Origin of the sequence: Pacificimonas pallii (assembly GCF_019204005.1) — a bacterium.
GTDB lineage: Bacteria > Pseudomonadota > Alphaproteobacteria > Sphingomonadales > Sphingomonadaceae > Pacificimonas > Pacificimonas pallii.
In genome coordinates this window covers 114,494-345,179 of the sequence record NZ_JAGSPA010000003.1, presented here as the reverse complement: position 1 = coordinate 345,179, position 230,686 = coordinate 114,494, and the positions used below count along the sequence as shown (strand labels likewise).

Annotated in this window: 213 protein-coding genes, 4 tRNA genes and 2 pseudogenes (2 of these 219 cut by a window edge); 129 read left to right on the top strand and 90 right to left on the bottom strand. The window is 61.1% G+C overall.

Features of this window, described 5'->3' with window-relative positions; all coding sequences use genetic code 11:
• Positions 1–558, top strand: partial view of an efflux RND transporter permease subunit gene (locus KCG44_RS10290; RefSeq protein ID WP_218445999.1) — the final stretch only. The gene continues 2,574 nt to the left of window position 1, outside the view; 558 of the gene's 3,132 nt are visible here — the last part of the coding sequence; the start codon falls outside the window, past its left edge; its stop codon occupies positions 556–558.
• Between the two features lie 303 nt (positions 559–861).
• Entirely contained in the window at positions 862–1,227 is a 366-nt protein-coding gene (locus KCG44_RS10285; RefSeq protein ID WP_218445998.1) for a UrcA family protein, read from the top strand.
• 173 nt (positions 1,228–1,400) lie between these two features.
• Here KCG44_RS10285 and KCG44_RS10280 read toward each other — a convergent pair whose 3' ends face one another.
• Together KCG44_RS10280 and KCG44_RS10275 are read right to left on the bottom strand one after the other, a co-directional pair.
• A complete protein-coding gene (locus KCG44_RS10280) occupies positions 1,401–2,150 on the bottom strand; it encodes a LytR/AlgR family response regulator transcription factor (RefSeq protein WP_218445997.1) in 750 nt (249 codons plus the stop codon).
• Positions 2,147–3,250, bottom strand: coding sequence for a sensor histidine kinase (locus KCG44_RS10275; protein WP_218445996.1), 1,104 nt, complete (start codon positions 3,248–3,250; stop codon positions 2,147–2,149). The genes KCG44_RS10280 and KCG44_RS10275 overlap by 4 nt, the downstream gene beginning before the upstream one ends.
• Before the next feature lie 154 nt (positions 3,251–3,404).
• Here KCG44_RS10275 and KCG44_RS10270 point away from each other — a divergent pair, with 154 nt between their 5' ends.
• Complete coding sequence (locus KCG44_RS10270) at positions 3,405–4,439, top strand: hypothetical protein (protein ID WP_218445995.1); 1,035 nt, start codon at positions 3,405–3,407, stop codon at positions 4,437–4,439.
• Between the two features lie 2 nt (positions 4,440–4,441).
• Positions 4,442–4,771: a hypothetical protein gene (locus KCG44_RS10265; protein ID WP_218445994.1), complete on the top strand. Its 330-nt coding sequence runs from the start codon at positions 4,442–4,444 to the stop codon at positions 4,769–4,771.
• On the opposite strand, the gene KCG44_RS10260 is transcribed toward KCG44_RS10265, so the two are convergent.
• Positions 4,772–5,368: a DUF4126 domain-containing protein gene (locus KCG44_RS10260; RefSeq protein ID WP_218445993.1), complete on the bottom strand. Its 597-nt coding sequence runs from the start codon at positions 5,366–5,368 to the stop codon at positions 4,772–4,774. It lies immediately after the preceding gene.
• 60 nt (positions 5,369–5,428) lie between these two features.
• On the bottom strand, positions 5,429–6,229 hold the full coding sequence (locus tag KCG44_RS10255; protein ID WP_218445992.1) for a hypothetical protein: 801 nt from the start codon (positions 6,227–6,229) through the stop codon (positions 5,429–5,431).
• Between the two features lie 125 nt (positions 6,230–6,354).
• Here KCG44_RS10255 and KCG44_RS10250 point away from each other — a divergent pair, with 125 nt between their 5' ends.
• Entirely contained in the window at positions 6,355–6,510 is a 156-nt protein-coding gene (locus KCG44_RS10250; protein ID WP_218445991.1) for a hypothetical protein, read from the top strand.
• Here the strand turns inward: KCG44_RS10250 and KCG44_RS10245 are convergent, their stop codons facing one another.
• On the bottom strand, positions 6,511–7,212 hold the full coding sequence (locus KCG44_RS10245; RefSeq protein ID WP_218445990.1) for an extensin-like domain-containing protein: 702 nt from the start codon (positions 7,210–7,212) through the stop codon (positions 6,511–6,513).
• A gap of 240 nt (positions 7,213–7,452) precedes the next feature.
• On the opposite strand from KCG44_RS10245, the gene KCG44_RS10240 reads away from it, so the two are divergent.
• The 12 genes from KCG44_RS10240 to KCG44_RS10185 all read left to right on the top strand — a co-directional run bounded on the left by KCG44_RS10240 (position 7,453) and on the right by KCG44_RS10185 (position 19,287).
• On the top strand, positions 7,453–8,295 hold the full coding sequence (locus tag KCG44_RS10240) for a class I mannose-6-phosphate isomerase (protein ID WP_218445989.1): 843 nt from the start codon (positions 7,453–7,455) through the stop codon (positions 8,293–8,295).
• Positions 8,296–8,977: 682 nt separating this feature from the next.
• On the top strand, positions 8,978–10,462 hold the full coding sequence (locus KCG44_RS10235; protein WP_218445988.1) for a methyl-accepting chemotaxis protein: 1,485 nt from the start codon (positions 8,978–8,980) through the stop codon (positions 10,460–10,462).
• Positions 10,463–10,508: 46 nt separating this feature from the next.
• Positions 10,509–10,772, top strand: coding sequence for an STAS domain-containing protein (locus KCG44_RS10230; RefSeq protein WP_218445987.1), 264 nt, complete (start codon positions 10,509–10,511; stop codon positions 10,770–10,772).
• Positions 10,773–10,788: 16 nt separating this feature from the next.
• Positions 10,789–13,125, top strand: coding sequence for a chemotaxis protein CheA (locus tag KCG44_RS10225; protein ID WP_218445986.1), 2,337 nt, complete (start codon positions 10,789–10,791; stop codon positions 13,123–13,125).
• Entirely contained in the window at positions 13,122–13,985 is an 864-nt protein-coding gene (locus tag KCG44_RS10220; RefSeq protein WP_218445985.1) for a CheR family methyltransferase, read from the top strand. Before KCG44_RS10225 ends, KCG44_RS10220 begins: the two co-directional genes overlap by 4 nt.
• A complete protein-coding gene (locus KCG44_RS10215) occupies positions 13,982–15,022 on the top strand; it encodes a protein-glutamate methylesterase/protein-glutamine glutaminase (RefSeq protein WP_218445984.1) in 1,041 nt (346 codons plus the stop codon). The genes KCG44_RS10220 and KCG44_RS10215 overlap by 4 nt, the downstream gene beginning before the upstream one ends.
• Positions 15,019–15,570 (top strand): chemotaxis protein CheD, encoded by a 552-nt coding sequence (locus tag KCG44_RS10210; RefSeq protein ID WP_218445983.1) that lies wholly within the window; start codon positions 15,019–15,021, stop codon positions 15,568–15,570. The genes KCG44_RS10215 and KCG44_RS10210 overlap by 4 nt, the downstream gene beginning before the upstream one ends.
• Positions 15,571–15,602: 32 nt before the next feature.
• Positions 15,603–15,965, top strand: a complete 363-nt coding sequence (locus tag KCG44_RS10205; protein ID WP_218445982.1) for a response regulator — start codon at positions 15,603–15,605, stop codon at positions 15,963–15,965.
• 25 nt (positions 15,966–15,990) lie between these two features.
• Positions 15,991–16,431: a chemotaxis protein CheW gene (locus KCG44_RS10200; protein WP_218445981.1), complete on the top strand. Its 441-nt coding sequence runs from the start codon at positions 15,991–15,993 to the stop codon at positions 16,429–16,431.
• Positions 16,432–16,456: 25 nt separating this feature from the next.
• Positions 16,457–17,455: a chemotaxis protein CheB gene (locus tag KCG44_RS10195; protein WP_218445980.1), complete on the top strand. Its 999-nt coding sequence runs from the start codon at positions 16,457–16,459 to the stop codon at positions 17,453–17,455.
• Positions 17,452–17,739 (top strand): hypothetical protein, encoded by a 288-nt coding sequence (locus KCG44_RS10190; protein WP_218445979.1) that lies wholly within the window; start codon positions 17,452–17,454, stop codon positions 17,737–17,739. The genes KCG44_RS10195 and KCG44_RS10190 overlap by 4 nt, the downstream gene beginning before the upstream one ends.
• 147 nt (positions 17,740–17,886) lie before the next feature.
• Complete coding sequence (locus KCG44_RS10185) at positions 17,887–19,287, top strand: methyl-accepting chemotaxis protein (RefSeq protein ID WP_218445978.1); 1,401 nt, start codon at positions 17,887–17,889, stop codon at positions 19,285–19,287.
• Here KCG44_RS10185 and KCG44_RS10180 read toward each other — a convergent pair.
• Both KCG44_RS10180 and KCG44_RS10175 read right to left on the bottom strand, forming a co-directional pair.
• Entirely contained in the window at positions 19,284–19,802 is a 519-nt protein-coding gene (locus KCG44_RS10180) for a GNAT family N-acetyltransferase (RefSeq protein WP_218445977.1), read from the bottom strand. The genes KCG44_RS10185 and KCG44_RS10180 overlap by 4 nt on opposite strands.
• Positions 19,802–20,977 carry a vWA domain-containing protein gene (locus tag KCG44_RS10175; protein WP_218445976.1) on the bottom strand — a complete coding sequence of 392 codons (1,176 nt, stop codon included), beginning with the start codon at positions 20,975–20,977 and terminating at the stop codon, positions 19,802–19,804. The genes KCG44_RS10180 and KCG44_RS10175 overlap by 1 nt, the downstream gene beginning before the upstream one ends.
• 211 nt (positions 20,978–21,188) lie before the next feature.
• Here KCG44_RS10175 and KCG44_RS10170 point away from each other — a divergent pair, with 211 nt between their 5' ends.
• Together KCG44_RS10170 and KCG44_RS10165 are read left to right on the top strand one after the other, a co-directional pair.
• Positions 21,189–21,908 carry a PEP-CTERM sorting domain-containing protein gene (locus KCG44_RS10170; protein WP_218445975.1) on the top strand — a complete coding sequence of 240 codons (720 nt, stop codon included), beginning with the start codon at positions 21,189–21,191 and terminating at the stop codon, positions 21,906–21,908.
• Between the two features lie 230 nt (positions 21,909–22,138).
• On the top strand, positions 22,139–22,855 hold the full coding sequence (locus tag KCG44_RS10165) for an SDR family NAD(P)-dependent oxidoreductase (RefSeq protein WP_218445974.1): 717 nt from the start codon (positions 22,139–22,141) through the stop codon (positions 22,853–22,855).
• A 7-nt stretch (positions 22,856–22,862) separates the two neighbouring features.
• On the opposite strand, the gene KCG44_RS10160 is transcribed toward KCG44_RS10165, so the two are convergent.
• The 4 genes from KCG44_RS10160 to KCG44_RS10145 all read right to left on the bottom strand — a co-directional run bounded on the left by KCG44_RS10160 (position 22,863) and on the right by KCG44_RS10145 (position 26,708).
• On the bottom strand, positions 22,863–23,708 hold the full coding sequence (locus tag KCG44_RS10160; RefSeq protein ID WP_218445973.1) for an AAA family ATPase: 846 nt from the start codon (positions 23,706–23,708) through the stop codon (positions 22,863–22,865).
• An 89-nt stretch (positions 23,709–23,797) separates the two neighbouring features.
• A complete protein-coding gene (locus tag KCG44_RS10155) occupies positions 23,798–24,490 on the bottom strand; it encodes a DUF6975 family protein (RefSeq protein WP_218445972.1) in 693 nt (230 codons plus the stop codon).
• Between the two features lie 119 nt (positions 24,491–24,609).
• Entirely contained in the window at positions 24,610–25,548 is a 939-nt protein-coding gene (locus KCG44_RS10150; protein ID WP_218445971.1) for an NAD(P)H-dependent flavin oxidoreductase, read from the bottom strand.
• 155 nt (positions 25,549–25,703) lie between these two features.
• Positions 25,704–26,708 carry an isoaspartyl peptidase/L-asparaginase family protein gene (locus tag KCG44_RS10145; RefSeq protein ID WP_218445970.1) on the bottom strand — a complete coding sequence of 335 codons (1,005 nt, stop codon included), beginning with the start codon at positions 26,706–26,708 and terminating at the stop codon, positions 25,704–25,706.
• Between the two features lie 156 nt (positions 26,709–26,864).
• On the opposite strand from KCG44_RS10145, the gene KCG44_RS10140 reads away from it, so the two are divergent.
• Positions 26,865–26,941, top strand: a tRNA-Met gene (locus KCG44_RS10140).
• A 321-nt stretch (positions 26,942–27,262) separates the two neighbouring features.
• On the opposite strand, the gene KCG44_RS10135 is transcribed toward KCG44_RS10140, so the two are convergent.
• The 6 genes from KCG44_RS10135 to KCG44_RS10110 form a co-directional block, all read right to left on the bottom strand.
• Positions 27,263–28,186: a metallophosphoesterase family protein gene (locus KCG44_RS10135; RefSeq protein WP_218445969.1), complete on the bottom strand. Its 924-nt coding sequence runs from the start codon at positions 28,184–28,186 to the stop codon at positions 27,263–27,265.
• 28 nt (positions 28,187–28,214) lie between these two features.
• On the bottom strand, positions 28,215–30,740 hold the full coding sequence (locus tag KCG44_RS10130; protein ID WP_218445968.1) for a TonB-dependent receptor: 2,526 nt from the start codon (positions 30,738–30,740) through the stop codon (positions 28,215–28,217).
• A 610-nt stretch (positions 30,741–31,350) separates the two neighbouring features.
• Entirely contained in the window at positions 31,351–32,922 is a 1,572-nt protein-coding gene (locus tag KCG44_RS10125; protein WP_218445967.1) for a serine hydrolase, read from the bottom strand.
• A gap of 35 nt (positions 32,923–32,957) precedes the next feature.
• Positions 32,958–35,258, bottom strand: coding sequence for a TonB-dependent receptor (locus KCG44_RS10120; protein WP_218445966.1), 2,301 nt, complete (start codon positions 35,256–35,258; stop codon positions 32,958–32,960).
• 158 nt (positions 35,259–35,416) lie between these two features.
• A complete protein-coding gene (locus KCG44_RS10115; RefSeq protein WP_369411963.1) occupies positions 35,417–36,490 on the bottom strand; it encodes a YkvI family membrane protein in 1,074 nt (357 codons plus the stop codon).
• Positions 36,491–36,561: 71 nt separating this feature from the next.
• Positions 36,562–37,605, bottom strand: a complete 1,044-nt coding sequence (locus KCG44_RS10110) for an N-acetyltransferase DgcN family protein (protein WP_218445964.1) — start codon at positions 37,603–37,605, stop codon at positions 36,562–36,564.
• 645 nt (positions 37,606–38,250) lie between these two features.
• Between KCG44_RS10110 and KCG44_RS10105 the strand changes: the two genes are divergently transcribed.
• The 7 genes from KCG44_RS10105 (at position 38,251) to KCG44_RS10075 (ending at position 50,168) form a co-directional block, all read left to right on the top strand.
• Positions 38,251–40,533, top strand: a complete 2,283-nt coding sequence (locus tag KCG44_RS10105) for a TonB-dependent receptor (protein WP_218445963.1) — start codon at positions 38,251–38,253, stop codon at positions 40,531–40,533.
• 139 nt (positions 40,534–40,672) lie between these two features.
• The gene (locus KCG44_RS10100; protein ID WP_218445962.1) at positions 40,673–42,397 is read left to right on the top strand and encodes an N-acyl-D-amino-acid deacylase family protein; all 1,725 of its coding nucleotides are present in this window, start codon (positions 40,673–40,675) and stop codon (positions 42,395–42,397) included.
• A 131-nt stretch (positions 42,398–42,528) separates the two neighbouring features.
• A complete protein-coding gene (locus KCG44_RS10095; RefSeq protein WP_218445961.1) occupies positions 42,529–45,225 on the top strand; it encodes a M14 family zinc carboxypeptidase in 2,697 nt (898 codons plus the stop codon).
• 111 nt (positions 45,226–45,336) lie between these two features.
• Positions 45,337–45,903 (top strand): GNAT family N-acetyltransferase, encoded by a 567-nt coding sequence (locus KCG44_RS10090; protein WP_218445960.1) that lies wholly within the window; start codon positions 45,337–45,339, stop codon positions 45,901–45,903.
• A gap of 103 nt (positions 45,904–46,006) precedes the next feature.
• The gene (locus KCG44_RS10085) at positions 46,007–47,422 is read left to right on the top strand and encodes a S41 family peptidase (protein WP_218445959.1); all 1,416 of its coding nucleotides are present in this window, start codon (positions 46,007–46,009) and stop codon (positions 47,420–47,422) included.
• 71 nt (positions 47,423–47,493) lie between these two features.
• Positions 47,494–49,407, top strand: coding sequence for a serine hydrolase domain-containing protein (locus KCG44_RS10080; RefSeq protein ID WP_218445958.1), 1,914 nt, complete (start codon positions 47,494–47,496; stop codon positions 49,405–49,407).
• A gap of 257 nt (positions 49,408–49,664) precedes the next feature.
• A complete protein-coding gene (locus tag KCG44_RS10075) occupies positions 49,665–50,168 on the top strand; it encodes an Lrp/AsnC family transcriptional regulator (RefSeq protein ID WP_218445957.1) in 504 nt (167 codons plus the stop codon).
• Between the two features lie 57 nt (positions 50,169–50,225).
• Here the strand turns inward: KCG44_RS10075 and KCG44_RS10070 are convergent, their stop codons facing one another.
• The 3 genes from KCG44_RS10070 to KCG44_RS14580 all read right to left on the bottom strand — a co-directional run bounded on the left by KCG44_RS10070 (position 50,226) and on the right by KCG44_RS14580 (position 53,030).
• A complete protein-coding gene (locus KCG44_RS10070) occupies positions 50,226–51,359 on the bottom strand; it encodes a DUF819 family protein (protein WP_218445956.1) in 1,134 nt (377 codons plus the stop codon).
• A gap of 65 nt (positions 51,360–51,424) precedes the next feature.
• Positions 51,425–52,399: a dipeptide epimerase gene (locus KCG44_RS10065; protein ID WP_218445955.1), complete on the bottom strand. Its 975-nt coding sequence runs from the start codon at positions 52,397–52,399 to the stop codon at positions 51,425–51,427.
• A gap of 373 nt (positions 52,400–52,772) precedes the next feature.
• Positions 52,773–53,030, bottom strand: coding sequence for an Lrp/AsnC ligand binding domain-containing protein (locus KCG44_RS14580; protein ID WP_369411979.1), 258 nt, complete (start codon positions 53,028–53,030; stop codon positions 52,773–52,775).
• Between the two features lie 351 nt (positions 53,031–53,381).
• On the opposite strand from KCG44_RS14580, the gene KCG44_RS10055 reads away from it, so the two are divergent.
• The 4 genes from KCG44_RS10055 to KCG44_RS10040 all read left to right on the top strand — a co-directional run bounded on the left by KCG44_RS10055 (position 53,382) and on the right by KCG44_RS10040 (position 56,842).
• Positions 53,382–53,741: a VOC family protein gene (locus KCG44_RS10055; RefSeq protein ID WP_218445953.1), complete on the top strand. Its 360-nt coding sequence runs from the start codon at positions 53,382–53,384 to the stop codon at positions 53,739–53,741.
• A gap of 5 nt (positions 53,742–53,746) precedes the next feature.
• A complete protein-coding gene (locus KCG44_RS10050; protein ID WP_218445952.1) occupies positions 53,747–54,469 on the top strand; it encodes a GNAT family N-acetyltransferase in 723 nt (240 codons plus the stop codon).
• A gap of 142 nt (positions 54,470–54,611) precedes the next feature.
• Positions 54,612–56,033, top strand: a complete 1,422-nt coding sequence (locus tag KCG44_RS10045) for a serine hydrolase domain-containing protein (protein WP_218445951.1) — start codon at positions 54,612–54,614, stop codon at positions 56,031–56,033.
• A 170-nt stretch (positions 56,034–56,203) separates the two neighbouring features.
• Complete coding sequence (locus tag KCG44_RS10040; protein ID WP_218445950.1) at positions 56,204–56,842, top strand: CPBP family intramembrane glutamic endopeptidase; 639 nt, start codon at positions 56,204–56,206, stop codon at positions 56,840–56,842.
• Between the two features lie 102 nt (positions 56,843–56,944).
• Here KCG44_RS10040 and KCG44_RS10035 read toward each other — a convergent pair whose 3' ends face one another.
• The 4 genes from KCG44_RS10035 to KCG44_RS10020 form a co-directional block, all read right to left on the bottom strand.
• Positions 56,945–58,141, bottom strand: coding sequence for an aminotransferase class I/II-fold pyridoxal phosphate-dependent enzyme (locus KCG44_RS10035; RefSeq protein WP_218445949.1), 1,197 nt, complete (start codon positions 58,139–58,141; stop codon positions 56,945–56,947).
• 194 nt (positions 58,142–58,335) lie between these two features.
• Complete coding sequence (locus KCG44_RS10030) at positions 58,336–59,091, bottom strand: hydrolase 1, exosortase A system-associated (protein ID WP_218445948.1); 756 nt, start codon at positions 59,089–59,091, stop codon at positions 58,336–58,338.
• A complete protein-coding gene (locus tag KCG44_RS10025) occupies positions 59,088–59,792 on the bottom strand; it encodes an alpha/beta hydrolase family protein (protein ID WP_218445947.1) in 705 nt (234 codons plus the stop codon). Before KCG44_RS10025 ends, KCG44_RS10030 begins: the two co-directional genes overlap by 4 nt.
• A gap of 8 nt (positions 59,793–59,800) precedes the next feature.
• A complete protein-coding gene (locus KCG44_RS10020) occupies positions 59,801–60,088 on the bottom strand; it encodes a phosphopantetheine-binding protein (protein WP_218445946.1) in 288 nt (95 codons plus the stop codon).
• Positions 60,089–60,210: 122 nt separating this feature from the next.
• Here KCG44_RS10020 and KCG44_RS10015 point away from each other — a divergent pair, with 122 nt between their 5' ends.
• From KCG44_RS10015 to KCG44_RS09950, 14 genes are all read left to right on the top strand, one after another.
• Positions 60,211–60,804 carry a hypothetical protein gene (locus KCG44_RS10015; protein WP_218445945.1) on the top strand — a complete coding sequence of 198 codons (594 nt, stop codon included), beginning with the start codon at positions 60,211–60,213 and terminating at the stop codon, positions 60,802–60,804.
• A complete protein-coding gene (locus KCG44_RS10010) occupies positions 60,804–62,294 on the top strand; it encodes an acyl-CoA ligase (AMP-forming), exosortase A system-associated (protein WP_218445944.1) in 1,491 nt (496 codons plus the stop codon). The genes KCG44_RS10015 and KCG44_RS10010 overlap by 1 nt, the downstream gene beginning before the upstream one ends.
• A complete protein-coding gene (locus tag KCG44_RS10005) occupies positions 62,287–63,513 on the top strand; it encodes a pyridoxal-dependent decarboxylase, exosortase A system-associated (RefSeq protein ID WP_218445943.1) in 1,227 nt (408 codons plus the stop codon). The genes KCG44_RS10010 and KCG44_RS10005 overlap by 8 nt, the downstream gene beginning before the upstream one ends.
• Before the next feature lie 165 nt (positions 63,514–63,678).
• Positions 63,679–64,323: an XrtA/PEP-CTERM system exopolysaccharide export protein gene (locus tag KCG44_RS10000; protein ID WP_218445942.1), complete on the top strand. Its 645-nt coding sequence runs from the start codon at positions 63,679–63,681 to the stop codon at positions 64,321–64,323.
• Positions 64,324–64,418: 95 nt separating this feature from the next.
• Positions 64,419–65,939, top strand: coding sequence for an XrtA system polysaccharide chain length determinant (locus KCG44_RS09995; protein ID WP_218445941.1), 1,521 nt, complete (start codon positions 64,419–64,421; stop codon positions 65,937–65,939).
• 10 nt (positions 65,940–65,949) lie between these two features.
• On the top strand, positions 65,950–66,846 hold the full coding sequence (locus tag KCG44_RS09990; RefSeq protein WP_218445940.1) for a P-loop NTPase family protein: 897 nt from the start codon (positions 65,950–65,952) through the stop codon (positions 66,844–66,846).
• Entirely contained in the window at positions 66,824–66,970 is a 147-nt protein-coding gene (locus KCG44_RS09985; protein WP_218445939.1) for a hypothetical protein, read from the top strand. The genes KCG44_RS09990 and KCG44_RS09985 overlap by 23 nt, the downstream gene beginning before the upstream one ends.
• Positions 66,954–68,624, top strand: a complete 1,671-nt coding sequence (locus KCG44_RS09980; protein ID WP_218445938.1) for a porin family protein — start codon at positions 66,954–66,956, stop codon at positions 68,622–68,624. Before KCG44_RS09985 ends, KCG44_RS09980 begins: the two co-directional genes overlap by 17 nt.
• A gap of 12 nt (positions 68,625–68,636) precedes the next feature.
• Positions 68,637–69,704, top strand: a complete 1,068-nt coding sequence (locus KCG44_RS09975; RefSeq protein WP_218445937.1) for an XrtA/PEP-CTERM system-associated ATPase — start codon at positions 68,637–68,639, stop codon at positions 69,702–69,704.
• The gene (locus KCG44_RS09970) at positions 69,701–70,555 is read left to right on the top strand and encodes an XrtA system polysaccharide deacetylase (RefSeq protein ID WP_218445936.1); all 855 of its coding nucleotides are present in this window, start codon (positions 69,701–69,703) and stop codon (positions 70,553–70,555) included. The genes KCG44_RS09975 and KCG44_RS09970 overlap by 4 nt, the downstream gene beginning before the upstream one ends.
• Positions 70,552–71,625 carry a FemAB family XrtA/PEP-CTERM system-associated protein gene (locus KCG44_RS09965; protein WP_255536471.1) on the top strand — a complete coding sequence of 358 codons (1,074 nt, stop codon included), beginning with the start codon at positions 70,552–70,554 and terminating at the stop codon, positions 71,623–71,625. The genes KCG44_RS09970 and KCG44_RS09965 overlap by 4 nt, the downstream gene beginning before the upstream one ends.
• Positions 71,625–72,863 (top strand): TIGR03087 family PEP-CTERM/XrtA system glycosyltransferase, encoded by a 1,239-nt coding sequence (locus KCG44_RS09960; protein ID WP_218445935.1) that lies wholly within the window; start codon positions 71,625–71,627, stop codon positions 72,861–72,863. The genes KCG44_RS09965 and KCG44_RS09960 overlap by 1 nt, the downstream gene beginning before the upstream one ends.
• Positions 72,860–74,428 (top strand): exosortase A, encoded by a 1,569-nt coding sequence (gene xrtA, locus KCG44_RS09955; RefSeq protein WP_218445934.1) that lies wholly within the window; start codon positions 72,860–72,862, stop codon positions 74,426–74,428. The genes KCG44_RS09960 and xrtA overlap by 4 nt, the downstream gene beginning before the upstream one ends.
• Positions 74,428–76,317, top strand: coding sequence for an XrtA/PEP-CTERM system amidotransferase (locus tag KCG44_RS09950; RefSeq protein WP_218445933.1), 1,890 nt, complete (start codon positions 74,428–74,430; stop codon positions 76,315–76,317). The genes xrtA and KCG44_RS09950 overlap by 1 nt, the downstream gene beginning before the upstream one ends.
• Here KCG44_RS09950 and KCG44_RS09945 read toward each other — a convergent pair.
• The gene (locus KCG44_RS09945; protein ID WP_218445932.1) at positions 76,314–77,162 is read right to left on the bottom strand and encodes a hypothetical protein; all 849 of its coding nucleotides are present in this window, start codon (positions 77,160–77,162) and stop codon (positions 76,314–76,316) included. The genes KCG44_RS09950 and KCG44_RS09945 overlap by 4 nt on opposite strands.
• A gap of 305 nt (positions 77,163–77,467) precedes the next feature.
• On the opposite strand from KCG44_RS09945, the gene KCG44_RS09940 reads away from it, so the two are divergent.
• From KCG44_RS09940 to KCG44_RS09925, 4 genes are all read left to right on the top strand, one after another.
• Positions 77,468–78,115, top strand: a complete 648-nt coding sequence (locus KCG44_RS09940) for an energy transducer TonB (RefSeq protein WP_218445931.1) — start codon at positions 77,468–77,470, stop codon at positions 78,113–78,115.
• Between the two features lie 66 nt (positions 78,116–78,181).
• Positions 78,182–78,979, top strand: coding sequence for a MotA/TolQ/ExbB proton channel family protein (locus tag KCG44_RS09935; protein WP_439651445.1), 798 nt, complete (start codon positions 78,182–78,184; stop codon positions 78,977–78,979).
• 117 nt (positions 78,980–79,096) lie between these two features.
• Positions 79,097–79,549, top strand: coding sequence for an ExbD/TolR family protein (locus KCG44_RS09930; protein WP_369411962.1), 453 nt, complete (start codon positions 79,097–79,099; stop codon positions 79,547–79,549).
• Between the two features lie 18 nt (positions 79,550–79,567).
• Positions 79,568–79,996 carry an ExbD/TolR family protein gene (locus tag KCG44_RS09925; RefSeq protein WP_218445929.1) on the top strand — a complete coding sequence of 143 codons (429 nt, stop codon included), beginning with the start codon at positions 79,568–79,570 and terminating at the stop codon, positions 79,994–79,996.
• A 768-nt stretch (positions 79,997–80,764) separates the two neighbouring features.
• Here the strand turns inward: KCG44_RS09925 and KCG44_RS09920 are convergent.
• Positions 80,765–82,000: a polyhydroxyalkanoate depolymerase gene (locus tag KCG44_RS09920; RefSeq protein WP_218445928.1), complete on the bottom strand. Its 1,236-nt coding sequence runs from the start codon at positions 81,998–82,000 to the stop codon at positions 80,765–80,767.
• A gap of 65 nt (positions 82,001–82,065) precedes the next feature.
• Between KCG44_RS09920 and KCG44_RS09915 the strand changes: the two genes are divergently transcribed.
• Together KCG44_RS09915 and KCG44_RS09910 are read left to right on the top strand one after the other, a co-directional pair.
• A complete protein-coding gene (locus KCG44_RS09915; protein WP_218445927.1) occupies positions 82,066–82,860 on the top strand; it encodes a 3-hydroxybutyrate dehydrogenase in 795 nt (264 codons plus the stop codon).
• Between the two features lie 25 nt (positions 82,861–82,885).
• Positions 82,886–83,224: a VOC family protein gene (locus KCG44_RS09910; RefSeq protein WP_218445926.1), complete on the top strand. Its 339-nt coding sequence runs from the start codon at positions 82,886–82,888 to the stop codon at positions 83,222–83,224.
• 2 nt (positions 83,225–83,226) lie between these two features.
• Here KCG44_RS09910 and KCG44_RS09905 read toward each other — a convergent pair whose 3' ends face one another.
• The 4 genes from KCG44_RS09905 to KCG44_RS09890 all read right to left on the bottom strand — a co-directional run bounded on the left by KCG44_RS09905 (position 83,227) and on the right by KCG44_RS09890 (position 86,794).
• Complete coding sequence (locus tag KCG44_RS09905; protein WP_218445925.1) at positions 83,227–84,462, bottom strand: gliding motility protein GldB-related protein; 1,236 nt, start codon at positions 84,460–84,462, stop codon at positions 83,227–83,229.
• 210 nt (positions 84,463–84,672) lie between these two features.
• Positions 84,673–85,773, bottom strand: coding sequence for a CocE/NonD family hydrolase (locus KCG44_RS09900; protein ID WP_218445924.1), 1,101 nt, complete (start codon positions 85,771–85,773; stop codon positions 84,673–84,675).
• 96 nt (positions 85,774–85,869) lie between these two features.
• On the bottom strand, positions 85,870–86,505 hold the full coding sequence (locus KCG44_RS09895; RefSeq protein WP_218445923.1) for a LytTR family transcriptional regulator DNA-binding domain-containing protein: 636 nt from the start codon (positions 86,503–86,505) through the stop codon (positions 85,870–85,872).
• A gap of 58 nt (positions 86,506–86,563) precedes the next feature.
• A complete protein-coding gene (locus tag KCG44_RS09890) occupies positions 86,564–86,794 on the bottom strand; it encodes a hypothetical protein (RefSeq protein WP_255536469.1) in 231 nt (76 codons plus the stop codon).
• 226 nt (positions 86,795–87,020) lie between these two features.
• Here KCG44_RS09890 and KCG44_RS09885 point away from each other — a divergent pair, with 226 nt between their 5' ends.
• Genes KCG44_RS09885 through KCG44_RS09865 form a run of 5 tightly spaced genes read left to right on the top strand, consistent with a single transcriptional unit; the run spans position 87,021 to position 89,537 of the window.
• A complete protein-coding gene (locus tag KCG44_RS09885; RefSeq protein WP_218445922.1) occupies positions 87,021–87,380 on the top strand; it encodes an AtpZ/AtpI family protein in 360 nt (119 codons plus the stop codon).
• Positions 87,346–88,128 carry a F0F1 ATP synthase subunit A gene (locus KCG44_RS09880; protein ID WP_369411961.1) on the top strand — a complete coding sequence of 261 codons (783 nt, stop codon included), beginning with the start codon at positions 87,346–87,348 and terminating at the stop codon, positions 88,126–88,128. The genes KCG44_RS09885 and KCG44_RS09880 overlap by 35 nt, the downstream gene beginning before the upstream one ends.
• 23 nt (positions 88,129–88,151) lie before the next feature.
• On the top strand, positions 88,152–88,379 hold the full coding sequence (locus tag KCG44_RS09875) for a F0F1 ATP synthase subunit C (RefSeq protein ID WP_218445921.1): 228 nt from the start codon (positions 88,152–88,154) through the stop codon (positions 88,377–88,379).
• Positions 88,380–88,405: 26 nt separating this feature from the next.
• The gene (locus tag KCG44_RS09870; RefSeq protein WP_218445920.1) at positions 88,406–88,888 is read left to right on the top strand and encodes a F0F1 ATP synthase subunit B; all 483 of its coding nucleotides are present in this window, start codon (positions 88,406–88,408) and stop codon (positions 88,886–88,888) included.
• Positions 88,889–88,892: 4 nt separating this feature from the next.
• A complete protein-coding gene (locus KCG44_RS09865; protein ID WP_218445919.1) occupies positions 88,893–89,537 on the top strand; it encodes a F0F1 ATP synthase subunit B family protein in 645 nt (214 codons plus the stop codon).
• A 243-nt stretch (positions 89,538–89,780) separates the two neighbouring features.
• On the opposite strand, the gene KCG44_RS09860 is transcribed toward KCG44_RS09865, so the two are convergent.
• The 6 genes from KCG44_RS09860 to KCG44_RS09835 form a co-directional block, all read right to left on the bottom strand.
• Entirely contained in the window at positions 89,781–90,632 is an 852-nt protein-coding gene (locus KCG44_RS09860) for an SDR family NAD(P)-dependent oxidoreductase (RefSeq protein WP_218445918.1), read from the bottom strand.
• A gap of 8 nt (positions 90,633–90,640) precedes the next feature.
• The gene (locus KCG44_RS09855; RefSeq protein WP_218445917.1) at positions 90,641–91,273 is read right to left on the bottom strand and encodes a glutathione S-transferase family protein; all 633 of its coding nucleotides are present in this window, start codon (positions 91,271–91,273) and stop codon (positions 90,641–90,643) included.
• 133 nt (positions 91,274–91,406) lie between these two features.
• Positions 91,407–93,407, bottom strand: a complete 2,001-nt coding sequence (locus KCG44_RS09850; protein WP_218445916.1) for a hypothetical protein — start codon at positions 93,405–93,407, stop codon at positions 91,407–91,409.
• Positions 93,404–95,962, bottom strand: a complete 2,559-nt coding sequence (locus tag KCG44_RS09845) for a DUF4159 domain-containing protein (protein WP_218445915.1) — start codon at positions 95,960–95,962, stop codon at positions 93,404–93,406. The genes KCG44_RS09850 and KCG44_RS09845 overlap by 4 nt, the downstream gene beginning before the upstream one ends.
• The gene (locus tag KCG44_RS09840) at positions 95,962–96,801 is read right to left on the bottom strand and encodes a DUF58 domain-containing protein (RefSeq protein ID WP_218445914.1); all 840 of its coding nucleotides are present in this window, start codon (positions 96,799–96,801) and stop codon (positions 95,962–95,964) included. The genes KCG44_RS09845 and KCG44_RS09840 overlap by 1 nt, the downstream gene beginning before the upstream one ends.
• 25 nt (positions 96,802–96,826) lie before the next feature.
• A complete protein-coding gene (locus tag KCG44_RS09835) occupies positions 96,827–97,816 on the bottom strand; it encodes an AAA family ATPase (RefSeq protein ID WP_218445913.1) in 990 nt (329 codons plus the stop codon).
• A gap of 65 nt (positions 97,817–97,881) precedes the next feature.
• Here KCG44_RS09835 and KCG44_RS09830 point away from each other — a divergent pair, with 65 nt between their 5' ends.
• The 4 genes from KCG44_RS09830 to alaS all read left to right on the top strand — a co-directional run bounded on the left by KCG44_RS09830 (position 97,882) and on the right by alaS (position 102,938).
• Positions 97,882–98,433, top strand: coding sequence for a DUF1285 domain-containing protein (locus tag KCG44_RS09830; RefSeq protein ID WP_218445912.1), 552 nt, complete (start codon positions 97,882–97,884; stop codon positions 98,431–98,433).
• Positions 98,430–99,026 carry a CoA pyrophosphatase gene (locus KCG44_RS09825; protein ID WP_218445911.1) on the top strand — a complete coding sequence of 199 codons (597 nt, stop codon included), beginning with the start codon at positions 98,430–98,432 and terminating at the stop codon, positions 99,024–99,026. Before KCG44_RS09830 ends, KCG44_RS09825 begins: the two co-directional genes overlap by 4 nt.
• Positions 99,023–100,219: a CCA tRNA nucleotidyltransferase gene (locus KCG44_RS09820; RefSeq protein ID WP_218445910.1), complete on the top strand. Its 1,197-nt coding sequence runs from the start codon at positions 99,023–99,025 to the stop codon at positions 100,217–100,219. Before KCG44_RS09825 ends, KCG44_RS09820 begins: the two co-directional genes overlap by 4 nt.
• Positions 100,220–100,280: 61 nt before the next feature.
• Positions 100,281–102,938 carry an alanine--tRNA ligase gene (gene alaS, locus KCG44_RS09815; RefSeq protein ID WP_218445909.1) on the top strand — a complete coding sequence of 886 codons (2,658 nt, stop codon included), beginning with the start codon at positions 100,281–100,283 and terminating at the stop codon, positions 102,936–102,938.
• A 1-nt stretch (position 102,939) separates the two neighbouring features.
• Here alaS and KCG44_RS09810 read toward each other — a convergent pair whose 3' ends face one another.
• Both KCG44_RS09810 and KCG44_RS09805 read right to left on the bottom strand, forming a co-directional pair.
• A complete protein-coding gene (locus KCG44_RS09810) occupies positions 102,940–103,926 on the bottom strand; it encodes a bifunctional helix-turn-helix transcriptional regulator/GNAT family N-acetyltransferase (protein ID WP_218445908.1) in 987 nt (328 codons plus the stop codon).
• A gap of 70 nt (positions 103,927–103,996) precedes the next feature.
• Positions 103,997–105,808, bottom strand: coding sequence for a cation:proton antiporter domain-containing protein (locus tag KCG44_RS09805; RefSeq protein WP_218445907.1), 1,812 nt, complete (start codon positions 105,806–105,808; stop codon positions 103,997–103,999).
• A gap of 306 nt (positions 105,809–106,114) precedes the next feature.
• On the opposite strand from KCG44_RS09805, the gene KCG44_RS09800 reads away from it, so the two are divergent.
• Positions 106,115–107,299: a serine hydrolase domain-containing protein gene (locus KCG44_RS09800; RefSeq protein WP_218445906.1), complete on the top strand. Its 1,185-nt coding sequence runs from the start codon at positions 106,115–106,117 to the stop codon at positions 107,297–107,299.
• Positions 107,300–107,497: 198 nt separating this feature from the next.
• Here the strand turns inward: KCG44_RS09800 and KCG44_RS09795 are convergent, their stop codons facing one another.
• Entirely contained in the window at positions 107,498–108,709 is a 1,212-nt protein-coding gene (locus tag KCG44_RS09795) for an NADP-dependent isocitrate dehydrogenase (protein WP_218445905.1), read from the bottom strand.
• A 156-nt stretch (positions 108,710–108,865) separates the two neighbouring features.
• Here KCG44_RS09795 and KCG44_RS09790 point away from each other — a divergent pair, with 156 nt between their 5' ends.
• From KCG44_RS09790 to KCG44_RS09770, 5 genes are all read left to right on the top strand, one after another.
• The gene (locus KCG44_RS09790) at positions 108,866–109,762 is read left to right on the top strand and encodes a phosphatidylserine decarboxylase (protein ID WP_218445904.1); all 897 of its coding nucleotides are present in this window, start codon (positions 108,866–108,868) and stop codon (positions 109,760–109,762) included.
• Positions 109,759–110,703 carry a CDP-alcohol phosphatidyltransferase family protein gene (locus KCG44_RS09785; RefSeq protein ID WP_255536468.1) on the top strand — a complete coding sequence of 315 codons (945 nt, stop codon included), beginning with the start codon at positions 109,759–109,761 and terminating at the stop codon, positions 110,701–110,703. The genes KCG44_RS09790 and KCG44_RS09785 overlap by 4 nt, the downstream gene beginning before the upstream one ends.
• Before the next feature lie 255 nt (positions 110,704–110,958).
• Complete coding sequence (locus tag KCG44_RS09780) at positions 110,959–112,587, top strand: long-chain-fatty-acid--CoA ligase (protein WP_218445903.1); 1,629 nt, start codon at positions 110,959–110,961, stop codon at positions 112,585–112,587.
• 462 nt (positions 112,588–113,049) lie between these two features.
• A protein-coding gene (locus KCG44_RS09775) for an IS5 family transposase (RefSeq protein WP_218445902.1) occupies positions 113,050–113,810 on the top strand; the annotation gives its coding sequence in 2 pieces (ribosomal slippage) (positions 113,050–113,383 and positions 113,383–113,810; 762 coding nt in all).
• Positions 113,811–114,311 carry a hypothetical protein gene (locus KCG44_RS09770; RefSeq protein ID WP_218446300.1) on the top strand — a complete coding sequence of 167 codons (501 nt, stop codon included), beginning with the start codon at positions 113,811–113,813 and terminating at the stop codon, positions 114,309–114,311.
• Positions 114,312–114,394: 83 nt separating this feature from the next.
• Here KCG44_RS09770 and KCG44_RS14635 read toward each other — a convergent pair whose 3' ends face one another.
• The 3 genes from KCG44_RS14635 to KCG44_RS09755 form a co-directional block, all read right to left on the bottom strand.
• On the bottom strand, positions 114,395–114,868 hold the full coding sequence (locus KCG44_RS14635) for an esterase-like activity of phytase family protein (protein ID WP_218445901.1): 474 nt from the start codon (positions 114,866–114,868) through the stop codon (positions 114,395–114,397).
• Positions 114,852–115,370 (bottom strand): esterase-like activity of phytase family protein, encoded by a 519-nt coding sequence (locus KCG44_RS09760; protein ID WP_218445900.1) that lies wholly within the window; start codon positions 115,368–115,370, stop codon positions 114,852–114,854. The genes KCG44_RS14635 and KCG44_RS09760 overlap by 17 nt, the downstream gene beginning before the upstream one ends.
• Before the next feature lie 278 nt (positions 115,371–115,648).
• Positions 115,649–116,536, bottom strand: coding sequence for a mechanosensitive ion channel family protein (locus KCG44_RS09755; protein ID WP_218445899.1), 888 nt, complete (start codon positions 116,534–116,536; stop codon positions 115,649–115,651).
• 242 nt (positions 116,537–116,778) lie between these two features.
• Between KCG44_RS09755 and KCG44_RS09750 the strand changes: the two genes are divergently transcribed.
• The 4 genes from KCG44_RS09750 (at position 116,779) to KCG44_RS09735 (ending at position 121,295) form a co-directional block, all read left to right on the top strand.
• The gene (locus tag KCG44_RS09750) at positions 116,779–118,143 is read left to right on the top strand and encodes a tetratricopeptide repeat protein (protein WP_218445898.1); all 1,365 of its coding nucleotides are present in this window, start codon (positions 116,779–116,781) and stop codon (positions 118,141–118,143) included.
• A gap of 226 nt (positions 118,144–118,369) precedes the next feature.
• Positions 118,370–120,763, top strand: a complete 2,394-nt coding sequence (gene lon / locus KCG44_RS09745) for an endopeptidase La (RefSeq protein ID WP_218445897.1) — start codon at positions 118,370–118,372, stop codon at positions 120,761–120,763.
• Between the two features lie 93 nt (positions 120,764–120,856).
• On the top strand, positions 120,857–121,129 hold the full coding sequence (locus KCG44_RS09740) for an HU family DNA-binding protein (protein WP_218445896.1): 273 nt from the start codon (positions 120,857–120,859) through the stop codon (positions 121,127–121,129).
• Positions 121,130–121,220: 91 nt separating this feature from the next.
• Positions 121,221–121,295 (top strand) — tRNA-Val (locus KCG44_RS09735).
• Positions 121,296–121,511: 216 nt separating this feature from the next.
• Here KCG44_RS09735 and KCG44_RS09730 read toward each other — a convergent pair.
• Positions 121,512–122,729, bottom strand: a complete 1,218-nt coding sequence (locus KCG44_RS09730) for a methionine gamma-lyase (protein ID WP_255536467.1) — start codon at positions 122,727–122,729, stop codon at positions 121,512–121,514.
• Positions 122,730–122,782: 53 nt separating this feature from the next.
• Between KCG44_RS09730 and KCG44_RS09725 the strand changes: the two genes are divergently transcribed.
• On the top strand, positions 122,783–123,295 hold the full coding sequence (locus KCG44_RS09725; RefSeq protein WP_255536466.1) for an Lrp/AsnC family transcriptional regulator: 513 nt from the start codon (positions 122,783–122,785) through the stop codon (positions 123,293–123,295).
• Between the two features lie 102 nt (positions 123,296–123,397).
• Here the strand turns inward: KCG44_RS09725 and KCG44_RS09720 are convergent, their stop codons facing one another.
• On the bottom strand, positions 123,398–123,859 hold the full coding sequence (locus tag KCG44_RS09720; protein WP_218445895.1) for a peptidylprolyl isomerase: 462 nt from the start codon (positions 123,857–123,859) through the stop codon (positions 123,398–123,400).
• Positions 123,860–123,942: 83 nt separating this feature from the next.
• Between KCG44_RS09720 and KCG44_RS09715 the strand changes: the two genes are divergently transcribed.
• The 3 genes from KCG44_RS09715 to KCG44_RS09705 all read left to right on the top strand — a co-directional run bounded on the left by KCG44_RS09715 (position 123,943) and on the right by KCG44_RS09705 (position 125,800).
• Positions 123,943–124,018, top strand: a tRNA-Val gene (locus tag KCG44_RS09715).
• A gap of 74 nt (positions 124,019–124,092) precedes the next feature.
• A complete protein-coding gene (locus tag KCG44_RS09710; protein ID WP_218445894.1) occupies positions 124,093–124,542 on the top strand; it encodes a hemerythrin domain-containing protein in 450 nt (149 codons plus the stop codon).
• A gap of 25 nt (positions 124,543–124,567) precedes the next feature.
• Positions 124,568–125,800, top strand: a complete 1,233-nt coding sequence (locus KCG44_RS09705; RefSeq protein WP_218445893.1) for a multidrug effflux MFS transporter — start codon at positions 124,568–124,570, stop codon at positions 125,798–125,800.
• Here KCG44_RS09705 and KCG44_RS09700 read toward each other — a convergent pair.
• Positions 125,760–126,236, bottom strand: coding sequence for an Lrp/AsnC family transcriptional regulator (locus tag KCG44_RS09700; protein ID WP_218445892.1), 477 nt, complete (start codon positions 126,234–126,236; stop codon positions 125,760–125,762). The two genes, KCG44_RS09705 and KCG44_RS09700, sit on opposite strands and share 41 nt — an antisense overlap.
• A 153-nt stretch (positions 126,237–126,389) precedes the next feature.
• Here KCG44_RS09700 and KCG44_RS14565 point away from each other — a divergent pair, with 153 nt between their 5' ends.
• The 3 genes from KCG44_RS14565 (at position 126,390) to KCG44_RS09685 (ending at position 129,852) form a co-directional block, all read left to right on the top strand.
• Complete coding sequence (locus tag KCG44_RS14565; RefSeq protein ID WP_218445891.1) at positions 126,390–127,823, top strand: sensor histidine kinase; 1,434 nt, start codon at positions 126,390–126,392, stop codon at positions 127,821–127,823.
• A gap of 97 nt (positions 127,824–127,920) precedes the next feature.
• On the top strand, positions 127,921–128,892 hold the full coding sequence (trxB, locus tag KCG44_RS09690) for a thioredoxin-disulfide reductase (RefSeq protein WP_218445890.1): 972 nt from the start codon (positions 127,921–127,923) through the stop codon (positions 128,890–128,892).
• A gap of 24 nt (positions 128,893–128,916) precedes the next feature.
• Entirely contained in the window at positions 128,917–129,852 is a 936-nt protein-coding gene (locus KCG44_RS09685) for a LysR family transcriptional regulator (RefSeq protein ID WP_218445889.1), read from the top strand.
• A 209-nt stretch (positions 129,853–130,061) separates the two neighbouring features.
• On the opposite strand, the gene KCG44_RS09680 is transcribed toward KCG44_RS09685, so the two are convergent.
• Complete coding sequence (locus tag KCG44_RS09680; protein WP_218445888.1) at positions 130,062–130,970, bottom strand: 50S ribosomal protein L11 methyltransferase; 909 nt, start codon at positions 130,968–130,970, stop codon at positions 130,062–130,064.
• Positions 130,971–131,264: 294 nt separating this feature from the next.
• Here KCG44_RS09680 and pip point away from each other — a divergent pair, with 294 nt between their 5' ends.
• From pip to KCG44_RS09665, 3 genes are all read left to right on the top strand, one after another.
• Positions 131,265–132,215: a prolyl aminopeptidase gene (gene pip, locus KCG44_RS09675; protein WP_218445887.1), complete on the top strand. Its 951-nt coding sequence runs from the start codon at positions 131,265–131,267 to the stop codon at positions 132,213–132,215.
• Positions 132,216–132,916: 701 nt separating this feature from the next.
• Positions 132,917–134,128: an acyl-CoA dehydrogenase gene (locus KCG44_RS09670; RefSeq protein WP_218445886.1), complete on the top strand. Its 1,212-nt coding sequence runs from the start codon at positions 132,917–132,919 to the stop codon at positions 134,126–134,128.
• A gap of 78 nt (positions 134,129–134,206) precedes the next feature.
• Entirely contained in the window at positions 134,207–135,133 is a 927-nt protein-coding gene (locus KCG44_RS09665; protein WP_218445885.1) for a DUF5996 family protein, read from the top strand.
• A gap of 145 nt (positions 135,134–135,278) precedes the next feature.
• Here the strand turns inward: KCG44_RS09665 and rsmA are convergent, their stop codons facing one another.
• From rsmA to KCG44_RS09645, 4 genes are all read right to left on the bottom strand, one after another.
• Positions 135,279–136,103: a 16S rRNA (adenine(1518)-N(6)/adenine(1519)-N(6))-dimethyltransferase RsmA gene (rsmA, locus tag KCG44_RS09660; RefSeq protein ID WP_218445884.1), complete on the bottom strand. Its 825-nt coding sequence runs from the start codon at positions 136,101–136,103 to the stop codon at positions 135,279–135,281.
• Positions 136,100–137,092, bottom strand: a complete 993-nt coding sequence (gene pdxA / locus KCG44_RS09655; protein WP_218446297.1) for a 4-hydroxythreonine-4-phosphate dehydrogenase PdxA — start codon at positions 137,090–137,092, stop codon at positions 136,100–136,102. Before pdxA ends, rsmA begins: the two co-directional genes overlap by 4 nt.
• Before the next feature lie 24 nt (positions 137,093–137,116).
• Entirely contained in the window at positions 137,117–138,478 is a 1,362-nt protein-coding gene (locus KCG44_RS09650; protein WP_218445883.1) for a peptidylprolyl isomerase, read from the bottom strand.
• A gap of 130 nt (positions 138,479–138,608) precedes the next feature.
• A complete protein-coding gene (locus KCG44_RS09645; RefSeq protein WP_218445882.1) occupies positions 138,609–140,768 on the bottom strand; it encodes an LPS-assembly protein LptD in 2,160 nt (719 codons plus the stop codon).
• Between the two features lie 224 nt (positions 140,769–140,992).
• Here KCG44_RS09645 and KCG44_RS09640 point away from each other — a divergent pair, with 224 nt between their 5' ends.
• The 3 genes from KCG44_RS09640 (at position 140,993) to ndk (ending at position 143,453) form a co-directional block, all read left to right on the top strand.
• A complete protein-coding gene (locus tag KCG44_RS09640) occupies positions 140,993–142,486 on the top strand; it encodes a leucyl aminopeptidase (RefSeq protein ID WP_218445881.1) in 1,494 nt (497 codons plus the stop codon).
• Between the two features lie 7 nt (positions 142,487–142,493).
• Positions 142,494–142,940, top strand: coding sequence for a DNA polymerase III subunit chi (locus KCG44_RS09635; RefSeq protein WP_218445880.1), 447 nt, complete (start codon positions 142,494–142,496; stop codon positions 142,938–142,940).
• A 90-nt stretch (positions 142,941–143,030) separates the two neighbouring features.
• Positions 143,031–143,453, top strand: coding sequence for a nucleoside-diphosphate kinase (gene ndk, locus KCG44_RS09630; RefSeq protein ID WP_218445879.1), 423 nt, complete (start codon positions 143,031–143,033; stop codon positions 143,451–143,453).
• A gap of 277 nt (positions 143,454–143,730) precedes the next feature.
• On the opposite strand, the gene purN is transcribed toward ndk, so the two are convergent.
• Positions 143,731–144,687, bottom strand: coding sequence for a phosphoribosylglycinamide formyltransferase (purN, locus tag KCG44_RS09625; RefSeq protein WP_218445878.1), 957 nt, complete (start codon positions 144,685–144,687; stop codon positions 143,731–143,733).
• Positions 144,688–144,698: 11 nt separating this feature from the next.
• Positions 144,699–145,802, bottom strand: coding sequence for a phosphoribosylformylglycinamidine cyclo-ligase (gene purM / locus KCG44_RS09620; protein ID WP_218445877.1), 1,104 nt, complete (start codon positions 145,800–145,802; stop codon positions 144,699–144,701).
• A 77-nt stretch (positions 145,803–145,879) separates the two neighbouring features.
• Here purM and KCG44_RS09615 point away from each other — a divergent pair, with 77 nt between their 5' ends.
• Genes KCG44_RS09615 through KCG44_RS09595 form a run of 5 tightly spaced genes read left to right on the top strand, consistent with a single transcriptional unit; the run spans position 145,880 to position 152,675 of the window.
• Positions 145,880–147,289, top strand: a complete 1,410-nt coding sequence (locus tag KCG44_RS09615) for a hypothetical protein (protein WP_218445876.1) — start codon at positions 145,880–145,882, stop codon at positions 147,287–147,289.
• A gap of 26 nt (positions 147,290–147,315) precedes the next feature.
• Positions 147,316–148,407, top strand: coding sequence for an AI-2E family transporter (locus KCG44_RS09610; RefSeq protein ID WP_218445875.1), 1,092 nt, complete (start codon positions 147,316–147,318; stop codon positions 148,405–148,407).
• Between the two features lie 8 nt (positions 148,408–148,415).
• Positions 148,416–149,021: an HdaA/DnaA family protein gene (locus KCG44_RS09605; protein WP_218445874.1), complete on the top strand. Its 606-nt coding sequence runs from the start codon at positions 148,416–148,418 to the stop codon at positions 149,019–149,021.
• A gap of 7 nt (positions 149,022–149,028) precedes the next feature.
• Positions 149,029–151,176, top strand: coding sequence for an RNA degradosome polyphosphate kinase (locus KCG44_RS09600; RefSeq protein WP_218445873.1), 2,148 nt, complete (start codon positions 149,029–149,031; stop codon positions 151,174–151,176).
• Complete coding sequence (locus KCG44_RS09595; RefSeq protein ID WP_255536463.1) at positions 151,173–152,675, top strand: Ppx/GppA phosphatase family protein; 1,503 nt, start codon at positions 151,173–151,175, stop codon at positions 152,673–152,675. Before KCG44_RS09600 ends, KCG44_RS09595 begins: the two co-directional genes overlap by 4 nt.
• A gap of 93 nt (positions 152,676–152,768) precedes the next feature.
• On the opposite strand, the gene rnd is transcribed toward KCG44_RS09595, so the two are convergent.
• Positions 152,769–153,926 (bottom strand): ribonuclease D, encoded by a 1,158-nt coding sequence (gene rnd, locus KCG44_RS09590; protein ID WP_218445872.1) that lies wholly within the window; start codon positions 153,924–153,926, stop codon positions 152,769–152,771.
• Positions 153,927–153,998: 72 nt separating this feature from the next.
• On the opposite strand from rnd, the gene aspS reads away from it, so the two are divergent.
• The 3 genes from aspS to KCG44_RS09575 all read left to right on the top strand — a co-directional run bounded on the left by aspS (position 153,999) and on the right by KCG44_RS09575 (position 157,529).
• Positions 153,999–155,795, top strand: a complete 1,797-nt coding sequence (gene aspS, locus KCG44_RS09585) for an aspartate--tRNA ligase (RefSeq protein ID WP_218445871.1) — start codon at positions 153,999–154,001, stop codon at positions 155,793–155,795.
• The gene (locus KCG44_RS09580) at positions 155,792–156,514 is read left to right on the top strand and encodes a polyphosphate kinase 2 family protein (protein ID WP_218445870.1); all 723 of its coding nucleotides are present in this window, start codon (positions 155,792–155,794) and stop codon (positions 156,512–156,514) included. Before aspS ends, KCG44_RS09580 begins: the two co-directional genes overlap by 4 nt.
• A gap of 97 nt (positions 156,515–156,611) precedes the next feature.
• On the top strand, positions 156,612–157,529 hold the full coding sequence (locus tag KCG44_RS09575) for a hypothetical protein (protein WP_218445869.1): 918 nt from the start codon (positions 156,612–156,614) through the stop codon (positions 157,527–157,529).
• An 86-nt stretch (positions 157,530–157,615) separates the two neighbouring features.
• Here KCG44_RS09575 and KCG44_RS09570 read toward each other — a convergent pair whose 3' ends face one another.
• Both KCG44_RS09570 and KCG44_RS09565 read right to left on the bottom strand, forming a co-directional pair.
• Positions 157,616–158,137 carry a hypothetical protein gene (locus tag KCG44_RS09570; RefSeq protein WP_218445868.1) on the bottom strand — a complete coding sequence of 174 codons (522 nt, stop codon included), beginning with the start codon at positions 158,135–158,137 and terminating at the stop codon, positions 157,616–157,618.
• Positions 158,138–158,284: 147 nt separating this feature from the next.
• The gene (locus KCG44_RS09565; RefSeq protein ID WP_218445867.1) at positions 158,285–160,282 is read right to left on the bottom strand and encodes a lytic transglycosylase domain-containing protein; all 1,998 of its coding nucleotides are present in this window, start codon (positions 160,280–160,282) and stop codon (positions 158,285–158,287) included.
• 131 nt (positions 160,283–160,413) lie between these two features.
• Between KCG44_RS09565 and dapA the strand changes: the two genes are divergently transcribed.
• From dapA to KCG44_RS09540, 5 genes are all read left to right on the top strand, one after another.
• The gene (gene dapA, locus KCG44_RS09560; RefSeq protein WP_255536510.1) at positions 160,414–161,274 is read left to right on the top strand and encodes a 4-hydroxy-tetrahydrodipicolinate synthase; all 861 of its coding nucleotides are present in this window, start codon (positions 160,414–160,416) and stop codon (positions 161,272–161,274) included.
• The gene (gene smpB, locus KCG44_RS09555; protein ID WP_218445865.1) at positions 161,274–161,744 is read left to right on the top strand and encodes an SsrA-binding protein SmpB; all 471 of its coding nucleotides are present in this window, start codon (positions 161,274–161,276) and stop codon (positions 161,742–161,744) included. Before dapA ends, smpB begins: the two co-directional genes overlap by 1 nt.
• Positions 161,745–161,897: 153 nt before the next feature.
• Complete coding sequence (locus KCG44_RS09550; protein WP_218445864.1) at positions 161,898–162,428, top strand: DUF2062 domain-containing protein; 531 nt, start codon at positions 161,898–161,900, stop codon at positions 162,426–162,428.
• 9 nt (positions 162,429–162,437) lie between these two features.
• Entirely contained in the window at positions 162,438–163,085 is a 648-nt protein-coding gene (locus tag KCG44_RS09545) for a sulfite oxidase-like oxidoreductase (RefSeq protein ID WP_218445863.1), read from the top strand.
• Positions 163,086–163,153: 68 nt separating this feature from the next.
• Positions 163,154–163,230: transfer RNA gene (locus KCG44_RS09540), tRNA-Pro, on the top strand.
• 41 nt (positions 163,231–163,271) lie between these two features.
• On the opposite strand, the gene KCG44_RS09535 is transcribed toward KCG44_RS09540, so the two are convergent.
• Genes KCG44_RS09535 through flgB form a run of 14 tightly spaced genes read right to left on the bottom strand, consistent with a single transcriptional unit; the run spans position 163,272 to position 174,308 of the window.
• On the bottom strand, positions 163,272–163,724 hold the full coding sequence (locus tag KCG44_RS09535) for a response regulator (RefSeq protein WP_218445862.1): 453 nt from the start codon (positions 163,722–163,724) through the stop codon (positions 163,272–163,274).
• Positions 163,725–164,579, bottom strand: coding sequence for a flagellar motor protein MotB (locus KCG44_RS09530; protein WP_218445861.1), 855 nt, complete (start codon positions 164,577–164,579; stop codon positions 163,725–163,727).
• Positions 164,580–164,581: 2 nt separating this feature from the next.
• A complete protein-coding gene (motA, locus tag KCG44_RS09525; RefSeq protein ID WP_218445860.1) occupies positions 164,582–165,448 on the bottom strand; it encodes a flagellar motor stator protein MotA in 867 nt (288 codons plus the stop codon).
• A gap of 11 nt (positions 165,449–165,459) precedes the next feature.
• On the bottom strand, positions 165,460–166,395 hold the full coding sequence (gene flgL, locus KCG44_RS09520; protein ID WP_218445859.1) for a flagellar hook-associated protein FlgL: 936 nt from the start codon (positions 166,393–166,395) through the stop codon (positions 165,460–165,462).
• 10 nt (positions 166,396–166,405) lie between these two features.
• On the bottom strand, positions 166,406–167,812 hold the full coding sequence (flgK, locus tag KCG44_RS09515; protein ID WP_218445858.1) for a flagellar hook-associated protein FlgK: 1,407 nt from the start codon (positions 167,810–167,812) through the stop codon (positions 166,406–166,408).
• Positions 167,809–168,117, bottom strand: coding sequence for a rod-binding protein (locus KCG44_RS09510; RefSeq protein WP_218445857.1), 309 nt, complete (start codon positions 168,115–168,117; stop codon positions 167,809–167,811). Before KCG44_RS09510 ends, flgK begins: the two co-directional genes overlap by 4 nt.
• Positions 168,117–169,250 carry a flagellar basal body P-ring protein FlgI gene (locus tag KCG44_RS09505; RefSeq protein ID WP_218446295.1) on the bottom strand — a complete coding sequence of 378 codons (1,134 nt, stop codon included), beginning with the start codon at positions 169,248–169,250 and terminating at the stop codon, positions 168,117–168,119. Before KCG44_RS09505 ends, KCG44_RS09510 begins: the two co-directional genes overlap by 1 nt.
• 13 nt (positions 169,251–169,263) lie before the next feature.
• Positions 169,264–170,034, bottom strand: coding sequence for a flagellar basal body L-ring protein FlgH (locus KCG44_RS09500; RefSeq protein WP_255536462.1), 771 nt, complete (start codon positions 170,032–170,034; stop codon positions 169,264–169,266).
• On the bottom strand, positions 170,015–170,800 hold the full coding sequence (gene flgG / locus KCG44_RS09495) for a flagellar basal-body rod protein FlgG (RefSeq protein WP_218445856.1): 786 nt from the start codon (positions 170,798–170,800) through the stop codon (positions 170,015–170,017). The genes KCG44_RS09500 and flgG overlap by 20 nt, the downstream gene beginning before the upstream one ends.
• A gap of 6 nt (positions 170,801–170,806) precedes the next feature.
• Entirely contained in the window at positions 170,807–171,541 is a 735-nt protein-coding gene (locus KCG44_RS09490; protein WP_218445855.1) for a flagellar basal body rod protein FlgF, read from the bottom strand.
• Positions 171,542–171,546: 5 nt separating this feature from the next.
• A complete protein-coding gene (locus KCG44_RS09485; RefSeq protein ID WP_218445854.1) occupies positions 171,547–172,833 on the bottom strand; it encodes a flagellar hook protein FlgE in 1,287 nt (428 codons plus the stop codon).
• A 14-nt stretch (positions 172,834–172,847) separates the two neighbouring features.
• A complete protein-coding gene (locus KCG44_RS09480) occupies positions 172,848–173,504 on the bottom strand; it encodes a flagellar hook assembly protein FlgD (protein ID WP_218445853.1) in 657 nt (218 codons plus the stop codon).
• A 1-nt stretch (position 173,505) separates the two neighbouring features.
• Positions 173,506–173,904: a flagellar basal body rod protein FlgC gene (gene flgC, locus KCG44_RS09475; protein ID WP_439651444.1), complete on the bottom strand. Its 399-nt coding sequence runs from the start codon at positions 173,902–173,904 to the stop codon at positions 173,506–173,508.
• Positions 173,905–173,912: 8 nt separating this feature from the next.
• Positions 173,913–174,308 (bottom strand): flagellar basal body rod protein FlgB, encoded by a 396-nt coding sequence (gene flgB, locus KCG44_RS09470; RefSeq protein WP_218445851.1) that lies wholly within the window; start codon positions 174,306–174,308, stop codon positions 173,913–173,915.
• Positions 174,309–174,530: 222 nt separating this feature from the next.
• On the opposite strand from flgB, the gene flgA reads away from it, so the two are divergent.
• From flgA to KCG44_RS09445, 5 genes are all read left to right on the top strand, one after another.
• Positions 174,531–175,214, top strand: coding sequence for a flagellar basal body P-ring formation chaperone FlgA (gene flgA, locus KCG44_RS09465; RefSeq protein WP_218445850.1), 684 nt, complete (start codon positions 174,531–174,533; stop codon positions 175,212–175,214).
• Between the two features lie 55 nt (positions 175,215–175,269).
• Complete coding sequence (gene flgM / locus KCG44_RS09460) at positions 175,270–175,566, top strand: flagellar biosynthesis anti-sigma factor FlgM (RefSeq protein ID WP_218445849.1); 297 nt, start codon at positions 175,270–175,272, stop codon at positions 175,564–175,566.
• 10 nt (positions 175,567–175,576) lie between these two features.
• Complete coding sequence (locus KCG44_RS09455; protein ID WP_218445848.1) at positions 175,577–175,873, top strand: hypothetical protein; 297 nt, start codon at positions 175,577–175,579, stop codon at positions 175,871–175,873.
• Positions 175,874–176,019: 146 nt separating this feature from the next.
• Positions 176,020–178,128, top strand: a complete 2,109-nt coding sequence (locus KCG44_RS09450; RefSeq protein ID WP_218445847.1) for a flagellar biosynthesis protein FlhA — start codon at positions 176,020–176,022, stop codon at positions 178,126–178,128.
• Positions 178,128–178,862, top strand: a complete 735-nt coding sequence (locus KCG44_RS09445) for a sigma-70 family RNA polymerase sigma factor (protein ID WP_218445846.1) — start codon at positions 178,128–178,130, stop codon at positions 178,860–178,862. The genes KCG44_RS09450 and KCG44_RS09445 overlap by 1 nt, the downstream gene beginning before the upstream one ends.
• 246 nt (positions 178,863–179,108) lie before the next feature.
• On the opposite strand, the pseudogene KCG44_RS14630 reads toward KCG44_RS09445, so the two are convergent.
• Positions 179,109–179,366, bottom strand: a pseudogene (locus KCG44_RS14630) (flagellin); the annotation flags it as partial.
• A gap of 696 nt (positions 179,367–180,062) precedes the next feature.
• A pseudogene (locus KCG44_RS14625) lies at positions 180,063–180,761 on the bottom strand (flagellin N-terminal helical domain-containing protein); the annotation flags it as partial.
• A 184-nt stretch (positions 180,762–180,945) separates the two neighbouring features.
• On the opposite strand from KCG44_RS14625, the gene fliE reads away from it, so the two are divergent.
• The 17 genes from fliE to KCG44_RS09355 all read left to right on the top strand — a co-directional run bounded on the left by fliE (position 180,946) and on the right by KCG44_RS09355 (position 195,488).
• On the top strand, positions 180,946–181,272 hold the full coding sequence (gene fliE / locus KCG44_RS09435; RefSeq protein ID WP_218445844.1) for a flagellar hook-basal body complex protein FliE: 327 nt from the start codon (positions 180,946–180,948) through the stop codon (positions 181,270–181,272).
• 53 nt (positions 181,273–181,325) lie between these two features.
• On the top strand, positions 181,326–183,002 hold the full coding sequence (fliF, locus tag KCG44_RS09430) for a flagellar basal-body MS-ring/collar protein FliF (RefSeq protein WP_218445843.1): 1,677 nt from the start codon (positions 181,326–181,328) through the stop codon (positions 183,000–183,002).
• Positions 182,995–184,005: a flagellar motor switch protein FliG gene (locus tag KCG44_RS09425; RefSeq protein WP_218445842.1), complete on the top strand. Its 1,011-nt coding sequence runs from the start codon at positions 182,995–182,997 to the stop codon at positions 184,003–184,005. Before fliF ends, KCG44_RS09425 begins: the two co-directional genes overlap by 8 nt.
• Positions 183,992–184,645 (top strand): FliH/SctL family protein, encoded by a 654-nt coding sequence (locus KCG44_RS09420; RefSeq protein WP_218445841.1) that lies wholly within the window; start codon positions 183,992–183,994, stop codon positions 184,643–184,645. Before KCG44_RS09425 ends, KCG44_RS09420 begins: the two co-directional genes overlap by 14 nt.
• Complete coding sequence (locus KCG44_RS09415; protein WP_369411960.1) at positions 184,642–185,982, top strand: FliI/YscN family ATPase; 1,341 nt, start codon at positions 184,642–184,644, stop codon at positions 185,980–185,982. Before KCG44_RS09420 ends, KCG44_RS09415 begins: the two co-directional genes overlap by 4 nt.
• Positions 185,982–186,389 (top strand): hypothetical protein, encoded by a 408-nt coding sequence (locus tag KCG44_RS09410; RefSeq protein ID WP_218445840.1) that lies wholly within the window; start codon positions 185,982–185,984, stop codon positions 186,387–186,389. The genes KCG44_RS09415 and KCG44_RS09410 overlap by 1 nt, the downstream gene beginning before the upstream one ends.
• Before the next feature lie 87 nt (positions 186,390–186,476).
• On the top strand, positions 186,477–188,033 hold the full coding sequence (locus tag KCG44_RS14560; protein ID WP_218445839.1) for a flagellar hook-length control protein FliK: 1,557 nt from the start codon (positions 186,477–186,479) through the stop codon (positions 188,031–188,033).
• Positions 188,034–188,035: 2 nt separating this feature from the next.
• The gene (locus KCG44_RS09400) at positions 188,036–188,542 is read left to right on the top strand and encodes a flagellar basal body-associated FliL family protein (protein ID WP_218445838.1); all 507 of its coding nucleotides are present in this window, start codon (positions 188,036–188,038) and stop codon (positions 188,540–188,542) included.
• Complete coding sequence (locus KCG44_RS09395; RefSeq protein ID WP_218445837.1) at positions 188,539–189,486, top strand: hypothetical protein; 948 nt, start codon at positions 188,539–188,541, stop codon at positions 189,484–189,486. Before KCG44_RS09400 ends, KCG44_RS09395 begins: the two co-directional genes overlap by 4 nt.
• Positions 189,483–189,809: a FliM/FliN family flagellar motor switch protein gene (locus KCG44_RS09390; protein ID WP_218445836.1), complete on the top strand. Its 327-nt coding sequence runs from the start codon at positions 189,483–189,485 to the stop codon at positions 189,807–189,809. Before KCG44_RS09395 ends, KCG44_RS09390 begins: the two co-directional genes overlap by 4 nt.
• On the top strand, positions 189,809–190,078 hold the full coding sequence (locus KCG44_RS09385) for a flagellar biogenesis protein FliO (protein WP_218445835.1): 270 nt from the start codon (positions 189,809–189,811) through the stop codon (positions 190,076–190,078). Before KCG44_RS09390 ends, KCG44_RS09385 begins: the two co-directional genes overlap by 1 nt.
• Positions 190,075–190,848, top strand: coding sequence for a flagellar type III secretion system pore protein FliP (gene fliP / locus KCG44_RS09380; RefSeq protein WP_218445834.1), 774 nt, complete (start codon positions 190,075–190,077; stop codon positions 190,846–190,848). The genes KCG44_RS09385 and fliP overlap by 4 nt, the downstream gene beginning before the upstream one ends.
• Positions 190,845–191,111, top strand: a complete 267-nt coding sequence (locus KCG44_RS09375) for a flagellar biosynthetic protein FliQ (RefSeq protein WP_218445833.1) — start codon at positions 190,845–190,847, stop codon at positions 191,109–191,111. The genes fliP and KCG44_RS09375 overlap by 4 nt, the downstream gene beginning before the upstream one ends.
• Before the next feature lie 10 nt (positions 191,112–191,121).
• A complete protein-coding gene (gene fliR / locus KCG44_RS09370; RefSeq protein ID WP_218445832.1) occupies positions 191,122–191,907 on the top strand; it encodes a flagellar biosynthetic protein FliR in 786 nt (261 codons plus the stop codon).
• The gene (locus KCG44_RS09365) at positions 191,904–193,055 is read left to right on the top strand and encodes an EscU/YscU/HrcU family type III secretion system export apparatus switch protein (protein WP_218445831.1); all 1,152 of its coding nucleotides are present in this window, start codon (positions 191,904–191,906) and stop codon (positions 193,053–193,055) included. Before fliR ends, KCG44_RS09365 begins: the two co-directional genes overlap by 4 nt.
• A 56-nt stretch (positions 193,056–193,111) precedes the next feature.
• Positions 193,112–195,082: a flagellar filament capping protein FliD gene (gene fliD / locus KCG44_RS09360; RefSeq protein WP_218445830.1), complete on the top strand. Its 1,971-nt coding sequence runs from the start codon at positions 193,112–193,114 to the stop codon at positions 195,080–195,082.
• Positions 195,083–195,098: 16 nt separating this feature from the next.
• Complete coding sequence (locus KCG44_RS09355) at positions 195,099–195,488, top strand: flagellar export chaperone FliS (protein WP_218445829.1); 390 nt, start codon at positions 195,099–195,101, stop codon at positions 195,486–195,488.
• A gap of 7 nt (positions 195,489–195,495) precedes the next feature.
• Here KCG44_RS09355 and KCG44_RS09350 read toward each other — a convergent pair whose 3' ends face one another.
• Positions 195,496–196,680 carry a sigma-54 interaction domain-containing protein gene (locus tag KCG44_RS09350; protein WP_218445828.1) on the bottom strand — a complete coding sequence of 395 codons (1,185 nt, stop codon included), beginning with the start codon at positions 196,678–196,680 and terminating at the stop codon, positions 195,496–195,498.
• A gap of 358 nt (positions 196,681–197,038) precedes the next feature.
• Here KCG44_RS09350 and KCG44_RS09345 point away from each other — a divergent pair, with 358 nt between their 5' ends.
• Complete coding sequence (locus KCG44_RS09345; RefSeq protein WP_255536461.1) at positions 197,039–198,277, top strand: DUF819 family protein; 1,239 nt, start codon at positions 197,039–197,041, stop codon at positions 198,275–198,277.
• Positions 198,278–198,444: 167 nt separating this feature from the next.
• Here KCG44_RS09345 and KCG44_RS09340 read toward each other — a convergent pair whose 3' ends face one another.
• Positions 198,445–198,909, bottom strand: a complete 465-nt coding sequence (locus KCG44_RS09340) for an Lrp/AsnC family transcriptional regulator (protein ID WP_218445827.1) — start codon at positions 198,907–198,909, stop codon at positions 198,445–198,447.
• Positions 198,910–199,037: 128 nt separating this feature from the next.
• On the opposite strand from KCG44_RS09340, the gene KCG44_RS09335 reads away from it, so the two are divergent.
• Together KCG44_RS09335 and KCG44_RS09330 are read left to right on the top strand one after the other, a co-directional pair.
• The gene (locus KCG44_RS09335) at positions 199,038–199,274 is read left to right on the top strand and encodes a DUF6356 family protein (RefSeq protein WP_218445826.1); all 237 of its coding nucleotides are present in this window, start codon (positions 199,038–199,040) and stop codon (positions 199,272–199,274) included.
• A gap of 91 nt (positions 199,275–199,365) precedes the next feature.
• The gene (locus tag KCG44_RS09330; protein WP_218445825.1) at positions 199,366–200,541 is read left to right on the top strand and encodes an aromatic amino acid transaminase; all 1,176 of its coding nucleotides are present in this window, start codon (positions 199,366–199,368) and stop codon (positions 200,539–200,541) included.
• A 10-nt stretch (positions 200,542–200,551) separates the two neighbouring features.
• Here KCG44_RS09330 and KCG44_RS09325 read toward each other — a convergent pair whose 3' ends face one another.
• Entirely contained in the window at positions 200,552–202,729 is a 2,178-nt protein-coding gene (locus tag KCG44_RS09325; RefSeq protein WP_218445824.1) for an acylase, read from the bottom strand.
• A gap of 399 nt (positions 202,730–203,128) precedes the next feature.
• Between KCG44_RS09325 and KCG44_RS09320 the strand changes: the two genes are divergently transcribed.
• Positions 203,129–203,704: a c-type cytochrome gene (locus KCG44_RS09320; RefSeq protein WP_255536460.1), complete on the top strand. Its 576-nt coding sequence runs from the start codon at positions 203,129–203,131 to the stop codon at positions 203,702–203,704.
• A gap of 135 nt (positions 203,705–203,839) precedes the next feature.
• Here the strand turns inward: KCG44_RS09320 and KCG44_RS09315 are convergent, their stop codons facing one another.
• The 10 genes from KCG44_RS09315 to KCG44_RS09270 form a co-directional block, all read right to left on the bottom strand.
• Positions 203,840–206,581: a M16 family metallopeptidase gene (locus KCG44_RS09315; protein WP_218445823.1), complete on the bottom strand. Its 2,742-nt coding sequence runs from the start codon at positions 206,579–206,581 to the stop codon at positions 203,840–203,842.
• A gap of 79 nt (positions 206,582–206,660) precedes the next feature.
• Complete coding sequence (locus KCG44_RS09310; RefSeq protein WP_218445822.1) at positions 206,661–207,134, bottom strand: c-type cytochrome; 474 nt, start codon at positions 207,132–207,134, stop codon at positions 206,661–206,663.
• Between the two features lie 7 nt (positions 207,135–207,141).
• On the bottom strand, positions 207,142–209,250 hold the full coding sequence (locus KCG44_RS09305) for a protein-disulfide reductase DsbD family protein (RefSeq protein WP_218445821.1): 2,109 nt from the start codon (positions 209,248–209,250) through the stop codon (positions 207,142–207,144).
• Positions 209,251–209,388: 138 nt separating this feature from the next.
• Positions 209,389–210,813 carry a sensor histidine kinase gene (locus tag KCG44_RS09300; protein ID WP_218445820.1) on the bottom strand — a complete coding sequence of 475 codons (1,425 nt, stop codon included), beginning with the start codon at positions 210,811–210,813 and terminating at the stop codon, positions 209,389–209,391.
• Complete coding sequence (locus tag KCG44_RS09295; protein ID WP_218445819.1) at positions 210,810–211,484, bottom strand: response regulator transcription factor; 675 nt, start codon at positions 211,482–211,484, stop codon at positions 210,810–210,812. Before KCG44_RS09295 ends, KCG44_RS09300 begins: the two co-directional genes overlap by 4 nt.
• Before the next feature lie 41 nt (positions 211,485–211,525).
• Positions 211,526–212,770 carry a redoxin domain-containing protein gene (locus KCG44_RS09290; protein WP_218445818.1) on the bottom strand — a complete coding sequence of 415 codons (1,245 nt, stop codon included), beginning with the start codon at positions 212,768–212,770 and terminating at the stop codon, positions 211,526–211,528.
• 111 nt (positions 212,771–212,881) lie between these two features.
• Positions 212,882–215,950, bottom strand: coding sequence for a TonB-dependent receptor domain-containing protein (locus KCG44_RS09285; protein ID WP_218445817.1), 3,069 nt, complete (start codon positions 215,948–215,950; stop codon positions 212,882–212,884).
• Between the two features lie 116 nt (positions 215,951–216,066).
• Positions 216,067–216,612, bottom strand: coding sequence for an FKBP-type peptidyl-prolyl cis-trans isomerase (locus KCG44_RS09280; protein ID WP_218445816.1), 546 nt, complete (start codon positions 216,610–216,612; stop codon positions 216,067–216,069).
• Positions 216,609–217,274 carry a peptidylprolyl isomerase gene (locus KCG44_RS09275; RefSeq protein ID WP_255536507.1) on the bottom strand — a complete coding sequence of 222 codons (666 nt, stop codon included), beginning with the start codon at positions 217,272–217,274 and terminating at the stop codon, positions 216,609–216,611. Before KCG44_RS09275 ends, KCG44_RS09280 begins: the two co-directional genes overlap by 4 nt.
• A gap of 160 nt (positions 217,275–217,434) precedes the next feature.
• Positions 217,435–218,466: a helix-turn-helix transcriptional regulator gene (locus tag KCG44_RS09270; protein ID WP_218445814.1), complete on the bottom strand. Its 1,032-nt coding sequence runs from the start codon at positions 218,464–218,466 to the stop codon at positions 217,435–217,437.
• Positions 218,467–218,680: 214 nt separating this feature from the next.
• Here KCG44_RS09270 and KCG44_RS09265 point away from each other — a divergent pair, with 214 nt between their 5' ends.
• Both KCG44_RS09265 and KCG44_RS09260 read left to right on the top strand, forming a co-directional pair.
• Positions 218,681–221,701, top strand: a complete 3,021-nt coding sequence (locus KCG44_RS09265) for a TonB-dependent receptor plug domain-containing protein (protein ID WP_218445813.1) — start codon at positions 218,681–218,683, stop codon at positions 221,699–221,701.
• Between the two features lie 211 nt (positions 221,702–221,912).
• Positions 221,913–222,179 (top strand): hypothetical protein, encoded by a 267-nt coding sequence (locus KCG44_RS09260; RefSeq protein ID WP_218445812.1) that lies wholly within the window; start codon positions 221,913–221,915, stop codon positions 222,177–222,179.
• A gap of 72 nt (positions 222,180–222,251) precedes the next feature.
• Here KCG44_RS09260 and KCG44_RS09255 read toward each other — a convergent pair whose 3' ends face one another.
• The 5 genes from KCG44_RS09255 to KCG44_RS09235 form a co-directional block, all read right to left on the bottom strand.
• Positions 222,252–223,127 carry a DUF1521 domain-containing protein gene (locus tag KCG44_RS09255; protein ID WP_218445811.1) on the bottom strand — a complete coding sequence of 292 codons (876 nt, stop codon included), beginning with the start codon at positions 223,125–223,127 and terminating at the stop codon, positions 222,252–222,254.
• A gap of 129 nt (positions 223,128–223,256) precedes the next feature.
• Positions 223,257–224,045 carry a type III secretion system export apparatus subunit SctT gene (gene sctT, locus KCG44_RS09250; protein ID WP_218445810.1) on the bottom strand — a complete coding sequence of 263 codons (789 nt, stop codon included), beginning with the start codon at positions 224,043–224,045 and terminating at the stop codon, positions 223,257–223,259.
• Positions 224,046–224,049: 4 nt separating this feature from the next.
• A complete protein-coding gene (sctS, locus tag KCG44_RS09245) occupies positions 224,050–224,319 on the bottom strand; it encodes a type III secretion system export apparatus subunit SctS (protein ID WP_218445809.1) in 270 nt (89 codons plus the stop codon).
• Positions 224,319–224,984 (bottom strand): type III secretion system export apparatus subunit SctR, encoded by a 666-nt coding sequence (sctR, locus tag KCG44_RS09240; RefSeq protein ID WP_218445808.1) that lies wholly within the window; start codon positions 224,982–224,984, stop codon positions 224,319–224,321. The genes sctS and sctR overlap by 1 nt, the downstream gene beginning before the upstream one ends.
• Positions 224,984–225,652, bottom strand: coding sequence for a hypothetical protein (locus tag KCG44_RS09235; protein WP_218445807.1), 669 nt, complete (start codon positions 225,650–225,652; stop codon positions 224,984–224,986). Before KCG44_RS09235 ends, sctR begins: the two co-directional genes overlap by 1 nt.
• A gap of 296 nt (positions 225,653–225,948) precedes the next feature.
• On the opposite strand from KCG44_RS09235, the gene KCG44_RS09230 reads away from it, so the two are divergent.
• From KCG44_RS09230 to KCG44_RS09220, 3 genes are read left to right on the top strand one after another with little or no spacing between them, the layout of a single operon-like run.
• On the top strand, positions 225,949–227,283 hold the full coding sequence (locus tag KCG44_RS09230) for a Tle-like phospholipase domain-containing protein (protein WP_218445806.1): 1,335 nt from the start codon (positions 225,949–225,951) through the stop codon (positions 227,281–227,283).
• Positions 227,284–227,295: 12 nt separating this feature from the next.
• Complete coding sequence (locus tag KCG44_RS09225) at positions 227,296–228,120, top strand: ankyrin repeat domain-containing protein (RefSeq protein WP_218445805.1); 825 nt, start codon at positions 227,296–227,298, stop codon at positions 228,118–228,120.
• A 39-nt stretch (positions 228,121–228,159) separates the two neighbouring features.
• Positions 228,160–228,471 carry a FliO/MopB family protein gene (locus tag KCG44_RS09220; protein ID WP_218445804.1) on the top strand — a complete coding sequence of 104 codons (312 nt, stop codon included), beginning with the start codon at positions 228,160–228,162 and terminating at the stop codon, positions 228,469–228,471.
• On the opposite strand, the gene sctU is transcribed toward KCG44_RS09220, so the two are convergent.
• Entirely contained in the window at positions 228,404–229,549 is a 1,146-nt protein-coding gene (gene sctU / locus KCG44_RS09215) for a type III secretion system export apparatus subunit SctU (protein WP_218445803.1), read from the bottom strand. The two genes, KCG44_RS09220 and sctU, sit on opposite strands and share 68 nt — an antisense overlap.
• A gap of 443 nt (positions 229,550–229,992) precedes the next feature.
• Between sctU and KCG44_RS14555 the strand changes: the two genes are divergently transcribed.
• Positions 229,993–230,436, top strand: coding sequence for a lytic transglycosylase domain-containing protein (locus KCG44_RS14555; protein WP_218445802.1), 444 nt, complete (start codon positions 229,993–229,995; stop codon positions 230,434–230,436).
• A gap of 2 nt (positions 230,437–230,438) precedes the next feature.
• Positions 230,439–230,686: the 5' portion of a flagellar biosynthesis protein FlhA gene (locus KCG44_RS09205; RefSeq protein ID WP_218445801.1), read on the top strand. It continues 1,756 nt past the right edge of the window; the window shows 248 of its 2,004 coding nt (coding positions 1–248); its start codon is at positions 230,439–230,441; the stop codon falls past the right edge of the window.

Genomic DNA, 230,686 nt, shown 5'->3' with positions numbered 1-230,686 from the left:
GGATCAATCTGGTTCGTGCTGGGAATGACGATATTTCTGGTTTATCTGGTACTTGCCGCGCAGTTCGAAAGTTTCGTCAGTCCGCTGGTGATTGTCCTGAGCGTACCTTTGGCGGTCGGCGGCGGTATGCTGGGCCTGACCGTCATGGGCGGAACCCTGAACCTTTACAGCCAGATCGGGCTGATCATGCTGGTCGGGCTGGCGGCGAAGAACGGCATTCTGATCGTCGAGTTCGCAAACCAGCTGCGTGACGAGGGCGAGGAGTTTCTCGCCGCGATTCTGGAATCCGCCCGCCGCCGCCTGCGGCCAGTGCTGATGACCAGCATCGCGACAGTTGCCGGGGCGATGCCGCTGATGCTGGCGACCGGTGCCGGGGCCGGTGCACGATCCGCAATCGGCACGGTGATCGTCTGGGGCGTGGGCATATCCACGCTGCTGACGCTGATCGTCATCCCCGCCTTTTACTACCTGCTGTGCCGCGGCACGGGATCGCCGCTGGCCGTGACGCGAAAGCTGCGGCGTCAATTGCAGGACAAGGAAGCCGAACCGGCCGAGTAATCTGCGACGTTCCGGGCTTATCTGACTGTTTCCCTGCCGATTTTCTCATGTGACATGTGCGGTCGGCCGTGACCGAAACTGCCCCCGTCGAAGCCAGCATGTCGTTTGTCGAAGGCCTGCCCCCCTCGTCGAAGGGTCATGCGCGTTCCTAGAGTTGCGCGCGCATCGGAACGGCGGGTCCGGTACCTCTTCATGTGTCGGCAGCGGGGCAGTCCCCGCAAAACGAAACTTGCCCCCTACCGACACCCCGCAGGCGGTGCCCCCCCCGTACCGCCGCAACGATAGAAATCTGAGGATATAGACATGACCATCACCCGCTTCCCCCGCATGTTCGCCGTCGCTGCGACAGCATTTGGTCTGGCGGCTTCGCCCGCACTCGCCGCTGACAATGAATACGTCGTGACTGGTGACCGCGCCGTTCCGGTGAAAACGCTGAATATTATGCCCAGCCAGCTTTCAACACCGGCCGATGTCGCCGCCATCGAAAATCGTATCCAGCGCGCTGCAAACGCGGTTTGCGAGGTAAGACAGGCCCGGCAACTGCAAGAGCGGATGATCGCCAATCGCTGCGCCCGGGAGGCGAAGGCCGATGGCATGGCGCAGCTGGCCCGGCTGCAGCAGGATACCCAGCTGGCCAATGCCTCTATTTCCGTGGTCGCCAATAACTGACCGAGAGAGATTATATTGCTTTCCGCGCGCCCTGGCGCACACCCATAGGCGCGCGGTTTCAGGGCGAAGCGGTTCCGGTGTCACGTCCCGGGGCCGCTTCGTTCTTGTGGACGTCAGATCCGGGCGCGCAGATATGGCGGCCGATCACGTCGGTTCCGTCCTGACGAAAAGGATCAGGCCTTCATCGCGGCTTTCAGGCCTGCGAGATAGGTGCGGCCGACACGGACCGGCTCTCGCCCGCTGACGCGGACACTCCACGTTCCAAAACCCTCATTCTCCAGCCGCTCAATGGCCGCGCGCCGGAAGATGTGGCTGCGGTGGGTGCGGATAAAATGTTCCGGGTTCAGACGTCGTTCGAGACGTTTGGCGGTTTCGTGGATCAGATGGCTGCCATGCGCGGTATGCAGGCGCATGTAATCGCGCTCCGCCTCGATATGGTCGATTTGATCGACATCGATGCGCACCATGTCGGCGCGGTGCCTGACCCAGAATTCGGTGATGTAGCGCTTGCCATCCGTGGACATGGACGAAGCGGGCTTTGCCGGTTGGCGCGCGCGCACGCGCTCGACGGCCTGTTGCAGACGCGGAATGCTGACCGGCTTCAGAAGATAGTCGACGGCGGCCAGTTCGAAAGCGCGAATGGCGTGTTCATCATAAGCGGTGGCAAAGATGATCGCAGGCGGATCATCCTCCGCGGTCAGGGCTTCCGCGACATCGACGCCGGTCAGGCCGGGCATGTTGATATCCAGAATGACGAAGTCCGGTTTCGTCTCGGCCAGCAGCGCCAGCGCCGCCTCCCCATCCTCGGCAGTGCCAATGCAGTCCACAAAGTCCATGCGCGACAGCAGAAGCTCCATTCGTTCGACCGCCATGGCCTCATCATCCACAATAACCGCGCGGAGCCTGCCGCTGTCCGCATTCATGGTACGTATCTGCGCCCCGGTATCCATGACATGTCTACGACGAAGCCGCCATTTTCCCCCGGTCCGGCTGAAAATGTCGCGTCATTGCCGAAATGCGTGCGGATGCGATCGCGCACATTGGCAAGACCGGTGCCGAGGCCGCTTTCGAACGGTGGCGGAACGCCGGGGCCGTCATCGGCAATGCGGATGTGCAGGCGATCACCGACGCGGAGGGCCTTCAACCTGATCGTGACGCGGGTCTTCGCCGGACTGACGGCATATTTGACGGCATTCTCTATGATCGGCTGCAGGATCATCGGCGGTACGAAAGACCGGCCCGCATCGGGTGCGACATTGATCTCGACATTCAGGCGATCGCGGAAGCGCACGCGCTCGACATCGAGATAGAGGCGCTGCTGCTCGACCTCCTCGGAAAGGGGGACGAGCGTTTCGGGATCGCCGGACAGGCTGGTGCGCAGGAAGGTGGAGAGATTGAGCACCATCTGCTCCGCCTCCACATTGCGTTTCTTCAGGATCATGGTGGAGATGCTGTTCAGCGTGTTGAACAGAAAATGCGGATTTACCTGATAGCGAAGTGCGCGCAGCTGCGCGCTCTGTGCCTCCGTACGCCAGGCGGCGGCGCGGCGCTCGGCGGTGCGGACCTCCGCCGCGTACCGCAAGGCGAGGTAGAAGGCGGCCCAGGCGGAAAAGAACCAGTACCAGCTGATCGCCGATTCCAGGATCATGTGCGCCGCGTTGATCCCTTTCATCTTGCCCTCGCCGGGCTCGCCGAGCATTGGCAGCGGCGAGAGGATGTAGAAGAAGAAGTGATTGACCGCGCCGTAAGCAGCGGCGGCGGGGATCGCGGCGAGGAAATGCGCGGCCATGCGCACGCTGAGCGTCTGCTTTTCAAAGGGCCGCAAGACGAGAAATATGATCCATGTGATGGCCGCGCCGACGAGAACGACGCCCGCGCGGCGGGGTATCATCAACATGGGGTCGGGATAGTCCGAGACAAAAGACCGGAGCGTCGTAATCGCGAAATAGAACGCCCAGAAGAACGTGATCGAAAACAGCGCGGCGCGCGCGTCCGGTTGCAGATTCTGGAACTTGAGATTCATCGCCGATGTTTAGCAGAAAATATCGTGCGCGCGTGCTGTTTGTCGAATGGGGTTGCCGGTTCGTCGAATGCAGCGGGGGATATGCCCAGAACCGCCGCCCACTGGCCGGTCGGTGCGGCTTGGTGTAGGGTTCATGGCGATAAAGGAGACGGAAATGAGACGGCCCGTCATCACACGCGCCGCTGCGGTCGCGCTCGCCGCCATGAGCTTGCAGGCATGCGGGATGAATGCACTGCGCATCGAAAGTGCCAGTACGGTCGGCACGCGCGCGGGCATTGTCGCCGATGTCTCGCGCGATGCGCTGCGCCAGATCGAGGCGCGGCGGCAGCAGGCGTTCGTGACGCTGGTCGCGAGCGACCTGAGCTGTGAACCGGTCAATCCGCTGATGATCCTGGTGCCGACCGGGGCGGCCATCGGCAAGACGGATGTCCCGCTGTGCTGGGGCGGCGGCGGCGACGTGCCTGCGGGGTATGAGGTGAAAGCGCTCGATTTCGGCGCGTTTCCCGCCGACGCCGTGCAGCCTACGGTCGATCTGATCGCGGCGATCGCAGCCTATGGCGGTGCCATGGCGAAGATCGCGGAGCAGCCGAACGCGGATATCGCGGCGGATATTGCGGATGCCATCGACCTTGCGACCAGGGCAGAGGCGCATGCCGCCGCGATTGGATTGACCAAAATCCGTGTCGCGGGACGGCTGTCGTCCGATCAGGTAGAGACGGCCGCGAACCTGATCGCGCTGCTGCGCGACCTTCAGCGCGAGCGGAGGCAGGTAAGGGATGCGCGGCGGCTCTATGCCGAGCGCGGTGCCGCGATGGGCGAGACCTTCGCGCGGTTGAAACGCCAGCTCCGGATGTGGGAGATGATCGCCGGCGAAGGTGCGGATCAGAGCATCGTCACGAGCCTCCAGCGGGCGTACCGGAACGAGCGCGCGGCGCTGTCGTTCGAGGAGCGGCAATCGCTGGTCACGATGGTTCGCGGCGCCGCGCTGCGCGCCGAGCGTGCCGGAGAAATGGCCCTGAGCGTCGCCAAGGCGCTGGATGAGCTTCAGCAGGCCAATGATGCGCTGGGGCGGCAGTTAATGGCGCCGTCGCGGGACGATGCGGCGCAGGCGGCCATGCTGTCGCGTCAGCGCATCGGCACGGCGCTCGATCTGATCGTGGATGCGGTGTCCGCATGGAAAGGATTTTAGCGATGACGATTGCCGCCGAAGATGTCCTGCTGGCCGCGCGCGCATTTCGCGGCGGGCTATACGACCTGTCGCAAAATGGGCGCTATTCCGCACGGCAGCGGGAAACTTTCGCCCGCGCGCGTGAAGGTTACGGGCAGGCGATGCTGGATTTCTTCTTCGATCCGTGCTGCGGAGCGGTATCGCCAAAATACGAGGCCGCGCTCGCCGGGGCGGAGCAGGGCAGTGCCTGCGTCGAGGCGTGTTCGCCCGAGGACCGCGAGAGCCAGCAGGCGGTGGTGATCGCCGCTGATGACGCCGGAGATGCGCTGGAAGCCGTGACCGAAACCGGCTGATTATCCGGACGTGTCCCCGCGGCCCGAAATGCGGCGGACCCAGCGTGAGGCGCGCCACAAGATCCACGACATGAACGCGATCATCGCCAGCGCGATGACAGCAGCGGCAATTGGGTTGGCAAAGGCGAGCAATAGCAGCCCGCCCGTCGCGATGTCTTCGCCCGTGGAGACGACGATGTTGCTGACCGGCTCCGGGCTCATATTCACGGCGGCGCGGGTCGTCGCTTTCGCGCTGTGACTGGCAAAGGCCGCGCCGCCGCCGAGGAGAAAGGCGATGACCTGCCACGCGGGATCGCCGGGATCGACGATGGCAAGCGCAAGGAGCGCGCCGCCAAGCGGACGGATAATAGCGTGCAGGCCGTCCCATATGCTGTCGAGCCATGCGACCTTGTCAGCGAAAAATTCCGCGAGCGTGCCAATGGCCGCGATGCCGAGCACCCACGGATTGGCGAGCGCGGAAATCATCTGCAACTGCTGCGGCAGTTCGATCCAGCCGAGGCGCATGGCCATCCCGGTGACAAGCACCGTCAGATAAAGCCGCCAGCCGGACAGCAGGCTGACGCTGCCCGCAAGGCCGAGAAGTTCGATCAATTCCACGTGCGCCAAGGTGCACCCGGCGCCATGCCGTGCGCAAGGGGCGAATTCAGCCGGAAGATCTTATTTGGTTTTTGGCTTGCGCCTGGCGGCGGCCTGGCCGCGGGCGGGTTTGCGGCTGCGGGACGATGTTGCGGGTTTTGCGGGTTTTGTCCGTGCCCCTGTCACGGGCTTCTTTTCCGGCGCTGCCTGGGCCGGTGTTACGTCGGGCTCGGCGCTGGCCTCGGGCTTGTCGTCTGCCATGTCAGTGTCGCCTGGTGACCGGCGGGCATTGGGGTCACCGAACGCGGCGAAGGCGGCACCGAGGGCCGCCTGTGCGATGTCGCGTCCAACCGTGCTCATCGCGGTCTTGACCAGATTTTCGATTTTTTCCTCGGTTTTGCCGTCGCGGGCGCGGGCCTTCACGGCTTCCGCCTTTCCCTTCATGTTCGCGGACAGGCCATCGAGGCCGTCCTTGCGGATCACGACGCTCGCTTCGTCGAGCCAGAGCGCCATCGCGGCCTCGGCCTTCTTCTGCCAGCCCTTGCCAGCCCATTTCAGGCGTTCGGCAATTTCCGGCGACAGGGTGAACGTCGAACTGGCGCCGCCCTCGGCCACGACGAGTTTCCCCGACGCAGCCAGCGGCGTGTCCATATTTTCGGCTTCCGCTTCGGCTTCGGCCTCGATCCTCGCTGCCGCCGCTTCCATGCGCGCGGCCTCAGCTTCGATCTCGCTTGCCGCCGTTTCCGCCGCTGCGTCCGCTTCGGTCTGCGTGGCCTTGGCCGTGCGGCGCGATTCAGCCTCGGCGAGCTTCCGCTTGGCCTTTTCCAGCTTGCGCTGGGCCTTTTCCAACCGGCGGGCGGCCTTGTCTTCGCTCTTGGACATGATCATCTCCTTGCCAAGTGAGTTAGTGATATATGACAGTAATGGCAAGGGTCCGGGCATCCGTTGCCGGAACGCGACGCGCGCCGGGCCGTTCACTAGTCAGAACAGAAATGAGGAGAGTTGTCATGGGTTCGAAAACTGACGGCGGGCAGAAGGCGCTCGACACCGACGAGAAGCAATTGGAAGAGGGTTTGAAGGGGACGTTTCCCGCCAGTGACACCCCTTCTGAAATCATGCCGGAAGGCGACAAGAAAAAACCGGCGCCCAATACCAACGCCTGACTAGCGGCAGGTGCCGATTGCGCCTGCCTGCAAGTGGAAATGATCCGCATGGGCCGCGTTGTAATCGGGACCGAGCACGGTGCCGACGATATCGCAGCCCTCTGTGCGGATGGCCTCCAGAAATGCGCCCGCATCTGAATCCGTACCCCAGTCGCGGGCAAGGGTGATGCGGCGGCCGTCCGCGGTGCGGAAGCCTGCGATGTCGATTGCCTCCGCCGTGGCATGTTTCGACCATCGACCGGTCGAGGCGCCATACATCCGGCGGCAGCTATAGGTGCCATAATGGTCGATGCCGACGATGCGGCTTCCGAGCGTACGTTCGGCGGTGGGTTGCAGCGCATTGACTTCCCATATCGCGAGCGCCGCAGCGAGCGGACATGCCAGGCGCACCGTTCCGGGCGTGTAGGATGCGCTCATCTGACCGAGCGCGACGGCGTCGACGAAGCCGCAATTCGGCGCCGTGTCTCTATCATCCAGGGCGGTAATGCTGAGCGTGCTGCCCTCGAAAAGGGCCAGGCATGCGGGCTTGTCGCCGCTGAGCTGTGCGATCTTGAATTTCGTTGCCGCGCCGACCGGCTGTTCGAGCACGAGCGGGGTCCACGGCAGTTCCTGCGGAAATTCACGCTCGGCATAGAGACGCGCCTGCCAGCCTGCGAAAATAATCCCGGCAAGAAGCGTGAGCGCGGTCAGGAGCTTTGTCATCAGCCTGGCTTCTAGAAGGAGGCGGCGAAGGGGGCCAGCGTGTTGAGGCCGCAGGCATGAGCAGGCAAAAAAGAAGTGGACGAGCTTGCCGTGCAAAAGGTCCTGCCGCGGGGCATGGCCGGGCGGTTTGTCGGTCTGGCCGAGATTTTCCATATACCGGGAAAGACGCGCAATGAATCGGTCAGAGTTTCCTGCTACGCCCCGCGCGTAACAGGTTTTTCGAAATTTGAAGGAATGTAGATGTCGGTCACCAAATTGATCACGCACCGGGTCGATAAGGTCTGGGGACGCCGCGACCTGGAACCCTATTTTCCGGACGTGCCCGCCTCGGGTGAAAAGCTGGGCGAGATATGGTATCAGATGCCTGACGGCAGCGATGCCGAATTGCTGGTCAAATATCTGTTCACAAGCGAAAAACTGTCGGTGCAGGTGCATCCGGACGATGCAGCGGCACAGGCCGCCGGACATAAGCGCGGCAAGGAAGAGGCGTGGCTGATCCTGGACGCGAAGCCGGGGGCGACGGTCGGGATCGGGACAGTGAAAAAGCTGTCCGCCGACGAGCTGCGCGCCGCGGCGCTGGACGGCAGCATCGAAGGGCTGGTCGACTGGAAACCGGCGATCCCCGGGCAGTTCATCTATTCACCGGCAGGCACGGTGCACGCGATCGGGCCGGGCGTTACACTGATCGAGGTCCAGCAGAATGTCGATTTGACCTACCGCCTGTATGATTATGGTCGCCCGCGCGAACTGCATCTGGATGCGGGCGTGGCCGTATCGGACGCGCGGCCTTTCGAAATCGAGGATATGTCGCGGGAGGCGGCACCGGGCCGGACCGTGCTTTGCGAAGGCCGCAAATTCGTCGTGGAAAGGCTCGCCTGCGACGGCACGCGGACGATATCGCCGGAGACGGGGCGGCCGGTCTGGCTGACCGTGATTTCGGGAACCGCCGAAGCGGAGGACGTTCGCGCCGAGAGCGGCGAAGTATTGTATATAGATGGCGCGGCGCAGATTCACTGTCCGCGAAGAAGCGATCTTCTGATCGCCTATGAAGGCGCCGCGACCGGCCCTGGACTGATCGCGTGAAGCGGATATTCGTGTAAGCGGCGGCGAGGCCGGGACGGCCGAGTGACGGGCGCACCCGGTGCGCAATGTGGCAGCCTTCTCCGCACGTGCCCCTTCGTCGGCGAAATCCGCCGCGCGGGCCTGAACTGGTCTCTGCGCGGGATCTCATATTTCGTTATGATAAAGAAACGTAATATGAGTACACGTGATACCTGCATATTTCCTGGATATTTTCTTGAAAAAGATCTGTTTCTGTGTGTTTATTCGTGATTGATACGATTTTAATTTCGTAATTTGTGCAGCGGTTTGGTGAGTAAGTGCCCTGTCCTTACCCTCGTCCCTTACCCTTCTCGCTGGGGGCGGAATGCGGGCGGGATTGCAGGGCCGGTGCGTGATGGCCGCATGACGTCACGCGCAATTCGGCGCGCGTCTTCGCCGCCATGCCGCCGCCAGGATTCGAAAATTCGTTTATTGAAATTTTTCATATACATAAGCCCCGTCAGCAAGGCGGGAACGCCACTGCGGTTCGTCATCTGGAGCGCCGGATGAAACCTTAGGACCTGTAAATATCCGGTCCATAATGGAAATCAAACTGATCATTAATGGTCCATTATAGATTTTTATCTACCTACATCATCGATCGATGCTCGTACGCAACCAGGAGGCGGGCGCGGTCGATCGAATGGATTTAGGGGATAGCTTCATGATCAACTGGTTTCGCGCCCATGCGCCTATTCGTCGTAAATTTGATGTGCTGGGAGCGACATATTCAACGCTGGCGACTGTATCGCTCATCACGACGTGGCTCGCGGTGGCGGGAACGGGCTCACCCGCGCTGCTGATTGGCGGCGCGGCATTGGCGCTGATCACGACCGTCCTGGTCGGTGTCGCATCGAAGAAGATGATCTGCGATCCCTATGTCGGAACCGTCGTCCGCATGGAGGCGCTGGCGAATGGCGACTATAAAACGCCGATTATTCATACCGAATTTTCGGATTGCGTCGGACGCATGACGAAAGCGATGACGGTATTCCGCGAAAATGGTCTCGCCTTACAGGAATCCGCGGCCCTTCAGGCACGCGCTGTCGCTGCGCTTGGTACCGGCCTTTCCAAGCTTGCGACCAGCGATGTCAGCTTCCGTATCGAGGAGCCCTTCTCCGCTGATTATGAGCGGCTGCGCGTCGACTATAATCGTGCGATGGACGCCGTGAGTGAAGTCCTCAAGGCCGTCCGTGAATCGACGAACGGCATCAGCAGCGGTGCCAATGATATCCGCCAGGCCTCCGATGATCTGTCACTGCGGACCGAACAGCAGGCCGCCAGCCTTGAACAGACCGCTGCGGCAATGGACGAGATCACCGGCACTGTCCGTGAAACGGCAAGCGGCGCCAATCGCGCGAACAAGGTAGTTACCGAAACCCGCAGCGAGGCCGAACAGTCGGGCGAAGTCGTCAGCCGCGCGGTGGAAGCGATGCATGGAATCGAACGATCGTCCGCCGAGATCGGCGAGATCATCGCCGTCATTGACGGCATCGCCTTCCAGACGAACCTTCTGGCTTTGAACGCGGGGGTCGAGGCGGCGCGCGCTGGTGACGCCGGTAAGGGCTTCGCCGTGGTGGCATCGGAAGTCAGAGCCCTGGCGCAGCGTTCCGCCGATGCCGCGAAGGACGTGAAATCGAAGATCATGGCGTCGACTGAACAGGTCGAGACGGGCGTGGGTCTGGTCAGCGAGACCGGAAAGGCGCTGCAAAGGATCATCGAGCGGATCGGTGAGATCAGCACCGTGGTCGGAACGATCGCCGCGTCGGCCGACCAGCAGTCCACGGGCCTGCAGCAGGTCAACACCGCCGTCAACGAGATGGACGGCGTCACTCAGCAAAATGCCGCGATGGTCGAAGAGGCGACCGCCGCCGCGCGCAGCCTGGCCGACGAGGCGGCCGACCTCGCCAAACAGATCGCGCGCTTCAAGCTGGGCGGCGGGGTGGAACCGAAGGCACCGCCGCAGAAGCTTACGGCCCCGCCGCAAAAGGCTGAAGCACCGCCGCAGAAAACAGAAGTCCATCGTCTACAGGCGCATGCCGCCAAGGCAGGCCGCGAGATCGCGATGAACAGTCGCCGTCAGGGCGCGGGGGGAGGGGGCGCTGCCGTGGCAGTCGCTGACGTGGAGGATGACTGGTCGGAATTCTGACCGGCGCATGCCCCATCTTCCCCATCCAAGGCACTGGAGTTTTATCATGACGTTAGCCCTTGACACTGTCCTCGACACGACGGCCGCCGCGCCGCTGCGTGCCGCGCTTCGCAAATCGGTCACCGACCAGCAGCCGCTGGCACTGGATGGCAGCGCGGTTGAAAGTGTCGGACAGGCATGTCTGCAGGTGCTCGCTGCGGCGGAGGCCGCCGCCTATAGCGCAAGTCTGGACTTCCGCATTCTGAACCCCAGTGCCGCACTTACCGAGATGACGAGGCTCGTGGGTCTCGACACGCTCCTCAAAGCTTGAATCGGAGGCGATACAGATGGACGTCGATGAAATTCAGCAGATATTCTTTCAGGAGTGCGAAGAAGGCCTTGCCGGTATGGAGGTCAATTTCGCAACCCTGCGCGATGGCGACCAGGACCCGGAGACGATCAACAGCGTATTCCGCTGCGTTCACTCGATCAAGGGCGGTGCGGGCGCGTTCGGATATGAAGCCCTACAGGCCTATACACACCAATATGAAACGCTTCTCGACCTGATCCGCAATGGCTCGCTCGAGCTGACGCCAGATCTGCTCGACGTGGTGATCGGGGCATTTGACATGCTTACCGATCATGTCGCTGCCGCACGCGACGGGAGTGAAACACCAGCGGATGAAGCGATGCTCGAGAAGCTTCTGTCCGCTGCGGAAGGGGATGCGTCCGCGGCCGCCGTGGAGGAAACGCCAGCACCGGCGGAGACCGCTCCTGCGCCAGAGGAACAGGAGGAGGTATCCGGCGATACGGCGGGCTCGGAGGCTTCGGGCGACGATTATGACGACCTCATGGGCATGCTCGATGAGGGCGACGCTGACAATGACGCCGACAATGAGGCCAAGGCGCCTTCCGACGTGTCAGCGCCGGAAGACGCGGCGACATCGACAGACGATAGTCCGCCGGACTGGAAACTGGTTTACCACCCGGTCGCAAATGCGTTTCAGAACGCCGCCGAACCCCTGCTCCTGGTCCGCGAACTGGTTGCCCTTGGCGCGGTGGTCGATGAGTGCGACCGCGCCGCTCTGCCCTCACTTGACGACATGGACGCGGAATGCGCGTATTTCACCTATGCGCTGACGGTACCGGGGGACGTCGCTGAGGAAGACATTCGCGCCATATATGAATTCACCGTGGACTGCGAAGTCACGTTGGAACGGGCGAGTGCGGGTGCGCCGCTTAAAAAGGCGGCTCCCGCGGAGAGTTCGGAGGCACCCAAGCCCGTCAGTTCTCCAGCGGCCGCCGCCGAACCTGCCGCGCCCGAGAAAGATAGCGTTTCGCCCGCTCCCGCCGCCGTCCCCCAGGCGGCAGCCACCCCAGCCCCGCCCGCCGCCGCTCCCCAGGCGGAGAAGGCGACCCCGGCTCCGGTCAAGAATGTCGCGCCGCCGGCCCCGGCGGCACCGGCAGCCCCGGCCAAGCCGAAGCCTGCGGCGTCCGTCGTGGCGCAGACCATTCGCGTCGACCTCGACAAGCTCGATCGCCTCGTCAACCTGGTCGGCGAACTGGTGATTACGCAGTCGATGCTCGCCCAGCGCATGTCGCGGCATCAACTGGAAGACAATTCCGAGGTTAACGACCTGGAACATCTGACCCGTGAGCTGCAGGAATCGACGATGGCGATCCGCGCGCAGCCGATGAAGGTGGTTTTCAGCAGGGTCCCGCGCATTGTGCGCGAACTGGAAAGCGAGACCGGCAAGCGCGTTCGCCTGGAGATGGAAGGCGAGATGACCGAAGTCGACAAGACCGTGGTCGAACGCCTGGGAGAGCCGCTGACGCACCTTATCCGTAACGCCGTCGATCACGGTCTGGAGACACCGGAAGAGCGTCTGGCCGCCGGAAAGGCGGAGGAAGGCATCGTCCGGCTGACCGCGGCGCATCAGTCAGGCCGCATCGTGATTACCGTCACCGATGATGGCAGAGGCATTAATCGCGCCCGGGTACGGGAAAAGGCCGTCGAACGGGAAATCATCATGCCCGATGCCACGCTGAGCGATGAGGAGATCGACAATCTTATCTTCGCGCCCGGCTTTTCGACCGCGGGCACGGTGTCGAACGTATCCGGCCGCGGGGTCGGCATGGACGTCGTGCGCAAGAACATTCAGGCACTTGGCGGCCGCATCGGTATCCAGTCGCGTCACGGCGAGGGATCGAGCTTTTCACTCAGCCTGCCGCTGACGCTGGCGGTGCTTGACGGCATGATCGTTACCGTCGGCGCGGAAACCTTTGTGATACCGCTCAATCATATCATTGAGAGTCTCCGGCCGACGGAAGACATGCTGAAGCGCGTTGGCAATGACGGAATATTACTCGACGTCCGCGGCGCCTATGTGCCCGTCCTGCCGATCGCCGATCATCTTGGCATCGCCAAGGCTGAACGCAATCCGGCGCGGGGCGTGCTGATCGTGGTCGACGGTGATCAGGGCCAGGCAGCCCTGCTTGTCGACGCCATTCAGGACCAGCGACAGGTCGTCGTGAAAAGCCTCGAAGCGAACTATCAGGCCATTGAGGGCGTAGCCGGCGCGACCATTCTGGGCGACGGCCAGGTGGCGCTGATCGTCGATGTGGAAACCCTTACCGCGAACCGCCGGAACGGTGCGCGGGCAACTCTGGCAGAAGCCGCATGACCGCACTTGCAATGACATCCGCCCCGCGCGAGCGAGAGTTCGGCTATCGCGCCGAAGATCATCGCGCAATCTCAACGATGGTATATGACGAGGTTGGCATCCTGCTGCCCGCCGAGAAGGCGCAGCTTGTGTATCGCCGGTTGGCGCCGCGCGTCCGCGCCTGCAATCTGGCGACCATTTCGGAATATATTGAACTGATCGGCCGGGATGAGCGCGAACGCAAGCGCATGATTGATTCCCTGACGACCAATCACACGAGCTTCTTTCGGGAAAGCCATCATTTCGAGGACTTCTCCGAACGGATCTGGCCCGGCCTTGTAGAACGTCTTAACAATGGTGGCCGCGTACGCCTGTGGTCTGCCGCCTGCTCATCCGGTGAAGAACCCTATACCTGGCTCATGTCGGCGCTCGGTGCGGATCGCACCGCCGCGAGCAAATTGCTGCGGAAAGATTTTCGCGTCCTTGCCACCGACATTTCCAGCGAAATCCTGGCTGCGGCCAAGCGGGCCTGCTATTCCGAGGAGACACTGAGCAAGGTCCCCAGACCGCTCCGCTCGTCGTGGATCCAGGAAAAGGACGGTGTTCTTCAAGTCGACCCTGTCCTTCGCGACGCCATTTCCTTCCGGTCGCTGAACCTGCTCGGCAAGTGGCCGATGAAGGGCAAATTCGACACGATCTTCTGTCGCAACGTCATGATTTATTTCGATCAGCCGACGAAGACGAAATTGCAGACCCGGCTGGCGGATGCGCTGGAAGTTGGCGGCATGCTCTACATCGGACATTCCGAAAGGCTGGCGCCTAGTCTGGAAGACCGCTTCCGCTGTATCGGCCGGACATCCTATCAGAAGGTGGCGGCATGACGGTACGCACACTTATCGTCGACGATTCAAGGTCGATGCAGGCCATCATCGCACGTGAACTCGCGGATGACCCGGAGATCGAAGTCGTCGGCATGGCCAGCGACGGTGACGAGGCGCGGGCGAAGATCAAGGAATTCGACCCCGATGTCGTAACGCTCGATATCGAAATGCCCGGCATGTCCGGACTCGATTTCCTGGAGCGGCTCATGCGGCTGCGTCCGACGCCGGTCGTGATGGTATCCTCGCACACGGCGCGCGGCGCGGACGTGACGGTGGCCGCGCTGGAGCTGGGCGCGTTTGACTGTTTCGACAAGAAGCGGCTGAAAATCCACCAGCGAACACACGGGCACGGAGATGCCGCGCTGGCGGACCTTGTGCGTGCCGCCGCCAAGATGAAATGGCTGAAAACGCCGTCCGCGGGTGCTGCCGCACGTATTCGCCGAGTGCCCACCTATATACCGCGCGCCAATAGCCTGATCGCGGTCGGCGCATCGACGGGCGGTGTAGAGGCGCTGATCGCGCTGTTGAGCGATTTCCCCGCCAACTGCCCGCCGACGGTCATCGTCCAGCACATGTCGGCGAACTTCACGTCCAGTTTTGCCGCCCGCCTTGACAGGCTGTCGGCGCCGCATGTGCAGGAGGCGCGTCCGGGCGCGATACTGGAACCCGGCAAGGTCTTTCTGGCGCCCGGCGGCAAGCAACATCTGGAAATTGGCGGTGGACGTGGACGCCGTTACTGCCGCCTGGTTGCCGCCGAGAAGGTCAAGGGCCACCGGCCCTCCGTCGATCGGCTGTTTCACACGGTTGCCCGCGTCGCCGGCGAAGACGCCGTTGGCGCGATCCTGACGGGAATGGGAGAAGACGGGGCCGAAGGCATGAAGGCGATGCGTGAGCAAGGGGCCTTTACCGTCGGTCAGGATGAAGCCACGAGCGTGGTTTACGGAATGCCGGCGGCCGCCTTTCAGATAGGTGCCGTCGCTGAACAATCGCCCCTGCGCGGGATCGCACGGCGCCTTCTGAAGGAGTGCGCGGCATGAGCGATGGATCACGCCGGGACGGCTTGCGCCGACTGACCGTCGCCCAGGGCGATTCGCAGGTCAGCAACGAAGAAGACCTGATTCTGACAACGGTTCTGGGCAGCTGCATCGCGGCCTGCTTCTATGATCCGGTTGCGCGCGTGGGTGGGATTAACCACTACCTCCTCGCGCGGGGCAAGGCGACCGACGAGACGTCCCTGAAACGCTACGGCGTTTACGCGATGGAAGTGCTGATCAACGCCATGTTTGCCATGGGCGCATCCCGGCGCAACCTGAAGGCACGGATTTTCGGCGGCGCGACGATGCGGAGCGCGTTCGGCGACATTGGCAATGACAATATTGCGTTTGCCCATAATTTTCTTCGCAACGAGCGCATTCCTCTTGTGGGGGAAGATACGGGAGGGACGGCGGCACGCCGCGTCGAGTTCCGTCCGGCCCTAGGGCTCGCACGATGCCGCACCGTGGCAAATACAACGATCGCACCCGCCGTCATCGCGCCGAGGCCAACGCCTGTTGCTGACACCCACGGCGATGTGGAGTTCTTCTGATGACCGATATTGCACCGAGGGAGCCTTTACCAATGTCGAAGACAATTCTGACTGTAGACGACTCGCCCAGCATGCGGATGCTGCTGCGCGTTTCGCTTACCGATCTTGGCTACAGCGTTGTCGAGGCCGAGGACGGCGTGCATGCGCTCGAAACCCTCGGCGGGACAGAGCCAGACCTTCTCATCACCGACATCAACATGCCGCGCATGGATGGCTTCGGTCTGATCGAGAACGTCCGTAGTCAGGGTCGGCGCAACCTGCCCATTCTCGTCCTGACCACGGAAAGCTCTGACGAAAAGAAACAGCGCGCGCGTGAAGCCGGGGCGACGGGCTGGATCGTGAAACCGTTCAATCCCGAAAAACTCGCGGCGGCCATTCGCCGCGTACTCCATTAACATGTCCATCGAGGAGACTTCCGCTATGTCCCGTCAGCTCATCACTTTTCAACTCGGTGACCAGGTTCTGGGGATCGACATCATGGAAATCCGCGAGATTCGCGCATGGTCGCCCGCCACACCGCTACCCAATGTGCCGGCCCATGTCCGCGGCGTCGTGAATTTGCGCGGCGTGGTGCTTCCGGTCCTCGATCTCAGGTCGCGGCTCGGCTGGGGCGTTACCGACCCGTCCGCCCGTCACGTGATCATTGTCGTGCGAATGGGCGAACAGCTTCAGGGCATTATCGTCGATGCGGTGAACGACATCGTGACCGTGTCGACGGAGGACATGCAGCCAGTGCCCGAGATGGGCGTGGCGGAGGCCTCGCGCTTCCTGGATGGCATGGCGACCATCGATCAACGCATGATCCTGATCCTCGCCCTCGACCGCCTTGTCGAGCAAGTACCGCTGTCCGACGCAGCGTAAGAATTGTTTTCAAAGGATAGTATTCGTGACCCAAACAAGAGTTCTCGTCGTCGATGATTCGCTCACCATGCGGGCACTCATCACAAATGCTCTCGAGCAAATTCCAGACGTGAAGGTCGTTGGGCTTGCCGAGGGTGCGGCAAAAGCAAAGGAAATGGTGGAGTCGCTGGATCCCGACGTAATGACGCTCGACGTCGAGATGCCAGGTATGAGCGGCATCGAATATCTGGCCGAGATCATGGAGACCAAGCCCATGCCGGTCATCATGTTCTCCACGCGGACAACAGAAGGGGCAGCCGATTCCATCGAGGCGCTCCGCCTCGGTGCGATCGACTGTTTTCCGAAGCCGCGCGTGGCCACATCGCAGGAACTCGACGCGATCATCACAAAGCTGGGCAAACGAATCAAATCCGCCAAGGGTATGCAACTGACGGCGCGCGGTACCGAGGCTGCCACCATCACGCCAATCGACTGGAACGGGCGCCTGCTGGCGATTGGCGGCGATGCGTCAAGCACGGCCTCCCTCTTCGACATGTTCGCAACCTTTCCCGACAACTGCCCTCCCACGTTGGTGGTCCAGCATCTTGGTCCGGGCCTGGTGGCAAACATGGTCGAGAAGCTTGCGGAGCAGGTCGCACCGAAGGTTGTGCTGGCCGAGGACAATATGGCCATTGAACAGGGCACCATCTATTTCGCGCCGGAGGGCGAACAGCACCTGATCGTCGACAAATGGCCCGAAGGAAAACTGAGGCTGATGGCGCGCGATCCCATCGCCGGAGAGCGTCCCTCGATTTCCCTGCTGTTCGCGTCTGCCGCCAAGGCCGCCGGCAAGGAGTCGATCGGTGTCCTGCTGATGGACGAAACCGAGGATGGCGGGGGCGGTATCAAGGCGATCCGCAAGAATGGCGGCTATAGCTATTCACCCGGCGAGCAAGGCACCTATAGCTTCAGCCGCGGCATGGCATCGCAAGTCGTCGCACAGGAAGATTTCGCATCAAATGTCTTGAAAGCCTGTTCTAAATGAGTGTGGTCGAACTGGTCAGAAAGCCGATTTCGCTGCCGGAGGCTCTGGCGGATGAGCTTGGCATCGCGTCGCGCCTGCTCGCCGATCTTGCCTATGATCTGGGTGCGGATGAAGAAACCCTGCGCAGGCATTTGGTCAGCATACAGAAAATCGATCAGGTTACCCAAATGCTCCTTATCGTAGCGGACTTGCTGAAAACGCTGGAAGAGCCCGAGCAAAGCCTGGAATCCGTGACCCTGGCGGATATGGCGGAACGATTGCGCGGCGCGGTCGGCGTCGGCTGAGGTCCGCTGTTCGGTTTGTCCGCAACTGGGCGATACCGGCGCGCCATGACATCATCGGTACGGGCAAGGCCGCCGCGCCGACGCAGGTAAAGTAATTGTTTACCATGCCCAGCTATGGACCGACACTACAGAGTGATTGGAGTGACGGTGCAAAACAGGCTCGAGCATGACGATCAGGAACTTGTTCGCAAGGTCGCGCGCGACTGCGGCGCTTTCGCTGTCGAGTGCGGCGAATCTGCAGTATATGTCACCGACGTCGCGCGGCGGATAGCGACGCATCTTGGTACGCTGGACGAACTTGCGAAGGTCACCGCGTCGCTGAAGAGCGACCAGTCCGCCGTTGCGCTGGCAACCGGAGAGGCGCGGGATCTTTCCGAAAAGGCGCGGCAGCGACTGGAGGCCGGGCAGGGCACGATCAGGAATGCGGTCGGTTCCGTCGATGAACTCATCAACATTGTAACGGACCTTGGCGAGCGCATGAACGGCTTCGCATCGGCCATGGCGCAGGTGCAGAACGTAGCGCGCAGCATCGAGGCCATTGCCAGTAAAACCAACATGCTGGCCTTGAACGCGACAATCGAAGCGGCGCGTGCCGGAGAATCCGGGCGCGGGTTCGCCGTCGTTGCGGGGGAAGTGAAGAAGCTGGCTTATGAGACCCGCGCCGCCACGACGGAAATTGCGCGTACGGTGGAATCGCTGGCTGAAGAGGCCAAGAGCGTTACCGATGACGTTCAGCAGGGGACAAAACGCGGAGACGCGACACGGCGGGAATTTTCGGAACTGAAACATACGATCGCCGATGTTGCCTCTCTGGTCCAGAATGTTGATGAGCAAAGTGAGGAGATTGCGCGCGGCACCCAGATGATCAGTGCATCGGTCGAGCAGGTGAACGGCGCGCTGACGGACTTCGCCGCAGACGCGCGGCGCAACGGCGAGGAACTCAGCGGTGTATCCGGCCGCCTGGACAGGCTCGACGATATGGCGAATGGCATGTTCAACGACCTTAGCCATACAAATGTCGAAACCGCGGACAGATCGTTTCTGGCCATCGCGACGGAAGGCCGCGATCAGGTGCGGGAAGTCGTCGAGCGTGCGCTGCAGGCAGGAACGCTTACCGAGGAAGAGCTCTTCGATACGGATTATGTGCTTCAGCCTGGCAGCAACCCTGAACAGTATACGACCAAATTCACCCCCTTTGCGGACGATCATATGCGCCCTCTTTTCGACCAGCTTGTCGATAAGCATGAGAAGCTGGTGATCTGTAGCTGCTGCGATCTGAACGGATATCTGCCATCGCACATGACCAAATATTCCAGTACGCCGCGCGGGGATCCGGTCTGGGACGGCAAGAACTGCCGCAACCGCCGGATTTATTTCACAGCGACTGACAAGCGCGCGCTGTCGAGCAACGACAATGATTTCACGATTTGCGCCTATCGGATGGATTTTGGCGAAGGGCGACTTTCAAAGACGATGATCGCCATTTCCGTACCGCTCGTCTTTCGCGGCAGACGCTGGGGGAATATCGAAGTCGGATATCCGGCCTAGCGCGTTACAAGTCTCTTGCGCATCGTGACCCGCCCGGCGGGGTCGAGCCCAATGCCGCGTTCATGCGCGGCCGTCGCCGGATCCAACGCATCGGGGTCCTGCGTATCCAGGGCCTGAAATCCAAGACGTTCATAATAGGGCGCATTCCAGGGAATGTCGCGAAATGTGCGGAGCCATATCTGCGAAAGGCCGCGCCGCCGCGCTTCGGCCTCTGCCGCCTCGATAAGCATATGGCCGATGCCCCGGCGGTGATGTTCGGGAAGAACGTCCAGCTGCGCGATGACGAGGCCGCTGGCGCGCGCCGTCGCCATTAACTGACCGACGGGCGCGTTGTCAGCTTCCGCTGCGACCCATAACAGGCCTTCCGCCAGCGCAGCGCGCAGAATGGCTGGCTCGTCCGGTTCATGATCGGCGACATGGGCGTGGACCGTGTCGAGAAAGACCTCGCCGGAGCGCCGCTGGATTTCCCGGCAGGCCTCGATTTCATCGGCGCGGGCAGCGCGGACGTTCATCATCAGACGCTGCGCGTCAGCGTCCGCATTGCCGCATCCAGGCCGCCAAGGGTCAGCGGATACATGCGGCCCTCCATCAGTGTCCTGATCATCTGAACGGACTGGCCATACTGCCAGTGCTTTTCCGGGATCGGATTTAGCCAGACGGCGCTGTGATAGACATCGGTCATCCGGCGCAGCCAGACCTCGCCGGGTTCCTCGTTCCAATGTTCGACACTGCCGCCTGGATAATTGATTTCATACGGGCTCATCGATGCGTCGCCGACGAAGATCAGCTTATAATCGTGCGGATATTTGTGGAGGATGTCGAACATCGGCACGCGTTCGGACCAGCGCCGAACATTGTCCTTCCACACCGCCTCATATGGCATGTTGTGGAAGTAAAAATATTCCATATTCTTGAACTCGCTGGACGCGGCGCTGAACAGCTCCTCACAGGTTTTGATGTGGCCGTCCATGGACCCGCCAATATCGAAGAAGATGAGGACCTTGACGGCGTTGCGGCGTTCGGGCCGCATGACGATGTCGAGATAACCCTTGTTCGCCGTGCCGCGAATTGTGGATTGCAGGTCGAGTTCATCCTCGGCGCCGTCACGGGCGAACCGGCGCAGGCGGCGCAGCGCGATCTTGATATTGCGGGTGCCAAGCTCGACATCGTCGTCGAGATTCCTGAATTCGCGCTTTTCCCAGACCTTGATGGCCTTTCGCTGGCCGCCCTTGCCGCCGATGCGCACGCCGGCCGGATTGAAGCCGCCATTGCCGAAAGGTGACTTGCCGCCGGTGCCGATCCACTTATTGCCGCCCTCATGGCGTTTTTCCTGTTCTTCGAGGCGCTTTTTCAGTTCCTCCATGATCTCATCGAAGCCCTTTTCCTCGATGGCCTTCATTTCCTCCTCATCGAAGACGGCCTCGGCGAGCTGGCGCAGCCAGTCCTCGGGGATCTCGGCGGTCTCCTCCTCATAGGTGGTTTCCAGTCCCTGGAAAACCTTGCCGAAGACCTGGTCGAACCGGTCCAGCATCGCCTCGTCCTTCACATAGGCGGAGCGTGACAGATAGTAGAAGTCCTCGACCCGGCGGTCGATGACATCGGCCTTCAGCGCCTCGAGCAATGTCAGATGCTCTTTCAGCGTGACCGGAATGCGCGCGGCGCGAAGCTCGTCGAAGAAGTTCAGGAACATGGCCGCCGATATAGAAAGAGCGGGCAGGGGCGTCACCCTAGCGAAGGCGAGAGACAATTATCGGCCACCCGAATTACCTTGGGCGTAATGTCGACCGGCTTTACAGTTTACCTGACAGATAAAGTGACCAAGGCATTGAATAATAAATGGAAAGACATTTGGCACGAGAGATGCATGATCTGCTGCGAACAATAGGAAAAGGAGTTCGCAAATGTATCGTCTACTGCCTCTCGCCGCTGCCGCCTGCATAAGTCTGCCAGCGCTCGCGGCGCCGTTCGGACCCGTGATTGTCAACGTGGAAGGGGACAATAATCCGTTTCTTGCAGGCCAGCCGGACGGCGCCACCGCGCTTGGAGACACCGCCCCGGGGCAGTCACCCACCGAAGCGCCATTCTCGGTCGTCGGCCTGGAATTCCTGCAGTTCGATGCGATTGGCGGGTTCAACTTTGGCGGCGGAGCGCCGTCACCGACAGCGGACGGCAATAGCGCGGTAGGGACCGCCGACATGCGGCCAAGTGCTGGCACCGGGATATCGGGTGCCCAGAATATCGCCTTTAACGCACTTGTCGGGGTCTTCGTGGGAAGCGGCGTGCCGACGGACCCGGCGCCGGACCCGATCGATTTTGGCGGCGACCTGGCGTTTCTCAGCCTGACGCCGGATCTCAATCAGATCTTCTATATCGGTGATGGCCTGACAGGGCTGGGCACAGGCGACCGGCAGACGTTCTTTGTGCCGGTCGGCGCGACGCGGCTGTTTCTGGGGTCTTCGGACGGCTTTGGCTGGTTCAACAATTCGGGCGTCTCGGTCGTCACCATCACGGGCGAAACGCGGGATATCATCGACCCGCCGGGGCCGGTTCCGGCACCGGGCGCGCTTGGTCTGCTGGGCCTTGGCATCATGGCCATGGCCCTGCGTCGCCGCCGGGGCTGATTTCCGGTTCCATGGAAGACCATGACGCGGGCGCGGATATCACCGATATCCGCGCCCGCCGTCTGTTTGAGCGCAACGCGCCGACCCGCAAATGAAGCGGGTGAGGAACATCGCCGCGTCCGCTAAACCGGTTTCATGAGTATGGATTTCACAGGGAATGCCGCTCTGGTCGTCGGAGCTTAGCCGCTGGATGGCCCTGCGGACCTGATCGTTGATGGAGGAATGAGCGCATGAGCTGGATGCAGGGAAAGCGGGTGCTGGTCACGGGCGGCACGCAGGGGATCGGGCAGGCGACGGCGGCGCTGTTTCGGGATGCGGGCGCGAAGGTGACGATCACCGGCACGCGCGCGGCGGCGTCTGACTATGACGGCGAGGATTTGGCGGGCATGACCTATTTGCAGTGCCGGATGACCGACAAGGCCGAGATCGATGCGCTGGCCGCGCGGTTCGATGCGCTGGATGCGCTCGTCAATAATGCCGGCATGGGGCGGCAGGATGAATATGAACAGGACGCCTTCGAGGAGGTGATACTGGTCAATCTGTCCGCCGTTATGAAGCTGTCCACATTGCTGCGCCCGGCGCTGGCGAAGGCGCGCGGGAGCATCGTCAATGTCGGATCGCTGTCCAGTTTTCTCGCCTTGAAGGAAACGCCGGCGTACACGGCGTCAAAGGCGGGGATATTGGGCCTGACCCGCGCGCTGGCCGACAAATGGGCGCCGGACGGCATCCGCGTGAACATGGTCGCGCCAGGCTTCATCGAAACGCGCATGACATCGGGCATGCGGGCGGATGCTGGGTTCGAGAAAAAACTGCTGAAGGCGGTGCCCATGCGCCGCTGGGGCGCGCCGGAGGAGGTCGCCGAATGCATCGCGTTCCTGGCGGGGCCGGGGGCGAGCTATGTTACCGGACAGAGCCTGGCGATGGATGGCGGGCTGATGCTGCGATAGGTCCCGCTCATCCCCCCTCGCGCCGATTGATGAAGGCGAGCTTCTCGAACAGCATGATGTCCTGCTCGTTCTTGAGAAGCGCGCCGTGGAGGGGCGGGATCAGTTTTTTGGGGTCGCGGGACTGGAGGACCTCTAAGGGCAGGTCCTCGTGCATAAGGAGTTTCAGCCAGTCGAGCAGTTCGCTGGTGGATGGCTTCTTTTTCAGGCCCGGGACTTCGCGCATGTCGAAGAAAATGGCGAGGGCTTCCTTCACCAGTTCCTTTTGAATCTTGGGGAAGTGGACGTCGATGATGTCGCGCATCGTCTGCCTGTCGGGGAATTTGATGTAGTGGAAGAAACAGCGGCGCAGGAACGCGTCGGGCAGTTCCTTTTCATTATTCGAGGTGATGATGATGATCGGGCGTTCGACCGCCTTCACCGTCTCGCCGGTTTCGTAGACGAAGAATTCCATGCGATCGAGTTCCTGCAGCAGGTCGTTCGGGAACTCGATGTCGGCCTTGTCGATCTCATCGACGAGCAGGATCGGCGTTTCCCTGGACGTGAACGCCTCCCACAATTTGCCGCGCTTGATGTAGTTCGAAATATCGTGAACGCGCTCGTCGCCAAGCTGGCTGTCACGCAGGCGGCTGACGGCGTCATATTCGTAGAGGCCCTGCTGCGCCTTGGTCGTGGATTTGATGTGCCATTCAATGAGCGGCGCGCCCATGGCCTTGGCGACCTCGGCGGCCAGGACGGTCTTGCCGGTCCCCGGCTCCCCCTTGATCAGGAGCGGGCGGCGAAGGGTGGCGGCGGCATTCACCGCGATCTTCAGATCATCGGTGGCGACATAGTCCTGGGTGCCGTCAAAGCGCATATGGTGTTCCCGGTCGTGGCTGGAATGAGCCGGCAAGCTAAGGGAGCCGGGGGGCCGCCTCAACCCACACGAAAGCAATAGGGAGGGACTTATTCGTCCCGGGCGTTGCGCGCGTCGGTGCGGGTTTGCACGATATCGAAGAGCTGTGCGTGGATCAGCGAGAATTGCTGCGCTCCGAACGCCAGCGCCCGGGCGGTCGCATCGTCATCATATAGCGGCTCGGCCACTTTCGTGATCATGGCGAGCGGTGTCGCCGGCCATTCCGCCGACAGGCTTGGCCAGCGTGCCGAAAGCGCGAGCGTGCCGGCAAGGTCGAGCGCGCTACGGAGGCCCGGCCATTCGGTCAGGAAGGCCAGGATCGTCCCGGTGGTGCAGCCATTGCGGCTGGAGCCCGCGAGCGTCAGCATGGCTTCGCGTAACCCGCGCGTTGCCGTTTCGGCATCGGTCAGCCCCGCGAGGTCGACGCGTGCGCCGGTTTCGCGCGACAGGGTCGCCAGCCATTTTCGATCTTTTTCAAACGCAGCGACGGCGGGCGCCAGAACGTCCCGCAGGCCGCTGGTATTTCTGGCGACAAGATCGATCAGGCTGGGCATTTCGCCGTGCAGGACGGTGAACAGGGAGATCGTGTCCGCGACCAGCGCCTCTGGCGACTGGCACAGCCCATTGGCGACGTCCACCAGAGGTGCGCGTGCCGCAAGCGCAGACTCCTGCGTCGACGTGACCAGCGACCAGAAATCAGGCGCGTGTCGGCACCGGGAATTCAGGGGCGCGGGAGCGGGCATAGACCTCCAGTAACGTCTGTCAGTTCGCCGCAGATATACGAAACCGGTTGCGGAAGCATTAAGGCCGCGCGGAAACCATGCCGGACCGGGATGCCGGGCGCCGATCGCAGATACCGGTATCAGGCGGCAATCCTGCGCCGCGCGGCCTCATATTGCCGAATGAGTTTCGCGACGAGTTCGCCAGCGGGAAGAATGTCGTCAATGGCGCCGATACCCTGGCCGCAGCCCCAGATGTCCTTCCACGCCTTTTTATCCTGATTGCCGCCGGAGCCGAAGTTCATCGCGCTCGGATCGCTCTCAGGCAGGTTGTCGATGTCCATACCCGCGTTCTTGACCGACGGCGCGAGGTAATTGCCATGTACGCCGGTGAAGAGGTTGGAATAGAGAATGTCGTCCGCCTTGGAGTCGACGATCATCTGCTTGTAGCGTTCGTCGGCATTGGCCTCCTTCGTCGCGATGAAGGCGGAGCCGATATAGCCAAGATCGGCCCCCATGGCCTGCGCGGCGAGGACGGCGTCGCCCGTGGCGATCGAGCCCGATAGCGCGACGGGACCGTCGAACCACTGGCGGATTTCCTGAATGAGCGCGAAGGGGCTGAGCGTGCCGGCATGTCCGCCCGCACCGGCGGCCACGGGAATCAGGCCGTCGGCGCCCTTTTCGATCGCCTTGCGCGCAAAGCGGTCGTTGATGACATCGTGCATGACGATGCCGCCATAGGAATGGATGGCTTCGTTCACATCGGTGCGCGCACCGAGCGACGTTATGATGAGGGGGACCTTATACTTCACGCACAGGTCGAGGTCGGCCATGAGGCGGTCGTTGGATTTGTGAACGATCAGGTTGACGGCATAAGGCGCGTCATCCTCGGTGAGTTCCGCGTTCAGGCGCTGTAGCCATTCCTCGAACTGCGCGATGGGCCGGGCATTGAGCGAGGGAAATGAACCGACAATGCCCGCCTTGCACTGCGCGATCACGAGGTCGGGATTGGAAATGATGAACAGCGGCGAGCCAATGACCGGAAGTTTCAGGCGGCCTTCAAGGACGGCGGGCAGGGTCATGGGCATGCTCTTTCTAAATGCGCTATCAGATTTCCATCATCCCGAGCGCAGCCGGGGGGAAGCACGATACCGCTGCATCGAGATGGTGCGTCCCCCGGGCTGCGCTCGGGATGACGAGATTCGGTGACTGGCTTGGCGGTTTGATGGCGCCGCCGCTACTGTTCATCTCCATAGATACCCGTCGACAGCGTGCCGTCGGACAGGGCCATACCGCGATACATGCCGGGCGTGTTGAACGAGTAAGCGGGCGTGCCGTCCGGGGCCACGGCGATGACGCCGCCCGAACCGCCGAGAGACTTCATGTCCGCCTGCACGGCGTCGGCGGCAACCTGCACGTCTTCCTTCAAATAGCGCATGCGCGCGCAAATGGCGGCAGCGACATTGGCGCGGATGTAGAATTCCCCGGCCCCGGTCGCGGACACGGCGCAGCCCGCATTATCGGCATAGGTGCCCGCGCCCAGAATGGGCGTGTCGCCAACGCGGCCAAAGCGTTTTCCCGTCAGGCCGCCGGTGGACGTGGCGGCGGCGAGATTGCCGTCGCGGTCACGGGCGACGGCGCCGACCGTCCCGAATTTGACCTCGACATCGAAGACACCGCCGCTTTCCCCCGATTTGGCGCGCGCGCGCATCTTTTCGAGCTGCTGGCGGCGTTCGTCGGTTTCGAAATAGCTGTTGGGGACCTGTTCCAGACCCACTTGCTTCGAAAATTCGTCCGCGCCGGCGCTTTGCAGCATGACGTGCGGGCTCTGTTCCATGACCGCGCGTGCGAGCTCAATGGGGTTTTTCGTGGCGGTGATGCCGGCGACCGCACCGGCATCGCGCGTCCTGCCGTCCATGATGGCGGCGTCGAGTTCGATGGAACCGGCGGCGTTGAAGACCGCGCCTTTGCCGGCGTTGAAACCGGGATCGTCCTCCAGAATGATGATCGCCGCCTGCACGGCGTCGAGGGCCGTCCCGCCTTCGCGCAGGATTTTCCGCCCTGCTTCCAGCGCTGCGGTGAGCGCCGCGCGCTGTGCCGCGTCACGTTCAGCTGTCATCTGCGAGCGTTCCAGAACGCCCGCGCCGCCGTGAATTACCAATGTCCATTCGTGCACGTCATGTGCCTCCGCGCTGAGGGACGCGGCCAGTGCCGCAAGCCCGATGAGATATTTGCCGATCATGGTGTTCCCTCCACTCACTGCTTGGCGGCTTAGGCGGGAGCGTCGCGGCTATCAATGGGGGTAATCAAACCGGCCGGTCCGCCAGTCAGCAAAGCGTTGACCCCTTCGCCAACGCCGCCTATATCGCGCGCCTTCGGTGGCAACGCCCGAGCATGGGGCGGAGTAGCTCAGCTGGTTAGAGCAGTGGAATCATAATCCACGTGTCGGGGGTTCGAGTCCCTCCTCCGCTACCAATCCCGAATCCGCATGGGATTGCCAGGGGTAGGTTCGCGAAAAGGCCAGGATCCGATGGCGGTTGGACGGGGGCAGGGTTCCCGTCTTGGCTCACCCCCGGAAAGTGTGGCTACGCTCTGGCACCGCAATCGGGGGACAGTCCTGATCCCGCGGATGCGAAGCGGATCTGCTGGCTGTCCCGAAATTACGGGAGTCTTGGCGGCGGTGCCCGCCACTCAAGGTCGTGTGCCAAGTGACCGCGTTCCCGCGTCCCATCCCATAAGCAGCCGGATGTTCCGCAAGGCGGCCCATCGGCGGAATTCCGCCGATAGGCCTGGTGCCTAACGGGCCGGGTGGCCCTCCACCTCTACCGGTGTGAAGGAATATAGTTCGGGATTCCCGGAATCTGCAGTTACCAGCACGAAACCGCGTTCGGGCGATCCGAAGACTTCGAGGCGGATCAGGTGATCGGCCCGGGTTTTGCCGTCCTTGAAGGCCAGCGGCTTGTCGACGGTGAAGCGATGGGTGTCTCCATGGATCGCGAGGATTGGCACGCCGAGCGCTTCGCCCTCATTGGCGAGCATATCCTTGAAGTCCCTGTAGGCGCTGGCGCGCCAATAGATGTCCTCCCAACCCGGATTGCCATGGAACATCACGACGAGGCCTTTGGCGCCGCTGCGGCGTACCTCGTCATAGGCGGCCGCGAGCCAAACGAGATTCGCGGCGTTGCGGCGCTCATATTCCTCAAAGGCATAGCGGTCGGGATAGACGCCATTATTGCCGCCGGGCATGTGCAGGGTCACGAACACGACCTCGCCGCGGTTCCAGCGGGCATTCTCGCGATACTCGCCCTCCTGCTGGATGAGGGACATGGGGGCCTGGCCCAGACTGCGCCCTTCGGGCACGAGATCGTCCCTGAGTTTTGCGAGCCGTTCCAGCGGATCGAAATCGCCCTTGCCGGGCAGGCGGCAATCCGTCCAAGCATTGTCGCCGGGCACGAAAACGAGCGGCCCTGAAATACGCGCAAAGACCTCGGCGGCCTCTTCGCGCTGCCGGTCGGTGCAGGGGCCGCCGCCCTGGATGTCGCCGACGAAGACGGTGAAATCGGGTTGCGCTGCGTTGATGCGATCAGCAAGCGCCAGATCCTTGGCATGGCCTTCGGCGGTTTCCTCCTGGATGTCGCCGAACACCGCGAAGCGGACGGGCTCGGCGGCGGCGGGATATGTGAGGGCGGCGGCAAGCAGCGCGGCGAGGGTGCGTTTCATTGGTCGTTCCTATCAATCAGGTGCGCGGTCAGTAGCTGTAGGCGAGGCCGAACCAGTAACTGTTGCCGAAATCGTTGATTTCGCGCGTGCGTCCGGTGTCGGTGAAGATGTTCTTGCGCGGCTCGTTGAGCAGATTGCGCGCTTCGGCCTGTAGCTGGAAATTGTCGGTCAGCTGAAAGCGGATTTGCGCGTCGAGCTGCTCATAGCGATATTCGGCCCGCGTCTCGCTCGTGGGCCGATCATCGACATAATTATAGGTCAGCTTCGCCGAGAAGGGGCCGTAAGTGTACAGCCCGGCAATGTTGACGAGAAAGTCGGGCTGCGCGAGCAGATTGCCGCCCGGTGCCGGCCCATTCTCGCCGTCGAGATAGGTGAAGTTCGCCGCGATGCCCAGACCGTCGAACGGCGCGGGCAGGAAGTCGAACCGATCGTCGGTGTAGGAGAGTTCAATCCCCGAGACCTTCACCTCGCCGATATTGATCGGCCGGGTGACCGTGAAGGTCTGGCCGCCGATCACTTCCTCGAAGGTGTCGGTCGAGATCTGATTGTCGATGATCTTGTGGAACGCCGCAGCGGAGAGATATTGCCCCTCGTCGATGAAGAAATCGAACGCGACATCGAAGCTTTGCGATTCGCGCGGGCGAAGACCGGGATTGGCGCGGCGGATGGTCAGATTGGCCTCGTCGAAGGTCTCCGCGCCGGCCAGCTCGGGATGGTTGGGCCGTCCGACCGCCTGGGCGTAGCCAGCCCGGAGCCGCATCCGGTGGCTGATATCGAAAGTGTAGAGCGCAGACGGCAGCCAATGGTCGTAGCTCTGGCTGCGGAACACGCGGTCCGGACCTCCATTGAGCGTGGCCGCCGTGTCGACGTCGGTGCGCTCGTAGCGCACCCCGCCGAGAAAATGATGCCGACCCTGGCTGAAGCCGATCATTCCATAGGCGGCGGTGACCTCCTCCTCGATGTCATAGAACGCGCGCAGGTTGGAAGCGTCGGTGCCGGTAAACAGGCCGGGATTGGCCGTGAAAAAGGCATCGAAACGATCGGCATCGATGACCGGGTAAAGGAGGCCGGGTAGATAGGCCTCGGTGTAAGGCGAGATCGCCGGGTCGACGAAGTCGGCAAGCGGAAGCGTGCCGCCGGGATCGGTCAGGGTATAACGGGTGGAGCGATCGAATCGGCGCTTGTCGAGCAAGCGGTACTTCGCACCGATCTGGAAACCGAGCCCGGCATCGGGTCCGTCCATGTTCCAGGCGTAATCGCCCTGCATTTCGAAAACATCCTCCTCATTCTCGAAATAACCATCGAAATATTCCCGGAAGACGAAGGCGTCATAGTCCGACAGCACGCCGAAATCGTTGAGCGTGACCGTCGGCAATTGCTCCTTATCGATATTCTCGGTGGTGAGGTCGTAGGTGTAGCCGAAGCCCGGCAGATTCGCGGTCTGCCATGAGGCGTTGGGATATGGATGCTCCTGCAGGCCGTTCGAATAGGATGCGGTCAGCTCCAATCGCCCGCGCTCGGTCAGAAATACGTCGAGATGCGCGTTGAGGTTCTGGATCTGCTGTTCAAGCGGAAAGCGATCGAACCGTGTCCGCCCGCTGCCACTGGCGAACTGGCCGCCATTTGCATTCTGCGCGAACAGGTCGCGCTCGAAGATGTCCAAGCGGTAGCGCACCTCGTCATATTTATAATTAAAGTGCGAGGCGGTGACACCGAGATAGACATCGTCGCTGGGCTGGAATTCAAGCTTGCCGAGCACGTTCCAGCGGACGATCTGGTTGGAATAGTCGAGCGGCAGCACCTGATTGACAACCACGCCGGTGTCGTTGGCACCGCTCCCCAGGATCGGCCGGCCCTGATCGCGCTTTTTGTCGAAATAGGTGCCGGCGATGAGAAAGCCCCAGTCACCGTTCCCAAACGTGCTCGAGAGCGCCGCGTCCACCCGATAGGAGGGATTGTCGAAGCTCTGCGGCAAATCACCGATGCTTTCGTGGATACCCAGCTGCGCGTTGGCGACGGCATAAAGGCCAGTCGCATCGAAGGCGGAGCGGGTGACCAGATTGATGACCCCGCCAACGCTCTGGCCGTCCAGATCCGGGGTAATCGATTTGAAGACTTCGAGCCGCTTCACGGCGGTGGGCGGGATCGACTCGATATTGATGTCGCGGTCCGACCGGTCGGTCGAGGCGATCAGACCGCCATCGATGGAGATGAACGTGTAGCGCTGGTCGAGGCCGCGCAGGCCGACATATCTGCCTTCATCCTCGTCAAAGATGGTAACGACGCCGGGAAGCCGACGCAGGCTGTCTGCGACGTTAAGATCGGGTTGGCGGCCCAGCTCATCCTGGGTGAGGAAGTCGGCGATCCGCGTCTCTGATTCCTTCGCCGCGATCGCGCTGCGATTTTGGAGGACATAGCCGGTCACGACGATGGTATCGTCCTCGGCGGCTGTCGACGCCTGGTTCTCGGCGGGCATGTCGTCCTGCGCCGCGGCAGGCGCGGCAAGGAGCGCCATGAACGCGGCGGGCGCAGCCGAAAGCAACAGTGTCTTCATGATATCCTGATCCCTTTTCCGCGGACACGGGATGTGCCGCCCTGTGACCGGAAAGGGACGCGCTGGCCCTCCCGGATTCAGGAGCGGCCTAAGGCGCTAGTGTTGCGGCTTGCGGGAGGATCGGTGACGCTTCACGAAATGAATCGTGACGTTCGCGTGAAATACGAGAGCCCGCGCCGCGATCGCGGCAGGTGGATCATGTGCGGGGCGCACCGTTTCCCCGCCGGCAGACCTGGGGCAAGATCGAACGCTGGCACCAGACGCTCAGGACCCCTGCGCTGCGCGAACACAAGCGGCTCGCGCGGGCTGTTTGCGGCCTCCCGGTCTGCCAAATATCCATCTATTTTGGATGACTTTTTATTCTATCGCCTCGGGGGATGCGTACCAGACCAGTGCCGTATCGCATGCGATATGTGGCGGGATGAAGACATCCGAAATTCACGGCGGGGTTGACGATTTTCCGGTTTGGCCTTTGCCGCCTCCAAATCTCATCTCATCGCCAATTTCAACGTCCCGCCAGCGCCTTTGAGAGCCATGGCACGCCCGGTTCAGCCGGCGGACCCTGCCCGCCGGGAGGCGGCAGGGTTCGGATGTTTCCTAATGTCAGCCCTTATGGGACAGGGACAAGATCGAGGTCATGATAGTCATAGCTGAAATCCGCGACCGGCGATGCCGCGATCATCGTGGCACCGGAAATCTGCCCGGAGGCGTTGATTGAGAATGTCACGAGAGCCTCTTCGATCGCGGGGTCGGTGAATTCCGTCCTGAAGGTGTCATATTGATGATGGACGAGGCGCCCTTCCATATCGGGCGTATTCGCGAACTCGATCCAAAGGCCCTGGTCCCGCTCAGTCACGATGACGTCGCCATACCATTTGTCGCGATAGGTCGAGGCATAATGTGCACGCGGCAGCGTTGGACCTACCCGCGCCCTGTCCGGGATGTCGGATGCGACCTTCCCGAGTTGCCCGTCAAGCTCCGCCCTGGCGAGGCTGGCAAACCTGGCGGGCCAGTCCATGAATGGGTGACCGAGATAATGGTCGAGCAGTTCGTATTTCAGCCCGCCGCGCAGCGCTTCATCTTCCGAATTCATGACGATGGCAAAACCAAAATCATGCTCCGGAACCAGAACGACCACGGCAATGAACCCGAAGATCATGCCGCTGTGCCAGATCAGTTTGGTGCCCTTATAGTCCTTGACACCCCAGCCGAGCGCATAGGCGCTGTAATCGGGCGTAAGAGGTGACAGCTCGCCCGGCGGTTTCGAAATCGGAATAGGGACCACGGGGGTCCACATGTCCTCGGCGGTCCGCTCGCTGAACAGACGCCCTCCGCCCGGCAATGCGCCGCGCTGAAGCTGGATCGTCAGCCATTTCGCCAGATCGTTCGCGCTCATCGTCAGCCCGCCCGCAGGCCTGAAACTATGGCCCAGTTCGTCGCGCTCATCGAGGACGCTGACCGGGCCGTCGCCGCGAAGCTTTCCATGGTTGCGGGCATGCGGAAAGGCGCGGTTGCGGGTCGCAAAGCGCACCTCACTTAACGGCGTTGCCGTGCGCATACCGGCAGGTTTCAACACCGCGTCCGCGATATAGTTTTCCCAGGTCTTGCCGGTGACCTCCTCGATCAATTGCCCGGCAACGATGTAGAGCACATTGTCATAGGCATAGGCCGACCGGAAGCTGGTGGCAGGTTCGAGATATCGCAGGCGTTCCACCGTCTGCCTGCGTGTCAGCCGGCTGCGCGGAACGAACAGCAGATCGCCCGCACCCAGACCCAGCCCGCTGCGGTGAACCAGAAGATCGCGAACGGTTATCTCGCGCGTTACCCAGGCGTCATACATGGCGAACCAGGGCATGTGGTCGATCACCCTGTCGTCCCAGTCCAATCGCCCTTCGTCAACGAGTGTTGCCAGAGCGGTGGCGGTGAAAGCCTTTGCAGTGGAACCGGTCGGGAAAATGGTGTCGGCATCCACGGGGGAGGCGTCCCCCTGTTTGCGGACGCCCCACCCCTTGACGAGCGATGTCCTGCCATTTTCGACAATCGCGATCGCCATCCCGGGCACACCGGCGTCCAGGCGGAGCCGCTCGACGCGGCTCCCGAACCCTGAAGGAGGTTCGGCCAAGCCCGGTGCGGCGACCGTTATGGCCGCCAGGGCGATGACGAGGTGGATTCTTTTGCACATGGGATATCTCGTGCGCAAAGGCTGCCCCCTGCGCATCAGAATGAGATGGCGACGGAGGCACCGATGCGGCGTGGTTCCGCCACATTGCCAAAGCCGGCGATCGGCCCTTCTTCGGTGTCGAGGGTCGATCCGCTGGTGAAGGCGAATTTATCCAGCACATTCGTCGCATAGACGGTGAAGGTCAGATTGCCCTTCGTCAGGCTGGAACTCAGGTCGACGAGTGCGTAATCCTCGATCGGGAATTGGAATTCGCCAAACCCGACCTGCTGCATCAGCGAGTCGCTGAAACCGCCCCGATAGACAGTCGTATAGTTCCCGACATAGCGCGCGCCCAATGTCGCGAGCCCGTCGAGATTCGCGAGCTGATACGCGTAGTTCGCGCGAGCCGATGCCGTCCATTTCGGGATGAACCGCGTGCGCTCGCCTTTCAGACCGCCAAGCTCGGCGCTATCGCCGTCAAGCTCGCCCTGGGCATAGGCAAGGCTCGCTGCGATGCTCAGCCGATCGGTGAGGGAAGAATTCAGGGAAAGTTCGAACCCGTGAGACGTCATGTCGACATCGCTATTCGTTGTCGTCCCCACAGCGTTGATGATCGCCTCCGCCTGAAAATCGGTCCAGTCCACATACCAGAGCGCCAGATCGTATTTCAGGCCGCCATCGAGGAGGGATCCTTTCGCGCCGACTTCGTAGCTCCACAGGCTGTCCGCCTTGACGAAATCGGAGGAACTGCGGCCCGTGACGGGATCTGTCAGCGGAATGTTGACATAGCCGGGGCGGTAGCCGCTGGCGGCACGCGCATATAGCGAGAGGTCGGTACTGGGACGCCAGCGCGCATTCAGCAAATAGGTGAAGACCTGCGCGTCCGTCCCGAAGCGATCATCCACGGGATCGAGGAACAGCCCCCCGAAGTTGAAATCCGCCTCGTAGCTGCTGTCGCTATATCGGACGCCGCCCGTCACGTCGAAATCCGGTGTGATATAGTAGGTCAGGTCACCATAGACGGCGGACTCGCGATATTGCCCGGGCAGCCTGGCGCTGATGAGCAGCGCATCCTGCGGTTCGGCGGCGGTGGACGTGATGTTGCTGGTGTCCTCGGCGACGAAGAAAGCACCGACAATCCAGTCGAGTTTACCACCGCTGTTGGAAACAAGCCGCAATTCCTGCGAGAAACGTTCGGATTGCGTGAAAGCGACTGTCGGAACCGATTGGGTCGTACCCGCGGGGGAGCCCAGCAGGAAATCGACAAACTCCGCAATGCCCGGTTCGTTTGCCTGATCGTACTGGCTGTCCCTGTCGGCTTTGCTGTAGGCGGTTACAGACGTCAGTTCCGCCCAATCGAATTCATATTTGAACACGCCGTCAAGCTTGCTTTGCCGGATGGTCGTGCGCCCGGGGTCGGCGGCCGCGAACTGATACCGGCCATTGACGATCGTGAAGTCGAGATCATCGGCGCTGGGGGCGATGAGCTCAATGCCTGCGCCGCCGCGAATGCGGGTTTTCTGATGCGTTCCCGTAACCTTCAGGCGCGCGCGGTCGGTCATCTGCAACAGGACCGCTGCGTTCACTCCGAAACGTTCGGACGCGTTATAGTCCTTTTCCGCAACGGCCAGCGTAACGGGGTCGAGCCGGTCTATAAAACCGCGCTGGTCCTGCCAGAACCCATTCAGGGTCACGCCGATTTTGTCCTGTACGACCGGTGCGCTCACAGTTCCGCGATAGAATTGGGAAACAGCCCCGCGTTTCAGAGTGGAGACATCGGCCGAGACCGAGCCGCGCACGTGATCCAATGCGGGGTCGCGTGTGGTATAACGGACGACACCGCCCATGGCGCTGGCGCCGTAAAGCGTACCCTGGGGGCCTTTGATGATTTCGACGCGTTCAAGATCTCCCAATAACCCGTCGAGGAAATATTCACCGGCATCCGCATAAGGTGTCGCAGAAGTGAGGGCGACGTCATCGACGTAGATCGCCGTGACCGGAATGAGAGATTCCTGGCTGATCGCCCGCAGGATGACCGTACCCTCGCCTGGCGTGCCCGATCCGACCAGCTGCGCGCCCGGCGTGTAATTCAGGATCGTATCCAGCGAGGTCAGGCCGGATTTCACGAATTCCTCGCTGTCGATCACGCTGATGGCGAGCGGCGCATCCTGCAGCTTTTCCCTCCGCCGACTGGCCGTCACGACGATCTCGTCATCGGTCGAGCCGGGTAATGCGTCGGCCTCGCCGGACGCGGCGGCGCTGTCCTGCGCGGCGACTGCACCTGCTCCGGCGGCGGCCAGGCAGATCGCGGCCAGCCCATTGAGAGCATAGGTCGTGCGTGTGGAAATCTTCTTCATTATTCTTCCCCCAAATATTGATGTCATTGACACTCACATTCCTGAATATTTCCGCCAGGCTTTGGCGGTCGGGACCGCTGCGTGAGGTTTCTGGTGATGCGGATCACGATAAGGCCGAAATCATCATAAGCGGCGCGAGGATGTTCGTCGGCGCGCATCTAGGCTTCGCCATGTCCGTGAATGCGGGCGGCCCCGGCGTGGGACCGAACCAGCTTGACCACCCCAATCGTCATGAGAGGGAGGACGAACGTCAGCAGGAACACGGCGGCCAGGATGCGATATCCGCCGGCGATAAGGTCGGCCAGGCCGATCAGGTCCGCCGCAAACATGCAGACGGCCAGAACCGCCAGCGTGAGGAGCGGGCGAAACCAGCACGAAACGTCGCCATGCGTCTGACGCTTGCCCTGCCAGGCGACGGCGCGCTCATTGATCGTATGGACCACCCCGACACCGCCTTCGAGCAGCGCCCCGAAAACCATCAACTGGAAGACGAAGCGAAATGCCGTACTGTCCAGCCTGGTGAGAATGTAATCCGACGGAAGGGTGGCGGACAGGACTTCGGGATGAAAAGCGAGCATCGCCGTCACAAAGGCGAAGGCGGGCAACATGGCGAGAGGAGCGGCGATGATTCCGGCCGTGACGGCCTCGCGGGTGGATCGCAAATATCTGAGCGTCGGCAGGATCATGACGACGGCAATCATGTTGTAAGTGCCGTATGTCAGTCCGGAAATCGGCCAGCCGCTGCCGATGCCTCCCCGTTCCAATGTGGCATCGATCCTGTCGCCGAACTTCGCGAATGCCAGGATCAGGAACGCCGCGTAAACCAGGTACAGGAATGGCGAGACATATTTGAACAGGCGCTCGACAGCATCTCCGCCAAAGCTCGCGACGCCGCCGATGAGAAGCGCGAGCGTTATGGTGCCGACAAATTCGGGAACGGCGAACAGGCTGGCGACGACTTCGCCCGCCGCCGCGCCGAAAACAGCGAGCAGCAGGACGCAGAAAAGCAACAGGCACACCTCGAAGAGGATCGCGCCTCTGCCCAGAAGACGCTCGGAGAAGGAACGATATTCAAAAACCCGCAATCGTTGCGCAAAGGCAAAGGCTGTCGCGCAAATCAAGGCCCATAACAGAGTCGCAAGCGCCATGGCGAGAAGCGCGCCATGCGGCCCCTGGCTCAGGAAATATTCCGACAGTTCGCGCCCGGTGGCATAGCCACCACCGATGATCACGCCTTTCAATGCGAAGGCAGGCAGAAGGAATCGTTGAAAAAAACTGCCCTCATGAGATTCGCCAGCTGAATTCATAGCAGGCAATTGGTGACCAGCCGCTCGAACTGTGGGCCGCCCCTGATGGGATCCGCAACTGGCAATCCGACGAGCCTGTCGGACTCTCGTGCCATCAGCCTGGTGGCGGCTTTACTGTCCATGGAAGAGGTATTGAGGCTGACACCCGCGCAGCGAATATCAGGGTTGGTCAACCTGCCCAATTGGGATGTAAGATCGATGACTTCCTCGATCGATGGTACGGCGTAGTCTTCCAGTCCGAGCATGCGGGATCGGGATGGATCGTGACAGACGACAAAGACATCCGGCTGGCTGCCATGCAGAAGGCCGAGCGACACCGCCGCATATGCCGGATTGAAGAGCGAGCCCTGGCCCTCGATCACGTCCCAGTGATCGGCCGGCGCGTCAGGGCTGAGAATCTCCGCGGCTCCAGCTTCGAAATCGGACACCACCGCATCCATGGGGATGCCCCCACCGGCGATCATGATGCCGGTTTGTCCCGTCGCGCGAAAATCCGCATTGACGTTTCTTTCCGCAAAGGCGCGATGAATGGCGAGCGCGGTGTATTTCTTGCCGAGCGCACAATCCGTTCCGACGGTGAGCAGCCGCCTGCCACTGCGCTTGCGACCGGTCCCCACCGGTATGTCCGAAGGTGGCCGGCGAATGTCGATCAGGGCTCCGCCAGTGTCCCGGGATGCCTGTGCGAGTTCCGGTATCGAAGAAAGCGGGATGTGGAGACCGCTGATGATGCTGAGGCCAGCCTTCAGCGCGTCGACAAGTGACGGAATCCATGCGGCGCTGATCCTGCCCCCCTGATTGGCGACGCCGATGACGAGTGATTTTGCGCCTGCGCGCGCAGCCTCGGTCGGTGTCATCCGCGGCAGGCCCGTCGTCAGGCCGCTTTTATTGAATGAATATTCGCCGATGCATTTGTCATCCGCCCACTGCGCAAGGCCGAACGCGGTCTTTGCATAGCCTGTCTGATCGACGTCACCGAGAAACAGCAGATATGGCTGGGGGAGTGCGGGATATTTCGTCAGCCCGGTTGATGAAATATTCATTCAGACTCCCCTGCGTGCAGCGAATTGCCGTATACGGAACCGCGCGGCCGGGCGGTGGTGAGGGATATGCCGTGCCTTCGCAAAGCACCCGGTCAGTCGTGCGTCCATTTTCCGCGATCCCTCCATCAAATCGAAGGATAAGTGTACTTACGGCCAACAAAATGATTTGCTTTTCTGACGGCCCCGCGCGCCGAATTTGTTCCGGCAAGCGGCGGTGTGGCCGAACATGCCGGAGGTGAGGAGCAACGAGGCAAGGCGCCGGATCCTCGGATATGGACGCCAGCCAATGGTCTCGGCAGGCCGCCTTATAAAGTAAGGCGGCGGCGGCGAGCGATGTGCCGAAACAGAACCGCATGGACCGGGTCGCCTCGATCCTCTGTCGCCGTTTCGCCCTTGCCCGGTTCAGCCGATCACAGCGCTGACGCTCGATGCGAAGTTCCAAAGTTCGGACGATGGAACCGGAAACAGAATAAAATTCGGAGCCGGTTCGCATTTTGGAACGAAGTCCTGTTCCCGAGGTCTACGCTCATCCAAATCGGATTGACCTGCATGATGCCGCCGATGCGAGCAACAGGCCGGGCAAGACAAAGAAAAACGGCATGAAGGCGGGTATCGCCTGAACATGCCCGGACTGGGGAGATTGACATGGAAAAGAGACTGGCTTTTGCTATGGCTGCGGGCGGCATATTATCTGCGCTGTCCGCGCCGACCTATGCGCAGGCTGAGGATGCGAGCGGTGCGCAGGCAGGCGCTGCGGACACGGACCAGGGCGGTGTGATCGTCGTGACGGCGTCGCGGCGGAGCGAATCCCTGCAAGATGCGCCGCTGGCAATCTCGGTGATAGATTCCGAGACCTTTGTGGATTCAGGGCTCGTTTCGATCGAGGACATTCTCGACTACACGCCTGGCGCCAATGTGACGTCGGATGGGGCGACGGGGCAGGGACAGATCATTCTTCGGGCGATCAGCCAGGAATCATCGGTTCCGGTCACCGCCGTTTATCTCGATGACGTGCCGCTCACATCCGCCACGCCCTTCGCGGCCGCCGCTGACTATTTTCTTGACGGTATCATGGGCGAGCTTGAGCGCGTGGAGGTCCTGAAAGGCCCCCAGGGCACGCTCTACGGAGCGGGCGCGATGGGCGGCGTCGTTCGCTATGTGACGAGGGACCCGGCCCTGTCGGTCGCGCGCGGCAGTTTTTCCGCTGACCTGTCATCGACAAAGAATGGCGGTCTCACACAGCTTTATCGCGGTGTCGTCAGCATGCCGATCGTCGAAGATCGGATTGGACTTACAGTTGGCGGTTTCTGGAACGATCGCGGCGGATATATCGACCGCCTCGATCCGGAAACGCTCGATATTGTGGAGAAGGATTACAACACGTCCAGAAACTGGGGGGGCAACGCCGCTTCGCTTTTCGAGATGTCCGATCGTGCCAGTCTGAAAGTTACCGGCATGTACCAGAAGAACCGGACGCGCGGGAACAATCGTATCAATCTGACGGCGCCGGCCGGGACGTCGCCGGTGTACACGCCGGTCGAGGGTCGCCTCTCTTTCGCGGCCTATGAGCCCGCCGATGTTGCCATCGTCACCAAGAAGGCGGACGCCACGTTCAAGTTGGATCTGGACTGGGCGGAGTTCACATCGGTCACGGGCTTCAGCCATTATGAAGCGACGACAACCGACGATCAGGGGAACGACCCGAGCACGCTCATTTCCCTCGATGTCGGGCTTGGCCTGCCCATTGGCACCACCACTTCGGTACCGGCGATATTCTATAGCGATTCCGACAGGTTCACCCAGGAATTGCGACTGGTTTCGCAAGGCATGAATACTGTCGACTGGATCCTCGGTGCGTTTTACGTGAAGGAAAACACCTCAAACTCGCAGCTGGTCGTGGCGCAGCCATACGACCTCACTCTGTTCGATGTCGATTTTCCGGCAACCTATGAGGAAATCGCCATCTACGGCGATGTGACCTACAATATCACACCCAATTTCGATGTGACCGGCGGGCTGCGGTTCAGCCATAATGACTTTGAGTCCGATTTCGATTTCTCCGGACTTCTCATCGGCGCCGTGGACCTCAACAGCAAGACGAGCGATGACGTTCTTACCTACCTTTTCAATGCGCGTTTCCGGCCCAGCGATGACCTGTCGCTCTATGTCCGTATCGCCAGCGGCTATCGCCCGGGGAACGTCAATGTTCCCATCACGGATCTGGTAACAGGGCGCACGGCGTCGTCAGTTATCGAGTCCGATAGCCTCTGGAGCTATGAGGTCGGCGCAAAAGGGTGGTTGGCCGATGGCCGGATACGCTACGATCTCGCGCTCTGGTATGTGGACTGGAGCAACTTTCAGGCAGCCGTCGAGATCAACGGCATCGGCACAAGCGGAAACGCCGGTGTGGGCATGCAGTCATATGGGTTTGAGGCGAGTGCGGATTTCGAGATATCCGACAATTTCAGCCTTGTCGGCACCCTCGCCCATGCAAAGGGCGAGCTTGGCGGTGATAGTCTGGAACTTGGCGGCCTGAAGGGTGAGCAGACACGCTTTATCCCGGAATGGACCGGTTCGCTAAGGGCCAAATATGATTATGAGATCGGTTCGCTCGATGGCAACGCCACTCTTGGCGCACGATATGTCGGTGAATATACGACTGTCTATCGTGGCGGATTCAGCCAGGCATTGATGCAGAATGTCGGCTTTGGCGAGATCGAGTTCCCCATCGATGATTATGTGCTCGTGGATCTCAGTGCCAGCATCACATCAGGGCGCGTGACGTTCACCGCTTACGCCACGAACCTGCTGAACGAATATGCCTATTCCAATGCCGGGGCGGACGATACCGGACTGGGTGTCTACCTTGCCGGTGCCGGGGTGGTAGAGCCGCGCCGCATTGGTGGCTCCATCAAGTTCGCCTTCTGATCCGGCGGGGCGGGCCACGTGGCGAATAGCCCGTGGTTCGCCGCCTCCGCCGAGTTTGAACTGTTTAACGCCGCGTTCGCGAGTGCTCCATGATCCGGGCACGCGCGTACCGGACGAAGACTATCGGTAGGGAAAGTCGATGATCCATTTCCGCAGGGTTTCACGCGCTTTTATAAGCGCATGGGCGCTTTGTGTCTCGGCTTCCGCCTTTGCCGACGAACCTGTCCAGACAGCGGAAGAGCCAACACCTTATGACGTGATCATTCGCAATGGGCGCGTGCTGGATGGCTCGGGCAGCCCCTGGGTCTTGGCCGACATCGCGATCAAGGATGGCCGTATCGCCCGCATCGGCCGAATTCCCGGACGCGCCGATCATGAAATCAATGCCGAGGGCAAATATGTGTCACCCGGCTGGATCGACGCGATGGACCAGTCGGGAGAAGAGATTCTGGCGAACGGTCTGGCGCAGAACAAGCTTGCCATGGGCGTCACCACGCTGATTGCGGGCGAGGCGGGCATTCCGGCGACCGCCGACAAGATCGGCGACTATTTCGGGACGCTTCGGGAGCGGGGGATCAGCGTCAATTTCGCCACATATTACAGCGCCACCCAGGCCCGCGTCGAGGTGATCGGCGATACGTCGCGGGCACCGACCCCTGACGAGATGTGCATGATCCGTGGCAAGGTCGAAACCGCAATGGAGGCCGGTGCCCTTGGCCTGACAACGGCGCTGATCTATCCGCCGGGTGTATTTCAGACCACCGATGAACTGGTGGAGATTGTCAGTGCGGCAGCCCCCTATGACGGCATTTACGCCACGCACATGCGCGATGAGGGCGCGAACCTGCTGGCCGGGATCGAGGAGGCGATCGAGATTGGCGAGCGCGCCGGTGTGAAGGTCGAAATATTCCATCTGAAGGCCGGTTACCGCCCGGGCTGGGGCACGCTGATGACGGACGCGGGGAAATTGATCGACGCCGCGCGGGACCGCGGTGTGGACATCGCCGCGGACATGTATCCCTATACCGCCGGGGGCACTGGGCTCGACGTCGCGATTCCTCCCGAGATCTTCGCCGGAGGGCCTGCCGCGGCGTTTGAGAAATTGCGGGATCGCGCGTTTCGCGCGAAGCTGATCGAGCGCATTCGGAACGACGAATTTGGCGAATGGTCGAAAGCCAATGTGGTCGTTGCGTCCGGCGGATGGGACGGCGTGGTGCTCGCGGACGCGCATTCCGCCACCTATGAGGCATATGCTGGCCGGACGATTGCGGATGTCGCGGAGGCGCTTGGCGAAGATCCATACGAGCTGGCCATCAAGATCGTTCTGAGCGCTTATCCCAAAAGAGCTTTCGGCTTCTTCTTCATGATGAGCGAAGAGGATGTGCGAACGGCGCTGCGATTTCCCTGGACCAGCATCGGCAGCGATGCCGGTATTTCGGTCGACGCCCATGGGATGCCTTCGGGCGACCTCAGCCATCCCCGGGCCAATGGCACATTTCCGCGCATCATATCGGAATATGTCCGGGACAATCCGGTCTTAAGTCTTGCGGAGGCGATACGAAAGATGACGGCATGGCCCGCGTCGAGGCACGGGTTTAACGATCGCGGTATTCTGCGGGAAGGATTGCCCGCAGATATAACGGTCTTCGATCTTGCGACGATCAAGGACAAGGCGACCTGGACGGATGGCGCGGCGATGCCGGTCGGCGTTGAACATGTGTTTGTAAACGGTGTCCACACCCTCAGGAATGGACAGCATACAGGTGCGAGAGGCGGGATGGTCCTTCGCGGCGGCGGAGCGGCGAGCATTTCGCGCGGACAGGCCGCTAAGCAGCAAAGCCCGGGCGTCCGAAGATGCGAATGACACAGACTCTCGCACATATAGGGTGCGCAATTGTAACCGCCGGTCTCCTGATGTGTGTTCCGGCTGCGAATGCACAGTCGCCGAATGCGGACACGCCCAGCTTGAGGATCGATAGCGAGGGAGCTCGTGACATGACGATTACGTCGCCGCATGATTTTCTGGGTTTCGACATTGGCGAGCGGCCGGTGTCGCATGAGCAGATCAGGCTGTATGCGAAGGAGCTCGCAGATCAGTCGGAGTTCGTGGAACATCGCGAATATGGAACCACCAGTTCCGGCCAGAAGCTGTTCACCCTGATCATCGGGACGCCCCGAAATCTTGAACGACATGTCGATGTGAAGCTCGATCCTGAGAAAATCAGGAGCGGCAACAAGCGCTATATCGAGCAGACCCCGCTGGTCGCGTGGATTGGCGGCGGCATTCATGGAAACGAACTGTCCGGCGTCGACTCAGCCATATTGACCGCTTACCGACTGGCGGCCGGCCAGGATGAAATCACACAGAATATCCGTGCGAACGTGCTCACTTATATCGACCCGCTGTTCAATCCCGAAGGGCGGCAGCGGGCGCTTGCCCATACCAATGCGCTACGTCGGCAGCAGTCTGCGCAGGATCATCAGGACATGGTGCATAATGAGTTCTGGATGCATGGCCGGGGCAATCACTATCTGTTCGACCTCAATCGCGACGCCATTTTCCAGACCCAGCAGCAATCGCGTTTCCGGGTTGCGGCCATAAGAGCGGCTGAACCGCAACTTTTTGTCGATGCCCATGAAATGGGATGGGACGACACGTTTTTGTTCGCCATTCCCGCGCGGCCGCTGAATCCGCATTTGCCAGATGGCGTGCATGAATCGTGGCTGGAGCTTGGTGAGGATCAGGCGGCGGCTTTCGACGAGATGGGGCGAAGCTATTATACCAGGGCCTGGAACGAGGTTTTCTATCCCGGCTATTACGATATCTGGCCCGCCTATTTCGGTGCGGTTCCCATGCTTTATGAGCAATCCGCAACCTCGGGCCTGTCGGTTCGCCAGTCGAACGGAAATCTGGTTGATTTCAGGACGGCTGTCGAAAACCAGTATCGCAGCACGATCGCCAATTTGGCGACCGTCGCGCGTGACAAGGACCGCTATTTGAAGCGCTGGATGGAAGCGCGGGCCGAGGCCGCCGGACGCAATGCCAAGGACAATCCGCGGACTTATGTCATCCTGCCGGGTAACGGATATAAGTATCGCGAGACATTGCGTATCCTATTGTCTCAAGGCGTCGAAGTTGAGGTGCTGCAGGAGCCGGTCACCGCCCGCAACCTTTCAGGCTACAAGAATGATCTGAAAGTCACGGCAAAGCTGCCTGCTGGGACGCTCAAGGTCAGCGCGGATCAGCCTTTGGGCAATCTGGTGCGGAACATATTGGATGCCCATACTCCCTTTTCACCGGAGTTTCTGCGGGAAGAGAGGCGCAGCCTGGATCTGGGGGAGGCGACCCAGCTTTACGATGTGACGGCATGGTCCCTGCCACTGGCGTTCAACATCGAAGCCTATTGGTCGCGATCGCCGCTGGATGGAAGATGGGTGGACGCGCGGCAGACGGCCCTGGCGGCTCCAAAGCCACCTGTTGGCGCCGCGAACTACGCCTATATTTACCGGGACGACAGCCTGCAGGCGACAGCCCGGCTGTTGCAGTCCGGCGTCAAGGTTCGGGTGGCGAAGGCTGCCTTCACTCATGATGGCGAAGACTTCAGACCCGGAACGTTTCTGGTTCGCCATGAAGAGCAGGTAGGCGACATACGCCCCCTCATTGACGCGGAACAGGCGAAGGGTGCGATCGAACTATTTGCCGCGCACGGCGCGCGTATCCTGTCCGGGCCCGATCTTGGCGGGGATTCCTTCCCGCTGCTTCGGCAGCCGAAGGTCGCGATACTGGGCGGACAGGGCGTTTCGCAGACGAGTTTTGGCGCCGTCTGGCATCTGTTCGACGAAAAGGTCGAAGTGCCGGCGACGCTGCTCAACATGATGCATCTCGGCTTTTTCGACCTGAGTTCCTACAACGCGATGATATTGCCTGAGGTGGATGGCGACCTGTCCGAACTGCTGCCGGGCGCGGCCATGAAGGCGCTGGCCAATTGGGTCGATCAGGGCGGGACGCTGCTTACCCTGGGCAATGCCAGTTTCTACGCCTCCGAAGCGGGTATCATCTCGTCTGTGCCGCGCAGCAGGACACTGGATGACACGACGCTGATGATGGTCGGGCGAAGCATTGCGGAGATAGAGGCAGACGATTTCCTTGGGGCGTCGAGTTCCGATGGCAAGACGCCGCAGCAAACGCGCGCCGTGCTGGGCGCGAGCGCAAAGGAACTGGACGCCCGCAATGAGCCGTTCGATTTTGCCGACACCGCGCAGAGTTTCGCCGATCAACGCTCGGCGACACCAGCCGTCACCATGACGCCGGCGCAGACAATCGCGAAGATCAGGACCTACCTACCGCATGGGGCCTACCTTCAGGCCCATTTGAAGCCGGAACATTGGATGGCGTATGGGGTGACTGAGCGGTTACCGGTCCTTTTCCGGGAATCGGACGCTCTGTCTCCCGGACCGAATGCGGCCCTGATCGGACGTTTCGCATCGATGCCCAACCTCATGTTATCCGGATTGGTCTGGCCCGAGGCGACCGGGTATATCTCCGGCAGCGCCTATCTGCTGCTGGAGCGGAAGGGGAGGGGCAAGGTGATTTCATTTGCCAGCGACCCGCTGTTTCGGGGGTATTCTCTGGGTACGGAGCGGCTATTCATGAACGCCGTATATCTTGGGACGGGGCGGCATGCCGAATGAGACACCGCGACGCCGTCCTGGCCCCATTGGCGCGTCAGAATGGCTTGGCGGCTGCGCGTCATGGCTGCGGTTTTCGACTGCCGAAATATGTCCCGGTCTGCGGAGATCAAAATGACATCGTCTGACGAAAAGACCCTGAAGCTGCTGGTTTCGCTTTCCGACGGGGCCGTCCGCCTGGTTCCCTTTGACGACAGCCACATCGAGGGACTGCGCGCGGCCTGCGCGGAAGATGAGTATATCTGGGATATTTATCCGATATCGATGCTTGGGGAACATTTCGACCGTTCGGTCGCCATGTTGTCGACCATGACAGATTATCTGCGGTTCGCCGTTCTTCACGAAGACCGGGTCGTGGGCATGACCCACTTTCTGAAGCCTGACCCCGAGAAAGGCATCGTCGAGATCGGCGGTACCTACATTTCCCCTTTGGTTCGCGGCACATCGTTCAACCGGATCATGAAGACACTGATGATCGACCATGCCTTTGCAAGCGGGTTTCACACGATCGCGTTCAGGATCGACACGCGCAACGGACGGTCGATGCGCGCGGTTGAAAAACTGGGAGCGCGTCAGATTTCCATTCTGCGAAAGGACATGACGACCTGGACCGGGTATGTTCGTGACGCTGCCTTATTCGAGCTAAAGTCCGCGGATTGGCGGAAGGGCGGCCAGTCATGATGATTGTCTTATCGCGATGCCGGGGCGCCATTGTTCCGCCCGCCATCACCGGGCGGCTTTTCCGATCCCCAGAACGTTCACGCCAAGGAGGTTTGACAAGGCTATGAAGCGCAATCACCGCCTATTGAAATCGCTCGCTTTTTTACTGGCGACGGCAGGAGTTTTGTCTAGTCAGGCCACGCGGGCCGCCACTCACCATATGGACGGCGTCTGGCGCTCGCAGGGATATGGTTATGTGCTGGAGGTCAAGGAGGGCAAGCCCCAGCTGTACCACTATACCAGTCGAAGCTGCGCCAAGGCTTCGGAAGATGTGAATGCGGCGCTGGAGAACGATCTGACGCGTATCGACCGTACGGAGGCGGACAGGCTCAGTTTCCATGTGAGCGACGGCATCACGCGTTACGACTTTGAACGCCTTCCCAATCTGCCGGACAATTGTCCGACCGCGCCCAGCCTTGACCCTGAACAGAATTTTGAAGCCTTCTGGCAGGCGTATAATGAGCATTATGCGTTTTTTGATCTGCACAATGTCGATTGGCAGTCTGTTTACGAAAAGTACCGGCCTTCGGTCACGAAGAGCACGAGCGAAGACGATCTTTATGCCATTTTCGTGGAGATGCTCACCCTGCTGGATGACGGCCATGTTATGCTGGAGGCGGGTGACCGGATGTTCAGGTCCGGAAAGCGCGGAACGCTGCATGCGCTGGCGGCGAAGGAACTGCCCGACAGCGATACTTTCAGCATTTATGAATCCGAGCCGCTGGCCAGAATAACGCGGACGATCGATTCCCACTATCTGAAGGGAAGCCGGCAAGGTTCGGCGACGGCCAAACCGGTAAGCTGGGGGCGAATAGGCGGCGACATCGGCTATATCGGCATTGACGGGATGTATGGATTCGCGGCGGAAGGCGCGCCGTCGGCTGACCGGCAGCGCGTCGTCGATGCGGTCATGCAGGAGGCGCTGAAAGACCTTCATGATGTGAAAGGCATCATCGTCGACGCGCGCTGGAACCCGGGCGGCTATGATCAGGTCGCCCTTGCGATCGCGGAATATCTGACGAGCGCCAATGTGCTGGCGTTCACGAAGAAAGCCCGTCTGGAGTCCGGTTTCACGCCAAAGCAGCGCATCTACGTGTCAAGCAGGGGTGATCGCGCTTTTTCTGGCCCGGTGGTTTACCTTCAGGGTAGCGATACTTTCAGCGCGGCGGAAATCTTCACGCTGGCGATGCAAGCTTTGCCGAATGTCACCACCATTGGCGAACGCACTGGCGGCGGCCTTTCGGACGTTCTGGAATTCAAGCTGCCCAATGGCTGGGGCGTGACGATGTCGAACGAAGTGTACATCGCGTCCGACGGCAAATCCTATGAGGGCGTGGGCATCCCGCCAGACATGGCGCTGGCGCCCGCCGATAACGACACACTTGAAAGCTTTTTGCGGCGCGGTGTCGATCAGGCGGTCGCGGTTCTTGAAGAGAAGATCGAAAAATCCAAAGGCAAAACGCCGGACTTGCCGAAGTAAGCGAGGCCATATGGCCATGGCTGCCTTGTGCTGAACGCCGTATTTTCGGGGGGGGGGGGGAAGATTAAGTGATGCTATCCACGATCACAGCCGTGCGGGCGATGACGATGCTTTTCCTCGCGCTTTGTGCTGCCGCATCGGGCGGGGGCGTGAGCCATGCGCAGGAGCGGAACGACATATTCGCTCCGGCGACGATGGCCGCGCTTGCCGATGGCGTTGCGATCCCGCTGATGGAAGAGCATTCGGTGCCGTCCGGCGCCGTCATGATCGTCAGAAACGACGAGGTGATCCTGTCAAAGGGTTACGGGAAACAGAATATCGAGCGAGATATCCCCGTCGACCCGGAAACGACGCTATTTCGGCCAGGCTCCATATCGAAGCTGTTCACCTGGGTGTCGGTCATGCAGCTTGTCGAGACAGGCCGGCTCGACCTCGACAGGGATGTGAACGCGTACCTCAAGAATTTTCAGATCAAGGATACCTATCCCGGCCAGCCTGTCACCATGCGGCATATCATGACGCACAGTGCGGGCTTTGAAACGGGCGGTATGGGCTACCTTATCATCAATGACCGCAGCCGCGCCCTTCCCATGGATCAGGCAATGGTCCGCTATGAACCGAAACGGGTGAATCCGCCCGGCGTTCAGGTGGCCTATTCGAATTACGCGACCGCCCTTGCAGGCCATATCGTCGCGACGATTTCCGGCATGTCATTCGAGGAATATGTTCAGAAAAACATTTTCGATGTTCTGGGAATGAAGAATTCCACATTCGTCGAACCTGTGCCGACCAGCATGGCTGGCAACCTTGCCATTGGCTATCGGCATGAGGGGCTCGCTTTCGAGCCCCAGCCGTTCGAAGTGATATCCAGTTTCGCCCCGGCAGGATCCGCATCCGCGACCCTGGCCGACATGATCCTGTTTGCCCGTGCGATCAAGGCGGGCGGCGCTCTTGACGGCAAGAGAATTCTGCGAAGCGATACGGTGAAGCAGATGCTGTCACGCCATTTCTCGCAGGATGATCGCCTGAACGGGATGACGCTCGGATTTCTGGAAACCGCGCAAAACGGTGTGCGGCTCGTCGGCCATGGCGGGAATACCAACCTGTTCCATTCCCAATTGGCGATCGACCTGGCGAATGACATCATCATATTCGCGACCTTCACCGGCCCCGATGGCGCGATTGTCACAGAGGCGCTGGTGTCGACGATCTACGACGTCGCCTTCCCCCGCGAGATCGGGAAGCCTGCGGCACCGGCTGATTTTCACATGCGATCCGAACGCTATGCCGGGACCTATGTTTCATGGCGATCCAACTTCTCAAACATTGAAAAACTGACGCAGCTGCTCGGCGGAATCTCGGTTGAGGCGACCGACCGCAACACCCTGCTGGTCGCAGGCGACACCGAATTCGTAGAGATCGGCAAGAATCTCTTCCGCGAAACGCATGGAGACCAGCGCATTGCTTTTCAGGAAGATGGGAACGGCGATATCAGCGGCCTCTACGTCGAATCTCTACCATATACGTCCTATTTCAAGGCGTCGCTTCTGGCCGACGGGACGAACCATATTCCGTTGCTGGTTCTTTGCACCGCCGTGTTCATATTCGTTCTTTTGCGGCAGTTGTTTCAGCGGTCGGCATTCAAGTCTCTGATCGGCGCGAGAAAACGGGCCGAGCGCGCCGCGTTGCTGGCGGCGTCGCTCCATCTGGTCGCGATCCTAGGCATGGTTTTGGTGATGGTGCTTTTGGCCGATAGCCTGTCTTACGCTATTCCGCTCGCCTTCAAGATATGGCTGTTATTCCCGATCCTGGCATCGCTGGCGACAATCTACCTTCTGGTGGCGAATGTGAGATTGTGGCTTTCACAGGAAAAGGGGGCAGGATTACTTCAGCGATTGCGCAACAGTTTCGTCGCGATATGCGCGCTTTATATGGTGTTCTTTTATGCCTACTGGAACATACTGGGGTTCCAGTATTACGCGTGAACCCCGCCTCTTATGTTCGGCATGATGATTGCCCCGGCGAAAGGCGCGCAGCGGGAGCGATGGTTGTCTGGCGCCTTATCGGGGCCAGCACACAGGGCGTGAACAGGCACCGGGGATGGAGGGGGGCATCGGGCTGCTCACTGGGCGTCGCACGTCATTAAGTTGACACGCTTCGAACTCCGCGCATACGTTTCCGATCGTTTGAAAGTATGGAAAATGATTGACCCGCCTCACATTTATCGCACGAAACCGGCACTATGTATAAGCTAGACCGCATCGACATTGCCATTTTGGAGGCGATGCAGGACAATGGGCGCATCACCCGCAGCACACTGTCCGAGATGGTGGGACTGTCACAAAGTCCTTGCCATGAACGCGTCAAGCGCCTCGAAAAGGCTAAATTAATCAGCCGCTATCGCGCTGAGGTTGACATCCTCCAGATCGCGCATGTCTGCATTTTCTATGTGACGGTCAAACTGGGCGCCCACCGGGCAACGGACTTTCAGGTGTTTGAGCGTGCGATAAGACGGCACGGCGAGATCATTGAATGTCATGCCCTTGGTGGCGGGATCGACTATATCATGAAGGTCGTCGCGAACGACATCAATCAATATCAGGCGTTCATGGATGAACTGCTGGATAGCAATATCGGCATATCGGAATATTTCACCTATATCGTTACCAAGCCGATCAAGAATGACACCGGCTATCCGATATCCGATCTGGTTAATGGATCGAGATCGGGTGAAGACGCCCGCTAGGTATCGCAAACGGACTGACCCGCCTGGTGGCAATGCCTTGCCATTGGTCTTTTCGGGCTAGCCAAGCATGTGAAACAGGCCCACGCCGATGAAGGTGCCAACGACATATCCCAACACGCCGGTGGCGATGCCTGGCAGAATATGCTCGCGCCAGCCAAACGACACTGCGATTGCCGCCGCGACCGGTGGGCCGGAAATACAGGCCAAAGAGGCAATGATCAACTCGCGGTAATTCAGCTTCAACAGGTAGCCACCGACGAACAGGAAAAGGAAGTGCGTGCCGATTATCGAGCCGACCAGCAGGAAAGTTGCGGGCGGTGTCGAGAGCATTTCCGAAATATCGGATCCCGCCCCGACGACGGCGAAGAACATGTAGAGCAAGATCATCGCGAGGATATCTTCACCCTTGAACGACCTTAACCTGTTGCGGCCAATCGTGGCTGCCCCGACGGCGATCACGGTAATGAACAGCACCGCGAAGCTGTCCAGGCCGAGATAGTCGGCGAATTTGATGCCGATGACGCAGGCGACCGCCGCCAGCGCAAGCATGGTGAGAAGATCGCTGAGGGTGGGGGGCGAATGGCTTTCGCCATTGTCGGTACCGGCATTATCGGCCGTCTCGGCGCCCCAGTGAAATCTCCGTTTCAGGACGGCCCAGCCTCCCAGCCAGATCGTCAGAATGATGTAGAGGGTTCCGATCACATTATCGACGGCCAATGCGGCGGAAAGCTCGGACGATTGTTTGAAATCGACGGCTTCGGCGGTGGCAGCGAAATTGAGCGAGCCACCGGTATATGTGGCCGCGAAGACCGCGATCAGCTTGTTTTCATTCGCGCCCAGATCGAGAGCGTATCCGCCCAGAACGGCGCCTACGCTCGCGCCAAGGGCGCCCAGAATGAACGCGATCAGTACCCTTCCGCCCTTTTGATAGATGCCGATCAGGTCGGCCTTCAACAGGAACAGCGCGATCGCAAGCGGCACAAAAATCTGCCAGATCAAGTCGTAAAGCGGGGCCTGACGCGGCAGGATCGCGGCATGCGTCGCCGCAATCGATATCGCGATCACCAGGCCCGGGCCGGAGATCTTCGCCCCCCAGCGTGTCTTCTCAAGATGGCTGGAGATCGCAATGATCAGGCATAGGACCGCAAAGAGCGTGAAGCCATCATTGGGCGATATTTGCAGAAATTCCACCGGCTATTCTGACGGAGCTGAAGGCTGGAGAGCGCGACGCGCGAAGGTTGTGCCCCTCATCCCCTTCAGCCCCAGAGCTGGGCGCGAGGGGGTGAGACCATCCCATTGTCGTAGACCATGCCGGGTTGACGGTCATATTTCGCCAGCAGCGGACCATCTATATCGACAAATTCGCAGAACTGAGCGACGATATAGGCGGGTGCCATCGCCAGCGACGTACCGCCCATGCTTCCGACCATGAGGTCGATGCCGCGCGCCTTTGCCTCACGCGCGATGCGTAGCCCTTCGGTCAAGCCTCCGGCCTTATCAAGTTTGATGTTGAGCATCTGATATCGCTCGGCGGCATAGTCGAGGTCACCGAATGTCAGAAACGATTCATCGGCGCAAATCCGGATGGGATAGGCATGGCCATTGAGGTCCTGATCCCCCCCGCGCGGCAGCGGCTGTTCGATCATCGCGATTTTCATCTTCTCAAGCTGGGGCAGGTAGCGTTCGAGGGACCCGATGTTCCAGCCCTGGTTCGCATCGACAACAATTTCGGCGTCGGGGCGGGCGTCCCTGATCGCTTGCAGGCGCTCAACCGGCTGATCATCGTTCAGCTTCACCTTGAGGATCCGCTGATTGCTCTTGCGGCGGGCATCGTCCGCCATGGCCGCAATGGTGTCGATGCCAATCGTGTAGACCGTTTCGACAGGAGCAAGCTCAATCCGGGCCAGTTCCCAGGCACGCTTGCCGGCCTTTTTGGCCGCCAAGTCCCACAACGCGCAGTCGAGCGCATTTCGCAGGCCGCCCGCCGGAAGCGACTGATGAACCGCTTCGCGTGTCATGTCTCCGCTGAAATCATCCAGAAAGCTCTCCGCCTGAAGCGCGAGGGTCCTGGATGTTTCTCCGAGATAATAAACGCCGAAAGATTCGCCGCGTCCTACGAAACCGCCGCTTTCGACCTCTGCGACAAACGCGTGATGTTCGTTAAATTTATGGCCGGTGATCACGAGCGGCTTTTTGACGGGCCACTCTTCGGTGTGAAAGGAGATGTTCATGTGATCGGGTCCTGGCTACTTGGGTCCGGTGACGCTGAATGGGCACGGAGATGATGAAAGGGCCTTCTTCGTCTTGCGGCGGAAGGCAGCCATATCGGTCTTCATTGCGATCCTGGTTCAGGCGGTAGGCGGGGTGTCAGCCATTCAGACTAGGGGGAGGGAACAGACAAAGATTCCAAATTCGCCACGCAAATGGCGAGAAGATTCTTCTGATCCTCTTCTGGATGTCAGCTTGTTTGGTTGAAGAGGGACGTAATTGTTCTGAGGCATGGCGACCATTGTCCCCGACATGGTGAATCGCGGTCCGCGGCCTCCCCGAAGTCATTCAGCTACAAGCGGAGACAGCGAAAATCCGCCGAGCCCATGCCATAGCCTACGGCCATATTGGTATGGAGAGGCCGACCTTGGCGCGTTTCATAACGACGCTGGTGTGAAATTTTCTGACGTTCGAGTTCTCGAAGAACAGCCGATGAGTGAGTGCTTCGAAAGCCTTCATATCGGGCGTGATGCAGATGAGGACGAAGTCGGCCTCTCCGGTGACATAATAGCATTGCTGGACGTGCGGGTCTTTCACCACCCGTCGTTGAAAAGTCTCCAACTGGTCGAGGCTTTCGCGATGAAGTTCCACCATCACGATGAAAGTGACATCCTGCCCCATCGCCTCCGCATTGAGCTGGGCAATTTCGCGTTCGATCAGGCCGCTCTCCTTCAGCCGGCGGATTCGGCGCTGCACCGATGCGATCGAGAGCCCGGTTGCCCCAACGAACGCTTTGAGCGGCGTCTAGGCATCCTTCTGAAGGTGATCGAGGATGATGCGATCTGATTCGTCGATATCGATTTTCATGACGGAGTTACTCCAGAGTTTCGTGAAAAAATGCAAAATCGAATTGCCAAAAGATACTCTGGTGATGTGTTTGTCTCGTCGATCGGCGCTATATTCCTGGGGAGTTTCAATCTCATCAAAGCTGTAAGGAGTATCCCCTTGATCGACCATCTCGAAGTCCAGACCCGCCAGTTCGGCGATGTCTTTTCCTTCTATCAATGCGTGCTTCCGCATGTCGGCTACAGGCTGGAGGTTGATGGACCCGCCAAGGGATTCGCCAATGGAGACCGGCTCGATTTCTTTATCGTCGAAGGCGCGCCCTCGACCGATGTGCATTTCGCCTTTCGCGCGCCCGATCGCAATGTGGTCGACACCATTTTCGAGACGGCTGGTAGCGAAGGCTGGACTCAGGAGCGCCCTCCCGCACTCGCGCCCCATATCCACCCCAATTATTACGCGGCCTATCTGCGCGATCCCGATGGCCGCCTGATCGAATTCGTAACTCACGTCGAAAGCTGACTCCGGTGAGTGCGACGCGGATCAACGCATTGGGTCAACCCATCGGGCCGTCGCTGGGCGACTGGTCCGGAGCCAAGCATCCCGACCGCCGCATATTGGAGGGGCGGTTCTGCCGGGTCGAGCCCATCGACATTGAGAAACACGCCGAAAGCATGTTCGCCGCGCTGGCGGAGGACGAAACCGGCGAGAGCTGGACCTATATGCGCTACGGTCCCTTCGCCGATCCTGCAGAATTCCGGCATTGGATGGAAAACTATTGCCTTTCGCCCGACCCGTTTTTCTATGCTTTTGTCGAGAAGCGGACGGGGCGGGCACTGGGCATGGCGACCTATAGCTGTATCAGTCCGGATCATGGTTCGATCGAGGTCGGACATGTCAGTTTCGCGCCCGCGATGCAGCGGCGCGCAATGGCGACGGAGGCGATGTATCTGATGGCCCGCAATGTCTTTAAGGAACTGGATTACCGGCGCTATGAATGGCGGCTCGACGATCTGAACGCCGCTTCGCATGCAGCCGCGCGGCGGCTGGGCTTCACCTATGAAGGTGTGTTCAGAAATGCGTCCAACTACAAGGGGCGCAGCCGGGACACCGCCTGGTACGCGATGACCGATATGGATTGGGGCGCACTGCAAGGCGGCTTCGAAGCGTGGCTTGAGCATCTTGATCCCGAAAGCGGGCGGCAGACCTCCTCATTGGCCTATTTTCATGATCGCGCCGGGCGCGCTTGACGGCACCTGTGTTATATATCTAATACAGATATACCCTCGGATTGGATCGGAAATTAATTTGAAACAAGTATTTGCGTTTTTCGTTCTTGGAATGAGTGTGGCGGCCTGCACAACTTCGGGACCGGTCGAGGAGGAAAGGTCGGTGGTTAGCAAAGCTCCCGTCCAGTCCAGCCGCCTTGACCAGCTTTGGCCGACCGTTTCGGCGGAGATGGAGCGAAGCAAGCTTAACGGGATCAGCGTCGCCGTCTTCGACGATTACAGGATTGTCGACCTCCATACACAAGGCGTGAAATCGATAGATACGGGCGCTGCGATCGATGAGCGGACTGCCTTTTCGACGGCGTCGATATCGAAGGTGACCACGGCCCTTTTATGCCTGATGCTGGCGCGCGACGGGGTGATCGATCTCGATGTGCCGATCAGCGGCTATCTGAAAAGCTGGAAGCTGCCGAAAAGCGACAAGCCCGGTGCTGCCGAGGTGACATGGCGGCAATTGCTGACACATACGGCAGGAACATCGCAGCACGGATTCGCCGACTTTTACGAAGGCGACGCGGTCCCTTCGCTGATCGACAGCCTGGAAGGAAGGCTTCCGCGCTATGACAAGCCGATAGAATTCCTCTTCGCGCCCGGCACGAACTGGAAATATAGCGGCGGCGGCTATGTCATCTTGCAGCTTGCGCTGGAAGATCATCTGGGCAAGTCGCTGGAAGACCTCGTACGGGAGCGGATATTCGCGCCATTGGGTATGATCGATACCACCATGGTCCAGCCGGGATCGGAGGGCTTTCTTGGCAATGCGGCGCTTGTTCATGACAAGGACGGTGCGGTGATCCGCACCGGCCTGCCGATCACGCCGCAGATCAGCGCATCCGGCATGTGGTCGACCCCTACGGATATGGCGAAATTCATGATTGCCTTCCAGCGCGCGCTCGACGGGCGAGAAGACGGGGTGATCACCCCGTCGCTCGCGCGCGAGATGACCGATATCATCTCCCTGCGCTATGTCGGCGGGATGGGAACTCCTTTTTTCCGGGGCATGGGGTTCGGCAACACCGACTGGTTCCGCCACGATGGATCGAACACCGGTGTAAATGTAGAGATGCTGGCGTCGATGAAGGGCGGCTACGGCGTGGTCATCATGGGCAATGGCGACGATCCGAATACCAACCCGGTCTTCGCAACGCTCAGACGGGGAATTATCGACAAAATGGGATGGCGGCATCGTCAGCCTCTCGACAAGCAGCCCCTTGAGCCGGCTCTGCGCGATACGCTCGTCGGATCCTACAAGGGTCTTCTCTACAATATGGGCTTCGATTACCGGATCGAGCAGGTTGATGGCGAGCTGTGGATTGCGTCGGAATTCTTCCAGCACTTCCTCGGTATCGATCGCAGCCGCATGCACCATCTCGGCAATGATGTTTTCGCGGTCGAGGATTTTCCCAACCGTCTGCGCTTCGAACGCAGCGCTGACGGCACGGTGGCGAACGTCCATATTTTCCGGGCGGGAGACGATAGTGCCCCGGTTGTCCGCTCAATTGGCGAATTGAGACCCGGCGAGTGATCCCTGCCGGTGGTGGCAATATCCGGACATATGGCATCAGCACCTTTGAATGAGGTGCTGATGCTTGGCTTTTCGGTGCGATAAGGCGCAGTTCGCCGGCAGGATGGAGCCTGTTGCGGCGCATGAGGACATGTGCTCGGATGTTCGCTGACAAGTGAGGCTCAACGACGATGACCCGATTTTCGAAGCGGCAGCGGAACCTGCTCCTGTCCGCGGCATTCCTGTCGGTTTTTGCGATGTTCGCCGTGCCGTTCCTGACCGGCACGCTGACCCCGCTGGTCGGTTTTGTGTCCGTGTTCGTCATTTACTGGGTGTGCTTTTGCATCCCCGTCGCCATTTTCTTCGGTAAGGGGGAAACGCCGGTTCGACTGGATCTCAGGGCGGCATCATTGTGGATACCCGCGATCGCCGCCATGCTCCCGGTCGGCGTTTTTTTTGGCGCCGATACGATGAGCTGGGTCGGTACCGACCCGGCAATGGCGGCGCTGGCCGTCGGGGTTGCCCTGTTCAACGGGCCGCTTGAGGAACTGGCATGGCGCAGGACATTCCGGGCCAATTCAGGCGGACGCATCTCGTTCGAACTGATCGGACTGTTTCTGTTCACGCTATGGCATGTGCCCCTGTATTTCGCGGAAGGGATCTCATTCGATCAGGGCGCGCTTGGACTGGTCGGGGGAAGTATGATGCTCGGCGCGGTATGGATGGTGATCACGCGGCGGAGCAACTCGGTCGGGTGGCCAATGGTCAGCCATGCCCTGGTGAACATGGCCGCCTTCATTCCCCTGTTCGCGGGAAATTTTAGCGCTTAGGCAGCCGGCACGCCTTCACAATTTGCTGGCGATGCCGATTGCCCATAGCTGAAGGATCCAGACCCATGCTGTGCGGCTGGCCTGTCAGCCAGCCGCACGGTCTCACGCGTTCTGTAGAGCCTGCTCGAGATCTGCAATCAGGTCCTGCGCATTTTCGATCCCGCACGAATAGCGGATCAGCGTCGTGGGTATCCCCAGTTCCGCTCGCTGTTCTGCGGTACATTCAACATGGCTGGTCGTGGCCGGTGTGCCGACCAACGTGTTGACAGCGCCAAGACTGGCGGCGCGCTGCGCCAGTTTCATGCTTTCCAGCACGCCCTTGATCGCGGCTTCGCCGCCAAGCAATGAGAAGCTGAGCACGCCGCCAAAGCCGGTCATCTGCCGCTTGGCGATGTCATGCCCGCGATGCGTATCGAGGCTCGGGTGGAATACCTTGTCCACCTTGGGATGGGCAGCAAGCATCCTTGCCACCTGCCCGGCATTCTCATTCTGTCTGGCTACACGCAGTTCCAGTGTCTTCAGTCCGCGCAAGAGCATGTAGGCGGCAAAGGAACCCAGCGTCGCCCCGGTGATCTCCCGATATGCGAACACCTTGCCTACCAGTTCTTCATCGCCGACCAAAACGCCGCCCAGCGCGTCATCGTGCCCGCCGAGGAACTTCGTGGCGCTGTGAAGGACAAGGTCCGAACCGAGTTTCAGTGGCCGCTGGTTGATTGGCGTGGCAAATGTGTTGTCGACCACGGTAATGGCGCCGACAGCATGCGCCGCGTCAATGGCTTCCCTGAGATCGACAAGCTTCAGCGTGGGATTGGTCGGCGTTTCCAGATAGACGAGCTTGCATCCTTGCAAAATCTCATGCTTCAGCTGTTCCTGATCCTCGGTATCGACCAGAGTGACGTCAACACCAAGTCGCGGCAGCTGCTCCATCAGAATGCGGCTGGTGCCGCCATAAGCGTCCCGAACCGATACCACCCTGTCCCCCCGCTCGAGCAGGGCGAACAAGGTGTTCGATATGGCCGCCATCCCGCTGGCGAAACTGGTCGCGCGCGCGCCGCCCTCGAGCAGTCTGACTTTCTCCTCGAACGCCTCGAGCGTGGGATTGGTATTGCGGCTGTATATATGCCCCTCACGCAGACCCAGCGCGACATCCGACCAATGATCAATATCCTCGTAAGCGAAGGGCGCGCTGAGAACGATCGGTACTTGTGATGCGCCGTAGGGGTGCGGCCCAAACTCGCCGCCCCATGTGGCCACCGTACCCGCGCCATTGGCCATTTCCTGCTCCACCCTGCGTGTCATCGATTTCTCTTTCCAATTGCCAGAAGCGCCAAGGCGCCCATTCCGCAATGTTCTATGGGAGGGTGGAAAGAAAATATCCTGTTTGAGACTGTATCGCGTCAAACATCTTGAGCAATCAGGATGAAATAAAGGAGTTTTTCCTTTTCCGTATCGGTTCGGGGGCGAGCAAGCCTATTCCGCCGCCAGCGTCGCCGTCAGGACAGGATGTGCGAGATGCGGGCCTTGAGTGCGGTCAGGGACTCGGCAGCGCTGAACGCGTGATCGGCATCGATATCGTGGGTCGAGGCAAGCGCGGCCCGCTTTGTCAGCGGGCGGACCGCGTCGGCGGTTCTGTCACGGGAGGACAGTATCGCGTGTATCGGCATGTCGAGCGACGCGAGCGCCTGTTCGACGCGCATCTCAAGTCCGGCCGGAGCCCCATGCGCGCGCGCCCGTATGAACGAGGCGAGTGCTTTCACCGGATTTACGCGGCCCCGCAGCAGACGTTTCCAGTTTTCCGGCTGCAGAAGGCGGCGTTTGTAATGTGCGGTGACTTCGCCTTGCGAAGGCGGGGCGCTGTCCTCGATAATCCACGGATTCAGCAGGATAAGGCCGTCGAGACTGGCGGGGCTGAGGATCATCGCGGTCGCGCCGTCGCACAGACCGACACCGATGACACGCTCCACATGCGGCTGGCGCATACGCAGTTCGGCGGCCGCGGCGGCGATATCGGGGCCGCTATCTTCAAAGCCCGCATCCGTGCCGCTGGAATCGCCAATGCCGCGCCGGTCAAATCGGAATACGGGTGTACCGGACGCCGACAGATCGCTGGCCAGATGCAGAAAGAGCCGCTGCGGCCCCGCGCGTATCTGACCGCCGCCAGTAACGATCAGAACGCCAGTCGTACCATCCGCCGGATGCAGATTGCCGGCAAGCGTTTCACTTTCGCACGAGAATGTGACGGGTATCATGCCGCGCTGGATTTCGAAGCGAGCATCGTCCTGACCCGGTCCGAGATCTCACGAGCGGCCTCCGCCGTGCATTCAGGATCGGCCTGACGCCAGACGGGGGGACCGGAAACATCCGGGTTCCTGCCGGATAGTATCAGGCTGTGTGCGGGCGCGGGGGCACTGCCGGTGCGGAGGGCAAACGCCGTCTCCGCCGTGACCTGATATCCAGCGAGGTGGCAATCGCCGCCGGACTGCCAGATGGCATCGGCGTCGGCGCGGCCGAATGTTCTTCCCGTCGCCTCCTTATGCGCAACGCCGTGCGTTCTGATGAGGTCGGTGAGCAGGCGATTGCCCTCGTGGACGGGCGATACGGCAAGATGCGCGATGGTTTCAGGGGCGAGCAGGGCGCCGCCCCGGACGGAAAGCAGCAGGGCGGCGTCCTGGCCGGCAATGAAAGCAGCAAGGGCGGTTCTGGCGCGCGCCAGCGAGAAGGCGGCCAGATCCGCCTGGTCCCCCGTTCGCGGCAGGTCGGGAAGGGCGCTGCCAATGCCGATCTCGGCAAGCGCCCGGCCGATATCCGCAAACAGCCGGCGGCAGCGATTATGCTCCTCAAAGAGCGGCTGCGCGAAGATGACAAGCGGCGCATCCGCCGGGCCACGCCGGACCACGGGCAGCGTATCGACACCTGCCCGCTCGAGAGCGTAGCGTAATTGTGCCGCCATCGCGCCCGTCAGGCGGCGACCTTCGCCCGAATGAAATCGGTGAGCGAGCCGAACGTCTCGAACAGTTCGCCGTCGACCTCATCATCGTCGATCAGAATGTCGAGACGGTCCTCCAGTTCCGTCAGCAAACCGGCGACCGCCATGGAGTCGAGCTCGGGCAGTGCGCCGAACAGCGGTGTGTCGGCGGTCATTCCCTCCGCCGTTTCGGCATCGAGAGCGAGCACATCGCGCAATACATCGCGGACCTCGGCATCGATATCCCGGCTGGGTACTGGCGGCGGAGCTGCTGCGGTCATCTTGGTCCTGGATGCTACTTTGACAGGGGCGCGCTTATACTGGCAGGGCACCGCGACGCAATAACAGGGAAGGAAAAGCGGACATTTCAGGCAGGGAAACCACACTTTCCGGCGCGGCGCGAATGTCCTATCTGGCGGCGCGCGCGACCGGGTTCTTGCCAGGCCTGGCGTGGCACCGCTACCGCCTGATCGCCGTTCCGCGCGGGGGCCTGCCCGCGATGCCGCGCGGGTATGGGGTTCGTGTCGCGGCACCTGAAGACCTGGCCGGACGAATCGATTCCGGACCGGAAACGATCAGCTATCGAATCGCAGCGGGAATGGTGCCACTGATCGCCGAACGCCAAGGGAAGGTGCTGGGTGTGAACTGGGTGACAGACGGCGCATTTGACGAGGATGAAGTGCGCGTGCGCTGGCAGCCGGGCGCGGGCTGCGCATGGGATACCGGATTATGGGTTGCGCCGGAGCAGCGGCTGTCCCGCGCATTCGCGGCGTTATGGGCGGGAACAGGGGCATGGCTGGCTGAGCGGGGACTCGACTGGTCGATGAGCAGGGTCGCCGACTATAATCTGGCATCGCTGGCGCCGCACATGCGGCTGGGCGCGGTGGACCTGGGGGCCGTCGGCATTGCAAAGGCAGGCCCGGTGCAGCTGGCGACAAGGGGGCGGCCGCGAATGACGATGGGACGAACCGTGATCGAACTGGAGAGACCCGCCTGATGCGCGTGGACGAATTACATCTGGGCAAGCCAGGCGAAGCCGAGGCGCTGGTCACGAAGGCGCGGACGCTGACCTATGGCGCGCTAGAGGCGGAGATTGCCGCCGTTTCCACGGCGCTGGCTTCACGTGGATTGCGGCCGGGCGACCGGGCCTGCGTCTGGGCACCGAAGACCTGCGAGACTGTCATTGCGCTGATGGCGATCATGCGCGCGGGCGCGATCGCGGTGCCCATAAATCCCGCGCTGAAGGCCGCGCAGGCGGAGCATATCATCGCCGATAGCGGGGCGACATTCCTGCTGGGCAATCGCGCGCGGCTATCGAGCGTCGAGGTTGCGGCTGGGGTGCCGCCATTGACGCTGGCATTCGAAGATCACTGGCCGGCGCTGGTTGAGGTAGATGCGGATGTCGGCGAGGCCCGCACACCCGATGATCTGGCAATGATCCTTTATACATCGGGCAGTACCGGCCGGCCAAAGGGCGTGATGCTGACGCATCGTAACCTGTGTCTGGGGGCGGAGAGCGTGGCGGCGTATCTGGGGACCGATGCCAGCGACCGTATTCTTGGCGTGCTGCCGATCAGCTTCGATTACGGGCTGAATCAGGTTCTGACTGCGTTTCGGCAGGGCGGTACCATCATACTGCTGGATTACCTGCTGCCGAAGGATGTGGTAAAATGGGTTCAGGCGCACCGGATCACGCAGCTGCCCGGCATTCCGCCGCTGTGGATGCAGCTGGATGAGCAGGACTGGACCGGCGCGGGCGATACGCTGCGCACGCTGACGAACACGGGCGGACACATGCCAGAGCGGCTGACACGGGCTTTCACGGCGCGATTTCCGCGGGCGCGCATCTTCCTGATGTACGGCCTGACCGAGGCGTTTCGGTCGGCTTATCTCGCGCCGGAGCTGGCGCTTCGGAAACCGAACTCGATCGGGACGGCAATTCCCAATGCTGAACTGTTCATATTGCGCGAGGACGGCACCGAATGTGCACCCGATGAGCCCGGCGAACTGGTGCATTGCGGACCGCTCGTATCGCGGGGTTACTGGCAGGATACGGAACGAACGGCATTGCGGTTCAGGCCCGCCCCCGCCTTTTCACGCTATGGCGGCCTGGCTGTCTGGTCGGGTGACCGCATGCGGCGGGGCGAAGACGGCCTGCTCTATTTCGAGGCGCGCGCCGACGACATGATCAAAACCAGCGGCAATCGTGTCAGTCCAGGTGAGCTGGAAGAGGCGGCGCAGGCAACGGGAATGATCAGCGAGGCGGCCGCCTTTGGAGTGGCGGACGAGCGGCTGGGGCAGGGCATTCTGCTGTTTCTGGTGGCAGGCGCGGGCGCGCAGGAGGCTGTGTTCCGCAAGGCTCTTGCCGCGGCGCTGCCCGGTTTCATGCAACCGCAACACATTGTGTGGAAAGAGGCGCTGCCACGGTCGCCGAACGGCAAGATTGACCGCACAGCGCTGAGAGAGGAAGCGGCGAAATATGCATGATCCCCGCATATCCGGGCTGTTTGCCGCGGCAGATGATGGCGAACTGCTGATCGGCGGTGAGCGGGCATCGGATCTTGTCGAGCGTGCCGGGGATACGCCGCTATTCGTCTATGACCGCAGCGTTATCGACCGGCAGATCGCCGCGCTGCGCCAAGCGATGCCGCGCGGCGTGGAACTGCACTTCGCCGTGAAGGCGAACCCTTACCAGCCTGTTATCGACCATATTGCCGGACAGGTCGACGGCTTGGATATCGCGTCTGCGGGCGAGCTTGAATTTGCGCTGGCCAGCGGCTGCGACCCTGGGGAGATCAGCTTTGCCGGACCGGGAAAGCGGGACCGGGAACTGGACGCGGCCATCCGCGCGGGCGTCACGCTGAATTGCGAATCGGCGGGCGAACTTCGGCGGACTCTGACGATTGCCGAGATGCTTGGCGAGACGCCGCGCATTGCGCTGCGCGTAAATCCGACATTCGACCTGAAAGGGTCTGGCATGCGCATGGGCGGCGGCGCGAAGCCGTTCGGTGTGGACACCGATCAGGTACCTGCGCTTCTGCGGCGGATTGGCGAGGCCGGCGCCGATTTTCGCGGATTTCATATATTCGCGGGATCGCAGAACCTGAAACCGGACGCGATCATCGAAGCGCAGGCGCAGACCGTGGCGCTGGTCGCAGAGCTTGCGGCGCACGCTCCTGCGCCGCCGCCCACCGCGAATATCGGCGGCGGCTTCGGGCTTCCGTATTTTCCGGGGGACGTTCCGCTGGACCTGGAACCCATTGGCGCGGCGCTCGCCGAAACGCTGGCAAACCGCCCCGCCATCCTCAAGGACACGCGCTTCATTCTGGAACTGGGGCGCTATATCGTCGGCACCAGCGGCGTCTATCTCACGCGTATCGTTGACCGAAAGGAATCGGACGGGCAGACCTTTCTGGTGACCGACGGCGGACTGCACCACCAATTGGCGGCCTCCGGCAATTTCGGGACCGTCATTCGGCGCAATTATCCGCTGGTTCACGCAGGCCGCGCGAATCACCCGCCTGAGGAAACCGTCAACGTCGTCGGCTGCCTGTGCACACCGCTCGACAAGCTGGGCGATAAAAACGATCTGCCGAAAGCCGATGTGGGAGATTTGATTGCGGTTTTCATGGCCGGTGCCTATGGACGCAGTGCCAGCCCGGAGCGTTTCCTGGGCCATCCGTCGCCAATAGAACTTCTGGTCTAGCGTATGGATAGCGGTGCATATTGTGAAAATGTTTTAAAATGGGACGTTTGGCCCTATAGACCGCTTGGCGGGAATACGCCGCCGGAATAATCGTTGGTTAATACGATGCGTCTATTGGCCAGCATAAGATAGCATGAGAACGCGCAGAAAAGGGTACATATCGCCATGATCGCTTCCGTGAAAAGATACACATTGCCAGCCATTTGTGCGCTTGGTCTTGCCGCTTGCGGCGCTTCGAATTCAGGGCTTCCCGAGCTGCCGCCAGCGAAGTTTTCCAGCTCTTCCGAGAGCGAACCGGCCCAGAATTACGTCATTGGTCCGCTCGACACGTTGCAGGTGTTCGTCTGGCGCAACCCGGAGCTGTCGACGTCCGTTACCGTGCGCCCCGACGGCCGCATCACGACGCCGCTGATCGACGATCTGGAAGTTACCGGCAAAACGCCTGCCGCGCTGGCCAAGGAAATCGAGGAAAAGCTGTCCGTCTACATCGCCGAGCCTATCGTCCAGGTGATCGTTACGGGTTTCCAGGGGCCGCTTTCCAAGCAGGTTCGTGTGGTGGGTGAGGCGACACGTCCTTCCGCCATTCCGTACCGCAACAAGCTGACCCTGCTTGACGTCATGGTGAATGTCGGCGGCCTGACGGAATTCGCGTCTGGGGATGGTGCGCGGCTGATCCGCGTCGATCCGGACACCGGCACGCAGACGGAATATGCGTTGCGCATCGAAAGCCTGCTGAAGGATGGCGATACCAGCGCGAACGTCGCGATCCAGCCGGGTGACGTCATTATCATTCCAGAGAGCGCTTTCTAGGCGTAAAAGCGCTTCCACGCCCGGTCGTTCGGCCCCGCTGACCTGCCCCCAAGGATATCGGCTCATATAAAATGCGAAGTCTTCAAGAAGAACTGATGACCACCCTCTATGGGGTGTGGCGGAAGCGGTGGTGGACTCTGCTGATCGCATGGCTTGTGTGTCTGGCTGGCTGGGCTTTTGTCGCCACCATTCCCAACAGCTATCAGTCGTCAGCCCGCATCCTGGTGGAATCCAGTTCGATCATCCAGCGCGAGATGGGCGGCGGCGGCGATGGCCGCGAGCTTGATATCGTTCGCCAGACGCTGACCAGCCGTCTCAACCTGGAAAAGGTTCTGCGGCGGACGGAAATGGACCTTGGCCTGGTGGACGATGCCGCGGTCGACGCCGCCATCACCGAACTGTCCGACAATATCACTGTTGGCAGCCAGTCGGGTAACCTCTTCACGATTTCCTATCAGGCGTCCGATGGCAGGCTGAGCGATCAGGCCAATGCGGACCGTGCGCGATCGATCGTCGACAATCTCCTCCAGATATTCATGGAGGAGAATGTCACCGCGGACCGCGATGACATCAACGAAGCCATCCGCTTTTTCGAAGACCAGCTTGCCCAGCGTGAGCGTGAACTGGAGGCGTCGGAAAAGCGCCGCGCGGAATTCGAGGAAAAATACCTCGGTCAATTGCCCGGCGAAGGCAATATTTCCGAGCGTTTGTCCGGCGCACGCGTCGAGCTTGCCGATGTGCAGCTGGAACTGGCGCAGGCGCGGTCCAGCCTGGCCGCGCTTACCGGCCAGCTTGGCGGGACACCGCGCACAATGGGCGGCGGGGTTTCGAGGAGCGGCATAGCGCCGGGTATCATCACGCCGGCGCGGCAGCGCGCCAATGTTATCGAAGAGCAGATCAGCCAGCTTCGCGCCGCAGGGCGCCTTGAGGGGCATCCCGACGTGGTGCTGGCGCGTCAGCAACTCGCGAGGCTGGAAGTCGATGCCGCGCGCGAAGAGGCGGAACTGAAGGAAAGTGGCGGGGGCTTCATCCCCTCGTCAAATCCTGCCTATATTAACCTGCAGTCGATGATTCTGGAGAAGAGATCGCAGGTCGCGGCCCTTGGGGCACGTGCCAGCCGCTTGCAGGCCGCAATCACCGATCTTGAGGTGAAGCAGCAGGAACAGCCGGGCATTGCCGCCGAGCAGGCACGCCTCAATCGCGACTATAATGTGCTTCGCAGACAGTATGAGGCGCTGCTGGAAAGCCGTGAGGAAATTCGCCTGCAAAGCGATGTGCAGACACAGACCCAGCAGGTTCGTTTCAGCGTGGTCGACCCGCCGTCGCAGCCGCGCGAACCCGTTGCGCCGAACCGCCCGGTACTGCTTTCGCTGGTGTTTGTCGCCGCGCTTGGTGCCGGTATCGCCGCCGCCTTCCTGGCAAGCCAGTTGCGGGCAAGCTTCGTGACCGCGGGGCAACTCGAAAGCCAGTTCGATGTACCGGTCGTCGGTTCGGTCAGCGAGATCGTGACCGAGGCGGACCGGGCGCAGAACCGTGTGCGTCTGGCTGGTTTCACCGTCCTTTCACTGGGGCTCGTCGCCATTTACGGTGCGCTCCTGCTCTACGAACTCGTTTAGGAAACGCGCCATGAACGACAAAGACGATAAAAGCGCAAAGCGCGCGAGTCTGCTGGAGCGTGCAGCCGCAGAACTTGAAAGCGGCAAGGTTGCCAGCGTGTCGACGAGCCGTCCGCCGCCTCTGGTGCGCAAGGCCAAGGACGATGCGCCGAAGGTGAAGGCCAAGCCTGCCCCCAAGGCGCCCGCAGCGCCCAAGGTCGCCGCTCAAACGCCGGTCGCCGATGCACAGCCGCCAGCGGAGGCGTCCCAGATTGGGGGCATGCCGTTTGGTGGCCAGGATGAAGCGCCGACAAAGACCAGCCGCAGGGGACATATCGACCTCGCCGCGCTTCGCGACCTTGGCTATGTCGTGCCCGATAGTCCGGCGACGGCGACCGCGGAGGAATTTCGCATCGTCAAACGCCAGCTGCTCATCAACGCCATGGCAGAGGGCGATCGCCGCATAGAGAACGGCAATCTGATCCTGGTCTGCTCTTCGCAGCCGAACGAAGGCAAGACGTTCTGCGCGGCGAACCTCGCGCTTTCCATCGCCTCCGAGCGTGATGTGACCGTGCTGCTTGTCGACGCCGATTTCGCCAAGCCTGAAATTCTGTCGACGCTTGGCCTGGAGGGGGGGCAAAGGCCTGATCGACGTGGTTGCCGACCCTTCGATCGAGCTCAGCGATTGCCTGATCAAGACCAATATCGAGAATTTTTCGGTGCTGCCCGCGGGCCGCCAGCACAATCTGACGACGGAGTTGCTGGCGTCGGAACGTATGGGCGCGATGATCGACGAGATCGCCCGCCGCTATTCCGATCGCATCGTGATTTTCGATTCGCCGCCATGTCTTGCGTCATCCGCGGCGTCTGTCCTTGCCCTGCACGTCGGGCAGGTCCTGTTTGTCGTGGAAGCCGAAACAACGCGTGATGCAGAGCTTCGTGACGGCCTCGCCATGATGTCGGTTTGTGACAATGTCACGATGCTTCTAAACAAGGCACGCTATGCCGGCATCGGCCGCCGGTTCGGGACCTATTATGGTTATGGTACATAATCTGAAAATCCGCCGCGTCGCAACGTCTGCGGCGATCGTCTCTCTGGTCGCGGCAACGTCCGGACAGGCACAGGTGAACCTGTCTGGATCCGCGGTCGTGCGCCAGGTCTTTACCGACACGACCGGCGGTGCCTCACCAACATCCGGGTGGCTTGAAACGGGTCTTTCGGGCCTCGCCAATATCGAGACCCGGCGGGTGAACGGCGCTGTCGCTGCAACGGTGACACGGCGCTTTGAACAATGGGGCCGCGTGAACCGCAGCTACCGCGTCAATGCGGACGGCGAGTTGACCGGCACGTTGATACCGCGAAACCTGTTCCTGACGGTCGGCGGCCGTGCGTCTCAATATCAGCGCGATAGCCGCGGCTTTGTCGGTTCGAATCCCGATGCCGACAATGGCAATACCGCTCAGGTCTTTGCTGTTTACGCCGAACCAAGCGTGCGGACATCGCTTGGCGCCGGTATGGACGCGTCGGCAACCTACCGGATCGGCAAGACGACCGTAGACGGCGTTCGCAGCAGTGCCCTGTTGTTAAACGGTGACATTGGCCTTGATGGCAATAGCAGTGGTGCCCGCGGATTATCGGACTCGCTGTCGCAATCCGCCACGATCAGCGCTGGACTTACGCCTGGTCGCCAGCGCTTCGGCCTGCGGGTCGTTGGCCGCTGGACGAAAGAAGAGATCGATGAGCTTGACCAGCGTTACCGCTCCTACTCCGTCAGCGGGCAGGGTACCTATCAGGCCAGCCGCAAGCTGAGTTTCACCATTGAGGGTGGTTATGAGGATATTCTCAACCGCCAGCAGTCGATCCTGTTCGACCCGGTAACCAATCTGCCGCTGGTGGGACCGGATGGGGAGTTCCTGCCGGACCCCGTCAACCCGCGGCGCACGGCATTTGATCGCTCCGGCGCGTTCGGCACGGTCGGATTTCGCTACGCACCGAGCCGCCGCGCGAATTTCAGCCTGCAGGTCGGGTATCGCTATGGCGACCCCAATATCAATGCGAGCATGACGTTCGAACCGATGCCCAAGGTCGTCGTCACGGGAAGATATAATGAAGGCCTGTCGAGCTTCGGACGTCTACTGACGCAAAGTATCGACGGCGAGGTGGTCAGTGTCCAGCGCACGAACCAGACCACGGGCTTTGGCGAATGCACATTGGGCCGCGATCCCGTGACGGGGGGCTGCCTCGGCAATCTGACGCAGTCACTGGTGCCCGCGACGTTCAGGAGCCGCCGCGGCTCCGTGGGCGTGATATATGATGCGGGACAGATGACCTTCGGCGCCAATCTTTTCTACAATGAGCGCGGTTATGTCGATTTGCAGCAGCTGCAGGTCGCCGGCGACGCTGATGTGACGGCCCAGAGCTTCTCAAATGACGATACCAGCTACGGCATTTCGGGAATTGTCACCTATAAGCCGGGCGCCCGCCAGACATTCACCATTTCGGGATCATATTCGCGCAACGCCTTCGCACTGAGCGAAAACCGGACGGATGACCTTATCGCCGGCTCGATCAGCTATAAACGCGATCTGGGCAACAGCCTGGCGCTTGTGTCGCGCGCTGGCGCCGCGCTGCGATCATCAGATGACGGGTTTTCCCGCGATAGCAAGAATTACAGCGCCTCCCTCGGCCTGACATACAGTTTTTAGGGAGCGACCCAGATGTACACTGACTTTTACCGGCTGAGCGGCAAGCCGTTTCAGCTGACTCCCGATCCCGATTTTTACGTCGATACCAAAACCCACCACAAGGCGATGGCCTATCTGACCTACGGCCTGTCGCAGGGTGAGGGGTTCATCATCGTCACCGGCGACATTGGCGCGGGGAAAACCACGCTGGTCGCCCGGGTTCTGCAGCAGAATGCGGGCGGCGGCATTGTCATCGGGAATATCGTCACGTCACTGGTCGACGGCGACGATCTGCTGCGATTGGCTGTCGATTCCTTTGGAATGCAGGCTGCGGGTACCGACAAGTCGGCGCTTCTGAGCCAGCTGGAGCAATTCCTGAGATCCAAGCGGCATGAGGGGAAGCGGGTCGTCCTTATCGTGGACGAAGCCCAGAACCTGCCTTTCAGCGCGCTGGAAGAAATGCGCATGCTGTCGAATTTTCAGGAGGGCGGCGAACCGCTGCTACAGACGGTGCTGCTCGGCCAGCCGGAGTTCCGCGCGCGCCTCTCGACGGCCCCCAATCTGGAGCAGCTGCGCCAGCGCATCATTGCGTCGCACCATCTGGAGCCGATGAAACGCGACGAACTTGAGACCTATATCGAAAGCCGTCTGGCGCGGTGCGGCTGGAACGGTGATCCCGCCTTTACCGATGCGGCCTACGATACGCTTTACGAGGCGTCGGGCGGGGTCCCGCGGCGGGTGAACAACATCATGTCGCGCGTGCTGCTGTTCGGCTCGCTGGAAGAAACCCACGAGATCGATGAAGCGCTCGTGCGCGAGGTCGTCGCCGACTATGACGCGGACAATGCGATGCCCGACCGGGCCAGTTTTCATCGCCAGGTGGAAATGTCTCGCTCCGGCGCAGCGCCGTCGAGTGCGGCAGCCAGCGAAGCCGACATGGCAGCGGCGAATGAGCGTTTCGAGCGGCTGGAGCGGCAGGTCGATTCGCAGGATAAGGTCATCAAGCAACTGATGGCGATGCTGTCCGACATGAACGGGCAGCTCGATGAGCTGAGTGGGGCCCCGGCGATGGACCCGGCGACACACCGGGCGGCGGAATGACCATCGTCAATGCCATGTCGATCGACGTGGAGGAGCACTTCCAGGTCGGTGCCTTTGAAAATGTAATCGCGCGGTCCGACTGGAGTGATCATGCCAGCCGTGTGGAACGCAATACGCGCGCATCGCTCGACATGTTCGAGGCGCACGGCGTAGCGGCGACCTTCTTCACGCTGGGCTGGGTCGCCGAGCGCGCCCCGAAGCTGATCCGCGAGATTGTCGAACGCGGACATGAAATCGCAAGTCACGGCTATGGCCATGACCGCGTCCACAGCTTCACGCCCGATGAGTTTCGCGCCGATCTCAAAAAGTCCCGCGCGCTGATCGAGGATGCCGCGGGCGTGGCCGTTCGCGGGTACCGCGCGCCGAGCTTTTCCATCGGCAAGGCGAACAAATGGGCGCTCGATGTGCTGGCCGAGGAGGGGTATGCCTATTCCTCAAGCGTCGCGCCCATCCAGTCGGATCATTATGGCTGGCCGGAAGCGCCGCGCTTTGTCCATAAGCCTGTCGCCGGATCGGACATGATCGAGATTCCCGTGACGACCGTCACCTATATGGGCCGCCGCATGGCGTGCGGCGGCGGCGGCTTTTTCCGGCTGCTGCCCTATGGGTTTTCGACATGGGCGATCAATCGCGTGAATCAGATCGAAAAGCAGTCCGCGGTGTTCTACTTCCACCCCTGGGAGATCGATCCCGGCCAGCCGCGAATCCCGGGCGCGCCGCTGAAATCGCGCGTGCGGCATTATACGAACCTGAACGTGATGCAGGCGAAGCTGGAACGCCTGATGACGCGCTTCCGCTATGACCGCATGGACCGCGTGTTCCTTCCCCACGAAGAACGTCTGGCGGCATGATGCAGGCGGTCAGAGCGGAAGAGGGAACGAATAACCCGGCAGGCGCGGTGGACGTCGTTACCGATGACGCGGCCTATGACGCGTATCTGGCGAAGGCGGGCGGCGTAAAACCCTTCCATCGGCGCGCATGGGGCGACGCGATTGCGGCATCCTGCGGACACCGGGTGCATCATCTGGTCGCAACGCGCGCGGGGGAACCCGTGGGTGTCCTGCCGCTAACCGAAATTCGCTCCGCACTGTTCGGCAAGAGCCTGGTGTCCAATGGATTCGCGGTTGAGGGCGGGCCGCTTTACGACGATGACGCGGCACTCGCGGCGCTGGACGGGAAGGCATGGGACATTGCCCGATCGGGCGGCATTGACGTGCTGGAATATCGCGGCCCCGGACGTGTCCATGCGGACTGGGCGAAGAAGGACGATGTCTATGCGTCCTTCGTTCGTCCCATTGCGGCCGATACCGACGCCAATCTGACGGCGATTCCGCGCAAGCAGCGGGCAGAAGTGCGCAAATCGCTAAAGCTCAACCTGGAGGTCGCCATTGGCCGCGACGCCGCCGCGCTTGACGAACATTATGGTATTTATGCGACCAGCGTGCGCAATCTTGGCACGCCGGTATTTCCGCGCAGCCTGTTTCGCGAGATGGTCACCCGTTTTGGTGAAAACGCCGATGTGCTGACCGTGCGCAAGGACGGTGCGCCGGTTGCGTCCGTGCTGTCCTTTTATGACAATGGCACGGTTTATCCCTATTGGGGCGGCGGTACCTTTGCGGCGCGCGGGCTAAAGGCCAATGAACATATGTACTGGATGCTGATGGAGCATGCGCACGCACGCGGCTGTACGGCGTTCGATTTCGGGAGGTCCAAGGTCGGGACCGGCCCCTATTCCTATAAGAAAAACTGGGGTTTCGAGCCGCAACCGCTGGTTTACGAATATCGGTTAGGGGAGGGCGCGGAGATGCCGAATCTCAATCCGAACAGCCCCAAGTTCAAGCTGATGACGGACATGTGGCAGCGTCTGCCCTTATGGCTCGCCAATCGGCTGGGTCCGATGATTGCGAAGGACCTTGGCTGATGGCGAAGCCCGAACTGCTGTTTCTGTCACACCGGATTCCCTATCCGCCGAATAAGGGCGACAAGATCAGGTCGTGGAATGTGCTGAAGCACCTGACCGAGCGGTTCGATGTTCACCTCGGCGCGTTTGTCGACGACCCCGCGGACCGCGAACATGAAGCGTTCCTGCGCACCGTCTGCAAGGATGTGTGTCTGCTCGACATGGACAAGGCCGCGCGCATTCCGCGCCTGATCAAGGGCTTCAATTCCGACCGGCCGCTGTCCATCGCGATGTGGGAGGACCGGCGCATGCACGATTTTACGCGCGGCCTGTTCGATCGGGGCGGCGTGGAGCACGTCTTTGTCTTCTCAGGTCAGATGGCTCCCTATGTGCTGAAACATACCAGCCGCCGCCGTATGATTATGATGGATTTCGTCGACATCGATTCCGACAAGTTCCGGCAATATGCCGCGCAGTCGAACTGGCTGAAGAAAATCGTCTATGCACGCGAAGCCAAGTTGCTGGAGCAGTTCGAAAAACAGGTCGCGCGGGTGGTCGACGCCAGCCTGTTCGTGTCAGAGGCAGAGGCCGACCTGTTCAAAAGCTATGCCGGATCATATGCGCATACGGTCTACGCGCTGAACAATGGTGTCGATCTGGATTATTTCAGCGCGGACGCCGACTTTGCGCCCATGCGGCTGGAGGGCGCGCCGTCCTTCGTCCTGACGGGGGCGATGGACTATAAGCCCAATGTGGATGCCGCGACGTGGATGGTGAAAGACATTCTGCCCCGCGTGCGCAAGACGTTTGCGGACGCCAGCTTCACCATCGTCGGCTCCAGCCCCAATGCGGAAGTGCTGGCGCTCGACAAGAAGCGCGGGGTGACGGTGACCGGCCGTGTTGCCGATGTCCGTCCCTATGTGGCGGCCGCTGATATTGCCGTCGCGCCCATCCGCATCGCACGCGGTGTTCAGAACAAGGTTCTGGAGGCGATGGCGATGGCGCGTCCGGTCGTAGCGACAAATCATGCCTTTTCCGGCATTCATGCCGAACCCGGCCGCGATCTTCAGATTGCCGACAGTGCGGATGACTTCGCAGCAGCGCTCGTCGCGCTGATGCAGGACCCGGAGCGACGCAAGACCTTGGGAATGGCGGCGCGAGCGCGTATGGATGCAGCCTATAGCTGGCCCAGCCAGATGCGGCGCCTCGATCAGATCATCGACCGCCACGATGCGAATTTGCGGAGTGCGACCACATGAACGATGCCACGGCGATCAATACGGAAACGGCCACCCCGGTGCCGGTAACGGTCGCCCCTGGCTGGCGCGTTTCGCTGATCGCGTGGGCCGTGCTGGTGACAGCGATCATCCTGCTGTTCTGGAAGGATTCGGCGGACATTGTCAGCCAGTGGTGGAACAATGCGACGTACCAGCATTGCCTGCTGATCCCGCCCATCATCGCCTATCTGGTCTGGCAGCGCAGGGCCGAAGTCGGGCAGTTGACCCCGCGGCCGTTCCTGCCCGCCGCCGCCCTGCTGCTCGTCGGTGGCCTTGGCTGGTTGCTTGGCCAATATGCGGGTGTCGGCCTGGTGCGGCACGCGGCGCTGGTTGGCATGCTGATTGTCAGTGTGCCGCTGGTGTTCGGATTGACCGTCGCGAGGGGACTGCTGTTCCCGCTATTCTATGCGCTGTTCATGATCCCCGTCGGCGACCAGCTGATTCCTGCGCTGCAGATGATCACCGCCGATATGTGTATTTTCCTGCTCGACCTGTTCGATGTGCCCGCGTTTATCGATGGCGTATTCATCTATATTCCGACGGGCAGTTTCGAAGTGGCGGAGGCCTGTTCGGGCGTTCGCTTCCTGATTGCGATGATCGCCTTTTCCACGCTGGTGGCGCATCTTTGCTTCAAGAGCACACTTCGCCGCATCGTCTGCGTGGTGAGCGCCATCGCGCTCTCCATCATCGCAAATGGCCTGCGGGCGTGGGGTACGATATATATCGCTCACCTGACCACCCCGGCTTTTGCCGCCGGTGTCGATCACGTCGTTTATGGCTGGTTCTTCTTCGCGTTCGTGATGGCGATCGTCCTGGGTGTCGGCTGGTTCTTCTTTGATCGTCCGGTGGACGATCCCGCCTTCGACCCGAGAAGGTTGCAGCCGCGCACGCCTGCGATCCCGCTGTCCAAGGCGTTCGGTATCGCAGCGGGCCTTGGCGTTATTGCGATCGCCGCGGCGCCGGTTTACGGCATGCTGGTCGGCGAGCGCGCGGCGGACCAGCAAACCGCGATGATCGAGCTGCCCGATGTCTCCGGCTGGACCAAGGTGCCCACCCAGGGTTCCGGCTGGCAGCCAATCTATGAGAACGCGTCGGCGAGCGCGTCGCAAAGCTATCGCGATGCCGAGGGACGTCAGGTCGATCTGTTCATCGCCATATATGACCGTCAGGATGATGAGCAGGAGATGATCTCTTACGGGAATGGCCTGTTCGAACCCGATGGCGACTGGAGCTGGGCGCAGAATCTTGCAAATCCGCCAGGCGGCCGCGGCGTGCAGTTGCAGCGGGTGCCCTATATCCGCGATGTCTGGCATTATTATCTGGTCGGCGACGCGCTGACGGGAAGCGACTATGGCGCGAAAATGGCGACGCTGAAGACGCGCCTGCTGGGCGGGCCAACGCGCGCGGCGACCATAATTGTCAGTTCCGAACATCGCGACAGCAGCGTCAACAATGTTCCCGCCATCGCGGACTTTGTCGGTGCACTGGGTGATTTGCAGGCGGCGCTCGATCAGGCCGCCGTCGCCGAGGCTGTGGCAGCGGAATAATGTGCGGCTTTGCGGGTGTTTTCGATCGGCGCGACCGGCGAACGGTTCCTGAACCGATAATCGATGCCATGACCGACGCCCTGGTTCATCGCGGACCGGACGGGCGCGGCACCCATATCGAAGCGGGCATCGCACTGGGCCATCGGCGCCTGTCGATCATCGACCTGTCGCGCGGTCACCAACCGATGCCGAGCGATGATGGCCGGTTCCAGATCGTTTTCAATGGCGAGATCTATAATTTCCGCGAGCTGAAGGCGGAGCTGCAGGCGGCAGGGCACGAATTCCGTTATGACAGCGACACCGAGGTTCTGATCGAGGGATACCGGGCCTGGGGCGCGGAGATGCTGCCGCGACTGGTCGGCATGTTCACCTTCGCCATCTGGGATGCCAGAGAGCGCACGCTGTTTCTGGCGCGCGACCGGTTCGGCGTGAAGCCGCTTTATATCGCCCATCTGCCCGACGGCCGAACATTGTTCGGGAGTGAGATGAAAGCGCTGATGGCCTGGCCGAACCTGCCGCGCGATGTCGACCCCCGCGCGATCGAAGATTATTTCGCTTATGGTTACGTCCCGGAGGACAAGAGCTTTCTGAGGGCGGTGAGCAAGCTGCCGCCGGCGCATCACCTGACGCTGCGGCAGGATGGCGGCGCGGCGCCAACACCGGTGCGCTATTGGGACATCGAATTCCGCGCGAAACATCGCGGCCCGGTTGAAAAACTCGAGGCGGAACTGATCGAGCGGCTGGAAGCGGCCGTGGGTTCCCGCATGGTCGCCGATGTGGAGGTTGCCGCGTTTCTTTCAGGCGGGGTCGATTCGTCCGCGGTTGTCGCACTGATGGCGGGCATTTCGGAACGGCAGGTGAAGAGCCTTTCCATCGGCTTTGACGAGGGCGGATTCGATGAAACGCCGCATGCCGAAGAGGTCGCGCGCCGTTATGCGACTGAGCATCATTCACGCACGGTGACGGCGGATGATTACGGCCTGATCGAGACGCTGGCGACAGCCTTTGACGAGCCTTTTGCCGATGCAAGCGCGGTGCCGACCTACCGCGTCTGCGAACTGGCGCGTGAGCATGTGAAGGTTTCGCTGTCGGGGGACGGCGCGGATGAGGCGATGGCGGGATATCGCCGCTACCGCCTGTTCATGAACGAGCAGCGCGTTCGCGGCATCCTGCCCGCTGGCATGCGCCGCGGTATTTTCGGCGCGCTTGGCCGCGCCTACCCGAAACTGGACGGCGCGCCGCGTTTCCTGCGCGCCAAGACCACGTTCGAGGCGCTCGCCATGAGCCCTGGAGAAGCCTATTATCATGCGGTTTCGGTGACCTCGGACCGGATGCGCGGTGAGCTGTTTTCGAGCGGGCTAAAGGATGCGCTGGGCGGTTATGAGGCGAAGCGGTTATATGCCGATACATTTGCCGGGGCGCCGGCCGACTCCACGCTTGGCGCCGCGCAATATACCGATATCCAGCATTATCTGCCGGGCGATATTCTGACGAAGGTGGACCGGACGTCCATGGCCGTCAGCCTGGAGGCGCGCGAGCCGCTGCTCGACCACCGGCTGGTGGAGTGGATCGCCGCGCTGCCCGACCGGCACCGCCTGCGCGGAGGCGAGGGCAAATGGCTGATGAAACGGGCGCTGAAACCGTATTTGCCAAATGACATTCTCTACCGGAAGAAAATGGGCTTCGTCGTTCCGATCGAACGATGGTTCCGCGGCGCGCTTGCCGACCGCGTTGCGGGGCTTGTCAGCGACAGCAAGGTGGCCGGTAGCGGCTGGTTCGACATGGACCGCTTCGGCAGGCTTGCCGATGACCACCGGACCGGACGCGGTGAGCACAGCCGTACCCTGTGGCAGATGGTCATGCTGGAAGAGGCGCTCGCGCGGCTTTAAACGGGATCGCCGCGGCGCTGGAAATTGCGTTCGCATGCCCCGAGTTTCGAACGCACAAAGCCATAGTCGCGCGTCAGTGCTGCGGCGACTGACGGGACTTGCTCTGCCAGGATATCGCCAGGCAGCGCGGTCGGCAGATCGCATGCGAGCATCAACGCGACGATTGAGCCATCGCTGGGCGGTTCCATGCTCGTATCGATGATATCGCCTGTCGCCACCGTATAGCGCGGCCGCTCACCGGGCCGGTTCAGGACGATGAGGGACATGGGGTCGCCCGATGCAGTTTGCATGAAGATCTGACTTTCCGATTCGCCGGGAATTGACCCCTCCACATGAAATGCGGATATGATTTCACGAGGGCGCAGAGCACGTTGTGCCGGTTCGGCAAGTTCGCTCGCAAACGTCCTGACATTCTGCTCTCTTGCCGCCGACCAGGGCTGCTGGCCGTAGCGATGTGCCAGGGCAAATTCGCCCGGGCTCTGCTCCTGCCCCAGGAAAAGCAGCGCGCGCATGTTCTTCATCCGCGGTGCCCGGCCATTGTCGGCCGCCGGGACATCGACCAGATATTTGATCTGGGCGGGTACGCCGCCACGGGCCGTGATGAGCGTTGTCACATCCGCATGGACGAGCATGCGATGAAACCCCGGTGCGAGGCCGGGAGATTTTTCGCGCGGAATGCTACGCGTTTTGGTTATGGTCGCGGAGAGAATCGTGTCCGACTCTAAAGTCATATCGATCAGATCGACACGTCCAGGCTCGGGTGTCGACACTGCCAGCGCGCCAAACGAAAAAGTCGACATGGCGAGGATCGCGCACTTAATACTGGTCCGAAACGCTTCGATCATGACTTTTCAACTCCTTGATAAAATATGTTTATCACGCTTGTCCAGCAACGCCTGTGCCAGTTTGGCGACAGGCTATGAACCTTGCGTGTATCCGATTTTCACGCTTGCGGGCACCGGGGTGCGCTGTTAGCACTTTTTTAAGGGACGGGAGACCTCACGGCGACCGCACGCAATTCGGTGCGGTATCGACGACGCAGGAATTTCTCGTTTTTCGTGATGCAACGGTTTGCGCTTTTCCGCGTTATATCGTGATCAGGCAGGGAGTATTCGGGACCGCCATGGCCTCATTTGTAGACGAACCGGGAATGAGCAATAAGCGAGTCATATCGCTTGTACTTGTTGGACTAATTCACGTTTTTCTCGGCTATGCCGTGATTAGCGGCCTCGCGCTCAAGGCGGTCAAGATTGTGACCGGCCCTCTGGAGACGTTCGAGGTCGAGGACGAAATCGTCGATGAGGAAGAGCCCCCCCCCCCGCCCGAGCAGCTCGACGAAATTCCGCCTTATGTGCCGCCGCCCGATGTTGTGGTGGAAAGCCTGCCGCCGCCGCCGGTCCCGGTAACGGTTGTGAACACGCCGCCGCCGCCGCCAAGAGCGGTTGTGGTGCCGCGCGCGCCGCCCGCACCGCCAGCGCCGCCGCCTGCACCCGCAGGGCCGACGCGTGACCCCATTCCCAGGGGCAATCGCTCATCATTCACGCAGGCCGATTATCCTGCGTCATCCGAGCGTTCCGAAGAAGAGGGAACGACTGTCGTTAGCTACAGGGTCGGTACAAATGGCCGTGTCGTCAGTGGAAGCTGCGAGGTCGTTCAATCAAGCGGTCACAGCCGCCTCGATCGGCAGACCTGCCGCATTCTTGAGCGTCGCTTCCGGTTCGAGCCAGCCTTGCGCAATGGCGAGCCCATAGAAGCGCGCGATACGCAGAAGGTGCGTTGGGAATTGCCTGATCGGTAAGCGACAGGACGATATAATAGTAACTCTAGTGAAGTGACTTTCATGTCAGGGGAAATGACGATGAAGATGAGTATCCAGAACCTATCGCTGAAGGCGTCGATCGCCGCTGGCACCCTCATGGTTTCCGCACCGGCGATGGCCGCGATTGAAACCGAAAACCCTTATGGTCTTCTGCCCGCGCTTAAACAGGGCGGCCCGATTGCCTGGTTCCTGTTTGCCGTGCTGCTGATCATGTCGCTCGGTACGTGGTATCTGCTGTTCACCAAATGGTTCGATCAGCGCAAGATCATGAATGAATCGAAGGAAATCGATAAGAAGTTCTGGACGGCGCCCAGCCTTCGCGAAGGCGCTTCGAAGCTTCCGAAGAATTCCCCGTATCGCATGATCGTCGACGACGGCATTCGCGCTTCCGAGCATCATGAAGGCCGTCTGACGGACAAGATCGACGAGCATGAGTGGGTCACCATGTCCCTCGAGCGGTCGCAGGCAGCGATCTCCTCGAAGCTTGCCGGTGGTCTTAGCTTCCTCGCCTCTGTTGGTTCGACGGCACCGTTCGTCGGCCTGCTGGGAACCGTGGTCGGTATTTACCGCGCCCTGATCGGGATCGGCGTTGCCGGACAGGCATCCATCGACAAGGTCGCCGGACCGGTTGGCGAGGCGCTGATCATGACGGCGCTCGGCCTGTTCGTGGCCGTGCCCGCGGTGCTTGCCTATAACTGGCTGCTGGGCCGTAACCGCGACGTGCTGAAGCACATCGGGAATTTCTCGGACGACGTCCACGGCTTCCTGGTTTCGGGCTCGCGCGTTTCGCAGAATACAGCTGCCGCCAAGGTGGCAGCAACGGCACCCGTCGCCAAGAAGTAAGCGAGAATGAATGTCTGGCCGGGGGCGTTCCCATTGGAACCACCCGGCCGGTCCTTCCTCTCCCCGCGTAACTGCTGAAGGAATGCCCCTGTTATGGGAATGAGCGTAGGAGAAAGCGTGGCCGATGCGCCAATGAACGAGATTAACACGACGCCCCTTGTGGACATCATGCTCGTTCTGCTGATCATCTTTCTGATCACCGTTCCGGTCGTCATCCAGACGGTGCCGCTGGAGCTGCCCAATGTGCGTTCGACGGCCACGACGACGTCGCCGGAGAATGTCAGCCTGTCCGTAAGCAGTCAGGGCGATGTCTATTACGGCCAGCAGCGTATGGATAATTACGAGGAATTGCGTGAGAAGCTGGCGTCCAACCTTCGCTCCTTCATTGAGGAAGCGGAAGCGAAGGGCGAGACGATCACCGAACTTCCTGAGGTTCATATCCGTGGTGACGCTGGCGTTGAATTCCAGAATGTCGGCGGCGTTATCTTTACCGTGCAGCGCGCAGGCTACATCAAGATCGCTTTCATTTCCGAACCGCCCGCTGGTAATGTCCAGCGCGCGCTTTACTAGAATTTAGGAGCAGCCGATATGGCCATTTCAATGGGTGGGGGCGGTGGTCCCATGGTGGAAATGAACACCACGCCGCTCATCGACGTGATGCTGGTTCTCCTCATCATGTTCATCATCACCATTCCCATCCAGACGCACGCGGTGAAGCTTGACCTTCCCGTACCGTCGGACGATCCGCCGCTTGAGGATATTGTCGATCCGGTCGTCAACCGCATTACGGTCGACTTCCTGAATGACATTTACTGGAATGGTACGCCGGTTACCCCTGACCAGCTTGCGGCGTTTTTCACGCAGTCGAGCAGGCTGGACCCTCAGCCCGAAGTGCATGTTCGTCCGGACGCCCTGTCCCGCTATGATGTGGTCAGCGAAATCATGGCATCCGCGCAGCGCAATGGCGTCACGAAAATCGGCTTTGTGGGCAATGAGCAATATGCTTCGCTGAAATAGGCGGGTATAAAATCATCGACGAAGAAGGGCGGTTCGCATGAGCCGCCCTTTTTTGTGCGTCGAGTTTTTAGGCGTGCCGTTTATGCAGTCTATCAGTGGTCGGTGAACGATTTTTTGCCTTCGACCGCCTTGTCCAGATTGCTGGAAATGGGTGATGGGACGCAGGTCTCGCCGGATGCGACGCATTCTGCCGATCTGTCTGCGCTTCTTATAGTTTCGGCGATACGCCAGCGATGGCGACCGGACGCCGCACCACGAAGACCGCAGGGGATTGCGGGCGCCGCAGCGCTGCAAGGGGCCGGGCGGCAGCGGGCTCCCGCAAAGACGCGACCGTTCGCACCGTTGCTCTGCGGCGCGGATTGGTGTCGTTCACTTATGAATTGCCCGTCATTGCAAGGGGCGGTTCCCGTCGAACGGGCGGCAGATATACTCATAATAAGAGCGCGGGGTGGTCGGCAGGCGCAAAACCCCTCTGATCGGGCTATGCGGTGAGGTCTGCGGTACGGGCCGATTGGTCGCAGCAATATTTGCGTCTCTGCGCGCCAGCCATCGTGCGGAATGCTGCTCCAGCGATATTGTCGCTTTACGTGGCGACAGGCGCGCATATCAGGACCGGGCGGTCCCCTGTGAAGACCATATGCCGCCATCGAGCCCTATTTAGGGGGCCTGACGCCGCAAGAAAATGCAGTGAATGAGGTTCGAGATGAGGATATCACGTCCATAACGTCTTCCCGCACACGGGCCGTCGCAACTGCGCATGTGCCTCGGCTAATCGTGTTTCGCGATGAACGCTTCCACGACCGGAGCGATTTTCTTGCGCCATTTGCTGCCGTTAAAGATGCCGTAATGGCCGACACCCTTTGCGAGCATATATTCCTTTTTTGATTTCGGCAGCTTTGTCGCAAGGTTGAGCGCTGCCTTGGTCTGGCCGATACCGGAAATATCGTCCCGCTCGCCTTCAATGGCGAGCAGGGCGACCTTGGTGATCTTCGCCGGGTCCACCGGATTGCCGCGGTGGGTCATCTGTCCGGTCGGCAGCAAATGGCGCTGAAAGACGGTGTCGACAGTCTGCAGATAGAATTCTGCGCTCATGTCGCATACGGCGCGATATTCGTCGTAAAATTCCTTTGTCTTGTCCGCCGTCTCCTCGTCACCGGCGACGAGGTGTTTGAACATTTCCCAATGGCTGGTCATGTGCCCGGCGAGGTTCATGGACATGAACCCGGCAAGCTGCATGAAGCCCGGATAGACCCGCCGCATCGCGCCCGGATAAAAGGGCGGTACGGTGGCGATGGCATTCTGTTCGAACCATGCGTGCGGCTTGTTCGTCGCCATGCCGTTCACAGCGGTCGGCGCCTCACGCGTGTCAATCGGGCCGCCCATCATCGTAAGGGAAACGGGGAGGAAGCTGGAGTTTTCCGCCGACATGAGCGCGACGGCGGCATAAACCGGCACCGAGGGCTGGCAGACCGCCAGAATGTGCGTTCCTGCACCAATATGTTCAAGAAATTCCACAATATAATCAATATAGTCGTCGAGGTCGAAGCTGCCCTCCGCCATCGGCACCAGCTTCGCATCGCGCCAGTCGGTGATATAGACGTCGTGATGGGGAATCATGCGCTCGACCGTGCCGCGCAGCAGTGTCGCATAATGGCCGGACATCGGCGCGACGATCAGCAGGCGCGGCTGCGCCTTGCCCTTGGCGTCGACATTGCCGCCTTTTTTGACGAAATGCTTGAGCTGACCGAAAGGAAGGCGCTCCGCGATCTTTTCAGTGACCTCATATGTCCTGCCATCAAGCTGAACCTCATCGAGATTGAAGGCAGGCTTTCCGCGTGGTTCGACGGCATGCGCGAACACATCGAGAGCCGAGGCAACCACTGGCCCCGCGGGTGTGTAGGACATCGGATTGCCGACATTGGTCAGCATATTTGCGCCTGCCTGCGCAGCGGCACCGGCACCTGCCAGCATCGCCCGTTGCATCTCATAAGCCTGATAAAGCATAACGCCTCCTGAATTCTAAACCTCATGTTGCACTGCAACATGACGATTTCAAGGAAATACGGCCGATGTCTGGACAAACATTTAAGGGGCGCACCGCGCTAATTACTGGATCAACAAGCGGAATCGGTGCCGCGATCGCCGAAAAACTGGCGGCGTCGGGAGCGAATATCATCCTGAACGGCTTTGGCGACGCCGATGCGATCGAGGCGCAGCGCGCGGAACTGGAACAGCGATACGGCGTGAAGGCGGCCTTCGTCGCCGCTGACCTTACAAAGGGGGCGGAGGCAACGAAACTTGTCCATGACGCGGAAAGGGCGATCGCGCCTGTCGATATTCTGGTGAACAATGCGGGCATCCAGCATGTTGCGCCCGTCGCCGAATTTCCGCCGGAGAAATGGGAGGCGCTGATCGCGATCTGCCTGTCGAGCGCCTTTTATACCAGCGCCGCCGCTTTGCCGCATATGAAGCGGCAGGACTGGGGCCGGATCATCAATATCGCCAGTGCGCAGGGCAAGGTCGCGAGCGCGTACAAGTCCGCCTATAACGCCGCGAAACATGGCGTGATCGGCTTCACCAAGTCGGTCGCGCTGGAATATGCCGAAAGCGGCGTGACGGCGAACTGCATCTGCCCGGGCTATGTGAACACGCCGCTGGTGCAGGGTCAGGTCGCCGGCCAGGCAAAGGCGCATAACATGTCGGAGGAGGATGTGATCCGGAACGTCATCCTGTCGGTACAACCCAATAAGCGTTTTGTGGAGCCGGAGGAGATTGGCGACATGGCCGTCTATCTCGCCTCTGACAGCGCACGGTCGATTACCGGTGCGGCGATCAGCGTGGATGGCGCGTGGACGGCGTGGTAGGCCGGTCGAAAGAGGAGATGGCAACATGCCGAGCGCGAAACTGAACTATGTCGAACTCCCCGTCGCCGATTCGGAGGCGTCCGCGCAATTTTACGAAAAGGCCATGGGCTGGTCGATGGTCCGATTCGCGCCGGTTTATGCGGGCACGGATGGCAATCACAGCGATCTGGGGCTGGACGCCGATACGGCGCTGAAGGCGCCGCTGCCGAATGTTGAGACGGACGATCTGGAGGGCATGCTGGCGCAGGTTGAGGCGGCGGGCGGACGTATCGTCGATCCGATTTTCGCGTTTCCGGGCGGGCGGCGCTTCCACTTCGCGGACCCGGATGGGAACATCATGGGCATCTGGCAGCGGGAGAGCTGAGCCTATTCGCCGTACCTGCTCCCTTTCCCGGCATAGCCGCTCCGCTCAAGTACCGCGTGCGGGTCGGTCACCGACAGTAAATCGACAATCGCCTGCTGCTTATTTCCGGCCCGTTCGTAATAGGCCTGGGCAATCCTGCTGCCGATGAAATAGCCTGCGTCGGCGTGCCAGCCCTTGGCGATTTCCGAGCCATTATTGCCGATCCAGTCACTCCAGTCCTCGCTGTCCATCTCGGCTTGCAGGCGGTGCCAGATGCGCTCTTCGTTCGCGATGCCCCAGTGATAATAGGGCGGTCGCTCCTGATCGGGCAAAGCTAGATGTGCGAGGAAGTCCGCCGTCCCCTCCTGCAGCACTCCCATGAGCAGGGTTTGATCGGTGCCATATTCCTGTAGCGAATGAATCTGCTCATGTACGACGATCATGGGTAATTGGCTCATGTCAGTGCTGCGCACGAGTTTCACGAGGCCATCCGACAGGCCTTCTGTCGATACACCTTCACTCCAGCCCCAGACATCCAGGCCGATCATCAGCCCCTCCGGACCCGCCGTTCCGCCGGAGTTCAGACGGCCGATCACGAAGGTCACCGGCGGGAAATATGCCCCTGGATACAGTGCCTTAAACCGATGCAGGCCTGCGCGTATCGTGGGCTCGAACGTCGCCGCGGCGAGCGTTCGTTCGCGAATGCCGTCATAATATTCCGGCGATGACGTGATTCGCCTGACCAGCGCTTCGGCGGTGCCCGTCTTCAGCCAGTGATAGCCGACAAGGCCGGGCGTACCCGGCGCAAGATAATGCCGCCGAAAAATCGCCGCCTTGGCGCGGTCGCCGCGCGTTTCGCTTGCGAGATCATAAGCGGCCCAGAAACGCGGAACGTCCTCGAAGACGAGCGGGGCGCTGCCGGGGTCCGAATGCGCGGCCCGGTAGCGGTCCGCATGGCCGCGTATCGTCGCCATTGCCGCATCGGCGCGCTGATCGCCCAGCAGCCGATCGAAACCCGCCATCGCCTCAAGGTTGCCGGGCAGACGAAATCCCGCATCGGCGAGCGCGCCGAGCGAGGGGATGGCGGCGTCCGGCTGATCCGCCCGGATATAGGCGTAAATCTCCTGCATGCCGAGAAGCGCATAGGTTTCGGCGGGAACATGTGCAGCCCGCACCCGGGCCTTGCGCAGCAGTTGTGCCGCGCCGGCAAAGTCCCCCTCGTCATTCAACCTGTCCGCCTGCTCCGTCAGGATCCGCATTGCCGCGAAATCAGCGAGCCATGCGACATTCGGGGCGGCATTCTCTTTTGGCGCGGCGGGCGCCGACCCGGCCGGGGCACCGATCGCGCTTACGGCAAGAGCCGCCGCGATGGCGGCTGAAAGGCCGAATTTGCTTTTCGGAAGCCTTGGCGTGTTGATGATATTCCTCCTACCCCGTAGCGATAAGATACAAGAGACGGGCCTTCCCGCCTAATGCTGAGGCAAGGGCCTGATGACGCGCAGCATCCAGCTCGCCACATCCTGAGCAAACTGCTTCGTCGTGTCATTCCAGCCTTCGAATCGGCTGGCCGCGAATGGGTCGGCATAGACCGCCGTGTCGTGACCCCCGCGCGGGATCCTGATATAGGTCGCGGAGCCGGGGCGGGCGCGGTTAAGGGTCTGGACGATGGTGCGATGGCCATGCTCCATCTCAAATGGTTCATATTCCCCGTACAGCACCAGCACGGGCGCATTTACGTTCATCCATGCCGCCATGAAGTTCCGGCGCGCAGCCTGCCAGTGCCAGGCATGCGGGCGGCCATAGTGCGGAGCGGCGTCGGTGCCGCGCAGGCGTTCCCACACCCCATCCAGATCGGGATGTTCTGCGACGACTTCGCCGGGCGTTTTCGCCTCCAGCAGATAGTGCGTCTGGAAACGGATGCGGCGGAGCATTTCATCATGGCGCTCGGCGACGGGAATGTCGCTGAAGCGGTCGAGGTCGAGCCGGTCGAAGCCGATCATGCGTTCCAGATAGGTCACGCCGCCGCCGCCCTGAATGACAACACCGGCGACGTCATTTCCCTCGGCGACCAGCGGCGCGGTCGTGGAACCAAGGCTACTGCCATAGACGAAGATCGAATCCGGCCGCACCCATTCATGGTTCCTGAGGATCGCCAAGGCGTGGCGGTAATCGGCGACCTCGGTATCGTAGTCCAGCCGGTCGCAGCCGGGTCCCTCGCTGTCACCGGAGCCGGAGCGTTCGACCCGGATGGTGACAAAGCCGGTGCGGTAGGCCATTTCGCGAAGCGGAGTGATCCGGTTCGCTGGCCACTCGACGCTGCCGCAGGCGACGGACTGCGTAAAGAAGATGGCGGGCAAAGCGGTTTGCGCGCCTTCCGGCCGCGTCATGATGGTACGCAGGCGGCGACCGTCGGGTGTTTGAATATGGGCGGATACGGTATCCAGGTTCTCGCTGGATTCAAATGGGCGATCAGACTGACGGGGCAGTTCGCCCACATATTCCGAAGTGGCGGCGTTCGCCATACTGGCTGCGCCGATGACGAGCATGAGGGCGGCGAGTGTGGGGCGCATGTCTAATTTTCCTTCGTCCAGATACGGTATCTGGACGAATGTCTGATCCCGACTGCGCTTGCCGAGCGATCTGTGACGAAGGGACGAGAAAAAGCGCTAGTTCAGGTGCGCCCGGTAGCGGGCACCGACGCCAAGTTCAGTGCCGCAATTGAGAATGACAGTGCCGCACCCGATTTTCGCAATCCGGTCGCGCCGGATGATTCGCGAACGGTGAATGCGGACGAAACTGTCTTGGGGAAGCGCCCGCTCCATTTGCGCCATGGTCGCACGGTGGGTGATGACGCGGTCGCCGATATGCAGCTCGACATAATTCTGGGCGGCGCGCACCTGATCGACCATTTCGGCGGGCACAGGTAATGTCATGGCGTCGGAGAGCCGGGCGGGCGCGGGCGCGGCCGCGAATCTCGCATCGCCGATCAGCAGCAGGGCGTATGACAGGCCAAGTGTCGGCAGGCGCCTTGTGAGTTCGAAGGCGACGCTCTCACCGTCGCCAATTGCGAAATCGAGAAGCAGCGAGGCAGTGATGGCAATGCCGATGAATATGCTGCGCTGGGTCCATCTGGTACATCTGCGCGCATGTTCCAGGGCAATGATGAAAGGAACGAGATTGACGATCGGCCAGCGAAGCGCGTTCCACAGCGTCTCCTGATAACCCGCCAGCATGTTATAGATCAGGCAATATATCGCCGCGCCGATGACGACGGCACCGCAAAAGGCGGCGAGCCTCGGCATGCCGAGCGGCCTGCGCCATCTATCCGCAACCCAGATCATGGGGTGCGATACTGCCCTTTTAGCCCCAGCCCTGCAAGCGCGCGGCCTCTTCACGGATGCGCTCGGGACCGCCGAGCAGCTGGCGGTTCACGCCGATGCGCTCGAACCAGTCGTGCAGGCCGATCAGGTCAGTGAACCCCATGCCGCCATGGACTTCCGTCGCGGTAGCGGCATTGGCGATGCCAACCGCCGCCACGGCGTTGCCCAAATACGCGGCGGGGCTGGTGCGGGTGGAGTGCGTGTTTGTCACGCCCGGGCCGTGTCGACAGCGGACAGGTTTAAGAGGTTCGCGATGCCGCAGCCGATCGGACACGCCGCTCCGGGCGGCGAAGGCGGTTCGTGCTGCACTGCAATAGCGGCGTTGACTTCGTGGCCGTGACTTTCTAGTGCAGGCCTCGCTTCGGCAGGGGGTTTCCACCCGCGCCGGTGCTTTGCCGTATCCATGGCGCCCTACGCGGAAATGCGAGGCGCGGGAGTTGTCTGAATTGACCGATCCCCGCAATACCGAGTCTCTTGAGGCCCGGCTCGCTGCTGCAAAGGCTCGCGCCAATCCTGAGGCCGATCCACGAGCAGTCGTGGGCAACGCCTTCGCACAGGGGACACGGCTGGCGCTGGAACTGGTGGCGGGCATTCTTGTCGGGGCGGCACTGGGGTATTTCCTCGATTCCTGGCTGGGCTCCTCGCCCTTCGGGATGATCGGGGGATTTCTGCTGGGCATGGTCGCCGGGTTCGTGAACCTGATGCGCGCCGTGAACCAGGAGAGGGCCAAAGTGTCCCAAGCTGAAGTTGCGGCCCTGCCGCGTGTCGAAGACGACGACGAAGAAAGTTTATTCTGACGTGGCCGGACCGCTCGAACAGTTTGATATCAAGCCGCTCTACGACATCAATGTCGCGGGGTACGACCTTAGCCTGACGAATTCGTCGGCGTGGATGATCGGCATTCTGCTGTTCGTCTGGGCCTTCATGTTTTTTGGCATGCGCAAGGCGGAACTCGTTCCCGGCCGCTGGCAGTCGATGGTCGAGGGGCTGCACGAATTCGTCGTCGGCATGGTCGACGAGAATATCGGGCCGAAGGGGCGCAGCTTCGTGCCGTTCATCTTTTCGCTCTTCATCTTCATCCTGGTGGCGAACGTCGCCGGTCTGCTGCCATATTCCTTCACCGTGACAAGCCATATCGCCGTCACGTTCGCGTTCGCCGCGTTCATCTTTGTGATGTGCATCCTGATCGGCATCTTCCGCCACGGCTTCGCATGGTTCGGTTTCTTCCTGCCGCCGGGCACGCCCTGGTATCTGATGCCGCTGATCATTCCCATTGAGATCATCAGTTTCCTGTCGCGTCCGATCACGCTTTCCGTGCGTTTGTTCGCGAATATGACGGCGGGGCACATCCTGCTGAAGATTTTCGCGGGCTTTGTGGTCTCGCTTGGTGTCGCCGGCGGTATCTGGTCGGTGGTCGGCGTCCTGCCGCTCGCGATGAACACGGCGCTTTATGCGCTGGAGCTGATCGTGGCGATCGTGCAGGCGTATGTTTTCGCACTTCTTACCACTGTCTATCTTAACGACAGTATCAATCTCGAACATTAAGTCCTTCGAAAGGTTATATTATCATGGACGCAGTAGCAGCAAAGCTTCTTGGTGCCGGTTTCGCGGCGATGGGTCTCGGCATGGCCGCCATCGGTGTGGGCCTTATCTTCGGTCTCTTCCTTCTTGGCGCACTGCGCAATCCGGCAGCCGCCGATTCGCAGCGTCCCAACCTGCTGTTCGGCTTCGCCGTGACCGAGGCTCTTGGCATCTTCGCCTTCCTCATCGCGCTGATCCTGCTCTTCGTGGTCTGAGCCCGCTCGGGACTACGGAGTAAGATATGCCTCAGTTCGACTTTGCCCGTGTGGCACTGCCGCAGATCATATGGTTGTTCTTCAGCTTTGGACTTCTGTTCCTGCTGATGCGCGCCATGCTGCCCAAGGTGGCGGGCGTGGCGGAACGCCGCGCGTCCACCATTGGCGGCGATCTGGATGCGGCGGACAAGGCGCGGCTGGATGCGGAAACGCGGCGAGAGGCCTATGAGGCCGGTATCGCCAAAACCCGCACCGATGCGCAGGGTCTGATCGAAAGTGCCAAGGCCGACGCGGCAAAGGCGAACGAGGCGAAGATGAAGGCGGCCGATGAGGCTGCCGCAGCGAAGATCGCGGCGGCGGAAGCCGAGCTTTCCAAGCAGCGCGATGCCGCTCTGGTGAAGCTGGACGCGATCGCCGTGGACGCAACACAGGACGTGGTCGAGCGTCTGACGGGCACGCGCCCGGCAATGGCCGCCGCCGCCGCCGCCGTTGCGCAGGCAGGGAGTTAAGGACATGCAGGACGCCGTTCGCTCCGTTGACGTGCCCCAAAGCACTGCCAGTGACGCAACCGGACCCGACGAGATCGTGCTGGACGCGGTCGGCGATGGTACGGAAATCGCCCAGTCTTCTGAAGTGATTGAAGCCGAATCCGGCAATAATCACGAATATTTCCTGGGCCTCGACAGTACCGCCTGGGCCGCTGTCAGTTTTTTCCTGTTCGTTGGTATCCTGTTATATTTGAAGGTGCCCGCCGCCATTGCCAAGGCACTTGACGGGCGCGGTGCGCGTATCCGAACCGAACTTGATGAAGCAAAAGCGCTTCGCGCCGAGGCCGAGGTTCTGCTGGCCGAACAAAAGACCCGCGCCGAGCAGTCGGCGAAGGACGCGGAAGCGATCCTCAACAATGCCCGCACCGAAGCCGCCGGCATTGTTGCCGATGCGGAGGCGAACGCCGCGGCCATGATGGTGCGCCGTCAGGAGGCCGCAGAAGGCAAGATCGCCGCAGCGGAACGCGCCGCCGAAGCGGATCTGAAAGCGCGTGTCGCAACGCTCGCGACGACCGCTGCCGCGACGATCATCCGGCAGCAGACGGGCGACAAGGAACAGGGCGATCTGACCGACCGCGCGATCGCCGATCTGGGCGCACGCCTTAACTAGCCTATGGGTTGGCGGCGTGCGAGAGCGCGCTGCCTGCCGTTCAGGTGAGCATCTGGCGCGCTGATGGTGGAGACGGCCTTCTCGCGGCGGCATCGCGCCGGGACGGGCGGCAGCGTTGCCCTATCATGTCTGCCGATGACGTTCGCGCAGAGCGTATCGATCCCGAAATTACGCGGCTGGTGCCGCCGCGTGACCGGCGCGGACCAATGATGCGATCATCCCAAACTAGCTGGTTGCAACCAATCAGCGCGCCGGTTCACGCCCCCTGATCATGTCGAAGCCTTCCTTGACGCCCTTGTACCGCGCGTCGACGCCGGGTTCGAACTCATTGTCGGTGAAGATGTACATCCAGTCGCCTTCAATGCCTTCTCGAACCAGTTCTCCCACGTAGAGCGGATCGATGCCGTTCTCGATGGCTTTGCGGGCCATTTCGGCGAATGCCTTTACCGGACCTTTCGCCATGTCCTGTTCTTCGACATTTCCAGCGAGGCGGGAGGGGACGTTGCGGGTCGATTCCATGATGTTCGTGCGGATGAAGCCGGGGCAAAGGACAGAGACACCTATGCCCTTTTCCGCCAGCACCGGGCGCAGATTTTCCGACAGGGCAACGACCCCGAACTTGGTGACGGCATAAGCGGGGCCGGTGATGGGAAGGTGCCCGGCCATCGAAGCGGTGGAGACGATTTGTCCGCCTTCGCCGGCCTTCTCAATCAATGGCCCGAAGATCTCGAAACCCCAGATCACGGACATCAGATTGACGCCGATGGTCCAGTCCCAGCTGGCGTCGGTCCATTCGCCGTAGCCCGCGCCGCCGCCGACACCTGCATTGTTGACGAGAATATTGACCTTGTGAAAACGCGCGATGGTCTTGTCGGCCGCCGCCTGCAATTCCGCCTTTAGGGATACGTCGGCAAGAACGCCGTCCACATCGGCGTTGGTTGCGGCCAGAGCTTCGACGGCCCTGGCGAGCGCGTCCTTTTCGATGTCGCATAGCATGACCTTCACCCCCGCCTGCGCAAGCGCGGTGGCAATGCCGAGACCGATCCCGGATGCGGCGCCGGTGACGAACGCGACTTTTCCTTCGAGTTTGTCCATTCTCATCATCAGGCTTTTGCGCTTGGCCGGGTGAGCATCGCCTCGTTCCAGCGGTTCAAATTTCGGCAATCGTCAGGAATGCCGATCTTCACCCAACGGGCGAAACCGATGGTACAGAAGAGCGTGATGTCGGCGATGCTGTACGTCTCGCCCGCTATGAATTCATGTTCTGCCAGCTGGGCATCGACAATGCTGAAAAAGCGCGGAAGGAGCGCGCGGCTGCGTTCCGCCAATTCGGGAATCTGTTTCGTGTCCGGCGCGGCGCCCGGCGCGGCGCGGGTCGCGAATTGCGGGGCGATATTGCGAAAGATACCGGCGACGTTGAAAAAGCCGTCCAGCTCCACCCGGCGCTGCCATTGTTCGACCTGCGCTTGTCCCAGCGCGCCGGTGCCGAAGAGCGGCGGTTCGGGATGCAGCGCCTCGATATAGCGGCAGATGGCGACCGATTCGTCGATGACCGTGCCATCGTCCAGTTCCAGCGCGGGCAGAGTGCCGCGCGGGTTGATGGCGAGATAGGCGTCGCTGCGGTTTTCACCGCTCATGATGTCGATATCGACCATCGGGATTTCGACGCCTTTTTCAGCGAGGAAGATGCGGACGCGGCGCGGATTTGTAGCCGCTTTCATATTATATAGTCTCATCGCCGCAGGGTGCCGCGCCGCCACTGCCAGTGCAACCTAGCGGCTTTGGAGGGGCTTCGGCAGCGGTCCTGCCGGACGACGTTTGCGGCGTTCTCCGCCGAACCATTTCAGCGGCGTTCCCGCCGGTCCACTTTTAGTGGTGTTCCCGCCACCAGGCAAACGCGAAGGCCGCTATGAGTGCCATCAGGGCTGTCCAGCGGGGGATGACCGGGTCCGTCTCCACGGCGATCAGCGCGCCGCCGCCGCGCCGGGCGACACCGGCCCAGTCGGAGCCTGAAAGCGCCTTGCCGTCCACCCGGCGTATATCCGGTATCCCCTCCCGCAGCCACCAGACACCGCCGCCGCTGGCTTGCGCCGCGGCCGCGAAGGGTGCGGCACGCGGGCGTATTTCCGCCAATTCAGCGGTATTTCCGACAAGGGCGAAACGGCGCATGCCGCCCGCCTCGACCTGATAGAGACCCGCCTCGGCGGCCTCGACGCTGGCGCCCGCGCCAAGGGCAGAGGGTGCCAGCGGTGTCGTCGATAGCTCGCCATCGGGGCCGGTTATGGCCGCGTCGCCGATATTGCGGACGCTTTCGCTGTCGATGGTCAGGCTTCTTGCTCCGCCCGAAACGCGCAGCTGTTCCTCGTTCAGATCGGGTTCCTGCATCAACCAGTGGGCCGTGCGGCGCAGCAGTTCATCGCGCGGGCCTTCGCCGTCCACCGCGCGCGCCCACCACCATGTGTCGGTGGATGCGATAAGGCCAACGCGGCCTTCATCGACGCGGTCGAGCAGCAGGAGCGGGCGGCCTTCCGGCTCCTGCATCAGCGTATCTCCGCTCAGCTGCGACAGGCCGGCAATCATGCCCCAATTACCCCATTCGGCGCCTGGCCTGCCTTCGCCCAGCGTGCGCGTGACCGGATGCCGCCGCCCCAGGTCCGTCAGGGCAGGGCGGTAGCGCTGCGTCAGGTCCGTGCCGCCGGGCGCGGCGGGCAGGATCTGGCGCAGGCTGGTGAAGGCGACGCTGTCGCGGCCGGAAAACTCGGCCCCCGCGACCACAAGCAGTCCACTGCCGCCGCGCACGCGGTCGGCCAGATTGTCGAAATAGGCGGGCGACATCAGGCTGGTCAGCGTGAAGCGGTCGAAGATGATCAGGTCGAAATCGTCCAGCCGTTCCTGAAACAGCTCATCCACCGGAAACGGGATCAGCGCAAGATCCTCTGGCGGCGTCATGTCGAAACTGGAGGGCAGGCGCAGGATCGTGAAGTGCACCAGGTCGACGTTCGGGTCCGCCTTGAACAGGTCACGCCACACGCGCCCGCCGGGATAGGGCGTTCCCGATACCAGCAGCACCGACAGGCGGTCCGTCACGCCGTTGAGGCGCGCAAGAGCGCGGTTGTTTACGAGCGACGCCTCACCGGGCGCCGGCGCGACACTGAGCGCGATATCCAGAGGCCCCCGCCGCTCGACGGTGATTGGGAGCGGCACGGGCTCGTTCGCGGCGATGTTGAGGCGGCGGGTCATGCCGTCCGTGGTGCGGACATCGATATCGACATTCGCCGAATCGGGGTCGTCGACGCGGATGGTGAGCTCCGCGCGCTCGCCAGCGACGGTGTAGGGCGGGACGCGCTCGACGATCAGGCGGCGGTCGGTCAGGTCAGGATCACCGGCGATGAGCATGTGCAGCGGTACGCCTGCGGGCAGAATGCCGGGTGGTGGTTCGTCGCCGCTGACACCGTCACTGACGATGACGGCAGCACCCAGGCGGCCCGCGGGAATGCCAGACAGCGCTTCCTCAAGCGCCGTTCCCAGCCGGGTGGCCTCTTGCGGATCCTGCGGGACGGCGACCACCCTCCATTCCACGCCATCAGAGGCTTCCTGTAATCGCGCTATGGCGGTCTCCGCCTGCGCATTGCGCGCGCCGATTGTCATGGAATCGCTGCGGTCATGCAGAATGAGCGCGATATCGTCGCTCGCCTCGCGCACATCCCTTTGGCTGACGGGATTGAGCAGGATGATCGCGAACAGCACCGCGATCACGAGGCGCGGCCATAGCGTGCGCGGGCTGCGCGCGGCCATCAGGGTGAGGGCGGGCAGGGCGATTGCGGCGATCAGGCCCAGGGCCCAGACCGGCAATAACGGTAGGAACGTCATTCCCCGATCCTGTCGAGCAGGGTCTCGGCATGTACCTGATCCGCCTTATATGTGCCGGTCAGCGCATACATGACGGCGTTGATACCGAACCGCAGCGCGGCCTCCCTGCGCACGGCGGACACGGCGCTGCTCCCCGCCCATAACGCCGGCCAATTGCCGCCGCCGATGAGGACGCCGGCGACGCGGCCACTGTCACCCTCGGTATCCGCCTCTACCCACAACGCGCCGCCGCCCGCCTGATCGATCAGATAATAGCTGCGGAACAGCACATGGTCGCGGGTCACCTCCTGCAAAGACGGAAGGCCGAGCGGTGCCAGCAGGCGCCGCGCGCCGCTGCCATTGCCAAGCGGCTGTCCGAAATCGAACAGGATCATGCCGCCGCGTGACAGGTAGGCGCGTATGTTGGCGGCTTCCGCCCGGTTCATGCTCTGGCGCGCGACGGCTGGCCAGTAGATGATGGGATAGCGGCCAAGACCCTTATCACCCGGTGAGACCCGCGCGGGTATGCCGGGGTCGACGGCGGTGCGGCGGCCAAGTTCCCTGCTGAGAGCCTGTAGTCCCCGCGCGATTTCCGCATCCTGTGCGGTGCCGCCGATATAGCCGAGTTGCAGGCGGCCATCCGCCTCCTGAGCGGCAAGGGGGAAGGCGAATATCAGCGCCATGGTGACCGCGGCTGCGGGCGATGTGAGACGCGCGGCCGGCAAGCTGATCGCGCCGCGCAGAATAAGCGTGACGATCACGTCCACGGCGAACAGCAGCGCCGCCGCCAGCAACAGCCACCGACCAAGATCTATTGGCGGCGCGCTGGTTTCCGCAGGCCTGAGGCCGTCCGTCGCCAGCGGCGCGAAGGCGAAAGCAGGGCCGGTCAGCGTCGTCAGGTTCAGCGCGCGGCGGGCGTCGCCGCTGGCGTAGATGCCAGGCGGTGTTTCCGGACCGGCAATCGCATCGCTCCACGCGTCGGCGGCGATCTCGGCGGGGTTGTCCGGCGGCGCGAGGCGGCCTTCGAACGTGAGCGCGCGGTCCAGTCGCCACGGTGCGCCGGCAGATATATCGAGCGCATCGGCATTGTCCGCCAGGGGCAGCAGGCGTACCAGCATCCCTTCGAACAGGCCCGACAGCGGCAGGTCGGACCAGCTGGGGTCCGCGCTGGTATGGATCAGGATGAGGAGACCCGCCCCCTGACGGCGGGCACTGACCAGCGGCGTGCCGTCGGTCAGTGTGGCCCATAGCTGCACATCGGGGTCATTGCTGCGCGCCAGCAGCTGTTTCGAGACGGTCGCATCATCGGGACGCGGCAGTCCCGCTAGCGGTGTGCCCGCAGTGAAGCTGCCAACGACCTGCGGTTCCTGCCATGACATCACCCCGCCAAACGCACGCGCGCCCCTGCGCAGGTCGACGGGTGACAGGGCGGAGCCATTTTCCGCAAGCCGGGGGCCTGCGAAACTGATCGCGACAGCGCCGTCCCGAACCCGTTCGAGCAGTGCGGCCGCCGCCTCCGCCGTTGCCGCCACATCAGGCAGGAGGAAGAGATTCGCGTCGCTTGCCGCCGCGTCCACGAGGCTGAGCATGGAAAGCTCGGCATGCGGTTCCAGCGCGCGCCTTATGTAAAATTCACCGGACTCGAGCGGAGGGGCATCGCCGCCGCTATCGACCAGGGCAATGCGGGGGCGCCCGCCGCTGCCATCGACCAGCATCAGCGATGCCGGTCCGGACCCTGCGCGTACGCGATCGATCGCGCCGCGCCGTGCCGCGGGCACAGCGATGCGGACAACGGTGGCTCGCCCGCCGAACAGCGCCGTGTCACTGGCAAGAACCTCGCCGCCGCTCGCCAGGATCTCAACGCGCCTTTCCTCGGGGCCATCCGCAGGCCGGGCGAGCGTGGCGGCATAGCCCGCAATCGTGCGGCCACCGGCGCGAAACACCGGCTCCCGCGCCGGGAAGGTCATGATCTCGGCATTGCCTATCTTGGCTCTGAGCGTCGCCGCCCCGGCGCTTTCGACGCCATCGCTGAGCCAGAGAACGTCGCTGCCTGTCGCGACCGCCTCCGCGGCTTTGGCACGATCGACATTCCATGGCTGCGGTTTCAGCCCGCCCAACATGCTGAGCGCCGTATCCGCATCGACGAAGCGTGCGGCCTGTGGATCGTCGGCGCGCCGCGCTGCCGTCGTCAGGATGGCGAAACGGGTGCCCGCAGCCGTCAGCGCCTCGACCCGGTCCTTTGCCGCAGCCATCATTTCGGGCCAGCGCGTCGCGGCCCAGCCATTGTCGATGATGATCGTGAGGCGTGTCGGCTGCGGCCCTGTCAGAGGCTGCTGCCAGCGTGGTCCGGCAAGGGCGCCAATGATGAGGGCAATGAGAAAGAGGCGCAGGAACAGCAGCCACCATGGTGGGCGCGCGGCCTGCGGCGGCGGAATTTCCGCCGCAGCGATCAGTTTCAGGGTCGGCAGCCGCACAGCCCGGGGGGGCGGCGGGGATTGCCTGAGCAGGAACCAGATGAGCGGCAGGGCGATCAGCCCCGCAAGCAGCAGCGGCGCGGCGAAACTGAAACCGCCCATCAGCCCGCCTCGCTCATCAGATGGCGCGCAATCGCGGATAGCGTCACGGCGGGGTCCGCATCGGTCCGGTGACGGATGAGGGCCCAGCCATTATCGGCAGCCATTGTCCCGAGGCGGTCCTGATGCTCCTGCCAGGCCTTCGCATAGGTATCGGAAAGCGCCTCGGCGCGGCCGATATCCGCTTCCGGATCGCCAATTTCGGCCCGCGTGAAGCGGACATGGCCGGAAAAGGGAAAATCCGCCTCCACCGGGTCGGCGATATGCAGCATGACACCGGTAACGCCGCGCCGTGCGAGCGCCGTTACTGTCGCCAGGTCGTCGCTATCCAGAAAATCGCTGGCCCAGATTATCGTGTCGCCCGCGCGCAAGGCCCCGGTTTCGGGCACCGAGAACACCGAGGTCAGAAGGGCGGCATGGAGATCGGGCAGGGCGCGGGCGTCCGGGCGGCCCGCGACCCGAACATGCTCATCCCCTTGACGCGCGGCCATGGCAAGGGCGGTGAGGAGCAGTGTCGCGGCCTCTCCCTTTTCTGCCAGGGCCTCCGATGAGCGGAAGCGCATGGAGCCTGAGCCATCGGCGAACAGCAGCAGGCGCCCAGGCTCTTCACGCTCCCGTTCGCGCACGAACAGATCGTCACTGCGGGCGGAACGGCGCCAGTCGACGCGGCCGCGCGCTTCACCGGGGGCAAGCGGCCGATATTGCCAGAATTCCGTACCGGACCCGGCGCGGCGGCGAGGGTGCTGCCCGCCCTCGGCCATGATGCGGCGATGGACATGCGACAGGCTGAGCGGGCCAAGGGCCGCCGCCAGTCTTTCCGCTTCGGTCAGAAGGGCGGTCATGCGGAAACACTCACGGCGCGGCCCCTTATAGTCTGGCGGCGGCGTCCGCGATGACGGCCTCGATCGTCCTGCCATCGGCGCGGGCGGCATAATCGAGCGCCATGCGGTGGCGCAGCACGGGCGCAAGAAGCGCGTGTACATCCTCCAGCAAAGGCGCGCTGCGCCCGTGCAGAAAGGCGCGGGCCCGGGCGGCGAGGATCAGGGCCTGTCCGGCGCGCGGGCCTGGCCCCCAGCTGAGCGGGACATCATTCCCCGCCGCCGGACGCAGGCCGCGCACCGTGGTCAGGATCGCATCCAGCACGTCCTCGGAGAGCGGCATGTGCGTGAGAAGCGTCTGCGCTTCCATGAGCTCTTCAGCGCGCAGGACGGGTTTCGGGGCCGCATCCTCTGCGCCGGTCGTCATCAGCAGCATGTCGCGTTCGTCGGCCTCGGATGGAAAATCGACATTCACCTGCATCAGAAAGCGGTCGAGCTGCGCTTCCGGCAGTGGATAGGTGCCGTCCTGTTCTATCGGATTCTGGGTCGCGAGCACGTGGAAGGGCGCGGGAAGCATGCGCGCCTCGCCCGCAGCGGTGACCTGACGTTCCTGCATTGCCTCCAGCAGGGCAGACTGCGTGCGCGGACTGGCGCGGTTGATCTCGTCGGCCATCAGCAGCTGCGCGAAAATGGGGCCTTTCACGAATCGGAAGGCACGGCTGCCGTCCTTGCCGGTCTCAAGCACCTCCGCGCCCAATATGTCGCTGGGGACGAGGTCGGGCGTGAATTGCACGCGCGACGTGCCGAGGCCAAGGACAGTGCCGACCGTCTTCACAAGCCGGGTCTTCGCAAGGCCGGGAAGGCCCACCAGAAGCGCGTGGCCGCCCGCGAGTATCGTGACGATGACCTGTTCGATAATCTCGGGCTGGCCGATAATGCTTCTCGATATTTCCTCTCGCGCCTCACCGAAGCGAATCGCAAGTGCGTCGAGGCGTGCAACAGCCTCTGCGGCAACAGGCGCGGGGTTGGGCTGGTTCATGGGTACGCTGATTCCCTTCAATCGGATTGCCGCCGGATGCCACGGTCCTCTAAGGAAGGATACGCATGACTGAAGATCAAGCCCTTACCGCCCCCGATACCGGTACGCCATTGTCGCTGGCCGAAGTGGCACGCCTGATGAGCGAAGAAAAATTGCCCCCTGTCGACAGCTGGAACCCGGAGCACGAGGCCGACAGCGAGATGCGCATCGCCGCCGACGGGACCTGGTATCATCAGGGGAGAGAGATTCGGCGCAAACGGCTGGTGAAACTGTTCAGCACCATATTGCGCCGGGATGGTGATGCCTATGTGCTGGTGACGCCCGCCGAAAAGCTGTCCATCGACGTCGAGGACGCGCCCTTTCAGGCGGTGGAGGCGGCGATTGATGGCGACCAGCTGGTGTTCCGGCTGAATACGGGCGATTTCGTCGCGGTCGGTGACGATCATCCACTATATCTGCGCGATGGCAAACCATATGTCCGTGTGCGCAGCGGCTTGGACGCGCGGATCGCGCGCGGGCCGTGGTACAGGCTGGCGGAGATGGCGGTGGAGGAGCACGGCCGCGTGGGCCTGCGACTTGGCGCTGATTTCATCCCGCTGGTTGACGCCGGCGGATGATTCCTCCGGACGAGATCCGAAAACGCCTGGCGGGCTACCGGCCCGGCAGCCTTGACGCGAACCTGACCGCCGATGATTACGGCCAGCAGCTGGAGGGGCTGAAGCCCGCCTCTGTGCTGATCCCGATCATCGCGCATGATGACGAGCCCACCCTGTTGATGACCGTGCGGAATGCGCGGATGAAGCGGCATGCGGGGCAGGTCGCCTTTCCGGGTGGACGCACGGATCCAGGGGAGACGGCTGTCGAAGCCGCGCTTCGCGAGGCGGAGGAAGAGGTCGCGCTCAGCCGCGATGCGGTCGAGGTTATCGGAGAGCTGGATGAATATGCGACGGGCACCGGCTATCGCATCACGCCCATTGTCGGCATCATAAGCCCTGGTCAGCGTCTGCTTGCGAATGAAGCGGAGGTCAGCGACATTTTCGAGCTGCCCCTGAACCGCGCGCTGGACGGCCAGTTTCATATCGCCGACGAGGCGGAATGGGGCGGTGTGATGCGGCAATATTACCGCGTCGACTGGGGCCCGCAGAACGTCTGGGGCGCAACGGCCGGGATTATCGTCAATTTTGCGCGCATATTGGCGGCGCTGAAATGACAGTGCTGCCGAAGCAGGACTGGCTTGGTAGCGCGGGCGGAAAGGCGCTGATGACGGCGCTCGATACGGCGTCGGGCCGGACAAGGCTGGTCGGGGGGGCGGTTCGCGATGCGCGTCTTGGGCTTCCGGTCAGCGACATTGATCTTGCGACAAGTTTCACGCCGGAGGAGGTGATTGCGCGGCTGGAGGCGCATGGGCTGAAGGCCGTACCGACCGGTCTGAAGCATGGCACCGTCACCGCAGTGTCCCATGGACTGGTGGCGGAAGTCACGACGCTGCGGCGGGACGTGGCTACCGATGGCCGCCATGCCGACATCGCATATACCGATGACTGGAAAGAGGACGCTGCGCGGCGCGATTTTACGATCAATGCGCTGAACGCCACGCTGCCCGAAGGTGAGATCACCGACTTTTTCGGCGGGCTTGACGATCTTGAGGCGAGACGGGTGCGGTTCATCGGCGATCCGCTGACACGCATTGCCGAGGACCATCTGCGCATCCTCCGCTTCTTTCGCTTTCACGCCCGTTTTGCACGCGGCGCGCCCGATGCCGAGGGGCTGGCGGCCTGCGCGGCCCGTGCAAATGATCTGATGACATTGTCGCGGGAGCGGATCGCAGCGGAGCTGCTGAAGACGGCAGCGCTGTCCGACCCTGCCGACACCTTCGCGGCGATGGTCGAACATGGCATCTGGCGGCCGGTATTGCCGGAGATCGAGGAAGCGGGCGTCGCCGCCATGCGCCGGGTCATCGCGCGCGAAAAGCACTTCGGCATCGCGCCAGACCCGTTGCGGCGGCTGGCGGCGCTGCTGCCGGCGGATGTCGCGATTGCCGAGGACGTCGCGCAGCGGTTGCGACTGTCAAAGACCCAGCGCCTGCATCTGGTTGCCGCCGCAGCGCGGCTGGCGGCGGTCCCGACAGATCCGCGCGCGCTGGCGTTCGTGCATGGCAGCAGGATCGCAACGGACCTGCTGTTGTTGACGGAGGAAGACGTCGCCGCACCGCTTGCCATTCTGTCCGACTGGGAGCGGCCGCCATTGCCGATTTCGGGGCGCCATATCATCGCACGCGGTCTGGCACCCGGACCTGCGGTCAGCGCTGCCCTGCAGCGGTTTCAGACGCTGTGGCTGGCGGCGGGACTGCCGGACGACAAGGCCGAGATCGACCGGCTGATGGATCAGGCGATCACGGGGTAGCTGAAGGCTTTATCGACGCGGTAGCTTCCCACGCGCGCCACTCCCCATTATGTCCCCGCGCATGACCTCGACCAATGATATTCGCGCCAGCTTCCTAGACTTCTTCAAGGGCGAGGGGCATGCGCCCGTTCCCTCATCGCCGCTGGTGCCGCAGAACGATCCTACGCTGATGTTCGTCAATGCCGGCATGGTGCCGTTCAAGAACGTCTTCACAGGCCGCGAAAGCCGCGATTACACGACGGCGACGTCGGCGCAGAAATGCGTGCGGGCAGGCGGCAAGCACAATGACCTTGAGAATGTCGGTTTTACCGCGCGGCATCACACCTTCTTTGAAATGCTGGGGAATTTTTCCTTTGGCGACTATTTCAAGGACCAGGCGATCGAGCATGCCTGGACCCTGATCACGAAGATATGGGGGATCGACCCCGCGCGCCTGACGGCGACGGTCTATCATACGGATGACGAGGCGTTCGACCTGTGGCGCAAGATCAGCGGCCTGCCAGAGGACCGCATCATCCGCATCGCGGGCGCTGACAATTTCTGGTCCATGGGCGACACCGGTCCGTGCGGTCCGTGCAGCGAGCTGTTTTACGATCATGGCGACCATATTCCCGGTGGTCCCCCGGGTTCGCCCGACGAGGATGGCGACCGGTTCGTCGAGATCTGGAACCTGGTCTTCATGCAATATGACCAGGGCGAGGATGGCAGCCGCAGCGATCTGCCACGCCCCTCCATCGATACCGGCATGGGACTGGAGCGCGCCGTCGCCGTCATGCAGGGCACGCATGACAATTTCGAAATCGATCTGTTCCGTGCGCTGACCGAGGCCGCATCCGAACTGGCGCATACGCCGCGCGAAGGAGAGTTCAAGACGTCGCTGCGCGTGATTGCCGACCATGTGCGCGCGGGAGGATTTTTGATTGCGGACGGCGTTCTGCCCGCCAATGAGGGGCGCGGCTATGTGCTGCGCCGCATTCTGCGCCGGGCCATTCGGCACGCCCATATTGCGGGCGCGAAAGACCCTATTCTACATCGACTTGTACCGGTTCTTTCAGGTCAGATGGGTGCGGCCTACCCTGAACTGGTGCGGGCACAGGCGCTGATCGAGCAGACGCTGCATCAGGAAGAGGTTCGCTTTCGCCAGACGCTCGACCGCGGCCTGAAACTGCTGGACGAGCAGGCAGGCGATCTGGGCGAGGGTGATACTCTGGACGGCGGCGTCGCATTTAAGCTCTATGACACGTTCGGTTTTCCATACGACCTGACTGAGGATGCGCTGAAGACGAAGGGCGTGAGCGTTGACCGTAGCGGTTTCGATGCCGCCATGGCCGAGCAGAAGGCGGCGGCACGGGCCGCATGGTCGGGCAGCGGCAGCGCAGCGGACGAAACGCTGTGGTTCGACATCGCCGAACGCGACGGCGGGACGGAATTCACCGGCTATGCTGCTGACGAAAGCGACGGCGTGATCATTGCGCTGGTAAGGGACGGCGCTGAAATCGAGCAGGCGTCCGCTGGTGAAGACGTCATGATCCTGACAAACCAGACGCCCTTTTACGGCGAAAGCGGCGGGCAGACTGGCGATAGCGGTACGATCACCGTCCAGGATACCGCCTCGGCAATCGTGTCGGCCACGTCAAAGCCGCTTGGCCGCCTGCATGTCCACCATGCGAAGGTGACCGAAGGTACGCTGACGAAGGGCGATACCGCGCATCTTTCCGTCGACGCTGAACGCCGCACACGTATTCGCGCCAATCACAGCGCGACGCACCTGATGCATGCCGCGCTGCGACGGGCGCTGGGCGAACATGTAACGCAAAAGGGCTCGCTGGTCGCCGAGGAGCGCCTGCGGTTTGATTTCAGCCACTCCCATGCGCTGACGCCGGAAGACATTGCGGCCATCGAAGCCGATGTGAATGCACAGATTCGCGGCAATGACACCGTGTTGACGCGTTTGATGACGCCCGACGATGCCATTGAAGCAGGCGCGATGGCGCTGTTCGGTGAGAAATATGGCGATGAAGTCCGCGTGCTTTCCATGGGGAAGAGCGATGCGATGGACTATTCGGTCGAACTGTGCGGCGGCACCCATGTGAATGCACTGGGTGATATTGGCCTGTTCAAGATCATCGGCGAAAGCGCCGTATCGTCTGGCGTGCGCCGCATCGAAGCGCTGACGGGTGAGGCGGCACGGCTGTATTTGCAGAGGCAGGAAGACCGGCTGGTCGAGGCCGCAGGGACGTTGAAAGCCGCGCCTGCCGATGTTCCGGCCCGCATTGCCGCGCTGGTCGATGAACGCAAAAGGCTGGAGAAGGAACTGGCCGAGGCGAAGAAGGCGCTGGCGCTTGGCGGCGGGGCAGGCACTGGCGGCGCTGCGGCTGGTCCGGATATTGAAACGCTTGGCAGGACGAAATTCCTGGGGCAGGCGGTAGAGGGCCTGGACCCGAAAAGCCTGCGCGGCACCATCGACGACATGAAGGCAAAGCTTGGGTCCGGCGTGGCGGCGATTGTTGCGGTCAACGAAGGCCGTGCGAGCATTGCCGTTGGGGTGACGGACGATTTGAAAAATGAGATCGACGCCGTGACGCTGCTGCGTAAAGCGGTCGGGGTTCTGGGCGGCAAGGGCGGCGGCGGGCGCGCCGACATGGCGCAGGGCGGCGGCCCTGACGGTGCCAAAGCGGGCGCCGCGCTGACCGCGATACGCGAGGCGCTGGCGTCCTAGCTCAGCTGTTTTCGTCGGCGGTCTCCGCAAGGTCGCCGCAATAGAGCATGGCGACATCGCAGCGCTGATAGGTTTTGCCGAATTCCTCCATAATTTCGGTATCGTGCCGGAACCCGAACTTCTCGTAGAGGTGGATGGCGGCGGCTGATTTTTTGTTGGTCAGCAGGTATAATCGCTGCGCGCCCATATCCCGCGCGCGCTCGATGGCGGCCTTCAGGAGAAACTCGCCAGCCTTTCGCCCGCGTGCCTTCTGCAGCACGCCCATTTTCGTCAGTTCATACTGGTCTTCTCCCGTCTTCCGCAGCGCGCAGGTGCCGATAATGCCAAGCCCCTCCGCCTCCGCGAACAGGATGTCACCGCCCGGATCTATGATTTTCCCATCCGGATCGTCCAGAACATCCTGGTCCGGCTGTTCCAGCGAGTACATGTCCCTGATCCATTCCGCGTTGATCTCGCGGAAAAGACGTGCATTAGCCGCGTCATAGGCGCGGACCGAAAGGCCGTGAAACGCAATCTCGCGTGAGCGGAGCTCAAGCGATTTTTCCGTCAGTCGGTCCTCAATCGACCTGATGTCGGTTAAAAACGCGCCGGGCAGATCATCCAGAAGGACACGCACGGCCTGCTCAATGGGCGGCCAGACCGCAAGTTTCGACTGCTCCAGCATTTTTTCGCCGTCGGCGGTGAGTGAGACCGTGACCTGCCGCCGGTCGGCGCCGCGTTCGCGCTTCAGGACGTCCATCTTGACCAGCTTTGACACGATGCGGGTGATCGCTGGCTGACTTAGCCCCAGCGCGGCCGACAAGGTACCGACCGTCTGCGGCCCGTGGCGGTCGATTGCCGCGAGGACAGGGTACTGGCTGGGCTGTAGGGGCAGTCCCGCAGCCTCGGCGATCCTGACAACATCAGCCTGCATACGTTCAGCAAGCCGTTTCAGGCGGCTGCCAAGGAACAGATACTCATTGTCACGAAGAAGGTCAGTGGTCGGCATAAGTAATTCCATAACGTGATATATACTGTGTTATGAAATTATTTGTGTGCAGATGTCAAATGATGAATCGCTAAGCCTGATTTCTGTCGTCCGCTGGCGCGCCCGCAACGGTGCTGATCCGGCTGGCGGCCTTTAACGGGTGCTTTTCCATGCCCGGAACAAGCGCCTTGATCCGCTCCCGCTCCCGCTCCCGAATATCGTGGATGCTGGCGATAACCGGGCCCATCGGACGGCCAATGTCGACCAGCACCGCCTCTGCCAGCTGCAAGGAGCTTTCGAGTGTTTCTGGTACGGCATCGGTCGCACCGGCACGGTAAAGTTCCGCGGCGTGCGCACTATCGCGGGCACGCGCCACAATGCAGAGGTCCGGATATTCGGCGCGAACGGCGCGCGTCGTTTTCACCACCTGAACCGGGTCGTCCATGGTCAGCACCAGCGCGCGGGCGGTATCAAGGCCCATCATTTCAAGGATTTCATGCTGTTCGAGGTCGCCGAACACCGTCTTGATGCCCTTGGACCGGGCATTGCGCACGATTTCAATATTCGCGTCGACGACGGCGAAGTCCTGCTCGTGAATCGTCAGCATCTCCGCGATCAGAGTGCCCACCCGGCCATAGCCGGCGATGATCGTCCGGGGGTGGTCCGGGTCCGATGCAAGAACGCTTGGCGTCACATCCTCATCGTTTCTAAGCTGTTTTTCCGTGTCGCGGCCCAGACGCGCCAGAAACGGCGTCGCGGTCAGTCCGATCGCGGTGACGATCTGCCAGAACGCCGCCGTTTCGGCGTCGATGATCTCAGCCGCCGCAATGGCGGCAAGCACAATCAAGGTCGTTTCCGATGGTGACGCCATCAGGATGCCCGTGTTTGCCGCGACGCCCTTCGGCGCGCCGCCAAGGCGCAGGAGAGACCCGGTCACCAGCGCCTTTAGTGCGATAATCAGGACGACGGCGGCAAGGATAAGGAGCCAGTCCGTCCACGCAAAGTCAAACGACACGCTCATGCCGATGGTGATGAGAAAGATGCCCAGAGCCAGATTCTTGAATGGCTCCATCAGCACTTCAACCTGCTCTCGATATTCGGTCTCGGCGATAATAAGCCCTGCCACCAGCGCGCCCATGATGGCGCCGATACCCGTTACGCTGGTCGCCAGGCTGGCAGCCATGACCACGACAAGCGTCGCGGCGAGGAACAGTTCCGGGCGCTTGGTGAGTGCCGCCTGGTGAAATAGCCGCGGCAGGATGAAACGTCCGGCGATCCAGATGACGGCAACGGTCACGCCGCCGGTGATGACCGCGGACATCAGGCCCCCGACGGCATTGCCGCTCATCGCCGGACTTAGGATGCCGATGCCGAACACAATCGGCACGAGGGCGACATCCTCGAACAGCAGCATGGAGAAGGCCGCACGGCCGACAGGGCTTTTCGTGCCGGTCATCGGCAGCACCAGCGCGGTCGAGGACAGCGCCAGCGCAAGGCCCAGCGTCACCGCGGGAATAATGTCATAGCCGAGCAGGCGCAGCGTCATGCCAATCACCCCGGCGCCCACGATGACCTCTGCCGTGCCCAGCAGAAACACAAGTTTCCGAAGCTCCCACAGGCGCTTCAGGCTTAGCTCAAGGCCTATGCCGAACAGCAGCAGGATGATCCCGAATTCGGCAAAGGGCGCAATGACGTCCCGGTCTGAAATCGTGAAATATCGCAGAGGGTCGAAATATGGTTCCAGCTGGCCAAGCCCGGACGGGCCAAGCAGCAGCCCGACGAGAATGAAGCCGATAACAGGATTGACCTTCGCGCGCGCAAAGGCGGGGATCACCAGCCCCGCGGCACCCAGGATAACGAGCGCATCGCGGAAGCCTGCGGAATCTAGGGAATCGGCTGCCATTGGGAGGGTATAGGCGCAACGCGCTCCGGGCGTCAGGCGTTTTCTTTTCGTGACCCGCCGGGAATCCGGGACAAGGCCGGGTATCTGGCCAAAACAATATGCCGTTAACGCGGCATCGCACACGGTTTGCGTCGCGATGTTTTCACAAGGCGCGTGGTGATCGGGAACCCCGCGGGCGAGCGGTCACCGGACTTAAGCCGGCTGCGGTGTCGTCGGCGCAGATGCGGAACCAGGAACGAGGGAAAAACATGCCCTTGTGAAACTGTATTGCGCATGCAATACACCGCGTCAGAAGGAGCAGTGTTTATGAAGGTTTTTCAATTAAGTTCGGCAGCCGTGATATTTGCCATGACAGCGGCTTGCGCCGCTCAGCCCGATGCTGTGGAAGCGGTCGATGCAAGCAATGAGGGACAGATGGAACAGGCGTCTGATGAGTTACTCCAATCCATGGACAGCCGCCTTGCCACCTTGGTCCGCGACGAGAATATTCCCTCATTGTCCGTTGCGGTCGTCCGCCCCGGCGGAAACATCGAATATCTATCTTATGGTGCCAAAAGGCGAGGCCAGGATGCGCCTGTGGACGAGAATACCATTTATCAGATCGCGTCCCTCTCGAAGCTGCTGACGGGTGTTATCACCAACAGCCTCCGTCGTGATGGCCTGATCGACCTCGACGCCCCCCTGACGACCTATCTGGCGCCCGTGCTGGGCCGTGATGGGGGTGAGGGACTTGCCGGTCTGACCATGGCGAAGCTTTTGCATCACCACGCCGATATTCCGAACGAGGCATGTTCCCTATACGCCAAGCGTGTCGACGGCGAACCGTGGTTTGATGGATATTCGCGTGACGCGTTGATTAGCGACATTAGAAAACTGCCGGCGCCGGACGGGGCACCTTCTGAATTCAGCTATTCCAATTGCGGCTATGCCATTGTCGGCCTGGTCGACGAGGTGGTTTCCGGTCAGCCATATGCGGCCCTGCTTCAGAACCGTGTCGCTGCGCGATATGGCATGCAGGACACAGGCGTCGTCCTTAGCGGGGATCAGGAGAACCGTCTGGCAACGCCCTATCGAAAAAACGATAAGCAGGTTGCGACCCAGGCATCGGTGATGGGCATGGGAACGCCGGCAAGCGCGGTGTACGCGTCGGCACGCGACCTTGCCAAATTACAGGTCAAACAGCTTGAGGCCTATCGCAACCATGCAGACAAGGCGGCGGCTTCGGATCTTGTGCTGTCGGAAGTCACCGCGACCGGTCCAGCCGAAAATGTACGGTTCGGCACCGGGATCATCGAGGTCGGTCATCCGGCTGGCAAAATCTATCTGCATGATGGTGACGCCGATGGCTTTGCCTCATTCTACGCCTTCGCGCCGCAGCAGGACGTTGGCATTGTGCTGCTGACCGGTAGCGGTGGTCAGTGGTTTGGAGATGCCGGCATGGAGATGATGACCATGCTGATGGCGGACGCCCCGGCTTCCCCTAAAGAATAGTGCTGCGCTCGGCCCGCCGAAGCTGCGTATCCTTTGCGATGCCCGGCTTCGGCAGGCCGATGATTGCGTTTCACCGGTCAATTTCGAAGGCACAGATATCCGCTGAGGGCGGCGCTGCGGCGCCCATGGCCAGTCCGGTGCTTTGGAACCTTGCAGCGCCAGCCTGTTGAGCGACGCGGGCCTGGCCAGGTCCACCCGTCAGGACATCGCCTTTTCAAGATTGCGGACGATGGCCTCGAAGAATTGCTCGGTCGTCAGCCAGTTCTGTTCCGGACCAATCAGGATCGCGAGATCCTTGGTCATCTCGCCGCCTTCGACGGTTTCGACACAGACCCGCTCCAGCGTCTCCGCGAATTTCGTGACGTCCGGCGTCTCATCGATCTTGCCCCGATGCTTGAGGCCGCCGGTCCATGCGAAGATGGAGGCAATCGGGTTCGTGGACGTCGCCTTGCCCTGCTCGTGCATGCGATAATGACGCGTCACGGTGCCGTGCGCCGCTTCTGCCTCGACCGTGTTGCCATCGGGGGTCATCAGGACGGACGTCATCAGGCCAAGCGAACCGAAGCCCTGTGCAACCGTATCGGACTGCACATCGCCGTCATAGTTCTTGCAGGCCCAGACGAATTTGCCGCTCCATTTCATTGCCGCCGCGACCATGTCGTCAATCAGGCGGTGTTCGTAATGGATGCCGGCTTTTTCAAACTGCGCCTTGAAATCCTTTTGGTAAATTTCCTCGAACAGATCCTTGAAGCGGCCATCATAGGTTTTCATGATGGTGTTTTTCGTCGACAGATATACCGGCCATTTCCGCATCAGGCCGTAGTTCAGACAGGCGCGCGCGAAATCGCGGATTGAATCGTCGAGATTGTACATGCCCATGGCGACGCCCGCCGACGGGAACTGGAAAATCTCGTGCGTGAAGCTTTCGCCGTCCTCGCCATCGAATGTCATGGTGAGCTTGCCCGGCCCGGGAATATACATGTCCGTCGCGCGGTACTGGTCGCCAAACGCGTGACGACCGATGACAATCGGATCGGTCCAGCCGGGCACGAGGCGCGGGACGGACTTGATGACGATAGGCTCGCGAAAGACGACACCGCCCAGAATGTTGCGGATCGTCCCATTGGGCGACTTCCACATTTTCTTCAGGCCGAATTCCTCGACGCGATCCTCATCAGGCGTAATCGTGGCACATTTGACGCCGACGCCGTGTTCGCGGATCGCGTTCGCCGCGTCGACCGTGATCCTGTCATCGGTTTCGTCGCGTTTCTCAATGGAAAGATCGTAATATTTCAGGTCGACGTCGAGATAGGGAAGGATCAGACGCTCCCGAATCCATTGCCAAATGATCCGGGTCATCTCGTCGCCGTCGAGTTCGACGATAGGGTTTTTGACCTTGATCTTCGCCATGGGGAGGAGGCTCCTGTTCGAATTTGTGTGAGTTTCGCTCCGCCCTATGCCGGGGGCAGTCAGGAATCAACGTCTGCGACATATAATACGCAGGAAAAGCGCATGATGTGGCGAGGGAGATTGCCGCGCACTGTCCTCCCCTGCTATGACAGGCGCATGGTAGACGAAACACCCCCTAAAGAACCGAAGGCGGACACCTCCGCGAAATCTGTGGCCGATGCGAGCGGCGTGTCCGGTGCCGCGGCGCCAAAGACGCCGAAGGTCAAGGCGGCTAAGTCGCCCCCACCTGCCGCGGCGGCCGCGCCGCTTGAGGGCGATATCGTGGCCGACGTACCACCGGAAAGCGATCTGCAGTCGGCGAAATACGAATTTCCCAAAATGCACCCCGAAGGTACGAAGTTCGTCATCATCGCGGCGGCTATTACGCTGGCACTCTGGTTCATTGTCGACTGGGAAATTCTCGGCTGGCTGATGGCAGGCGTCACTGTCTGGGTCTGGGCATTTTTTCGCGATCCCAAGCGCGTCACCCCGATCGGCGACGATCTGATCGTATCGCCAGCCGACGGGATGATCTCGCACATCGTCACAGTGCCTGCGCCGCGGCAACTGGCCGCGAATGGCCTGTTGGAGCAGGCGAGCTATACCAGGGTCAGCGTCTTCATGAATGTGTTCGACGTGCATGTGAACCGCGCGCCAGTCGCGGGCAAGATCAGCCGCATCGTCTATGTGCCCGGCAAATTCGTGAACGCCGAGATGGACAAGGCCTCTGAAGACAATGAGCGGCAGTATTTCGTGATCGAGAAGGATGACGGCACGCGTGTCGGGATGACGCAGATTGCCGGGCTGGTGGCGCGCCGGATCGTCAAGTTCGTCCGTGAAGGACAGGGCGTTGGCGTTGGCGAACGTATTGGACTTATTCGTTTCGGAAGCCGCGTCGATGTCTTCCTGCCGGAGGGATATGCCCCCGCGGTCGCCGTTGGCCAGCGCGCGGTGGCCGGTGAAACCGTTCTGGCGACGAAAGGCGGCACAGCGCCCGTTGGCATCGTCAATTGAAGGTCGACAGGGCCGATGAGGAGACGCGCGGCCTGCGCACCGTGACGCGTGTGCTGCCGATCCGCGCGTTGATCCCCAATGCGATTACGCTTGCGGCACTATGTTCGGGGCTGACGGCAGTCCGATTCGCGATCACTGGCGAGTTTGAAAAGGCGTTGCTGGCGATCTTCCTGGCGGGTGTGCTGGACGTCATGGATGGCCGCATCGCCCGCATGCTGAAAGGGTCGACGCGATTCGGCGCGGAGCTTGATTCGCTGTCCGATAACGCCGCCTTTGGCGTTGCGCCCGCTCTCATCATCTATTTCTGGATCCTGCAGGAATTACCGGCATTTGGCTGGATCGTGGCGCTGGCGCATGCGGTGTGCGCTGCGCTGAGGCTTGCCCGCTTCAATGCGCAGCTGGATGTCGATGACCAGCCGCACAAAAAGGCCGGATTCCTGACCGGTGTTCCTGCCCCGGTGGGAGCAGGACTGACCCTGTCGCCGATGTTCCTGTTCTACTGGCTGGAGCCCACCGATGTAAATTATCCGGCGATCGGCGCTGGCTTTACGGCCATTGTCACGGCGATGTCGGCGTTCCTGATGGTATCGAACCTGCCCACCTACAGCTGGAAATCGGTGAACATTCCGCGCGGGCTGAGGCTGTTCGCCCTCGTGGCAATTGCCATGCTTCTGGGTGCGCTGCTGTCGGCGCCCTTCATGACGCTGTCCATAATTTCGCTGGGCTATGCGGCGACCATCCCGTTCAGCATCCGCGCCTATGCGAGGGCTAAGCGGCGCGAAGCCGTGTCTGAGCCACCGATATCCGAAGCACGGCCGGACGCGCTGGCAAACGAAACGCAGGGCGACAAGACGCAGACGGCGGAGTCAGGCGGCGGGACTGCGGACGCTGAACCAATACATCCTGTGTCCCAAAAGCCGGAACCGAAGCCACCGGCGTAAACGCGTCGATGATCCGCGTGCGCATGTTCCACAGCATGGCGGCAATACCGAAAATCGTCAGGGCGAGTGCGGAGACACTGGCGATCGAAACAAGCTGGTACATAATTAATCCCCTGTTTGTTCAATCAATGTTCCACCGATGTTCCAGCTTGTCAAGGGATCTCGTTTCACGCCGCCACAGTCGATTCCGCGCGTTGACCGGCGGGCGGTCCATCGCCTAGCACCGGAGATGTGGATTTTACCGGGGAGTTGAATATGCTGGGCGGAATGCAGGACTGGCCGCTGCTGGTCTGGAAACTGATCGATCATGCGGCACTGAATCACGGCACACGGGAAATCGTGTCGCTGACTTGCGAGGGGACGGAACACCGTTCCAACTGGGCCGAGGTCCACGACCGGTCGAAACGCGTTGCGCAGGCGCTGACCAATATGGGCATGCAGCCGGGCGACCGCGCAGCGACGCTGGCATGGAATACGCACCGGCACATAGAATGCTGGTACGGGGTCAGCGGCATGGGCGCGGTTGCGCATACTGTGAACCCGCGCCTGTTCGAAGAGCAGATCATCTACATCATCAATCATGCAGCCGACCGCGTGCTGTTCCTGGACCTGACGTTCATTGAGATGGTCGAGAAAATCGCGCCGCAGCTGACCAGCGTCGAGCATTTCGTGCTGATGACGGACCGGGCGCACATGCCGGCTGGCGCGTCGGTGGACTTCGTCTGCTATGAAGAGATGGTGGCGGGCGTCGACGGCAATTTTCGCTGGGCGGAAGTTGACGAGAATACACCCTCGGGCCTGTGCTATACCAGCGGGACGACGGGCAATCCCAAGGGCGTGCTTTATACGCACCGGTCGAACGTGCTGCATACGCTGGGCGGGCTGGGCAAGGATGCCATGGGCATCGGATCGGAAGACGTCATCCTGCCGGTGGTGCCGATGTACCACGCGAACGCCTGGGGCCTTCCTTATAGCTGCGCCGCGGTGGGCGCGAAGATGGTCATGGGCGGACCGCATTTCGATGCGCCGACGCTGCACAAGCTGCTGATGAAGGAAGGTACGACCTTCACGGCGGCGGTGCCGACCGTGTGGCTGGGCATGCTGCAGCATCTGGAGGCGGAGAAGGCCGACCTTGGCAAGCTGGACCGGGTGGTCATTGGCGGCAGCGCCGTGCCGCGCAGCATGATCAAGGAATTCAAGGTCAAATACGACGTCGATGTGATCCATGCGTGGGGCATGACCGAAATGTCGCCGCTCGGCACGCTGGGCGCGCTATCGGCTGAGGCCGCGGAGCTGCCGCTGGAAGAGCAGTTCGACATCAAGACCAAGCAGGGCCGCGCGGTATTCGGTGTGGAGTTGAAAATCACCGATGACGAGGGCGAGGACCTGCCCCGTGACGGCGAGGCGTTCGGCCATCTGATGGTGCGGGGGCCATGGTGCGTCGGCGAATATTATGGCGGCGATGGCGGCCATATCCTGGACGCCGAGGGCTGGTTCGATACCGGCGATGTCGCGACCATCGACAAACATGGATATATGCAGATCACAGACCGGGCCAAGGACGTGATCAAGTCAGGCGGCGAATGGATTTCCTCCATCGAACTGGAAAATGAAGCGGTCGGAGCCGAAGGTGTCGCCGAGGCGGCGGTGATCGGCCTGCCGCATCCCAAATGGGACGAACGGCCCCTGCTGGTGATCGTCGCAAAGCCGGGTGCGTCGCCGACGAAGGAAAGCGTGCTGGCGCATCTGGAGGGCCGCATCGCCAAATGGTGGATGCCGGATGACGTGCAATTCGTCGATGAAATTCCCCATACGGCGACGGGAAAAATTCAGAAAACGACGTTAAGGCAGCAGTTTGAAAGTTATTCGTTTCCAGGTGTGTGAAGAGGTGATGCCTCCAATTTTCATCATCCCTGGCTTCTGAGGCAAAGGAAAAGTCGTTAATTTCACAAACAAAATAAAAAATTCAACAGGCGAGAGAGTCCACACAAAAATATCCGATTATGTAGATATTTCGGGTCGTTACCTCATGATTGAATGCTATTTATAGAAAGCATACATCACAATTTCCAATCGTGGATGTCTGCATTCTATATCAATTCGGCTGGGTGGGTTGCGGTTGATGGGGCGCGCCTAAATACTGTTAACTTAAAATTTTAGGGCGGGAGGCACTCTTGCTTTCAGTCAACATAAAAACCTCCTACACGTTTACAATGAAAATTCTTTTTATATTTTTACTTGGATGTTCGTCACAGGATGAAGGCATAACTAGGCTCAGGACCCATTAAATCGCTTGCACTTTAGGCAATCGGTTGATTCAACATCGGCACCAAGGAGGTTCTGCCGATGTCCGAGTTGTGGTTGTTGAGCGAGGCGCAGATGGGCCGGATCGAGCCCTATTTCCCACTGTCGCATGGGATCCCACGGGTCGATGATCGGCGGATCGTGAGCGGGATCATCTTCGTGATCAGGAATGGGCTGCGCTGGCGCGATGCGCCGGCCGCCTACGGCCCGCACAAGACGATCTACAACCGGTTCATCCGCTGGAGCCGCCTGGGCGTGTTCAACCGCATCTTCGCCGAACTCGCCGCCAAGGGCGGGAAACCCGACCAGCTGATGATCGACGCCACCCACCTGAAGGCGCACCGGACAGCGGCGAGCCTCTTGAAAAAGGGGCTCTACCCAGACGTATCGGGCGCACCAAAGGCGGGCTGAACTCCAAGCTGCATGCGGTCTGCGACGGTAAGGGCCGCCCGTTGATCATGCTGCTCAGCGAAGGGCAGATGAGCGACTACAAGGGCGCCGCGCTGATGATCGATGCGTTCCCCAGAGCCAAGGCGTTGCTGGCGGATAGGGGCTACGATGCCGACTGGTTCCGCCATGCCTTGGCCGAGCGTGGCATCGCTGCCTGCATCCCGTCAAAGACCAACCGCAAGGTGCCTATCCCGCACGACACCGCCCTCTACCGCCAGCGCCACAAGGTCGAGAACATGTTCGGCAAACTCAAGGACTGGCGCCGCATCCACACCCGCTATGACCGCTGCGCCCACACCTTCATGTCCGCCATCTGCATCGCAGCAACCGTCATCTTCTGGCTACCGCAATGAGTGCTGAGCCTAGATGATGTGCTCGAAGGAGGTGGTGGCAATGATACGCTTAGCGGAGGAAGAGGCGACGATATCTATCGGTTCGAATTGCATGATGGGGCGGACACTATTGAGGAGGTTGCGGAAGTAGCGTCGTCCAACCAGTTGCGTATCGACGCTGAATATAGCTTTTACGGAATTCAGCTTACACAGGTTGCTGGAACGGACGATGTTCTCGTTTCAATCATTTCTACTGCGACCAGCGGCGACTCCATTACTTTAAAAGATCAATTGGCTGGTCGCGGTGTCGACGAAATTCACCTTCCAGACGGTACTACTTTGCGGCGAAGCGACATTGAGACCGAGGTCGGCTTTAACTCGAACTCAATTCAAGCACCGCTGAACGGTGGCGATATGGTGTCAGCGTTTGCTTCTTCCGATGCTGAGGAGTTTGTCATGCCGATGATGTTTAATCCGGGAATGCGCGATCACGACATCCCACCTGAAGTCAGCATCTATTAAGTTCTCACGCGAAAGACAGCCGTCCTGATATGCATTGCATTCTCTGGATTCCGCTATTCCTTGATTGCTTTCCTCGATGCTTATCAAACCGAGACTGCAGTTAACAGACGTGCTGCCAGCCCCGTGTAAGGTCCCGTCACGGGCGTGGGCCGCGGAGTGTCCCGCCGGGGGGGGCGGTCAGGCTGCTTTGCGGCGCCATGCGGCCACCATGAGGATGCCGAGCCCGAGGAGGCCGAGCGCGGCCGGGGCGGGGACTTCTTCTGCGAGGCCGACGAGGATGCTGGTCTCATCAAACAGGGCGCGGTGGATCGGCGCGCTGAAGTGCGTTCCATGACAAGATAGCTGTCGTCGTCAAATGACATCATCTCGACATTGCCCGTGAAGGCCGTGGCGGTGGGCGGATTGGAGGGTTCGGCTGGCGCGTCGGCAAGATAGACATATTCGCCGATGGCAGCGCCCGTTGCCGTGTCGTAAACGCCAAGCCGGGTGACGCCGTCTGTTCCGAACGTCGCGGGCGGCCCATCCTGAATCAACGCATTCTCATTCAGCGTCGACACCCGGCTGCCGTCGGGGGGACAGGGCCAGGCTTTCAAAGCCGAAATTGGTGCGTACACCGCTGTCATCGGGCGCCGTGCCGTAATAGGAAGGAACGCCGAATTCACGAATGAAGCTCCGATCCCCAGCGGCTTCCCTGATGAAAGGATCGCGGCGCGTGTCCACCCCGGCGACCCGCTGGCGGATGCCCTCGCTGGACCAGAAGAAGGTTCCGCATGCGCTGCGCCGCAACCCTTCGGGGTCGACCGTCCCATTGGCAAAGGCTGTGCCATCGGCTTGCAGGAACGTGGGCTTCCCTTTCACCTTGACATTATCAATGCCGCCCGCACTGATACCGACGTCCAGCGTATAGAAACGTGGCGCCCCCGAACCTGGACGATCATTACCGCGATCGTCGCTGGCGGCGTAACAGGAACTTGTCACGGAATCATAATCAAGCGATGACAGGCCGCCCACCAGCGTGCCATCGAACTGGGTATCGCGTGGCAGCGAAAATTCCCCCAACAGGCTGACGCGTTATGGCATTGCGGCGGCATTCGCGGCAAATTGCTGTGCCTGGCTAGGTCCAATCGGCTTTCGGGATGTCCACTGGCCCTGATATGCGATGCATCATCATCCGCGCTGGCGGAGGCGGATTGATCGGTGCGATCCGCGATAAATTGTGCGATGCGCGGAGGGCGAAACCGCGCCGCGCGCGTGAAGTTGTGAACCCCTGCGCGTGTGTAGCCGACACTGCGGTCGCGGCCGGTGTCAGTGAGGCCCCCCCGATGGCGGGCTCGGCCTCAGGTCCTGTCGATCTCTTCGGCCGGTTTCGGCAGGCCCTTTTGGACATTGGCGTCGGCGGCGGCCCCTGCTTCCAGCAGGGCATCGTCCAGCCGGTCGCCCTTCACCAGCGACACGCTCGTCGGGTAGGGCAGGTCGATGTCATTATCGAGAGAAGCCTTGAAGATCGCCGTGAGCACGCGTGCACGGGTCGCGGTCAGGTCGCTACGCTCCGACAATACCCACCAGCGGACGCGCAGATTGAACGTGCTTGGCGCCAGTTCCCATGGATAGCATTCGGGGCGGGGGTCGGTCAGCACGCCGGGCACATCGCGAACGGCTTCGCGGAAAAGCTCCGCGACCGACAACGGATCCTCACCATAGCCGATGCCGACATCATATTGATCTCGGCGCTGGGCGAACGCCGTGTTGACGACGACCGCCTTGGTGTAAATGTCGCTATTGGGGATGATGACCCGCCGACCGTCATAGGTGCGCAGCATCGTTGCGCGGCTTTCGATATGCTCCACCGTGCCCTCGAAATTATCGACCACGATCTGGTCCCCCCTGGCATAGGGACGCCGGATCAGGATCAGCAGACCGGCGAACAGGTTTTGCAATATGTCCTTGAACGCAAATCCAATGGCGACGGAGCCGACCCCCAGCCCGGCCAGCACGTCTCTTGGCGCGACGCTTGGAAAGATGATCGCGGCCGCCGTCAGCAGTGCGGCGATCATGAAAATGCCCTGTACAAGCGTGCCAACGAGTGTGCCAAGGTCCGGCCGCCCCCGTTTCCTTGCCAGATAGGCGATGGTGCGCTTCACCAGCTTGCCGACAAGCCAGGCGAGGAAGAGGAAAACGAGGCCTGCGATGACATTGGGGAGCGATTGATAGAACCCCACCGCCATCTGATCGACCTGTTCACGGACAAGCTCCAGAGGTTGTCTTACGGTCGCATCGACGGCCGCATTCGCGTTTTCTTGCTGGATGACTGATCTCCTGCGGGCTAAATGCCTGTTGGGAATGAAACGGACGGCGCGTCCATGCGTTTCATTGTTCAAGGCGTGTTCAGCGTACCTCCCTATATTTGGGGGTAAGGGCTGTGAACATCATGCCCGCTGAATTCGAAAGAAATACGGGAGTTTACAATATGAATATGGTGTCAAGAATCGCAGTTGCTTTCTCACTCGCGCTTGGCGGCCTTGGCGCGGCAACCCTGCCTGCGACAGTCGCGGCGGCACAGGAAGCCGAGGCAGAGGCTGAGGCGCCATATCAATTCGACATGTCGCGCAAATTCCGAAAGGAGCTCGCACAGCTTCAGGAAACCTACAATGCGGGCGATATCGCAGGGGCGCAGGCCGCCCTCGCCGCGGCCGAGGCGCAGGTGAAGAAGCCCGATGAAGCCTACCTTGTCAGCCAGTATCACGTGCAAATTGGTCTGAAACTCGACGACCGCGCCATGATCGAACGGGGTATTCAGGGCATGCTGAATTCCGGGTCTGGCGTTGTAACGGCTGAAAAGCGCGCAACGTTTATCGAGCAGCTTGCCGGTCTCGCGCTGGAGCGCGGCGACAAGGCGACAGCTGCGAAACGGTTTGCGGAACTGGTCGAATTGCAGCCGAACAACGCGACGGCAGTCTATAATGTCGCGGCCATGCAGATCCAGGCCGGAGATGATCTGGGCGCTGTCGAAAATCTGAAGCGGGCGATCAAGATCTCAGAGGCTTCCGGGCAGCCCGCGGATGAAACCTGGTACCGGCAGGTTTTGAAAATCGCGTTCGACAACCAGACGGATATCGTCCAGCCGGCGGTTGCACTGGTACGAGCTTATCCGACTGCTGAAAACTGGCGCAGCGCGCTGGTGCTGTTCCGCGACGGTGCATCTCTGGCGGACGAGGGCGAGCTTGATGTCTTCCGGCTTTTGATGGCGACCAATGCCATGGTGCCGGAAGGGGACGTCAACGGTCGTCCCACGCGCAGCGACTATATGGATTATGCCGAAGCGGCCAACTCCAGTGCCTATCTTGGAGAAGCCGACGCCGCACTGAAAGCATCACAGGCTATTGGTGACCGCGCATATGACCGGGCAGTCAGCAAAGAGCTGCGTCAAATCGTCAACGAACGTATCGGCGACGACAGGAGCGACCTCGCGTCGCTGGCGCGCGAAGCGCAGCGCGAGGCTGACGGCAAGCTGGCCGCCAGTACCGCCACAGCCAATCTTGGCTATGGCAAATATGCTGAAGCCATCGCCCTTTATGAAGTCGCCCTCCAGAAAGGCGGCGTGAACGAAAAGGCCATCAACAATCGCATTGGCATCGCTCACACGCGCATGGGCAATTATGCCGCCGCGCGCGAGGCGTTTGCGAAGGTGAGCGGCGGCAGCGAAGGCGTCATTTCGCAAATGTGGCAGCTTCACCTGGATCAGAAGGCGCCTCGGACCGCGGCGGCGCCAACGGCGGAGGCCGCTTCGCCTTCCGCCGCCACGGATGAGACCGATCCGTCCGCGGAAATGTAGGCCCGATTGGTATCGGTTCAGTTCTGGACCGGCAGATAATGTTAACGGGGCGGTGCCAATTCGGCGCTGCCCCGTTTCTGTATATCGCCTGCTTTGGGGGCGGGAACGGGTGGTTGATGTCGTATCGGCGCGGCATAAGGCGCAGCTGGCTTGCGCTGCGCAAAGTCACCGCCCATATCTTTTCCCAAGAGCGGCGCGTGTTCGTGCCATATGGAGAATTTCCGATATGACCAGCCAGACTTTACCTGTCCTGCCTTTGCGCGACATTGTTGTCTTTCCGCAGATGATCGTCCCGCTTTTCGTGGGGCGGGACAAATCTGTACGGGCGCTGGAAGCCGTTATGGCAGGCGAAAAGCATGTGTTCCTGCTGTCGCAGAAAGACGCGTCGATCGAAGAGCCCGGCGCGGACGATCTTTACGATGTCGGTACGATCGCGACGGTGCTGCAGCTTCTGAAACTGCCCGATGGAACGGTGAAGGTGCTCGTCGAAGGCCAGAAGCGTGCCCGGATAGGGACGCTCGATTGCGAAGGCGACTTTTTCTCCGCCGACGTGACGCCGATAGATGATGTGGTGGCGCAAGGCGATCAGATCGAAGCGCTGCAGCGCGCCGCCGGGGAGCAGTTCGAGAATTACGTACGTCTGAACAAGAAAATCGCGCCCGAAGTCGTCGTTCAGGTACAGCAGCTTGAGGACCCCGCCCGCGCTGCCGATGCGATTGCGTCCAATCTTAATGTGAAGATTCCGGAAAAGCAGAAGATCCTTGTCGAACCCGACGCCGGTAAGCGCCTCGAAATGGTGCTCGGTCTGATGGAAGGTGAGCTCGGCGTTCTGCAGGTCGAAAAGAAGATAAAGGGGCGCGTAAAGCGTCAGATGGAGAAGACGCAGCGCGAATATTACCTCAATGAGCAGATGAAGGCGATCCAGCGCGAACTTGGCGACGACGATGAAGATGGTGACGAGATCACCAATTATGAAGAGCAGATCGTCGAAGCGCGACTGCCGAAAGAGGCGCTGGAAAAAGCGACCGCCGAACTCAAAAAGCTGAAGGCGATGGCGCCCCAGTCAGCCGAAGCCACCGTTGTGCGCAACTATCTAGACGTGCTGCTCGGTCTGCCCTGGGGCAGGAAAAGCCGTACACGCAAGGATCTGAAGTCCGCGCAGGAAATTCTCGACGCCGATCACTACGGTCTGGAAAAGGTTAAAGAACGGATCATTGAATATCTGGCGGTGCAGACACGGGCAAAAAAAATCAAGGGTCCGATCCTTTGCCTTGTCGGCCCTCCGGGCGTTGGCAAGACGTCGCTTGGCCGTTCCATTGCACGGGCGACCGGCCGGAAATTTATCCGCCAGTCGCTGGGCGGGGTGCGTGACGAAGCGGAAATCCGCGGCCACCGCCGTACCTATATCGGTTCCATGCCGGGTAAGGTGCTGCAGAACATGAAGAAGGCCGGGGCAGCGAACCCGCTGTTCCTGCTCGATGAGATAGACAAGCTGGGTCAGGATTTCCGCGGTGATCCGTCTTCGGCACTGCTTGAGGTTCTCGACCCCGAGCAGAACAGCAAATTCAACGATCACTATCTTGAAGTCGATTATGACCTGTCGAACGTCATGTTCGTCACCACGGCCAATTCGCTGAATATGCCGCAGCCGCTGCTTGACCGTATGGAAATCATCCGGCTGTCTGGCTACACCGAAGATGAGAAGATCGAAATCGCAAAGTCGCACCTGCTCCCCAAGCAGATCAAGGAACATGGTCTGAAGGATGAGGAATTTGCCGTCGAGGATTCGGCGCTGCGTGACCTGATCCGCTATTATACGCGGGAAGCAGGTGTTCGTACGCTCGAGCGCGAGATCGCCCGTCTGGCTCGCAAATCCCTGCGGCAGATTATCGAAAAAGCCAAGACGAACGTCACGATCACGTCCGACAATCTGGGCGACTATGCCGGCGTTCAGAAGTTTCGTTTCGGTGTCAGCGAGGAGGAAGACCAGATCGGCGCCGTGACAGGTCTTGCCTGGACAGAGGTCGGCGGTGAACTTCTCACCATCGAAGCCGTCATCGTGCGCGGAAAAGGCCAGATCCGTACAACCGGCAAGCTTGGCGATGTCATGAAGGAATCCATCCAGGCCGCTTTCAGCTTCATCAAGGCGCGCGCGCCGGAATATGGTATCAAGCCTGATATCTTCCAGCGCAGCGATATTCACGTCCATGTACCCGAAGGCGCCACTCCGAAGGATGGTCCGTCCGCCGGCGTCGGCATGGTGACGGCGATTATTTCGGCGCTGACAAATATGCCTGTCCGGAAGGATGTTGCCATGACGGGGGAGGTCACCCTGCGCGGCCGTGTGCTGCCGATTGGCGGCCTGAAAGAGAAGCTGCTCGCCGCGCTTCGCGGCGGCATCAAAACGGTGCTGATCCCGGCTGAAAACGGAAAGGACCTTGCGGAAATTCCCGATAATATCCTTAGCGGGCTGAAAATTCACACCGTCAGTCATGTCGATGAAGTGCTCGGTCATGCTCTGGCGGCGGAACTAGAAGCGATTGAATGGGTTGAACCTGAAACGCTTGCGACCGAGCCGGACCCGCAACACGCTGATGGCGGGCCATCGGTACGGCACTAAGCGGTTTGCTTTGACTCGTCCTGAGGGCTGGGTTTTTATATCCATGATGAGACCGGCATACCCGGCTTGTGCAATGATAAAAGGGGAGTAAGTATGAATAAACAGGAACTGATTTCGGCTGTCGCTGAGACTGCGGATCTGACACGCGCCGAGGCCGGAAAAGCGGTCGATGCCCTCTTCGATTCGATCAGAGGCGCTCTGTCAAAAGGCGACGAGGTAAGGCTGGTCGGTTTCGGTACGTTCATGACGGTTCACCGCAAGGCCTCGACAGGCCGCAACCCGCGCACCGGCGAACCCATGCAGATCAAGGCGTCGAACCAGCCAAAATTCAAAGCTGGAAAAAGCCTGAAGGACGCGGTTAATTAAAACCCCGCCAATGCGGTTCAATCAGACGAAAGTTTCTTTCTGGACCTTCGATGGACCGGGCGATATAGGCCGCGTCCTTCCAGAGCGGTCCGGGCGCGTAGCTCAGCGGTAGAGCACTGCCTTCACACGGCAGGGGTCCCAAGTTCGAACCTTGGCGCGCCCACCATTTTTTTCGACAGCGACGAAATCGCGGACGTCAGCATATTGCCGAAGGCGATGAAGTTTCAGCTATTCACCGGTGCACGCTTTGGCGCTTTCTAGGCGCTCGCGCGGCTTCCGACCTGAACTCTTCGCGCCTGGGAACGCGCCTGCAATGCGTTTGCAACGCGCATGCCTTTTCAGGCATGCGTGGGGGCCTGCCCTTCACGCCATAAGGGTGATCTCATCCGGCCTGCGCGTTCAAGGCACGTTCCAGATCCTTCTGTAGATCGTCCACATCCTCCAGTCCGACAGATATCCGTACGAGCCCATCCGAAATGCCGTGCGCGGCACGCTCTTCTTGCGTGTAGGTACTGTGCGTCATCGTTGCCGGGTGCTGGATCAGGGTTTCTGCGTCACCCAGGCTGACCGCGCATTGGATCAGGGTTAAATTGTTGATCAACCGGTGCCCGGCCTCGATCCCGCCCTTTAGTTCAAAGGCGATCATACCGCCGCCGCGCTTCATCTGGCGTTCCGCAATGGCCCGGCCGGGGAACGAGGGGCTGCCAGGATAGTGCACAGCACTGACGGCATCATGTGCCAGCAGGAATTGTGCGATGACTTCGGCGGAGGTGCAGTGCCGTTCCATTCTCAGCGCCAGCGTTTTCAGGCCCCTCATGACAAGCATGGCGGTCATCGGCGCCATCACCGACCCGGTCATATCCTTCACGCCGATCAGGCGAATCTCCTGAAGGATATCTGATTTCCCGACGACGAGTCCGGCAATCAAATCGCCATGACCACCAAGATATTTCGTTGCGCTGTGCACCACAATGTCGGCACCCAGAGCGATCGGCCGTGTCAGATAGGGGGTCGCATATGTGTTATCGACGACAATTATCGCGTCATGCGCATGTGCCACTTCGCACGTGGCGGCAATATCGACGATCCGCATGTTCGGATTTGCAGGTGTCTCGAAATAAACGACTTTGGTCTTTCCGGTAATGGCCTTTTCCAGCGCATGCGCATCTGTCAGATCGACATGGGTCACCGTGATCCCGAAACGCGCCAGTCCATCGCGCAGGAATGCGAAGGTGCAGCCATAAAGCGTCTTGTCGGTGATGATTTCGTCGCCCGGCGTCAGGAGCGTCCACAATGTCGCCGAAATGGCGCCCATGCCCGACGCGGTTGCCAGACCCGCCTCGGCACCTTCCAGCGCGGCAATCCGCCGTTCAAGAAGGTCCAGCGTAGGATTGGAAATGCGCGAATAAAAATGCCCAGGTGACACCCCTTCGAAGCGCGCGCCAAGCTCATGCGATGATGACGCCGTGAAGGTGGATGTCATGTGCAGGGGCGGCGTCAGTGCGCCATGCTCATCCTGCGGATTATAACCCGAGTGAATGGCGAGCGTGGAAAAACCCGCATCGTCGTGGTCGCTGCGGAACGGCATGGTGTCGGTCATGATACGGATATCCTTTTTGGCTTTAAGCCATAATATCAGGATATCGACGGCAGATGTGGTCGATCTACCTGGTCGTGGGTGGAAAACTTGGCAGGAACTGCTATGATCTGGTGATGGACAGGCTGGATCTTGCGATCATCAGGGAATTGCAGCGCGACGGCAGGCTGACGAACCAGGCCTTGGCTGAACGTGTCGGCCTATCGCCGTCGCCGTGCCTCCGCCGACTGCGCGCCCTGGAGAAGAGCGGTACGATTCGCGGTTATACGGCGCTGGTCGATCCACGCGCCGTCGGCCTTACGATCACGGTCTTCATTAGAATCACGCTGGACCGCCACTCCAGTGACACCGTGACGAGATTTGAACAGGCGATCGCACGGCTGGACGAGGTGTTGGAATGCCACCTGATGACAGGCAGTTCGGATTATCTGCTGCGCGTGCTCGTCAAGGATTTGCCCGACTATGAGCGCTTCATGCGACAGTCGGTTCACGCAATTCCGGGAATCGCTTCCGTGGATACGAGTTTTTCCTATGGTGCCGTCAAGGAGGCGACCGTGTTCAGTCTTTGAAGCCTGAAAGCCCGCAGATGCTTTGACGCCATCGTGCTGGCACCGAAAAACACCGGGCAGGCGAGGATAATATTCTACCCGCCGCCTGCACCGGCGCTTGGCCTAGCGAATTTCCGCTTTGACGATCTTGCCCGGCTTCGCGGGCGGCTCGCCCTTGGGCAGCGCGTCGACATGCTCCATGCCCTCGGTCACTTCGCCCCAGACGGTATACTGGCCGTCCAGGAATTCCGAATCTTCGAAGCAGATGAAAAACTGGCTGTTTGCCGAATCCGGGTTCTGCGCGCGCGCCATGGAGCAGGTGCCGCGGGTGTGCGGCTCGGAATTGAATTCCGCCTTCAGGTCGGGCTTGTCGCTGCCGTGCATGCCGGTCCCCGTGGGATCACCGCCCTGCGCCATGAAGCCGGGGATCACGCGGTGGAAAACAACACCATCATAAAAGCCGCTCGTGGCAAGTTCGGTAATGCGCTCGACATGATTCGGCGCAAGGTCGGCGCGTAGCTTGATCCATACCTCCGCATCATCTGAGGTATCGAGCTTCAGGATAAGGGTTTTGGCATCCGCCATCAGTGTGTCTCCAAAAATTTATGAGTGGGATTGCGATAATGGGATTGCACGGGGCATAACGGCTTGGCAGAAGCCTGCAAGAGGGGCGCTTAGCTCAGTTGGTAGAGCATCTCGTTTACACCGAGAGGGTCGGCAGTTCGAGCCTGTCAGCGCCCACCATATTTCCCTCACCTTGCAACCTCGTGTCCGTCCATGCGTAGACAGGGCAGGCATAAGTGAAGGGTGCAGGCACAATGGCAGATATTCTCGAACTCCTGAAGAAGGATCATGAAACGCACCGGGGGATTCTCTCGGATCTTGCAAAGGCCAGCGGTGCCGCGCGCCAGACGCTTTTTGGCCGGTTCAAGGCCGAAGCTCTTGCGCATGCGAATGCGGAGGAACAATCGCTTTACGCGGCCATGATGTCGAACCCCAAGCAGCAGGATGAGGCCCGTCATGCTGTCGCTGAGCACAAGGAGATCGACGATTATGTCGAAGATCTCGAAAAAATGGATATGCACAGTGATGAATGGATGTCGAAATTCCTGAAACTCAAGCATCGCTACGAGCATCATATCGACGAAGAAGAAGAAGAGATGTTCGTCACGGCCGCGCGCGCGCTTTCCGATGAAAAACGCAAGGAACTCGGCACAAAGTTCAGTGAGCGCCGCAAGGCGGAAGAGGAAAAACTCCGCGCCGCGTGAGCCCTCTCAGACTCACGATGTGAATGTGAATGAGCGCGCCCGCCCCGCGGCCGCGCTCATTATTTTGCTCGGCGGGCTGACGGCGTTCGGTCCGCTATCGATCGACCTTTACCTTCCGGCCCTGCCTGTCATTGGCGAGAGCCTTGGTACCGATGCTGCGAGCATGCAGCGTACGCTGGCCTCATTTATCGCAGGCCTTGCCATCGGGCAGCTCGTTTACGGACCTCTTTCGGACCGGATCGGCCGGCGGCCGCCGCTTCTCATCGGCATTGCGATCTTCATCGTGACGTGCGTTCTTTGCGTATACGCCGAAAGCAATGCGCAAATGACCGCCCTGCGATTCGTGCAGGGCCTTGGCAGTTGCGCGGCGCTGGTCGTTGCCCGCGCGATCGTGCGCGACCGCTTCAACCATCAGGATAGCGCGCGGGTGTTCACATGGATCGTGCTCGTCATGGGAATCGCGCCGATATTCGCGCCGCTCCTGGGCTCATTGATACTCAGCGTGGCGGAATGGACGGCGATATTCTGGGTGCTGGCGCTCTATGGTGTGCTTTTGGGAGCTGCCGTGCTGTTTGGGCTTTCCGAGAGCCGGTCGGCTGAAACGGCTGAACTGGCCCGTAGCGCACGTTTTTTCGGCGGCATGTCCTCACTAATCCGCAACCGCCGTTTTCGTGGATATATGTTTGGGCAGGCTTTCAACATGGCCAGCCTGTTTGCCTATGTTTCCAGCGCGCCCGCGATCCTGATCGTCCAATATGGCGTTTCGGAATTCGCTTTCGGGTGGTTGTTTGCATTGAATGCAGCGGGCCTGATCGCCGGGTCTCAGGTCAATCGCTACCTCCTCGACCACTATTCCGCAGACGCGATCATGAGGACGGCGAACCAATTGGCCGTTGCGGCCGGGTTCCTGCTGCTTGGCGCGGCGTTCACTGGCTTTGGCGGGCTTTTCGGCATCATGACCGCGCTCTTTCTGGTGCTGGCGACCTATGGATTTATTGCGGGCAACGCCAATGCGGGCGGGCTGAGTGTCGACCCGCGCCGGGCAGGAGCGGCATCCGCCTTGCTGGGGGCGGCAGGGTTCGGTGTCGGTGCCGCGTCGGCGGCGGCGACATCGTTTCTGCCGTTGGAGGCGGCGCAGTCTACGGCCATCGTGTGTGTGATCTCACTGATCCTGTCGTGGTGGCTGTTTCGCGGCACCGCCACCAGGTCAGCGGACGTCAGTCCACGGGAACCCCGGGAAGACGCTTCGCGGCCCTGATCGTCAGCGATGTTTTTACATGTTCCACATTGGGCGCGCTCGTCAGCTTGCCTGTCAGAAATTGCTGGAAGCTTTGCAGGTCCTTGGCGACAATTTTCAGTATGAAGTCAATTTCGCCGTTCAGCATATGACATTCGCGGACTGGCGGCAGATCGGCGATATGCGCCTCAAAGGCCTGCAGGTCCGCCTCTGCCTGGCTTTTCAAGCTCACCATCGCAAAAACCGTTATGCCATAGTCGAGCTGGCCGGCGTTCACATCGGCATGATAGCCGTTGATGATGCCAGCCTCTTCAAGAGCGCGCACGCGCCGCAGGCAGGGCGGCGCCGTCAGTCCTACGCGTTGCGCCAGATCGACATTCGTCAGCCGTCCCTCGGCCTGAAGATGCCGCAATATGTCACGATCAATATCATCCAATTGGTACGATTTCGCACCCATAGTGCCTCCTGAGTGAAATGGAGTTACGTCACCTGTAATTTTGTTAGCAGATAGTTACGCAAATTGACAATCGCCATTACAATGGGGGACAGCGTGAATATCGCGTGATATAGCGGCCGGATCGTTTCACCGTCATAACGGATCTGAAGTCCGGTGCATCTCGATCAACGCCTTTCCACGGTATCCAGATGGGCCGTTACTTCCCGGAAGAAGACCGGCGGCGACCCGGACGCGGCGCTGCGCGCGGTCGTTCAGATCGCTGACGCGTTGGCGACTTCGAACGGCGGCGATCGCCGCGCCGCGATGCGTGTGCTTTTGACATTGCGAGGCCATTTGACCGGCGGGCACCGGGACCGCCTGATGCGCCTTGCCGAGACCGTTAGGGTCGCTGCCCGCGCCCGTCGTTACCTCTGGTCCCGGCCTGCGATTTGCCGGCCAGTACCCGGTCCGCTCGACATTCCGGGTGAAGCGCTTTTGTCGTCGCTGGCGACCCCCGGCCGGGGGGGCCGGCAGCCGCGGCCGGAGCCCATGTCCACAGGCTCGACGCCGGCGATGCGGGCAAGCGGTGAGAGGATCGCCCGGCTGATCGGGCAGATCGATGATTTCCGAAGCTCCGTAGAGCAGAATGTTGACGTGTCCTCGGCGACGCGGAAGGCGTTTGACTGGCGAACCGACGCCGCGGGTCTGTTCGTCGAGGGCGGTCATGACTTTGGCGAACGCGAACGGCTTCGCCTGCAGACGCTGCCTTTCAAGGAGAGCGAGGAAGCGCGTCGCAGAATCGACAGGAGATGCGCATTCAGTGGCATTAGCTGCCGCATGGCCGATGACACACATGCGCGCGTCTCCGCGCGGCCACGATTTCATCCGGTCAGCGGCGCCTTTCAGGGATATGCAGGGCGCGCTGTGCCCGATCGGCCTGCCGCTTTGCTTGATATTCCCGTGGATACCGTGGCGGATGTCGCGCATGAAGTCAGGACGCCGCTGACGGCGATTTTGGGATATGCGGAAATGATCGAACAGCAGGTCATCGGTCCCGCGCCCGCGCATTACCGTGCCGACGCCCGCGCCATGATTGCGCAAACGAGACGACTGCTGATGGCCGTGGACACGCTTGGCGACGCTGCGGCGCTCGATGAGGGCAGGGCGGTTCATGATGGCAGCACGGTCGGCGCGCATCTGCTTGCGGATCGCTTGCGCGATCATGCCGCCGAACTGGCCGATGACCGCGGCGCGCAGCTGGTAATCGAAGTGGTCGAGCCGGCACCGGCTTATCCCGTCGATACGGAGGCGCTGTTTCGCGCGGTGGCGCGTCTGCTGAGCGCCATGCTGGCATTTGCCGGCCAGGACGAATGCGTCCGGCTGACCCTGACGGGCGGCGAGATCATTGTCTCGCGCCCTGCCAGGCTGAGCGGGATCAGCGAAGACGCGCTCGTCAACGACCGGATCGAGGCACCGGAATCCGCCGACGCGCCCTTGCTCGGCCTCGCCTTCACATTGCGTGTGATGCAGCGTCTCGCACATGCGCATGGCGGCACATTTCTGTTCGCGGCGGAACATCTGCATGTCCAGCTGCCGCCCACCGCCTGAGCGCACGTAACGTACATTACCGAATCCTCGTAATTGCAGATGATGCCGCTTACATTGGCGGTGAAACTGAACACGGCACGGAAGGCGGTCAGCGATTATGGAAGCGGGCGAACATATCAGAGTAGCGATCATTGGTTCAGGACCGGCGGGCTATACGGCGGCGGTGTATGCAGCGCGTGCGGCACTGGACCCTGTTATCATTCGCGGCCTGCAGCCCGGCGGCCAGCTGACCATCACCACGGATGTGGAAAACTGGCCCGGTGAATCGTCCATCATGGGCCCGGATCTTATGCAGAAGATGGAGGATCAGTGCCGCCATCTGGGGACCGACATCCGCGATGACATGGTGACATCCGTCGACCTTTCCCGGCGTCCATTTACCCTGACGCTGGAATCCGGCGGCACAATGACGGCCGATACGGTGATCATCGCGACCGGCGCGCAGGCGCGCTGGCTGGGTATCGAGGGCGAGACGAAATTCCGCGGCTTTGGCGTCAGTGCCTGCGCGACCTGCGATGGCTTCTTTTACCGCGGCAAGACTGTGGCGGTCGTTGGCGGCGGCAATACCGCCGTTGAGGAGGCGACGTTCCTGACCAATTTCGCCGAGAAGGTATACCTGATCCACCGCCGCGATGAGCTGCGCGCGGATGCCACCAACCAGGCGCGCCTGTTCGCGAACGAAAAGGTCGAACTGATCTGGAACGCTGAGGTCGCCGATATCGTCGGCAGTGAAGATCCCCTGTCGGTAACCGGCCTGAAACTGTCCGGGACGAACGGGAACGCGGATCGCGATCTTGCGGTGAACGGCGTTTTCATCGCGATCGGTCATGACCCGGCGACCAGCCTGTTCGTCGGTCAGCTCGACATGGACGAAGATGGCTATATCCATACGGCGCCGGATTCCACCGCGACCTCGGTAACCGGCGTTTTTGCCGCCGGTGATGTGAAGGATCATGTCTATCGCCAGGCTGTGACAGCTGCGGGCATGGGCTGCATGGCCGCGCTGGAGGCCGAGCGCCTGCTGGCGGCGGAAGCGGATTCGCAGCCCGAGAGCATGGCCGCGGAGTGAGCCCGCTGCGGAGGGAAGATATAGATGAGCGTGCTGGACTGGGATAAGCTGCGGCTGTTCCATATCGTTGCCCTTGCGGGCAGCTTTACCGAGGGCGCGCGCCAGCTTGGCATGAGCCAGCCCGCCCTGTCCCGTCAGATCAGCGCGCTGGAAGGCACACTTGGCGCCAAGCTGTTCCATCGGCATGCGCGCGGCCTTGCCCTGACGCATGAGGGGGAGAAGCTGGCGGAAACGGCGAGCGAAGCACAGGACCAGATCGAGCGGACGCGGCAGTCCATCGCCCAGTCGATCGGCAAGCCGACAGGTGAACTGCGCGTCACGACCACGATTAGCTTTGGCTCCACCTGGCTGACCCGGGCGCTGTCCGATTTTCTGTCGCAATATCCGGACATCAATATCGCGCTTCAGCTGAGCGATGACGATCTGGACCTTGCGCGGCGAGAGGCGGACGTCGCCATTCGGTTCGCGCCGCCGACGCAGCAGGGCATGGTGCAAAAGCGCCTCGATGCTGTCCGATACCGGCTGTGCGCGTCTCCCGGCTATCTGGAACGGTATGGCGCGCCGGACAGCGCAGCGGACCTGTCGGATCACCGTCTGGTCGCTTTTGGAGAGCCCGCACCCGGCCCGATCCGGGGGGTGAACTGGTCGCTGGAGGTCGGGAACACCGGGATGCCGCGCGTGCCCTCCATGACGGTGAACAGCATTTACGGGCTCGCAAAGGCAGTCGAGGCGGGGGCAGGGATTGCCGCGCTGCCAAGCTACCTGATTCTGTCGTCCGGGCGCATGCAGGTCGTGTTGCCGAAAGAACAGGGGCCGATTTTCAGAACCTATTTCGTATACCCCGAAGAACTGCGCGGATCGATCCGCATGCAGGTCCTGCGCGACTTTATTTTGCAGCGCATGAAAACCGATCCTCTTGATTTCGATGCTGAATCTCTCAAATTGCAAGCTATGCGCTGAACGCATGGCTGGGTTGCGAAATTGTGCACTGCACAAAAAACGGGCCGTTTCCTAATTATGACTCATCGGCGGCGGTCACGAACCGTTCCCGCAGAAATCGATTAGAACCGCATCCTCCCCGCGGATATCGATATCGGGCTCCCGGCACTCCTCCCTCCCTCCCCGCCGGGAGCCCCCCTTTCTTTCAGATCAGATGGTTCCGGCGGGTATCATGCCCGCGCCCGGTCATGCGCGAACATCACGATCGGCCAGCCATCATTGGCGTCGACCCTGACGAAGGTAAGCCCCGCCGCGCGATAGGCCGCGCACACCGCCTCTTCCTGCCTGCTGAGGAGACCGGCCAGCAGCAGCGTTCCGCCGTCCGACAGTGCGGCCGCGATGTCCACCGACATGTCGATAAGCGGCTGTGCGAGGATATTGGCGACGATCAGATCATAAGGCGCGCGGGCCGCAAGCTGCGCGTCGGCCAGGCCATCAGCGACAATCAGCGCGATCTGGCCGGCGGTCTCGCCCTCCCCCTGCCGGTTGATATGCAGATTTTCCCGGGCAACGTCGATGCTGACCGCGTCAATGTCGCTGGCGGTCATCCTTGCGGTCGGAAATGCCTTGGCAATACCAAGTGCGAGCAGTGCGGTGCCTGTCCCAAGATCAAGGGCATTTTCCGGCGCCCTGGCGAGCTTGCTGAGCGCGCGCAGGCATCCGGCAGTCGTCGGATGATGGCCGGTCCCAAATGCCAATCCCGCTTCTATCTGCAGGCCGATTGCGTCTGCGGGAACCTGATCGGCGTCCCTGGCGGCGTGGACCATGAACAAGCCCGCGCGGATCGGATCGAGCCCCGCCTGACTGAGCGTTACCCAATCCTCCTCGGGTAGCGGCACGATGATGGGCTCTGCCATCGGCGAGGTCGGCAGCAGCGACTGAATGAGAACGGTGAATTCCGGTGTGGGTTCGTGGCCGACATAGACGTCGAGCCGGATCCGAGACGGGTCGTCCGGATCGGTCTCGCTGGTCATGAGCGCGGGCTGTGGATCGATTCCCGCCAGCTGCGGCATGTCAGCGGTGAGAGCGTCGGCATCCGCCCGCGAGATCGGCAAAGTAAGTTTCCAGCTTTTGGTCATGGTCAGTCTCCAGCGCCCGTAGCGGGCAAGGTCTTTCGGGAAGTTGGCGAAGGTGACGCTGGTCCGCCCATCAAGTATCCCGGTGCCGTGGATACCCTGGACGGAAGGCCGTGCCGTAGGAAAGTGGATTTTTCAAGTGATGGGAAAGACATGGAATTCCGGGCCTGACATGAAGTTGCCACCGACCCCCGAGTCTGTTGGCTCCGCCCGGCATATATGTGCATAGAGGGCGCCGCAAAAGGTGACGGCAGGGATGGCGCGTACCGGGTCCGCGCTGAATATGGGAGAGCATTCATGACCGAATTACGCACGCTGTATCCCCGGATCGAGCCCTATGACAGCGGCATGCTGGATGTCGGCGACGGACACAGCATCTATTATGAGCGGTGCGGCACCAGGGGCGCAAAGCCGGCGGTGTTCCTGCATGGCGGGCCGGGCGGCGGATGCTCCCCGGATCATCGGCGGCTGTTCGATCCGCAGCGTTATGACATCATGCTGTTCGATCAGCGCGGGTGCGGGCGCTCGCGGCCGCATGCCGACCTGACGGCCAATACGACGTGGCACCTGGTCGCCGATATCGAGCGGCTGCGCGGGGTGATGGGGGCAGAAACGTGGCAGGTGTTCGGCGGATCATGGGGATCGACGCTGGCGCTGGCCTATGCGCAGACGCATCCCGAGCGCGTCAGCGAGCTGGTGCTGCGCGGGATCTACACGCTGACGAAGGCGGAAATGGACTGGTACTACCAGCACGGCGTGCCGGAGATATATCCCGATCTTTATGCCGCATTCTGCGCCCCCATTCCGCCCGTGGAACGCGGCGATTTGCTGAGCGCCTATCACCGGCGGCTGATCGCGGACGACGAAGCCGTGCGGCTGGCGGCGGCGCGGGCGTGGTCGATCTGGGAAGGCAAGACCATCACGCTGCTGCCCGAGCCCAAGACGTCCGATGCCTTCGCCGACGCGCATTTCGCGCTCGCCTTTGCGCGCATCGAAACGCATTATTTCACCAATGGCGGCTGGTTCGAGGACGGGCAGTTGATCCGCGATGCCGGGAAGCTGGCGGGGATACCGGGCACCATCGTGCACGGCCGCTATGACATGCCGTGCCCGGCAAAGACGGCCTGGGACCTGCACAAGGCGTGGCCGGGATCGGAATTATATCTGATCGAGGGCGCGGGCCATGCCTATGACCAGCCCGGCATACTGGACCGCCTGATCCGGACGACGGATGGCTATGCGGAGTAGGGATGATGCGTGTCTATCGGGTGTGGTGTGTTTGTTAACGGGATTGTCGTGATCTTTGTTTTAGTGATATTGTCTTGGGAAAAATACCTAAATTTCAGATATTTAATAATTAGAACAGGAATAGTAAACCAAATGAAAAATTTCACGTTATTGGTTCCTGGCGCGATTTTTTCATGTGGTGATCATCATTGCTGACACGCCAAACGTAAAATGTATTTTCTTTTGATACGGCGGGACTCGCGAGGCGGCAGAGGGAAATGGTGGCCGACCTTGCGCCGTACTCAGGGCAGGGTGGCCGAACCAAGCTTTCGAAAGCGATTTTAGATCGTGGCGCGAGAGCTTCATCAGCAGAAAGACAGCGGTCTCGATACTGTGGCCCCCGTGTCCCGGTTTTGACGAGACATGTATGTGGTGACCCAAAACGGGACAATTGGTTCAGGGGTGGATGGGGGCGTGTCCTCGGTGCGACAAATTGGCATGCGACTTGCTGTGGTTTGATTGTCGCCGACTTGGCATCGCTCTCCTCGTGCGATCTCCGGCGTTGGTTCGACACCAGTCACGCGCGCTCGTCACTGTGCGTGGCGCACTGGAAATTGACGGCGGCGATCCCCCCGCGGAACGCCGCCGTTTTCCGTTGAGGGTGTTCATAACCTGCCGGGCATGGCTTTCGTCCTGCCGCATTTCGCTCTATGCAGGGCGCCATGAATATCATGCCTGACAAGATCGCCGCCGCCGAGGCGCCCCGCCCTTCGTTCAAATGGGAAGACCCGCTGGGTCTCGATGAACTGCTGACAGAAGACGAAACGATGATTCGCGACTCTGCGCGCAGTTTCTGTGAGCAGGAACTGGCGCCGATTGTGCGCGAGGCGAACCGTCATGAGACCTGTGATCCGTCACTCATGCAGGCATTCGGTTCCGCCGGGCTGCTCGGTTCAACCATCGAGGGATATGGCTGTGCGGGCGCCTCTTATGTCGCCTATGGCCTGATCGCGCGTGAGGTCGAACGTGTCGACAGTGCCTATCGCAGTGCGATGTCGGTGCAGTCGTCCCTCGTGATGCACCCGATCCACGCCTATGGCACTGAAGAACAGCGTGAGAAATATCTGCCAAAGCTGGCGACGGGCGAGTTCATCGGTGCCTTTGGCCTGACGGAACCCGATGCCGGGTCTGACCCGGGCGGCATGAAGACACGGGCGCGCAGGGACGGCGATCATTATGTCTTGAACGGCGCGAAGATGTGGATCACGAATTCGCCAATCGCACATGTGTTTGTGGTGTGGGCGAAAGATGATGACGGCGAGATTCGCGGTTTCATTCTCGAGCGCGGCGACGCCGGTCTGAAGACACCGAAGATCGAGGGCAAATTTTCCCTGCGCGCATGGGTGACGGGCGAGATCGTCATGGAGGATGTCCGGATCCCCGCCGACCGCCTGCTGCCCAATGTAAGGGGCCTGAAGGGGCCGTTCGGCTGCCTGAACAAGGCGCGTTACGGGATCAGCTGGGGCGCGATGGGCGCGGCGGAATTCTGCTGGCACGCGGCACGGCAATATGGCCTGGACCGGCACCAGTTCGGCAAGCCGCTGGCGGGGACGCAGCTGTTCCAGAAGAAGCTGGCGGATATGCAGACGGAGATTTCGCTGGGGCTGCTCGGATCGTGGCGCGCGGGCAAGCTGATGGACGAAGGGCGTCTGGCGCCCGAGGCCATCTCCATCCTGAAGCGCAACAATTGCGGCAAGGCGCTGGAGATCGCGCGGCAGGCGCGCGATATGCATGGCGGCAATGGCGTGAGCGACGAATATGGCGTTATCCGCCACGTCATGAATCTGGAGGCGGTGAATACCTATGAGGGGACGCACGATATCCACGCGCTGATCCTGGGCCGGGCCCAGACTGGTGTGCAGGCGTTTTTTTAGGGACGGCTGGTTTCAGGCGCGTCTGGCTGCGGCTCTGCGATCATGCCAGACCTTGCGGTGCGATAGCGAGAGGCGTCGGTGCGCTGGCCTGAACTCGATTACGCCGCCGAGCGGGGTGTCTATGAGACGCTCCATGCCTATTTGCAGGTCATCGGCAAGCTGCCGACGCGCACCAGTCCGTGGGTAAATCATGGATGGCACGCGGCGCTGCGCGTCGTGCCGCGCGGGTTCCGGACATATGTGCTGCCGGCCGGCGATGAGGATTATGAGCTGCTGCTGGACGCGGTGTCGGGCGCGGTCCGGCTGTGGTCTTCGGACGGCAGGTTCGCAGCATTTCCGCTGGACGGGCAGACAGTGGCGCGGTTTGCCGGACAGCTTGAGGCCGCGCTGTCTGATCTTGGGGCGAGGGTGCCGCTGCACGGCGGACCTAATGAAGTCGAGGAGGCTGTGCCCTTCGCCACGGATGATCGGCCGCGTGCCTGGGACGGGACGATTGCGCAGCGGCTGCACGCCGCGTTTCGCAGTGTCGACCGCGTGTTTCAGGAGTTTCGTTCCGGTTATCTTGGAAAATCATCTCCGTCCCACCTGTTCTGGGGCAGTTTCGATCTTGCCGTGACGCGGTTTTCCGGCCGGACGGCACCGGAGCATCCGGGAGGCTTTCCCAACCTTCCCGACCGCGTAACGCGCGAGGCCTATAGCCACGAGGTCATCAGCGCGGGATTCTGGCCGGGCGGCGGCGGTATCGATGAAGCGGCGGTTTACGCCTATGCCTATCCGTCGCCAAAGGGGCTGAAGGACGTGGACGTGAAGCCCAGGGCCGCCCGCTGGCATGAAGGATTGGGCGAACTGGTGCTGACCTACGCGGATATGCGCGCGGCAGCCGACCCGGACGCAGCGCTGATGGCATTTCTGGAGTCGAGCTATGCCGGGGCGGCGGCGCTGCTGAACTGGCCCGAGGGCCTGACCGTGCCGAAGGGACCTGTCGGTCGGCCGCCCGAGGTCTAGCGCGCTCCGCGCGCTATGGAGGTCTGTTTTCAGATCACCCCGGCGAAGGCCAGGGTCTATTTCTTAAGTTTGCGCCCTGATCTTCTTGCAAGGGATGGATGTCGGCCTTTCGCCGGTATGGCGGGTTTTCCAGCATTTTCGGGTTCTAATTTTCCAATTGCTTCGCGATCGCGACAAATTCCTCCACTGACAGGGTTTCGGCGCGGCGCTGGCCGTCCGTGCCTGTCGCCTCAAGGGCGTCCAACGCGCCGGGAAGGGATTTGAGGCTGGTTCTGAGCATTTTGCGGCGCTGTCCAAAGGCGGCGGCAGTGAGGCGGGATATTGTCGCCGGGCGGATGCCAGCGGGGGCCTTTGCAGGGATGATGTGGACGACGGCGGACTCGACCTTTGGCGCGGGAACAAAAGCGCGCGCGGGGAGCGTCATCGCGATTTTCGGCTTGCTGCGCCACTGCGCAAGGACGGAAAGACGCCCATAAGCGCCGCTGTCCGGTTTTGCCGTGATCCGCTTTGCGACTTCGCGCTGGAACATCAGGCTGAGGCTTGCCCACCAGGGCGGCCAGGGGTCCGCCTCAAGCCAGCGGACCAGAAGTGCGGTACCGATATTATAAGGCAGGTTGGCGACGATGTGTGCGGGCCGGGTGAAGAGCGCCTGGCCGTCAATAGCCAGGGCGTCATCTTCGCGGATCGTCAGGCGGCCGGGGGCGGCCTCTGCGATCTCGGCGAGGGCAGGGAGGCAGCGTGCATCGCGCTCCACGGCGGTTACGGTCGCCCCTGCCTCGATAAGGGCGCGGGTCAGGCCGCCGGGACCGGGGCCAACCTCGTAAACCGTCTGGTCGGTAAGGTCGCCGGGAATGCGGGCGATCTTCGCAAGGAGATTGGGGTCGAGGAGGAAGTTCTGGCCGAGGGCCTTTTTGGCTGTCAGGCCGTGCGCGGCGATGGTTTCGCGAAGCGGCGGAAGGCCGAGTTTCACGCCTCGTCAAGCGCGCGGCGCCGGGCGCACGAAGCGGCGACTTCGATGGCGGCGATCATGGCGTCAGGACGCGCCATGTTCCTGCCGGCAATATCGAAGGCGGTGCCGTGATCCGGACTGGTGCGCACAATGGGCAGGCCAAGTGTCAAATTCACACCCTCGTCGAAATGCAATGTCTTCAAGGGAATGAGAGCCTGGTCGTGATACATGCAAACGGCGGCATCATATGTTTCGCGGGCGCGCTCGTGAAACATGGTATCGGGGGAAAGCGGGCCGAACAGGGTCATGTTCTCGCCCGCCAGCATGTCCATCGCGGGTCTGATGATGCGGTCCTCCTCGTCACCCATCATGCCGTTTTCACCGGCATGCGGATTGAGCCCCGCAATGGCGATGCGCGGACGTTCGATGCCGAAATTCCGCGTCAGGCCGCGCGCGGTCGCGCGGATTCGCGCGGCGACAAGCTCAGTCGTCAGCAGTTCGGGCACGCTGGCGATGCTGTTGTGCATGGTGACGGGCACGGTGCGCAATGTCGGCGCGGTCAGCATCATGGCGATGCTGGTGCGGGCCACGCCGCAGCGCTCGGCAATGAACTCGGTCTGGCCGGGGTGGGTGAAGCCAATAGTGGCGAGCTGGGACTTTGAGACAGGCGCGGTGACAAGCGCGCCGGCCTTGCCGGACCGGACGAGGCCGGTCGCGGATTCAAGGGCGGCGAGGGCGCAGCGGGCACCCTCCATCGTGGGTTGGCCCGGGACGATGTCCTCTCGAAGTTCAAGTTCGATCAAAGGCAAGGCGCGCGCGCAGACTTCGCGGGCGTCACATGGCGTCTCTATGGTCTCGATGGGGCCGTCCCAGACCCCTTCAAGTGCCCTGCGGCTGCCAATGGCGAAGATGCAGGGCAAAGCGCTGTCCTGGCGCGCGGCATAGGCCTTCGCCGTGATCTCAGCACCGATGCCTGCGGGATCGCCAAGAGCGATCGCGATTGGTTCGATCACCGGCCGGTCCCCCCGATCAAATCAGCGATAGTCGATAATGGCATCACGCCTGAGATCGCGGAGATAACGGCGGGCCATCATGTTGACGCGCTCCTCCTCAAGCTGAGCGAACATATTATCGAAGTCCGGAGCGGCGACAGCCTGCCCCTGTTCACGCCCGCACATGGTCAGGACCTTGATCCCCTCTTCAGCCGAACCGAATGGCGGTGTCGACTGGCCGGTTTGCAACTGGGTCATAATGCCCTTCAGCTGGGGCGGCAGATCGCCAAGGCGGATCTGGTCGTTGACGGTGACTTCGCCGCCAAGCCGTTCGGCGACCGCTTCCATGCCGCCGCACCCTCCCATGCCGGCGACTTCCGTCTGAATACGCCGCGCCAGCGCCTCTGCCTGCTCCTGCGAAATATCCGCGGGCAGACGCACGTTGAGTTGTTTCAGACTGAGAAGCGCGTCATTCTCGTCCGCGGTCAATATCTGGCGCTTGTCGATGAGGGCAAGAATGACGATGCGGCCGGGAAGCTGTACCGGGCGGGTAATCTGCCCCTCCTGCAACTGGCTGATAATCGGCTGGAGTTCAGGACTTAGCTGTTCAAGTTTCACCCAGCCCAGTTCGCCGCCCAGCGTCGCCGTCGAGCTTTGCGAATATTGCCGGGCATAAGCGACGAAGGAGGCACCCTGCTGCAGCTGTTCGACGATCCGCTGCGCGTCGGCCATGGTATCGGCGGCGGTTTCCGGACTGGTGAAGAAGACCAGTTCGCCGATACGGTATTCGTCGGTGCCCTTTGAAGCCTCAAGACGCGCGATCAGGGCTTCGACCTCGTCATCGCCGACATTCACGAAGGGCTGCACGCGGCGCCGCAGCAAACGCTGCCAGGCAAGTTCGGCGTGGATCTGCTGCTGGATCGCCATGTGACTGGTGTCGCGCTCAGCGAGATACTCCTCGAACTGCTGCGGCTCCATATTGAAGTTGCCGGCAACGCGGCGATATGCCTGTTCAAGCTCCTGCGGCGCGATGATGATATCGTTGTCGCGGCTTTCCTGAATCTGCAGCTTTTCGTCGATCAGGTTCCGCATGATCTGCATGCGAAGGCGTCTTTTTTCGGCATCTTCCACCGGTGTGGGATTTGCGGCCAGAACCAGGTTCAGGCGCTGCTCGACGTCGGTATCGGTGACCACGTCGCCATTGACGATGGCATTGGCCTTGCGAACGGACGGATCCGATTCCTGCGTGAGCAGGCGGATGTCAGGCGCCTTCATCAGGCTGGAAAGGATCGGCACATTGGCCACGTCCTCATCAGTGATGTTTTCCTGCTGCGCCTGCGCAATTTGACTGCCGCTGACGGCGACAAGGGCGCCTGCAAGGATGCGAAGCGTTCTGGCAATCATTCAAAAACTCCATGGACCGGTGCAGGTCTTGTGCACCATCATCATTTGCTGCGTCATTCGTTTCGGTCTGCGCCCTAGCAGGCGAGGCACGATATGTCAGCCATTTGCCAAATTTCGACTGAACGGGGAATTAGCGCCCCAGGTTTTTCAGAGATACGCGGAACAGGAAGCTGCTCCCCCGCTCGAAGTCGCGGTCGGACACATAGTCGCGCTTCCATGTCACGCCGAATTCGAAGCATTCGTCCTCATAGGTGATGCCGAGGCGGTGGCGAACGGGTTCAAACCCGTCGGAAAGGCTCAGCGGGTCGTCCCGCGCGCCGGTCAGGTCGATGATAACGCTGCCGAAGATCGACCAGTAACGCGCGAGTTGCAATCGTCCGCCTGCGCGCGCCTCTTCACGGTCCGCCAGGTCTTCAATGCCGATGTTGCGGTTTAGCCTGAGATAGCCGACGGTAAGATAGTCGCGGCGGCCGCCCACGGTCAGATCGACTTCGTTCCGGCGTATCTCCAAGCTTTCCTTGTCCAGGCGGTAACGGTGGGTGAGGTCGAAACGGCGGCCGATACGAAGCGTGTTGCGACCGACGAAGTCCGAGAAATTCTCGTCGAGTCCCGTCCCCTTGGGCAGGATCGAAGGCGTGTCGTTAAGGCGGTATGACTGGCCGATATCCGCCTCGAACAGAATGCGCGGGCGTCGGATGCTCCAGCTGGCACCGTAGGTGACGCGCGCGCCGCCCTCCCACCGGTCGTGGCCGGGAAAACGGCTGATGTCGAATAGGTTGGTCGATTCAAGATCGACGGAGCGACTGTCCTCATTCGGGATGTCGTCATTGAGGCCAGTCGGCGATGCGCTGAACTGGACGCGGGGCGTAATCATCTGCGTGCCGCCGAAGGCGGGCCCCGCCAGCGGCCATTCAATATCCAGCGCTGCGGCGGGAATGATGCGTCCCTGCCAGCCGTCCCTGCCAGCGTAGATCGGGAATTCGGCGCGGTCGCTGTCGTCGGTGCGGTAGGCGTCGCCGCGCAGGAGGGCGGTCGCGGTGATGCGCTGCCCCAGGGCGGTAAAGCCGCGGCGCTGCCACTCCGCGCCGGCGCTGACGCGGTAGCTGTCCATGCCATCCGTGCGGTTGATGGCGGCACCCGAGGCGTCGAAGGTAAGGCGCCCGCCCATCAGCCTGTCCTGCGGTGCATAGGTGAAGTCGACGATGGGAAGGGCGATGGGAATGAGGCCCTGATCGTCTGTCGCGCGCAGGCCCTGAAACGCCCAGCCCTCGATGTTCAGAAAACTGTCCGTATCCTGTCGTTCGAGGCGGTAGAAATTCCTGAGATTCGTGTCACGGCTGATATCGTAGCGCCGCAGGAATGTATCATCGCTGGTGGCGCGAATACCGAATGTGGAGCGCCAATGCTCGTCATGCTGGAAGCTGCCATTGCCGTAGAGGTAGAAGCGAAGCTCGTCCTCCGTCGTGGTCAGCGATGGCGATCCGACACGGTTTTCCTGGACACCGGAAACCGTGACCTGGCCGCCAAATTTAAACGGGCCTTTGCTAGTCAGGTGGCGATATTCGAGGCCGAGCGACGGATTCACCTCGGTATACAGCGTCGGCGATACCACAAGATCGCGATTGGGTGCGAGGTCGATGAAATAGGGCTGTGTGACCGACACGCCCGTTGAGCGGTCAACGCGAAGGTCGGGAATCAGGAGGCCGCTGGCGCGCGCCTCCACATTGTCGGCATGTGACAGGGATGGCAGCCAGAGGACGGGGACACCGAAGAATTCGAACCGGGCGTCCTTATAACGGATCTTTCCGGCCTCCGGGTCGTGCGACACCTGGTCAGCCTTGAGCTGCCACAGCGGTTCTTTCGGGCAGCCATTGGAGTCGACGACGTCGCATGGTGAATAGATGGCGCGGTTCAGGCTGGAAATGCCGTCCTTGCGCGCCCCTGTCGATGCCGCCAGCCGTCCGCCGTCCTGCAGGACCAGCAGGAAACCGTCGATGGCACCGTCCTTCAACTCGTCCGTCAGAGCGACTTCGTTGGCGTTGATTTCATTCCCGCCCGGATCGATGACGACAACATTCCCGGTCGCAGTGACCACGCCATCATCGCGGCGATAGGTAACCTCGTCGGCGGTAAGGCGGTAGCCGCCGCGCACGACAACGACTTCGCCTGTGGCCGTGACCGTTTTGGTGTCCGCGTCATAGCTGAGCTGGTCGGCGGCGAAGTCCACCGGTTCCGGTGCGTCAATCGTCTGAACCGTTTCCCTGGTCTGGTCGATGATATCCTGCGCCATGGCAGGCACCGCCGAACCGAGAAGGAGGATCGGCAGGATATGACCAAGATATCGGCGGCGAACGGAAATGTTGGGCTACTCCGGGAGGGGAAACGGCTTTTTCTATGGGCGACTGGTTTTGAAACGGCTTGATAGGGCGGCGGCAGGTTTGCGGCAAGCACGGCTGTTGCGGCGCGCGCCGAGGTGAGTAGAAGCGATGCTCAATCAGAGGAGGCAATGTCCACATGCAGATCGAATTTGTTTCAGAAGCGTCAGCGAGCGCTGCCGCGCTCGTCGTGTTTTCCGCGAAAGACATGGTCCTTTCGAAAGGCGCGCAGGCGGTTGATGAAAATGGCGGCGGTGCGCTGCGCAAGGCGGCGAATACCGCACGGTTCACGGGCAGCGAAGCTGCCACCGTCGATCTGCTTGCGGTCGCTGGCAATGACGCCAATCGCGTATTGCTGGTCGGCATGGGCGAAGCCGGAAAAGGCGATGCGGCGCGCTGGGAAAAAATCGGAGCGGCGCTGGCGGCGAAATTGCTGCGCTCCGGCGATGTGCGCGCGGTTGTCGATATGAGCGGTCTTTCTGACCTTGGCCTTGATGCGAAGGAGGCAGCGGCGCATCTGGCGGTGGGCATCGCCCAGCGCGGTTATGCTTTCGACCATTATTTTACGAAGAAGCCGAAGACGCAGAAGGTCTCGCTGGAAAAGGTCGAGATCATGGGCGCGGCCGACGGCGCGGCAGATCTGTGGGCCGAATGGGAGGGCGTCGTGAAGGGCGTGGCCTTTGCCAAGGATCTCGTGTCCGAGCCCGCGAACAAGGTTTATCCGCTGAGTTTTGTCGAAAAAATCAGGGCGCTGGAAATCCCCGGCCTGAAGGTGGAGGTGCTGGACGAGGCGCAGATGGAAGAGGCCGGGATGCATGCCCTTCTGGGTGTCGGGCTTGGCTCCGAACAGCCATCGCGGCTGCTGATCATGGAGTGGGACGGGACGGACGGCGACCAGAAGACCAGCCATGTCTTTGTCGGGAAGGGCGTTACCTTCGACTCGGGCGGCATCAGCCTGAAACCCGGGGCGGGCATGGAAGACATGAAATGGGACATGGGCGGCGCGGGCGCGGTTGCCGGTACCATGGTCGCCCTCGCCAGCCGCAAGGCCAAGGCACGCATTGTCGGCATTTGCGGACTGGTGGAGAACATGCCCGACGGCAAGGCGCAGCGCCCTAGCGATGTTGTCACCAGCATGTCGGGGCAGACCATCGAAGTCATCAATACCGATGCCGAAGGGCGTTTGGTGCTGTGCGATGCGATGTGGTGGGCGCAGGAGACGTACAAGCCGGACGTGCTGGTCGATCTTGCGACGCTGACAGGCGCGATCATCATCGGGCTGGGACATGAATATGCCGGTGCGTATAGCAATGATGAGGGGCTGGCAGCGGACCTGTTGAAAGCCTCTGCGACCAGCGGCGACAAATTGTGGCGGATGCCGCTTGCGCCGCGCTACGACCGGCAGATCGACAGTCAGATTGCCGATATGAAAAATGTTGGCGGCAAGGATGCGGGGTCGATTACCGCCGCACAGTTCCTGAAACGCTTCGTTCAGGACGGCGTGAAGTGGGCGCATCTGGATGTCGCCGGCATGGTTTGGGACACAAAGGCGCGCAGGCTGCATGATCGCGGGGCGACAGGCTTTGGCGTCCGGTTGCTGGATCAATATGTCCGAGACGTGCTCGAAAGCTAGGCAACAGATGGACATCGGTTTTTATCATTGCACGCGGGCCGCGCCGGTGGCCGTGCTGCCCAAGCTGGCGGTAAAGGCGCTGAGGGCGGGGCACCGCGTGCTGGTCCACATTGGCGATCCGGCGCAGGCGGATGCGGTGGATGATGTGCTGTGGACCTTCGATCAGGACAGTTTCCTGCCGCACGGCATTGCCGGCACTGAGCACGATTCGGAGCAGCCGCTGCTGATCGCGGATTCGTTCGAGGGCGCGAACGCGGCGGACCTTGCCATTGCGATGGCGGGACGTCTGCCGGGCGAAGAGGCCGGGTTCAGGCGGGTGCTGTTCCTGTTCGACGGCAATGATGAGGACGTAGTCACGGCGGCGCGGCAACATTGGAAGGCGCTGTCTGACCGGGACGGGGTCGCGATCGCCTATTGGGCGCAAGGCGAACGCGGTTGGGAAAAGCGGGCTTAAGCTTGCGGTTTTGTGCGGCGCACCATATGTGCGCGGCACATCCGAAATTCATCAAATCCTGACATCAACAATAGAATTGGAGACCTCGCCATGGCGATGGAACGCACCTTCTCGATCATCAAGCCTGACGCAACGCGTCGCAACCTGACCGGCGCCGTTACCAAGAAGCTGGAAGATGCCGGCCTGTCCGTGGTCGCCAGCCGCCGCGTGAAGCTGACCGAAGCGCAGGCCAAGAAATTCTACGAGGTTCATGCCGAGCGTCCTTTTTACAATGACCTCGTCAGCTTCATGACATCAGGCCCCGTCGTCGTTCAGGTGCTTGAGGGCGAGAATGCCATCGCCAAGAATCGTGAAGTCATGGGCGCAACAAACCCCGCCGATGCCGACGCTGGTACGATCCGGGCCGAATTCGCGGAAAGCATCGATGCGAACAGCGTGCATGGTTCCGACAGTGCCGAGAATGCGCAGATCGAGATCGCGCAGTTCTTCACGGAAGACGAGATCGTCGGGTGAATTCATGCGCCTGCTGCTTGCTATTTGGGGTGAGTAGCCTGCTGTAATTTACTGGTTTTCCTTGTGGAAAATGAAAAGGCCTGCTGCGTCCGGATTGCGGAGGCGGCGGGCCTTTTTTGCGGTGAACCTGGATTTCATCATCGCGAGCGCAGTCGAGGGACGCACGATGGTCTTACCGCAGCCTGGGTGCGTCCTTCGACTGCGCTCAGGATGATCGGGATTTGGGGGAGTGGTAGTGGCTTTGGCTTGGCTCGGCGCAAGCAAGGGGGGGGCACCTTTAGAACTCGTCGGCGGCGTCCATGAGTTTTGTCAGGCGTTTGGGGGCGACCGCGCGCCAGCTTTTCCGGAGCCAGGTTTCGACAAGGTCCCAGTCGGGCTCGCCGGTGTCGAGACGGACGCCCACCCAGCCTGACGCGCCGTAATAGGCCGGGCGGTGATAGGTTTCGGGATCCGCCTCGATAAGAGTGTTCATTTCATCCTGACCGCTGGTCTTGACGAGCAATGCGACGCGTTCGTCGCCGTGGTGATTCTGGCTGAAGATCGCGAAATATTTGCCTTTGATGCAGCGGAAGCCGGGCGAGCCGTGCGTATCGCGGGCTTCGGTTTCGGGCAGGGCGAGCGCGTATTTGGTGACTTCTGACAGGAGCCAGTCGGGGGCGTGGTAGCGTGTGACCCAGCGGGCGAGGGTGCGCGGAAACAATTGGTGTTCGGCAAATTGCACGCGGCGAGCAAGGGTTTCGGCGGTGTCGCCATCGGTGATGGCGACCTTGGTCTGGGCGAGGACTTCGCCGTCGTCGACTTCAGCGGTGACGAGGTGCACGGAACAGCCCGCGTGACTGTCGCCCGCGTCGAGCGCGCGCTGACAGGTGTCGAGACCTTTGTATTTTGGCAGCAATGATGGGTGGATATTCAGCATCCTGTGCTGCCAGCGGGCGACGAATTCCGGTGACAGCAGGCGCATATAGCCGGCGAGCGCAACGTAACCGGCCTGCGCGTCTTCGATCGCCGCGCCGATTTCGGTGTCGAAGGCGGCGCGGTCCATGCCCTTGTGACTTTTGGCCCATGTCGGGATGTTCTCCGCATCGGCAAGCCTGAGTCCGGGGGCATCGGGATTGTTGCTGGCGACCAGGACCACTTCATATGGGCAGTCATCGGCTTTGGCGGCGTATAGCAGTGCGGCCATGTTCGTGCCGGTGCCAGAGATCAGAATGGCCACGCGTGCTTTTTCAGGCATGGCGCGCGCGCCTAGCCATCGTGGTGGGCGGTCCAGGCTTCGTCACTGCCCCAGCTTCCTGCCGGACCGCTGACGGTCGTTGCACGGGGGCCGTCCTCGATATGGCCGATCCGGAAGACGGCTTCGCCCTGTTCTTCGAGGGCGGCGGTCAGCGCCTCGACATCCGCAAGTGCGCAAATGATCGCAAGGCCGATGCCGCAGTTAAAGGTGCGCGCGAGTTCGTCAGGCGCGATACCGCCCTGTTCGCGCACCCAGTCGATGCTGGGCGGCAGCGGCCATGAGGCGGCGTCGAGGATGGCGCGATGCTGTTTTCCAAGCACGCGCGGGATGTTTTCAAGGAGGCCGCCGCCGGTGATGTGGGCAAGTGCCTTGATGTGGCCTGCGCGCACCGAAGGCAGGATAGACTTGATGTAGATACGCGTCGGTTCGAGGAGCGCCTCGCCAAGCGGCCGAGTATCGTCGAACGGGGCAGGTTCCGCCAGCCCGTGGCCGAAATCATCGACGATGCGACGCACCAGGGAATAGCCGTTGGAGTGGAAACCGCTGGACGCAATGCCGAGGATGACGTCGCCCGCGGCGATATTGTCGCCGGTCAGCTGCTGACCGCGCTCGACCGCGCCGACGCAGAAACCGGCAAGGTCATAATCACCCTGGCCGTACATGCCCGGCATTTCCGCGGTTTCGCCGCCGACAAGGGCGCAGCCAGCCTGCTGGCACCCCTCTGCGATGCCCGCGACGACGGCCTCCGCAACACCTGATTCGAGCTTGCCGGTCGCGAAATAGTCGAGAAAGAACAGGGGTTCCGCGCCCTGCACGATCAAGTCGTTCACGCACATCGCAACCAGGTCGATGCCAACGCTATCGTGCGTGCCGGTATCGATGGCGAGTTTCAGTTTTGTACCCACGCCATCGGTCGCCGCGACCAGTAGCGGGTCTTTGAAACCGGCCGCCTTTGGGTCGAAAAATGCGCCAAAGCCGCCAATGTCGGCATCACTGCCGGGGCGTTTCGTCGCCGCCACAAGCGGTGCGATGGCGCGGACGAGGGCGTTGCCGGCAGCGATGGAGACACCCGCCTCAGCATAGGTGTAACCGGTGTTTTTCTTATCGTCAGTCATATGAGCCGAGGATGTAGCGGGATGAGGCGCAGAATCCGACTCCCAATTGCATCCCCCTTTGCGTTAGAGCGCACATCATGTGGTTTAGAGTTTTTCACGCGCTGGCGGCGCTGGGTTTCGTGCTGGCGGCGATCACGTCGCTGGCGGCGCAGGATGCGCCGCCAGCCGAGGAAAGTTCAGCGACGGGGGCCGCGTTCGCCGTTCATGGCATTCACCTTGATGTACGGGCAAAGTCCGCGGAGCAGGCGCGCGATGCCGCGTTCCGGGAGGCCCCGCGCCGTGCCTGGCCGAAATTATGGGCCCGGCTGACCGGTGCGGGTGAAGCGGCCGCGCCGGGCATGTCGGACGCCGCGCTGGACGCGATGATCGATTCGATCGAGGTGCAGGAAGAGCGTTTTGGCGACGGGCGTTATATTGCGACGCTTGGCGTTGTATTTGACCGTGTACGCGCGGGCCGCCGCCTGCCAGCGGGCGCAAGGGTACTGCAATCGCGCCCTTTGCTGCTGATTCCCGTATTGAAGGAGGCAGGCGCGGTTTCGACACTCGACCCCGACAGCGAATGGTTCGCGGCGTGGCGCGAATTCGGCTCGGATTCGAGTGTGATCGACTATGTAAAGCCGCAGGGGACACCGGGCGACCGCATTCTTCTGGGCGCGTGGCAGACGAAGCGGGACGATCGGGCAATTTGGCGCTCGGCCCTGTCGAAATACCGGGCGGACAATGTGCTGATTGCCGAGGCAGATATGCGGCGCAGCTATCCCGGCGGGCCGATCATTGCGACCTTCGTGGCGCGGCACGGGCCTGATGCCCGGATTCTGGACAGTTTTCAGCTGACAGCGGGCGGTCCCGCCGAAGCGGCGGCGATGATGCAGCGCGCGGTAAAGCGCATGGACGGGCTATATGCCAGCGCGCTGCAGGACGGGACGCTGCGCGCCGATGACGCGCTGAGCCTCGCGCTCGCGCCGATTGAAACGGCGGCGGACCAGCTGGATGACGGATTTGAAGCGGGGCAATCCGTGACCGCGAGCGTGGTGACGGCCACGGCCGAGAGCTGGCGGCGGATCGAAACGGTGCTGAATGATGTGCCCCAGATCGAACAGGCCGCGCTTGATGTTCTGGACATAGGCGGCACGTCCACCGTGCGGATCGGATTTATCGGCAGCTATGAGGGATTGCGCTATGCGCTGGACCGGCGCGGCCTGCGGCTGGAGCCGGGTGAGGCGGGATACCGTCTGCGGCCGCGGATCGATGGCGAAGCGCCGCTGTCGCCGCCAGTGTCAGCGGGGGGAACGCCCGGCGCTGTTCCCGCTCCGCCTGAGGCACCGGCTGTCGGCGCGCCCGGCACGGCGCCGCCGGGCGCGCGCCCTGCGCCCGCGGAACCGCAAGAGCGGCCTGGAAACCGGCAACCCGATGCCGCGGAGCGCCCGGAACCGGCGGCACCCGCCGAAGAGGGCGCACCGCAATCCCTGCTTCCCGATTCGCAATAGCGCGGGAACGGTTATGAGGGGGCATCATGCAGACTGATTTTCTGGGGCGGTCGATCCGGTTGCCAGCGCTTCACTGGGGCTGGCTGGCTTTGGCTGCGATCATCGTCTGGTTCGTCTGGCAGACGGCCGCGATCCTGCCGCCTTTCATCGCCGGGCTTGTTATTGCCTATCTGCTGGACCCGGTTGCCGACCGGATGGAGGAGAAGGGGATAAGACGATGGGTCGCGACGGCGATTGTCCTGACGCTGTTCTTTGCCGTCTTCATCGGCATTATCCTGCTTATCGCGCCGCTCGTGGTCTCGCAGTTCGAGGCGCTGATCGAGACCCTGCCGGGACTTGTCGACACGGTTCGGCCGCTGGCGGAGAAGCTCTATGCGCAGGCGAATTTGCTGGTCGATCTGGAGAGTGTGACGGACGACATGCTGCAGCGCGGCGCGGAGTTTGCGACGACCATCATGCGCGGCGTGCTGGCGCAGGGCCTGGCGGTCGCCAATCTACTGGCATTGCTGGTCATCATGCCGGTCGTGGCGTTCTATTCATTGAGGGATTTCGACGATCTGACCGCGCAGGTGCAGCGCTATTTTCCGGTGCGCCATGCCGACCGCATCAAGAGCCTTCTGACGGACATGGATCATGCGCTGGCCGGGTTCGTCCGCGGCCAGTTCCTGGTCTGTTTCGTGCTGGCGCTTTGCTATGCGGCGGGGTGGTGGCTGACCGGCCTCGACTATGCGCTCGTGCTCGGACTGATTGCCGGAATCCTCGCGTTCATTCCCTATCTGGGCGCGGTTATTTCCGTTGCGCTCGCGCTGCTGGTGGGGCTTGGGCAGTTCGGGCTGGACTGGTGGCAATTGTTCCTGATCTTTCTGGTCTTTCAGCTTGGGCAAGTGCTTGAGGGTTCGATCCTGACGCCGAATCTGGTTGGTGAACGCATCGGTCTGCACCCTTTGTGGGTTTTGTTCGCGGTCTTCGCAGGCGGTGAGCTGGCCGGGCTTTGGGGTGTCTTTCTGGCGGTCCCCATCGCGGCGATCCTGGCGGTGCTCGTACGTGCCGTCATGCGCGCCTATCTGGAAAGTCCGATTTACAGCGCCGAGGCCGGACCCGCTGCGGATAGCGAGTGAGGATGCAGATGCCATTGCCGCTCGATTATCGCGGTGGTCCGGGCGCGGACAGGCTGTTCGTGACGGAGGCCAATCGCGCGGCGGTGGCGGCGCTCGACGCGCCGTCCGACTGGCCAGACCAGGCGGCGATCCTGATCGGCGCGGAGGCGTCGGGAAAATCGCATCTGGCGCGCCTGGCGTTGCGGAAAGCGGGCGATGCGCTGTCGCTGGTGGAGGATGTCGACCGGGGGCGCGACGAGACGGCGCTGTTCCATCAGTGCAACCGGGCGCGAAATGGCGGCGCGGCCTTGCTGATGACGGCGCGCACGCCGCCCGCGCAATGGGATATCGGGTTGCCCGACCTCGCCTCCCGGCTGCGGGCGCTGCCGCTCATCGAGATCGGTGCCCCGGACGATATGTTGATCCCTGAACTGCTGGCGAAGGCGTTGGCGGCGCGCGGGCTGGTCCCGCAGCCCGAGGTCATCGCCTATGTCGCGCCGAGGCTGGAAAGGCGTTATGCTGCCATTCGCGACGCCGCCGCGACGCTTGACGTGGCGGTATTGTCGACAGGACGAACACTGACCGTGCCGCTGGCAAGATCAACGCTATTTCAGGATATCAGGGAGCTTGATTGAGGTGGAATTGGCGAAGTCTGACGACGCTATCGAAGGCGAGGGACGCTATTTCAACCGGGAGCTGTCCTGGCTGAAATTCAACGAGCGCGTGCTGGAAGAGGCGCAAAATCCGGACCACCCGTTGCTGGAGCAGCTGAAATTCCTGGCGATTTCGGGCGACAATCTCGACGAGTTCTACATGGTTCGCGTGGCCGGTCTGAAGGGACAGGTCGATGAAAATGTCGAGACGGTTTCGCCCGACGGCCTGAATCCGCGCGAAACGCTGGCGGCGGTGCTTGTGGAGGCGGAACGCCTGATGTCGCAGCAGCAGGTCATCTGGTCGGAGCTGCGCGACACGCTGGAGGCATCGGGCGTCGAGGTGCTGACGCCCAGGACGATAGATTCCGCCGAGCGCGAATGGCTGTCGGATTTTTTCCTGGGACAGATTTTTCCGGTGCTGACGCCGCAGACGATCGATCCTGCGCATCCGTTCCCGTTCATTTCGAACAAGGGGCTCGGCATCGTCATGTCGCTGGCACATCCTGAAACGGGTGAGGAACTGCTGGCGCTGGTAATGCTGCCGCTCGCACTGCCGCGCTTCGTGCGCCTGCCGGGGGCGGACGCGCGCTATATCGCGACAGAAGACGTTATCCGCCTGTTCGTTGACGAATTGTTCCCGGGCTATGCCATTGACGGCGACGGTGTGTTCCGCATCATTCGCGACAGCGACATCGAGGTCGAGGAAGAGGCCGAAGATCTTGTTCGCTATTTCAGAAGCGCGATCAAGCGTCGGCGGCGCGGGGAAGTCATTCGGCTGAAAGTCGATATCGACATGCCTGCCAAGCTGCGCCGCGTGGTGCGCAAAGCCTTTAGGATCGACGAAACCGATGTCGCGCGCGTCGATGGCATTATCGGCGTAGGCGATCTGATGCAGCTATATGACGAAGCGCGGCCCGACCTGAAATTCCCGTCCTATACGGCGCGCTTTCCCGAACGCATCCGCGAACATGGCGGTGACTGTTTCAGTGCCATCGGCGAGAAGGATATCGTCGTCCACCACCCTTATGAGAGTTTTGAGGTGGTGGTCGCATTCCTGCGGCAGGCGGCGGCCGATCCCGAGGTCGTGGCGATCAAGCAGACACTCTACCGCGCGGGCAAGCAGTCGGCCGTCATCCGGGCGCTGATCGACGCGGCGGAAGCCGGGAAATCGGTCACCGCCGTCGTCGAACTGAAAGCGCGATTCGACGAGGAGCAGAACCTCGCATGGGCCGCGGAGCTGGAGCGGGCGGGCGTACAGGTCGTCTATGGCTTTATCGAATGGAAAACGCATGCGAAGCTGTCGCTCGTGGTCAGGCGCGAGGGACAGGGGCTACGGACATACTGCCATTTCGGAACGGGGAATTATCACCCGTTCACGGCGAAGATCTACACCGACCTCAGCATGTTCACGGCGGACCCCGTGCTGGGCAGGGACGCCTCGCAGATATTCAACTACATGACGTCTTATGTGGAACCGAAGCGCCTGGAAGCGATGTCGATCTCTCCCCACGGCCTGCGGCAGAAACTAACGTCGCTGATCGAGCGTGAGATCGAGAATGCACGTGCGGGCAAACCGAGCGGCATCTGGCTGAAAATGAACTCGCTGGTGGATGCGCAGATGATCGACCGGCTGTACGAGGCAAGCCGGGCGGGCGTCCCGGTGGATCTCGTCATTCGCGGAATCTGCTGTCTGAAGCCCGGTGTCGAGGGTTTGTCGGAGAATATCCGGGTGCGATCCATCGTCGGACGCTTTCTGGAACACAGCCGGATCTATGCCTTTGCGAACGGCAGCGAACTGCCGTCCGACAAGGCGGACCTGTTTATCTCCTCCGCCGATCTGATGCCGCGAAACCTGGACCGCCGCGTCGAAGCGCTGGTACCGGTCAGAAACCCGACTGTGCATGACCAGATCATCGATCAGGTCCTGCTGGCGAATCTGAAGGATACCGAGCAGAGCTGGGAACTGATGGCGGATGGCCATTATCGCCGCATCACCGCGACAGGGGATTCCTTCAACCTGCATCATTATTTCATGAACAACCCCTCGCTTTCCGGACGCGGGACGGTCATCGAAGACGCACCGGACGTGCCGCGTCTGAACCTGTCCAATGGCCCGAGAAAAGCTGACATCGCTTGAACGACATCGTGACCATGGGCGCGCCGAGTTCGGGTGAACTGATCCGCGCCATTATCGACATCGGCTCGAACTCGATCCGCCTGGTGGTATTCCGCAAGGACCGGCGCACGCCCTTCGCGCTGTTCAACGAGAAGGTCATGGCCGGGCTGGGAACCGGAGTTGCCATCGATGGCTACATGGCCGAGGCAAACTTGGCGGAGGCGCATTCAGCGCTGAAGCGCTTCGCCATGCTGTGCGCGGACATGAACGTGTCGAGCATCGAGGCCTTTGCCACGGCGGCCGTGCGCGATGCGGTCAATGGCCCGGACTTCGTCGCGAAGGTCAAGGCGGACACCGGCATCGATATCGAGGTCATAGATGGCAAGAAAGAAGGGCGATACGCGGCCCTCGGCGTGCTCGGCGGCATTCCGGGCGCGGACGGGATCGTCGGCGATCTTGGTGGCGGTAGCCTGGAACTGGTGCGGCTGAAGAACGGTCAGCCGCGCAAGGTCATGTCGCTGCCCATCGGTTCCCTGAAACTCGCCGAGGCCCGCAAGGGCGGCACGGAGAAGATGCAGCGGCTGGTGAAAAAGGCCCTGGATCAGGTCGATTGGCTGGTCGAAGGAAAAGGTCTGCCATTCTATATGGTTGGCGGATCGTGGCGTGCACTGGCGCAATTGGAAATGCACCTGACGGGTCACCCCCTGCACATCGTGCATCAGTATGAGCTGTCGACGAAGGCGGTCGACCGGCTGGCCCGGGCGGTGCCGAACCTGCGGCAGAAGCGGATGCGCTCCATCACCAATGTATCGACATCACGGACGCCGCATCTGCCGGGTGCGGCGCTCCTGCTGAGACATGTGATGAAACGGCTGGGGTCGAGCCATGCCGTCGTCAGCGCCTATGGGATCCGCGAAGGCGTATTTTTCGATGGACTGCCGGAGGAACTGGCCCGGCGTGACCCGCTGATTTCCGCCGCGCGTGAGGAGGGCACCGCAATTGGCCGCTTTCCGCAGCATGCCGGGGCGCTGATGCGCTGGATGGAGGGCATGTTCGAGGCCGAGCCTGCCGAGGAAACGCGGCTGCGCCGGGCGGCGGCGGAATTGAGCGATATCGCGTGGCGGGCACATCCCGACTTTCGGGCCGAACGCGCGCTGCATATGGCGCTGCATGGGAACTGGGCCGGGATCGACCAGAGAGGGCGCGCCATGCTTGGGGCGGCGCTGTACGCACTTTATGGCGGTCAGCTGGATGACCAGTTGCACAGCCCCCTGGGATTGCTGGCCGGATATGAGGAAATAGAGCGGGCGACGGCGTGGGGACTGGCGTTGAGGCTGGGACAACGGCTTACCGGCGGGACCGCGCATCCGCTGAAGAACAGCGCGCTCAGGTCTGACGGCGAGTATGTGATCCTGGAACTGTCGGAGGATATGGCGACATTGTGGTCGGGTGCAGTCGAGCGCCGGCTGACGCTGCTGGCTGCGCACCTGGCAATGCCCTACGACGTCCGGATCATATGAGACCAAAATGACGGCGTTGGTGCTGGTTCAGGCGATATCCGCGGAACCGGAATATATGGCGCGCCGATGGGCAGACGGTTGAGGACACCTGCCTCAGATTTCCGTCATGACCATGCTGCCATCCTTTACGGCGAAGCTGAGATTGCCTTCGACAAGTGCGAGAGCGTCTTTGCCGAACACTTCGTAGCGCCAGCCTGTCAGCATCGGAATATCATGACGTTCGCCTGCGGCGATGCGTTCGAGATCCTGCGCCCTGCCAATGAGTTTGGCAGCGACATCGGCCTCTTTTGAGCGGACCTTCAGGAGCAGTTTCAACAGATCGGCGATCAGGGCGGAATCGGCGCCGAGGCGCGGGCGTCCCTTCGGCTTGTCCGGCATTTCCGATTTTGGCATGGGCGCTGCGTTTTCGACGGCCTCCATCAGGCGCGCGCCGATGTCGTTACTTGCCCATGTTTTCGAGAGGCCGCGGATGCGGGACAGATCCTGCTGACCCTTTGGCGGGTGTCCGGCAAGGTCTGCGAGTGTTTCGTCCTTGACGATGCGGCCGCGGGGGAGATCTTTTTCCTGCGCCTCACGCTCACGCCAGGCGGCGAGAGCTTTCAAGCGGCCAAGCGCCTCTGGATTACGCCCCTGAAACTTGACGCGCATCCACGCCTTATCGGGATTATTGGCATAGGTTTCCGGGTCGGTGAGGCGCTTCATATCCTCATCGAGCCATGACCCGCGGTCGAGGCGTTTGATATCCGCGAGCATTTTCGGGAACAGGTCAGCCAGGTGCGTGACATCGGCGACCGCATAGTCGAGCTGGCGCTGGTCGAGCGGGCGGCGGGCCCAATCGGTGAACCGCGCGCCCTTGTCGAGGGTAACGCCAAGCATTTGCTGGACAAGCCCCGCATAACCGAGCTGTTCACCGAGCCCAAGCGCCATGGCGGCGATCTGCGTGTCGAACAGCGGCCACGGGGTCTTTCCGGTCAGGTTGTAGACGATCTCCACATCCTGACCGGCGGCGTGCATGACCTTCAGCACTTCATCCTCGACAAGGAGGTCGAGCAATGACTCCATGTCTATATCCGCCTTTGGGTCGACAGCGGCGGCCTTGCCGTTGCCCGCGATCTGAATCAGGCAAAGTTCTGGATAATAAGTGCTTTCGCGCATAAATTCGGTATCCACCGTGACGAAGTCGGCGGAACGGAGTTCATCTACGAAGGTTTCGAGGGTGGCGGTGTCGGTAATCAGTTGATATTCGTTCATCGCAAGTCATCTAGTGCGCCGCGGCGTGACGCGCCAGCGCCCATTCCAGACCAGTATCGGAGTTATTCGCAGATGCACGCCTACCGCACGCATGATTGTTCACAGCTGACCAAGGCCGATGTCGGCGGCGAGGTTCGCCTGTCGGGCTGGATTCATCGGAAACGCGATCATGGCGGCCTGCTGTTCGTCGATCTGCGCGACCATTATGGCATTACCCAGGTCGTTGCCGAAGAAGGCGAGGGCGATTTCGCCGTGCTGGACGCGCTGCGGGTCGAGAGCGTCGTGACCGTGACAGGTAAGGTCGTCGCACGGTCGGATGAAACGGTGAATGCCGACCTGCCCACGGGGGCCATCGAAGTGCGCGCCGCGACGGTGTCGGTCGAATCGCGCGCCGAGGAACTGCCAATGCCGGTGTTTGGCGATGCGGAATATCCCGAAGATATTCGCCTGAAATACCGCTATCTCGATCTGCGGCGCACGAAGATGCACCAGAACATCATGCTGCGCTCGAACGTGATTTCGTCGATCCGCCGCCGCATGACGGACCAGGGGTTTCAGGAGCTGCAGACGCCGATCCTGACGGCCTCCTCGCCCGAGGGTGCACGCGATTATCTGGTGCCGAGCCGGGTGCATCCCGGCAAATTCTACGCGCTGCCGCAGGCACCGCAGATGTTCAAGCAGCTGCTGATGGTCGCGGGTTTTGACAAATATTTTCAGATCGCGCCGTGTTTCCGCGATGAGGATGCGCGCGCCGACCGGTCGCCGGGCGAGTTCTATCAGCTTGATTTCGAGATGAGCTTCGTCACCCAGGACGACGTGTTCGCCACTATCGAGCCGGTGCTGGAGAACGTTTTCCGCGAATTCAGCGACAAGAAGGTGACAGCCGCGCCGTTCCCGCGCATTCCCTATCGCGAGGCGATGCTGAAATATGGGTCCGACAAGCCGGACCTGAGAAATCCCATTATGATCAGCGATGTCGGCGACCATTTCGTGGGGTCCGGCTTTGGCCTGTTCGCGAAGATGGTCGAAACCGGCAATGTCGTACGCGCCATTCCGGCACCGGGCGCAGGTGCGAAAAGCCGCAAGTTCTTCGACGAGATGAACGACTGGGCGCGCGGCGAGGGCCATGCGGGTCTTGGCTATATCAAGATTACCGACGGCGTTCCGGGCGGCCCCATTGCGAAGAACCACGGCGAAGACGCGACGGCGAAGCTGATCGACGCGCTTGGCCTGCAGGAAAATGACGGCGTCTTCTTCGCTGCGGGCGCGCCGGACGAGGCGGCGAAACTGGCCGGGCAGGCACGCATTCGCATTGGCGAAGCGCTGGAACTGATCGACCAGGACCGCTTCGATTTCTGCTGGATCGTCGACTTTCCGATGTTCGAGAAGGACGAGGATACCGGCAAGATCATCTTTTCGCACAATCCCTTCTCCATGCCGCAGGGTGAACTGGACGCGCTGGAGACGAAGGACCCGCTCGATATTCTCGCGTGGCAATATGACATTGTCTGCAACGGCGTCGAGCTGTCGTCGGGCGCGATCCGGAACCACCGTCCGGACATCATGTACAAGGCGTTCGAGATCGCCGGCTATACGCAGGCGGACGTCGACCGCGATTTCGCCGGCATGATCGGCGCGTTCAAATATGGCGCGCCGCCGCATGGTGGGTCCGCGCCGGGCATCGACCGTATTGTCATGCTGCTGGCCGACGAGCCGAACATTCGCGAGGTGGTGCTGTTCCCGATGAACCAGAAGGCGGAAGACCTGATGATGAACGCGCCGTCGCCGGTCGACGAGCGGCAGTTGAGAGAGCTGCATCTGAAACTGAACCTGCCAAAGGCAAAGGCGAACGACGCGCCGAAGACGTGAGCTACAAGGACGATCTCGCCGCGCTCCATGAGCGTCTGGTCGCGGTTCAGTCCGTTTACATGCGGACCGACCGGCGGGCGGTGATCGTTTTTGAAGGGCATGACGCGGCGGGAAAGGGCGGTACGATCCGCCGCCTGACCATGCCGCTCGATCCGCGCTTCTATCAGGTCTGGCCGATTGCCGCGCCGGATGAGGAAGAACGGCAGCATCACTATCTGTGGCGCTTCTGGCGGCGCATGCCGCCGCACGGCGTCATCGGCATTTTCGACCGCAGCTGGTACGGGCGCGTTCTGGTCGAACGGGTCGAGGGCTTCGCAGGCGCGGCGGAGTGGCAGCGCGCCTATGAGGAAATCAACAATTTCGAGGCACTGCTGACAGCGGACAATGTGCGTATGGTGAAGCTGTTCATGGATGTCGACGAGGCGACGCAGGATGCGCGTCTAAAGGCCCGGCTGGCGGACCCGAAGAAGCACTGGAAATTGTCGGCGGAGGATTTTCGCAATCGTGCGAAACGACCCGCCTATGAAGCGGCGATTGCGGATATGCTGGCGAAGACCGATACACCGCGTGCGCCATGGGTGAAAGTCGACGGGCGGGACAAGAAATCCGCGCGCCTGGCGGCGATTGGTGCGGCACTGAGCGTGCTGGAAAAGGACGTCGACCTGACGCCGCCGCCGCTGAACCCCAAAATCGCGCAGCTTGCCGCCGAGACCTTCTGATCTTTCCTGAACCTGCGCGAACGGATCGCTTCAGGAACGGTTCAACTGCGCGGGCGCAAACAGGCTTCAACAGTGGGACGCTGTCTGGAGTAAGACTATGACTATCGATCTGAAGGCGCTGCTGGGCGGCAGCGCGGCACTGGCGATCATGGTGGCCGCGATCCCCGCGGAGGCCGAAGCGCAGGACCGCCGCGGTGACCGTGTCGATAGCAGCCGAAGTGATGCCCGCGCGGAACGCCGCGGCAATCGCGACGACCGCGTCCAGCGCCGCGAGGCGCGCCGCGACGCGGGCGACCGTGCAGCGCGGCAGGAGCGCCGCGCCGAGCGGAGATCCGAACGTCAGGCTGAACGCGCCCGTGATGTCCGCCGCGCCGAGCGTGCCGATCGCCGCGAAAGGCGTGTCGACCGCAGCGAACGCGGTGACTGGGCCGACCGCCGGGCTGGCCGCCGGGCCGACAGCCGGGCCGACAGCGGGGATCGCGTAGAGCGGCGCGACCGCCGTCTGGATCGGCGCGCGGACCGGCTGCGCGACCGCGCGCGCGAGTTGAGACGCAAGGACCGCCGTCTGGATCGCCGCGAGCGCAGAGTCGAACGGCGCATCGACCGGCGTATCGATCGGCACCACCGCGCCCGCGTTCATGTCCGTCCGCGTGCGCATTATGTCTATCGGCCGCACTTCTGGAATGGCGTCTTTGGCTGGGACAATCGATATCGCGGTTTTGATTATGGCCGGCATTACCGCGCCGGATACGGATATTATGGCCCCGTGCTCTCCGCGGGATGGCGCAAGCTGTATCCGTGGCTGCGCGATGACCCCGCCGCGCGTCACTGGGTGATGTGGCGCTACGATTACAACCGCAATGGCCGACTTGGTAAGTCGGAGGCCCGCGCCGCGAACCGTGCCTTTGAACGGCTCGCCGACTATGACCGCGACGGGTATCTGTCGCGCTGGGAGATTGACGACGCCCTTGCGGAAATGCGCGACGAGTATCGCTATTCTTATGGGCGGGGTTGATCGCCTGGCGCTGATATTACGGGCGGGCGTTCGGGATGCCCGCCCATTTTTATCGCTGTCATATCTGGATTGGCGGGCGCCGAGCCTCAGCCACAGCTGTTTTTACCGCGTCGCAGCAGCGTGCCGCCAATCAGCGCGAGCCCGAACAGCCCGAGGACCGGCGGCGCTGAAACCTGTCCGAATTCAAGATCGATGAGCACGAAATCGCCGACCGCAACGCTTTCATCCGTTCCAATCAGCAGGACCGATGAGGGGGTGACGATGAGTTCGTCGCCAATGGCATAGGTGGAAACCTGATTGATGCTCGCCCCGGTCAGCGTTTCAGATAAATCGCTCAAAAGCAGTTCAATGCCATTGATGATTCTGGTGGATTCGAAATCCCACGCGATACGGAGGGTGTTGGCCTCCACGTCGATGATGATGCTGTCAAACAGCGTCAGTTCCGGCGGGCCGCCCTTCACAACGGTGAAGGTGTCGTCGGTTGGCGGTCCGCAATTCAGACACTGAAACCGGACGCTCGTGTCGATAAGGTTGGCGGCCGCGGGCGCCGCGGCGAGCAGGCATGCGGATACTGCAAGGGTGGAGATTGCGGTGAGTTTCGTGGTCATGGACAAAGCCCTTCTTTCAAGAGCCTGATGACTGACAGAAGGTAATAAGAGGTTAACGATAAAGCCCGATCAAATCGCGATTATTTGGATTGCATCCACGGAGGAACGGCAGGACCCCCGCGCGAGATGACCAGGGGCGGGCAAGGCCTAACCCCGGTCGTTCTTTCCCAGGTACCAGCTCAGGCGAGCCTGCTGAGGTCCGCCTTTCCTGTTTTCAGGCGCGATGGTGTCGTAGATCACCGCGTTTTCCATGACGTTCCGGACATAGGTTTTTGTTTCGTGGAAAGGGATCTCCTCGATCCATTCCAGCACGTCCACCTGCGGTGTGCGGGGGTCGCCATTTTCACGGACCCAGCGGCGGACATTGCCTGGACCGGCATTGTAACTGGCGATGGCAAGTACATGGCTGCCGCCCCAATTATCGAGCATATTGGCGAAGTAGGTGGAGCCGAGGCGGATATTGTAGCCGCGGTCGCGTGTCAGCGCGTCGGGCCGGTAGGGCAGGCCGATCTTACCTGCCGTTTCGCGCGCGGTGGGACGCATCAACTGCATCAGACCGCGTGCCCCGGCGGGGCTGACCGCGTCGAGCTCGAACTGGCTTTCCTGCCGGGTGAGCGCGTGCACCATCGTCCACATATGGCGCGCCTCCGCTGGCAGCGTCATCTGGCGCCAGCTCAGATCGATGACGGCGTCGGGCTTCGTCGTGTCGGCACCGCGCATATTGAGGACGGCAAAGCGTTCATGTCCCCAGCGATCGGCGAGCTGCGCATAAAGCGGGAACTGCGCGCGCGTCAGGCCGTCCGCGAGCGCCGCCATGAACATTCTCTGCTTTCCGGTGTCACCGCGCGTGCCGTAAATCTCTACGGCCTTCACACGTGGATCGGCGTTCCACCCGGCGATGATGTCCGGACCCGGTGTCGGCGTGTCGCCCGTTGCGATGACAAGCTCGCGGCCGAGCCTTTCATGCGCGAGCTGGCCATAGAATACGAGATTATAGCGTGCGGCCTGCTCGTAAAAAGCCGTCGCATCCGCGCGGCCCGCAGCCTCCGCCGCGCGGCCTGCCCAATAGAGGCCGCGTGCGCGCGTGCTGGCGAACTTCGCCGCGTTGGAGAAATTCTGGAAATGGCGGACGGCATCGGCGGGCTTGCCGAGGTCGTGAAGTGCCGTCCAACCGGCAAGCCATTCGATACTGGTAAACGTATCACGCTCCGCGGCACTATTCTCAAGCAGGGGCTGCGAAAAGCTGAGACCGCCATGATGCGCGGCGATGTCGTAGGCGAGCTGATATTGACGATCCGCGGCCGCAGCGCGCGCGGCCTCGAGATGAGCGAGCATCCAGGCATTCTTGTGCCCGGCGCTGCCCGGCGCGATCGTGGCGCCCGCGAGCAGGCGGCGTGCCTGCGCGCTGGCCGAATTATTGCGATAAAAACTGTAGAGGTCGCGAATGTAGCCGGGATGGCGCTGTACGGCATCGGGCGCGCTCTGGATCGCGGCGCGCGCGGCGGCAATGTCGCCGCCGCGCTTCGTACCGCGCTGCAAAGCGATGCGGATGGATGTCAGCGTGCGATCCTCCGGGCCAAGCAGGGAGAACATGGCGGCGGCCCCGTCAAGGTCGCCGTCCCACAGCATCATGTCGGCGCGCTGTGCGTGATCCTCGGCCCTCATGACGTTCGCGAATCGGGTCAGAAAGGCCGGCCGCGCGTCATCGGTAACACCCCCCGAACGCCACGCGATCCGTGCCTGCTCGGTCGCCTCGTCCGTACGGCCAGCCTGCATCAATGCATCGGCCCAGCGGAATCGCCCTGTCGCGGACAGCGGTTCGGAGACGGCAAAGAAGGCCAGGCGGCTTTCCACGGGTGTCGTCACCGTGATCTCACGTTCAGCGCGCTGACGAATCTCGACATCGTTCGGGAAACCGGGATGATGGCGCAGAAAGTCGGTAATTTCGCCAAGCGAAGGCGCGGCCTGCGGACTGAGCAGTCGTTCCCAGCGGCTGACAATGACCTCGGCAGGCACGGAAGGGGCGGCCTCCTGAGGTACCGAGACCGGCGCTTCGCGCTGCGATTGCAGCATCGCGGCGACGGGCAGGGCCAGCAGCATCGCGCCAATACCGGCGGTCGTCAGCAAACGGGAAGGGGTGGACATGGGGTTCCTCGTGTTCATAGAGCTGTTCTATATGAAGACATATGCGTTTCGCGTGTATGAATACACTTGCGTCAACGCACATTAGCGCGAAAAGTTGGAGCGACACCGTGACAATTTCTCTTTCTGGCTCAATGCCGGCACTCGTCACCCCAATGTCGGGCGGCAAGGTGGATTGGGACACGCAGGAAAGACTCGTCGATTGGCAGATCCGGGAAGGATCGCGCGGCCTGGTGCCCTGCGGTACGACGGGCGAATCGCCGACGCTGACCATCGATGAACATCATGAGATCGTGGCGCGCACGGTAAGGGTCGCCGCCGGACGCGTGCCCGTCATCGCGGGCGCGGGGTCGAACGACACCGCGACATCGTGCCTGCATGTCAAGGAAGCCGCGAAGGCGGGCGCCGATGCGGCGCTGGTCATCGTACCCTATTATAACAGGCCGGATCAGGACGGAATGTATGCCCATTTCAAGGCGGTGAGCGAATGTTCGGACCTGCCGATCGTCCTGTACAACGTGCCGGGACGCACGATTGCCGATCTGAAGCCGGATACGGTGAGGCGGCTGGCGGAATTGCCGGGCGTGATCGGTATCAAGGATGCCTCCGCCGATGTCGCGCGCTGTGTCCAGGCGCAGATCGACTGTCCGAAGGATTTCACCGTGCTGTCAGGCAATGACGAGCTGGCGCTCGGGATGATGGTCTCGGGCGCCCGCGGGCTGATTTCGGTGACGGCAAATGTCGCGCCAAGGGCGTGCGCCGATTTCATGACGGCGTGTGACGAAGACCGCTGGAGCGACGCGAGGGCGATGGGGGAGACGCTGCATCTGCTGCACCTTGCCATGTTCGCCGCGCCAAGCCCTGCGCCGGTAAAATACGCCATGGCGAAACTGGGCATCATTCCCGATCCGGAGGTGCGCCTGCCGATGCTGGCCTGTACCGATGCGCAGAAACAGGTCGTGGATGCCGCCATGACGCGGGCGGGCCTCGACTAGTGGCGAATACGGCATCCAAACACCGGATGATTGCGGAGAATCGCAAGGCGCGGTTCGAATTCTATATCGAGGACACATTCGAGGCCGGTATCGTCCTGCACGGCACCGAGGTGAAATCCCTGCGCGATGGCAAATCGACAATCGGCGAGAGTTATGCCGAGATCAGGAATGATGAAGCCTGGCTGGTGAACGCGAACATTCCGGAATATTCCCACGGCAACCGGCAAAACCACGAGCCGAAACGGCCGCGCAAGCTGCTGATGAAGCGGCGTGAGATCGATAAGCTGGGCGGGGCGATACAGCGCCAGGGCATGACGCTGGTGCCGCTGTCCATGTATTTCGACGATAATGGCCGGGCAAAGGTCGAACTGGCGCTGGCCAAGGGCAAGCAACTGCACGACAAGCGCGCCGTGCAGAAGGACCGCGACTGGAAGCGCGACAAGGCGCGGCTGCTGCGCGAGCGGGGCTGAGCGCCGGACCGGGGCATTCAACGCAACCGCCCGGTGCCGTGACGCAGATCATGGCGGCTTGCCGCACCGCAGTGGTAACATCACTGCCAAGTTCATATTTTAGTGAAGTCGTGGTGCTATTCGAGTCGGCACGTGAAACAGGGAGTTGCGATCATGGCCAGAAAGCGCGTCGCGCGCTGGTTGATGAAATACGCACCGCGCCAGGAGGTTCTGGCGCGGAACCGTCTGTTGCGGCCGATTTCCGGCTATATCGGCGACCCGAATGTCTGGCACTTCAACCGCCACAGCATCGCCCGCGGCGTTGCGCTGGGTTTGTTTCTAGGGTTTGTCATTCCTATAGGATTTCAAGTATTTATAGCCGCCTTCGTGGCGGTTTCCGCCCGCGCGAATATTGCCGTGGCGGCCCTGTTCACGACCGTCTCAAACCCGGTGACAGTCGTTCCGATCTATATCGCCGCCCTGAAAACCGGAGACTGGATGCTTGGCCGCGAGACAAGTGTTCTGGCGCCAGACGCGAATATTTTGATGATCGCGCAGGGGGCGTCGGTGCCGGTTATTCTGGGAACGATCTGTTTCGGCGCCATATCCGGGGCCGTGGGTTTCCTGACCATCCATTTTTTATGGCGGTACTGGGTGTCGCGGCGCTGGATGGCGCGGCTTGCGAGACGTGCGCGGCGAGCCTAAATCGCTGCCATGGCGGACGAATATAAAGCGAAACTTGTTGAAACGAAGCAGGCGTGGGCGCGTGCCGGCCGATTGCTGACCGGGAGAAGCGGGGAACACGGTGTCGACCGCCTGCCGCCGGGACAGCGCCTGGTGCAGAACTGGCCAGTTCTCGATCTTGGAATCCAGCCTGATATTCCCAAAGCGGATTGGACATTGACGGTAACCGGACTGGTCAAGACCGAACTGTCATTGGACTGGGACGCTTTCGCTGCGGAACCGCAGGTGGAAATGCTTAGCGATATTCACTGCGTGACGCAGTGGTCGCGCTACGACAATCGCTGGACGGGCGTGACCACCCGTCACCTGGCGGGCATGGCAGGGGTTTCGGAGACGGCGACGCACGTTCTGCTGTCGAGTTATGATGGCTATACGACGAATTTGCGCCTTGCCGATTTCCTGGATGAGGACTGCCTGCTGGCGCACAGCCATGATGGTGACCCGATCACGCGGGAACATGGCGGACCTGTGCGCCTGGTGGTGCCGCGCTACTATTTCTGGAAAAGCCCGAAATGGCTGAAGCGGATTGAATTTGCGAGCGCGGACAAGCCCGGTTTCTGGGAAGACCGCGGCTATCACAATGTTGGCGATCCGTGGCTGGAACAGCGCTACGGATAAGATTATTTTGCAGTTGCGAACGGACATGCATTGACCCTGCAACGTCCGGGTCCTACGTGGGCCGCAGTCGGGGAGTGGCGCAGGCTGGTAGCGCACCTGGTTTGGGACCAGGGGGTCGCAGGTTCGAATCCTGTCTCCCCGACCATTTGCTGAATAGCCACGCGTTCGCCGTGCAGGCGCCGCCGTTCAGCTCGCCGCTTCGGATTCCGGCGGCGCCCAGTTTTCATGTGCTTCGGTAACGGTACGGCAGAGATCCGCCAAGACGCGCGCGAACTCCGCGCGGTCGCCTTTGGGTTTAGGAAAACAGGCAGACGCGCCGAGTTCGTAGGCCTTGTCCCTGGCTGCGCGGCCATCGTCCATACGTGCCGATAGCATGACCACCGGACGGGGGTCTGTTTCCATGAGTTCCTGCAGGAATTCGAGGCCCGTCGTCTTGGGCATCTCGATATCCAGAGTGATGACGTCGGGGTCGAAAGCCTTGATCATCTTTCGGGCTTCGTCCGCGCCGTTGGCGGCCCCGACAAGACGTATGCCTTCGGCCCGTTCGAAGACTTCCGAAAATAACGCTCTCATGACTATGGAATCGTCCACGAGTAGCAGCTTAAGCGGCGTGATCTGGTCGTAATAGTTGCCACTCATTTAATAAAGCAACGTAACTGAAATGCGACGATTTCTGCCGGACAATGGATCTTCCTCTTCCCGAAGTTCACGATCTGCGCTGCCTTCAATACGAATGATACGATTTGCGATCGCAGGTCTCTCCGCAAGCATGGTACGAACAGTGTCCGCACGTTGCACCGATAGCAGCCAGTTGCTCATTCCGCCCGTGCTTTCATATTTGCGCGCGTCCGTGTGGCCGCGGATCACAAGGGCGTTGCGCTGGTTCTCGATAACACTGCTGACAGCATCCAAGAGAAGGCTCGTCGTATGGCTGGCCACTGAACTGCCGACCGGGAACATGGAGCCATTGTCATTGTCGATCAGCTCAAGATGGACGCCTGCGGGTGTCTCGTAGATCTCGAACCGGTCTGCCATGGCCTGTAGCTGGGGGGATTCGGCAAGGGCGGCAAGGAGCGCGGCGCGCAGGTCGGTCAGCAAATCCTCGTCGCCGTCCTTGGCGAACTGGGATTCGGATGTACTTTCCAGCGAGCGGTCGATGGTGCCGATGCGGGCGTTGATCTCATCAAGCGCCTTGGCGTCTGAAACATTCGTGCCATCGATCGCGCGGGACGAGCGGCCCGCGAGCAGGCCATTGGCGCCGCCGCCCTTCGATGTGTCGGCGAGCGTCGGCCGGAAATAGTCGGCGATGCCCTTGCGCTGATCCTCCGATGTGGCGCCGATGATCCACATCACGAGGAAGAACGCCATCATGGCGGTTACGAAGTCGGCATAGGCGATCTTCCACGCGCCGCCGTGATGCGCCTCCGTCGCGGGCGGGATTACCTTTTTGACAATGATCGGCCGCGGCTGTTGATTTGAGGCGAGCTCGATCATGGTCAGGCAGCCTCTCGCAGCGCATCGAAGACTTCAGAGAAACTTGGCTGATGGTGCGGCGAGATGCTGGTACGCGCAGCTTCGATCACCACCGCCTGCGGCGCGTCGGCAAGCGAGGCGACAATCATCTGTTTCACGATTTGATAGATCATCAGATCATCGTGCAGCACCTGCTTTAGCCTGCAGGCCATCGGGCCAACGATGCCATAGGCAAGAAAAACGCCGAGGAAGGTCCCGACAAGTGCGCCGCCGATCATGCCGCCGAGCACCGCCGGTGGCTGGTCGATCGACCCCATCGTCTTAATCACGCCAAGGACGGCCGCGACAATACCTAGGGCAGGGAGGGCGTCGGCCAGTGTTTGCAGGACATGAACCGGCTCCTCCGCCTCGTGCACTTCGGATTTGATGGCATTGTCCATGATTTCCTCGACCATGTGCGGTTCAAGGCCGCCGGGCGAGATGACCTGCAGGCGCAGCGTGTCGGTGATCAGCCGGATGAGGAACGGGTCCTGCATCAGATTCGGATAATCGGCGAAGAGCTCGCTCGATTCCGGTTCCTCGACATGGGATTCGACCGCAACCGGACCTTCGTTCTTCATCAATTTCAGCAGGCGCGCGGTGAGGAGGATGGAAGAATTATAATCCTCCGACGTCCAGCGCGGACCGGAAAAGATCTTTTTCACGGAGCTGCCCAGGCCCTTCAGCAGATGTCCGCTATTGCCCATCAGCGTTGCGCCGAGGGCGGCACCGCCAATGATCATGAATTCGAACGGCAATGCAACGAGGACAGGTCCAAGTGAGCCGCCGGCGACCATATAGCCGCCGAAAACCATGACAAAAAGAACTACAAAGCCGATGCCGAAGAGCATGATCTATCTTTCTAGAGACGCTCGAACAGCGACAGGCCGGAGATACGCGTGAAACCAGCCTGTGCGGCCTGAAGCAGCGTCAGCGTGCGTTCCAGGTCGACGATGGCGCGGGTAATGTCGGTGTCCTCAAGCGCGCCGCGCGCAATGGATGCCTCAAGGATGTCGATGTCCAGACGTTCAGTGGTCGCGTCCAGCTGCTGCAGCCGCGCGCCCTGCGTGGCGCTGGCCTCGCTGAGGTTGGACTGAAGGCTGTCGAGACGGTCAAGCGCGGTACCCATGCCGAGCTTGCGATCGGCGCGCGCGCTGTCTGTTTCGGCCTGATCCGAAGGTGTGGCGCGCAGGACGGCGATCAGTTCTTCCGCCGCGGCGAACAGCGACGTTCCGTCATCCGCGGCGAACAACACATCACCGCGGTCGCCGACCGACACGGTACGGTCAGCGCCAATGGGTGCGAGCGGCGCGGTGCCGCTGCCCTGCCAGACGATGCTGCCACCGCCGTCGCGGGCGTAGGCGGGCTGGCCGCTTGCCGCGCCCGCAAAGACATAGCGACCGTCGGAATCGCGGCGATTTGCGAGGGACAGCAGGCCATCGGTCAACTGCTCGATTTCGGCAGCGACGATGTGGCGATCGGCGGGCGTCTGCGTATCGTTCGCGGCAACCAAGGCAAGTTCGCGGATCCGCGTGATATCGGAGGCCATTGCGGACAGCGCATCGCTGGAGCTTTCGAGGCGCCGTGAGGCGACATCGCCATTGGCTTTCCAGTTCGCGGAGTCCGCCTCAAGCCGGGCAAATCGATCCGCGCGCGCGCTGGCGACGGGATCGTCAGCGGCGGATATCATGCGCTTGCCGGTCGCGATGCTGGTCTGCAATTGTGAGGATTCACCCTGGAGCCGGGCCATGTGATTGACCTGTCCGACATACCAGGAAGCCGTGGATATACGTAGCATCAGTCTGTCCTCACCGGATCCGCAAGAGAGTGTCGAAAGTGTCTCGGGCCGTAGCGATGATGCGCGCCGCAGCTTCGTAGCTCTGCTGGTAGCGGATCAGGTTGGCGGCCTCTTCGTCGAGGCTGACGCCGGTCATATTGGCCCGCGTGGTGTCCGCATCGACCGCGGCGACATTTGCGATATTTGCGCGGTCGCGGGCCGCGGAGAACGCTGTGGAGGCATCGCCCCTCTGGCGGGCGATGCCGGCTGTCAAGGGAGCGTCGACCAATGCCGACATGGCGAGAAGATTTCGATTGTCTTCCTGATTGGGCGGCGTGGGTGTCACGCCATCCTCAAGGAGGGCGGCGGCAGACGCGATCTGTTCGGGGTCGGTCAACGCCATGATGATGTCGGCGGCGCCGGTCACAGGATTGCCAGTGGTCGTCCCGAATATGGCGCTACCGGGATCACCGTTGAGATCCACACCGGCGGCATGCTGGCCATTGACAAGATCAGCGGTTTGCACGGCGAAATTGTCGAGGTTTTCCTTGGCTGAGAGAGTCGACGCAAGCGCCGAATAAAGCCCGCCGATCCGCCCCCCTGTGGGAATGGGCGCGTCCTGCGGCGCGAAGTTCGCGTTGAACTGCAGCGTGGGGAGACCGTCTCCGCCCGGGTCGCCGAGCGCAAGTGCAGACACGCTGGTCTCGCCAACCAGTTCCGGCCCGCTTTCGTCGGACATGCGTACAAGCACGCGCCCTTTCGAAAGAAATTCGATATGGATCGGTACTTCCTGAGAGAGTTCGTCAAGCGCAGCGTCACGGCGATCAAGCAGGGCGGCACCGGAGGCCGTTCCCTCCTGCGTCCGCGCCAGCTGGCGATTGATTTCCTGCAACTGTTCCAGCTTCGCATTAACGGTGCCGACGGACGCTTCGAGCGTACCCTCAATACCATCCTCTATGTTTTCCATGCGATTGGCGGTTTCGCGAAAAGCGGCCGCGAGATTGTCAGCCGCAGCCAGAACCTCGCCGCGAAGCGGGGTTGACGTCGGCGCCGCGGACAGGCGCTCGATACCGTCGACGAATTGCGCGATGGCACCGGATATACCAGCCTCGCGGCCGCCAAGAGCGCCTTCGATCTCGCCCAGCCACTGGGCGCGCGCATCGGTATTGGCGGCGCGCCCCCCGGTGATGCGGACATCCTGAGTCAGGAACTGATCGTAACCGCGTTCAATACCATCAATACGTACGCCGGCACTGCCGCTGGTTATGCCACTATACTGGACATAACCGCCGCCCGTCGCCGCGTCGGAAATAAGAAGCGCGCTGCGGCGCGTGTAGCCCGGCGTATTGGCATTGGCGACATTGCTGCTGGAAACCTCAAGCTGTACGCGCGCGGCCCTGAGGCCGCTGAGGCCAACACCGAAGAGATCAGACGTCATTCCTTGGGTCCTTCCGGTTTACCGCGCGCCAGAAATTCCGACAGCGCGCGGCCAATGCCAAGCGCGCCGCGTTCGCCCATGACGCTTGCGATCTCGCCGTCGAAACGGCCGCGGAACATGTCGCCCCCCTTGCCGCCAAGAATGTCGTCACCGAGATTTGCCTGGCGCATGGATGCGAGCATCATACGCGCAAAAATGGCCTCGAATTCCGCAGCTGCGGAGTCGAGGTCATTGCCGGAGGCGACATCGCGAACCTTGTCGGTGGATTGTCCATTCGGGATGATTGGCTGAAAAGTGGTTTCCATTAGATTACCACCAGTTCCGCTGTCATCGCACCGGCCGCTTTCAAAGCTTCCAATATGGCCACCAGATCGGAGGGTGCGGCGCCCACATCGTTGATTGCCTTCACCAGGTCGGCAAGCGACACGCCCGGTTCGAACACGAATGCGCGGCCGCCCGTTTCGGCGATGGAAATCTCGCTGTCGGGAAGGACGACGGTCTCACCATCCGAAAACGGTTCGGGCTGCGACGCGTCGAGATTCTCGTCCACGCGCACGATAAGGCTGCCATGCGAAACGGCGGCTGCCGTAATCCGCACGTCCTGCCCTATCACGACAGTGCCGCTGCGGGAATTGACGATGACTTTCGCCGCCGCCGCCGCGCGCTCTGCCTGAAGGCTTTCGATCATTCCAATAAGAGCCACTCTATCTTTAACGGCCGCCGGCGCAGAAACTTGAATCGAAACCGCGTCCATCGGTGTCGCCGTGCCGTCACCAAAAGCGTTGTTGATGGTTTTCGAAACGTTCATCGCGGTCGAAAAATCAGCCTGGTGCAGGTTGAATACCAACGCTGCCGAGGAGCCGAGAGGTGAAGACACCATGCGCTCCACCGTCGCGCCGCCCGGGATGCTCCCGGAGGAGGGAACGTTGACCTGGATGCGGGAGCCGTCACGGCCTTCCGCACCGAGGCCGGCAATAACCACATTGCCCTGCGCCATGGCATAAACCTGTCCGTCAGCGCCCATAAGCGGAGACAGAATGAGCGTGCCGCCGCGCAGCGACTTCGCCTTGCCAAGTGCCGAGACCGTGATATCGATGGTCTGGCCAGGCTTTGCAAAAGCAGGAATTTCCGCGGTCAGGATCACGGCGGCCGTGTTCTTGACGGACGGATTGACACCGTCCGGAAGCGTCAGGCCGAAGCGCGAGACTGTGCTTTTCATACTTTCGATCGTGTAGGCGAGATTATCATCGCCCGTGCCGGCAAGGCCGACAACAATGCCATAGCCCGTGAGCTGGTTGGAGCGGACGCCGGCGAAACTGCCAAGATCCTTTACGCGTGCCGCCTGCGCCGGAGTGACTGCCGTGATGACGATCGCGAGAAAGCCGGTAAGGAGCGCGGCGAGATACACGGCCGATATGAATCTGGAGCGGGAAATCATCATGGTCGGGCCCCTAAAATGGCGAGATCGAAGTAAAGAAGCGCTGTAGCCAGCCCTGTTTGGACGCGGCGGCGACCTGGCCTGTTCCGGCATAGGTGATGCGGGCGTCGGCAACCCTGGTTGAGGGCACGCTATTATCCATGCCGATATCGCTTGGCCGCACGAGGCCCGAGAGGCGGATATATTCCTCGCCGCGACTGACCTGAACGCGTTTTTCACCGCGCACCTTCAGCACGCCATTGGGCAGGACGTCCGCAACGGTGACCGTGATGTCACCGGACAGGGAATTCTGCTGGTTGGCGCTGCCGGAGCCGTCGAAATCCGTACTGGACCCACCCTCCAGCGCATCACGCGGTACAAAGCTGGGCAAGGCGCCGGGCAAGGTGACCGCCGTGCTTGATGAACGCGAGGCGTCGGCGCCCTGTGATTTCGAGGCGCGGGTGCGTTCGATCAGCCGCACGGTCAGTATGTCGCCGATCTGGCGGGCCTGACGGCCGCTGGCGAGCGCCTGATACGCGCTTGCCTGGAAGATGGCGCCGCCAGTGGTGACGGGCGCGGACGTCGGGGGGGGCAGGGCGGCCGCGAATTGAGGATCAGGACGATATTCGTCGCCAGAAAGGCCGCCGCATGCGGTCAGGGCGAGCATGGCCGCGCCCGCCATGGCGGGGCGAAGCGCCGAAGCGATGATAGCGGCGGGAGCAGGAGCAGGAGCGCTCTCCGCCGGTACCGGTTTCGGAAACACCAGCGTTTCGGCGTGGCCGATCTTAAATGTTCTGGGTGACATAGCGCAGCATCCCGTCAACGGTTGAAATGACTTTCGAATTTACTTCATAGGCGCGCTGGGTCTCGATCATCTGGACGAGCTCCTCGACCACGTTCACGTTCGAGGCCTCCAGAGAGGACTGACGGATACGTCCGCGCCCCTCGATGCCCGCTTCGCCAATGACGGCTGGGCCACTGGCGCCAGTCTCGAGAAAGAGATTGTCGCCGATCGCCTGCAGGCCAGCCTCGTTGAGGAAGCTGGCGACGTCGATGGTGCCGACCTCGACAGGCTCGGGCTGATTGGGAAGCGTGATGCTGACGACGCCGTTGGTCCCGATACTGATACCGTTCGAGCCTTCGGGAATCGTGATCTGCGGTTCCAGGCGGTAGCCCGACGATGTGACGAGGTCGCCCTGATCGCTGAGGCGGAAGGCGCCGTCGCGGGTATAGGCGGTCGAACCATCGGGTAGCGTGACCTGAAAATGACCGGGGCCGTCCAGCGCGATGTCGAGCGGGTTGGCGGTCTGCATCAGTTCGCCCTGTCCGAGCATGCGCTCGGTACCCATGGTGCGTACGCCTGTCCCCATGTTGAGGCCGTCGGCGCGCTCGGTTTCGCCGGAAGTCGGCGAGCCGGCCTGCGACATGTTCTGATACATCAGGCTTTCGAAGTCGGCGCGGTCGCGCTTGAACCCGGTCGTGTTGACGTTGGCCAGGTTGTTCGAGATGACCCGCATGCGCGTGTCCTGCGCGTCAAGGCCCGAGCGGGCGATGTGAAGAGCGGATGACATAAGTTGTTACTCCTGCCTGAGAAGGGATGCGCCCGCCGCGTCGAGATCGCGTGCGGTCGTGAGGAGGCCGACATTCATTTCGAACCGCCGGGCCTGTTCGATCAGTTCCACCATGGCGGCGGCACTATCGACGTTGGAGGATTCAAGGACGCCTGACGCAAGGCGGGCACCAGCGTCGGCCTGCAAGTCGCCATCGGTGCGAAACAGGTCGTTCTCGCGGCGCATGCGATCATCGTCGGTGGGGGTGACGAGCTTCAGCTGGCCAATCTCAACAAGTTCGTCGATGGCCCCGCCCTGGGGACGGATGTTGATGCGCCCGTCCGCCGCGATCATGACATGATCCGCAGCCGGCAATGTGATCGGACCGTTCGTGCCGATGACGGGATGTCCCGCGCCGTTCACAAGAAGGCCGCCGGCATTGACGTTGAGGTCGCCGCGCCGGGTGTAGCCTTCGCCGCCGCCGGGCGACTGAACGGCGATCATGGAATCGCCCTGCAAGGCGATATCGAGCGGCCGGTCGGTCTTGATCGTCGTCCCCGGCGTGAAATCGACGCCGGCTCCGCGCTCATTTGCGAACATCCGGTCGCGGCTGCCCGCCTCAGTGGCGGCGAGCGCAGAGATGTTGGCAAAATCGCGACGGAAGCCGGTCGTCGATGCGTTGGCCAGATTGTTCGCAGTGATTGTCTGCGAAGCCATGGCCGTCCGCATACCGCTAAGCGCGCTGTGGGAAAGACGATCCATTTACCCTAGCCCCTGATCTGCAGAATCGACTGGGTCATGGCGGTGTCGGTTTCTATCGATTTGGCGTTCGCCTGAAAGTTACGCTGCGCGACGATCAGGCCGACAAGCTCTTCAGTAAGATCGACATTGGCGCGCTCGATGGAACCCGACAGGATGTTGCCCGCGCCGTCTGAACCGGCGATCAGAAACTGCGGATCGCCCGATTCACCGGTGGCCTGGAAGCGTGACCCGCCCGTCCCGACAAGGGCTTCGGGGTTCGAGAAATTCACGATGGCGACGCGTCCGAGGTTCACGGTCGTACCATTGGAATAACCCGCCGAGACCAGGCCGGTGGCATCAATGGAAACACCGTCGAGCGTACCGGCGGGGAAACCATCCTGCTGTACCGAAAGCAGTGAGAATGGCGCGTCAGACAGTTCCGTCGCCGTCCCGAGTTCCAGGGTCAGCTGGGTCGGAAGCGTGCCATTGCCCGGATCATAGGGATCGAAAAGCACTGGCGGCACGGCGGGGGTATTCCGGCCATTAATGTCGAATTCGGCGACGATGGGGTTGCCGTCCGCCGGCGTCAGATCCTCGCCGTTAATGGTGACGTGTATATTCCATAGACTGCGCTGATCGCCTACCGACGGTGCCTGCGTCCGCACATAGTAGACTTCGGCAAGCTGCGGATTTCCGCCCGTATCGTAAAGCGTTGCGGGTGATTTGAAGTTATATGTCAGCGGATCACGCGAGTCGAAAGCGTAGGTGCCGCCAGCATAGCGTGGCTGTTCGGGAATAACCGTCGAACTTTCCGGCAGGTTCACGGCAACCTGCAATTGCGAGGTTGCGATCGGGTCGCCGGACGTATTGGGAAGCTGGAGTGGACGGAGCGAATCCGGACCTGTCGAAACCGTGCGGCCGTCGGGGCTGACGGTGTAACCAAGCAGGTGTTCGCCGCCCGGGCCGCGCACGAAATTGTCCCTGTCGAGAGAATAGGCACCCGCGCGGGTGAATGAAATATTCGTGTCGAGCAGATCCGGCCGCGTCGCGAAGAAACCCTGACCTGAAATGGCGAGGTCGAACGTATTGCCGGTCGATTCGATAACGCCCTGCTGGAACTGCTGTTCGGTTTCCTGAAGCACGGTACCCGTACCGCCCTGGTTGGAACGAATGCCCGAAGAGGCCACGAGATCGGCGAACGTCGTCGTCGATTTCTTGAAGCCGATCGAGTTGGCGTTCGCGATGTTGTTCGAGGTCACGCTGAGTGCGCTTTGTGCGCCCTTGAGACCAGTGAGTGCAATGTAAAGAGACATGGATTTTCCTTTGGTTAGGAGAGGGCCTTCACCTGATCGGCGCGGACGCTACCGATGCCGGTGATGGAGAGCATCGTGGTGTTGTTCTCGAGGGCGACGGAGGCGACATGACCTTCGACATAAAGCGGGGCCGGGAGCTCGCGCCCCTGTTCGGACATCATGGTGGCGTTGATGCGAAATGGACCATCGCCCGCCGCTCTGCCGTCCGCGTCAAGGCCGTCCCAGCGGAAGCCGACGGGACCCGCATCCTGCGGGCCAAGCTCCAGCTTACGCACGGAATTGCCTGCCCTGTCTGTAATCTCGACCAGGAGCCGTGCCGCCGAGCTGGCCAGACTGACGGCGCCGTTGACGGGCTCTCCGCCAGGCGAGATCTGGGCGGCGGGCACCAGGGCGGTGCGGCCGACATAAGCCGCCGCCTCACCCAGCCGGTCACCGGAAAGGTCGCTGCGGAGTCCCTTAATACTCTCGTTCATCTCAGCGATGCCGGAAACGCTGGAAAACTGCGCCATCTGCGCGACGAACGCTTCGTTATCCATCGGATCGAGCGGGCTCTGATTGGTGAGCTGGGTTGTCAGCAGACGCAGAAATTCGGCCTGCCCAAGCGACTCGCCAGTGGCGGAAGACGACGCCGTTCGGGCGTTCGCAATGTTCGAAAAAGCAACGGCTTCCATATTATTGTCCCAGCCTCAGCGTTGACATCATCAGGCCCTTGGCGGTGCGCAGGACCTCGACATTGTTCTGATATTGCCGGGCGGCCTCCATCATATCGACAAGCTCGGCATTGGAATCGACCGCGGCTTCCCAGACATAACCGTCCTTGTCCGCGAGCGGATGGCCAGGTTCGAGGCGGCGCGTCGGCTCCAGATCGGTTGTGACCACACGCTCGACCTCGACGGTCGCGCGGGCGGAGGATGCCTGGTCGAGCGCGGCGGCGAAGATCGGGCGGCGGGAGCGGTATGCGGTTTCGGCGCTGCCCGCGACGGTGCCCGCATTGGCAAGGTTGCTGGCAGTGGCGTTGAGACGCACCATTTGCGCCGACATGGCCTTTCCGCTGACGTCAAAGATGCTCATGGTCATCGCTATTCTCCCTTGATCGCCGACATCAGTGTCTTGATGCGGCCATTCAGAATGCCGATCGTTGCCTCGTAGCGGGCTGCGTTCTCGGCAAAGGCGACCTGTTCGCTGGCGAGCTCAACCGTGTTGCCATCGAGCGAGGTCTGGTTGGGCACACGGTACTTCGCCTCCATGGCACCGCCTGCTCCTGTGGCACTGGCGTCGAGATGGCGACCGTTCGACTTGGCAAGTGTACCCATGCCGTCACGCGCCGCGCCGAGTGCGCTGGCGAAATCAATGTCGCGCGCCTTGAAACCAGGTGTCGCCGCGTTGGCGATGTTGGAAGCGATCAGATCGAGGCGCTGGCTGTGAACGCCGAGCGCCCTTGCGCTTCCATCCAGATATTTATCGATCGCGTTCATCGTTACGCTCCCTGCCAATGCGGCCCTGTCTATTCAGGCGAGGCCAAGCGAAAATCGTGCCACAATAAAAATATTAAACAATAGCAATGTATTACGAGAATGTGATTGACGAGCGTCAAATTCTTGTCGGTACCCGGCGGCAGGATATTGGCGGTCTTGCCATGGGTCGGCGCGCGGCCGAGGGCGGGGCCGGGCTGGCACGGGATTTGCTATTGGCCGGATATGATGAATACACACACAGCGCGCGCGGCGACCATTCTGGGTCTGCTCCTTCTCGGGCTGATGCCGAGACCGGCGGCGGCGACCGGGTTTTCCGCGGCCGACATTGATGCAATCGCCGCAGATACGCTGGCGGCGCGCGGGAGTGGGCTGGCCACAATCCCCGTGGATCCGCGACTGCGTTTCGACGAATGCGGCGCGACGCTGCGCGTCGATGACGTGCGCGGTGGTCTGCGAATTTCCTGTCCGGGGAGCTGGCAGGTCAACGTCCGCCTGACGAGCGCTGGCGCGGCCGTTCGTCCCGCCGCGCCGCAGGGAACATATCTGGTCGCGGTACGGCCGATCCTGCGCGGCGCGGTCATCCGGCCGCAGGATATCAGACCCAAGGAAGGTGCCCTTCGCCCGGCCTATGTGCTGGAGCGTGACGTTGTGATCGGAGCGGCAGCGACGCGCACGATCCAGCCGGACATGCCGATTTCGACGGCGATGATAAAGCCCGCACTGCGGGTACACCGCCGCGATCCGGTGGAAATCGTTTCAAATGGCCGCGGATTTCAGGTCAGTATGGCCGGAACAGCGCGTCAAAGCGGTTCGACGGGCGCGCGTATTGAAGTTGTTAACGCTTCATCGCATAAGAAAATCAGTGGCTTCGTAACGGATTCGGGGAAAATAAAAATAAATCGCTAAAGCTTTTCCCGATGGGGTCGTTCTATAGTCCGTAGGAGCCATTTGGATAAAGACCATGGACAAGATAAGCACGAAAATCACGGGCGCGACGGCGGCGACAAATGTCGCCGCGAATAGCAAAGCCCCGCAGCAGGCAGCGACGGCGGTGCCAGCGAAGGGCGCGGCGTCAGGCCTCGCCAATGCGATCGAGCTGTCCGCGCTTGCCGTCGAGGCAATGCGGTCCGACGCCCCCATCGATAGCGCGAAGATTCAGCAAATCCGGCAGGCGATTGCGGAAGGCCGCTACCCGATGGAGCCAGGTGAGATCGCCAAGGCGATGATCCGGATGGAGTTCGGTGACGATGCAGCCTGAAAGAGACGCCTTGAGCGCGCTAGAGGAGGCGGTCGAAAGCACGATCAAGGCGGCCGAAAGCGGCAGTCCGGAGGCACTGGAAGCGGCGGTTACGGCGCAACAGGGGGTTATGCAGACGATCGAGCAGAAGAAGATCACGGCGATCCCGAATTTCGTGACCCGTCTGAGCGCGCTGAGGGACCGCAATGACCTGGCCGGACGCAGGCTTTCCGTCGCGCTGGCCGGGGTTCGCCGCCGCCGCGCCGCGATGTCGTCGCTGATCTCGGGAGGGACACAGACTTACGGCCGCAACGGCCAGATTGTTTGACCCTGTTCAGTAAGTTGAATGCACCAGCTAAATGCCATCACCCGCGCGCGCCGTTCGTTAATCGTTAAACAATTCTGAACAGCCATTCGGCCGCTTCCCATAACTGGCACGCCCTTTGCTTCCTGCATCTGCAGGAGAACCATCCGATGCAAAGTGCCAGTTTTTCGTCGCTGAAACTTACGCAGCTGCCGCAATTGGGCAGCGGCGCGCGCGCGTCGATGCTTCCGGTTCTCATCCTTGCGTTGATCGCACTTCTGGTGATCCCGATTCCGGCGGGCATGCTGGACATGTTCTTCATTTTGAACATTGCCGTTTCGCTGCTGGTGCTGATGGTCGCGCTGGGCGCTGCCAAGCCGCTGGATTTTTCGAGTTTTCCAACTGTCATCCTGTTCGCGACGCTGCTGAGGCTGGCACTGAACGTGGCCTCCACACGCGTGGTTCTGGTCGCCGGTCACGAGGGCCCGCAGGCGGCGGGCAAGGTTATCGAGGCCTTTGGCGCGTTTCTGATTTCCGGCGATTACATTGTCGGGCTTTTCGTGTTCGCGATTCTGGTGATCATCAATCTGGTCGTGATCGCGAAGGGCGCGGGACGCATTTCAGAGGTGAGCGCACGTTTCACGCTGGACGCGCTGCCCGGTAAGCAGATGGCCATTGATGCGGACCTTGCCGCCGGTCTGCTGACGGCGGAAGAGGCCAAGGCACGGCGTCAGGAAATCTCGACCGAAGCTGACTTCTATGGTTCCATGGACGGTGCCTCGAAATTCGTGAAGGGCGATGCCATCGCGGCGTTGCTCGTGCTGTTCATCAATATTGGCGGCGGGCTGATCCTGGGGACGGTCAAGCATGACCTGCCGATCGGTGAAGCCGCGGCCACCTATATCACGCTTGCCATCGGCGACGGCCTGGTCGCGCAGGTGCCGTCGCTGCTCCTGTCGATCGCCGCTGCTGCGATCGTCACGCGGGTAAATTCCGGCAGCGCGCTGGAAGGCCAGCTGACAAAGGAATTTTCCAATGCGGCCGCATGGATTCCCGTCGCGGCCATCGTGTTCCTGCTCGCACTGCTACCGGGCATGCCGCACTTCCTGCTGCTCGGCTTTGCCGGTGGCTGCGGATATGTGGCGTGGCGACTGATGCGCAAGACGGATATTCCAGCTGAACTCGAACCCATGCCGCAGGCCAAGCCGGAAACGCAGGAGGCAAGCTGGGAGGACGTTGTCGACAATGGCCAGCTGCGGGTCGACATCGGCTTTGGCCTGATCGATCTGGTGAGCGACGCCAAAGGCGCGCCGCTTGTCGGCCGCATCTCGGGTATCCGCAAACAGCTTTCCAAGCGGTTCGGATTTCTGGTGCCGCGCGTGCATATTCGCGACGATGTCGAGCTGTCCGCAGGCGATTACCGAATTTCGGTCGGAACGCAGACACTTGGACGTTTCTCCCTTGAGCCGGGGCGTTATCTGGCCATTGAGCCGGGCGAACTTTACGAGAAGCTTCCTGGTCCGACGGTTATCGAGCCGGCCTTTGGCCTTCCCGCGCTGTGGATTGGCCCGGAAGACAAGGAACGCGCCGAATTGGCCGGATATACGGTCGTCGATGCGAGCACCGTGCTGGCCACGCATCTGAGCGACCTGCTGGCGGACCGCATGCACCTGCTGTTCGGCCAGGACGAGGCGGGCGAGCTGGTCGAACGGCTGGCGGACGACGCGCCGCTGCTCGCCAAGGCCCTCACTCCTGATACGGTGTCGATGCAGATGTTGACGGGTGTGCTGCGCCGTCTTCTGGAAGAAGGTGTCGGCCTCGGCGATTTCCGGCGCATCGCGGAAACGATCTGCGCGGATGCCAATGGCGGTGACAGCGCCGCCATTCTTTCCGAGCGCGTACGGCGTTCACTGGCGCCGATCCTGGTGCAGGACGTCGCTCCCATTGGAGAGACACTGGGCGTCGTGACGCTGGAAGGCGAACTGGAGCGGCTGCTTATCACACCCGACCCTGTGGCCGACCTTGACCGGCTGAATGTCGAGCCGGGCCTGGCGCAGGATATCATCGCGGCCATGACCAAGACCGCCGAAGATCTCGCCACGGCCGAGCGGACATTCGCGCTGGTAACGGCGCCGCGCCTGCGCCGCGGGCTGTTCCTGCTGCTGAAGCATCATATTCCCGGCCTGACCGTGCTTTCGTTCGATGAAGTGCCGGATGATAAGCCTGTGGAAATACTTGGCGTGGTAGGTGCGGGGCAGAAACTTGAGGAGGCGGCCTGATGACTGCCCAACATAAACGTGCCGCTGCCGCCTATGGCGAGCCGGGCAGGCCGACAAATGCTGAGCTGATCCAGCAATATCTGCCGCTCGTGCGCAGGATTGCCTGGCACCTCAACGGCAGCGCCAGCGCAGACCTCACCATCGATGACCTGATGCAGATCGGCACGGTCGCGCTCATTGAGGCGGCGCAGTCGCACGATCCCTCAGCGGACGATGTGGAAGATAATTTTCCAAGCTATGCAAAGACGCGCATCCGCGGCGCAATTCTGGACGAAATGCGCCGCCGCGCGACAATGTCCCGGGGGGCACTGCGCCGCCGGCGCGAACTGATTACCGTCCGCGAAACGCTTTCGCAGCGGCTGGGCCGAGACCCTACCGATGACGAGACGGCGCAATATATGGGCATGGACATGTCGGCCTTTCTGTCGCTGTGCGACGAGGTGGGCGGCATTCGGTATGACAGTCTGGATGAAGTCTATAACGATCATTCCACCGTCTTTGCCACCGATGACGAGAGCCCGTTCGATATGGCGCTGCGCGGCCAGTTGCGTGACCGGCTGGCGGGCGAGATCGCCAATCTTCCCCAACGGGAAGGGCTCGTCCTGCAGCTCTATTTCGTTGAGGAACTGAACCTTGCCGAAGTTGGCGACGTTCTGGGCGTGACGCCTGCGCGTGTCAGTCAATTGAAAAGTTCGGCGCTGAAAGCCCTGCGGGATCGTCTTTCCGGGGACTGAATTGCGGTGTCGCGGACCGCGATCGCCGCGGCGTCCGATATACTCTCCCCATGTGCGGCATTCCCTTTTTGTGACAACCAGAGGCATGTAAGGTCGGCGCGATACGGCACGCCGGGCCTTTCCCCTTGCCATCCTGCCACATTCTGGCAACGAAAACGCCGCCTTGCCGGTCATTTATGTTGGCCAAAAGAAAACCCCCGGTGGATTGCGCCACCGGGGGTCTCCCTTAAGCTTACGCTATTGGACTTAACGCAGCAGGCTCAGAACGCCCTGCTGGGACTGGTTGGCCTGTGCAAGCATGGCCTGCGCCGCCTGCGTCAGGATCTGCGACTTGGCGAGCTGGGTCGTCTCTGCGGCAAAGTCCGCATCCTCGATCCGCGAACGTGCAGCCGACAGGTTGTTGGTGGTGTTGGTGAGGTTGTTCACCGTGCTCTCGAGGCGGTTCTGAACCGAACCGAGCTCACCACGCGAAGTCGTCACGCTCTCAAGCGCCGCGTCGATCACGGAAAGCGCGCTCGTTGCGGCTTCCTGGCTGGAGATGTCCAGTTTCGTCGTGAACTTGTCGGAACCACCCTGAGCTACCAAGCCGACCTTTGAAAGGCCGGGACCTTCAACGCGGACCGCGCCGCCCGTGGTGGAGACCAGCGATACGCCGTCACCAGAGTCCGAAGCCACAGCCTTCACGCCCGTACGATCCGTTTCTGCGTTGATCGCATCGATGTAGAGGCCGGCCTGTGTCGCGGCATTGGTATTGTCAGCAAGGGCAGCACCGATCGAAATGCCGTTGATGATCACGTCTCCAGCATTCAGCGCGACGTTCTGCGTCACATCGGCACCAGTGAAGCTGACGCCGTCAGTCGATGCGTTGAAGCCGAAATTGTTGATGTCGGCCGTCGTACCGCCAATCTTGATGTCCTTGCCATCGTTCGACTGCAAAGAGACGAAGCCGGTGTTGGTTGCACTGGTGAAGCCATCATCTGCGTTGGTCGACGCAATCTTGATGTCCTTACCGCCGCTATTGGCGAGCGTAATCGTACCGTCCTTGTTCAGCGTGGCAAGAACACCGGTGTCGGCGCGGTTGATGTTCGAAACCAGCTCGTTGACGTTCGCGGATGCTGCGATAGCGACATCGTTGATCACCAGGTCGCCAGCAGCGAAGGTTTCAGCCGTCGGCTTTGCGCTCGTGACGTTGTTGGACGCCGTTGCGGTTACGCCGGTCTGCGCGCTGTTGGCGTTAATGGCTTCCGCAAGCACCTTTGCGGTGTCAACGGTGATGCCGCTCGCGAAGTCAGTTGCGACAGCGCTGGCACCGTTGATGGTGACGTCGCCGGATGCGATGGACGAAAGGTCGCCGACGCGGCCGGAAATCGTCTGACCGTCACGGCCACCAGCCGTCAGGCCGAGCGAGTTCGTGTTGACCTCGACGAGGGATACCGAAACCTTGTCAGACGCGTTGACGCCGGTCTGCAGGCTGAGGTTCTTCACGGAACCGTCAAGCAGGTTCAGGCCGTTGAAATTGGCCGTCTTTGCGATGTTGTTGATTTCGGCCAGCAACTGGTCCGTCTCTGACTGCAGGCTGGTGCGGTTGGAGCCGCTTAGCGTGCCGTTGGCGCTCTGCACGGCGAGTTCACGAACACGCTGAAGCATGTTGGTGACTTCGTTGAGGCTGCCTTCCGCCGTCTGTGCGAGCGAGATGCCGTCATTGGCATTCCGAATGGCAACAGCCGTACCGCGGATGTTGGAGGTCATGCGCTGGGAGATGGCGAGACCGGCGGCGTCGTCCTTCGCGCTGTTAATGCGCTTGCCCGTGGACAGGCGCTCCATGGTGGTTCCCAGGTCCTTGCTGGCCATGGAACCTGCGGACTGCGCACGCAGCGCATTCACGTTTGTGTTGATCATCGACATTGATACTCATCCTTGTTCATCATCGGAAAAGCGGAAGGGTTTCTCCCCGCAATCAAGGGAACGACGAACGCGGAAAAAGTTTAAGGCGGAAATCGCGATTGGCCTCGCCGCGGAACTGGCACGCGCCTTGCTGAGTGTCCTCCTGTATAGAAACAAGTGACAGGATTTTGACGCAGCCATGAAGGTCGACCCATCAAAACTGATGAGCATTCGCGCCGATGTGCTGGCGCGAAACAATGCGCTGGCGGCGGCGAGCGCCAATAAAACGTCACCCGGCGCGGACGATGCGGGCTTCGGCAAGATCATTTCATCGGCCGTCGACAATGTCGCGGCGCTGCAAGCGGAGTCATCAAAGGCCGTCAGCGCCTTCCAGTCGGGAGAAAGCCATGATGTGGCTTCCATGATGGTCGCGCGGCAGAAATCTTCGCTCGGCTTTCAGGCAACCCTGCAAATCCGCAACAAGCTTTTGTCCGCCTACAAGGACATCATGAACATGCCGGTGTGATCCCGACCGCCAGAGGATCGCACATGATCAAGTCTTCTAGAGGAACGCGTTAGATGAGTGATACAGCAGGCACGGCGATTATCCCCCAGCGCCGGTCCAATGATGGCAGCATGGTCGCCACAGGCAGCGCCGCGATGGCCAAGCTGCCAGAGCCGGTGCGCCAGGCCGTTTCCAGCGGTGCTTTCCAGCGCATCTGGCCGACGGCGGCCGCGCTTCTGGTGGTGGCCGCGATACTATTCGCCGTGAACATGCTGCGGACGCCAGACCGTGTCCCGGTCTTCGCCGGGCTCCCCGATGCGGAGAAGTCAGCTGTCATGGAAAGTCTGACGGCGGCAGGGTTCGATGCGGATCTGGACCCGGCGACCGGCGCGCCGTCCGTACCGCGTGCCGATCTGCACCGCGCCCGCATGACACTGGCCGCTGCCGGGTTACCCGAATCCGGAGCGAGCGGTTACGATCTGCTGACGGAAATGCCGTTCGGAACCAGCCGGGCGGTGGAATCCGCCCGCCTGCGTCAGACCCAGGAAACCGAACTGGCACAGTCCATTCAGGCGATGCGCGGCGTGAAGGCCGCGCGTGTGCACATCGCCGTAGCGGAACCGAGCGCATTCGTACGGTCCACGGCCGCACCCAGCGCGTCGGTATTTCTGGAACTCGCCGATGGCCGTGTGCTTGGCGAGGGGCAGATCATGGCCATCGGACATCTTGTGTCCTCCTCCGTTCCCGGCCTTGTCGCCGAACGGGTTTCCATCGTCGATCAGCGCGGAACGCTGATGTCGCAGCGCGGCGGCAGCGGGGCGATTGCCGACCGTGAACTCGACTATCGCGAGCGGCTGGAGCAGCAGTGGCGCGACCGGATCGCGGCGATCATGACGCCGCTATATGGGCAGGGCGGATATACGGCCGAAGTCGCGCTCGCCATCGATTTCACCGCGACGGAATCAACCAGTGAGACCTTTGGCAAGGCGGCGGCTTTGCGCAGTGAACAGCGCAGCGCAAGGCCAGCGGGAGACGGCGGTAACGGTGCGGCGCGGGGAATTCCCGGCACACTCAGCAACCAGCCGCCACCGGCAGCGCAGCTGACCGAAGGCGGCGGCGAAGATGGCGGCGAGGGTGAAACACCGCCTGACGCCGCACGCGCATCGGCAAGTGGCATGGATGAAAGCTACACGCGAAATTACGAACTCGACAAGCAGGTTGCGGTAACGCGCGCGCCGACGGGGACGATCATGAACGCATCCGTCGCGGTTGTCATCCGCGATGGCGAAAAGAAGATCACCGATAGCGACATCGCGGCGGCGCAGGCCCTGCTGGGCGGTGCGCTTGGTATCAATGAGGAGCGCGGCGACCGCCTCGTTGTACAGGCGCACAGTTTTGGCCCGAACACCGCCGAAGTCGAACCGCTGCCCATTTATGAGCAGGGCTGGGTCAAGGACTGGGCGTCGCTGGCGGTTGTTCTGATCCTGGGCCTGGTCGCGCTGTTCGTGGTTGCGAAGCCGTTGCTGCGCGCGGTCACGGCGCCCGCTGCGAAGGCGGGCGGCGGCGATGACGATGCCGCGCAGCTGCTTGCGGCCACGCAGGCACAGGCCTTGCAGGCACCGCGTGAGATGACCCCGTATACGGAGAAGATAGAAAAGCTGCGGGAACTGGTGAATGAAGATCGCGACCGCGCGTTCGGATCGATTTCAAAGCTGCTGAAGACAGATGGAAAGGCCGCCGCGAATGGCTGATTCCTCGTCCATGGATGGTATGACGCCGGTTCAGCAGGCAGCCGTGCTGCTGATGCTGCTGGATGAGGAACAGAGTTCCGCGTTTATTGGCGGGCTGGAGCCTGCGCAGGCCGAAGCGCTGGGAACGGCCATGGTGCAGATCGCCGAGGTCGACCAGACCGCGACGAGTTCCGTGATCGCCAATTTCCTCGACAATGTCGGTGAGGCCGCCCCGGTCAGCGGCGGTGCGAGCGCGGCGCGCACGATGTTTTCCCGCGCACTTGGCGACGCCCGCGCCGCGCAGATGCTGGGCGCCGCCATGCCGAGCAGCACACCGCCAGATGCGCCGGAATTGCAGTGGATCGCGCGCGCGCAGCTGGCGGAATTGTTGACGCAGGAGCATCCGCAGGCGATCGCGGCGGCACTAAGCCTGGTGCCTGCCAATGTGGCATCCGATATTCTTCCGCATCTGGACGCCGATGTGCAGACCGACTGCCTGATGCGACTGGCGCGCATGGACGAACTTTCGTCCGCCGCCGTCGCGCTGATCCGCGAGGCCTACAGCGGCGGTGTCCTTCCGGTTGGCTTCTCTATCCCGATCAATCAGATCAGCGGCATCGATGTGACCGTCGATATCCTGAAAATGCTGCCTCCGGCACAGGCGAAGGCATTGCAGGAACGCATGATGGAGTCCGACAAGGAGCTTGCCGAGACCATCGACGAGCGCATGCTTATCTTCGAGGATCTGCTGACCATCGACGGCCGCGCCATGCAGCAGGTCATCGCCGCGGTGCCACAGGATCTGCTGGCATCCGCACTGCGCGGGGCCGGGGACGATCTGAAGGCGCATATTCTTAAGGGTATGTCCACACGTGCAGCGCAAACGCTGGAAGACACAATGAAGAGTGCCAAGCCCGCCAGCCGCGACGACGTCGAACGCGCACGTTCGGAAATCATGCGGACCGTGCGTCAGCTTGCCGATAAGGGTGACATCATGATCGGAGGCGGAGATGATCTCGTCTAATATAGCGCTGGCCTTTCAGCCGGATGAGTTCGTTCAGGCCGAAAGGACGTTCACACCGGATCCCTTTGCGGAAGCCACGCTGGACCCCGACGCGCTGAGCGAGGCCATCGCCCGTAGTTCGCCTGTCGGCGCCTCCATCACGAAATCGCTGGCGGCACAGCAGCAGGATGATCACCAGGCCGAACTGGCAACGGTGCGGGAAGAGGGGTTCGCCGCTGGCCGCAAGGCGGCCGAGAATGAACTCGGGGCCGAGCTGGCGGCCGCGAAGCAGTTGCTTGCCTCCCTGCAGAATCAGCTGGAAACGCAGATCAGCGCCGCATCGGAACCGTTGGCAGCCGCCGCCGAAGCGCTGGTCATTGAATTGGCAACCGCCGTCATCGGCGAGGAGCTGTCGCAGAACCCGGCGGCCATTCGTGCGCGCGTCGATCAGGCCTTTGCCGATAATAACGATCTGCGCGGTGACGGGGCGACCGTTCATGTGCACGAGGATGATGTCGCCCTGCTTTGCGACCTGAGGGTTGTGAGCGTCGTTGCCGATCCGGCGCTGACACGCGGGGATTTCAGAATCACATGCGGTGCCTATGCCGCTGAAGACATCATAACCGCGCGCATCGACACCGTGCTGACCGCAGACGCGTGACGACAGATACATCCCTGGCTGAACATGCGGCGACGCGGCTGCGCGACCGGTTTCCCGCGACACGCAGGCCCTCGGCCCGCGCGGTCGGCAGGCTGGCGGCGTCGGATGGACTTTCGCTGGAAGCCATCGGCCTGAAAGCGCCGGCTGGCGCGCTGTGCAGGATCGGTCCGCCGGATCGCCCCTGCGGCGAGGCCGTCGTTACCGGATTTCGCGGCGATAGCCTGCTGTTGATGCCGCTGGACCTGAAGGCGGAAGTCGCGCCAGGGATGCGGGTCACGCTGGCACGGGCGCATGATAATATTCCGGTTGGCGGCGCTCTCCTGGGCCGGGCCATTGATGATAGCGGCCTACCGATCGACGGACTGGGCACCATTCGCTGTGAAGAGGAATGGCCGCTATCCGGTGCGCAGCGCAGGGGATCCGCCAGCGTCGAGAAGCCGTTTGCAACCGGTATTCGTTCAATCGACGCGGCACTGACGCTGGGGGCGGGGCAGCGCATTGGCGTCATTGCGCCGGCCGGCACGGGGAAGACATCCCTTGTCAGTATGATGGCGTCCTTTTCGAGCGCCGATGTGATCGTCATGGGGCTGATTGGCGAACGAAGCCGCGAAGTGTCCGATTTCATCGGAACGCATCTTGGCTCCGAACATGGCAAACGCTGTATCATCGTTGCGGTGCCCGCCGACCGCTCGGCGCTGCGGCGTCTGAGGGGCGCGGACCGGGCCACGGCGATTGCCGATTATTTTCGGGCGCAGGGCAAGAATGTCCTGCTGGTTCTGGACAGTCTGACCCGGCTGGCACATGCGCAGCGGGAAATCGGCCTTGCCATGGGGGAACCGCCGACCGCGCGGGGCTATCCGCCCTCGGTCTTCAGCCTTATCCCGCGGATTATCGAGCGGGCTGGCGCCGATGTAGGTGGCGGGTCGGTGACCGGTATCTACACCGTTCTTGCCGATAGCGCCGAGGTCGGCGACGATCCGGTCGTCGATAGTGCGCGCGCCATTCTCGACGGACATATTTTGCTGACGCCGGACCAGGCCGCGCGGGGGATTTATCCCGCCATCGATCTGACGCGCTCGATCAGCCGCGTGATGGATCACATTGTTCCCCCGCAGCATGCCGACGCTGCGCGGCGGCTGCGCCGCATGCTGAAAATCCATGACGACAACCAGGATTTGCTGATGCTGGGCGGCTATGTCGAAGGCACCAATCCCGATCTGGATATGGCGCTGAAGAAACATGTCGAGATCCAGCGTTTCCTGGGTCAGCCGTCCGACGAGTTTGTTACGACCGATGACGCGGTCGCCAATTTAATGGCGCTGACCGGCGGTAGCTGATGCGAAGCCCCGGGCGCATCGCCGAGCTGTTGAAGACGCGGGAGCGCATTGCGCGCATCAAGCTGGCACAGGCAGAGCAGAAACGGCTGGCGGCGGCGGATATCGAGGCACGGCTGGCATCCCTCAATGTGAATTACGAACCGCGAAAGGGAATCAGCCCCGCCTGGCAGCTGGCGGCTGAAGCGCGTCAGCGGGAGGGCATTTTCGCTGCCGAGAAGGCGGCGCGTATGCGGACCTGCACCCTGGCCGAGACCGTTAGCTCTGCGCGTGAAATGGCCGCGCGCGAGGCGGCGCGGCATGATGCCGTGTCGCGCATGGCGACAGCCGCCGACAAGATGGCGGTGAAGCAGGAAGATACGCGCATGGAGGCGACGTTCCCCACCGTCCGCTCTCGCCCGAAATCCTGAGTTTGGCGGTGCATTAAGGAATTGGCACGGACGTTGCTTAACCATCATCAAATGCCGGATTGTCGGCGATGGTGACGGGATTTTGGCGTGTCGAATTTACTCTCAGTGACGATGGCCCCGCCGATTGCGCAGCTGAAGCTTGGCGGCGACGGAAAATTAGAAAATGGAGACGCGCCGCCGCAGAGCGACGCGTTTGCAAAGCTGTTCGCGGGAAATCTAGCATCGCAGCAAGGTGCGGATGGCAACAACCTGCCAGCCCCTGAGCAGCCGCTCGTTCAGAGTGGTATCCAAACGGCGGAAACCGTCGTCCTGACCGGCGATTTCAATGAGGCCAGCACGGCGGTCTACAGCAAGGCTGATATCCAGAAGGCCGGTGTGCGGGCGGAGAATACCGAGAACGCCATCGCCGATCTGGCCGCTGCCGAATTGGAGGGTGTGGTGGTAGCTGACACGGAGGCGGCCGTTATCTCAGCGGCCGATGTCGATAAGGCCGATGTCGATAAAGCCAATGTCGAGATTGCAGACGATAAGATGGCGGCACATGGGGGTGCCGACCTAAATGCGATTGAAGCGCCAGAGCCGGTGGGCGCGCCGATTGCGCCGCCGAGCGTGCCGGCAGCGCAGGAACTCGAGCCGCGCTTCCTGGCGGGGACCGTTAAAGCGGCGATCCCGGCAGAGAAGACAGCGTCGGCCAAGCCAGCGGTCGCGCCGCTTTCTCAATCAGAAACAGCGCTGCCGGCCGGGCCGGAGGCCGCGGCACCGAACAGCACAGCAGCGCCGACATCCGCACTGGCATCCGTGCCGACATCCTCCCCGGACATTTCACGCAGTGAACGTGCCGCCGCCACCACCGACGAGGCGGCACCGACGCCAGTCACCGCGATGGCACCATCCCCTGGCATCATAACGCCTACACCTTCCCGCGCGGGGGCGCCGCCAGTCCTGACGGCGGAAATGGCACCGCCAATCGCCTCGGTGGCAGCCGATTCACTTGGCGCGCAGCCGATAGAGGGTGAACTGCCAGGCGCAGAGCTCGGGATCGACGTGACCGCCCAGGATCAGAAGCCGCTGATGGATATCGGATCGAAACCCGCAGCCACATCGACATCAACACCGTCATCGACGCCAGCCGCGCTCTCGGTGTCCGCGGCCGCGCCCACAGATTTCAGCGCACCGGCGCCGCAGCCTATCGCACCAGCCGTCTCGCTACCGGCAATGACCAGTGCCGCCTGGCCGGATGATGCCGCAGCCGTGATCGCGATGGCGGGAGTCGCGGCGGGCAAGGAAGCGCGGTTTCAACTAAATCCGCCCGAGCTTGGTCAGCTTTCAATTGAAATGAGCAATGATGACGCTGGTCTGCGGGTCGAGATCATGACGGGCAGCGATGCGGCGCGAAACGAACTGGAGCGGCATATGCCGCGCCTGATCGAGCGGCTGCGCGAGGAACTGGCGAATAGCGAGAATCGCGCCCGCGAGGACCTGCAGGAGATGGCGCAGCAATTTGCCGACTCGCAAGCACGTTCATCCTCCGAGCGGCTTGGCAATCAACCCAGCGGCGGCGCGTCGGCTGTGGAGGTCGGCGACCTTGAACCAGAACTGAATCCACGACCACAGGGAGACGGGCGCATTAGCCTGTTCGCATAATCATGGCCAAAAAAGAAAAAGTTGAAGACACTGACGGCGAGGACGCTGGCAAGAAAAAGGGCGGCGGCATGAAGAAGATGCTGATGATCCTTGTGCTGGTCGGCGGCATCGCTGGCGGCGGCGGCTTTTACGCATTCTCGTCCGGCATGCTGGGCAATCAGGCTGAGGCGGCGGCTGCCAAGGACCTGCCGCCCGAACTGACCTATCACGCCTTTGAACGCGCGTTCACTTTCAACGAGCGTCAGGGTTCGCGACTGATCCAGCTGAGCCTGTCGATATCGGCCCATGGGCCTGAGCCCATCGCCGATCGTATCGCCCCGCATGAGTCAGCGATGCGCTCTGCGCTGCTGCAGACCCTGATGGATGTCACCCGTGAAGACCTGAACGATGTCAAATCGCGCACGGCTTTGCTTGAGCGGCTGAAAAAAGTCATGAATACCGAGCTCGACGCCCGCACCGGCGAAGGCGGTATCGAGGAAGTTTTCTTCACGGATGTCATCATCCAATGAACGATCTTGACGATCTGCTTGCCGAAATTGTCGACGAGACGGCTGATACGGACGCGGTGGAAGAACCCGTCGCTTCAGCGGCGACGGGAACCCAGGCGCTGCTGCGCAAACGCCTGACAGATCGCAAGATGGCGATATCGGGCAAGCTCGGCGCGCGCATCGCGGCGGCGCTCGCCGACCTGATGAAGCGGGAATGCGGACATGCGCTTTACGGCGCTGTCGTATCCGAGGAACGGCAGCTTCCCATGACGCCGGCCGATGCGCTGACGAGTCTGATCGTGGAAACGACGTCAAGTGAACCCGCGCTGGAACTCAACATATCGCAAGCCGCCGCGCGCCGTTTCGTCGCCGCAATCCTGGGCGGCACAGACGACGATCTTACAGCGCTCAGGCCGCAGGGCGGTATCGCGTTCTCGCAGACGGACAAGGTCGGCACGAACCGGCTGGCGGAACTGACCGTGAAGGCGCTGAACCACGTCGTCCCCGGAAGCGCGGACAGGTTTCGGCTGAAGACGGTTTCGGAAGATGACGGCGCAGGCTGGATCCCAACGCCCGATGACGTGGTCATCGACCTGAAGAATGATGATTTTGCCACCGAATATTGCGAGATTTCTCTCACCGTTGCGGGTCCCTCGCTGACACTCTTCGGTGAGAAGGGGAAGCAGAGAAGCCGCCTGCCGGAACAGGTCGCAGCGTCACGAATGGAGACATTCGCAGGCATGATTCGGGTTCGCCTGGCCTGCCGGGTCGCAGAGGGCGAACTGACAGTGGACCAGCTTGACGGCATCAAGCCCGGTGACACCTTTCCCATCGCACGCCTGCCGCTGGCGGTGCTGACAGTTGGCGATGCCATCGTCGGCAACGCCGTTTCAGGTTCGCAAGAAAATAAACGGGCCATCTGCATTCAGGGCCGCGACGAGATTTCAGGAGGCATCCTCACATGACCGAAACGACAGCAGACGTTCCAGAAAATGGGAATGCGGAAGGCGACCTGCCGGTGCGCAGGCAGGCATTTGGCATGCACCGCATCGCCGTGCGCGTTGGCGTGGAGCTCGGCTCCGCAAGCCTGAAGCTGAGCGACCTGATGGCGTTTCGCGATGGTACGATCATCGAGCTGGATAATGATATCGATGCGCCGATGGCTCTGTACGCGAATGGCACGCTATTCGCCTATGGCGAACTGATCGAGCAGGAGGGCAAGCTGGTCGTACGCGTCACCGATCTGGCGGAAACGCCGGACAAGGACTCTGCGCCGGGTGCCGCCTGATGAGTGAGTATGTCGTCCGCCTGCTGATTGTCCTGCCGCTGATCTGCGGCATGATCGTCGCGAGCCTGTGGATCGCAAAGCGCCTGCAGGGCCGCACGCTGGCGCTTGGTACGAAACGCGGCGAACGCATGGCGGAAGTCGTCGAGGTGCAGGGCGTCTCGCCAGGCGTGAAGCTTGCCGTCATTGGCTTTGCCGGCAAGCGCGTGCTGGTTGGCATCGACAAGCAGGGCATGCACCGGCTGGCCATCGATGAGGACGTGGTGTCATGATGCGCGCATTGATTTTTGCTTTTGCAATCGCGTTTGTAGCCTTCGGCGCGGACGCGGCATTCGCGCAGCAAGGACCGCTGGACATGGCGGCCGAGCTATTGTCGGGAGACGGCGAAGCAGGGGGTGCAGAGGGCCGCGAGCCGCTCTCCTTCTCGCTTCAGGTGCTGATCCTGATGACGCTGCTGTCCGTGCTGCCGTCCGTATTGCTGATGATGACGGCGTTCACGAGGATCATCATTGTGCTGTCGATCCTGCGGCAGGCACTGGGCCTGGCGCAGACGCCGCCCAACCAGGTGCTGGTCGGGCTGTCGGTATTCCTGACGTTTTTCGTGATGGCACCTGTGTTCAGCGACCTGAATGAAACGGTCATCGAGCCCTATACGGCGGGGGAAATCGGCATTGACGCGGGTGTCGAGTCCGGCGGGGCAATCCTGCACGGGTTCATGATTACGCAGGCGCGCGAGCGCGACATCAAGATGTTTGCGGATATGGCGGGCGAAGAGGCGTACGCAGATCCGTCGGATGTGCCGTTCACCGTGCTGCTGCCCGCTTTTGTGACGAGCGAACTGAAGACGGCATTCCAGATCGGATTTCTGATCTTCCTGCCGTTCCTGGTGATCGACCTGGTCGTGGCCAGCGTTCTGATGTCGCTGGGCATGATGATGCTGTCGCCAACGCTGATCTCGCTGCCCTTCAAACTGCTCCTGTTTGTCGCGGTTGATGGCTGGGCCCTGACGATGAGCTCGCTGACATCGAGTTTCCTGTCATGACCGCCGCGCTGGAAAGCCAGATCGGCGATATGCTGTGGCTGCTGGTTTACGTGATGGCGCCCATGATCCTGCCCGTGCTGGTCATCGGTCTCGTCATCGGCATGGTGCAGGCGGCGACGTCGATCAATGAGATGACGCTTAGCTTCGTTCCCAAACTGCTGATCGCGCTTGTGTGCCTTGGTTTCTTTGGCACGGCCATGCTCGGCCTGCTGACGGATTTCACCGAAGGTATTTTCGCGACGGTGGCCAACATCACGCGATGATCGTCACGCGATGATCTTTCCGACCGGCGATATCGAGGCCCCGTTCATCCTGCTGCTGACGGCCATGCTGAGGGTTGGCGGAGCGTTCATCATCGCGCCGATTTTTTCAGCCATGGGCCTGCCGTTGATGGTGCGCATCCTGCTGGCGGCGGCGATTGCCTTCACGGTCATGCAGATGACGCCCATCGAAGTGAACGTCGACCCGCTGTCGTTTGCGATGCTGGCCATCGCTGTGCAGGAGATCCTGCTGGGCCTGTCCATGGGTTTCGTCCTGCAGGTGGCATTTGCCGCGCCCATTCTGGCCGGTGATTATATCGCCAACAGCATGGGGCTTGGGTTCGCCTCCGCAATCAATCCGCAGGGCGGCGTGCAGGTACCTGTGCTGGGCAATTTCCTGCTCATCGTCACCAGTCTGATCTTCCTTGGCTCGGGCGGACACCTGATTTTCATCGAAACGCTGATGCTGAGTTATGAACGGCTGCCCATCGGCGGGGACTGGTTGAGCGCCGACATGATGGTGAACGTGGCGGCCTTTGGCGGCATCATGTTTCGCGTCGGCCTGATGATCGCGCTGCCCGTGGGCTTTGCGCTGTTTTCCGTGAACGTGATCATCGGTTTCGTCACGCGAAGCGCGCCGCAGCTGAACATTTTTGCGGTTGGCATCCCGGCAACGCTGCTGATCGGTATGGTCATGCTGGCAATGACATTTCCCGCGATCACGCCGATGATCGAAGGCGTGGTCGATGACGGTCTGACCGAGGTCCGCCGGATCGCGTTTGGCGAGACCGGTAGATGAGCGGCGATTCCGATCCCGACCAGAAAACCGAAGAGCCGACCTTCAAGCGAAAAGAGAAGGCGGCCAAAGACGGCGATATTCTGAAATCCCGTGAACTGCTGGTGGCGACGGTCTCGCTGGGGGGCTGCGCTTACCTTGTGCTGATGGGATATTCCTTTTTCACATCGTTGATGGATTTGCTGGCGGCGGGGCTGACCCTGGGGCCGAACGATGCGCGCGATTTTCAGCCGGGCATGCGTGCGGTTGGCATGCTCGAGGGTCTGTCGATGTCGATGCTGGGCCTGTTCGGCGTGTGCATGGTCGCGGCCGTCGCCGGTCAGGCCGTCCTGGGCAAAATCCAGTTCAATATTCGCTCGGCGCGGTTTCAGGGCGGAAAGCTTAGCTTGTTCAAGGGCTTGAAGCGTATGTTCGGCATGAACGCGCTGTCGGAGCTTGGCAAATCGATCCTGAAGGTGCTGCTGACGGGCAGCATGGGCGTCGGGTTCCTGTTGCTGTGGGTCGATCAGATTGGAACATTGGGAAAATATACGCTGGGCGGCGCCCTTGGTCTGACGGGCGGCATATTGGCGCTGCTGCTGATGATCCTGTGCGCCGGACTGGGTATTGTCGCCCTGGTCGATGTACCGATCCAGCATATGCAGCGCATGAAGAAGCTGCGCATGACCAAGCAGGAAATCAAGGACGAGCACAAGCAGTCCGAGGGGTCGCCAGAGGTGAAGGCCGCCATGCGCGCGCGCCAGCGTGCAGCGGCCAAGGGCGGTGTCAGGCAGGGCGTGGGTGAGGCCAATATGATCCTGACCAACCCCACGCACTTCTCGGTTGCGCTGCGCTATGACCCCGCGAAGGACGCCGCACCGATGGTGGTGGCCGCAGGTACCGGGGACATCGCACTAGCGATCCGCGAAGTTGCCGCCGAAATGGGCAAGCCGGTGCTAAGCTATCCGCAGCTGACACGTGCGATCTATTTCACCAGTAAAGTCGGTGAAGCGGTGCGCGGTGACCTGTTCGTCGCTGTCGCCGTCGTGCTGGCCTTTGTCCTTGATGTGGATAGGAAAATGGCAGCCGACAAGCCGAGTGTCGTGGTCCCGCCGCAGGTGCGCTTCGACGCAAATGGGCAAATCCCGAAAAAACATCGCGGCCGCGCTTAACCGAGCCCCGTACGGGTCGTTCCCTTTATTGAGACAAAGGAAGGTACGCGCAGTTCATGAACGACATTCTCGCCAGTCTGGGAGCAGGGTCAGGGCTCAATACGAGCGCTATCGTTGCGGGCCTGGTTGCGGCAGAGCGCGATCCGGCAATTGCGCGTCTGAATGGCCAGCGCGAGGAAGCCGAAGCGCGGATTTCCGCGCTCGGCCAGGTTCGCGCCGGCGTCAGCGCTTTCTCGCAGGCGCTCAGCGCGCTCGGCAATAGCGGTGTCCTTGGCGTCCTTCCCCGCCTGAGCAACGACGACCTCGCCAGCATCACGCGTGTCGATGATGGTCCGGCGGTCGGCAATATCAGTTTTTCGATCGAGCAACTGGCAGCGCGGCAGTCGACCGCGTCGAGCGGCTTTGCGTCAAGCGACGCCGCCATTGGCACCGGCTCGTTGACCATCACCTTTGGTAACGTCACCGGCGATGGCAATGGCAGCATCTCTGGCTTCACAGCCGACGCCGACCGCGAAGCGCTGGTCTTGAATGTAACGGAAAGTGACGGCACGCTGGACGGCGTTGCCCGGCTGATCAACGAAGCGAACGAAGGCATTTCCGCCACGGTCGTCAATGACGGCAATGAAGCCCGGCTGATCCTGAAAGGAGCCGAAGGCGAAATTCGCGGATTCACCGTCGATGTCGCCGCCGACGTTCCCGGCAGCGACCTGGAAAAACTGTCGTTCAATGTCGGTAATGCGCAGCTGTCGCTTCAGTCATCCGCGGCCAATGCGATCCTCGATGTCGAGGGGGTCACGGTTACGCGCGATTCGAATTCCATCGATGATCTAGTCGCGGGCGTACGCCTTGATCTGAATAAGGCTGAACCGGGTACGAAGATCACGCTCGACAATGCATATGATGTGGAAGAACTGACTCTCGGCATTCGCAATTTTGTCGGTGCCTTCAACGAGGTGCAGGGTCTGCTGAGTGAACTTGGCGGCGGCATCGGCCCTGACAATGCAGGTCCGCTGGCGGGGTCGCAGGCCCTGCGCGCGATTACGGCGGAGCTGCGCGGTCTGACAACCCAGCTGCTTGGCGACGGCATCGGTCCGTCGCGCCTTGCCGATATCGGCATCAGCAGCACGCGCAACGGCCAGCTGGTTGTCGACAATACCCGTCTGTCGGCGCTCGCGTCCTCCGACCCGGCAAGCATCAGCGACCTGTTCATCGACAGCCAAAGCACGCAGATTGCGGGCCTTCAGAATCTCTCTGGCTTGGACGGGTTGCCCGCAGGCGATTATAAATTCGAGAATCTTGTCCCGGGCACGAGCGGTTTCCTGACCGGCGAGGATGTCGGCAATGCGTTTGTCCTGCCGCTCTCCATCACCGATTCCAACAATGTCGTCGATCTGAACATCGACGGCGTCACATCCAGCTTCACGCTGGCAAATGGTTCATATGCCAGCGGCACGGAGCTGGCGGCGGCATTCCAGACCGCGCTTGGTGACAAAGTGAATGTCGAGTTCACGGACAATAAATTCGTATTCACGTCGGAAGGCGCGGGCAGCAATTCCGGTGTCTCATTCGCGGCGATGGACGCGGCGCTGCAGAGCGACCTTGGTCTGCTGGCGCCAACGGCAACCCCGGGTACGGATGCCAGCGGTACCGTCAATGGCGAAGCCCTGACGGGGGACGGCAACAGCCTGAGCTATACCGCCCAAAACGGGACGGTGATTTCATTCGCGATTGGAATTCCAGTCGCGGAGGCAAATATCGGCATTTTTGATGGCCTAGCGACGCGCCTATCGCGCATCGCCGATGCCGCCGGTCTTCCCTCCGGCTCGATCGGCGCGGGGCTTGCCCGCCTGCAGCGCGAACAGGCCGCCTTCGCGGAAACAGAACAGCGCATCGAATCGCGCAGCGAAAATTACGAGGAACGTCTCCGCCGCCAGTTTGGCGCGATGGAGGCTGCCGTCGCTCAATTCCGGTCTACGCGCGAGTTCCTCACGCAACAGATCGACCTTTGGACCAACCAGAACAACTAGCCCGTAGGATAGATTCATGCAGACCCGTATCAAGGCCCATAACCAGTATGCCAGTGTCGCCGCCTCCACGCGAGCGGAAGGCGCGGACCCGCACCGCCTTGTCGCGCTGCTGTTCGAAGAATGCCTGACCTGCCTGAAGCGGGTCGAGCTATCGCTGATGAACGACGCGGGCGATCTGGCCGGTACGGCAGCCAGCAAGGCACGCGCAATCCTGGACGCGCTGTCGGGCTCGCTCGATTTCGAACAGGGGGGACGGATCGCCGACGACCTGGCCGCGATCTACGATTACTGCAAAAATCGTCTTACCCACGCCGTGACGACACGTGACGGCAATGCGGCACGGGAAGCGCACGGTATCCTTGCGGAGATCGCCAGCGGCTGGGCAGCAATCGGTCAGAGCAAATAGGGCAGGGCTAGCCCTTGGCAGCGTGACTGCCGATGTCCGTTTCGCGAGCGATGTCATAGCGCCGCATTTTTTCACATAGCGTCGTGCGCTGTAGGCCAAGAAGCCGGGCGGCCTCCGCAATGACATGGTCCGAGCGAAGAAGCGCCGCCTCGATATAGGACTGCTCGATGTCAGCGAGGATCGTCCGCAGATTGACGCCGCTATCCCCAAGAATATCGTCGCCCGGCGACGGCAGAAACGAGCTTGCTTCGCTAGGTGCCGCTGCCAGCGCGGGGAGCAGCGGAACGACATTCTTTGCGGTGTGAACGGCCGCGACCGGGCGCGCTGAAGTCACCGGAATATTGGCGCCGGATGCAGGCGCGGCAATTTCACGCGCGGGGCGCGGATCTACGGTCATCGCATGGGCACGGCCAAGAGACAGCAGGAACTGCGCCTCTCCGCCTGAAAGCGTGCGTCCAGCGTGCAGCACGGATGCGCGTTCACAAAAATTGCGCAATTCCCGAACATTACCCGGCCAGTCATAGCTGGTCAGGACTGCGATGGCGTCTGCGCCCACACTGAACCTGTTGTGATTATCCTGGCCGGCAAAATGACGAACCAGCTCCTCAATATCCTCCCTGCGATCCGCGAGTGCGGGCAGACAGATAGGGAGGACGTTTAGCCGGTAGTAGAGATCTTCACGGAATTTTCCGCTGGTGATCGCATCTTCGAGATTTGTGTGTGTCGCGGCGATGATGCGGACATCGGCATGCTCAGCCTTGCCGCCGCCAACGCGCTCGTAGCGCCGCGTTTCCAGAACGCGCAGAAGCTTTACCTGCATGTCGAAGGGCATGTCGCCAATCTCATCCAGGAACAGCGTGCCGCCATTGGCACGTTCAAAGCGACCGGAGCGGGATTCGATCGCGCCGGTGAAGGCACCCTTCTTGTGACCGAACAGTTCGCTTTCGATGAGATCATGGGGGACCGCGCCGCAATTCAGTGTTTCAATCGCATGCCCGCTGCGCCCGGACATGTTGTGAAGCGCGGTTGCGACGACTTCCTTGCCCGAGCCTGATGGTCCCGTGATCAGGCAAGAGGAATCGGTTGCGGAGATGCGGCAGATCAGTTCGCGCACGTCCCTCATCGCGGCGCTTTGGCCAATGAGGATCTTCGAAAGATTGTCCCGAAGCCGTGCTGCGCTCATCTTCGCCATGCTTATTCCCCTGCTCTGGCAGCATCATGCCGCCAGCAATTTGACGCACAATTGTGCCGGCAGAGTTAATTAAGCATTAAAAACTGGGGTTTTGTTCAACGGGACGCGCACACGGCCGCGGCCGTGGAGACGGTTTCCAGCGTCATTTTAATGACGCGCCAATCGGATGGCCCCCTTTGTGGAACCTCTGTATTTCCTAATACGACCGCGCGCGCGCCCGCTTAAATGAATGCGGATGTTTTTTTGTTCATCCGCCTTTTTTCTGAAACTTCTGCTGGACGGAGAAGGGTATGCGCGGCGATGTAAGGGCAGGCGCCGATGAAAGCACATTGGCGAATGCCGGGGGGGAAAGCGCACGATGGAACCACTGATTACGAATGACGCCGTTACGCTTGGCCTGCTCGTGGCGGTGCTGGGCGGTGTCTTTTATACGCGCGGGCTGGGCGGCGGGTGGACCAAATTCTACACGTTCGTACCCATCATCCTTGTTTGCTATCTGATCCCGTCACTGATGGCGACTTTCGGCCTGTTCGCACCCGGCGGCGAGAATTTGTGGCCGATCGCAAGAGACTATTTGCTGCCTGCCAGTCTGGTGCTGATGATCCTGAGCATCGACCTGAAGGCGATTATCGGCCTTGGTCCGAAGGCGCTGATCATGTTCTTCACGGCGACCATCGGGATCGTCATCGGCGGTCCGATCGCCATTTTTCTTGTCGCACTGGTCAGTCCCGAAGCGGTGGGCGGTGAGGGTATGGACGCAGTCTGGCGCGGCTTTGCCACCCTTGCCGGCAGCTGGATCGGCGGCGGCGCCAATCAGGCCGCCATGCTGGAGGTCTATGGTTTTAACCCCGAACGCTATTCGGTGATGATCGCGATCGATATCGTCGTTGCCAATATCTGGATGGTGTTCCTGCTTTATGGTGCGGGCAATCCAGAACCCATCGACCGCTGGCTGAAGGCCGATACAAGCGCCATCGAAACGCTGAAGACAAAAATGGAGTCCTTCTCGCTGCAAAGCGAGCGGCCGTCACAGGCGAAGGATTTCGTGCTGATCATGGCGGTTGCCTTTGGCGCTGTCGGTGCGTCGCATCTGGTGGCGGACCTGCTGGTTCCGGCGCTCGAAACCTCACCGGTATTCGCGGGCAGCATCCTGACCAGCAGCTTTTTCTGGATCGTCGTGACCGCGACGACCATCGGGATGGCGCTGAGTTTTACACCGGCCCGCAATCTGGAAGGGGCAGGGGCGTCGAAAATCGGCTCCGCCTTCATCTTCCTGCTGGTCGCCATCATCGGCACGAAGATGGATATCTTCAGGATCGGTGAAGCGAAAACCCTGTTCATCGTCGGTCTGATCTGGATGCTGGTCCATGTCGCGCTGCTGCTGCTCGTCGCGAAGCTGGTGCGGGCCCCGTTCTTTTTCGTGGCCGTTGGCAGCAAGGCCAATGTTGGCGGCGCAGCGTCGGCGCCCGTCGTCGCCGCGGCGTTTCATCCGGCGCTGGCACCTGTTGGCGTCTTGCTGGCCGTCCTTGGCTATGCGCTGGGTACCTACGGTGCCATCCTTTGTGCAGAGCTGATGCGGATGGTAGCGCCGGTCTGATCCCGTTGGGGCGCAATATCATGGTGCTGCGCCAGTGGTTCATCTGTCTCGCCGTTTCTCAGGGCTGATCGATGCAGGGACGACTGGAGTGGTGTCGCCGATAGGCCGGGAATGGCCGTCGCTGCGCCCGCGTTCCCGAAAGAGGGCTTTTTGGGATCGGCCGCCGGTCATCCGGCAGCATAGGTCAGCGGCAGTTCCGTCGTATCCTTCAACCTTTCCATAGAGAAGCTGGCACTGACGTCGTTCATGCGCGCAGCGGCGATCAGTCGTTTGTAAATCTGGTCATAGCCTGCAACGTCAGGCGCAACGATCTTCAAGATATAGTCGACATCACCCGTCGTCCGGTAAGCCTCGACAACCTCTGGCACCTGCGAGACGGCGGCGGCGAAGTCCTTCAGCCACTGATCGCTATGGTCCGATGTCCGGATCAGCACAAAACCCGTCAGTCCCAAATTCAGCTTTTCCGGGTTCAGGATCGTCACGCGGCGATCGATGACGCCGTCTTCCTCCATCTTGCGGATGCGGCGCCAGGCGGGCGTGGACGAAATTCCGGCCTGTTCGGCGATCTGGGCGATGGTGAGGGTGGCATCCTTCTGGAGAAGGGTCAGAATCCGTTGATCAATCTTGTCCATATTTTCCTCATTCGTGCAAAATATTGGAAAATACGACTACATTTTATCAAGAAGCCTAGCAACTATGGTCACATTTTTCGACCGCTTCCGACTATCGTCTATGTGTATCGAATATGAGGGATATCGACATGCAGCGCCTTTTCACTCAGCATCCCAAGGAGGTCGGTGAGAGCTATGGAGAGCATATGATGGCGGCGTTCAGCTTTGGCGGTACCATGTTCCTGACGAGCATCGCCTGTCTGCTTCACGGTATCTTCCCGTTCCTGTTCACCAGGACCGGCAGCCGCTGCGTCACGAACCTGCACGACCGCATGGTGGTGAATCGCTCGCGCGTGACGAATACGCAGAACATTTCCGCGGAGTAGGCCGGTATTCGTTCGGCGGATACCGCAAGACTGATGTTACATTTGACGCGTGCCAGCTGCATCGGTGCGGCGTTGGCGGGGACCCTTCACTATGTTCGAAGCGATACCGTCACCGGCTGAAGACGCCCTTCATGGCGTGATGGCCCGTTTCGCGGCCGATCCACGTGACGACAAAATGGATCTTGGGGTTGGCGTATATCGCAATGCGTCAGGGCATTCGCCAATTATGCGGTCGGTAAAGGCGGCGGAGACAACACTGGCTCAGACGGGCGATAGCAAGGCATATCTGTCCCTTCGCGGGCATATGGGTTTCATTGACGCGATGACCGCATTGCTGGCGCAGGCCGCCGGGCCCCTACCGCAGCATGCCAGTGTTCAAACCGTGGGCGGCACTGGCGGCGTCCGTCTTGCCGTGGAGATGGCGAAGCGCGCCAATCCAGGTCTGACCGTTCACATCGGCACGCCGACCTGGCCAAATCATTTCGGGATTTGCGAAGTGCTGGACGTCCCGGCGCAGTCCTTCACTTATTATGACAGCATCGAGAACCGGCTATGCGTCGACCAGATCAGGGCGGCAATAGTGCGTGCCAGGCCGGGTGATATGATTGTGCTGCATGGCCCCTGCCACAATCCGACGGGCGAGGATCTGGATGATGAAACGCTGCTGGAGCTGATCAGGGAAGCGGCGACGCGGGGCGTCGTGCCGCTGATCGACAGTGCCTATTACGGACTGGCCAATCCGCTGGACGACGATCTGGCGCTGTTGGTGAAAATGATGCGCGCCGCGCCTGAAATCTGCATCGCCATGTCGGGATCGAAATCGTTCGGTCTCTACCGCGACCGCATCGGCATCCTGTTCGTGCGTACCAGTGATGAGACAGCGCGGCATGCGGTGCAGAAAACGCTGGAGTCCATTGCACGTGCTACTTACTCGATGCCCGCTGCGCATGGTGCGGAAGTCATCGGGCACATTCTGAGCGACGAGACACTGGCTGCGGACTGGCGCGCAGAGCTGTCTGAAATGCGTGCGCGTCTATATGGCCTGCGCTGTGAGCTGGTGGAGAAAGGTGGCGGACACGCCGCGTTTTCCCGCGTGATGGCACAAAAGGGGATCTTCTCGCTGCTGCCGTTGAAGCCGGAACATGTCTCGGCACTGGCGAAGCGGCATGCGATTTACATGCCCGCGTCTGGCCGGATCAATATTGCCGGGCTGCGTGACGGCGATGCCGCCCGTCTGGTCGCCGCCGTCGGGGCCATGCTCGACTAAGATCGACCGGCTAGTTTGCGGTGCTGCACTGTTCCTGTGTGGTCTTGCCGGGATAGTAGATGCACTTTGCATTCGCCATGATATCCGCCCGGGCGCGCAGGGCAGGGCGGAATTGCTTCCGCGTGAACAAGGGGGCCTGATCCGCATAATGCGGAGACGACGGATCGACAGTAGCCGCGCCGAACTGATTGATGACATCCGCCGACATGTTTCCCTCCTCGTCCCACTCCACCACCGCAATCCAGCTGTCGCCGGTCGCGGCCCGCAACATACCGTCATCAGCGATTTCAGCGGGATATGCGGCGCGCAAGATGTCGGGCGCACCGTCCAGTGGCCAGCTCTGGTCGCCGCGGCTGAGCCGATTGACCTCGCCCCAGGGGACGTCGATGCGGCCATGATGCCGGATCAGATAGTCAACCGCCTCGCGGAAGGCCTGCTCCGGCGCGGGCGCATCGATGCCGGTAAACTGCCCGGTAATTTCCGGCATGACGCTGAGCACGCCGAGGGCAGCGTGCGTGTTGTTGATGTCCGTTTGAAGGTCCCACCCCGCGAGATGCTCCGCGGCCTTCGCGTAGGCCGGTTCGCCGGACCAGTCCTTTGCCAGAATCCGGGCAACCAGCTTCGCTGCGACAGAGGATTCGGAATAGGCGGTATCGAACTTGATCCTGAGCAGCGTCTCCCGGTCGATAATCTCATGTGCAGAGCTAAGCTCTGCCAGGCGCAGGGAGCGGTTGGTTTCGTTCGTCTGCAATCCCATCGACCGCGGAAAACTCTCCGCGCGCAGATTGTCCGGGCCATCGGTCTTTGAAAAAGGCGTGTTGTTCGCATCGAAGATGAGACCGGACTGCGGGTCAGTCAGCAGCGGCGCGTCGCCGAACGGGCGGTAGCTGGCCCAGATCAGGTCCGAGCGGTCGCCGGGCAGGTCTTTCGACCAGTCCCAGCCCTCCAGGCGATCGGGATATTGGCCATTATGCAGGAAAGCGATGCGACCGGTCTTGTCCGCATAAATATAATTGATGCTTGGCAGTGCTGTCATCGACATCGCTGCCATGAATTCCTCATAAGTCTGCGCATGGTTGAGCCGGAAATACTGCTCAAACTGGCGGATTTCGTCCATACCTGCATAGCGGACGGCAAAGGTGCCCGTCGGACCTTCGATAACGGGTCCATGGGCGGTTCGCATGACATTGCGTTTCGCAGTGTAGGCAAAGGGGCCGAATAGTCTGATACGGATTTTCGCTTCGGCGACTTCAAAATCGCGCCATTCGCCATCGAGCCGATATTGCATCCTATTCTTAGGGTTCACCGTGAGGCGGTAGATATCCGCCAGATCCGGCTTGCTGACTGTATTGGCCCAGCCCAGATTATCGTTGAAACCGTGCAGGACAAAGGCGCTGCCCGCGAACAGGCCGCCGGACATATTCATGCCTTCGCCCGACTCAACATGCGCTTCCCACCAGGCGACAGGACCGGTGAGGGGCTGGTGAGAATTGATAATGAGCCGGGTGTGGCCGTCGCCGGATCGTGCCGGGGCGACGGCGATGGCGTTGGAGCCGCGTTCAGGCGCACGGGTGGCGCGCGTGTGGAATGCCTGCGCGCCGCCGCTCGGGTCGAGGGCGATTTCGGCTTCGCGGTCATCGGCATAGAGTGCAAGCAGGGTGCTGTCGAAGCCATAGAAGAACGGCGTTTTGAAAGCCGTTGCCGCGATCAGGTCCTCGGCGGTGAACGGGGTCAGGCCGTCCCATGTTTCATCGGGATTTTCGGCGGCATAGCGGTTGAGGCCGGCGGCATAGCCCTCGGCATAGATTTTTACATCTTGCGGAACATCGGTTTCATAACGCTCGGCAATGGTTTCCCAGGTACGAAAAAGGCTGACCAGGTAGTCCGTCTTTGCCGCGCCAGAACCCTGATATCGTGCAAGATCGCCGCGGGTTGCGGCCGTGCTGGCCTGGATGGTCTGGAAGTCATCCTCGGCATTGGCATAGGCGATACCAAAGGCGACATCGGCGTCACGGTCGCCGTAAATGTGCGGAACGCCCCAATTGTCCCGAATGATTTCAACGTTATAACCTTCCGACCGGGCCATCAGATCGTCGACATCGGCGGAGGGAAGCGGATCCCATAGCCAGATAGCGAGGCCAGCGGCGATAATGGCAAGAACCGCAAGGCCCCATTTCACAAAACGCATGAACCAATTCCCAATATCCCGATGAAGATGACGGCGCGACTAAACAGATTTGCGCCTGATATGCCAATCGCGAAGTTCGCCAGGACCCATGGGTGCCGAAACGGTATCCGGCATTCCTGTTCAGCGGACTTCTCCATGGCGGCCGCCGCATCGTTTCCGTGACCGCGACGGGCTCAGAGCATTTCCATATCAGTCGAATATGCGCGCGGGCACCATCACTTTGCCCCGCGATTGCCCTTCAACTTCTTCCTTATTCGGTGCTTGCGGAGAACGATGTTGAGGGAAAAGGATAAATCGCGATCCGAATTGCTTTTTGCGATGAAACCGAAGGGAGTATTTGACCTGCGGTTCAACCATGGAATAGTGGATTTCAGAGCCTTGAAGGATAGAGGAATGGGTATGACGGTCATGAAAACATTGATGGGCGCGGTTGCAATTTCAGCATTGACAGTCGCCTGTTCCGACAGCGGCGGCGAAGAGACATCGACGGCCATTGAAACCTCCGCCACGGAAGATGCCGCGGTCGTTGAAGCCGCGCTGCCCGAAAAATCCGCTCCGACGATCGAAAACCCCGCCGCGACGGAAGAACCTGAAATGGCAAGCGCCGAACCGGATGCTGCCGAACCGGGTGACATGACAACAAAGGATGGCGTCGCCTTCGCCAGCCTGACCGGAGATGCTGCCGCGGGTAAGGCCGTGTTCGCACAATGCCGCGCCTGTCATGTGCTTGAACCCGGCGTCAACCGTGTCGGGCCATCGCTTGCCGGTATCGTCGGCCAAGCGGCCGGGTCCGTCCCCAATTTTAACTATTCGAAAGCCAATAAGAATAGCGAACTCACCTGGACGCCCGAACAACTCTATGTCTACTTGGAAGACCCGCGGCGGGTCATGCCGAAGACAAGGATGGTGTTTCCAGGTCTGAAGGATGCGCAAAAACGCGCGGACGTCATCGCATATCTGCAAAATCCCGCCTGACCCAAAGATCGCCGACGAGGAGAGGGGCCGGAAAACCGGCCCCTTGATGATCGCCCGTTCGGTCCAGCCCTCCTTCGGTACCTCCGGCGGCGAGCCCGAAAAACGGACGCAAACCAGCGCTTCTCGTGGAAGTGCCTATCGCACTCTCTCGCCGTAACTGTCCCAGACCTCTATTTCACCCATATCGAGCGCGCGAATATCAGGTTCGATTTTCGAAAGATCGCCGATGATGACCCAGCTGAGCGATTCAGGTTCGATCATTTCGGCAGCGACGGTGTTCAATTCATCGGTGGTTATCGACCCGATACGTTCACGCATGCGTTCGTCATGATCAAACGGCAGTCCAAGCTGTCGAAGATTGGCCCAGGAACGCAAAAGCGCACTATTGGCGGAATAGCGGGCAGGAAGGGACCGGATCGTCGATTCACGCGCCCGTCTTAGCTCCAGCTCGTCAATCGGGCGTTCTCCCGCCATCGCGCGAAACTCGGACAGCAGTTCAGTCATTGCCGGCGCGGTCTTGTCCATCTGAACCGTGCCGGACACGGAGAAGAGCTGATGCTCGTCGACCGCCTTTTTCAGTTTAGAGCCAATTCCGTAGGACCAGCCCTTGTCATGGCGCAGATTCATATTGACCCGAGCATCCAAGCCGCCGCCAAATACCCTGTTGATAAGACCGTAATAATCTTCATTCTCCCGGGTGAACGGTGACAATGCGTGCCCGACGTGGATCGTCGTCTGGACGGCACCGGGTTGATTGACAAGAATGATGCGAGGCCTCTGAACTGTATCGGTATCAGCCCGCCGGGGATTGGGCGTCGACCGGGCCTGCCACGAACCTAGCGTGCGTTCGATTTGTGCGGTCGCTTCATCAACGTCGACATCTCCGATAACGTAAACCGTCATTTTGTCTGGAGAAAGTTGGCGGTTGTAGAAGTCTACTATCCCATCGCGACTGATCGCGTCGACATCTTCGGCCTTGCTGATCCGTCCGCGTCTCGACCCGGCGCCGAAAATGGCGCGTTCCAGCAACAGTGCGGCATTGGCAGCCGGATCGCTCTCGCTCGCGCTGACGGCAGTGCGCCAGTCCAGTTTGCGTTTTTCGAGCTCGTCGGTGGGGAAGGCCGGGCTGATAATCATGTCTTGCGCGATGTCGAGCGCCATCGGCAGATTCGATGAAAGCGCCTGAAACGATATTGTGCTGCTGTCCCGGCCTGCCACAGCGGAAACTTGCGATCCATTCGTCTCCATCGCTTCGGCGAGTTCAGAAGCCGAGCGTGACGCTGTCCCGCGAGACATCATGTTGAACACTGCCGAAGCAATTCCCAAGGCTCCGTCCGGATCATCCTTTGATCCGGTGTCGAAATCGATACGCACGTCGACAAGCGGCAGGGACTGCGTTGATATAACAAACAGACGAGCACCGTTCGACAGACGGGATTCTACCGGATCGGGCAGGCTGAGGCTTCCGCTATCGACAATTGCGGGCTGAACGGAACGATCGGCCAATTCCGGTCCGGCGGCAAGTGTTGGAAATGGCCTGACGTTGATCTGATAATAATTGTCAGTCAGCCACCGGCGCGCAGCGGCCTGTACGGAGGAGGCATTGGCGGCGTCAATCCATTCCATCTGCTTTTCGATAAAGGCAGGATCGCCGTGATAGAGCTGCCCCTCGGCCAGGGTGCCTGCGATATTGCCCTTATGCTCCATGGATGAGATCGATCCCATGGCGCGGGACAGCTTCGCGTTGGCCACGGCCTGAGAAGACGGCCCGTCATTGAGGAAAGCGGCGACCTGTTCGTCGATCACATTGGATATTTGCTCAATCGAAGCACCGGGGCGGGCCATGACGGTAATATTGAAAACGCCAGATAATTCGTTGCCCGAAGCATAGCTGTATAGCGATTGCGCGAGCTGAAGGTCATCCACCAGCACTTTCCGCAATGGCGAATTCTCGCTTTCCGCCAAGGTCGCGGAAGCAAGCTGGAGAAGCGTCGTGTCGCGCTCTCCATTGGTAGGGATGACCCAGTTCCGGCTGACCACCGGCTGCGGCGCATGGTCGTACATCTCTTCGATCTTCTTGCCATTGAGGACCGGCAGCCACCGCTCCATCTTCGCCAAAGGCTGGCCGGGAGGCGCAGCGCTGAAATATCTGACGGCTTTTTCTTTTGCGTCCTCAGCCAAAATGTCACCGGCCAGAACGAGAACGACATTGGTCGCACCGTAATACTTCCTGAACCAGCCTTTCACATCCTCTATCGACGCATTGGCGAGGTCTTCCATCGAACCGATCACGGGATGCCTGTACGGATGCCCCACCGGATATAGTCCAGCGGAAATTCTTTCGGGCACTTTGCCGTAAGGTTGATTGATGCGATCGCGCAGCTCGTTTTTCACGACCTCCCGTTCCTCGACGAGCTTTTCCTCCGTAATTGCCCCAAGAAGATAGGTCATGCGGTCGCTTTCCATCCACAGCACCGTGTCGAGGGCGCCAGAAGGCACCATTTGATAATAGTTCGTGCGATCCGTGCTTGTCGTGCCGTTGAAATCAGTCGCACCCGCAGCGATCAGGGTGGTCATGAAACTGCCATCGTGATGCTCCGACCCCTTGAACATCAGATGTTCGAAAAGATGGGCAAACCCTGTCTTTCCGGTCGGCTCGTCTTTGGAACCGACACCGTACCACAGACCGACAAAGACGGTCGGCACCGAATGGTCGCTGTGCACGAGCACGGTAAGTCCGTTATCGAGCACGAACTTCTCGTAGCTCATGTCAAGCGTCGGGATTTCGCTCGCGGTCGCATTGTCCTGCGCGAATCCCGCGACGGGCAGCCCCATGCACGACGCGGCGAGAAGTGCCAACTGAACCGACTTTTTCATGATATTCTCCCGATTGAAGCATCAGGAGCGAGCAATCACGGCAAGCTTGCATCGAGATTGCAGAGCCCGTGAAAACGGTTCAGCGTTTCTCGTTCAAGCGTTCTTGTGTCGTCTGCACATCGGCGGGCCAGCTGTCTTTTATAAAGGCAAGGACGGCCTCGATCTCCTTGTCACTCAGAGTATGTTCGAAAGCAGGCATGTCCGATTCATAGCCGTCCGCATCGATGGTCGCGGCCATTCCGTATTTCGTAAGATTGAACAACATCTCGTCGGAATGATGCCAGGTGTGCCCCGTTTCATCATGAGGCGGCGCGGGCAACCGGCCGTTCGGCTTGCGGGTTCGCCAATTCGGCTCTCCCTCAAGATTCTCTCCGTGGCAGGATGCGCAGTGACCCGAATATAATAATCTGCCGTGGGTAATCGTTGCGCGCTCGATGCCGGTTCCGTCCGGTTCGGGAGCGGATCTTTCTGGAATATGGAATCCGTTCGCCACGATAAGCGCGGCAATCACGAGGATCGGACTTAACAGGACGAGGACATTCCTCTTTGTCATCACCGGATCACGAAGTCAGTTCGATGACGAGCTTTGGAGTGAGGAGTTGCGGCAGGATGACGGGCTCGTTCAAACTGCTTCCTTCTGGAAAGTAGAGATATAAAGGAACGCCGATCCTGCCGAACCTCTGAAGCCATTCCGTGATTTCCGGATTCTGGTTGGTCCAGTCGCCCTCGATCACCTTGATGCCGCGCTTTTCAAAAGACTTGCCCACTTCGTCCGAGGCGAGTGCGACGCGCTCATTCACCTTGCAACTCACACACCAATCCGCTGTGAAGTAAACGAATATCGGCTGGCCCGCTTCAACGTAATCGGCGACCTTCGTCGATGAGAAATGTTCCAAGTCCATCGACCCAAGCGTCCGCGACTCGCCGCCCTGTCGGGTCGAAGCGGTACTGCCCGCCTGTGCATGAGTATACACCAGATAAGACGTGTAAATAACGCCGCCCAGCGCCAGCAGGGATACAATCCACCACCACGCTTTGCGCGCCGAGTATGCCGAGCGGCCCCAGCACCACAGTCCGAATGCGAGCAATGTTGCGGCGACAAGGCCCAGAGCCAGCGCGTTGACCCCGGATTGCTTCCCCAGAACCCACAGAAGCCAGATGGCTGTCAGTAGCATCGGGAAAGCCAGAATGCGTTTGAAACTCTCCATCCAGGGACCTGGTTTGGGCATGAACCTGGAAAGGCCCGGGTAATGGCTGAGAAGCAGATAGGGCAGGGCGAGGCCGAACCCCAGGGACAGAAAAATTGCCAGAGACACCGCGGCAGGCTGCGTCATCGCGAAACCCAGCGCCCCGGCCATGAACGGTGCCGTGCACGGCGTTGCGACGACAACTGCCAGGAAACCCGTAAAGAACGCGCTTTTTCGTTCTCCGCCTTTGGTGAGCGTTTGACCGGCGCCGATCAATGAGCCGCCAATCTCGAACGCGCCTAACAGGTTCAAGGCAACGCCGACCATCAGGAGCGCCAATGACAGGTTGACCAGCGGATATTGCATCTGGAAACCCCAGCCCGCCGCCTGCCCTGCATAGCGCAGCGCGACGAGGCCGATGCCGATCAATGCGAAGGATATCAATATGCCCGCCGTATAGAGCCAACCACTCTCCCGCGCGAGGCTGCGGTCGCCATGTGATAGCTTGACGAGGCTCAACGCCTTGATGCTGAGCACAGGCAGAACGCATGGCATCAGGTTCAGGATGATGCCGCCGAAAAAGGCAAACAGAAGTGCCGTCAGCAAACCAGACGTATCTACAGCCACGCTGTCTGCCGGGCCGCCCGATGCGCGCCCTGGTGTTCCGGTATGTCCCGCGATCGCCTGCCGGTTACCGTCGGCGTCCTCGAAGGAAAGGACGAAGCCGGTCTGGTCGATGTCATCCGCTCCGCGGGCAGCCTCGAAATCGAAGAAGATCTCGCCGGGACGATAGGAGACAAGCTGGTCTTCATATTTGACCAAGCGTTTTTCGCCAACGAACAGATAGGGGGATTGCGGATCGGTTATGCCGTCCGGAAGGTTGATCGAAAGCCGAACTTTGTTGTCCATGACGGAAAGCGTGGCAGGCCAATCGACCGCGTCAGGCAAGAGTTCGCGTGCAGCCTCGAATCTGTCCGTCGTGGCCGGGTTTTTCTTTCCATCGCCCACCTCCAGCACGGTCGATACAGTGGCACTTTCCGGCACGCATGTCTGGTCATCACAGACGATCCAATTGGCCGTTCCGCCAATCCGCACGCGCTGCCCCTGTGCCAGATCCGAGGGGATTTTAATCCGAGAAAGAACAAGAATTCCCTCGTTGTAGCCATAGGTTATAAGAGGGCCGAATGGAATGACGTGAGGTGTGGGAAACTCGAGCGGTGCCGCGGAAAATCCGCTCGGAAGATCCCATTCGATCTCAACCGCGAGCCCGGCATCTCCGGGATTGGTCCAATAGGCATGCCACCCTTCATCCGGCGTCAGCCGGAAGCCGAGCGTGATCTCGCCGCCTTGCGATGGTACGGTCGACTGTTCGCTGACGAGTTCAACGGTCGATAGGCTGGTCTTCATTTCCTGGGCGGTTGCGGCGTGAGTACCAATCGCACCGAAAAGCATCGCCATAAGGAACAGGATCGCCGGTTCCATGATACGCAGTCGTGGTTCGCTTGCCGGTGGCATCATTCATCATACCTTCGTTCACGCGGCGCTCTTGAAGTCGGCAAGGTCGCCCTTGTTTCGTGCGCGTTGCTACGGAAGGAAGTTTGCACAGGGGTTGCGCAGGAATTATTGGGTCGATTTTTCGCGAAAGGTCAGCTTGAAACATGCCCCTCCACCGGGGGCGGAATCGACCGTCACGCGCCCTCCGTGCAATTGCATGATTTCCTTGACCAATGCCAATCCGAGACCCTGGCCTTTCTTGTTGGGCGGATGTTTGAAAAACGGCTCGAAAATCTGGGCTTTGGTGCCTTCGTCCACGCCGGGTCCTTCATCGCAAACAGATACAGAAGCGCCGCCGATCGTAATCTGCACCGTAGTTCCCGGAGGGGTGTGCATAATCGCATTGTCGATCAGGTTCGCGACCGCGCTCTGGATATGTCGGCGGTCACCCAACACACTCACAGGGGCACCCTTGAGTGTGAAGGACAGGTCGCGGCCCTGTTCAATGGCCAAGGGAGTCCGATTGATGCAGATGCGTTTGATTGCATCCACGAAATCGACATCTTCCGCGACGATCTCGCTCGACGACAGCCGTGACAAAGCCAATAATTGAGACACAAGTGACGCGACTCGGTCAAGGTCGGCGGCAACCTCCTCTTTCAATGTGCTTTTTGGAAAACCGGCGATCCTGGTTCGCAAGATGGTGAGCGGGGTGCGGATTTCATGCGCCGCCGCCGCAAGGAAAAAGTCCTGTCGATCCTTCGCCTTTCGCAAGCGGATCATGGCATCGTTGAAGGCCTCTACCAGAGGTAGAATCTCCGCCGGAAGCCGCTCGGTCGGGAGTTGTCGATATTCCCCGTCCGATCCGATCCGTCTGGCATTTGCGGCAACTTCCGTTACGCGGAACATCAGGCTGCGAAATGCAACAATAATGAATCCAGTGAGAAACACCGTTAGAATAACGAAGGGTAGAAACGATCTTTTTGTCCGATTTGACTGGGAATATTCATAAAGAACCTTATCCCAGAACAATAATGGAGCTTCCACGACACCCCCGAACTCGACATATAAATGTCGGTCGTCACAATCGATGCGCCATACCGTAGTCATCCCTGGCCGCTGGCCCTGGAATTGAAAATATACGCCTTCATTCATGCATTGCAGATTTCCATCATAATCCACCATGGTGGTCGAGGCGGTAACTCTGTCCCGGTACAGCGGCAATTTGTTGCCAGCACTGTGAATCACTCTGTTACCGCCTTCGGCATAGTACCAGAAAGCCGGATTTTCCGCGGCGACGCCTTCTAGAATGTCCCTCGACCGGACCTTTTCCTCAGTGCTTACTTCTTCGAGCAAAAGGCTTTGAAGGCTGAAGGCAACCCGATTAATCTCCTCATCGACCCAATCATGCAGCGTGAGGTGATTGAAAATCGGGACGCCGATTGTCAGCGTTACGAACACGATCGTCATGAAGATGATCGAAAGGGAAAGAATACGTCGTTGCAACCGATACGGTTTGTTCTGGCGCAAAGGAAAGTTGAGCGTCTTCAAGAGCATTTAAGCATATAACCTAAACCACGAACCGAATGGATTTCGACACCCGTTGCATGAGCGCTCAGAGATTTACGCAGACGCGAGATTTGCGGTTCGATTGTCACGGTTTCAGGCATGTCATTAAAGCCATATAACGCATTTTCGATGCTTTCGCGGGTAACGACACGATTTGCGTTGTCGAAAAGTTTTTCGAGGATGATGAGTTCTTGCCTTCTTATGACAACGACTTGTCCTTCCACCGAGAAGCTCCGTAGGCTTGCATCATATTGAAGGCGACCAAAGGACCGCACCCGTTGTGCCGGTTCAGCGGCTGGTACCCTTAGCTCCGCCCGAATGCGGGCCAGCAATTCCTCCGGAACGAACGGTTTGACGACATAATCCCCGGCCCCTTCGTCGAGTCCCTGTACGCGATCCTCGACATCCCCCAGGGCGGACAGAACGAGAAAACGGGGCGGGATCGACAGACGCTTGCTTCGCCTGATAAGTTCAAGACCATCGCCGTCTGGCAGTCGCCGGTCCAGCAGGACGAGAGAATAATCTGTGAGACAAACCGCTTCCCACGCGGTTTCCAGGTCGGGGGCATGGTCGACCACGTAATTCTCAGCGCTCAACAGTCGAGCGACGACGGTCGCGAGTTCTGCCTCATCCTCGACCAGCAATAGACGCATTAACCCGTCACCCCCAGCTTTCAGTGCGTGACTGCATGAAACTACTTCAGCAGCTCCTCCAATTTGGTATCCAGATCGTCTCCGCGCAGGTCCATGGCGACGATTTCACCATTGCTGCCATCCACAAGGTAGTTACGCGGGATTGCCAAAACACCGTACATTTTTGCGACGGGGCTCGTGAAGGCTTTCAGGTCGCCTGTGTTGATCCACGGAAGGTCTTCCTGAATGGAGGCGTCTTCCCAAGCTTCCATCTCGTGATCGAGTGAAAATGAGAGGATTTCAAAACCCTTGTCGGCATATTCCGCATAAGCCTGCTTCATGTGCGGGATTTCCGCGCGACAGGGGCCACACCATGATGCCCAAAATTCAACCAGAATATAGTCTTTCGTGCCCAGCACGTCCGACAGTTGAAATTTGCGCCCGTCCAGATGATTGGCTTCGAAATCCTTGATTTGCGTGCCAACGCCGACGCCGCTTTGCGCCTCCAACGCTTTGATTCTATTTTCAATCCGACCTTTGTAGACTTGCCACCGCTCACTATATTTCAATTGCGGTTCCAACTCTATGAGCCCCGCCAGATACTCCGACTCAGACAATTTTCGATCCTGAACGAGTGCGTGAAGCTTCGCATAGGGATCGGCAGTGCCTTCGATGATATCGGCGAGAATTTCGTGCCTGAGATCTTCCTTTTTTACGCGCAGATCTTCCAGTTGTTTCTCAAATTCTGGATGACCCGTCTCTATGTGCCGGTTTTTCTGATACCAGGCATAATATTGATCGTCGACTTCCTTGGCGTCGCGCTCCAGCGCTAAATAGGCTGGGTGACGCTTCCAACTGTTGACAGTCTGGTCGTTATACGCACCGCCCTCGATGGTTATCTCGTGGGTTTCCGCATTGACCATTACGTCAATATTTCCCGGTTCGAGAACGAAGCCAAATCGTTGATAGCGCACATCGCTGCCGCTTGGGGGCTTGATATCAATGGATGCGATCATCGGCTCATCGACCGACCCGTTAAAGGTCATGACCGGCTCTTCTACAGGCTGCCTGTCGTGGATGAAGATCACAGCCTCCGGACTGGTCACAGGGGCCGGTTTATAAATCGTCACTTCGGAGCCCTCGGGAAATCCAGAGGTTCTGATCGTCAGCGTATAGTCACCCGCAACGGGTTCGACAAAAGCCGTGTCGCCGCCTTGTCCCGTGTCGGTAACTGGGGCCCGATCACACCCGGAGAGCGCGGCAAGAACTACAAATACGCCAATCGCAATGCGATTCAAAAACGTCACGTTATGATCTCCTTTGGATCAAATAGTGTGCCCGGCAAAAGCGGGCGGCCCCTTGCCAGAAAACGGCCCGAGTTTTCAGAATTGAAACCCTCCGGGCCGCTCAGGACGGTCCTAAAATCGCTTGCTCAACTTCACGAATACGCGCCGACCCCGCGGATCGACGTGACGAAGATCAAACGGCGCACCGGAAACATTATTATAGTAAGGAAATTCCGCGTTAAAGAGATCGATCACACCAGCAGAAATTTCCGCTCCCAAGGATTCGAATTTATAGCGACCCGTCAAGTCGACCGTCGTGTAGGAATCGACCCTGTCGTACAGATCATTTTCATCGACGAAGCGGGAATTGACGCGTTTGCTGCGGAAGCTGAGTATGTTAGCCGTACCTGCCAGATTGTCGTATGATCCGGTATGATTGATCGTCAGAGCGGCACCGTATTTTTCTGCGTCCCAGCGCAGCGTAAAAGTATGCGCCCAGCTCGGTAGGCCAATATCGGTGTCGTTCAAACGCGAAACCACACCCAGAGCATCGCGCTCGGTTTTGATCGTATGCGTTGCCGACCAGTCGAAGAACAGGCGGCCGACATCGGTATGGACGCCGAAGCCTGCGCCCAGATCCAGTGACTGGCTTTCTGTCCCGTTGATGTTGAACGGTATCGAATTGATCGCGGTGATAAACCCTTCAGAATTACGCTCGACGCTATTGGCAGGGCCGTTCGGACCAAAGCCACCGGCCAACCAGGTCTCGGGATCGCGAACGATACTGTAGGTTCCCGAAATCTGATTTCTGATTGTGATGTCGTTAAAATTCACGCTGATATAAGCGCTATCAAGGAAGTCAAAATTCCAATGGGCGCCGACAGACCAGGATTCGGACGTTTCACCTTTAAGATTATTGTTCGAGCCATTGTAGAGTTCCAATGGCGGTGCGACCGCAGCTGGATCGGTTACGCCGTCTGGAAGAAACGGATCATCAAGAATGAAGTTATATGCAACAAAGGGACTGTACGTCACACTTAACCGGCGCGCCTGAAACACCTGTGTTATGGTCGGCGCACGAAATGCACGGCTCCAATTGCCGCGAATTTTCAATCCGCGTATGGGATACCAGGCCACGCCGATCATTGGACTGAATTCATTATATTGATTGTCGATAGTCGTGTCGGGCGTTGTCACTTTTGAAGAATAGCTGTCGTAACGGCCCGACAGATTGATCTCGAGACTGTCGATAAGGGGGACATCGTTCGCCTGGCCGACCAGCGGAACGCTAAGTTCGGCATAAGCAGCCGCCAGTTCACGTTTCGGCGAGGCGACAGCGAAGATACCCCGGGTATCACCGGAACCGAAAACGTTCCTGTCCGAAAACGTCATGGACTCCCAGCGAAGTTCGCCGCCGACCGCCGTGCGAACAGGGCCCCCCGGCAGATCGAACAACTCGCCTTTGAAAGTGGCCTGCAACGTCTTTACGGACGTGACGTAATTCTGATCGAGGGAATCCGGCCCGCTTTCGGTGTCGAATACGCTCGTCAGATCGACCTGTGCCGTGCCGTTGCCAAATGGATTGAATGCAACCGCCGGGTCGCTGCTATTGGCGAGTTCCTGAAGTTTCCTGAGATTGAGCAGGTAATAATCGTTGTCATAGTCGGTTTCGGTTCTGCTGATGGCCGCGGAAATATCCGCCGACCATGTATCCGAAATCTGATATTCGAATCCCACTGCGCCTCCATAACGCAAATCGGAAGTCATACGCTCGGATTCCGGCGCGATACCTTCCAATGATTCGCGTTCCAGAACGGCCTCAATCAGAAGGTCCTGCCCCGTGTCGTTGAAAGCGTTGGTCGTGGGAATGACCAGCAGTCTGCCATAATCGTCATCAGCCAATGAGAACGAATAAATATATCCGACCGACGGATAGATCACGAGCGACCGATCCTTTGAAAGCTGGGCATCCGCATAAACCCTGAGACGGTCACCAAAATGCTGCTCGAAGGTTGCGGTGGTCGACCAATTCTCGCCCTCCGCGCCGAAGAAGGGCTGTACGGTATCCACCGTTGCCGTGGGTGAGATCAACCTACCCGTCGCCCCAGCCAGATCAGCCGCTGTCAAAGGTGTGGTTCCATCATCGTCCAGCGCCAATTGGCCGATTGAGTTAAAGTCGTCAGATGGCAGATAAATCAGGGCGGGCTGTCCGAATTGACGCCCGTCCACGCCTCCGAGCGCCGATCTGTCGAGAGTCGTGAAGCCAGCTTTCGCGGTGGAAACGGGATCCTCGCGCCGCCAACTGCCGCTCACGGTGATGTTGCCGGTACCCCAGCTTGTGCCGAAGAGAGCATCGATCGTTGTGGAATCGCCCCCATTCTTTCCAATTTCGTGGCGGCCGGAGATTTCAAAGCCGGAAAAATCGCGCTTCAGGATGAAATTGATGACGCCGCCAATGGCGTCGGAACCGTAAATGGAGCTCGCCCCGTCGAGCAATATTTCGACCCGCTCGATAGCCGCGAAGGGAATGGTCGACAGGTTGACCGCGCCAACACGCCCCAGCGATTCGAATTCGATACTTGCCGAGGAGGCCTGACGGCGGCCGTTTACAAGAACCAGGACGTTGTTTTCACCCAGCCCACGCAAATTTGCTGCCGACTGGCCACCGAACCGCTGCGCGTTGCCGACGCTACTGCCCGGCTGTCCAGTGCCCGCAAGACTGGTCGTCGCGCTGTTGATGGAATTGAAATTCTGCGGGAGCCCGGAAAGGATATCCTCGACACTATTATATCCCCGCGCATCGATCTCAGTCTTGTCGATGGTAATGGTTTGGGACGTCGAGACCACGCCTTCGAGGCGCGAGCCCGTAACCACGATGACCTCTTCCGGCTCATCCTTTTCTGTCGTTTCCGGTATTGCCTGAGCCAAAGCAGGCGTGATCCCACCAACTGCCAAGAATGACGTAGCTAGAAGTGCGGCGCACACGCCCATCGGTGCGTTTTCTTTTAACTTGTTTTTCATTCCGGAAGTCCCCCTGACAATTATGATTGAACATGGCTGACGCATGTTGCTTGCACAAAGATTGAATGGGGCTCGCATCGCTGAAAAACCGTTCACGGTTTCATCAATGTTTGAACTGGCGGCGAGACTGTGATGATCGCAAAGCTTTAGGAAAAAAAGAGAATAAATCCGGAATTTCATGTCGAGATGCCCCCGAGGGAATGCGGAAGGCGAACTCCGAGCGGCGCGAAGCCGGTCCACAAGTAGATTGGCGGTCCGCTACCCCATCGGGTTCACACGATAAGGGAACTGCCCAATCATTCCTCGGGGGGAGACGGAGTCTTGGGCGTCGGGCTGTGTTCGATCAGGCGGATGCGGAAGATCAGGACGCTGTCCCCCGGAATCGGGCCGACCCCTTTCGCGCCATAGGCCATTTCCGGCGGGATGGTGACGATCCATTCATCGCCCGGGCGCATCAGGCGCAGGGCGATGCCCCAGCCCGGGATCAGGCGGCGAAGCGGGAAAGTGGACGGCTCGCCGCGCTCAAAGGAGGAATCGAATATCTCCCCGTTCACCAGCCGCCCTTCATAATGGACAGTGACATCGTCGGAGAGCGTGGGAGGGACGCCATCTTCCGGGCCGGATTCGACGATTTCATATTGCAGGCCGGGCAGCGTTCGCACGCCGACCTTTGCCGCATTGTCGTGCAGCCAGGCGCTGTCGGGATCAAGGCTTGCCGCGGGCGGCGCATCGGTCGCCGCCGGCCTGGCGGGACGCGGGGCGCAGGCGGTCGTTAGCGCGATCAGTGCGCAGGCGGCAGCGTAAGGGGCAATCGCGCAGCATGGCATAGCGGGTATCCTCATTTGGCAGCGCCCTTGCGGCGGGAAGCGGTGGTGATGGTGACGACGGGGTCAAGCATTTGTCCCTCGACATAAGGGTCGGGCGCCGCACCATTGGCGGGCATAGCCTGAATGGCGCGCACGACATCCATGCCGAGGATTACGCGGCCGAATGCAGCGAAGCCGAGACCGTCTGCGGCCCGCGTCCCGCCAGCATCGAGTGCGGGTTGGTCGCCGATGGTGATGAAGAATTCCGTCGTCGCACTGCCCGGTTCGCTACGCGACATGGAGATGGTGCCGTCGAGGTGGCGCAGGCCGGTGCTGCTGGTCGGTTCGTGCGCGATGCCGGGAATATCGTCCTCGAACTCCAGACCGCGGCCGCCCTGGATCACCTCGATAGGCGGTGTGCCGCGATCGGTGTCGAGCCGCACCGCCCGGTAAAATTTGCCGCCGTCATAGGCGCCCAATTCGACATGGCCAAGAAAATTGGCGGCAGTGACGGGCGCGCGTTTGCTGTCGACTTCCAGCACGATCTCACCTGCCGAGGTATCAAGAACGACCTGCGGCAAATCCGCGACGACGACATTGTCGGCCTGCTTGTCGGTCGGCACCGACACGGAGCAGGCCTGGAGCAAGAGCCCGGCGCCAAGAATGTGCGGCATGGTCCGCCGCGTGAAGTTATTCATATATGACAAGACCAGTCCTCCCCCATGTCGCAATCCGTGCGTCCTAGCACCACACGCCCCCCGTTACGAAGCGGGCGTGGATGCCCGCCGCAATATGAATGATGGATGGCGCAACACTCGTTATGCCGGACGCATATGTCGTCCAGCCAGGCTTCGCGGATTAGTGGCGCCGGAAATCCTTTGGGAGCGCGCCAAAATAACGCCGGAAGGCAGCGGTGAAGTTGGTCGGCTGACTATACCCTACTTCCTCGGCAACGGCCGCCACGTTCCAAATCGGATCTGCCAGCAACTGACGCGCGAGGTGCATACGGCGCTGGTGGCAGAAATGCGCGATGGTCTGTCCGAACTGCTCCTTGAAGCCGCGGCGTAGCGTGGTGCGGTTGAGGCCGACCTGGCGCGCCAGGCTATCCGCGCTGGGCGGCTCGATGAAGTTGTCGAGCAGGATCGAACGTGCCTGCCGGACCCGTTCGCGGTCATGCCCGGTCAGTGCTGCGGGTTCGAAACCTAAGCCGGCGGTCCGCTGGGCGCTGTCGACCAGCAGGCAGAGCAATTCCTGCGCTTTGGTCATCATATAGCGGCCGCGAAGACCGCCGCTGAAACGGTTGGACAGAATATCGAGAACGCCATTGTTCATGCCTGCCGTCATGGGGACGACGCCCTGGATGCCACCGCTTTGCAGCGCGTTGAGCAGGGCTGCGCCCTGATCGAGATCGAACCCCACCTCCTCCCATAATCTCTGTTCGGAAAGATGAAGGGTGACCGACAGCAGCTGCCGCCGTTCCCGGATCAACAGTTCGTAGGGCATCTCCTCGGTGACGCTGAGAACCGACGCGGTTCGCGCACTGAAACAGACATCGTCAGGTTCGCCCGGGGCACGGATACCCAGTTCCCCAGCATAGATGAAACGGATCGATAAAACATCCATGCCCGTCTGCACATCATAATGGAAACATTCATCATAATAGTCGTTCGCAGCGCAGATCAGGAGGTCGTCATCGGCGCGCAGTACTTCCCAATATCCGCGATCAGCAGTCTTTGCCTTTCTGCCGATGCTGTTCATCAAAAGCATGCCATTGGCGTTTGGGTCGCTGACGACATGAACGGGGGACACAGGACTTTCGCGCCTACCAAGCGCCGCGTTGAATGCGCCGTAGACCGTCTGCATGCGGGCCATATCGAATATTTCGGTCATATTTAGGTCGCGTTTCCTCCCACCAGTCGCGGCATCGCCGAGAGATAGCTGGTTTCGCACCTGTATGCAGCAAAATTGCGCAATTCATCATTTTTGTTTTGGTTTGCATCATGACGTGGGGTGAAATTGTCATAGAAATGACACGATCAACTCTCTTCATTGAGGCGCGGGGCGTGGATTGTGCCGGTGGAGAGCAAATTATCAGGGATGGCTCATGAAAAAATCTGTGTATTTTAAAGCGTTCGCAACCAGTGCGTCGATCATGGCGGTCGCCACGGCAAGCGCAGCCTTCGCGCAGCAGGAGCCGACCAGTGGAGCTGGTGCTGACGTCCCGCCCGGCCAGGCGCCAGTAGCAGCTGCGGAAATTCCCCCGAGTGAGGCAGACGACGCAGAGATCGTCGTCACCGGTACGCGCATCCGTTCGCCCAATCTGGAATCGCCGAACCCCGTGACGTCGCTCGACAGTCAGGCGCTTGCCTATACGGGTGAAACCAGTGTGCAGGAGATGGTAAAGGAAGTCGGCTCGCTGGTCGGATCTGAAGGTGAGAGCGAAGTGAGTTCGGGCGAGAATGTCCTCAACCTTCGCAATCTGGGGGCGAACCGCACATTGGTTCTGATTGACGGACAGCGGTTCATCGGCGGATTTGCCGGATCCACCGCCGTCGACACCAACGTCATCCCCCCGGCAATGATTGAGCGGGTCGACGTGCTGACTGGCGGCGCCTCGGCCATTTACGGCGCCGATGCGGTGACCGGCGTTGTCAATTTCGTCCTCAAGAAGGATTTTGACGGCCTGGCCTTCGACGCGCAATATGGCGATGCCGAGGACGGCGATTTCCGCGATCAGGTCTACGCAGTGACCGCTGGCAAGAATTTCGCCGACGGGCGCGGCAACCTTACGCTGAACTACACTTATGGCGAACGGCCGCTGACCTTGGCGACGGCGCGTCCGCAGTCGAGCGTCGATGTGCATGAGCAGATCGACAATCTGAACGGATCGACGCCGGAGTTCGTGCTGGCGCCGGGCACGCGGGAATCCTTCTTTACCGAGGGCGGCGCGCGGATTGACCCGTTTGCGATTTTTTCCAACGGGTTCAACGGTGACGGCACGCCGTTCGAACATGGGGTCAATATCGGCAGTTTTGCCGGCACGGGTGAAATCGGCGGCGATGGCCTGCCCAACTGGATCCTGTTTGCCCAGGGCATCCGGCCGTCGAACGAGCGGCACATCGTGACAGCCATCGGCCAATTCGAGGTATCGGAGGCCTTCACACCCTATGTGAATTTCCATTATTCAGATGTGCAGAACCAAGCGGTCGATCAGCACACGCTGACGGTGGGCATGCCGACCGCGGTCGACAACGCGTTCCTGCCGGCGAATATCGTCACGGCAGCGGGCGGCGCGCCCATTTTCTTCAACCGATGGGACATCGACAGCGGGTTCGAAAATTCCATCATCGACAAGGAAACACTGCGCGCCGTCGTTGGCGCCCGCGGTCAGATGACCGAACATCTGGGGTATGACGTTTCGGCGAACTTCGGCCGCGTCGACAGGCTGCAAACGGTCACCAACAATCGCATGTTCGACCGGTACATCGCCGCCATCGATTCCGTCGTCGATCCGGTGACCGGCCAGGTCGTATGCCGTAGCACAATCGATCCGAACAGTTTCACCGGGTTGAGCAGCGATTTTCTGGCGACCTCGTTCGATCCGGCATTGGGGGCGGTCAGCTTTAGCCCCGGTGCTGGCGGTGGATGCGTGCCGTTCGATCCATTCACGAAGAACGACGCCGCGAATGATGCTGCACGTGCGTGGATATGGATTCCGACGACCGTCAGCACGAAAAACGAACAATTCGTGCTCCAGGGTTATGTGAATGGTGATACGGGCGGCTTTTTCAACCTGCCCGGTGGTCCGGCGTCTTTCGTGGCTGGCGCGGAGTACCGCAAGGAGACATCCGCGACCGATTTCGACGAGCTGTCAGGGTCCACCCGTACCGTCGCCTCCTTTGCCGGACGCGACATCGAAGGCCGCTTCAACGTGGTCGAACTGTTCGGAGAGGTGTCGCTGCCGCTGATCGAGGGGCGGGGGCCGGTATTCCGCAGCCTGGTCGTGGATGGTGCCTATCGTTACTCGCATTATTCCACCATCGGCGATACGAGTACCTGGAAGCTGGGTGCGCAGTGGGATACGGTCGCGGGGCTGACGTTGCGCGGTACCATTTCGTCCGCAGTGCGCGCGCCCAACATTCAGGAGCTTTTCGAGCCGCGTACCAATACATCGACCAGCCTGGGGCAGTTCGACCCCTGCTCGACGACCAACGTCACGCTGGGTTCGGCAACGCGGCAGGCCAACTGCGCCACCGCGCTGAACGCACTTGGCGTCGATCCGGCGACTTTCAATCCGTTGCTTGGCACGTTCTTCCCGGCGCTCACCGGCGGCAACCCGAACCTGCAGGAGGAAACTGCACTGACGAAAACGGTCGGCGCCGTCTGGCGGCCACCGTTCATCAGCGGGCTGACCCTCAGCGTCGATTACTTCGACATCGAACTGGAGGACGCGGTCATTCGCCCGAACACGCAGTCCATCTTCAACGCCTGTTATGACGCGCCGACCCTGGACAACCAGTTCTGCGCGCTGATCGGACGGGACGCGAGCAGTGGATTTGCCAATTTTGTCGAGATCCAGTCGGTGAACGTTGCCACCATCCGTACCAGCGGCGTGGAGTTTCTGGCCGTGCAATCGCTGCCGACGGACAAATTCGGCACGTTCACCCTGAGCGCGTCGGGCACCTGGCTGGAAAGGCTGGACATCCAGAAGACGCCGCTACCAGTATTGACCGACGATAAGGGACTTTTCAACACGGACACTGGCGGTTCCTCTCCGGAATGGGTGCTGAATTTCGATCTGAACTGGTCGTTGGACCGCTGGGATTTCAACTATGGCTATGGCTATAGCAGTTCGACCCTGCGTCCGCCTTTGGTGAATACCCAGCGCGATACGGCGTATGACTTCATCGACTCTCCCTATGTGAAGGCATTTTCCAACCATAATATCCAGGTCGGCTATCAGCTGTTCGATTCCGCCCGCATCTATGGCGGTGTGCGCAACCTGACCGATGAATATCCCGACAAGGTGCGCGGGTCGCTAAACGGTCCATCGGGCCGCCAGGGCTTTGCAGGACGCACCTATTATGTGGGCGTCAACGTCATGCTGGATGACATCTGGAACTGACAATCGCTCTTCGCACCGGATGGAAAACATCCCCAATGACGACCGGTGTGGATATGGTGCGCTAAATCGCGCCCGGACCGGCGGTGAACGGCCGCCGGTCCTTTTGCGCGCGCGGCACGCTGGTGCTGGTCACGCTAGGCGCGGTTTCGCGTCTTCTCAAGCGGGAGGATCCGCCTTGCGTGCCGCCGGGCCATTCCTAGGACTCGCCGTCATGGCCTGTTCCGACGCCCCGATATCGGTCCCCGCGCCTGCGGTCGCGCTCGATCTGGAAAAGCATGTTACGGCAAACCTGGGCAGTTCGTGGACGCTCGTCTGGTCGAAAGAATGGCGGCGCAGGCAGAACTGGACCGGCGTCTGGGAGAATGGGGATCATAAGGTTGGTGCGCTGTTCGTTGACGGTACGGATGAAGAATTCAACCGCCGCGGACGCCGTGGTTTCCCTGAAGAGAAATACGCGCTCATTTATGTTCCACGCTGAGCTGCGCCTTTAATGGAAAGAAGAGCGCCGCCGCCCGGCAGGGCAGCGGCGCTGAACATCTGTGTAGGCCGATCAGGCGTTTACATTGGGAATGAACGGCATCACGGTCTCGCGCATGTCACGCTCGGCGGTTTCGGTGCCAGCCCATGTCATCAGTGCGCCAAGATCGCCCGCAAACAGCCAGCCCATGATTGCCTGGCTCATGTCGCGGCTGAACTCCATCGACTCGCGCAGTTCGCGATTGGCGTGTTTCGTCAGGTCCCAATCAGCTCTTGTCATGCGCTCGCCCGTGAACTCGCTGGTCCAGCCATAATCGCCGTTCCCCAGATCCTGTTCATGCACGTTCATGCCATCATCATGAGCGAAGTCGAGCGCGCGGCCATTCTGGCCCATCGTGATCTCAAGATCGCCTTTCTGATTCTGACTGATTCCGTCGATCACCATGCCTTGATCACCTTTCGTCACGACGACCTGACTGGCAACATAGGCGTTCGGGTTATTGCCCCACGGCTCGGTGTTGATCGTAATCTTCGTGCCGTTTTCCAGCTCGAAAGTGGTGGTGTCGTAAAAGTCGCCCGACCGCTCGCCATTCACATCGACATGCGGGTCGCCCCAGATGCGGGTGACGTTTCCGTCGCCGTCACGAATGATGATTTCGGAGGAATGTTCGTTGAGTTCCATGGTGTAGCCATCGCCAAGATCGACGGAGGCGCGGCCATTTTCGGGCATGGTTGCGGCCCAGGGTTCTACCGCAGCGACGGGCGGCGCCCAACAGCCGCATCCCGGGGGCGGCAGGCAGCCGCCGCCTGGCAGGATGCCGTTCTGCGGCAGGTTGAATGGTGTGAACTGCATGGTACCGAAGCGCGCCATCGCGCCCATCTGCGCCGCGAAATTGATAAGCGCCGATCCCGCCGCCATCGTGTACATCGTATTTGCAATCGTAGTCATGATCCGACCCTCCTCACGGTTCGGGAGCCCCGTGGGACCGACCGCCGGCCCCCTGTCTCTGGCAAGGAGAAAGCCATGAATTTCGTTTCGCGGCCATGCGGGAGTTCCCGTAATTCCGGCGGTCGCGCTTTACTCTCCGGTCATCGATTTCAGAACGGCGCGCGCGATGCCGGGGCGACTCGCGATATCGTCGAGAACGGTCTCTACGAGCGTCCCCAGCATGATGAGGAGGACGAGCGTTGCCAATAGCCCCTTCAGCGCCATGGACAGCGAAAAGACATTCAGTTGCTGTGCGTAGCGATTGACGAGCCCCAGCGCGAAGTCGAGAGCGAGAAGGATCGTCAGGACGGGCGCGGCGACCAAAACCGCGATCGTGAGAAGGCGCTGGAACTCCGACTCGAACAACCGCACCGTCGCCACACGAAAATCGGGCATGATTTCGGTGATGGGCCAGATGGCGTAACTTTCCAGGAGCGTCCCGATCAACAGCATGAACCCGCCCGCTGCCATGAACAGGAAATTGGCAAGGCGGCCCAGAAATTGACCGGTAACGGAGCTCTGATGCCCGGACAGCGGGTCGACGACAGAGGCCATGCCGAGGCCGACCTTGGTATCGATAATCTGCCCTGCAGCCTCGAATGCCCACAGGACGGCGGCGAAGAAGAAGCCGATCGCAACGCCGATCAGGGCTTCCTTGACGAACAGGATCGCCCATTCTGCGGCGCTGGGTGCAAGTGTCGCGAGGCCCGGTGACATGACGGCGGCGACGAGGCCGAGTGCGACGAAAATGCTGTTTCGCACCAGCGGCGGTATCGTGTCCGGCGAGAAGGCCGGAACGATTAGAAACGCGCCTGCCACGCGGACGATGGCCACGGCGAGTATGAGGATGTTGTCCTTATAGTCGGCGAGCGCGTCCAAGTCTTCAGACCGAAGTCATACCGGGAAAGTTGGTAAATATGCGGTCGGCATAGTCGTAGAGTGCGCTTCCCATAACTGCCGCTGTCGCGAAAAGCGTCAGCGCGATCGCGAAGAATTTGAGCGCGAATTGCAGTGTCTGCTCCTGCACCTGCGTCGCCGCCTGAACGAGCGCCACGAGGAGGCCGACTATGGATGCCGCAAGCACCGGCGGCGCGGATAGGAGCAGAACCAGCCAAAGAGCATTGGCGGTGAGGTCGAGCGCTTCGTTTCCCATCAGATATAGCTCAGCACAAGGCCGTGGGTCAGCTTCACCCAGCCGTCGACGAGGACGAACAGCAGAAGCTTGAACGGCAGGGAGATGACCGTCGGCGACAGCATCATCATACCGAGCGCGAGCAGGATATTGGCGATGACCAAGTCGATGACGAGGAAGGGCAGAAAGATCAGAAAACCGATCTGAAACGCCCGCGACAATTCCGCAACGGTGAAGGCCGGGATGACGATAATGAAATCATTAGGCTTTATTTCTCGCGCATCCTGTTCCGGCAGAATTCTCTTGGCGGTACGAAGGAAGAAGGCGCGCTCCCGCGGCGGCGCATGTTTGGTGAGGAAGTCGCGCAGGGGTTCCTTCACGCGGTCGACGGTGCCGAACAGCGACTCCGTCGATCCCATGCTTTCTGCGGGCACCTCGCCGCTCGCTTCATAGGCGCGGCTCATTTCCTGGCCGACGGGATACATTACGTACATGGTAAGGATCAGCGCCAGCCCGTTGATGACGATGTTCGGCGGCACCTGCTGCAGGCCAAGCGCATTTCTAAGCAGGCTGAGAACGACGACGATTTTCGTGAACGACGTCACCATCACCGCCACGAATGGCGCCAGCGCCAGCATGATTACGGTGACGAGCGCAGAGGCCGGTGTAAAGCTGGTCAGGTCCATCAGGCTGCCTCCGCCGATGCGGGTGTGTCGACGGCCTTCCCTACCCGGACGCCGCGGGCACCGCCCACACGAACCAGTTGCGCCTCCAGGACACGTCCGTCCGGCTGATGCAGCGTGCCAGACATATCCTCGGGAATCCGTAGGGCCTCGCCGCGCCGCGCTGCTTCCAGGCTTCGCATCGAATATTCCTGGCGCGGACAGTGAAAGTGCGGGCATGCCGTCTTGTCGGTTTTGCCTGCGGCGTGAGCGATCTTGCCGATGGGATCCGGCGCAGTGACAATCATGCCCGGGTCGCCGCCGAGAATGATGACGTCCCCATTCGCGGCCGTTGCGGCGACGGGGGGAAGAAGGATGTCCAGACTGGCCTCGACGGGTAGATGACGTCCGATCGCCGCGCCGCCGCTTTCTCTCGAGCGAACGCCCGCCAGCGCATCCGCCGAAAGGGCGATCGTCAGGTCGCTGTTCGCGTCACCCTCTGCATCCCTGCCGATGACCTGGAACCACCCCGCATACCCATTTTCGGGTTCGGAGCTGGCAGGGGCGAATTCCATCCCGAGTGCCGCTTCGATCGTTTCCAGCACCGGTTCGGCGCGATGCAGCCGCTCGGTCAGCGCGACCGCGTCATCTGTGTCGTCCAGCGCGCGGCCATCCAGCCTGTTGATCCACAACGCTGCGTGTCCGCCTCTCACAGAAAGAAAAATCGCGGCGCCGCGCGGCCGGCTTGCGGCTTCTTCTTGATGAAGATTGCGCGTATCCAAGACCAGCGCATCGTCGCTGTCTCCGACCCTGGGACCGGTAAGTGCGGCTATGACGGCGGCCGCTGCAGTGTCGATATCGTTCCCCATGCATATGAGACTAGCCGCTTCTTGCGACGCCGAAATTACGGGAAGTCCCGTATAGGGCGGTTCGCCCCGCTGACATATCCTTTCATCGCAGGGTCTTGTTGCGGCTGGAGAATGAAGCGATGGAAATCGAAGGTACCGGAGGATCTCAGGCGGCGGCGCAGGCCAATCTATCCGAGTCGCAAACGGAACTTACCCAGATCGAGCGTGATTTGCAGAAGGCCGCGCTAGCGGACGACGTCTATCATTACACGACAGGCGATACGGCGCCGCCTACCGGCTGGGACCGCGTCAGCGCCTCGCCGGAAATGCTGGCGGAGTATGGTCTGTCGCTCCAGGATCTGAATCCGGGCGAGGCATCGGGCTTCCGCGCGGAGCTCTATGTCCCGAACGGCGATAATATCGATCCGAACGCGCAGCCCGTGCTGGCGTTCAAGGGGACGGAGTCCTCATCCATCGAGGATTGGGCGAATAATTTCGGGCAAGGCGTTGGCGGCACGACGGACTATTACAACCGCGCCATGGCCGTGGCGGAGAAGGTCGATACAGCGACCGGTGGCGACTTTGAAATTACCGGCCATTCGCTGGGCGGCGGACTCGCGTCCGCGGCGGCGGCGGTGACGAACGAACCGGCGGTGATCTTTAATAGTGCCGGTCTGCATCCGGGAACAGCGGCCAATTATCTGGCGCAGCGCGGCGGTACGCCCGGTAACGCAGAAGATCTCGTGCGCGGCTATCAGGTCGAGGGCGAAATCCTGACGAGCGTACAGGAAGCGCTGCCCGGTCTGACGGCTGACAATGCCGAACAGGCCGTCGATGTAATCCAGGCGGGGCTGGGCAATATTCAGCGCGCCGAGGCTGTCGTGAATACGGCGGAGCGAACGCTGGAAAATGTGACCGACGCGCTGGATTCGCTGCCGGGCTGGCTGCGTCCGGACGGTTTGACCGACCGGCTGAACGGATGGGAAGAGAATATCGAAGCTATTCAACCCTTCGTGCAGGAAGCCGCCGCGCTTGACCGGGCCGGAGCCTTTGATGCGGTTTTGGCAGCTGAAGGCGGCGATCTGAGGTCGATTCCGACGGCGGTTGGAGATCAGACACGCTTGGCTCCCGCTGGCGAGCGGGCCGACACGCTCGATCTTGATGCGACGATCGACTATCTGAACGACACCATCGACGCGAATGAGGGCCTGCCGGACCGGCGGGCGGCGCAGGGAGCGGAAATCGACGACGCCATCCCTGACCGCCTGGACGGCGGCGGCGACCCTTTCGAGGCGACCGGGCGCGCGATCGGCCAGCTAGAAGCGACAGCGCGCGTCCTGTCTGCCCTATATGGTGAAGGCAATGCCGTCGGCGCACCCGCGGAACTAGGTGAAATGGCGGCGCGTCATGGTATGGACGTGGTGATCGCGGCCATGGAGGCCGAGGCGGCCCGGCGGGAGGCGAACGCTCGCTGAAAGAGGTAAGCGATGCCAAATCCGGTCGGGATTCCATTGACGATTGCCCTTGCGCTTGCGGGCTGTTCCCCCGAGATTGACGCCGACATGACAACCGAAACATCTCAGGCGGCAGCGGCCGCGCGTTTTTCAGATCGGGATCGTGCCCTTGCCGAAGCTGTCTTTCAGGGAAGTGCGGCGGAAATTGCTGCGCTTGTCGAGGCGGGCGGCAATCCGAGCGCTGTGAACGAAGAGGGCAAGCCGCTGCTGCTGCTACCCGTCGAAGCGGGCGACGTTGAGACATTCCGCGCATTGCTCGCCGCCGGGGCGGACCCGCTGCGCCGTTTGCCGAATGGCCAAATTCCGATGCAATATGCGGTGCAGGCTGCGGGCACGGAGTTTACGGCCGCCATGCTCGATGCCGGTGCCGATCCCGATGCGCGGAACGGCGCTGACGAACCGATGACCTATCATGCCGCCATGTGGAACCAGTGGGAGGATGTGAAGCTGCTGGTGGAGGCGGGCGCGGACCTGGAGGCCTTTGTACATGGTAAATATGGCGACACGCTGCTTGGCTATTATGTGGGCGGACAGTGGGACAAGGCCTATTGGCTGCTCGAAAGAGGCGCGCGGCCCGACTATGAATTGAAGGCTGCGGCGCCGGGTCAAAAACACCGGATAGGGACGAAACCCATCCTGGAGGCGATCTTTTGGCGCGATGTCGATCCCGGCGCATTTCCCGAACTCGCTGAGTGGCAGGCGCGCGCACAGGCTCTGATACTGGAGCGTGGATATGAGCGGCCTCCCGAGCCGGAACGCTTCCGGGAAGACCGCGAGCGGCGAATGCGGGGTGGTTGAAGGCTTGGCGCGCTGCCCGGCGCGTGACAGGTAGCGCGAATGGACTCTCTGCTCGGCTCTCTTTTTGTAACGGTAGTCGCCACGGCGGGCGTCCTTGCATTCGCCTATGTTTTTCTGCGCGTTCTGAAACGTTATCAGATCGGGACGGGCAGCCGGGGTGAGGGCGATAGCGATGCGCTGGAATTTGTGCGCTCGCTGCCGCTGGGAACGCGGGAACGAGTAACGGTGGTGCGTTACCGCGGCGAAACGTTCATGCTGGGCGTTGCAGGCGGCAATGTTACCCTTATCCGCCACTGGGCGGCGGGAGAGACGCCTGATCTTCCGGCGCGCGAGCCTCCTCCGCCAGAATAATGTCCGGTTCCTCCGGCTGTACGCCGCCGCGCACCTGCTGCGCCCACACGATGACCTGAGCGACGGCGTCGAACAGATCTGCCGGGATCAGATCCTCCAGCGTGACCCGGGCGTTCAGCGCGCGGGCGAGGTCGACATTCCGCAGGATGGGGACACCCGCTTCCTCGGCAGCCTCGCGCATTGCCAGCGCCATCATGTCCTCACCCTTGGCGATGACCGACGGAACCGGGGACTCGGCTTCGTCATAAAGCAATGCAACGGCGATATGCGTTGGATTGACAACCAGTGCCGTCGCTTGCCGGACAGCACCGGCGGCATTCTGGCTCGCCCATTCCTGATGAAGTTGGCGTCGCTTCATCTTTATCATCGGATCGCCTTCGATGTCCTTCATCTCCTGTTTGATGTCGCGGCGGCTCATCTTCATTTTCTTGATGAAGCTGGACTTTTGATAAGCCGCATCGGCAGCGGAAACGATGATGAAAATGCCCGCGGTCCAGGCAAGCATCGCAAAGATCAGATCCCAGCTCAACATCAGCGCCGCGCCCGCATCCGCGCGGATCAGACCGATGGTATCGCGCATCATGCCCCAGGTGATGAGGGCACCGATAGCGAGCAGGATAATGGTTTTCAAAATAGCCTTCACGACCTCGACCAAATTGTCCATCGAGAACATGCGCTTGAAACCGTCGATCGGATTCAGGCGCGACAGATCGGGTTTCATCTTCTCGGTCGTGGCGACCGGGCCCACCTGCAGGAATTCCACCAGCGCGCCGATGGCCGCGACCGGAAGGATGATTGCGGCCGAAACGGCAAGCAATGTCCAAAAGGCTTCATCGCCGAGCCGGGCCATGGATGCGACGTCCGGATTGGCCAGATAAACGAAAACCGACTCGAACATGCCTCCGAGTCGCGATCCGGCATAGCCGATGGTTACGGCTGCGACGGCCAGCCAGCCGATCAAACCGAGCGTTGAAGACACTTCTCGTGACTTCGGCACATCGCCTTTCTTTCGCGCATCTCTAAGCCGCTTGTTTGTGGGCTTTTCAGTCTTGTCGCCACCATCCTTGTTATCAGCCATGACAACTCAGCTCATCGGAAGAAAAGAACATTTCGTAAAGCCTGTCTTAAATCCCTAACAAAGTATGACTGTAACGATTTGTGAAGCGAAGGGAATGGGGTCGCGGGGAAAGACTTGATCGCGACATGAAATCGTTACGGATGTGGGAAGATCATTACATCTTCGTCACAATGAGGAGGCGTCGCGTGTTGCGTATCATTGTTACGGTACTTTCACTAATCTGCATTGGTCCATCTGCGGCTCATGCAGCCGATTGCATCGGTGCCGATGGTGAACGTTTCCGCAGCATAGGTGCCGCAGCGCAAAAATTCTCGCTCGCGATTGCGAATTGTCGCGGGTCGGAGGCCCGTATTGTCCCTGCTAGCTATGGCCTGGCGCGCCCGTCCATCTCGGCTGGCGCAGCGATCAGTATTCCTGCGTCACCGAGCATTCCGACACGGGCGGTGACAGACGTTCGCCCGCCGTCCAGCGACTACAGCGCGCTCGTTGAGCGGGTGGCCGGTGAAAAGCTGATCGACCCGCTGCTCGTGGAAGCGATGATTCATGTGGAGTCCCGCGCTCGCCCCGGCGCGATATCGCACAAGGGTGCCCGTGGGCTGATGCAGGTCATGCCCGCCACTGCGCGCGGCCTTGGGTTTGCCGGGGATGACAGCGAGCTGCACGATCCGTTCACCAGCGTCGAACTCGGGACAGCTTACCTAAGAGTGCTCCACAAGCGGTTTGGAAATGACCTGCCGCTGGTCGTCGCCGCCTATAATGCGGGCGAAGGTGCGGTGGAAAAATACGGACGTCAGATCCCGCCTTACCGCGAGACCCAAGGCTATGTCCGCGACGTCCTTGCCCGTTACGAAGCGCTGCGTGCGGCCGCCGCCCAAGGGGCGCGCTGACCATGGGAATGGCGAACTTCTTTCGCGCCGAGTCCGCAGGTGAGACGGAAAGCGGCTGGGCGCGCTACAGTGATCTGTTCTTGGTTGGCTGCATCATCATGTCGGTGGGACTGATCATTCTTCCGCTGCCGCCGGTCTTTATCGATGTCATGGTCGCGATCAGCATACTGACCGGGCTGCTGATGCTCTTGATGGCGATTTATATTTCCGGGCCGCTCGATTTCTCGGTGTTTCCAAGCCTGCTGCCCAT

Coding starts and splice junctions, on each gene's coding strand:
- KCG44_RS09940 (WP_218445931.1), top strand. CDS start 77,468: ATGAGCAATAAGCGAGTCATATCGCTTGTACTTGTTGGACTAATTCAC.
- KCG44_RS10225 (WP_218445986.1), top strand. CDS start 10,789: ATGGACGTCGATGAAATTCAGCAGATATTCTTTCAGGAGTGCGAAGAA.
- purN (WP_218445878.1), bottom strand. CDS start 144,687: ATGCCTGAAAAAGCACGCGTGGCCATTCTGATCTCTGGCACCGGCACG.
- pip (WP_218445887.1), top strand. CDS start 131,265: ATGACCGAATTACGCACGCTGTATCCCCGGATCGAGCCCTATGACAGC.
- KCG44_RS10075 (WP_218445957.1), top strand. CDS start 49,665: ATGTATAAGCTAGACCGCATCGACATTGCCATTTTGGAGGCGATGCAG.
- KCG44_RS09350 (WP_218445828.1), bottom strand. CDS start 196,680: ATGGCGAAGATGAGCGCAGCACGGCTTCGGGACAATCTTTCGAAGATC.
- KCG44_RS09230 (WP_218445806.1), top strand. CDS start 225,949: ATGGAAATCGAAGGTACCGGAGGATCTCAGGCGGCGGCGCAGGCCAAT.
- KCG44_RS09920 (WP_218445928.1), bottom strand. CDS start 82,000: ATGCTTTATCAGGCTTATGAGATGCAACGGGCGATGCTGGCAGGTGCC.
- KCG44_RS10280 (WP_218445997.1), bottom strand. CDS start 2,150: ATGAATGCGGACAGCGGCAGGCTCCGCGCGGTTATTGTGGATGATGAG.
- KCG44_RS09950 (WP_218445933.1), top strand. CDS start 74,428: ATGTGCGGCTTTGCGGGTGTTTTCGATCGGCGCGACCGGCGAACGGTT.
- KCG44_RS10090 (WP_218445960.1), top strand. CDS start 45,337: ATGACATCGTCTGACGAAAAGACCCTGAAGCTGCTGGTTTCGCTTTCC.
- KCG44_RS09265 (WP_218445813.1), top strand. CDS start 218,681: ATGAAAAAATCTGTGTATTTTAAAGCGTTCGCAACCAGTGCGTCGATC.
- KCG44_RS10040 (WP_218445950.1), top strand. CDS start 56,204: ATGACCCGATTTTCGAAGCGGCAGCGGAACCTGCTCCTGTCCGCGGCA.
- KCG44_RS09335 (WP_218445826.1), top strand. CDS start 199,038: ATGCAGCGCCTTTTCACTCAGCATCCCAAGGAGGTCGGTGAGAGCTAT.
- KCG44_RS09400 (WP_218445838.1), top strand. CDS start 188,036: ATGGCCAAAAAAGAAAAAGTTGAAGACACTGACGGCGAGGACGCTGGC.
- KCG44_RS09325 (WP_218445824.1), bottom strand. CDS start 202,729: ATGCGTTTTGTGAAATGGGGCCTTGCGGTTCTTGCCATTATCGCCGCT.
- alaS (WP_218445909.1), top strand. CDS start 100,281: ATGACCTCGACCAATGATATTCGCGCCAGCTTCCTAGACTTCTTCAAG.
- KCG44_RS09980 (WP_218445938.1), top strand. CDS start 66,954: ATGGTTATGGTACATAATCTGAAAATCCGCCGCGTCGCAACGTCTGCG.
- KCG44_RS10220 (WP_218445985.1), top strand. CDS start 13,122: ATGACCGCACTTGCAATGACATCCGCCCCGCGCGAGCGAGAGTTCGGC.
- KCG44_RS09685 (WP_218445889.1), top strand. CDS start 128,917: ATGAGCGTGCTGGACTGGGATAAGCTGCGGCTGTTCCATATCGTTGCC.
- KCG44_RS10235 (WP_218445988.1), top strand. CDS start 8,978: ATGATCAACTGGTTTCGCGCCCATGCGCCTATTCGTCGTAAATTTGAT.
- KCG44_RS09500 (WP_255536462.1), bottom strand. CDS start 170,034: ATGTCACCCAGAACATTTAAGATCGGCCACGCCGAAACGCTGGTGTTT.
- KCG44_RS10020 (WP_218445946.1), bottom strand. CDS start 60,088: ATGACCGCAGCAGCTCCGCCGCCAGTACCCAGCCGGGATATCGATGCC.
- fliF (WP_218445843.1), top strand. CDS start 181,326: ATGAGTGATACAGCAGGCACGGCGATTATCCCCCAGCGCCGGTCCAAT.
- KCG44_RS09320 (WP_255536460.1), top strand. CDS start 203,129: ATGACGGTCATGAAAACATTGATGGGCGCGGTTGCAATTTCAGCATTG.
- KCG44_RS09410 (WP_218445840.1), top strand. CDS start 185,982: ATGCGAAGCCCCGGGCGCATCGCCGAGCTGTTGAAGACGCGGGAGCGC.
- KCG44_RS09485 (WP_218445854.1), bottom strand. CDS start 172,833: ATGTCTCTTTACATTGCACTCACTGGTCTCAAGGGCGCACAAAGCGCA.
- KCG44_RS09900 (WP_218445924.1), bottom strand. CDS start 85,773: ATGCGCCCCACACTCGCCGCCCTCATGCTCGTCATCGGCGCAGCCAGT.
- KCG44_RS09375 (WP_218445833.1), top strand. CDS start 190,845: ATGACCGCCGCGCTGGAAAGCCAGATCGGCGATATGCTGTGGCTGCTG.
- flgL (WP_218445859.1), bottom strand. CDS start 166,395: ATGCTACGTATATCCACGGCTTCCTGGTATGTCGGACAGGTCAATCAC.
- xrtA (WP_218445934.1), top strand. CDS start 72,860: ATGAACGATGCCACGGCGATCAATACGGAAACGGCCACCCCGGTGCCG.
- KCG44_RS09700 (WP_218445892.1), bottom strand. CDS start 126,236: ATGGGTGCGAAATCGTACCAATTGGATGATATTGATCGTGACATATTG.
- KCG44_RS09270 (WP_218445814.1), bottom strand. CDS start 218,466: ATGACCGAAATATTCGATATGGCCCGCATGCAGACGGTCTACGGCGCA.
- KCG44_RS10025 (WP_218445947.1), bottom strand. CDS start 59,792: ATGGCGGCACAATTACGCTACGCTCTCGAGCGGGCAGGTGTCGATACG.
- KCG44_RS09260 (WP_218445812.1), top strand. CDS start 221,913: ATGGCCTGTTCCGACGCCCCGATATCGGTCCCCGCGCCTGCGGTCGCG.
- KCG44_RS10275 (WP_218445996.1), bottom strand. CDS start 3,250: ATGAATCTCAAGTTCCAGAATCTGCAACCGGACGCGCGCGCCGCGCTG.
- KCG44_RS09445 (WP_218445846.1), top strand. CDS start 178,128: ATGACTGCCCAACATAAACGTGCCGCTGCCGCCTATGGCGAGCCGGGC.
- KCG44_RS10010 (WP_218445944.1), top strand. CDS start 60,804: ATGCGCGTGGACGAATTACATCTGGGCAAGCCAGGCGAAGCCGAGGCG.
- KCG44_RS09535 (WP_218445862.1), bottom strand. CDS start 163,724: ATGAGTGGCAACTATTACGACCAGATCACGCCGCTTAAGCTGCTACTC.
- rnd (WP_218445872.1), bottom strand. CDS start 153,926: ATGAACGAATATCAACTGATTACCGACACCGCCACCCTCGAAACCTTC.
- KCG44_RS09575 (WP_218445869.1), top strand. CDS start 156,612: ATGACTATCGATCTGAAGGCGCTGCTGGGCGGCAGCGCGGCACTGGCG.
- KCG44_RS09505 (WP_218446295.1), bottom strand. CDS start 169,250: ATGATTTCCCGCTCCAGATTCATATCGGCCGTGTATCTCGCCGCGCTC.
- KCG44_RS10005 (WP_218445943.1), top strand. CDS start 62,287: ATGCATGATCCCCGCATATCCGGGCTGTTTGCCGCGGCAGATGATGGC.
- KCG44_RS09925 (WP_218445929.1), top strand. CDS start 79,568: ATGGCCATTTCAATGGGTGGGGGCGGTGGTCCCATGGTGGAAATGAAC.
- KCG44_RS09615 (WP_218445876.1), top strand. CDS start 145,880: ATGTGGTTTAGAGTTTTTCACGCGCTGGCGGCGCTGGGTTTCGTGCTG.
- KCG44_RS10135 (WP_218445969.1), bottom strand. CDS start 28,186: ATGAAACGCACCCTCGCCGCGCTGCTTGCCGCCGCCCTCACATATCCC.
- flgB (WP_218445851.1), bottom strand. CDS start 174,308: ATGAACGCGATCGATAAATATCTGGATGGAAGCGCAAGGGCGCTCGGC.
- KCG44_RS10065 (WP_218445955.1), bottom strand. CDS start 52,399: ATGAACATCTCCTTTCACACCGAAGAGTGGCCCGTCAAAAAGCCGCTC.
- sctU (WP_218445803.1), bottom strand. CDS start 229,549: ATGGCTGATAACAAGGATGGTGGCGACAAGACTGAAAAGCCCACAAAC.
- KCG44_RS10155 (WP_218445972.1), bottom strand. CDS start 24,490: ATGCCCGCTCCCGCGCCCCTGAATTCCCGGTGCCGACACGCGCCTGAT.
- KCG44_RS09995 (WP_218445941.1), top strand. CDS start 64,419: ATGACCACCCTCTATGGGGTGTGGCGGAAGCGGTGGTGGACTCTGCTG.
- KCG44_RS10160 (WP_218445973.1), bottom strand. CDS start 23,708: ATGCGCTTTGACGGCACCCAGGACTATGTCGCCACCGATGATCTGAAG.
- KCG44_RS09865 (WP_218445919.1), top strand. CDS start 88,893: ATGCAGGACGCCGTTCGCTCCGTTGACGTGCCCCAAAGCACTGCCAGT.
- KCG44_RS09910 (WP_218445926.1), top strand. CDS start 82,886: ATGCCGAGCGCGAAACTGAACTATGTCGAACTCCCCGTCGCCGATTCG.
- KCG44_RS09810 (WP_218445908.1), bottom strand. CDS start 103,926: ATGCCGACCACTGACCTTCTTCGTGACAATGAGTATCTGTTCCTTGGC.
- KCG44_RS09640 (WP_218445881.1), top strand. CDS start 140,993: ATGCAGATCGAATTTGTTTCAGAAGCGTCAGCGAGCGCTGCCGCGCTC.
- fliD (WP_218445830.1), top strand. CDS start 193,112: ATGAACGACATTCTCGCCAGTCTGGGAGCAGGGTCAGGGCTCAATACG.
- KCG44_RS09965 (WP_255536471.1), top strand. CDS start 70,552: ATGATGCAGGCGGTCAGAGCGGAAGAGGGAACGAATAACCCGGCAGGC.
- KCG44_RS10105 (WP_218445963.1), top strand. CDS start 38,251: ATGGAAAAGAGACTGGCTTTTGCTATGGCTGCGGGCGGCATATTATCT.
- KCG44_RS09905 (WP_218445925.1), bottom strand. CDS start 84,462: ATGCGGATCCTGACGGAGCAGGCGGACAGGTTGAATGACGAGGGGGAC.
- KCG44_RS09750 (WP_218445898.1), top strand. CDS start 116,779: ATGAATATGGTGTCAAGAATCGCAGTTGCTTTCTCACTCGCGCTTGGC.
- KCG44_RS09385 (WP_218445835.1), top strand. CDS start 189,809: ATGAGTGAGTATGTCGTCCGCCTGCTGATTGTCCTGCCGCTGATCTGC.
- KCG44_RS09330 (WP_218445825.1), top strand. CDS start 199,366: ATGTTCGAAGCGATACCGTCACCGGCTGAAGACGCCCTTCATGGCGTG.
- KCG44_RS09710 (WP_218445894.1), top strand. CDS start 124,093: ATGGCAGATATTCTCGAACTCCTGAAGAAGGATCATGAAACGCACCGG.
- KCG44_RS09720 (WP_218445895.1), bottom strand. CDS start 123,859: ATGGCGGATGCCAAAACCCTTATCCTGAAGCTCGATACCTCAGATGAT.
- flgC (WP_439651444.1), bottom strand. CDS start 173,904: ATGAGCATCTTTGACGTCAGCGGAAAGGCCATGTCGGCGCAAATGGTG.
- KCG44_RS10190 (WP_218445979.1), top strand. CDS start 17,452: ATGAGTGTGGTCGAACTGGTCAGAAAGCCGATTTCGCTGCCGGAGGCT.
- KCG44_RS10145 (WP_218445970.1), bottom strand. CDS start 26,708: ATGATCGGCAAATATCTCATCGGGCTTGCGGCACTGGCCGCGTCCCTC.
- KCG44_RS10285 (WP_218445998.1), top strand. CDS start 862: ATGACCATCACCCGCTTCCCCCGCATGTTCGCCGTCGCTGCGACAGCA.
- ndk (WP_218445879.1), top strand. CDS start 143,031: ATGGCGATGGAACGCACCTTCTCGATCATCAAGCCTGACGCAACGCGT.
- KCG44_RS09225 (WP_218445805.1), top strand. CDS start 227,296: ATGCCAAATCCGGTCGGGATTCCATTGACGATTGCCCTTGCGCTTGCG.
- KCG44_RS09255 (WP_218445811.1), bottom strand. CDS start 223,127: ATGACTACGATTGCAAATACGATGTACACGATGGCGGCGGGATCGGCG.
- KCG44_RS10180 (WP_218445977.1), bottom strand. CDS start 19,802: ATGATGAACGTCCGCGCTGCCCGCGCCGATGAAATCGAGGCCTGCCGG.
- KCG44_RS09650 (WP_218445883.1), bottom strand. CDS start 138,478: ATGATTGCCAGAACGCTTCGCATCCTTGCAGGCGCCCTTGTCGCCGTC.
- dapA (WP_255536510.1), top strand. CDS start 160,414: ATGCCGGCACTCGTCACCCCAATGTCGGGCGGCAAGGTGGATTGGGAC.
- KCG44_RS09835 (WP_218445913.1), bottom strand. CDS start 97,816: ATGAACCAGCCCAACCCCGCGCCTGTTGCCGCAGAGGCTGTTGCACGC.
- KCG44_RS09800 (WP_218445906.1), top strand. CDS start 106,115: ATGAAGGTTTTTCAATTAAGTTCGGCAGCCGTGATATTTGCCATGACA.
- KCG44_RS10175 (WP_218445976.1), bottom strand. CDS start 20,977: ATGTTCCTGAACTTCTTCGACGAGCTTCGCGCCGCGCGCATTCCGGTC.
- fliE (WP_218445844.1), top strand. CDS start 180,946: ATGAAGGTCGACCCATCAAAACTGATGAGCATTCGCGCCGATGTGCTG.
- purM (WP_218445877.1), bottom strand. CDS start 145,802: ATGACTGACGATAAGAAAAACACCGGTTACACCTATGCTGAGGCGGGT.
- KCG44_RS10165 (WP_218445974.1), top strand. CDS start 22,139: ATGAGCTGGATGCAGGGAAAGCGGGTGCTGGTCACGGGCGGCACGCAG.
- KCG44_RS09635 (WP_218445880.1), top strand. CDS start 142,494: ATGGACATCGGTTTTTATCATTGCACGCGGGCCGCGCCGGTGGCCGTG.
- KCG44_RS09295 (WP_218445819.1), bottom strand. CDS start 211,484: ATGCGTCTATTGCTGGTCGAGGATGAGGCAGAACTCGCGACCGTCGTC.
- KCG44_RS09740 (WP_218445896.1), top strand. CDS start 120,857: ATGAATAAACAGGAACTGATTTCGGCTGTCGCTGAGACTGCGGATCTG.
- KCG44_RS10120 (WP_218445966.1), bottom strand. CDS start 35,258: ATGAAGAAGATTTCCACACGCACGACCTATGCTCTCAATGGGCTGGCC.
- KCG44_RS09795 (WP_218445905.1), bottom strand. CDS start 108,709: ATGGCGAAGATCAAGGTCAAAAACCCTATCGTCGAACTCGACGGCGAC.
- KCG44_RS09545 (WP_218445863.1), top strand. CDS start 162,438: ATGGCGGACGAATATAAAGCGAAACTTGTTGAAACGAAGCAGGCGTGG.
- flgG (WP_218445856.1), bottom strand. CDS start 170,800: ATGTCATCCGCTCTTCACATCGCCCGCTCGGGCCTTGACGCGCAGGAC.
- KCG44_RS09305 (WP_218445821.1), bottom strand. CDS start 209,250: ATGGAACCGGCGATCCTGTTCCTTATGGCGATGCTTTTCGGTGCGATT.
- KCG44_RS09480 (WP_218445853.1), bottom strand. CDS start 173,504: ATGGAAGCCGTTGCTTTTTCGAACATTGCGAACGCCCGAACGGCGTCG.
- fliP (WP_218445834.1), top strand. CDS start 190,075: ATGATGCGCGCATTGATTTTTGCTTTTGCAATCGCGTTTGTAGCCTTC.
- KCG44_RS09220 (WP_218445804.1), top strand. CDS start 228,160: ATGGACTCTCTGCTCGGCTCTCTTTTTGTAACGGTAGTCGCCACGGCG.
- flgA (WP_218445850.1), top strand. CDS start 174,531: ATGATGAATACACACACAGCGCGCGCGGCGACCATTCTGGGTCTGCTC.
- KCG44_RS09990 (WP_218445940.1), top strand. CDS start 65,950: ATGAACGACAAAGACGATAAAAGCGCAAAGCGCGCGAGTCTGCTGGAG.
- sctS (WP_218445809.1), bottom strand. CDS start 224,319: ATGGGAAACGAAGCGCTCGACCTCACCGCCAATGCTCTTTGGCTGGTT.
- KCG44_RS09970 (WP_218445936.1), top strand. CDS start 69,701: ATGACCATCGTCAATGCCATGTCGATCGACGTGGAGGAGCACTTCCAG.
- KCG44_RS09420 (WP_218445841.1), top strand. CDS start 183,992: ATGATCTCGTCTAATATAGCGCTGGCCTTTCAGCCGGATGAGTTCGTT.
- KCG44_RS09935 (WP_439651445.1), top strand. CDS start 78,182: ATGAGTATCCAGAACCTATCGCTGAAGGCGTCGATCGCCGCTGGCACC.
- KCG44_RS09345 (WP_255536461.1), top strand. CDS start 197,039: ATGGAACCACTGATTACGAATGACGCCGTTACGCTTGGCCTGCTCGTG.
- KCG44_RS10265 (WP_218445994.1), top strand. CDS start 4,442: ATGACGATTGCCGCCGAAGATGTCCTGCTGGCCGCGCGCGCATTTCGC.
- KCG44_RS10000 (WP_218445942.1), top strand. CDS start 63,679: ATGATCGCTTCCGTGAAAAGATACACATTGCCAGCCATTTGTGCGCTT.
- KCG44_RS09875 (WP_218445921.1), top strand. CDS start 88,152: ATGGACGCAGTAGCAGCAAAGCTTCTTGGTGCCGGTTTCGCGGCGATG.
- KCG44_RS09915 (WP_218445927.1), top strand. CDS start 82,066: ATGTCTGGACAAACATTTAAGGGGCGCACCGCGCTAATTACTGGATCA.
- KCG44_RS10080 (WP_218445958.1), top strand. CDS start 47,494: ATGCTATCCACGATCACAGCCGTGCGGGCGATGACGATGCTTTTCCTC.
- fliR (WP_218445832.1), top strand. CDS start 191,122: ATGATCTTTCCGACCGGCGATATCGAGGCCCCGTTCATCCTGCTGCTG.
- KCG44_RS09275 (WP_255536507.1), bottom strand. CDS start 217,274: ATGAATAACTTCACGCGGCGGACCATGCCGCACATTCTTGGCGCCGGG.
- KCG44_RS10030 (WP_218445948.1), bottom strand. CDS start 59,091: ATGATACCCGTCACATTCTCGTGCGAAAGTGAAACGCTTGCCGGCAAT.
- KCG44_RS10230 (WP_218445987.1), top strand. CDS start 10,509: ATGACGTTAGCCCTTGACACTGTCCTCGACACGACGGCCGCCGCGCCG.
- KCG44_RS10215 (WP_218445984.1), top strand. CDS start 13,982: ATGACGGTACGCACACTTATCGTCGACGATTCAAGGTCGATGCAGGCC.
- KCG44_RS10245 (WP_218445990.1), bottom strand. CDS start 7,212: ATGACAAAGCTCCTGACCGCGCTCACGCTTCTTGCCGGGATTATTTTC.
- KCG44_RS09830 (WP_218445912.1), top strand. CDS start 97,882: ATGACTGAAGATCAAGCCCTTACCGCCCCCGATACCGGTACGCCATTG.
- KCG44_RS09310 (WP_218445822.1), bottom strand. CDS start 207,134: ATGACAAAGAGGAATGTCCTCGTCCTGTTAAGTCCGATCCTCGTGATT.
- KCG44_RS10095 (WP_218445961.1), top strand. CDS start 42,529: ATGACGATTACGTCGCCGCATGATTTTCTGGGTTTCGACATTGGCGAG.
- KCG44_RS10170 (WP_218445975.1), top strand. CDS start 21,189: ATGTATCGTCTACTGCCTCTCGCCGCTGCCGCCTGCATAAGTCTGCCA.
- KCG44_RS10035 (WP_218445949.1), bottom strand. CDS start 58,141: ATGACACGCAGGGTGGAGCAGGAAATGGCCAATGGCGCGGGTACGGTG.
- KCG44_RS09780 (WP_218445903.1), top strand. CDS start 110,959: ATGCTGGGCGGAATGCAGGACTGGCCGCTGCTGGTCTGGAAACTGATC.
- KCG44_RS10100 (WP_218445962.1), top strand. CDS start 40,673: ATGATCCATTTCCGCAGGGTTTCACGCGCTTTTATAAGCGCATGGGCG.
- KCG44_RS09860 (WP_218445918.1), bottom strand. CDS start 90,632: ATGGACAAACTCGAAGGAAAAGTCGCGTTCGTCACCGGCGCCGCATCC.
- KCG44_RS09530 (WP_218445861.1), bottom strand. CDS start 164,579: ATGATCGAGCTCGCCTCAAATCAACAGCCGCGGCCGATCATTGTCAAA.
- KCG44_RS09565 (WP_218445867.1), bottom strand. CDS start 160,282: ATGTCCACCCCTTCCCGTTTGCTGACGACCGCCGGTATTGGCGCGATG.
- KCG44_RS09755 (WP_218445899.1), bottom strand. CDS start 116,536: ATGGCGGTGGGGTTCTATCAATCGCTCCCCAATGTCATCGCAGGCCTC.
- KCG44_RS09730 (WP_255536467.1), bottom strand. CDS start 122,729: ATGACCGACACCATGCCGTTCCGCAGCGACCACGACGATGCGGGTTTT.
- KCG44_RS10250 (WP_218445991.1), top strand. CDS start 6,355: ATGGGTTCGAAAACTGACGGCGGGCAGAAGGCGCTCGACACCGACGAG.
- KCG44_RS10240 (WP_218445989.1), top strand. CDS start 7,453: ATGTCGGTCACCAAATTGATCACGCACCGGGTCGATAAGGTCTGGGGA.
- KCG44_RS09395 (WP_218445837.1), top strand. CDS start 188,539: ATGAACGATCTTGACGATCTGCTTGCCGAAATTGTCGACGAGACGGCT.
- KCG44_RS09365 (WP_218445831.1), top strand. CDS start 191,904: ATGAGCGGCGATTCCGATCCCGACCAGAAAACCGAAGAGCCGACCTTC.
- KCG44_RS09960 (WP_218445935.1), top strand. CDS start 71,625: ATGGCGAAGCCCGAACTGCTGTTTCTGTCACACCGGATTCCCTATCCG.
- KCG44_RS09845 (WP_218445915.1), bottom strand. CDS start 95,962: ATGGGCGGTTTCAGTTTCGCCGCGCCGCTGCTGCTTGCGGGGCTGATC.
- KCG44_RS09680 (WP_218445888.1), bottom strand. CDS start 130,970: ATGACCAAAAGCTGGAAACTTACTTTGCCGATCTCGCGGGCGGATGCC.
- KCG44_RS09550 (WP_218445864.1), top strand. CDS start 161,898: ATGGCCAGAAAGCGCGTCGCGCGCTGGTTGATGAAATACGCACCGCGC.
- KCG44_RS10210 (WP_218445983.1), top strand. CDS start 15,019: ATGAGCGATGGATCACGCCGGGACGGCTTGCGCCGACTGACCGTCGCC.
- aspS (WP_218445871.1), top strand. CDS start 153,999: ATGCACGCCTACCGCACGCATGATTGTTCACAGCTGACCAAGGCCGAT.
- KCG44_RS09315 (WP_218445823.1), bottom strand. CDS start 206,581: ATGAAAAAGTCGGTTCAGTTGGCACTTCTCGCCGCGTCGTGCATGGGG.
- KCG44_RS09855 (WP_218445917.1), bottom strand. CDS start 91,273: ATGAGACTATATAATATGAAAGCGGCTACAAATCCGCGCCGCGTCCGC.
- KCG44_RS09390 (WP_218445836.1), top strand. CDS start 189,483: ATGACCGAAACGACAGCAGACGTTCCAGAAAATGGGAATGCGGAAGGC.
- KCG44_RS09570 (WP_218445868.1), bottom strand. CDS start 158,137: ATGACCACGAAACTCACCGCAATCTCCACCCTTGCAGTATCCGCATGC.
- KCG44_RS09605 (WP_218445874.1), top strand. CDS start 148,416: ATGCCATTGCCGCTCGATTATCGCGGTGGTCCGGGCGCGGACAGGCTG.
- KCG44_RS09355 (WP_218445829.1), top strand. CDS start 195,099: ATGCAGACCCGTATCAAGGCCCATAACCAGTATGCCAGTGTCGCCGCC.
- KCG44_RS10200 (WP_218445981.1), top strand. CDS start 15,991: ATGTCCCGTCAGCTCATCACTTTTCAACTCGGTGACCAGGTTCTGGGG.
- KCG44_RS10110 (WP_218445964.1), bottom strand. CDS start 37,605: ATGAATATTTCATCAACCGGGCTGACGAAATATCCCGCACTCCCCCAG.
- KCG44_RS09645 (WP_218445882.1), bottom strand. CDS start 140,768: ATGGCGCAGGATATCATCGACCAGACCAGGGAAACGGTTCAGACGATT.
- flgK (WP_218445858.1), bottom strand. CDS start 167,812: ATGACGTCTGATCTCTTCGGTGTTGGCCTCAGCGGCCTCAGGGCCGCG.
- motA (WP_218445860.1), bottom strand. CDS start 165,448: ATGCTCTTCGGCATCGGCTTTGTAGTTCTTTTTGTCATGGTTTTCGGC.
- KCG44_RS09280 (WP_218445816.1), bottom strand. CDS start 216,612: ATGAGGATACCCGCTATGCCATGCTGCGCGATTGCCCCTTACGCTGCC.
- KCG44_RS10205 (WP_218445982.1), top strand. CDS start 15,603: ATGTCGAAGACAATTCTGACTGTAGACGACTCGCCCAGCATGCGGATG.
- KCG44_RS09725 (WP_255536466.1), top strand. CDS start 122,783: ATGTGGTCGATCTACCTGGTCGTGGGTGGAAAACTTGGCAGGAACTGC.
- KCG44_RS09490 (WP_218445855.1), bottom strand. CDS start 171,541: ATGGATCGTCTTTCCCACAGCGCGCTTAGCGGTATGCGGACGGCCATG.
- KCG44_RS10150 (WP_218445971.1), bottom strand. CDS start 25,548: ATGACCCTGCCCGCCGTCCTTGAAGGCCGCCTGAAACTTCCGGTCATT.
- trxB (WP_218445890.1), top strand. CDS start 127,921: ATGGAAGCGGGCGAACATATCAGAGTAGCGATCATTGGTTCAGGACCG.
- KCG44_RS09670 (WP_218445886.1), top strand. CDS start 132,917: ATGAATATCATGCCTGACAAGATCGCCGCCGCCGAGGCGCCCCGCCCT.
- KCG44_RS09820 (WP_218445910.1), top strand. CDS start 99,023: ATGACAGTGCTGCCGAAGCAGGACTGGCTTGGTAGCGCGGGCGGAAAG.
- KCG44_RS09870 (WP_218445920.1), top strand. CDS start 88,406: ATGCCTCAGTTCGACTTTGCCCGTGTGGCACTGCCGCAGATCATATGG.
- flgM (WP_218445849.1), top strand. CDS start 175,270: ATGGACAAGATAAGCACGAAAATCACGGGCGCGACGGCGGCGACAAAT.
- KCG44_RS09895 (WP_218445923.1), bottom strand. CDS start 86,505: ATGCCGAGGCTCGCCGCCTTTTGCGGTGCCGTCGTCATCGGCGCGGCG.
- lon (WP_218445897.1), top strand. CDS start 118,370: ATGACCAGCCAGACTTTACCTGTCCTGCCTTTGCGCGACATTGTTGTC.
- KCG44_RS09285 (WP_218445817.1), bottom strand. CDS start 215,950: ATGAAATTCCGGATTTATTCTCTTTTTTTCCTAAAGCTTTGCGATCAT.
- KCG44_RS10085 (WP_218445959.1), top strand. CDS start 46,007: ATGAAGCGCAATCACCGCCTATTGAAATCGCTCGCTTTTTTACTGGCG.
- KCG44_RS09610 (WP_218445875.1), top strand. CDS start 147,316: ATGCAGACTGATTTTCTGGGGCGGTCGATCCGGTTGCCAGCGCTTCAC.
- KCG44_RS14580 (WP_369411979.1), bottom strand. CDS start 53,030: ATGGTGGAACTTCATCGCGAAAGCCTCGACCAGTTGGAGACTTTTCAA.
- KCG44_RS09425 (WP_218445842.1), top strand. CDS start 182,995: ATGGCTGATTCCTCGTCCATGGATGGTATGACGCCGGTTCAGCAGGCA.
- KCG44_RS09850 (WP_218445916.1), bottom strand. CDS start 93,407: ATGACGTTCCTACCGTTATTGCCGGTCTGGGCCCTGGGCCTGATCGCC.
- KCG44_RS10130 (WP_218445968.1), bottom strand. CDS start 30,740: ATGAAGACACTGTTGCTTTCGGCTGCGCCCGCCGCGTTCATGGCGCTC.
- KCG44_RS10270 (WP_218445995.1), top strand. CDS start 3,405: ATGAGACGGCCCGTCATCACACGCGCCGCTGCGGTCGCGCTCGCCGCC.
- KCG44_RS09840 (WP_218445914.1), bottom strand. CDS start 96,801: ATGACCGCCCTTCTGACCGAAGCGGAAAGACTGGCGGCGGCCCTTGGC.
- KCG44_RS10015 (WP_218445945.1), top strand. CDS start 60,211: ATGTCCTATCTGGCGGCGCGCGCGACCGGGTTCTTGCCAGGCCTGGCG.
- KCG44_RS09805 (WP_218445907.1), bottom strand. CDS start 105,808: ATGGCAGCCGATTCCCTAGATTCCGCAGGCTTCCGCGATGCGCTCGTT.
- KCG44_RS09975 (WP_218445937.1), top strand. CDS start 68,637: ATGTACACTGACTTTTACCGGCTGAGCGGCAAGCCGTTTCAGCTGACT.
- KCG44_RS09825 (WP_218445911.1), top strand. CDS start 98,430: ATGATTCCTCCGGACGAGATCCGAAAACGCCTGGCGGGCTACCGGCCC.
- KCG44_RS10255 (WP_218445992.1), bottom strand. CDS start 6,229: ATGTCCAAGAGCGAAGACAAGGCCGCCCGCCGGTTGGAAAAGGCCCAG.
- KCG44_RS10125 (WP_218445967.1), bottom strand. CDS start 32,922: ATGTGCAAAAGAATCCACCTCGTCATCGCCCTGGCGGCCATAACGGTC.
- KCG44_RS09450 (WP_218445847.1), top strand. CDS start 176,020: ATGCAAAGTGCCAGTTTTTCGTCGCTGAAACTTACGCAGCTGCCGCAA.
- KCG44_RS09790 (WP_218445904.1), top strand. CDS start 108,866: ATGGTAGACGAAACACCCCCTAAAGAACCGAAGGCGGACACCTCCGCG.
- sctR (WP_218445808.1), bottom strand. CDS start 224,984: ATGGACCTGACCAGCTTTACACCGGCCTCTGCGCTCGTCACCGTAATC.
- KCG44_RS09945 (WP_218445932.1), bottom strand. CDS start 77,162: ATGATCGAAGCGTTTCGGACCAGTATTAAGTGCGCGATCCTCGCCATG.
- KCG44_RS09510 (WP_218445857.1), bottom strand. CDS start 168,117: ATGGAAACCACTTTTCAGCCAATCATCCCGAATGGACAATCCACCGAC.
- KCG44_RS09340 (WP_218445827.1), bottom strand. CDS start 198,909: ATGGACAAGATTGATCAACGGATTCTGACCCTTCTCCAGAAGGATGCC.